General features: G+C 58.9%; 216 protein-coding genes (2 of these 216 running past the window's edge). 142 read left to right on the forward strand and 74 right to left on the reverse strand.

Annotated elements, in window-relative coordinates; genetic code table 11:
- The 5 genes from M2366_RS09890 to M2366_RS09910 all read left to right on the forward strand — a co-directional run.
- On the forward strand, nt 1–639 hold the 3' portion of the coding sequence (locus M2366_RS09890) for an SAM-dependent methyltransferase (RefSeq protein ID WP_259269602.1). 591 nt of this gene lie to the left of the window's left edge; 639 of the gene's 1230 nt are visible here — the last part of the coding sequence; its start codon lies beyond the left edge, outside the window; the stop codon is at nt 637–639.
- A gap of 517 nt (nt 640–1156) precedes the next feature.
- Nucleotides 1157–2608, forward strand: coding sequence for a chitinase (locus tag M2366_RS09895; protein ID WP_259269603.1), 1452 nt, complete (start codon nt 1157–1159; stop codon nt 2606–2608).
- A 169-nt stretch (nt 2609–2777) separates the two neighbouring features.
- Nucleotides 2778–3143, forward strand: a complete 366-nt coding sequence (locus M2366_RS09900; RefSeq protein WP_224430475.1) for a VOC family protein — start codon at nt 2778–2780, stop codon at nt 3141–3143.
- Nucleotides 3144–3356: 213 nt separating this feature from the next.
- Entirely contained in the window at nt 3357–3755 is a 399-nt protein-coding gene (locus M2366_RS09905) for a GFA family protein (protein ID WP_259236098.1), read from the forward strand.
- Nucleotides 3756–3807: 52 nt separating this feature from the next.
- On the forward strand, nt 3808–4017 hold the full coding sequence (locus tag M2366_RS09910; protein ID WP_310508868.1) for a DUF4287 domain-containing protein: 210 nt from the start codon (nt 3808–3810) through the stop codon (nt 4015–4017).
- Between the two features lie 237 nt (nt 4018–4254).
- On the opposite strand, the gene smrB is transcribed toward M2366_RS09910, so the two are convergent.
- Nucleotides 4255–4779, reverse strand: a complete 525-nt coding sequence (gene smrB / locus M2366_RS09915; RefSeq protein ID WP_259269605.1) for an endonuclease SmrB — start codon at nt 4777–4779, stop codon at nt 4255–4257.
- Between the two features lie 66 nt (nt 4780–4845).
- Here smrB and prmB point away from each other — a divergent pair, with 66 nt between their 5' ends.
- The 3 genes from prmB to M2366_RS09930 all read left to right on the forward strand — a co-directional run bounded on the left by prmB (nt 4846) and on the right by M2366_RS09930 (nt 8639).
- Nucleotides 4846–5781, forward strand: a complete 936-nt coding sequence (prmB, locus tag M2366_RS09920; RefSeq protein WP_042043271.1) for a 50S ribosomal protein L3 N(5)-glutamine methyltransferase — start codon at nt 4846–4848, stop codon at nt 5779–5781.
- A gap of 9 nt (nt 5782–5790) precedes the next feature.
- Nucleotides 5791–6879, forward strand: coding sequence for a chorismate synthase (aroC, locus tag M2366_RS09925; protein ID WP_042043237.1), 1089 nt, complete (start codon nt 5791–5793; stop codon nt 6877–6879).
- A gap of 371 nt (nt 6880–7250) precedes the next feature.
- Nucleotides 7251–8639 (forward strand): DEAD/DEAH box helicase, encoded by a 1389-nt coding sequence (locus M2366_RS09930; RefSeq protein WP_042043238.1) that lies wholly within the window; start codon nt 7251–7253, stop codon nt 8637–8639.
- A 96-nt stretch (nt 8640–8735) separates the two neighbouring features.
- On the opposite strand, the gene M2366_RS09935 is transcribed toward M2366_RS09930, so the two are convergent.
- The 4 genes from M2366_RS09935 to cra all read right to left on the reverse strand — a co-directional run bounded on the left by M2366_RS09935 (nt 8736) and on the right by cra (nt 12660).
- Nucleotides 8736–9425 (reverse strand): RES family NAD+ phosphorylase, encoded by a 690-nt coding sequence (locus M2366_RS09935; protein ID WP_259269740.1) that lies wholly within the window; start codon nt 9423–9425, stop codon nt 8736–8738.
- A complete protein-coding gene (locus M2366_RS09940; RefSeq protein ID WP_259236102.1) occupies nt 9422–9826 on the reverse strand; it encodes an MbcA/ParS/Xre antitoxin family protein in 405 nt (134 codons plus the stop codon). Before M2366_RS09940 ends, M2366_RS09935 begins: the two co-directional genes overlap by 4 nt.
- A gap of 243 nt (nt 9827–10069) precedes the next feature.
- Complete coding sequence (locus M2366_RS09945) at nt 10070–11263, reverse strand: aromatic amino acid transport family protein (protein WP_259269606.1); 1194 nt, start codon at nt 11261–11263, stop codon at nt 10070–10072.
- 413 nt (nt 11264–11676) lie between these two features.
- On the reverse strand, nt 11677–12660 hold the full coding sequence (gene cra, locus M2366_RS09950; protein ID WP_042043275.1) for a catabolite repressor/activator: 984 nt from the start codon (nt 12658–12660) through the stop codon (nt 11677–11679).
- Nucleotides 12661–12993: 333 nt separating this feature from the next.
- Here cra and fruB point away from each other — a divergent pair, with 333 nt between their 5' ends.
- The 3 genes from fruB to fruA are packed head-to-tail and all read left to right on the forward strand — an operon-like array spanning nt 12994 to nt 16831.
- On the forward strand, nt 12994–14094 hold the full coding sequence (fruB, locus tag M2366_RS09955; RefSeq protein ID WP_259269607.1) for a fused PTS fructose transporter subunit IIA/HPr protein: 1101 nt from the start codon (nt 12994–12996) through the stop codon (nt 14092–14094).
- The gene (gene pfkB / locus M2366_RS09960; protein WP_259269608.1) at nt 14094–15101 is read left to right on the forward strand and encodes a 1-phosphofructokinase; all 1008 of its coding nucleotides are present in this window, start codon (nt 14094–14096) and stop codon (nt 15099–15101) included. Before fruB ends, pfkB begins: the two co-directional genes overlap by 1 nt.
- Nucleotides 15098–16831, forward strand: a complete 1734-nt coding sequence (gene fruA, locus M2366_RS09965; protein ID WP_259269609.1) for a PTS fructose transporter subunit IIBC — start codon at nt 15098–15100, stop codon at nt 16829–16831. The genes pfkB and fruA overlap by 4 nt, the downstream gene beginning before the upstream one ends.
- A gap of 133 nt (nt 16832–16964) precedes the next feature.
- Here the strand turns inward: fruA and M2366_RS09970 are convergent, their stop codons facing one another.
- The gene (locus M2366_RS09970; protein ID WP_042043252.1) at nt 16965–17210 is read right to left on the reverse strand and encodes a DUF1289 domain-containing protein; all 246 of its coding nucleotides are present in this window, start codon (nt 17208–17210) and stop codon (nt 16965–16967) included.
- A gap of 448 nt (nt 17211–17658) precedes the next feature.
- Here M2366_RS09970 and mltA point away from each other — a divergent pair, with 448 nt between their 5' ends.
- Nucleotides 17659–18810, forward strand: coding sequence for a murein transglycosylase A (gene mltA / locus M2366_RS09975; protein WP_259269610.1), 1152 nt, complete (start codon nt 17659–17661; stop codon nt 18808–18810).
- 147 nt (nt 18811–18957) lie between these two features.
- Nucleotides 18958–19725 carry a hypothetical protein gene (locus M2366_RS09980; RefSeq protein WP_259269611.1) on the forward strand — a complete coding sequence of 256 codons (768 nt, stop codon included), beginning with the start codon at nt 18958–18960 and terminating at the stop codon, nt 19723–19725.
- Nucleotides 19726–19805: 80 nt separating this feature from the next.
- Here the strand turns inward: M2366_RS09980 and M2366_RS09985 are convergent, their stop codons facing one another.
- The 3 genes from M2366_RS09985 to M2366_RS09995 all read right to left on the reverse strand — a co-directional run bounded on the left by M2366_RS09985 (nt 19806) and on the right by M2366_RS09995 (nt 23242).
- Nucleotides 19806–20279: a DUF2919 domain-containing protein gene (locus M2366_RS09985; RefSeq protein WP_042043278.1), complete on the reverse strand. Its 474-nt coding sequence runs from the start codon at nt 20277–20279 to the stop codon at nt 19806–19808.
- Between the two features lie 168 nt (nt 20280–20447).
- A complete protein-coding gene (corA, locus tag M2366_RS09990; RefSeq protein ID WP_042043254.1) occupies nt 20448–21395 on the reverse strand; it encodes a magnesium/cobalt transporter CorA in 948 nt (315 codons plus the stop codon).
- A gap of 200 nt (nt 21396–21595) precedes the next feature.
- Entirely contained in the window at nt 21596–23242 is a 1647-nt protein-coding gene (locus tag M2366_RS09995; protein WP_224430465.1) for an electron transfer flavoprotein-ubiquinone oxidoreductase, read from the reverse strand.
- Between the two features lie 137 nt (nt 23243–23379).
- Here M2366_RS09995 and M2366_RS10000 point away from each other — a divergent pair, with 137 nt between their 5' ends.
- The 5 genes from M2366_RS10000 to aroG all read left to right on the forward strand — a co-directional run bounded on the left by M2366_RS10000 (nt 23380) and on the right by aroG (nt 29203).
- Nucleotides 23380–24144 (forward strand): electron transfer flavoprotein subunit beta/FixA family protein, encoded by a 765-nt coding sequence (locus tag M2366_RS10000; RefSeq protein ID WP_259269612.1) that lies wholly within the window; start codon nt 23380–23382, stop codon nt 24142–24144.
- A complete protein-coding gene (locus M2366_RS10005) occupies nt 24141–25061 on the forward strand; it encodes an electron transfer flavoprotein subunit alpha/FixB family protein (protein WP_259269613.1) in 921 nt (306 codons plus the stop codon). Before M2366_RS10000 ends, M2366_RS10005 begins: the two co-directional genes overlap by 4 nt.
- Before the next feature lie 274 nt (nt 25062–25335).
- A complete protein-coding gene (gene serC / locus M2366_RS10010) occupies nt 25336–26424 on the forward strand; it encodes a 3-phosphoserine/phosphohydroxythreonine transaminase (RefSeq protein WP_042040118.1) in 1089 nt (362 codons plus the stop codon).
- A gap of 216 nt (nt 26425–26640) precedes the next feature.
- Nucleotides 26641–27924 (forward strand): 3-phosphoshikimate 1-carboxyvinyltransferase, encoded by a 1284-nt coding sequence (aroA, locus tag M2366_RS10015; protein WP_042040116.1) that lies wholly within the window; start codon nt 26641–26643, stop codon nt 27922–27924.
- Between the two features lie 223 nt (nt 27925–28147).
- Nucleotides 28148–29203: a 3-deoxy-7-phosphoheptulonate synthase AroG gene (gene aroG / locus M2366_RS10020; RefSeq protein WP_224430462.1), complete on the forward strand. Its 1056-nt coding sequence runs from the start codon at nt 28148–28150 to the stop codon at nt 29201–29203.
- 96 nt (nt 29204–29299) lie between these two features.
- Here the strand turns inward: aroG and M2366_RS10025 are convergent, their stop codons facing one another.
- Nucleotides 29300–30895, reverse strand: coding sequence for a methyl-accepting chemotaxis protein (locus M2366_RS10025; RefSeq protein WP_259269614.1), 1596 nt, complete (start codon nt 30893–30895; stop codon nt 29300–29302).
- 268 nt (nt 30896–31163) lie between these two features.
- Between M2366_RS10025 and hutW the strand changes: the two genes are divergently transcribed.
- Nucleotides 31164–32543 (forward strand): heme anaerobic degradation radical SAM methyltransferase ChuW/HutW, encoded by a 1380-nt coding sequence (gene hutW, locus M2366_RS10030; protein ID WP_259269615.1) that lies wholly within the window; start codon nt 31164–31166, stop codon nt 32541–32543.
- A 47-nt stretch (nt 32544–32590) separates the two neighbouring features.
- Here the strand turns inward: hutW and xseA are convergent, their stop codons facing one another.
- Both xseA and M2366_RS10040 read right to left on the reverse strand, forming a co-directional pair.
- On the reverse strand, nt 32591–33937 hold the full coding sequence (xseA, locus tag M2366_RS10035) for an exodeoxyribonuclease VII large subunit (protein ID WP_259269616.1): 1347 nt from the start codon (nt 33935–33937) through the stop codon (nt 32591–32593).
- 117 nt (nt 33938–34054) lie between these two features.
- Entirely contained in the window at nt 34055–34963 is a 909-nt protein-coding gene (locus tag M2366_RS10040; protein WP_259269617.1) for a DMT family transporter, read from the reverse strand.
- A 615-nt stretch (nt 34964–35578) separates the two neighbouring features.
- Here M2366_RS10040 and M2366_RS10045 point away from each other — a divergent pair.
- The 8 genes from M2366_RS10045 (at nt 35579) to M2366_RS10080 (ending at nt 44312) form a co-directional block, all read left to right on the forward strand.
- Nucleotides 35579–36223, forward strand: coding sequence for a YitT family protein (locus M2366_RS10045; protein WP_259269618.1), 645 nt, complete (start codon nt 35579–35581; stop codon nt 36221–36223).
- Between the two features lie 327 nt (nt 36224–36550).
- Nucleotides 36551–38014: an IMP dehydrogenase gene (gene guaB, locus M2366_RS10050; RefSeq protein ID WP_042039799.1), complete on the forward strand. Its 1464-nt coding sequence runs from the start codon at nt 36551–36553 to the stop codon at nt 38012–38014.
- An 83-nt stretch (nt 38015–38097) separates the two neighbouring features.
- A complete protein-coding gene (gene guaA / locus M2366_RS10055) occupies nt 38098–39687 on the forward strand; it encodes a glutamine-hydrolyzing GMP synthase (protein WP_259269619.1) in 1590 nt (529 codons plus the stop codon).
- 749 nt (nt 39688–40436) lie between these two features.
- Nucleotides 40437–40850, forward strand: coding sequence for a DUF2513 domain-containing protein (locus tag M2366_RS10060; RefSeq protein WP_259269620.1), 414 nt, complete (start codon nt 40437–40439; stop codon nt 40848–40850).
- A gap of 101 nt (nt 40851–40951) precedes the next feature.
- Nucleotides 40952–41164 (forward strand): DUF6434 domain-containing protein, encoded by a 213-nt coding sequence (locus M2366_RS10065; RefSeq protein WP_259269621.1) that lies wholly within the window; start codon nt 40952–40954, stop codon nt 41162–41164.
- 199 nt (nt 41165–41363) lie between these two features.
- Nucleotides 41364–41819 carry an ASCH domain-containing protein gene (locus M2366_RS10070; RefSeq protein ID WP_259269622.1) on the forward strand — a complete coding sequence of 152 codons (456 nt, stop codon included), beginning with the start codon at nt 41364–41366 and terminating at the stop codon, nt 41817–41819.
- A 293-nt stretch (nt 41820–42112) separates the two neighbouring features.
- Complete coding sequence (locus M2366_RS10075) at nt 42113–43459, forward strand: leucine-rich repeat-containing protein kinase family protein (RefSeq protein ID WP_259269623.1); 1347 nt, start codon at nt 42113–42115, stop codon at nt 43457–43459.
- A 205-nt stretch (nt 43460–43664) separates the two neighbouring features.
- The gene (locus M2366_RS10080; RefSeq protein ID WP_259269624.1) at nt 43665–44312 is read left to right on the forward strand and encodes a thiopurine S-methyltransferase; all 648 of its coding nucleotides are present in this window, start codon (nt 43665–43667) and stop codon (nt 44310–44312) included.
- A gap of 310 nt (nt 44313–44622) precedes the next feature.
- Here the strand turns inward: M2366_RS10080 and M2366_RS10085 are convergent, their stop codons facing one another.
- On the reverse strand, nt 44623–47397 hold the full coding sequence (locus tag M2366_RS10085; RefSeq protein WP_259269625.1) for an insulinase family protein: 2775 nt from the start codon (nt 47395–47397) through the stop codon (nt 44623–44625).
- Between the two features lie 162 nt (nt 47398–47559).
- Between M2366_RS10085 and sixA the strand changes: the two genes are divergently transcribed.
- The 3 genes from sixA to M2366_RS10100 all read left to right on the forward strand — a co-directional run bounded on the left by sixA (nt 47560) and on the right by M2366_RS10100 (nt 49481).
- A complete protein-coding gene (gene sixA, locus M2366_RS10090) occupies nt 47560–48039 on the forward strand; it encodes a phosphohistidine phosphatase SixA (protein ID WP_224430445.1) in 480 nt (159 codons plus the stop codon).
- A 117-nt stretch (nt 48040–48156) separates the two neighbouring features.
- Entirely contained in the window at nt 48157–48363 is a 207-nt protein-coding gene (locus M2366_RS10095) for a DUF1107 domain-containing protein (protein ID WP_042039812.1), read from the forward strand.
- Nucleotides 48364–48578: 215 nt separating this feature from the next.
- Nucleotides 48579–49481 (forward strand): DMT family transporter, encoded by a 903-nt coding sequence (locus M2366_RS10100; protein ID WP_042039813.1) that lies wholly within the window; start codon nt 48579–48581, stop codon nt 49479–49481.
- A gap of 71 nt (nt 49482–49552) precedes the next feature.
- On the opposite strand, the gene M2366_RS10105 is transcribed toward M2366_RS10100, so the two are convergent.
- Nucleotides 49553–51169: a peptide ABC transporter substrate-binding protein gene (locus M2366_RS10105; RefSeq protein ID WP_259269626.1), complete on the reverse strand. Its 1617-nt coding sequence runs from the start codon at nt 51167–51169 to the stop codon at nt 49553–49555.
- A gap of 428 nt (nt 51170–51597) precedes the next feature.
- On the opposite strand from M2366_RS10105, the gene fbp reads away from it, so the two are divergent.
- Nucleotides 51598–52626: a class 1 fructose-bisphosphatase gene (gene fbp, locus M2366_RS10110; RefSeq protein WP_042039815.1), complete on the forward strand. Its 1029-nt coding sequence runs from the start codon at nt 51598–51600 to the stop codon at nt 52624–52626.
- Between the two features lie 68 nt (nt 52627–52694).
- Here the strand turns inward: fbp and M2366_RS10115 are convergent, their stop codons facing one another.
- Together M2366_RS10115 and M2366_RS10120 are read right to left on the reverse strand one after the other, a co-directional pair.
- Nucleotides 52695–53012, reverse strand: coding sequence for a DUF4377 domain-containing protein (locus M2366_RS10115; protein ID WP_042039816.1), 318 nt, complete (start codon nt 53010–53012; stop codon nt 52695–52697).
- A 100-nt stretch (nt 53013–53112) separates the two neighbouring features.
- Nucleotides 53113–54399: a citrate synthase gene (locus tag M2366_RS10120; protein ID WP_224430441.1), complete on the reverse strand. Its 1287-nt coding sequence runs from the start codon at nt 54397–54399 to the stop codon at nt 53113–53115.
- Between the two features lie 434 nt (nt 54400–54833).
- Between M2366_RS10120 and sdhC the strand changes: the two genes are divergently transcribed.
- From sdhC to M2366_RS10165, 9 genes are all read left to right on the forward strand, one after another.
- Nucleotides 54834–55223, forward strand: a complete 390-nt coding sequence (sdhC, locus tag M2366_RS10125) for a succinate dehydrogenase cytochrome b556 subunit (protein ID WP_042039818.1) — start codon at nt 54834–54836, stop codon at nt 55221–55223.
- Complete coding sequence (gene sdhD, locus M2366_RS10130; protein WP_005896890.1) at nt 55217–55561, forward strand: succinate dehydrogenase, hydrophobic membrane anchor protein; 345 nt, start codon at nt 55217–55219, stop codon at nt 55559–55561. Before sdhC ends, sdhD begins: the two co-directional genes overlap by 7 nt.
- A 1-nt stretch (nt 55562) precedes the next feature.
- Entirely contained in the window at nt 55563–57329 is a 1767-nt protein-coding gene (gene sdhA, locus M2366_RS10135) for a succinate dehydrogenase flavoprotein subunit (protein WP_042039819.1), read from the forward strand.
- A gap of 248 nt (nt 57330–57577) precedes the next feature.
- Nucleotides 57578–58294, forward strand: a complete 717-nt coding sequence (locus tag M2366_RS10140) for a succinate dehydrogenase iron-sulfur subunit (RefSeq protein WP_005896885.1) — start codon at nt 57578–57580, stop codon at nt 58292–58294.
- A gap of 127 nt (nt 58295–58421) precedes the next feature.
- Nucleotides 58422–61232, forward strand: a complete 2811-nt coding sequence (gene sucA, locus M2366_RS10145) for a 2-oxoglutarate dehydrogenase E1 component (RefSeq protein WP_259236131.1) — start codon at nt 58422–58424, stop codon at nt 61230–61232.
- A 33-nt stretch (nt 61233–61265) separates the two neighbouring features.
- Nucleotides 61266–62450, forward strand: a complete 1185-nt coding sequence (gene odhB / locus M2366_RS10150) for a 2-oxoglutarate dehydrogenase complex dihydrolipoyllysine-residue succinyltransferase (protein ID WP_224430440.1) — start codon at nt 61266–61268, stop codon at nt 62448–62450.
- A 92-nt stretch (nt 62451–62542) separates the two neighbouring features.
- Nucleotides 62543–63709, forward strand: a complete 1167-nt coding sequence (sucC, locus tag M2366_RS10155) for an ADP-forming succinate--CoA ligase subunit beta (protein ID WP_042039825.1) — start codon at nt 62543–62545, stop codon at nt 63707–63709.
- Complete coding sequence (gene sucD, locus M2366_RS10160) at nt 63709–64581, forward strand: succinate--CoA ligase subunit alpha (protein ID WP_042039826.1); 873 nt, start codon at nt 63709–63711, stop codon at nt 64579–64581. Before sucC ends, sucD begins: the two co-directional genes overlap by 1 nt.
- A gap of 266 nt (nt 64582–64847) precedes the next feature.
- Nucleotides 64848–65285, forward strand: coding sequence for a YcgN family cysteine cluster protein (locus M2366_RS10165; protein WP_259236221.1), 438 nt, complete (start codon nt 64848–64850; stop codon nt 65283–65285).
- Nucleotides 65286–65746: 461 nt separating this feature from the next.
- Here the strand turns inward: M2366_RS10165 and rne are convergent, their stop codons facing one another.
- Nucleotides 65747–69016 (reverse strand): ribonuclease E, encoded by a 3270-nt coding sequence (rne, locus tag M2366_RS10170; protein WP_259269627.1) that lies wholly within the window; start codon nt 69014–69016, stop codon nt 65747–65749.
- Nucleotides 69017–69429: 413 nt separating this feature from the next.
- On the opposite strand from rne, the gene rluC reads away from it, so the two are divergent.
- Entirely contained in the window at nt 69430–70374 is a 945-nt protein-coding gene (gene rluC, locus M2366_RS10175) for a 23S rRNA pseudouridine(955/2504/2580) synthase RluC (protein ID WP_232301982.1), read from the forward strand.
- Complete coding sequence (locus tag M2366_RS10180) at nt 70371–71018, forward strand: HAD family hydrolase (RefSeq protein ID WP_259269741.1); 648 nt, start codon at nt 70371–70373, stop codon at nt 71016–71018. Before rluC ends, M2366_RS10180 begins: the two co-directional genes overlap by 4 nt.
- 185 nt (nt 71019–71203) lie before the next feature.
- On the opposite strand, the gene M2366_RS10185 is transcribed toward M2366_RS10180, so the two are convergent.
- A complete protein-coding gene (locus tag M2366_RS10185; protein WP_259269628.1) occupies nt 71204–71785 on the reverse strand; it encodes a nucleoside triphosphate pyrophosphatase in 582 nt (193 codons plus the stop codon).
- Between the two features lie 118 nt (nt 71786–71903).
- Between M2366_RS10185 and yceD the strand changes: the two genes are divergently transcribed.
- From yceD to M2366_RS10260, 15 genes are all read left to right on the forward strand, one after another.
- On the forward strand, nt 71904–72425 hold the full coding sequence (gene yceD / locus M2366_RS10190; protein ID WP_084218212.1) for a 23S rRNA accumulation protein YceD: 522 nt from the start codon (nt 71904–71906) through the stop codon (nt 72423–72425).
- A gap of 19 nt (nt 72426–72444) precedes the next feature.
- Nucleotides 72445–72612: a 50S ribosomal protein L32 gene (rpmF, locus tag M2366_RS10195; RefSeq protein WP_005908717.1), complete on the forward strand. Its 168-nt coding sequence runs from the start codon at nt 72445–72447 to the stop codon at nt 72610–72612.
- A 9-nt stretch (nt 72613–72621) separates the two neighbouring features.
- Nucleotides 72622–73641 (forward strand): phosphate acyltransferase PlsX, encoded by a 1020-nt coding sequence (plsX, locus tag M2366_RS10200; protein WP_042042497.1) that lies wholly within the window; start codon nt 72622–72624, stop codon nt 73639–73641.
- 7 nt (nt 73642–73648) lie between these two features.
- Entirely contained in the window at nt 73649–74608 is a 960-nt protein-coding gene (locus M2366_RS10205; protein ID WP_042042496.1) for a beta-ketoacyl-ACP synthase III, read from the forward strand.
- Between the two features lie 80 nt (nt 74609–74688).
- Nucleotides 74689–75624 (forward strand): ACP S-malonyltransferase, encoded by a 936-nt coding sequence (gene fabD / locus M2366_RS10210; RefSeq protein ID WP_042042494.1) that lies wholly within the window; start codon nt 74689–74691, stop codon nt 75622–75624.
- 13 nt (nt 75625–75637) lie between these two features.
- A complete protein-coding gene (fabG, locus tag M2366_RS10215) occupies nt 75638–76372 on the forward strand; it encodes a 3-oxoacyl-ACP reductase FabG (protein WP_042042493.1) in 735 nt (244 codons plus the stop codon).
- Between the two features lie 157 nt (nt 76373–76529).
- Nucleotides 76530–76766: an acyl carrier protein gene (gene acpP / locus M2366_RS10220; protein WP_042042492.1), complete on the forward strand. Its 237-nt coding sequence runs from the start codon at nt 76530–76532 to the stop codon at nt 76764–76766.
- A 79-nt stretch (nt 76767–76845) separates the two neighbouring features.
- Complete coding sequence (gene fabF / locus M2366_RS10225) at nt 76846–78087, forward strand: beta-ketoacyl-ACP synthase II (RefSeq protein WP_224430433.1); 1242 nt, start codon at nt 76846–76848, stop codon at nt 78085–78087.
- 72 nt (nt 78088–78159) lie between these two features.
- Nucleotides 78160–78966 (forward strand): aminodeoxychorismate lyase, encoded by an 807-nt coding sequence (pabC, locus tag M2366_RS10230; RefSeq protein WP_259269629.1) that lies wholly within the window; start codon nt 78160–78162, stop codon nt 78964–78966.
- Nucleotides 78956–79957, forward strand: coding sequence for an endolytic transglycosylase MltG (mltG, locus tag M2366_RS10235; RefSeq protein ID WP_259269630.1), 1002 nt, complete (start codon nt 78956–78958; stop codon nt 79955–79957). The genes pabC and mltG overlap by 11 nt, the downstream gene beginning before the upstream one ends.
- Nucleotides 79957–80583, forward strand: coding sequence for a dTMP kinase (gene tmk / locus M2366_RS10240; protein WP_042042485.1), 627 nt, complete (start codon nt 79957–79959; stop codon nt 80581–80583). Before mltG ends, tmk begins: the two co-directional genes overlap by 1 nt.
- Nucleotides 80568–81515, forward strand: a complete 948-nt coding sequence (holB, locus tag M2366_RS10245; protein ID WP_259269631.1) for a DNA polymerase III subunit delta' — start codon at nt 80568–80570, stop codon at nt 81513–81515. Before tmk ends, holB begins: the two co-directional genes overlap by 16 nt.
- A 16-nt stretch (nt 81516–81531) precedes the next feature.
- Complete coding sequence (locus tag M2366_RS10250; RefSeq protein ID WP_224432909.1) at nt 81532–82311, forward strand: TatD family hydrolase; 780 nt, start codon at nt 81532–81534, stop codon at nt 82309–82311.
- A 425-nt stretch (nt 82312–82736) separates the two neighbouring features.
- Nucleotides 82737–83678 (forward strand): site-specific integrase, encoded by a 942-nt coding sequence (locus tag M2366_RS10255; RefSeq protein WP_224432991.1) that lies wholly within the window; start codon nt 82737–82739, stop codon nt 83676–83678.
- Nucleotides 83679–83969: 291 nt separating this feature from the next.
- On the forward strand, nt 83970–84254 hold the full coding sequence (locus M2366_RS10260; protein ID WP_259269632.1) for a RepB family protein: 285 nt from the start codon (nt 83970–83972) through the stop codon (nt 84252–84254).
- A 204-nt stretch (nt 84255–84458) separates the two neighbouring features.
- On the opposite strand, the gene rsmF is transcribed toward M2366_RS10260, so the two are convergent.
- The 4 genes from rsmF to M2366_RS10280 all read right to left on the reverse strand — a co-directional run bounded on the left by rsmF (nt 84459) and on the right by M2366_RS10280 (nt 89954).
- The gene (rsmF, locus tag M2366_RS10265; protein WP_259269633.1) at nt 84459–85895 is read right to left on the reverse strand and encodes a 16S rRNA (cytosine(1407)-C(5))-methyltransferase RsmF; all 1437 of its coding nucleotides are present in this window, start codon (nt 85893–85895) and stop codon (nt 84459–84461) included.
- 168 nt (nt 85896–86063) lie between these two features.
- Entirely contained in the window at nt 86064–88616 is a 2553-nt protein-coding gene (locus M2366_RS10270) for an MlaD family protein (protein ID WP_259269634.1), read from the reverse strand.
- 51 nt (nt 88617–88667) lie between these two features.
- Nucleotides 88668–89270: a paraquat-inducible protein A gene (locus tag M2366_RS10275; protein WP_259269635.1), complete on the reverse strand. Its 603-nt coding sequence runs from the start codon at nt 89268–89270 to the stop codon at nt 88668–88670.
- 45 nt (nt 89271–89315) lie between these two features.
- A complete protein-coding gene (locus M2366_RS10280) occupies nt 89316–89954 on the reverse strand; it encodes a paraquat-inducible protein A (RefSeq protein ID WP_042042476.1) in 639 nt (212 codons plus the stop codon).
- 419 nt (nt 89955–90373) lie between these two features.
- On the opposite strand from M2366_RS10280, the gene M2366_RS10285 reads away from it, so the two are divergent.
- The 4 genes from M2366_RS10285 (at nt 90374) to M2366_RS10300 (ending at nt 93568) form a co-directional block, all read left to right on the forward strand.
- Nucleotides 90374–90664 carry a YebG family protein gene (locus M2366_RS10285; RefSeq protein WP_259269636.1) on the forward strand — a complete coding sequence of 97 codons (291 nt, stop codon included), beginning with the start codon at nt 90374–90376 and terminating at the stop codon, nt 90662–90664.
- Between the two features lie 496 nt (nt 90665–91160).
- Nucleotides 91161–92417 (forward strand): site-specific integrase, encoded by a 1257-nt coding sequence (locus tag M2366_RS10290; protein WP_259269742.1) that lies wholly within the window; start codon nt 91161–91163, stop codon nt 92415–92417.
- 749 nt (nt 92418–93166) lie between these two features.
- Nucleotides 93167–93358, forward strand: coding sequence for a hypothetical protein (locus M2366_RS10295; RefSeq protein ID WP_259269637.1), 192 nt, complete (start codon nt 93167–93169; stop codon nt 93356–93358).
- A 15-nt stretch (nt 93359–93373) separates the two neighbouring features.
- Complete coding sequence (locus M2366_RS10300; protein WP_241344492.1) at nt 93374–93568, forward strand: hypothetical protein; 195 nt, start codon at nt 93374–93376, stop codon at nt 93566–93568.
- Between the two features lie 244 nt (nt 93569–93812).
- On the opposite strand, the gene M2366_RS10305 is transcribed toward M2366_RS10300, so the two are convergent.
- Both M2366_RS10305 and M2366_RS10310 read right to left on the reverse strand, forming a co-directional pair.
- Nucleotides 93813–94211 carry a hypothetical protein gene (locus M2366_RS10305; RefSeq protein WP_259269638.1) on the reverse strand — a complete coding sequence of 133 codons (399 nt, stop codon included), beginning with the start codon at nt 94209–94211 and terminating at the stop codon, nt 93813–93815.
- A gap of 114 nt (nt 94212–94325) precedes the next feature.
- Nucleotides 94326–94793 carry a helix-turn-helix transcriptional regulator gene (locus tag M2366_RS10310; protein WP_071287626.1) on the reverse strand — a complete coding sequence of 156 codons (468 nt, stop codon included), beginning with the start codon at nt 94791–94793 and terminating at the stop codon, nt 94326–94328.
- A 141-nt stretch (nt 94794–94934) separates the two neighbouring features.
- Here M2366_RS10310 and M2366_RS10315 point away from each other — a divergent pair, with 141 nt between their 5' ends.
- The 11 genes from M2366_RS10315 (at nt 94935) to fabA (ending at nt 105065) form a co-directional block, all read left to right on the forward strand.
- Nucleotides 94935–96347 carry a phage/plasmid replication protein, II/X family gene (locus M2366_RS10315; RefSeq protein WP_259269639.1) on the forward strand — a complete coding sequence of 471 codons (1413 nt, stop codon included), beginning with the start codon at nt 94935–94937 and terminating at the stop codon, nt 96345–96347.
- Nucleotides 96348–96359: 12 nt separating this feature from the next.
- Nucleotides 96360–96719, forward strand: a complete 360-nt coding sequence (locus tag M2366_RS10320; protein WP_259269640.1) for a DNA-binding protein — start codon at nt 96360–96362, stop codon at nt 96717–96719.
- A gap of 314 nt (nt 96720–97033) precedes the next feature.
- Nucleotides 97034–97195, forward strand: a complete 162-nt coding sequence (locus tag M2366_RS10325; RefSeq protein ID WP_259269641.1) for a hypothetical protein — start codon at nt 97034–97036, stop codon at nt 97193–97195.
- 7 nt (nt 97196–97202) lie between these two features.
- On the forward strand, nt 97203–97415 hold the full coding sequence (locus M2366_RS10330; protein ID WP_259269642.1) for a hypothetical protein: 213 nt from the start codon (nt 97203–97205) through the stop codon (nt 97413–97415).
- 164 nt (nt 97416–97579) lie between these two features.
- The gene (locus M2366_RS10335; RefSeq protein WP_259269643.1) at nt 97580–99406 is read left to right on the forward strand and encodes a hypothetical protein; all 1827 of its coding nucleotides are present in this window, start codon (nt 97580–97582) and stop codon (nt 99404–99406) included.
- Nucleotides 99407–99450: 44 nt separating this feature from the next.
- The gene (locus M2366_RS10340) at nt 99451–99768 is read left to right on the forward strand and encodes a DUF2523 family protein (RefSeq protein WP_047440322.1); all 318 of its coding nucleotides are present in this window, start codon (nt 99451–99453) and stop codon (nt 99766–99768) included.
- 9 nt (nt 99769–99777) lie between these two features.
- Nucleotides 99778–100950: a zonular occludens toxin domain-containing protein gene (locus M2366_RS10345; RefSeq protein ID WP_259269644.1), complete on the forward strand. Its 1173-nt coding sequence runs from the start codon at nt 99778–99780 to the stop codon at nt 100948–100950.
- Between the two features lie 431 nt (nt 100951–101381).
- Entirely contained in the window at nt 101382–101648 is a 267-nt protein-coding gene (locus M2366_RS10350) for a hypothetical protein (protein ID WP_224432885.1), read from the forward strand.
- A 280-nt stretch (nt 101649–101928) separates the two neighbouring features.
- Nucleotides 101929–102285 (forward strand): hypothetical protein, encoded by a 357-nt coding sequence (locus M2366_RS10355; RefSeq protein WP_259269645.1) that lies wholly within the window; start codon nt 101929–101931, stop codon nt 102283–102285.
- A gap of 166 nt (nt 102286–102451) precedes the next feature.
- Nucleotides 102452–104428, forward strand: a complete 1977-nt coding sequence (locus tag M2366_RS10360) for a Lon protease family protein (RefSeq protein ID WP_259269646.1) — start codon at nt 102452–102454, stop codon at nt 104426–104428.
- 115 nt (nt 104429–104543) lie between these two features.
- Nucleotides 104544–105065, forward strand: a complete 522-nt coding sequence (fabA, locus tag M2366_RS10365; RefSeq protein ID WP_198135282.1) for a 3-hydroxyacyl-[acyl-carrier-protein] dehydratase FabA — start codon at nt 104544–104546, stop codon at nt 105063–105065.
- Between the two features lie 81 nt (nt 105066–105146).
- On the opposite strand, the gene rmf is transcribed toward fabA, so the two are convergent.
- The 14 genes from rmf to M2366_RS10435 form a co-directional block, all read right to left on the reverse strand.
- Nucleotides 105147–105323, reverse strand: a complete 177-nt coding sequence (rmf, locus tag M2366_RS10370; protein ID WP_005905568.1) for a ribosome modulation factor — start codon at nt 105321–105323, stop codon at nt 105147–105149.
- Nucleotides 105324–105485: 162 nt separating this feature from the next.
- Nucleotides 105486–107135: a DUF3466 family protein gene (locus M2366_RS10375; RefSeq protein WP_259269647.1), complete on the reverse strand. Its 1650-nt coding sequence runs from the start codon at nt 107133–107135 to the stop codon at nt 105486–105488.
- A gap of 8 nt (nt 107136–107143) precedes the next feature.
- Nucleotides 107144–109054 carry an ABC transporter ATP-binding protein gene (locus M2366_RS10380; RefSeq protein WP_259269648.1) on the reverse strand — a complete coding sequence of 637 codons (1911 nt, stop codon included), beginning with the start codon at nt 109052–109054 and terminating at the stop codon, nt 107144–107146.
- Nucleotides 109055–109139: 85 nt separating this feature from the next.
- Entirely contained in the window at nt 109140–109364 is a 225-nt protein-coding gene (locus M2366_RS10385; protein ID WP_259269649.1) for a glutaredoxin family protein, read from the reverse strand.
- Nucleotides 109364–111508, reverse strand: coding sequence for a bifunctional 23S rRNA (guanine(2069)-N(7))-methyltransferase RlmK/23S rRNA (guanine(2445)-N(2))-methyltransferase RlmL (rlmKL, locus tag M2366_RS10390; RefSeq protein ID WP_042042458.1), 2145 nt, complete (start codon nt 111506–111508; stop codon nt 109364–109366). The genes M2366_RS10385 and rlmKL overlap by 1 nt, the downstream gene beginning before the upstream one ends.
- A 269-nt stretch (nt 111509–111777) precedes the next feature.
- Nucleotides 111778–112314: a cell division protein ZapC gene (locus M2366_RS10395; RefSeq protein ID WP_224432879.1), complete on the reverse strand. Its 537-nt coding sequence runs from the start codon at nt 112312–112314 to the stop codon at nt 111778–111780.
- Nucleotides 112315–112413: 99 nt separating this feature from the next.
- Nucleotides 112414–113424 (reverse strand): quinone-dependent dihydroorotate dehydrogenase, encoded by a 1011-nt coding sequence (gene pyrD / locus M2366_RS10400; protein ID WP_042042455.1) that lies wholly within the window; start codon nt 113422–113424, stop codon nt 112414–112416.
- A gap of 47 nt (nt 113425–113471) precedes the next feature.
- Nucleotides 113472–118313: an NAD-glutamate dehydrogenase gene (locus tag M2366_RS10405; RefSeq protein ID WP_259269650.1), complete on the reverse strand. Its 4842-nt coding sequence runs from the start codon at nt 118311–118313 to the stop codon at nt 113472–113474.
- A gap of 272 nt (nt 118314–118585) precedes the next feature.
- Nucleotides 118586–118807: a DUF2835 domain-containing protein gene (locus M2366_RS10410; protein ID WP_259269651.1), complete on the reverse strand. Its 222-nt coding sequence runs from the start codon at nt 118805–118807 to the stop codon at nt 118586–118588.
- 106 nt (nt 118808–118913) lie between these two features.
- Nucleotides 118914–121538 (reverse strand): aminopeptidase N, encoded by a 2625-nt coding sequence (gene pepN / locus M2366_RS10415; RefSeq protein WP_259269652.1) that lies wholly within the window; start codon nt 121536–121538, stop codon nt 118914–118916.
- A gap of 131 nt (nt 121539–121669) precedes the next feature.
- Nucleotides 121670–123688, reverse strand: coding sequence for a carboxy terminal-processing peptidase (gene prc, locus M2366_RS10420; RefSeq protein ID WP_042042451.1), 2019 nt, complete (start codon nt 123686–123688; stop codon nt 121670–121672).
- An 8-nt stretch (nt 123689–123696) separates the two neighbouring features.
- Nucleotides 123697–124338, reverse strand: coding sequence for an RNA chaperone ProQ (gene proQ, locus M2366_RS10425; protein ID WP_042042450.1), 642 nt, complete (start codon nt 124336–124338; stop codon nt 123697–123699).
- A gap of 102 nt (nt 124339–124440) precedes the next feature.
- Complete coding sequence (locus M2366_RS10430; RefSeq protein WP_042042449.1) at nt 124441–124899, reverse strand: GAF domain-containing protein; 459 nt, start codon at nt 124897–124899, stop codon at nt 124441–124443.
- A gap of 85 nt (nt 124900–124984) precedes the next feature.
- The gene (locus M2366_RS10435) at nt 124985–125446 is read right to left on the reverse strand and encodes a hypothetical protein (RefSeq protein ID WP_259269653.1); all 462 of its coding nucleotides are present in this window, start codon (nt 125444–125446) and stop codon (nt 124985–124987) included.
- Nucleotides 125447–125735: 289 nt separating this feature from the next.
- On the opposite strand from M2366_RS10435, the gene ccoN reads away from it, so the two are divergent.
- The 11 genes from ccoN to ttcA all read left to right on the forward strand — a co-directional run bounded on the left by ccoN (nt 125736) and on the right by ttcA (nt 135798).
- Entirely contained in the window at nt 125736–127160 is a 1425-nt protein-coding gene (ccoN, locus tag M2366_RS10440; RefSeq protein ID WP_042042447.1) for a cytochrome-c oxidase, cbb3-type subunit I, read from the forward strand.
- 17 nt (nt 127161–127177) lie between these two features.
- The gene (gene ccoO / locus M2366_RS10445) at nt 127178–127792 is read left to right on the forward strand and encodes a cytochrome-c oxidase, cbb3-type subunit II (protein WP_042042446.1); all 615 of its coding nucleotides are present in this window, start codon (nt 127178–127180) and stop codon (nt 127790–127792) included.
- Between the two features lie 11 nt (nt 127793–127803).
- Entirely contained in the window at nt 127804–127983 is a 180-nt protein-coding gene (locus tag M2366_RS10450) for a CcoQ/FixQ family Cbb3-type cytochrome c oxidase assembly chaperone (protein WP_042042444.1), read from the forward strand.
- Complete coding sequence (ccoP, locus tag M2366_RS10455; RefSeq protein ID WP_259269654.1) at nt 127983–128969, forward strand: cytochrome-c oxidase, cbb3-type subunit III; 987 nt, start codon at nt 127983–127985, stop codon at nt 128967–128969. Before M2366_RS10450 ends, ccoP begins: the two co-directional genes overlap by 1 nt.
- 122 nt (nt 128970–129091) lie before the next feature.
- A complete protein-coding gene (locus M2366_RS10460; RefSeq protein WP_042042441.1) occupies nt 129092–129580 on the forward strand; it encodes a FixH family protein in 489 nt (162 codons plus the stop codon).
- 2 nt (nt 129581–129582) lie between these two features.
- Nucleotides 129583–131955: a heavy metal translocating P-type ATPase gene (locus M2366_RS10465; protein ID WP_259269655.1), complete on the forward strand. Its 2373-nt coding sequence runs from the start codon at nt 129583–129585 to the stop codon at nt 131953–131955.
- A gap of 97 nt (nt 131956–132052) precedes the next feature.
- On the forward strand, nt 132053–132244 hold the full coding sequence (gene ccoS / locus M2366_RS10470; protein ID WP_224432869.1) for a cbb3-type cytochrome oxidase assembly protein CcoS: 192 nt from the start codon (nt 132053–132055) through the stop codon (nt 132242–132244).
- Nucleotides 132228–132914 (forward strand): sulfite exporter TauE/SafE family protein, encoded by a 687-nt coding sequence (locus tag M2366_RS10475; RefSeq protein ID WP_259269656.1) that lies wholly within the window; start codon nt 132228–132230, stop codon nt 132912–132914. The genes ccoS and M2366_RS10475 overlap by 17 nt, the downstream gene beginning before the upstream one ends.
- A gap of 68 nt (nt 132915–132982) precedes the next feature.
- Nucleotides 132983–133738: an FNR family transcription factor gene (locus tag M2366_RS10480; protein WP_042042437.1), complete on the forward strand. Its 756-nt coding sequence runs from the start codon at nt 132983–132985 to the stop codon at nt 133736–133738.
- A 136-nt stretch (nt 133739–133874) separates the two neighbouring features.
- Nucleotides 133875–134822 (forward strand): universal stress protein UspE, encoded by a 948-nt coding sequence (uspE, locus tag M2366_RS10485; RefSeq protein WP_042042436.1) that lies wholly within the window; start codon nt 133875–133877, stop codon nt 134820–134822.
- 67 nt (nt 134823–134889) lie between these two features.
- Nucleotides 134890–135798 (forward strand): tRNA 2-thiocytidine(32) synthetase TtcA, encoded by a 909-nt coding sequence (gene ttcA / locus M2366_RS10490; RefSeq protein ID WP_042042435.1) that lies wholly within the window; start codon nt 134890–134892, stop codon nt 135796–135798.
- A 102-nt stretch (nt 135799–135900) separates the two neighbouring features.
- Here ttcA and M2366_RS10495 read toward each other — a convergent pair whose 3' ends face one another.
- Both M2366_RS10495 and M2366_RS10500 read right to left on the reverse strand, forming a co-directional pair.
- On the reverse strand, nt 135901–136572 hold the full coding sequence (locus M2366_RS10495; RefSeq protein ID WP_259269657.1) for a DUF2987 domain-containing protein: 672 nt from the start codon (nt 136570–136572) through the stop codon (nt 135901–135903).
- Between the two features lie 9 nt (nt 136573–136581).
- A complete protein-coding gene (locus M2366_RS10500) occupies nt 136582–137322 on the reverse strand; it encodes a hypothetical protein (RefSeq protein ID WP_259269743.1) in 741 nt (246 codons plus the stop codon).
- Between the two features lie 302 nt (nt 137323–137624).
- Between M2366_RS10500 and M2366_RS10505 the strand changes: the two genes are divergently transcribed.
- The 7 genes from M2366_RS10505 to M2366_RS10535 all read left to right on the forward strand — a co-directional run bounded on the left by M2366_RS10505 (nt 137625) and on the right by M2366_RS10535 (nt 144316).
- Nucleotides 137625–138242 (forward strand): glutathione S-transferase family protein, encoded by a 618-nt coding sequence (locus M2366_RS10505; RefSeq protein WP_259269658.1) that lies wholly within the window; start codon nt 137625–137627, stop codon nt 138240–138242.
- A 201-nt stretch (nt 138243–138443) separates the two neighbouring features.
- Nucleotides 138444–138863 (forward strand): D-ribose pyranase, encoded by a 420-nt coding sequence (rbsD, locus tag M2366_RS10510; RefSeq protein WP_259269659.1) that lies wholly within the window; start codon nt 138444–138446, stop codon nt 138861–138863.
- 17 nt (nt 138864–138880) lie between these two features.
- Nucleotides 138881–140404, forward strand: coding sequence for a ribose ABC transporter ATP-binding protein RbsA (rbsA, locus tag M2366_RS10515; protein ID WP_259269660.1), 1524 nt, complete (start codon nt 138881–138883; stop codon nt 140402–140404).
- On the forward strand, nt 140401–141366 hold the full coding sequence (gene rbsC, locus M2366_RS10520; protein WP_259269661.1) for a ribose ABC transporter permease: 966 nt from the start codon (nt 140401–140403) through the stop codon (nt 141364–141366). The genes rbsA and rbsC overlap by 4 nt, the downstream gene beginning before the upstream one ends.
- A gap of 45 nt (nt 141367–141411) precedes the next feature.
- Entirely contained in the window at nt 141412–142287 is an 876-nt protein-coding gene (rbsB, locus tag M2366_RS10525) for a ribose ABC transporter substrate-binding protein RbsB (protein WP_259269662.1), read from the forward strand.
- 104 nt (nt 142288–142391) lie between these two features.
- Nucleotides 142392–143315 (forward strand): ribokinase, encoded by a 924-nt coding sequence (rbsK, locus tag M2366_RS10530; RefSeq protein WP_259269663.1) that lies wholly within the window; start codon nt 142392–142394, stop codon nt 143313–143315.
- Nucleotides 143315–144316, forward strand: coding sequence for a substrate-binding domain-containing protein (locus M2366_RS10535; protein WP_042042424.1), 1002 nt, complete (start codon nt 143315–143317; stop codon nt 144314–144316). The genes rbsK and M2366_RS10535 overlap by 1 nt, the downstream gene beginning before the upstream one ends.
- Nucleotides 144317–144431: 115 nt before the next feature.
- Here M2366_RS10535 and M2366_RS10540 read toward each other — a convergent pair whose 3' ends face one another.
- The 14 genes from M2366_RS10540 to M2366_RS10605 all read right to left on the reverse strand — a co-directional run bounded on the left by M2366_RS10540 (nt 144432) and on the right by M2366_RS10605 (nt 162428).
- Nucleotides 144432–146078, reverse strand: coding sequence for a GGDEF domain-containing protein (locus M2366_RS10540; protein WP_259269664.1), 1647 nt, complete (start codon nt 146076–146078; stop codon nt 144432–144434).
- Nucleotides 146075–146566, reverse strand: a complete 492-nt coding sequence (locus tag M2366_RS10545; RefSeq protein WP_259269665.1) for a molybdopterin-dependent oxidoreductase — start codon at nt 146564–146566, stop codon at nt 146075–146077. The genes M2366_RS10540 and M2366_RS10545 overlap by 4 nt, the downstream gene beginning before the upstream one ends.
- A 132-nt stretch (nt 146567–146698) precedes the next feature.
- Nucleotides 146699–147472, reverse strand: coding sequence for a Sir2 family NAD+-dependent deacetylase (gene cobB, locus M2366_RS10550; RefSeq protein ID WP_259269666.1), 774 nt, complete (start codon nt 147470–147472; stop codon nt 146699–146701).
- A 73-nt stretch (nt 147473–147545) separates the two neighbouring features.
- Nucleotides 147546–148193 carry a GNAT family N-acetyltransferase gene (locus M2366_RS10555; protein ID WP_042042421.1) on the reverse strand — a complete coding sequence of 216 codons (648 nt, stop codon included), beginning with the start codon at nt 148191–148193 and terminating at the stop codon, nt 147546–147548.
- Entirely contained in the window at nt 148194–149435 is a 1242-nt protein-coding gene (locus tag M2366_RS10560; RefSeq protein WP_259269667.1) for a response regulator, read from the reverse strand.
- Nucleotides 149419–153444 carry an ATP-binding protein gene (locus M2366_RS10565; protein WP_259269668.1) on the reverse strand — a complete coding sequence of 1342 codons (4026 nt, stop codon included), beginning with the start codon at nt 153442–153444 and terminating at the stop codon, nt 149419–149421. The genes M2366_RS10560 and M2366_RS10565 overlap by 17 nt, the downstream gene beginning before the upstream one ends.
- Nucleotides 153445–153489: 45 nt before the next feature.
- Nucleotides 153490–153789 (reverse strand): integration host factor subunit alpha, encoded by a 300-nt coding sequence (gene ihfA / locus M2366_RS10570; protein ID WP_005908994.1) that lies wholly within the window; start codon nt 153787–153789, stop codon nt 153490–153492.
- A 3-nt stretch (nt 153790–153792) separates the two neighbouring features.
- Nucleotides 153793–156192, reverse strand: a complete 2400-nt coding sequence (gene pheT, locus M2366_RS10575) for a phenylalanine--tRNA ligase subunit beta (RefSeq protein WP_259269669.1) — start codon at nt 156190–156192, stop codon at nt 153793–153795.
- A gap of 12 nt (nt 156193–156204) precedes the next feature.
- Complete coding sequence (pheS, locus tag M2366_RS10580) at nt 156205–157188, reverse strand: phenylalanine--tRNA ligase subunit alpha (RefSeq protein ID WP_259269670.1); 984 nt, start codon at nt 157186–157188, stop codon at nt 156205–156207.
- A gap of 410 nt (nt 157189–157598) precedes the next feature.
- Nucleotides 157599–158585 (reverse strand): tyrosine-type recombinase/integrase, encoded by a 987-nt coding sequence (locus tag M2366_RS10585; protein ID WP_259269671.1) that lies wholly within the window; start codon nt 158583–158585, stop codon nt 157599–157601.
- Nucleotides 158586–159025: 440 nt separating this feature from the next.
- Entirely contained in the window at nt 159026–160318 is a 1293-nt protein-coding gene (locus tag M2366_RS10590) for a DUF6575 domain-containing protein (RefSeq protein WP_259269672.1), read from the reverse strand.
- Nucleotide 160319: 1 nt separating this feature from the next.
- Nucleotides 160320–160691, reverse strand: coding sequence for a hypothetical protein (locus M2366_RS10595; protein WP_259269673.1), 372 nt, complete (start codon nt 160689–160691; stop codon nt 160320–160322).
- Nucleotides 160669–161385, reverse strand: coding sequence for a site-specific DNA-methyltransferase (locus M2366_RS10600; protein WP_259269674.1), 717 nt, complete (start codon nt 161383–161385; stop codon nt 160669–160671). Before M2366_RS10600 ends, M2366_RS10595 begins: the two co-directional genes overlap by 23 nt.
- 347 nt (nt 161386–161732) lie before the next feature.
- Entirely contained in the window at nt 161733–162428 is a 696-nt protein-coding gene (locus M2366_RS10605) for a LexA family transcriptional regulator (protein WP_259269675.1), read from the reverse strand.
- A 103-nt stretch (nt 162429–162531) separates the two neighbouring features.
- Here M2366_RS10605 and M2366_RS10610 point away from each other — a divergent pair, with 103 nt between their 5' ends.
- The 13 genes from M2366_RS10610 (at nt 162532) to M2366_RS10670 (ending at nt 169657) form a co-directional block, all read left to right on the forward strand.
- Nucleotides 162532–162729, forward strand: coding sequence for a Cro/CI family transcriptional regulator (locus M2366_RS10610; protein WP_259269676.1), 198 nt, complete (start codon nt 162532–162534; stop codon nt 162727–162729).
- Between the two features lie 20 nt (nt 162730–162749).
- Nucleotides 162750–163019 (forward strand): DNA-binding protein, encoded by a 270-nt coding sequence (locus M2366_RS10615; protein WP_259269677.1) that lies wholly within the window; start codon nt 162750–162752, stop codon nt 163017–163019.
- Nucleotides 163020–163056: 37 nt separating this feature from the next.
- Nucleotides 163057–163566: a phage regulatory CII family protein gene (locus tag M2366_RS10620; RefSeq protein ID WP_259269678.1), complete on the forward strand. Its 510-nt coding sequence runs from the start codon at nt 163057–163059 to the stop codon at nt 163564–163566.
- 10 nt (nt 163567–163576) lie between these two features.
- Complete coding sequence (locus M2366_RS10625) at nt 163577–164005, forward strand: hypothetical protein (protein ID WP_259269679.1); 429 nt, start codon at nt 163577–163579, stop codon at nt 164003–164005.
- Between the two features lie 65 nt (nt 164006–164070).
- Complete coding sequence (locus M2366_RS10630) at nt 164071–164259, forward strand: hypothetical protein (protein ID WP_259269680.1); 189 nt, start codon at nt 164071–164073, stop codon at nt 164257–164259.
- Between the two features lie 2 nt (nt 164260–164261).
- Entirely contained in the window at nt 164262–164531 is a 270-nt protein-coding gene (locus M2366_RS10635) for a DNA-binding transcriptional regulator (protein WP_259269681.1), read from the forward strand.
- A 2-nt stretch (nt 164532–164533) separates the two neighbouring features.
- The gene (locus tag M2366_RS10640; RefSeq protein WP_259269682.1) at nt 164534–164707 is read left to right on the forward strand and encodes a hypothetical protein; all 174 of its coding nucleotides are present in this window, start codon (nt 164534–164536) and stop codon (nt 164705–164707) included.
- Nucleotides 164704–164901 carry a hypothetical protein gene (locus M2366_RS10645; RefSeq protein ID WP_259269683.1) on the forward strand — a complete coding sequence of 66 codons (198 nt, stop codon included), beginning with the start codon at nt 164704–164706 and terminating at the stop codon, nt 164899–164901. Before M2366_RS10640 ends, M2366_RS10645 begins: the two co-directional genes overlap by 4 nt.
- A complete protein-coding gene (locus M2366_RS10650) occupies nt 164898–165353 on the forward strand; it encodes a hypothetical protein (protein WP_259269684.1) in 456 nt (151 codons plus the stop codon). The genes M2366_RS10645 and M2366_RS10650 overlap by 4 nt, the downstream gene beginning before the upstream one ends.
- Nucleotides 165350–165607: a hypothetical protein gene (locus tag M2366_RS10655; protein WP_259269685.1), complete on the forward strand. Its 258-nt coding sequence runs from the start codon at nt 165350–165352 to the stop codon at nt 165605–165607. Before M2366_RS10650 ends, M2366_RS10655 begins: the two co-directional genes overlap by 4 nt.
- Complete coding sequence (locus tag M2366_RS10660) at nt 165604–167916, forward strand: replication endonuclease (RefSeq protein WP_259269686.1); 2313 nt, start codon at nt 165604–165606, stop codon at nt 167914–167916. The genes M2366_RS10655 and M2366_RS10660 overlap by 4 nt, the downstream gene beginning before the upstream one ends.
- Nucleotides 167913–168401 carry a hypothetical protein gene (locus M2366_RS10665; RefSeq protein ID WP_259269687.1) on the forward strand — a complete coding sequence of 163 codons (489 nt, stop codon included), beginning with the start codon at nt 167913–167915 and terminating at the stop codon, nt 168399–168401. The genes M2366_RS10660 and M2366_RS10665 overlap by 4 nt, the downstream gene beginning before the upstream one ends.
- Before the next feature lie 470 nt (nt 168402–168871).
- Nucleotides 168872–169657 carry a hypothetical protein gene (locus M2366_RS10670; RefSeq protein ID WP_259269688.1) on the forward strand — a complete coding sequence of 262 codons (786 nt, stop codon included), beginning with the start codon at nt 168872–168874 and terminating at the stop codon, nt 169655–169657.
- A 156-nt stretch (nt 169658–169813) separates the two neighbouring features.
- Here M2366_RS10670 and M2366_RS10675 read toward each other — a convergent pair whose 3' ends face one another.
- Genes M2366_RS10675 through M2366_RS10685 form a run of 3 tightly spaced genes read right to left on the reverse strand, consistent with a single transcriptional unit; the run spans nt 169814 to nt 172958 of the window.
- A complete protein-coding gene (locus tag M2366_RS10675) occupies nt 169814–170065 on the reverse strand; it encodes an ogr/Delta-like zinc finger family protein (RefSeq protein WP_259269689.1) in 252 nt (83 codons plus the stop codon).
- Between the two features lie 59 nt (nt 170066–170124).
- Nucleotides 170125–171141 (reverse strand): phage portal protein, encoded by a 1017-nt coding sequence (locus M2366_RS10680; protein ID WP_259269690.1) that lies wholly within the window; start codon nt 171139–171141, stop codon nt 170125–170127.
- Complete coding sequence (locus M2366_RS10685) at nt 171138–172958, reverse strand: terminase large subunit domain-containing protein (RefSeq protein WP_259269691.1); 1821 nt, start codon at nt 172956–172958, stop codon at nt 171138–171140. The genes M2366_RS10680 and M2366_RS10685 overlap by 4 nt, the downstream gene beginning before the upstream one ends.
- 175 nt (nt 172959–173133) lie before the next feature.
- On the opposite strand from M2366_RS10685, the gene M2366_RS10690 reads away from it, so the two are divergent.
- The 25 genes from M2366_RS10690 to M2366_RS10810 all read left to right on the forward strand — a co-directional run bounded on the left by M2366_RS10690 (nt 173134) and on the right by M2366_RS10810 (nt 191405).
- Nucleotides 173134–174006, forward strand: coding sequence for a GPO family capsid scaffolding protein (locus tag M2366_RS10690; protein WP_259269692.1), 873 nt, complete (start codon nt 173134–173136; stop codon nt 174004–174006).
- Between the two features lie 9 nt (nt 174007–174015).
- Nucleotides 174016–175074, forward strand: a complete 1059-nt coding sequence (locus M2366_RS10695; RefSeq protein WP_259269693.1) for a phage major capsid protein, P2 family — start codon at nt 174016–174018, stop codon at nt 175072–175074.
- Between the two features lie 3 nt (nt 175075–175077).
- Nucleotides 175078–175806 carry a terminase endonuclease subunit gene (locus M2366_RS10700; RefSeq protein ID WP_259269694.1) on the forward strand — a complete coding sequence of 243 codons (729 nt, stop codon included), beginning with the start codon at nt 175078–175080 and terminating at the stop codon, nt 175804–175806.
- 123 nt (nt 175807–175929) lie between these two features.
- The gene (locus tag M2366_RS10705; RefSeq protein ID WP_259269695.1) at nt 175930–176403 is read left to right on the forward strand and encodes a head completion/stabilization protein; all 474 of its coding nucleotides are present in this window, start codon (nt 175930–175932) and stop codon (nt 176401–176403) included.
- 20 nt (nt 176404–176423) lie between these two features.
- Nucleotides 176424–176936, forward strand: a complete 513-nt coding sequence (locus tag M2366_RS10710) for a phage tail protein (RefSeq protein ID WP_259269744.1) — start codon at nt 176424–176426, stop codon at nt 176934–176936.
- On the forward strand, nt 176933–177619 hold the full coding sequence (locus M2366_RS10715) for a phage virion morphogenesis protein (protein ID WP_259269696.1): 687 nt from the start codon (nt 176933–176935) through the stop codon (nt 177617–177619). Before M2366_RS10710 ends, M2366_RS10715 begins: the two co-directional genes overlap by 4 nt.
- A gap of 4 nt (nt 177620–177623) precedes the next feature.
- The gene (locus M2366_RS10720) at nt 177624–178748 is read left to right on the forward strand and encodes a DUF2586 domain-containing protein (RefSeq protein ID WP_259269697.1); all 1125 of its coding nucleotides are present in this window, start codon (nt 177624–177626) and stop codon (nt 178746–178748) included.
- 3 nt (nt 178749–178751) lie between these two features.
- Nucleotides 178752–179207 carry a DUF2597 family protein gene (locus tag M2366_RS10725; protein ID WP_259236933.1) on the forward strand — a complete coding sequence of 152 codons (456 nt, stop codon included), beginning with the start codon at nt 178752–178754 and terminating at the stop codon, nt 179205–179207.
- 5 nt (nt 179208–179212) lie between these two features.
- Nucleotides 179213–179422 carry a TraR/DksA family transcriptional regulator gene (locus M2366_RS10730; RefSeq protein WP_042042808.1) on the forward strand — a complete coding sequence of 70 codons (210 nt, stop codon included), beginning with the start codon at nt 179213–179215 and terminating at the stop codon, nt 179420–179422.
- Nucleotides 179423–179436: 14 nt separating this feature from the next.
- A complete protein-coding gene (locus tag M2366_RS10735; RefSeq protein WP_259269698.1) occupies nt 179437–179754 on the forward strand; it encodes a phage holin, lambda family in 318 nt (105 codons plus the stop codon).
- Nucleotides 179755–179763: 9 nt separating this feature from the next.
- Nucleotides 179764–180849 carry a site-specific DNA-methyltransferase gene (locus M2366_RS10740; RefSeq protein ID WP_259269699.1) on the forward strand — a complete coding sequence of 362 codons (1086 nt, stop codon included), beginning with the start codon at nt 179764–179766 and terminating at the stop codon, nt 180847–180849.
- Nucleotides 180837–181298 carry a glycoside hydrolase family 104 protein gene (locus tag M2366_RS10745; protein WP_259269700.1) on the forward strand — a complete coding sequence of 154 codons (462 nt, stop codon included), beginning with the start codon at nt 180837–180839 and terminating at the stop codon, nt 181296–181298. Before M2366_RS10740 ends, M2366_RS10745 begins: the two co-directional genes overlap by 13 nt.
- Complete coding sequence (locus M2366_RS10750; RefSeq protein WP_259269701.1) at nt 181295–181726, forward strand: hypothetical protein; 432 nt, start codon at nt 181295–181297, stop codon at nt 181724–181726. The genes M2366_RS10745 and M2366_RS10750 overlap by 4 nt, the downstream gene beginning before the upstream one ends.
- Nucleotides 181662–181853, forward strand: a complete 192-nt coding sequence (locus M2366_RS10755) for a hypothetical protein (RefSeq protein ID WP_259269702.1) — start codon at nt 181662–181664, stop codon at nt 181851–181853. Before M2366_RS10750 ends, M2366_RS10755 begins: the two co-directional genes overlap by 65 nt.
- Entirely contained in the window at nt 181850–182110 is a 261-nt protein-coding gene (locus M2366_RS10760; RefSeq protein ID WP_259269703.1) for a putative phage tail assembly chaperone, read from the forward strand. The genes M2366_RS10755 and M2366_RS10760 overlap by 4 nt, the downstream gene beginning before the upstream one ends.
- A 41-nt stretch (nt 182111–182151) precedes the next feature.
- Complete coding sequence (locus M2366_RS10765; protein ID WP_259236241.1) at nt 182152–182295, forward strand: DUF6890 family protein; 144 nt, start codon at nt 182152–182154, stop codon at nt 182293–182295.
- A gap of 8 nt (nt 182296–182303) precedes the next feature.
- Nucleotides 182304–184121, forward strand: a complete 1818-nt coding sequence (locus tag M2366_RS10770; RefSeq protein ID WP_259269704.1) for a phage tail tape measure protein — start codon at nt 182304–182306, stop codon at nt 184119–184121.
- On the forward strand, nt 184118–184441 hold the full coding sequence (locus tag M2366_RS10775) for a DUF2590 family protein (protein WP_259269705.1): 324 nt from the start codon (nt 184118–184120) through the stop codon (nt 184439–184441). The genes M2366_RS10770 and M2366_RS10775 overlap by 4 nt, the downstream gene beginning before the upstream one ends.
- Entirely contained in the window at nt 184438–185625 is a 1188-nt protein-coding gene (locus M2366_RS10780) for a baseplate J/gp47 family protein (protein WP_259269706.1), read from the forward strand. The genes M2366_RS10775 and M2366_RS10780 overlap by 4 nt, the downstream gene beginning before the upstream one ends.
- A complete protein-coding gene (locus M2366_RS10785; protein ID WP_259269707.1) occupies nt 185618–186220 on the forward strand; it encodes a phage tail protein in 603 nt (200 codons plus the stop codon). Before M2366_RS10780 ends, M2366_RS10785 begins: the two co-directional genes overlap by 8 nt.
- Nucleotides 186217–187938, forward strand: a complete 1722-nt coding sequence (locus M2366_RS10790) for a phage tail protein (RefSeq protein WP_259269708.1) — start codon at nt 186217–186219, stop codon at nt 187936–187938. Before M2366_RS10785 ends, M2366_RS10790 begins: the two co-directional genes overlap by 4 nt.
- Nucleotides 187935–188366: a tail fiber assembly protein gene (locus M2366_RS10795; protein ID WP_259269709.1), complete on the forward strand. Its 432-nt coding sequence runs from the start codon at nt 187935–187937 to the stop codon at nt 188364–188366. Before M2366_RS10790 ends, M2366_RS10795 begins: the two co-directional genes overlap by 4 nt.
- Entirely contained in the window at nt 188363–189244 is an 882-nt protein-coding gene (locus M2366_RS10800; RefSeq protein ID WP_259269710.1) for a hypothetical protein, read from the forward strand. The genes M2366_RS10795 and M2366_RS10800 overlap by 4 nt, the downstream gene beginning before the upstream one ends.
- Complete coding sequence (locus M2366_RS10805; protein ID WP_259269711.1) at nt 189241–189795, forward strand: hypothetical protein; 555 nt, start codon at nt 189241–189243, stop codon at nt 189793–189795. The genes M2366_RS10800 and M2366_RS10805 overlap by 4 nt, the downstream gene beginning before the upstream one ends.
- On the forward strand, nt 189792–191405 hold the full coding sequence (locus M2366_RS10810) for a hypothetical protein (protein WP_259269712.1): 1614 nt from the start codon (nt 189792–189794) through the stop codon (nt 191403–191405). The genes M2366_RS10805 and M2366_RS10810 overlap by 4 nt, the downstream gene beginning before the upstream one ends.
- 552 nt (nt 191406–191957) lie before the next feature.
- Here the strand turns inward: M2366_RS10810 and M2366_RS10815 are convergent.
- From M2366_RS10815 to M2366_RS10850, 8 genes are all read right to left on the reverse strand, one after another.
- Complete coding sequence (locus tag M2366_RS10815) at nt 191958–192320, reverse strand: hypothetical protein (protein WP_259269713.1); 363 nt, start codon at nt 192318–192320, stop codon at nt 191958–191960.
- Nucleotides 192305–193084 carry a hypothetical protein gene (locus M2366_RS10820; protein WP_259269714.1) on the reverse strand — a complete coding sequence of 260 codons (780 nt, stop codon included), beginning with the start codon at nt 193082–193084 and terminating at the stop codon, nt 192305–192307. The genes M2366_RS10815 and M2366_RS10820 overlap by 16 nt, the downstream gene beginning before the upstream one ends.
- Before the next feature lie 6 nt (nt 193085–193090).
- Complete coding sequence (locus M2366_RS10825; RefSeq protein ID WP_259269715.1) at nt 193091–193732, reverse strand: type VI secretion system PAAR protein; 642 nt, start codon at nt 193730–193732, stop codon at nt 193091–193093.
- 281 nt (nt 193733–194013) lie between these two features.
- Nucleotides 194014–194370 (reverse strand): 50S ribosomal protein L20, encoded by a 357-nt coding sequence (gene rplT, locus M2366_RS10830; protein WP_005300683.1) that lies wholly within the window; start codon nt 194368–194370, stop codon nt 194014–194016.
- A gap of 14 nt (nt 194371–194384) precedes the next feature.
- The gene (rpmI, locus tag M2366_RS10835; protein ID WP_005315535.1) at nt 194385–194582 is read right to left on the reverse strand and encodes a 50S ribosomal protein L35; all 198 of its coding nucleotides are present in this window, start codon (nt 194580–194582) and stop codon (nt 194385–194387) included.
- Between the two features lie 85 nt (nt 194583–194667).
- Entirely contained in the window at nt 194668–195198 is a 531-nt protein-coding gene (gene infC, locus M2366_RS10840; RefSeq protein ID WP_259236227.1) for a translation initiation factor IF-3, read from the reverse strand.
- A 21-nt stretch (nt 195199–195219) separates the two neighbouring features.
- The gene (gene thrS / locus M2366_RS10845) at nt 195220–197148 is read right to left on the reverse strand and encodes a threonine--tRNA ligase (protein ID WP_224432854.1); all 1929 of its coding nucleotides are present in this window, start codon (nt 197146–197148) and stop codon (nt 195220–195222) included.
- 398 nt (nt 197149–197546) lie between these two features.
- The gene (locus M2366_RS10850) at nt 197547–198425 is read right to left on the reverse strand and encodes a LysR substrate-binding domain-containing protein (RefSeq protein WP_259269716.1); all 879 of its coding nucleotides are present in this window, start codon (nt 198423–198425) and stop codon (nt 197547–197549) included.
- A 170-nt stretch (nt 198426–198595) separates the two neighbouring features.
- On the opposite strand from M2366_RS10850, the gene M2366_RS10855 reads away from it, so the two are divergent.
- Entirely contained in the window at nt 198596–200143 is a 1548-nt protein-coding gene (locus M2366_RS10855) for an MFS transporter (protein WP_259269717.1), read from the forward strand.
- A gap of 168 nt (nt 200144–200311) precedes the next feature.
- On the opposite strand, the gene M2366_RS10860 is transcribed toward M2366_RS10855, so the two are convergent.
- Complete coding sequence (locus tag M2366_RS10860; protein WP_042042414.1) at nt 200312–200902, reverse strand: tetratricopeptide repeat protein; 591 nt, start codon at nt 200900–200902, stop codon at nt 200312–200314.
- A 216-nt stretch (nt 200903–201118) separates the two neighbouring features.
- Between M2366_RS10860 and M2366_RS10865 the strand changes: the two genes are divergently transcribed.
- Entirely contained in the window at nt 201119–202177 is a 1059-nt protein-coding gene (locus tag M2366_RS10865) for a PA0069 family radical SAM protein (protein WP_259269718.1), read from the forward strand.
- Between the two features lie 321 nt (nt 202178–202498).
- Here the strand turns inward: M2366_RS10865 and M2366_RS10870 are convergent, their stop codons facing one another.
- Both M2366_RS10870 and gyrA read right to left on the reverse strand, forming a co-directional pair.
- Nucleotides 202499–202624, reverse strand: coding sequence for a hypothetical protein (locus tag M2366_RS10870; protein WP_259269719.1), 126 nt, complete (start codon nt 202622–202624; stop codon nt 202499–202501).
- Between the two features lie 225 nt (nt 202625–202849).
- Nucleotides 202850–205627: a DNA topoisomerase (ATP-hydrolyzing) subunit A gene (gyrA, locus tag M2366_RS10875; protein ID WP_042042411.1), complete on the reverse strand. Its 2778-nt coding sequence runs from the start codon at nt 205625–205627 to the stop codon at nt 202850–202852.
- Nucleotides 205628–205811: 184 nt separating this feature from the next.
- Here gyrA and ubiG point away from each other — a divergent pair, with 184 nt between their 5' ends.
- The 5 genes from ubiG to yfaE all read left to right on the forward strand — a co-directional run bounded on the left by ubiG (nt 205812) and on the right by yfaE (nt 211599).
- The gene (ubiG, locus tag M2366_RS10880) at nt 205812–206528 is read left to right on the forward strand and encodes a bifunctional 2-polyprenyl-6-hydroxyphenol methylase/3-demethylubiquinol 3-O-methyltransferase UbiG (RefSeq protein ID WP_259269720.1); all 717 of its coding nucleotides are present in this window, start codon (nt 205812–205814) and stop codon (nt 206526–206528) included.
- Complete coding sequence (locus M2366_RS10885; RefSeq protein ID WP_224432851.1) at nt 206528–207211, forward strand: HAD family hydrolase; 684 nt, start codon at nt 206528–206530, stop codon at nt 207209–207211. The genes ubiG and M2366_RS10885 overlap by 1 nt, the downstream gene beginning before the upstream one ends.
- A 601-nt stretch (nt 207212–207812) precedes the next feature.
- On the forward strand, nt 207813–210080 hold the full coding sequence (gene nrdA, locus M2366_RS10890) for a class 1a ribonucleoside-diphosphate reductase subunit alpha (protein WP_259269721.1): 2268 nt from the start codon (nt 207813–207815) through the stop codon (nt 210078–210080).
- 65 nt (nt 210081–210145) lie between these two features.
- Entirely contained in the window at nt 210146–211279 is a 1134-nt protein-coding gene (gene nrdB / locus M2366_RS10895) for a class Ia ribonucleoside-diphosphate reductase subunit beta (RefSeq protein ID WP_042042407.1), read from the forward strand.
- Between the two features lie 62 nt (nt 211280–211341).
- Nucleotides 211342–211599 carry a class I ribonucleotide reductase maintenance protein YfaE gene (yfaE, locus tag M2366_RS10900; protein WP_310508869.1) on the forward strand — a complete coding sequence of 86 codons (258 nt, stop codon included), beginning with the start codon at nt 211342–211344 and terminating at the stop codon, nt 211597–211599.
- A 316-nt stretch (nt 211600–211915) separates the two neighbouring features.
- Here yfaE and sstT read toward each other — a convergent pair whose 3' ends face one another.
- On the reverse strand, nt 211916–213163 hold the full coding sequence (gene sstT / locus M2366_RS10905) for a serine/threonine transporter SstT (RefSeq protein WP_042042406.1): 1248 nt from the start codon (nt 213161–213163) through the stop codon (nt 211916–211918).
- 344 nt (nt 213164–213507) lie between these two features.
- Here sstT and M2366_RS10910 point away from each other — a divergent pair, with 344 nt between their 5' ends.
- The 4 genes from M2366_RS10910 (at nt 213508) to M2366_RS10925 (ending at nt 220829) form a co-directional block, all read left to right on the forward strand.
- Nucleotides 213508–215436: an ATP-dependent DNA helicase RecQ gene (locus M2366_RS10910; protein WP_259269722.1), complete on the forward strand. Its 1929-nt coding sequence runs from the start codon at nt 213508–213510 to the stop codon at nt 215434–215436.
- A gap of 642 nt (nt 215437–216078) precedes the next feature.
- Nucleotides 216079–218001 (forward strand): PrkA family serine protein kinase, encoded by a 1923-nt coding sequence (locus M2366_RS10915; protein ID WP_042042404.1) that lies wholly within the window; start codon nt 216079–216081, stop codon nt 217999–218001.
- A 27-nt stretch (nt 218002–218028) separates the two neighbouring features.
- On the forward strand, nt 218029–219300 hold the full coding sequence (locus tag M2366_RS10920) for a YeaH/YhbH family protein (protein WP_042042402.1): 1272 nt from the start codon (nt 218029–218031) through the stop codon (nt 219298–219300).
- An 8-nt stretch (nt 219301–219308) separates the two neighbouring features.
- Nucleotides 219309–220829: a SpoVR family protein gene (locus M2366_RS10925; protein WP_259269723.1), complete on the forward strand. Its 1521-nt coding sequence runs from the start codon at nt 219309–219311 to the stop codon at nt 220827–220829.
- Nucleotides 220830–220922: 93 nt separating this feature from the next.
- On the opposite strand, the gene fadR is transcribed toward M2366_RS10925, so the two are convergent.
- Nucleotides 220923–221636 carry a fatty acid metabolism transcriptional regulator FadR gene (gene fadR, locus M2366_RS10930; RefSeq protein WP_042042400.1) on the reverse strand — a complete coding sequence of 238 codons (714 nt, stop codon included), beginning with the start codon at nt 221634–221636 and terminating at the stop codon, nt 220923–220925.
- A gap of 332 nt (nt 221637–221968) precedes the next feature.
- Here fadR and nhaB point away from each other — a divergent pair, with 332 nt between their 5' ends.
- A complete protein-coding gene (nhaB, locus tag M2366_RS10935) occupies nt 221969–223552 on the forward strand; it encodes a Na(+)/H(+) antiporter NhaB (RefSeq protein ID WP_259236190.1) in 1584 nt (527 codons plus the stop codon).
- Between the two features lie 82 nt (nt 223553–223634).
- Complete coding sequence (dsbB, locus tag M2366_RS10940) at nt 223635–224156, forward strand: disulfide bond formation protein DsbB (RefSeq protein WP_224432844.1); 522 nt, start codon at nt 223635–223637, stop codon at nt 224154–224156.
- Nucleotides 224157–224364: 208 nt separating this feature from the next.
- Here dsbB and M2366_RS10945 read toward each other — a convergent pair whose 3' ends face one another.
- From M2366_RS10945 to apbC, 4 genes are all read right to left on the reverse strand, one after another.
- A complete protein-coding gene (locus tag M2366_RS10945) occupies nt 224365–225834 on the reverse strand; it encodes an inorganic phosphate transporter (protein ID WP_259236191.1) in 1470 nt (489 codons plus the stop codon).
- Between the two features lie 611 nt (nt 225835–226445).
- Entirely contained in the window at nt 226446–227027 is a 582-nt protein-coding gene (gene dcd, locus M2366_RS10950) for a dCTP deaminase (protein WP_005902592.1), read from the reverse strand.
- A 66-nt stretch (nt 227028–227093) separates the two neighbouring features.
- Nucleotides 227094–227738 (reverse strand): uridine kinase, encoded by a 645-nt coding sequence (gene udk / locus M2366_RS10955; protein WP_005902590.1) that lies wholly within the window; start codon nt 227736–227738, stop codon nt 227094–227096.
- A 109-nt stretch (nt 227739–227847) separates the two neighbouring features.
- The gene (apbC, locus tag M2366_RS10960) at nt 227848–228930 is read right to left on the reverse strand and encodes an iron-sulfur cluster carrier protein ApbC (protein WP_259269724.1); all 1083 of its coding nucleotides are present in this window, start codon (nt 228928–228930) and stop codon (nt 227848–227850) included.
- 163 nt (nt 228931–229093) lie between these two features.
- Here apbC and metG point away from each other — a divergent pair, with 163 nt between their 5' ends.
- Nucleotides 229094–229840: the beginning of a methionine--tRNA ligase gene (metG, locus tag M2366_RS10965; RefSeq protein ID WP_259269725.1), read on the forward strand. It continues 1287 nt past the right edge of the window; only the first 747 of its 2034 coding nucleotides appear in the window; it begins with the start codon at nt 229094–229096; its stop codon lies beyond the right edge, outside the window.

The following is a 229840-nucleotide window of genomic DNA, read 5'->3' on the forward strand; positions in this document are numbered from 1 at the left end:
CCCGAACACCATGCCATGGCGCTGCACGCCTGTGGCGAGCTGCACACTCATCTGCTCGAAGGGGTGGTTGAGCGCGGTGCCAGCGGCGTCTCCCTCTCCCCTTGCTGTTATCACCTGATCCGGGGCAACGATTATCGTCCCCTCTCCCGGGCCGCCAAACAGAGTGCCCTCCAACTGACCAAGGCCGACCTGCGCCTGCCCCTGCAAGAGACGGTCACCAGTGGCGCCCGCATCGCCCGACTGCGCGAGCTGGAAGTGGTGTGGCGGCTGGGTTTTGACTGCCTGCAACGCCAGGTGCGGGGGGTGGATGAGTATCTGCCGGTGCCCAATATCCAAAAGAGCCTGCTGAGCGACAGCTTCGAGGCCTTCTGCCGCTGGGCCGCCGAGCGCAAGGGCATAGTGCTGCCCGAGGCCATCCATTACGATGATCTCCTCGGTCAGGGGGAGGCACGCTATGGGGATGTTGCCCGCATGGAGCTGGTTCGCCACCTGTTCCGCCGCCCGCTCGAGATCTGGCTTGCCCTGGATCGCGCCCTCTTCCTGCAAGAGCAGGGCTACAGGGTGGAAGTGGGGGAGTTCTGCGCCAAACCCATGACGCCGCGCAACATCTTGATCCGCGCGGTACGTGCTTGCTCGTAGCGGGTGGTTTCTGAGCTGACTGCCACCCCTAACCTCTTGATCTGCGCGGTAGGTGCTTGTTCGTAGTGGGTGGTGCCTGAGCTGACTGCCACCCCCAACATCCTGATCCGCGCGGTAGGTGCTTGATCGTAGAGGGCGGTGCCTGAGCAGACTGCCACCCCCAACGTCCTGATCCGCGCGGTAGGTGCTTGCTCGTAGCGGGCGGTGCCTGAGCTGACTGCCAACCCCCAACTCTCCTGGTATTTCATCCTGAAACAGGGGCAATTTTTTGATCGCCCCCATCACAGTGATCCGCAGCTGCAACGCTCTGGTGATCAAAACAATGGTCTGCTGTCAGAAGGGATGAGGGAGGGGACACAAGGGCGCTCGCACGGTGGGAGTGGCCGATCCCATGGGGCATAGCACAGAGTGAAATGGCTCACATATTGGTAACATTTCTTAATTTTCTCTGTAAATTTAGTTATCAGGCAGCCTATGCTCGGGATGAAATTTCACCCAGAGACAAGGATTGTTGCCCATGTTGAAGCTCACATATTGCGCGGGGCTCGTCGCCGCGGCCTGTGCCTTGCCAGGCCATGCCGCCATGAATATCCAGCCGGATCCTGACAACGCGGGGGGTTATGTGATCGCTGCCGCCGACGTGGCGGCGGTGGCGCAGGCCAAGACGGCCAATCCCATGTATGCGCTCTGGTCCAAGGCGTTGGCCACCCGCTCCAACACTGTGGTGGATGCGATCTTCCCACGAGATGCGAGCAACCCCGATAACGTCAAACGGGTTGAACGTGTCTTCCCCGAGTCCGAATGGGACTTTCTGACCCAGATGGCGGCACCGGAATATACCTATCTGCGCTTCCTGCGGGCGGTTGGCAAGTTCCCGGCTTTTTGCGGTGAATACACGGATGGTCGCAACGCTGATGCCATCTGCAAGAAATCCATCGTCACCGCCTTCGCCCACTTCTCCCAGGAGACGGGGGGCCATATCGCCAAGGAGAACATCTCCGACAACCCGCAGGCGCTGGAGGAGTGGCAACAGGCCCTGGTCCATGTCCGTGAAATGGGTTGGTCCGAGGGACAACTCGGCTACACCACGGGTTGTGGCCAGAATGACTGGCAGAACAAGAAGTGGCCCTGCGCCACCGGCCAGGGCTATTTCGGCCGCGGCGCAAAACAACTCTCCTATCACTTCAACTACGGCGCCTTCTCCGAGGTGATGTTTGATGGCGATGCCTCGGTGTTGCTCAACAACCCCGGCCTGGTGGCCGACTCCTGGTTGAACCTGGCGTCCGCCATCTGGTTCTTCCTGACTCCGCAAGCCCCCAAACCGGCCATGCTGCACGTGATCGACAGAACCTGGGTACCCTCCCAGCGCGAGGTTGCCGCCGGCATCGGCTATGGCTTTGGCACCACCATCAACGTCATCAATGGCGGTATAGAGTGCGGCGAGCAGAACAAGACGAAAGGTCAGCCAGTCAACCGCATCCGTTACTGGGAAGGGCTGGCGGCCCATTACCAGATCCCGGTCGCGAGCGATGAGAAGAATACCTGCTGGCAGCAGACCCCCTACGGCAGCCTGAACCTCAATGGCGCCACCGATGTGCTCTATACCAACTGGGACGGCAACTGGAAATATTACGCCGACCGACCCGGTGGTTATTCCTTCGAGTGCGAGCTGGTCGGTTTCCAGACCGCTTATTCGGCACTGGTGCCGGGGGATTACCAAAAATGCGTGACCAACTTCTATGGATCCCATGCCGGTTGGCCCAAGGTGCGCATCGTGAGTGAGCTGGCCCCCGCGCCGACAGACCCCAGCACGCCACCGGTTGGCGGTGTGCCCGTCTGGGGGGCAAGCAAGGTCTATGTTGCCGGAGACAAGGTGAGCTATCAGGGCGCCACCTATCAGGCGAAGTGGTGGACCCAGGGTGATGAGCCAAACAAAGGCGGGCCCTGGGCGCTGCTTCCCACCAGTTAAGGGCAGCGTTAGCTTCACAGACTGAGTCCTAAGAGGGAGGCATTAGCCTCCCTCGATTGATTGTTGGCGAGGTTGTCGCAAGGGTACTGACTCTGGTGCAGAGGCGTTATGTTGATAAATAAGACAAATAGTGATGACGGCGCGGGATATATCAAGGAGGGAGCCAAACATGAATATCGCCATGCATTTTGAAATACCGGTGACGGATATGGCACGAGCCATCGGCTTCTACTCCCGGGTATTTGGCATCGCATTCGAGCGAGCAGATATAGATGGCAACGAGATGGCGCTATTTCCGCTGTGTGAGGGCATGGCGGGTTGCTCCGGCGCCCTGGCCAAGGGGGAGAGCTATGTGCCCAGTCTCGACGGCACCCGCATTTATCTGAGCGTGGCTGATATCGAACAGACCATGACCAGGGTGCTGCAGTGCGAGGGGAAGATACTCTATCCCATCACCCAGGTGAGTGATGGCATCAGGGTGGCCGAATGCCAGGATTGCGAAGGAAATCGCATCGCCTTGCAACAGTCGCGATAACCTTTATTCACCGGGTGCATGTATGGATGGAATTCATTCACCGTGTTTATAGTCACCGGGGTGGGTGGGCTCTTTGCCGGAAAAGAGTGGCGTGCCGAGGATGGCGATGCGCAACATGGTCAGTTGCCGAGTTCGGGATTTGCATGATACTCATCTGACCGTAAATGGCGGCGGCACCCTGTCGGCGCCCACGCTGAATATGAGGAGGATGATATGCAAGGCAGCTGTCTGTGTGGCGGGATCGTCGTGTCAAGCGAGCAGCATAAAGAGGTCAGCCTGTGCCACTGCGCCATGTGTCGGCGCTGGTCAGGGGGGCCCATGTTCGCGGTACATGGCGGCACTGGCGTCATATTCAAGGGGTTGACTCCCGTCGCTTACCGCTCCTCCGAGTGGGCGGAGCGCGGCTTCTGCCCGACCTGTGGCACCCATCTTTTCTATCACCTGTTGCCAACGGATGAGTACATTCTCCCCGCTGGCCTGTTCCAGGAGGAAAGGTTCGAGCTTGCCAGCCAGATCTTCATCGACGAGAAGCCGGACTTCTACACACTGAAGAACGAGACGCCAACCCTGACCGGGCAAGAGGTGTTCGAGCAGTTTGCCCCGAAACCCTGAGTCCACCATCGGCCGTGCCTGCCCGGACTGGCAGGCCATCAAGGAGCATGACATGGATGAACAGCAGAAGGTAAAGGGGCCTGCCTCCTATTTCCCGGCCATCGAGCAGAAATATGGCCAACCGGTCGCGCACTGGTTGGCCCTGTTGGCAGGTCAGGAGCACAAGAAACACATGGCGCTGGTGACCTGGCTCAAGACAGAGCACGGCATGGGCCATGGCCATGCCAACGCCCTGGTGGCCCACTATCTGGCACAGGGGTAGAGCGCCCCTGTCTCTGTTAGGGGCCGTCACTCAGGGTTGGGCGGGGGTCCCCGTCTCATCACTCTCCTGCGCCCCCCGACGTCATCAGGCATCGGGGGCGTTTTTTATCCAAAGCCGCAGGTCGCAGCTGGACGTCTGTTGTTCAACGAGGGCAGAGCAGGGGAAACAGGCCGGGTTTGGGATGGGGCAAGCGCCCCGAGCCGTCGAGTGGCTTGCAAAGGACGGCGGGCTTTTGGGTTACTCTTCGATGTCCAGCAGCACCAGGATGGCGCTGTCGCCGCCCCATTCGCGGGGAGCCTGATGGAAGGCCTGCACATGGGGATGCTGGGCCAGCCAGTTCGGGATCCGCTGTTTGAGAATGTGTTTGCCGATGCCGTGCATGACGGAGGCGACATGAATATTCTCTTTTTGGCAGAGGCTGAGCAGGGCGGCGAGCTCCTGCTTGGCCTGATTCTGATTCATGCCATGCAGATCCAGGTAGATCTCCGGCGGATAGAGGCCGCGCTTGAGCTTTTTCAGCTCAAATTTTGACACATCTTCACGCACATATCGGGTCGGCCCCTCTTCGTCCAGATGGGGCTGATATTCATCGCTGAAAAAGTGGCCAACCCCAAGCATTTCGCGGCTCTCACGCATTTCGCGTTTCTGCTTGACCGGGCGCAACTCGGCCCTTAAGGTATCTTGCTTGATTTTCCGGGTACCTTTTATCGCATCGCGGAACAGCTGGCTTTCATCGCTTGTCAGTGAAGGCGTTTTTTTCATCAGGTACTCGTCTTGCTCGCTATATAAGAATGCTCGGGCCGGATATTACTCGACTTGGAGGTGGATTTGGACAAGATATTTATCGACGAGGTGGTTGCCGAAATGCACACCATCCAGGACATGTTGCGCTGGGCCATGAGTCGTTTCAACGACGCCGGTATCTTTTACGGCCACGGCACGGACAACGCCTGGGATGAGGCCGTGCAGCTGGTACTGCCTGCGTTGCATCTGCCGCCGGATGTGGACTCGGGCATGCGCCACTCCCGTCTGACCCCGACCGAGCGCCATCGTATTGCCGAGCTCATCATCCGCCGGGTGCAGGAGCGGGTCCCTGCGGCCTACCTGACCAACAAGGCCTGGTATGCGGGTTGGGAGTTCTACGTGGACGAGCGGGTGCTGATCCCGCGCTCCCCCATCTCCGAGCTGGTGGCCAATCGCTTCGAGCCCTTCTTGAAAGAAGAGCCGACCCGGATCATGGACTTGTGCACCGGCTCGGGTTGCATCGCCATCATCATGGCCCACGAGTTCCCCCATGCGGAAGTGGACGCCATCGACATCAGCGTCGACGCCCTCAACGTGGCCGAGCGCAATATCGCCGATCATGGCCTCGAGCAGCAGGTCATCCCGATCCGCTCCGACCTGTTCCGGGACTTGCCGGCCGGTGACAAGTACGATCTCATCGTCTCCAACCCGCCTTATGTGGACTCCGAAGACATGTCGGACTTGCCTGACGAGTTCCGTCATGAGCCCGAGTTGGCGCTGGCCTCCGGCTCCGATGGCCTCAAGCTGACCAAGCGTCTGCTGGCCCATGCCGCCGATTTCCTCAAAGACAATGGCGTGCTGGTGGTCGAGGTGGGCAACAGCATGATCCACCTGGAGACCCAGTTCCCCGAGGTGCCCTTTACCTGGGTCGAGTTCGAGAATGGCGGCCATGGCGTCTTCGTGATGACCAAGGCTGAACTTGAGCAATATCAGCCTCATTTCGCGATTTACAAGAACTAAGGAGCACAGATGGCAGGGAACAGTTTTGGCCAACTCTTTCGGGTCTCCACCTTCGGTGAGAGCCATGGCCCGGCGCTGGGCGCCGTGGTTGATGGCTGTCCGCCCGGGCTTGAGATAAGCGAAGCGGATCTGCAAGTCGATCTGGACAGGCGCAAGCCTGGCACCTCCCGCTACACCACTCAGCGCCGCGAAGCGGACGAGGTGAAGATCCTCGCCGGGGTGTTCGAGGGCAAGACCACGGGGACCTCCATTGGACTGCTGATCGAGAACACCGATCAGCGCTCCAAGGATTACTCGGATATCCAGGACCTGTTCCGCCCGGGTCATGCCGATTACACCTATCACCAGAAGTTCGGCCAGCGCGACTATCGTGGCGGCGGCCGCTCCTCGGCCCGGGAGACCGCGATGCGGGTCGCGGCGGGGGCCATTGCCAAGAAGTACCTCAAGCAGATCCATGGTATCGAGATCGTCGGCTTTCTCTCCCAGCTTGGCCCCATCAAGGCCGAGGCCTTCGATCGGGAACAGATAGAGCAGAACCCCTTCTTCTTCCCCGATGCGGGCAAGCTTGAGGCCCTCGATGAGTACATGCGAGCCCTGAAAAAAGAGGGCAACAGCATAGGCGCCAAGGTACAGGTGATGGCGATCAATGTGCCGGTGGGCCTCGGCGAGCCGGTGTTCGACCGGCTCGACGCCGACATCGCCCATGCCATGATGGGCATCAATGCGGTGAAAGGTGTGGAGATCGGTGACGGTTTCGCGGTGGTGGAGCAAAAAGGCTCCGAGCATCGTGACGAGATGACCCCGGCCGGCTTTGCCAGCAACCATGCCGGTGGCATCCTCGGCGGTATCTCGTCCGGTCAGGATATTGTGGTGAGCATGGCGCTCAAACCCACCTCCAGCATCACTGTGCCGGGCAAGACCATCAATACCCGGGGTGAAGCGACCGAGATGATCACCAAGGGTCGCCACGATCCCTGTGTCGGCATCCGCGCCGTGCCCATCGCTGAGGCCATGCTGGCCCTGGTGTTGATGGATCACCTGCTGCGCCACCGTGCCCAGAATGCCGGTGTCCATACCGCGACCCCGCAACTGCGCTGACGGTGGTTGCCCCATGATCTGAAACAGGCAGCCTTGGCTGCCTGTTTTGTTGGGGGTTGACTCAGGTTGGCCGGGATGCCGCTGATGTGCATCCCCCAGGCGCGTGCCACGGGCTGCTGGGCAGAGATCAGAAGGGCAGGGCAGTCGATTCTATTTGCCTCGTTTTTTAATCATGTTGCGATAGTTGTCACATTTCTCTCGTCTCGGGACGCCAACTCCGCTAGACTGCGGCCTCTATTCTTTCCCCTTTGCTCTGCTCCCCGGGGAAAATCGTTGTTTTCTCAATAGGCCCAGTTCTTGTGAGATGGCATCGGCTCGGCAGAGGAGCCCCACCACAAATCCCCGGCGCCCCAAATCCCTAGCAGGTAACTATGAGTTTTACTTCCCTCGGTCTGGCCGAGCCTTTGCTCCGTGCCGTCGCCGAACAAGGCTACGACACTCCGTCCCCCATTCAGCTGCAAGCGATCCCGGCCGTACTGGCTGGCCGTGACCTGATGGCGGCGGCCCAAACCGGGACCGGCAAGACCGCAGGCTTTACCCTGCCGATGCTGCAACGTCTGACCGAGAGCAAGCGCAAAGTGTCGCCGAACCGGATCCGCGCCCTGGTGCTGACCCCGACTCGCGAGCTGGCCGCCCAGGTGGGCGAGAGCGTGCGCAACTACGGCAAACACCTGCCGATCCGCAGTCACGTGGTATTCGGTGGCGTCAGCATCAACCCGCAGATGATGGCGACTCGCCGTGGTCTGGACGTGCTGGTGGCCTGCCCGGGTCGCCTGATGGATCTCTACAACCAGGGCGCCGTGAAGTTCGACGAAGTCGAGATCCTGGTGCTGGACGAAGCGGATCGCATGCTCGACATGGGCTTCATCCGCGACATCCGCAAGATCCTGGCCCTGATGCCCAAGCAGCGTCAGAACCTGCTGTTCTCCGCGACCTTCGCCGAAGAGATCCGCGAGCTGGCCACCGGCCTGCTCAACAACCCGGCCGTGATCGAAGTGGCCCCGCGCAACAGCACCGCCGAGCGCATCGAGCAGCTGGTTCACCCCTGCGACAAGGCCAACAAGATTGGTCTGCTGAGCCACCTGGTGACCAGCAACGATTGGCAGCAGGTACTGGTGTTCACCCGTACCAAGCACATGGCCAACCGTGTCGCCGAGACCCTGGACAAGAACGGCGTCAGCGCCGCCGCCATCCACGGTAACAAGAGCCAGGGCGCCCGTACCCGTGCCCTGGCCGGTTTCAAGGATGGCAACGTCAAGGTGCTGGTCGCCACCGACATCGCCGCCCGTGGTCTGGACATCGACAAGTTGCCGCAAGTGGTCAACTTCGAGCTGCCCAACGTTGCGGAAGACTATGTGCACCGTATCGGCCGTACTGGCCGTGCCGGCGCCACCGGTCATGCCATCTCCCTGGTTGCCGCCGATGAAGGCAAGCTGATCAAGGCCATCGAGCGCCTGACCAAGCAGAACATTCCCTGCGAGCAGGTTGCCGGTTTCGAAGCGTCCCGCGAGACCCTCGACAACATCGCCCGTGGTATCGGTGCGCCCCTGCGCAAAGAGCCGCGGGATCCGAGCGAAGAGCGCCGTGCGCCGCGCCCGCAGCAGCGCCAAGGCGCTGGCCGTTCCGGCAATGGCGGTGGTCGCTCCGGCGGTGCCAGCAATGGTGGTCAGCGTTCCGGTAACGGTCCTCGCCCCGAAGGCGCGGGTGCTGGCAAGCCAGCCCAGGCTCGTCGCCCCCGTCGCTCCAGCCACAACCAGTAAGCAGGCGAGGGGACTCCCTCACCGCTCACTGCGCTGTCGCGTGATATAAAAAAGCCCCGCCAATCTGGCGGGGCTTTTTGCATTGGGCAGGGTTACTCACTCCCCATAGAGCTTGATCTCCAGCACGTTGGCGATGGCGTTGCCGTTCCAGTGGTACTCCAGATGCTGGGCCTGGTGGATCCTGGTGACCAGGCAGGGGCGATAGAGCACATGGCAGTGGTGGCCGCTGTGACGCACCGAGCGATAGTGAATGCCGTCCATGGCCTTGCCCTTTTGCATCTTGGCAAAGGCCTGGGAGTGGCTGTAGTCGGTGGCGTGATAGAGGGGGGTGGAGAGAAAATCCTCCCCGCTGATGTCGGCAAGATTGGCGCAAAATTCGGTATGGAGCACCCGCATCTGCACCTTCTGGGCGGGCTCCTTGGTGTAACCGAAGATCCGCTCCTGGTGATAGACGGTCTCCTTGACGGCGGTGTCGAGCAGGGGGGCGCAGTAATAGCCCCCGAAATCACCGGTGGTGAAGCGGGCCCCTTCCGGATTGAGATGGGTAAAGGCGGCCATCACATAGCTGCCCCCATGCAGGCCGACCAGCCAATCCTCCTTCGCAACCCGAGCCAGGTCGCCCGCCTCTTCCCGCAGGCGATCGTTGGTGAGCGCCTCAATGGCCCAGACGGCCTCTAGCTCGTCGGCGTTGGCCACATCTTCATAGATGCAGATGGTGGGATAGCGACTCGGAATGATCCGGTATGCCTGCTGCCCCTTGAACGCAATCAATGGCGCTTCCATCAGGCCATGCCCCCACGCCAGGCGTGCAAGCGGGTGGCGACTTCATACAAGTCTGCCACGCGACCCCCTTTCATGATGTCCATGGCGCTGCGCCCGGCAAAGAAGGGGTGGCTGCTGGGCTTGCGCACCCAGCCGTAAATACTGTCATCGACGCTGAACAGCACCCGCAGGCTCTTGTGGATGTTGAGGATGTAGCTCATCCGCTCCTGCATATCCACACTCAGGCGGATACCGCCGCTCGACTCTTTGTATTTGTTCAATGTTGAACGGGATGAGATGCCCAGCAGTTTCAGCTGCTCATCGGTCGTGCACTGCCATTTATCCAGGATGCGAAAGACCACGGGCAGCGCCTTGCTAGGGTCAATGGCACTATCGTTCAGGGTTTGTTGGGCGGCTTGGGTCATATCTCCTCCTTGCTGCACCCCCTTTCAAAGGGTCTGGTGCGCACTGTTCTCAGTGTAGGAGGGTTGTGCGGTAATGTACACATATGTACATATATACCAGATTAAAACACTTATGTTGTCAGCGTGGTTGGATGGCAGACCCGTCGCGGGGCGAGCAGGGGTTGTCTGTCGGCTATCTCCGTTGATGAAAAAGCCCCGCCAACGGGGTTGGCGGGGCTTTCGGCAGTTCATCACGGAGAGGGCTTAGAGGGCGGGTAACAGTCCCAAACTGACGCTCAACTGCACCCCGACGATCAATACCCCCATGGCACCGGCAACACCGAGGGCCAGCACGCCGCCCGGCGCGCGGTAGTGGTGCGGCTCAGCTTGCTTGCGGCTCTGCCACACCAGGGCTACCGGCAGCAGTACCGCCAGTATGGCCAGGGCGATGGCGGCGTAACCCAGGGCCATGATGAAGCCTTGCGGGAAGTAGAGGGCAAACAACAGGGGCGGCACGAAGGTGATGAGCCCGGTCTGCAGACGGCCGCTGGCGTTGTCGTCGCGTTTGCTCACCTTGGCCATGAAGTCAAACAGCCCCAGGGTCACCCCGAGGAAAGAGGTGGCCAGGGCCAGGTCCGCAAACAGGTGCATGGCCTGGTTGAACAGGGGCCAGTTGACCAGCTTGCCGACGCTGGCCAGCAGGCTGTCCAGGGCGCCGCCACTGTCGAGCAGGCTCTGTTGGCCGAGCAGCCCCAGGATGGCAACTTGCCACAAGACATAGAGGATCAGCGGCAAGGCAGAGCCCCACACGAACACCCGGCGCAGCCGCTTGGGGCAATCCCCCAGGTAGAGCATGACGCTCGGGATGGAGCCGTGGAAGCCAAATGAGGTGAAGATGACCGGCAAGCCCGCCAGCAGCAGCCCCTGACCCAGCGGCATGGAGAGCAGGTGTTGCCCTTCGGCGCGGGGCAGCAGCAGGGCCAGCACGGCCACCATGATCACCAGTTTCACGGTGAACATCAGTCGATTGAGGTAATCCACCTGCTTGGTGCCGACGCAGACCATGCCGCCAAACAGCAGGGTGAAGGCCCAGGCGGCCTGACCCTGACTGAGGGAGAGTCCGGCATCGGCCAGTGCCTGCACCAGCAGGCTGCTGCCACCGCTGATATAGGCGGAGGCCAGGGAGTAGAACAGCATCAGGATGCAGAAGGAGGCGATGCGCTTGCCCCAGGGGCCGAGCAGCTGATCCGCCAGCTGATGAAGGTACCACTTGCCGGTGCTGAGGCTGGCTTCGACTTGCAGCATGGCGGTGAAGGCCATCAGCGCCCAGAGCCCCAGCATCAGTGCCAGGGTGGCGGGGCCGCCCAGGGAAGAAGAGGCCAGGGGCAGCGCCAGCATGCCGGCGCCTATGGTGGTACCGGCGATGAGCAGGGTACATCCGAGAGTCTTGGTATTCATGAGTCCAATCCGATATTGAGGATAACAAGGCCGCGCGGGCGGCTAGGGCATAACGGGGCAGTGCGCCTTCGGGTCCGATCCGAAGGCTAGCAATATCGCAGCAGACGCATCTGTACTCAAAACCTGTCGTTTGTAAAAAGAGATTGCCAAGCTAACGGATCAAAATGGGGGAAACAAGCCCGCCATAGCTGGATAAGTGATTTTCTTGCGCTGGATCTGGCAATAAATGCTGACAGTGATGAGTAGGGTGGTGAATTAGTCGGCGGCAATGGGGCCGTTGTCAGCACGGGGAGGGTATGAGCTGCACTGATCAGTTGGCACCGCCATGGGGCCCTGCTGCCCGGGACAGAGCGTGGTCCTGATCACCAGAGAGCAAACCCGGCTGGCGCTGGGGTTTGCTCAAGAGGGAGGGATCAGCGCCGCCGTTTCAGGCTGCGGGCGATATGGTGCAGGCCGCAGCGGTACTCCCCTGTGATGGCCTGGAAGGCGAGATCCAGGGCCAGGCCCGCCAGCTCGTCATGGCGCTGGGGCAGGGAGTTGATGCCGAAGGGGAGAAAATCGAGCAGGCGATCATCGCCGAAAGTGGCCATGGCCAGTTGGCTCATGTCCGCCTCTTGCTCTATCAGGTAATCGAGCACCCCTTCCATCAGGATGTAGGAGGTGGTCACCAGGGCCGGGGGCAGGGCGCCCAGCTTATGATGCAGGGCGCTGATCAGCCGATAGCCTTCGGCGCGGGAGAAATGCTGCCCCTCGCACAGATGACGCTCGGCGTTGCACCCCTCCAGGGCTTGCAAGAAGCCGAGCCGCCGCTCCTGGCTGATCGTCAACCCTGGCAGTGCAGTGATCAAGGCGATATGGGCGAGCCCCGGGTGCAGCAGGGAGGCGGTCAGCTCCTCGCATGCCTTGCGGTTCTCGCTGGCGACGCTGATGAAGCGCCCCGGCGCCATGGTCCGGTCGATGGCGATGATCTGGGTGCCGCTCGCCTGCTTGGTCTGATACCAGGGATCGTCCGGTGACAGGCAGCTCGCCACCAGCAAGGCATCCACATGACGGCTGATCAGCATGTCGCACAACGCCTTTTCGGTGTCGGGCTCATCTTCCGAACAGACGATAAGCAATTGGTAACCCCGGGCGCGGGCGCCCTGCTCGAGCCGCTTGGCCAGCTTGGCATAACTGGCGTTCTCCAGATCCGGCAGGATGAAACCCAGGGTGCGGGTCTGGCCGCCGCGCAAGGAGGCGGCGCGGCTGTCGGGTCGATAGTTATGGGCCTCGACCACGGCCATCACCTTGTCACGGGTCGCCTGACTGATACGGTGTTGATCGGCCTTGCCGTTGATCACATAGCTGGCCGTGGTGCGCGAGACACCGGCGAGGGCGGCCACTTCATCCAGTTTCATCTTGTTGGCCCTGTCTTGTTTGGCTCTCTCTGGCAACAATATCCCGCCCTCCTTACCCTGTTCCGACCCGAAAAGTGTGCGCCGGATCATATCATTGAACAAGGTGAAGTGCGGGGACTTGATCAAATAGCTGAAACGATTCAGTCTGAGTGTAAGTGAAACGATTCAGCTTGTCAGTAAGCAAAGGCAAACAGAGGACAAATCCACCAGTGGGATGCGATCCGGTCTATTGTGAGCAGGGCAAGCAGGGTCAACCGACCCTTATCACAGAGCCTTATCATTGAGCGCAATCCAGGTGGCCGCCTCGGCCGCCTCAGCGGATGGAGAGAGAGTATGTTGAAGTTGGCGCAAGAGCAGATCCTGTTGAACCAGACCGCCGCTAGCAAGGAGGAGGCCATCGCGCTGCTGGCCGAGCGACTGACCCAGGCCGGTCTGGTCGAGGCGGGCTACGTGGCCGGCATGCTGGCCCGTGAAGCCCAGCACGCCACCTACCTTGGCAGCGGCATCGCCATTCCCCACGGCACCACAGAGACGCGACATTTGGTGAAGCAGACCGGGGTCATGGTGGCCCAGTTCCCGGCAGGCATTGAATGGGATCAGGGCCAGGTCGCCTATGTGGCCATTGGCATCGCCGCCAAGTCCGATGAGCACCTCGGCATCTTGCGCCAGCTTACCCATGTACTGGGGGACGAGCAGGCCGCCCTGGCCCTCAAAGATGCCAAGGATGCCGCCACCATCATCGACATACTGACGGGGGCGAGCGCAGCGGCCGAGGTGCAATTCCTGACCCTCGCCGATTTCCCTGCCGATGATGCCGACCAGCTGCTGCTGGGCGCCGCCGCCCGCGCCAAGTCCGCCGGTTGGGGTGGCGCCGAGATGGTGACGGCTCTGATGGCGAGCCAGCCAAGGGCCCTGGGGCAAGGGATCTGGCTGGCGAGTGCCAGGGCGCAGCTGTCTGGCTGGGTGCTGGCCACGCCGAGTCATGCTATCAGCCATCAGGATGCACAAGTGAAAGCCCTGCTGCTGCTGTGCGGCAAGGATGAGTCTCACCTGACCCAGCTCGACAACCTGGCGGCCCTGGCCGCGGCCGGTCAACTCGATGCCCTGGCGGGAAGCGAAGGGCTGGCGCTGCTGCAAAACGGGCCAGCCAAGGGATTGGCAGACACCTTCACCATCATCAACCCCCATGGCCTCCATGCTCGTCCCGGCGCCATGCTGGTCAAGGTCGCCAAGGAGTATGGTGCCGATATCCGGGTCGCCAACCTGGATGGCAGCGGTGAGGCCGTGTCCGCCAAGAGCCTGATGAAAGTGATCGGTCTGGGGGTGAAGTGCGGCCACCGACTCGAGTTTCGCGCCGAAGGGGCTGACGCCGAAGCGGCCCTGCGTGGCATCGGCGAGGCGATCAAGGCAGGGCTGGGGGAGGGGGCGCACTGATGAACATCGTCACCATCACCCTCAATCCGGCGCTGGATCTCACCGCCTCCCTCGACCAGCTGCAGGCCGGCGAAGTGAATCTGGTGCGTGACGCCTCCCTGCGTGCGGCAGGCAAGGGCATCAACGTCGCCATGGTGCTCAAGGATCTGGGCCGCGAGGTGGCCCTCACCGGCTGGCTCGGCGCCGATAATCAGCAAGCCTTCGTCGACCTGTTTGCCCAGAAGGGGCTGGAGGATCATTTCGTGCGGGTCCCGGGCAGCACCCGCATCAACGTCAAGGTCTCCGAGCGATCGGGTCGGGTCACGGATCTCAACTTGCCGGGGCTCGATATCGCCCCCGAGGCCATCGCGACCCTCGATCTCCTGCTGGATGAGCTGGCCGAAAAGGCTGACTGGTTTGTGCTGGCGGGCAGTTTGCCCAAGGGCGTCGAGACAGCGCACGTCGCCCACCTCATCACCGCCCTCAAGCTGCGTGGCAAGCGGGTCATCTTTGACTGCAGCGGCGCGGCCCTGAGCGCCGGGATCAGCGCAGGCCCCACCCTGATCAAACCCAATCTGGAAGAGCTCAGTCAGTGGGCGGGCCGGCCCATCCGCACCCTCACTGAGCAGGCCGAGTGCGCCCGCGCCTTGCAGGCGCAAGGGGTGAGCCAGGTGGTGATCTCCAATGGCGCCGAAGGGGTGATCTGGTTTGGCGAAGCTGAAACCTGGCAGGCCAAGCCGCCACGGATGCCGGTGGTCAGCACAGTCGGTGCCGGAGACTCCCTCGTAGCTGGCCTTGCCCATGGTCTGAGCCTGGGCTGGCCCATGGCGCAGACCCTGGGTCTGGCCACCGCCGTCTCGGCCCTGGCGGTGAGCCAGGTTGCGGTCGGTTTTGCGGATCAACAGCAACTGACCCCTCTTCTTGAACAAATAACCATCACGCGACTGGATGACGACACCGCCATGGATAATCGGCAGGCAGCTTCCCAGGACGCGACACACCACACACCCACAGGAGATGCCCAATGAAAGCTATCTTGGTAACGGCCTGCCCGGCGGGCATCGCCACCAGCTTCCTCGTCGCCAAACGACTCACCCAACAAGCAGAACAGGCCGGTTGGACGCTGGTCGGTGACATCCACTCCACCATAGCGGCGCACAGCGCGCCGACGGCGGCCCAGATTGCCGAGGCCGATCTGGTCATCGTCGCGGCCAGCGCACCGGTGGACTTGTCCGCCTATGAGGGCAAGCGACTCTATCGGGCCGAGATGGATGCCGCATTGCAAGATCCCGCCGCCGTGCTGGAGGCTGCCCGCGAGCGTGCCGAGCCCTATCACCATGTGGCGAGTGCAGTGGCTGCGGTTGCGCCTGCGTCAGCCAGCGCGGGCAAACGCATCGTTGCCGTCACCGCCTGCCCGACCGGGGTGGCCCATACCTTTATGTCCGCCGAGGCCCTGGAGAATACCGCCAAACAACTCGGTTATGAGATCCGGGTCGAGACCCAAGGCTCGGTCGGTGCGCAAAATGCCCTGACTGCCGATGAGATAGCCGCCGCCGATCTGGTGTTCCTCGCCACCGACATCGAGGTGGACATGGCCCGCTTCGATGGCAAGCCGCTCTACCACACCAGCACAGGGGCTGCCCTCAAGAAGACCAAAGCTGAGCTGGACAAGGCGTGGACGCAGGCCAAGCCGTATCGCCACAGCGGCGGTGCAGTGGTCAAGAAAGAGGATAAGGCCGGTCCCTACAAGCATCTGCTGACCGGGGTCTCCTTCATGTTGCCCATGGTGGTGGCAGGGGGGCTTATTATCGCCATCTCCTTCATCTTCGGGATTGAAGCGTTCAAGGAGGAGGGCACCCTGGCGGCGGCGCTGATGAAGATAGGCGGCGCCTCGGCCTTTGCCCTGATGATCCCGGTGCTGGCGGGCTATATCGCTTACTCCATCGCCGATCGCCCCGGTCTGGCACCTGGCATGATAGGCGGTATGCTGGCCAGCTCCCTGGGCGCCGGCTTCCTCGGCGGTATCGTCGCCGGTTTCCTGGCCGGTTACTGCGCCAAGTTCCTGAGTGACAAGGTGCGTCTGCCCGTGACTCTGGAGGCGCTCAAACCCATCCTCATCATTCCCCTGGTGGCGAGCCTGTTTACCGGTCTGGTGATGATCTATGTGGTTGGCGGCCCGGTGGCCGACATCATGAATGCCATGACCACCTTCCTCAATAACATGGGCTCGGCCAATGCCGTGCTGCTGGGGGTCATCATAGGTGCCATGATGTGCTTCGACATGGGCGGCCCGGTCAACAAGGCGGCCTACGCCTTCGGGGTCGGCCTGCTGGCCTCCAAGACCTATGCTCCCATGGCGGCGGTGATGGCTGCGGGCATGGTGCCTGCGCTGGGGATGGGGATTGCCACCTTCCTGGCCAGCAAGAAGTTCATCAAGACCGAACAGGAAGCGGGCAAGGCCTCCTTCGTATTGGGGCTGTGCTTCATCTCCGAGGGGGCCATCCCCTTTGCGGCCAAGGATCCGATGCGGGTCATCCCGGCCTGCATGGTGGGCGGTGCCCTGACCGGTGCCCTCTCCATGCTGTTTGCCTGTGAGCTGGTGGCGCCCCACGGTGGCCTGTTCGTGCTCTTCATCCCCAATGCCATCAGCCATGTGTGGCTCTACATTGTGGCCATCACCGCAGGTTCCCTGCTGACCGGGGTGAGTTACGCCATGCTCAAGCGTACCGAGGCACCGGCCAGCTTGGCCACGGCATGATCCCCAGAGCTCGGCCGCACCCGCGGTAACGATGCGTGATAAACAAGGCGGCCCTGGGGCCGCCTTGTTTATTTGAGGGGAGAGAAGCCCTCATGGAGAGCGACGGATGTCGCCACTGCGCAGCAGCCTCGGGTCAGAAGTCCCAGCCTTGTTGCTGCGGCGCTTGCTCTGGCTCCTGGGCTTTGCGCAGGGCGGCCAGGACCCGGGCCTTGCGTGCCCGGCACAGCCGCATCACATCCTGCTGCTGATCCGGACTCATGGTCAGCCAGTTGAAACGCTCTTCCCTGCTGCGAAAGCATCCCTTGCAATAGCCCTTGTTGTTTGCCTGACAGACCCCGATACAGGGGCTCTGCAGGGGGAAGATCTCGAGCTGTTCCATCCATGACCTCGCACACCTTGTCCCTCTGTTATAACCCAAATGATGGGCCTTTGGAAAAATCCCTGTGCGCCGGCAGAGGCGGTGTTTGCTCATTTGGTGAGGGCCAATCGAGGGGGAGATCAAGGAGGCGGCTGTCGTCACCGCCATATGGCCAGGCACTTGCGTACACCCGATCACGCCATCTTGCTGTCACCAGATCATCAGGTCATCCGATTGCCGGGCGCCCTCATTGCACCCAGGCCGTTGGATCAATCGGCGGTATTGTTTAATTTAAGGGGCCAACAGGGCCTTTGTTTTTGTATGATAGCGCCGCCTGCTGATGCGCTGCGGACATGGCAGCGCGGCGGCTGTGGGCGAGAGGTGGAGCCAAGCTGGTATCCGTCGCGGCCTTTGATTGCATTCATCACCATTTTCATGGTGTTAGCGTTTTTCGGTTAGATGAGGATATATGAAAAAACACGCGTACTGGCTGACTGCCGCTGTGGTCGGGTTGGCCGGTTGTGCGGGCAACCCTGAACCTGCCAAGGTGCCCCAGAAGAAGTCCGAAGCCAGATGCTTTCTGAACTGCGAGGTGCCAGAAAATCTGGGCAAGCAGTATCTGGATGGTACCCTGCCAGATGATCTGGTGCGGGTGGATCGCGTCAACAGCCAGCAGGGGTCGGATTTCAGCAAGTTCGGCCCCCAGAGCCGGTTGGTGCTGGAGCGCTCCGGCAAGATGACCCGCCGTTACGGCGAGCTCTATCGCCAGCTCTCCCGCTGGGTCGCGCAGGGTGGCAACCCGGCCCTGATCACCCAGTACGGCATCAGCCTGGCCCAGCTCGGCGGCGCCGATCGACAGGGGAATGTGCTGTTCACCGGCTACTATTCGCCGGTACTGGAAGTGCGCCACCGCCCGGACAGTGAGTTCAAATACCCCATCTACGCCATGCCCAACTGCGCCGGACGCTGCCCGAGCCGGGCCCAGATCCATCAGGGGGCGTTGGCCAACCGTGGGCTGGAGCTGGGCTACAGCAAATCCCTCATCGACAACTTCCTGATGGATGTGCAGGGATCTGGCTTCGTGCACTACGGGGACGATGATCGCCTGCAATATCTGGGCTACAGCGGCAAGAATGGTCACGGCTACGTCAGCATCGGTCGGGTGTTGATCGATCGGGGCGAAGTGCCCAAGGCGCAGATGTCCCTCAAGGCCATCAAAGATTGGGCCAATGCCCAGCCGGAGGCCGGGGTCATGGAGCTGGTGGAGCAGAACCCCTCCTATGTCTTCTTCGAACGGCGCCCCACCAATGATGTGGTCGGGGCGGCAGGCATTCCGCTGTTGCCCATGGCGGCGGTGGCGGCCGACAAGACCCTGCTGCCGATGGGCACGCCCATACTGGCGGAAGTGCCGCTGCTGGATCTTGAGGGCAACTGGACCGGCAAGCATCAGCTGCGCCTGCTGATTGCGCTGGACGTGGGGGGGGCGGTCAAGAAGGGGCACCTGGATCTCTACCATGGCATGGGGGAGAAGGCCGGGGTGGCCGCCGGTCACTACAAACATTTTGGCCGGGTCTGGAAGCTGGGCCTCAGACAGGGGCCCACTGCCGCTCCCTGGCTCTGATCGCGCGGGCATCCTGGCTTGTCGCCAGATGCTGAGTTGAGTCATGCTGAAACCGCCGCATCTCGGCGGTTTTTTTCATCCCATCATTGGCAACAGCGCCCCTCAGGGGTGAGCCTATGATCAAGCCCATCACGGCAGGAGAGCCCTATGCAGAGACGTTGCCACGTGCGAGTGAGCCTCTGGTTGACCATGTCACTGGCGGTGCTGGTAGTCGCCCCGGTACGGGGGGAGGTGAAGGTGATCACCGTCTTTGAACCGGAGGGGTTGATACACACCTTGCGTGAACTCAATCCGAGTCTCGGGGTGAGTGCCATGGGTAACCAGCTGGTGCTCAGCGGCACCCCAGAGCAGCTCGCGGAGGCGGAGCAGCTGGTGGCGCGCCTCAACCAGCCACCGCAGATGCTGCTCATCGAGTGGCGGGTCTCCCAGCAGCGCGATAGTCAGGGGGCGGCCCTGGGGGCCAGACAGGGTCGCAGTGGTGATTGGCAGGGGGGAGGCGCCTTGGAGCAAGGCAGTGAACAGGGCCAGCAAGCCTGGCAGGTTCGCGGCCTGTCGGGGCGACCCGTGCTGTTGCAGATGGGCAGTTATCAGCCGGTCAGCCTCTATCGCTGGCGCGGGGGCAAGGTCACGGTGCTGCTGCCCATCGTCAATGGCCTCTATGCCAGCGCGACCCTGGTCGGTGACAACGTGCTGATCCGGCTCTCCAGCGAGCAGACCAGTTTGCGCCAGGGATTACCGGAGCGGGGACAGAGCGATACGGAGCTGAATGTCGCCCCTGGGCAGTGGGTGGAGGTGGGAGGGTTGGCCAACAGCCAGCAGCGTCAGGGGACGGAGATAGGGACGACCTCGGGGGCCGGGATCCGCCAGGAGCACCAGCAGCAGACCCTCGCCATCCGGGTGACGCCGGTCAACTAGTCTCACCCGCCCGGGCAACCCTATGCTGATCTGTCCTGTCGGGGCTGATCAGGGCGCTGTCCTGACTCGATGGCGCGCTCTCAGTCATTGGCTATATGGGGCTTGTCCGCCGCGTACTCGCGCAGTTGACGACTCTTGAGCAGATACCAGAGGCACCAGAGGCTGGCGATCAGCACCAGGGCGTTGGCCCAGCTAAATTGCCAACCCAGGCTCACCAGGGCATGACATTGGATGATGAGCCCGGTCAGGGCCGAACTGAGCAGCAGGCTGGGACTCAAGCGCCGCAGGCGAGCGCGCCACCCCTGGGGGTTGGCAAAGGTGCCACCACAGGCCAGCAGGGCCAGCAGCGCGGGCAGGTCGGTGAGCAGGCTCACATAGAGACTCCAGCGCTCCGGGTAGAGCAGGGCCAGGATGTCGCTTCCCCCCTGACGGCTGGCGCCGGCCATCACGAACAACCAGACGGAGCGGGTCAGCAGCAGGCTGATGGGCCAGAACCAGAGCGGCGGGCGCAACTGACCGTGATCATCGTAACGGTGTTCGGGATAGAGAGTCATGGAGGAGGAGAAGGCCGCAATGGATAAATGATGCAACAGATATGGGGGCTGAGACCCGCCTTGCAAGAGGAGAAAGTGAAAAAGCCCGGGGGATAGCGGCCAGGGGCGTCCATCAACACCAAGGGGGCCCTGGGCCCCCTCGTACCATAGCGCCCTGTTCGGCGCGCGCTACAGCCAGCCTTTGCGTTTGAAGAAGAGCCCGGTGCCGAGGGACGACATCACCATCAGCACCAGGGACATCTGATAGCCATATTCCCACTGCAGTTCCGGCATGCGGCCGAAGTTCATGCCGTAAATACTGGCGATCAGGGTCGGCGGCAGGAAGATGACCGCGGCAACCGAGAAGATCTTGATCACCTTGTTCTGCTCCAGATTGGTCACCCCCATGGCGGCCTCGAGCTGGAAGTTGATCTTGTCGAACAGGAACTGGGTGTGGGGCAGCAGAGACTCTACGTCGTGCAACATCTCGTCGATCCACTTGTTCTGCTCATTGGTCATCTTCTGGCGCAGACTGCGCTTCAAGAAGCGCAGGGCACGCCGGGTATCGTGCAGGGAGAGGCGGATCTGGCCGTTGGCCTCTTCCTGGGCCATCAGCTCCTTGAGCATGGCGTTGATCTGATCGGGCTCGAAGATCTGATCGGCGGTATTTTCCAGGGTCTTGTAGCCATCTTCGATGAGATCGGAGAGGTATTCGACCTTGAGGTTTTGCACCTCAAGCAGGACATCCAGGGCATCTTCCACCTCCAGTCTGTCCTGGCGCATATAGTGGCGCATCAGCCGTACCAAGCCGATATCGTCCTCGCGGATGCTGATCAGCAGGTTGTTGCGCAGGGTAAAGGAGACATGGACACCCTTGGTGTCACGGCCGATCCGCTGGGGAAACAGGGAGTGGATATGCAAACCATCCGTATCCCAGTAGAAACGAGCAGAAGCCTCGATGTCATCGAGCTCCTCTTTGTCGGGGACCTCTTCCAGAAAGAGTCCCGTCAACCATTCTCGCTCCGCCGCGTCAGGCTTGTAGGCATCGAGCCAGACGGTGTTGTCGGGCAGGATATCGTCAGGGCCGAGCGTGACGATGTCGAGCACCTTGTTATTGAGGATGTAGGCGGTGATCATCTGTCCCCCTTAAAGTCTTGGGTTATCAGGGATGGTTGAACAGGTTCATGCGGCTTCGATCCCAAGAAGGGGATCGTATGAAGCATAGCGGGGCCGATGGGCAACCTGACTGCGGCGAACTATACAGGCGCTCGCCGCCATTGTCAGGGCTTATTCAGCTGATATTCATCCCGTTTGTCCAGAAAACGCCCCTGGTCGGATCACATATTGGGGTAGTTGGGGCCAGAGCCCCCCTGGGGGGGAGTCCAGATGATGTTTTGGCTAGGATCCTTGATATCACAGGTCTTGCAGTGGATGCAGTTGGCGCTGTTTATCTGCAGATGGGGTTGTTCATCCACCGTCACCAGCTCGAACACTCCGGCCGGGCAGTATCGCAGCGCGGGCTCGGCCCAGGTGGGCAGATTGACCTCGACCGGGATGCGCGCATCCTGCAATCGCAGGTGACAAGGCTGATCTTCATCGTGGCTGGTGTTGGCCAGATAGACGGATGAGAGCTTGTCAAAGCTCAGCACCCCGTCCGGTTTTGGGTATGAGATGGGTTGGCAGCGATTGGCCGCCTTGAGGGCGCGGTAATCGTCACCCTTGTCCAGCCATTGCAACGGGGATTGCCCCTTGAATAACCGCTGCTCCAGCCAATTGAAGGCGCCACCTAGCCAGGGACCCGCGCCGTGCAAGGCGGCGCCGAAGTTGCGGGCCCCCTTCAGATCCGCGCCAAGCCAGCTGGCCGCCAGGGCCGCGCCATAGTTGGCGATATCCCGCCCCCCTTGCTCTCCTTGACCCAGATGGGGCAGCAGGGCGTCGGCGGCCAGCAGACCACTCTTCATGGCGGTGTGAATCCCCTTGATGCGGGAAAAATCCAGGGTGCCGGCGTCGCAGCCGAGCAGCAGACCACCGGGAAAGTGCATGCGCGGCAGGGAGTGCCAGCCACCCTTGGTGATGGCGCGGGCACCATAGCTGATGCGCTCTCCTCCCTGGAGGGTCTGTTTGAGCAGAGGGTGATGTTTCAGACGCTGAAACTCGTCGAAGGGACTGAGCCAGGGATTCTGGTAGTTGAGATCGACAATCAGCCCGACCGAGACCTGATTGTCCGCCAGATGATAGAGGTAGAAGCCGCCATGGCTGCGGCTCTCGCTCCCTTGACCACCGAGTGGCCAGCCGCTGCCATGCAGCACCTGTCCGGGCCGGGATTGAGCCGGGGGCACCTGCCACAGCTCCTTGAAGCCGATGGCATAGTGTTGCGGCTGGGTATGATTTTCCAGCCCGAATGCGTTGATCAGCTGCTTGCCAAGGTGGCCACGGGCCCCCTCGGCAAACAGGGTATAGCGCCCCAGCAGTGCCATGCCCGGCACATGATCCCCCTTGGGCCGACCTGCCTTGTCCAGACCCAGATCGCCGGTCAGCACCCCCTTGACCACCCCCTCTTCGATGATGAGCTCGCTGGCGGCAAACCCCGGATAGATCTCGACCCCAAGAGACTCGGCCTCCCTGGCGAGCCAACGGCAGAGAGTACCCAGACTGATGATGTGACAACCCTGATTACTCATGCTGGGGGGGAGGGCCCAATGGGGCAAGCGACTGGCACGGCTGTCACTTTGCAGCAGCCAGAGCTGATCGTCGCTGACCTGGGTGCCGAGCGGTGCCTCCTGCCAGCGCGCTGGCAGCAGCTCTTGCAGGGCGCGGGGATCGAGCAGGGCGCCAGAGAGCAGATGAGCCCCAATCTCGGCCCCTTTCTCCAGCAGACAGACGCTGCAATCGGGCGCCCGCTGCTTGAGGGCGATGGCGGCACTGAGCCCCGCAGGACCGCCCCCAACGATGACCACATCGTATTCCATTGCTTCTCGTTCCATCTTGCCTCCGTGCTCGACTTGGCCTAGGGTGGTGTTAGTTTACGTAAACGTAAACCTAGCTGTAAACTCTCGTTATGGAATTATTCATGGATGGTAGCGGCGCGAGCCTACCGAGCAACAGGATGAGGAGTGGCCGAATGAAGCTGCTGGTCGCAGTCAAACGGGTCGTTGACTACAACGTCAAGATCCGGGTCAAGGGTGATGGCTCCGACGTGGAGCTGGCCAACGTCAAGATGGGCATCAACCCGTTTTGCGAGATAGCGGTCGAGCAGGGGGTCAGGTTGCGCGAAGCGGGCCTTGCCAGCGAATTGGTGGTGGTGACCCTGGGACCTGCTGCGGCAAGTGAACAGTTGCGCCATGCCCTGGCACTGGGGGCGGATCGCGCCCTGCATTTCGTCACCCCCGATGGTGGCGATGAACGGCTGGATCCCCTGACCGTGGCCCGGGCCCTGCAAGTCATCTGCGAGCGTGAGCAGCCGGATCTGGTGCTGCTCGGCAAGCAGTCCATCGACTCTGACAACAACCAGGTCGGCCAGATGCTGGCGGCGCTGTGCGACTGGCCCCTGGCCACGTTTGCTTCGGCCATCGAATGCAAGGGAGACGAGATCTGGGTGACCCGGGAGGTGGATGGCGGCTTGGAGACATGGGGGATGGCGCTGCCGGCGGTGGTGACCGTGGACTTGCGCCTCAACGAACCGCGCTTTGCCTCCTTGCCCAACATCATGAAGGCGAAACGCAAGCCCCTTGAGACGGAACCCTTTGCCACCCTGGGCATCCATCCGCTCGGTCATAACCGGCAGTTGGGGGTCATGGCGCCCCCGGTGCGCAGCGGCGGGGTACGGGTTGGCTCTGTGGATGAGCTTATCGACAAACTCAAACATGAGGCGAAGGTACTGCCATGAACATATTGATCATTGCGCAGCAAGCAGAGGGCCCCCTGGCTGCCAGCACGATCCAGCTGGTGGGGGGCGCGCAGGCCCTGCCGGGCGACATCCATCTGTTGCTGCTTGGGGATAAACTCACCCAGGCGGCCACGGAGGCTGCCCGCCTGCAAGGGGTGACCCGGGTATTGCTGGCCGAGCTTGGCTGTGACTGGTGCGATGGCCTGGACAGCCCTCTCGCGACCCTGGCCCGGGATTACCACCATGTGTTGATGGCATCGGGCACGGCGGCCAAGGATCTGTTGCCCCGCATGGCGGCGCGGCTCGGTGTCGAGATGCTCTCCGAAGTCATCGCCATCGAGGGAGATGACAGCTTCTTGCGGCCCATCTATGCGGGCAACGCCATCGCCAGGGTGCAGAGCCATGCACCCATCAAGCTGATGACCCTGCGCGCCAGCAGTTTCCCCATGGCGGTGCCGGGAGAGGCGAGCGCGCCGGTTGAGGCCCTGCCGCCCCTTGCCATCGCCACGCGCACCCGCTTGATCTCCCGCCAGGCCGTGGTGTCTGGCCGTCCCGAACTCGGCAGCGCCCGGGTGGTGGTCTCCGGGGGCAGGGCACTCGGCTCGAAAGAGCAGTTTGCCCTGATAGAGGCCCTGGCGGACAAGCTGGGCGGGGCGGTGGGGGCCTCGCGCGCCGCCGTGGATGCGGGTTTTGTCGGCAATGATCTGCAGGTGGGCCAGACCGGCAAGGTGGTGGCCCCCGAGCTCTACATCGCCGTCGGCATCTCGGGCGCCATCCAGCATCTGGCGGGCATGAAGGAGTCAAAGGTGATTGTGGCCATCAACAAGGATGGCGAGGCGCCCATCTTCCAGGTCGCCGACTACGGCCTGGTGGGGGACTTGTTCACCCTGTTGCCCGAACTGACCGCCAAGCTGTGAGCCTGGGGTGACGCGCCGGCTTCATCCCTTGAACCGCGCGTGCTCCCAACCACAGACCCCGCCTCGGCGGGGTCTGTGTCATGGCCCCTTAAGGCTGGCTGCTCGCTCTGTGCCCCGACCCTGAGGCGGCAGCCGCTTGATATCTGGTGTTGAGATCGGCAAGGGCAGGGGGGCAAAACCTTGAGCCAGCTCCCAAAAATCCTTTGCCGAAGGGGCGCGGTTTCGTGTAAAAACGGGGAAGTCCTTCACTCTTTACCACCTCACGGAAAGTGTCATGAGCAAACAGGTTTACAACTTCTGCGCCGGCCCCGCCATGTTGCCGGTCGAAGTCATGGAACGCGCCCAGCGCGAATTTTGTAATTTCCAGGGATTGGGTGCCTCTGTCATGGAGCTCTCCCATCGTGGCAAGCCCTTCATGGCGGTTGCCGAGAAGGCCGAGGCCGACTTGCGCGAACTGCTCGCCATCCCGGCCAACTACAAGGTGCTGTTCATGCATGGCGGCGGTCGCGGTCAGTTCTCTGCGGTGCCCATGAACCTGCTCGGCGGTGCCAACAAGAAGGCCGACTATCTGCTGACCGGTGTCTGGGCCCAGAGTGCCGTGGACGAGGCGCACAAGTATGGCGACATCCTCACCCACGCCGGTGTGACCAAGACGGCGCAAGGCGTCAGCCAGCTGCTGCCGACCCCGGCGTTTCGCAGCGATGCCGCCTATGTCCATTACTGCCCGAACGAAACCATTGATGGCATAGAGATGTTTGACATCCCGGCCACAGGTTCGGTGCCGCTGGTGGCGGATCTCTCCTCCACCATACTGTCTCGCTCCCTCGATATCAGCCGCTTCGGGGTCATCTATGCCGGTGCCCAGAAGAACATCGGCCCCTCCGGTCTGGCCATCGCCATCGTCCGTGACGATCTGCTGACCCAGGCCCGGGCGGACGTACCCGCGGTGTTTGACTATGCCCTGACCGCCAAGCATGACTCCATGTTCAACACCCCGCCCACCTACGCCTGGTATCTGGCCGCCCTGGTGTTCGAGTGGCTCAAAGATCAGGGTGGCCTAGGCGAAATAGAGGCGCGCAACCGTGCCAAGGCCGAGCTGCTCTATGGCTATATCGATGACTCCAGCTTCTACGCCAACCAGGTGGATGTTGCCTGCCGTTCGCGCATGAACGTGCCCTTCCAGCTCAAGGATGACGCCCTGGACAAGCTGTTCCTTGCCGAATCCGAAGCCGCGGGCCTGCTGGCGCTCAAGGGACATCGCATCGTCGGCGGCATGCGGGCCAGCCTCTATAACGCCATGCCGCTGGCCGGGGTCGAGGCGCTGGTCAGCTTCATGGAGCGCTTCGCCAAGCAGCACGGTTGAGCCGCAGGGGCCGCAGCTTGCCCCTGCGGCCCCACCGCGCACTCGGTTGTTACCGCCAGTTTCATGCAACGGCGCTCCTCGGGGCGCCGTCTCGTTTCACTTTGACACCCACCCTGCACGCCAGGGGATGGCAGGGCGCAAGCAAGAGCCTTGCCCTCCTTCCCCTTGGCTGATAACGTCCGGGCAGGTGTTTTTTGATATCAGTACAGGAAGGCTATGAATTCGTTGCGTTTGGAACCTATCGCCCGTGTCGAAGGGGTCGTGAACTTACCCGGCTCCAAGAGCGTCTCTAATCGAGCCCTGCTGCTGGCAGCCCTGGCACGGGGCACCACCCGTCTCACCAACCTGCTCGACAGCGATGACATTCGCCACATGCTGGCGGCCCTCGGCCAGCTCGGCGTCAAATACAAGCTATCCGCCGACAAGACGCAGTGCGAAGTGCAAGGTTTGGGCCGCAGCTTCGCGGTGAGCGACCCTGTCACGCTCTTTCTCGGCAACGCCGGTACCGCCATGCGACCGTTGTGCGCGGCGCTGTGCCTGGGATCAGGCGAATACATGCTGACCGGCGAGCCGCGCATGGAAGAGCGCCCCATAGGCCATCTGGTTGACGCCCTGCGCGAGGCCGGTGCCCATGTGCAATACCTCAAGCGCGATGGTTTCCCGCCGCTTGCCATCGATGCCAAGGGCCTGTGGGGCGGGGATGTTCACATCGATGGCTCCGTCTCCAGCCAGTTCCTGACCGCCTTCCTGATGGCGGCGCCCATGGCCGCCGGTGATACCCGCATTCACATCAAGGGCGAGCTGGTCTCCAAACCCTACATCGACATCACCCTGCACATCATGAAGCAGTTCGGTGTGGTGATTGAGCACGACAACTATCAGACCTTCTACATCAAGGGCAACCAGAGCTATGTCAGCCCGGGTGACTTCCTGGTGGAAGGGGATGCCTCCAGCGCCTCCTACTTCCTGGCCGCGGGCGCCATCAAGGGCAAGGTGCGCGTCACCGGTATCGGCAAGCACAGCATTCAGGGTGATATCCACTTTGCCGACGTGCTGGAGAAGATGGGCGCGCGCATCACCTGGGGCGACGATTTCATCGAAGCCGAGCAGGCGCCGCTGCATGGCATCGACATGGACATGAACCAGATCCCGGATGCGGCCATGACCATCGCCACCACGGCACTGTTTGCGAAGGGGCCTACCTCCATCCGCAACATCTACAACTGGCGGGTGAAGGAGACGGATCGTCTGTTTGCCATGGCGACCGAGCTGCGCAAGCTGGGCGTAGAGGTGGAGGAGGGTCACGACTTCATCACAGTGACCCCAGCTGCCCAGTTGCAGCATGCGGCCATCGATACCTACAACGATCATCGCATCGCCATGTGCTTCTCCCTGGTGGCGCTGTCAGATACGGCGGTGACCATCAATGATCCGGGTTGCACCTCCAAGACCTTCCCCGATTACTTCGAGAAGCTCGCCAGCATCAGCCAGGTGGTTTGACGGGCGGCCTGTCGCCCCTGGCACCTTGAGCAAAGGCCCGCATCTTGCGGGCCTTTTTCATGGGCTGGGCATACCGAACACGATTGGCTAGCATCATTTCAGTAACATGCAATGGTATGCTTGAAGATATTTTATTGTGCGATGTAATTTTCTATTTACACCCTAGCCCCGCTCGGGCTAGATTGGTGCAAGCAATGTGTCTAGCCAAGCAGGAAGCCGAAGTATGCAGCATCAAACCGACGACGTTCGTATCAGTGAAATCAAAGAGTTATTGCCCCCGGTTGCGGTGCTTGAGAAGTTTCCGGCGACCGAGGCGGCCGTCTCCACCGTATTTGAGTCCCGCCAGGGGATCCACAACATCCTGACCGGCGACGATCAGCGCCTGCTGGTGGTGATTGGTCCTTGCTCCATCCATGATCCGGTCGCCGCCATCGAATACGGCAAGCGCCTCAAGACCCTGCGTGACAAGTACCAGGATCAGCTGGAAATCGTGATGCGGGTCTACTTCGAGAAGCCGCGCACCACAGTGGGCTGGAAGGGACTGATCAACGATCCTCACCTGGACAACAGTTTCAAGATCAACGACGGCCTGCGCATCGGTCGCAAGCTGCTGCTCGAGCTCAACGATCTGGGCATGCCGACCGCCTCCGAGTTCCTCGACATGATCACCCCGCAATACGTGGCGGATCTGATGAGCTGGGGCGCCATCGGGGCGCGCACCACCGAATCCCAGGTGCACCGTGAGCTGGCCTCAGGTCTCTCCTGCCCGGTGGGCTTCAAGAACGGCACCGACGGCACCATCAAGGTCGCCATCGACGCCATCGGCGCCGCCAGTGCGCCACACCACTTCCTGTCGGTGACCAAATATGGCCACTCCGCCATCGTCTCCACCGCCGGCAACCCGGATTGTCACATCATCTTGCGCGGTGGCCGCGAACCGAACTACAGCGCCGCCCATGTGGATGAGGTCGTGAAGGGATTGGACAAGGCGGGTCTGCCCCAGAAGGTGATGATCGACTTCAGCCATGCCAACAGCAGCAAGCAGTACAAGAATCAGATGCTGGTGGCCGAAGATGTGGCGGGCCAGATCCGTGCCGGCAGCAAGGCCGTATTCGGGGTCATGGTCGAGAGCCATCTGGTGGAGGGTCGCCAGGATCTGGTGGATGGCTGCCAGCTCACCTTCGGTCAGAGCATCACCGATGCCTGCATCGGTTGGGACGATACCGAAAGCCTGCTGCGCACCCTGGCAGAGGCAGTGGCGACGCGCAACGCGCGCTGATCCCCCTCTTGATGGCTTGCAACGAAACAGCGCGACCTCGGTCGCGCTTTTTTTGTGTCCCTCGCCCGTGGCGCAAACCACAGGCACGTTAATCCATCACCAGCGGTAGGTGTTGAGCAGGGCTTCGAGCTTCTGGCACTGGGCGACCAGCTGCTCGCTGGCGAGATTGGCGCTGTGGGCCTGGCTCAGGGTATCGTTCGATGTGCTGCGGATCTCGTGCACGGCGCCATCGACCTCCTGACAGACTCTGTCCTGCTCCTGGGCTGACTGTGCCATTTGGGCATTGAGATCATTGATATTGGCGATGCGATCTATGATGGTCTGCATTGCCGCCAGAGTGGCTTCCGTCTTCTGAATGCTGTCATTCGCCTTGAGCCTGGCATCGCCAATGACCTGTACGGCACTCTGGGCTTCCTGTTGCAGGGCGGCAATCATCCCGGCTATCTCCAGGCTGGCGGTGCGGCTGCGGCTGGAGAGCGCCCTGACTTCGTCAGCCACCACGGCGAAGCCGCGTCCCTGTTCACCGGCCCGGGCGGCCTCAATGGCCGCATTGAGGGCCAGCAAGTTGGTCTGATCGGCAATCCCCCTGATCACCTCCAATACCCCATCCACGGCGAGGCAGCGGCTATCGAGTTGCTGGATCACCGTGTCGACCCGGGCAATGTCGGCGGACATCTCTCCCATGTCGGTGATGGAGTGGCGGGCGAGGCGGCTGGTGTTGGCGGCATCGTCGTTGGTGAGGGTCGAGAGCTCGGCGCTGTGGCGAGCATGTTCGCGGACCTCATAGGAGCTGGCGGCCAGCTCGCTCACCGCGGTGGCGACCTGGGTGGTCATCTGCTCCTGCACCCGGGCCGACCCCTCCGTCTGGGTCGCCACCTGGCGGATCTGGTTCGACTCTCGATACAGCTCGGCAGTGGCTCCCTCGACCTCGGCCAGGCTGTGGCGAAAGCCCTGCACCATGTCGTTGACCGCACGGGTCATCTGGCCCAGCTCATCCTGACTGTGATTGATCAGGGGCAGGGAGAGATCCCGCTCCTTGGCCATCTGCATCATGGTGCGCTGCAGCCGATAGACGGGGCGTTTGACGTAACGCTGCAATACCCACCACAGCAGCCCAAACCCCAGGCTGAACACGGCCCCCAGGCAGCCGCTCAGCAGCCAGTTGTTGTGGCGGATCTCGGCAAAGATATGGCTCAGGTCATAGCTGATGCGCACGGCCCCCATGACGGTCCCCTCGGCGACCTGATGGCAGGTGAGGCACTGGGTGCCGCGGTACTCCTGGTAAGCCTTGAAGGGTTTTATCAGGGTGAGCTGGCTGCCTTTTTGCTCGAGCAGCGTCTCCCCCTGCTCGATGGCCCGCTTGTCCCACTCGTCGACTATCTGCTGATCCGGATGGCCCGCGCCAAACAGCGAGCTGACGGCAGGGGCGCGGATCAGGCGGGCCTCGGTGATGCCGGCCTCGCTCATGATCTTGCTCTGCACGATGGCGCGGTTGGCGATGACCCCGGTCATCATCATGACGTTGAGCTGATCCATGTAGCTGTTGGCGGTACTCTCCACCTTCTCGCCCGCCAGGCGCAGGGCCAGATCGCGCTGCAACCAGGCGGAGAGCTCGAAGCTGAGGGCGAAGCTGGCACCGATGACCAGGGCGAGGGGGAGAAAGATTTTCCAGTTGAGCGAGAGGTTTTGCATGGGTAACCGAATCCAGATACGGGGAAGGGGTCTGCCACTTGGCGCGCATGACCAGTCGCCAAGCTTGGTACTCTATCGGCACACATTACCCTGACTTTAGTAAGGATTCTGTTAACTGGATCCATGAATGGCGTTAACCCCGGGTAGCCAAGTATTGTTATTGGTCGGGGAGTTGATCTGGCGCAAGCTATCATATTGTTGATAGTAGTTATCATTTGCATCCAATCCTTTCTAGCCGATCCTACCGCCGATGATACTGACGCCCACCATGACCGGACTGCCCAGCCCGGACCCCCTTAAATTTGCGTTCACTGCCAAAACATCTGCGCATGCTAGCCGGGGCGGCGCCAGGCCCTTGGCCTTGGATGACAAGGATTGGCAGGCCTGGTGGCAAACCGCGACGGAAGCCGAGGAGCGCGCCCTCTATATCCATGTCCCCTTTTGCAAGAAGCGCTGCAGCTTCTGCAATTTCTTCGAAAATGGCACCAATCCGGCGCGGATGAGCCGTTATATGGCGGCCCTTTGTGACAATCTCCAGCAGGCGGCCAAGACTCCGTTCGCCCTGAGTGCACCCTTCTCGGCCGTCTACGTGGGAGGCGGAACACCGACCGACATGGCGGTCGATGATCTGGCCCGATTGGCCGAGACCATACAGGGGTTTCCCCTGACGCAGGATGCAGAACTGACCCTGGAAGGGCGGCTGAACGGATTCGATGAGCCTAAGTGGCACACGGCGCTGGCGGGCGGGTTCAACCGCTTCTCGTTTGGGGTACAGAGTTTCGACACCCAGGTGCGCCAACAGGCGGCCCGCATCGATGACAGAGCGCGGCTGCTTGAGCGACTTGCCGAACTGACCCGGTACGATGAGGCCGTGATCGTGGCGGATCTCATCTTCGGTCTGCCCGATCAGGATGATGCCATCTGGCGTCAGGATATCGCGGATGTGATGGCGAGCGGGGTGCATGGGGTGGATCTCTACCAGCTTATTGCCATGGCGGGCACCCATCTGGATCGGGCTGAGGCCAAGGGCAAACCGGGCTGGGCGGCCGACAGTCAGCAGCGGGCCAGCATGTATGCCTATGGCGCCCACACCCTGGAGCAGGGCGGCTGGCAGCGGCTCTCTTGCAGCCATTGGCGACGCAGCGAGACCGAGCAGAGCCGCTATAACCAGATGGCCAAGAGGGGGGCCGAGATCTTGCCGTTTGGTGCCGGGGCGGGAGGCAATGTCCACGGACATGGCCTGATGTATGGGCGGGATCTGGCGCCCTGGCATCAGGCGCTGGCCGATGGGCGTCGGGCTCCCGGCATGGTCATGGGGCGCAATCCCAATGCCGCCATGGATGCGCTGCTGCGCGGCGCCCTCGACACTGGCCGGTTGGCCCTGGCCCTCTTGCCCGATCCCTTGCGAGGGCAGCTGTTGCCGCTTTTTCAGGTCTGGCAGCAACATGGCTTGGCCGGGCTGACCGAGGAGCGGCTTGAGCTGACCCTGGCGGGGCGTTTTTGGAGCGTCAATCTGCAGGCCGGCTTGTTCGAGTACTTGCAGCTCAATCCCCTCGCGGGAGCGGGGGAGAAGGGCCCCCACGCCAACGCTGCGGCCGTTCGCCCGGTCGAGATCGTGGGGCACTCGGTGACAGGTTTGCGTCGATGAAAGAGGAGGGGATAAATAGGGGGCACTGAGAAGCGCCCCCGTTTTAGCTATCGGTTGTGTACCTCTTCTACCCGCACCAGCAAGTGGCCCTCTGCCAGGGTAGTGACCAGCGACTGCCCGGCGCTGACCTGGCTGGCCTGGCTTATCACCTCACCCCGTTGGCTGCGAGTGATGGAGTAGCCGCGCCCCAGGGTGGCGAGGGGGCTGACCCCATCGAGGCGGGCACTGAGCATGGCCAGTTTATGCTCCGCTTGCTCATGGCGTTTACTCATCAGGCTATGCAAGCGCGCCTCTGCCAGTTGATGGCGCCGCCGCCCCTGTGCCAGACGTCGCTCTGGGCTCTGGGCTTGGAGCCGTTGCGCGAGCTGATTGAGCCGTCGCTCCCCCTGATGCAGGCGCTGACGCAGCAATTGCTGCAAGCGGTTACCCAGTTCATCGAGGCGCTGGGACTGTTGCTCGAGGCGGCGTTTGGGGTCTTGATGTTCGAGCCGCTTGGTGAGCAGGGTGAAGTGGTGGACATGCTGGGTCTGCTGACGCGCCATGGCTTGACTCAGGCGCTGGGTGAGGCGATTGAGCTGATTGATGCGCTCGCTCTGATCCGGCGCCACCAATTCGGCGGCGGCGGAGGGGGTGGGGGCACGCAAGTCCGCCACCAGATCGCTGATGGTGATATCGACCTCGTGACCCACGGCGCTCACCACCGGGATGGCTGAGCCATGAATGGCCCGGGCGACCCGCTCCTCGTTGAAACACCAGAGATCTTCCAGGGCGCCGCCACCACGGCCGACGATCAGCACGTCCACCTCGGCGCGACGATTGGCCAATTCGATGGCGGCTACTATTTGGCCACTGGCCAGGTTGCCCTGTACCTGAGTCGGATAGATGAAGATGGGCAGTGAGGGGGCGCGGCGTCCCAGCACGGTGAGGATATCGTGCAAGGCCGCCCCGGTGGCCGAGGTGACGATGCCCACCGCCTTGGGGTTAGTGGGGAGCGGACGTTTGAGGGCTGCATCAAAGAGACCCTCTGCGGCGAGGCGGCGTTTGAGCTCCTCGAAGCGCAGGGCCAGAGCGCCATCCCCGGCCGGTTGCATGGATTCGATGATCAGCTGATATTCGCCACGGGGCTCATAGAGGGAGACCCGGGCCTGTACCAGCACCTGCATGCCATCTTGTGGGCGGAAGGGCACCCGGCGGTTGTTGCCCTTGAACATGGCACAGCGCACCTGGGCCGAGATGTCCTTCAAGGAGAAGTACCAGTGCCCCGAACTTGGCATCGCCAGGTTGGAGAGTTCGCCGGTCAGCCACACCAGCCCCAGATCCTGCTCCAGTATCATGCGTACTGCGCTATTGAGGCGGGTGACGGTAAACACTTGTTGTTGATTGGACTGGCTCACGCTGGGCCCTTCTGCTGTCCCATTGTCCATGGTGGACGCGGGAGGGAGACGATGGCGCCATCTTAGCGCAGTTCAGGGTCAGAGCCGAGCACCTCTGGGGCTCTGACTGCCTGATGATTACTTGTCCAGTACCTGGCGCGGGACTGCTCTGGCCGGGCTGACCACCAGCCAGACCGAGAGGCAGACGATGGTACCGCCAACCACGAAGCCCTCGGTGAGGGTCTCGCCCAGTATCAGATAACCCCACAATATGCCGAAGGGCGGGATGAGGAAGGTCACCGTCAGGGAGCGCAGTGGTCCAATGTCGGCGATCAGCCTGAAATAGATGAGGTAGGCGAGTGCGGTACAGATAAAGCCGACGGCCAACAGGCTGGCCCACACCTCGGGCATGGCCCAGTCGGCCACGGGGCTGGCTGTCACCGAATAGCCAAAGAAGGGGAGCAGGAACAAGCAGGCGCCCAGCTGGCTGCCAAAGGCCACCAACCTGGCATCCAGGCCACCCCGCTCGGTGATCCAGCGCCGGGTCAGGAAGCCCGCACAGCCGTAGCAGGCGGTGGCGATCAGGCAAGCTATCACACCGATGATCATGGTCTCGCTCACCGCGACGTCCCCCGTGGTGGTGATCAGGGTGATACCGAGGAATCCCAGCATGACCCCCAGCCACTTGCGGCCGCTTAACTGCTCGTTGAAGCAGGAGAAACCGATCAGGGCGCCCATCAAGGGGGTGGTCGCGTTCAGGATGGCCGAGTAGCCAGCGGGCAGCCAGAGCGCGGCGATGGCGTACATCAGAAAGGGGATGCCGGAGTTGATGATGCCAAGCACCATGGCGGATTTGAGCTTGCCTTGAAAGATCAGCGGGGCGCGCATCAACAACAAGATGATGGCCAACCCTGTCAGGCCGAACAGGACCCGTAAAAAGGCGGTGTTGATTGAGCCAAAGGCGGGGGCGGCGATACGCATAAACAAGAAGCTGGCTCCCCAGATAGCGGCCAGGAACAACAGTCTTGCATAATCCGATGCTCTCATCTTACTTCCTTGAAATGATTGAAATCACAACTATCCAGGCGAGAGCCTGGGGCTGCCATCATGGGGGGCTGGCTTGCCGATGGCAACTGCCCAAAGGGCGCCTAAGCTATCCAACTGCCCTGACTCTGGCTCCGTGTTGGGGGGGGGCGCACCGTTGTGGTGCTATTGCGCACCAAAAATGTGCAACCAGTTGGGTGGTCACTGTGTTACCAGCTCCTGATCGGGGGACCTGCAAGGCATCTGCGCCGGGAAATGCACGTCCTGGCCCCCTGTTGCCCCCCAACGCGGGCCTCCCAGGCTCACCGACAACCCGTATCGGGCAAGGGCTGTGACTGATAACGGGCTTCACGGCGCGGCCATGAACTGACCGCTTGTCATCAGAGAAATCCTGTTCATGTTGCCTGGCTCAAGGTGGGGATCCATAAACTAGATTTAAATTCCAATTAATATGTTTTTAGTAGTTCTATGAGCTGAATTTAATTTAAATCACAGCGTCTTGTCATGGTTGGCGCTCTTTTTGCTGCGTGATAGCAATCCAAGCACAGTATCAGCGCCAGCCTGACACCCATGATTTATCTGGCGACTGATGCTTATCCGTTCATGACAAGGAGTCCTATGGGAAACGGCATGGCAAACGACGTGGCATTACCGCAAGCAGCCACCCGCAACGGGCTTGTCCATAACTTCAAAGATGATGTGTATGGTCTGACACTGGGGGTGATGTTCATCGCTATCGGGCTGTACATGCTCAAGCTGGCAGGCATGATCACCGGCGGCGTGGCGGGCATGGCACTGCTGCTCTCCTATCAGGTGGAGTTGCCCATAGGGGTGTTGTTCATCTTGACCAATCTCCCCTTCATGCTGTTTTGCTATGTCCGTATGGGGCTCCCCTTCACCCTGAAGACGCTGATCGTCAATATTGCCCTCGCTGCCGCCAGCCAGATAGTGCCCCATTTGCAGACGGTGACCTATATACATCCGCTGTTTGCCGCCCTGGTCGGTGGCACCTTCATCGGCATGGGGGTCCTGTCACTCGCCCGTCACAATGCCTCGGTCGGTGGCACTGGCGTGGTGACCCTCTGGCTGCAGGCCAGGTTTGCCATCAATGCAGGCAAGACCCAGATGTTGCTGGATCTGCTGCTGTTTGCCCTCTCCTTGAGTCTGCTACCTGCCCCCTTGCTGTTCTGGTCGGCCCTGAGCGCCCTGGCCATGAATGCCATGCTGATGAACTGGCACAAACCTGGTCGTTACCAGGGGTGATTGGGTTGCCGTCTCACGCGTGACTGGGCACCCGAGGTAGCGCTCCATTCGACCCCTTGTGGCCAAAAGTGTCGGGGGAGGGTACTGAGTGTGTCCTATGCCAGCCTTGAAAAAGTCAGGCCATGCCGATGGATGGCGCCGTTACATTATTTCGAGGTAAAAAGGGCCATTTTATGACTGAATTTGTGAGAGTTTTGCCTGTTTGGCGCGCTAAAAGCGGGCTGTGCCACAAAAAATTAAAAAATACTTCTTTACCAACCGGTAAACCATGAGTAAAATTTGTCGGCAATATTTTCCACCCCCACTCCTCAACGGTGAGATATTGCCATGCTCAGGATTGCCAAAGAAGCGCTGACCTTCGACGATGTATTGTTGGTTCCAGCACACTCCACTGTTCTTCCTAATACAGCCGATTTGCGTACCAAGCTAACGTCTGCTATCTCCCTGAATATTCCGATGATTTCCGCTGCCATGGACACAGTGACCGAAGCCCGTCTGGCTATCGCACTGGCCCAGGAAGGCGGTATCGGCTTCATTCACAAGAACATGTCCATCGAGCAGCAGGCTGCCGAAGTGCGCAAGGTCAAGAAGTACGAGAGTGGTGTCGTCTCCGACCCCGTGACCGTGCGTCCCGACATGACCATTGCCCAGATCAAAGAGCTGAGCCACAAGAACGGTTTCGCCGGTTACCCCGTGGTGACTGACGGCAACCAGCTGGTCGGCATCATCACCGGCCGTGATGTGCGCTTCGTGATCGATCTCTCCCAGACCGTTGAACAGGTCATGACCCAAAAAGATCGTCTGGTGACGGTGCGTGAAGGGGCCCCTCGTGAAGAGGTGGTTGCCCTGATGCAAAAACACCGCATCGAGAAGGTGCTGGTGGTCAATGCCGACTTCAAACTCATGGGCATGATCACCGTCAAGGACTTCCAGAAAGCCGAACGCAAACCCAACGCCTGTAAAGACGAGAAGGGCCGCCTGCGGGTTGGCGCTGCCGTCGGTGCCGGTGCAGGTAACGAAGAGCGCGTCGCCGCCCTGGTCGAGGCCGGTGTGGACGTGCTGCTGATTGACTCCTCCCACGGTCACTCCCAGGGCGTGCTGGATCGCATCAAGGCGACCCGCGATGCCTATCCCGAGCTGCAGATCATCGGTGGCAACGTGGCCACCGCCGCTGGCGCCCTGGCGCTGGTCGCCGCCGGCGTCAATGCCGTCAAGGTCGGTATCGGTCCTGGCTCCATCTGTACTACTCGCATCGTGACCGGTGTCGGCGTGCCCCAGATCACCGCCATCTCCGATGCCGTTGAAGCGCTGGAAGGCACCGGTGTCCCCGTGATTGCCGATGGCGGCATCCGCTTCTCCGGTGACGTGGCCAAGGCCATCGCCGCGGGCGCCAGCTGTGTCATGGTGGGTTCCATGTTCGCCGGTACCGAAGAGGCGCCCGGTGACATCGAGCTCTACCAGGGCCGCTCTTTCAAGTCCTACCGTGGCATGGGCTCTCTGGGCGCCATGTCCAAGGGCTCAAGCGATCGCTACTTCCAGACCGACAATGCCGCCGACAAGCTGGTGCCGGAAGGGATCGAAGGGCGAGTGCCGTACAAGGGTCGCCTCAAGGAGATCATCCATCAGCAGATGGGTGGCCTGCGCTCTTCCATGGGCTTGACTGGTTGCGCCACCATCGACGAGATGCGCACCAAGGCCGAGTTCGTGCGCATCTCCGGCGCCGGGATGAAAGAGTCCCACGTCCATGACGTGACCATCACCAAAGAAGCCCCCAACTACCGGATGGGCTGATAAAACGGGGCCTCGGCCCCGTTTCGCTACCATTTTTTATCCCCATGCTTTTTGTTACAACATCAGCCTGATGCAGGAATAAAATGACTAACAATATTCACGCCCACCGTATTCTGATCCTGGATTTCGGTTCTCAGTACACCCAGCTTATCGCCCGCCGTGTCCGTGAGATCGGTGTCTACTGCGAGCTGTGGGCCTGGGATGTCACCGAAGCGCAGATCCGCGAATTCAATCCCAACGGCATCATCCTCTCCGGCGGCCCCGAGTCCGTGACCGAGGCGGGCAGCCCCCGTGCCCCTGACTATGTCTTCAACGCCGGCGTGCCGGTGTTTGGTGTCTGCTACGGCATGCAGACCATGGCCGAACAGCTCGGTGGCAAGGTGCAATCCTCCACCGAACGCGAATTTGGCTATGCCCAGGTCGAAGTGCTGGGTCAGTCCGGTCAGAGCAGCGCCTTGCTGCGCAACATCGAAGATGCCATCGCCCCCAACGGCCATGCCCTGCTGGACGTCTGGATGAGCCACGGCGACAAAGTCACCGAGATCCCGGCCGGTTTCACCACCATTGCCCAGACGGCGACCTGCCCCCATGCTGCCATGGCCGATGAGGCCAAGCGCTTCTATGGCGTCCAGTTCCACCCGGAAGTGACCCACACCCGTCAGGGTGCCCGTCTGCTCGAGCATTTCGTCAAAGACATCTGCGGTTGCCAATGCCTGTGGACCCCGGCCACCATCATCGATGACGCCGTGACCCGCATCCGCGAGCAGGTGGGTGAGGATGAAGTGATCCTGGGCCTGTCCGGCGGCGTCGACTCCTCCGTGGTCGCCATGCTGGTACACCGCGCCATCGGCGATCGCCTCACCTGTGTGTTCGTTGACAACGGCCTGCTGCGTTTGAACGAAGGCACCCAGGTGATGGAGATGTTCGGCGATCATTTTGGTCTCAAGATCATCAAGGTCGATGCCGAAGAGCGCTTCCTCGGGGCCCTCAAGGGCATTGACGAGCCGGAAGCCAAGCGCAAGGCCATCGGCCGCGTCTTCGTGGAAGTGTTCGACGACGAAGCCAAGAAGCTGAAAAACGCCAAATGGCTGGCCCAGGGCACCATCTATCCGGATGTGATCGAATCCGCCGCCAGCGCCACCGGCAAGGCCCACGTCATCAAGTCTCACCACAACGTCGGCGGCCTGCCGGCCGAGATGAAGATGGGTCTGGTCGAGCCGCTGCGCGAGCTGTTCAAGGACGAGGTACGCCGGGTCGGTCTGGAGCTGGGGCTGCCCTATGACATGCTCTACCGTCATCCGTTCCCGGGCCCGGGTCTGGGCGTGCGCGTGCTTGGCGAAGTGAAGAAAGAGTACTGCGAACTGCTGCGCAAAGCCGACGCCATCTTCATCGAAGAGCTGCGCAAGGCCGACCTCTACAACCAGGTCAGCCAGGCGTTTGCGGTGTTCCTGCCGGTGCGCTCCGTCGGCGTCATGGGCGATGGTCGCAAGTATGACTGGGTCATTGCCCTGCGTGCCGTCGAGACCATCGACTTCATGACCGCTCACTGGGCTCATCTGCCCTATGACTTCCTCGGCCTGGTGTCGAACCGCATCATCAACGAGATCAACGGCATCTCCCGCGTGGTGTACGACGTCTCCGGCAAACCGCCTGCCACTATTGAGTGGGAATAAAAGGAGCGGGAATAAGCGGCTAGCGCCTCTCCCTGCCGATAACGCAAAATTGTCAAAAAGGCGCCCTTGAGGCGTCTTTTCTTTTTTCAATCGTTTGCGAGAAAATTTTGCCTCGGGCACAGGGGTTGAGGACTGTGCTACCTAGGTTGTCGCGGTGAGTTCCCGAGTCGATCGGCAGAGCCTCATCTATCGCATCCGCATATGGCGGCAGACTGTTATTTTCCGGACAGGGGAGGGTAGCAAGCCCTGTCCGTCAGGAGCGATACAGGCAATGGATCCGGATACCCGCGGCTTGGATGCTCCATATTGATGCAAGAGGGTGATGCGAGCTGCTGATGTGCCCCCCAAGATGGGGTAATTTCTTGATCTGGCTTGGGAAACGCACACCTTCCGCTTTTTCTTGTCTCTCTCACTCGCTAGGATATCCGTCTGGATATGGCCTCTTTGGAGTCGCCTATGAATCAGGTCAGAGAGATCGCGTGGCTCACAAGCCACAAACGGGAGGCTGCCCTGCGGATTCGGGAATGGCGCGAGCATACAAAGCGCCTGTGGGGGCCGCTGTGGATAGAGGCGAATGCGGTCAGATACCCGTATCTATTTTATAAGATTATGATTTAAAAATGGTTTTTGTGGCGATAATGAAGGTGGGGCGGAGTTATGCGGAAGGTTCTGCTATCGGATTCATACCGCCTTCCATCTCATCACTGTTGGGCATCAACAGAACATCGCACTGGTAGGAAATGCATACAATGAAGAGAGACTGGGACCTAATCCGCAAGCAACTTACCGATGTTGAAGAGGAAAACGATTTATTCGCTGATATTCCACCGGAACCCGCGTGGAAAGATCAGGAATTTCCCGTGTACGAAAAGCAGTTGAATGAGTATCGGGCCATCGAAGGGCGGATATTTGGGCACTTGGAACTGCTAGTTAATTCTGGGTACATCGATGGCCTGCAACTAATCCGATCTGCAGACGGATTATTCAGCTACGGCCTTCACAGCCCCAGGCTTACTATGGCCGGACATGACCTCCTTGACACGATGAGATCGGCCACCATCTGGGAGAATATCAAGGCAACAGCGAAAACAAAGGGGATTGAATTAACCTTTGATGCAATCAAGGCATTAGGAACGCTTGCACTAAAGAGTGCCTTCGAGTGATCACAATGATGCCCACCCCTACAATCCACCGGACTTGCGCTAAAAAACGCGCAGTCCGGTAATTTTGAACGTTATGCGGCATGGAGAGTCAGGAGCTAGGAATGAACAATTTCGACTGGCATCGTGATCAAATCACAATTAAAACTCCGGTGACCAATACCTACCGGAACACACAGAACGTACGCCGATTTTTAATAGATTCATGCGGTCCCGGTTTTAAATTTGACCGTGAATTTATGGCTTGGATAAAGAATGGAAAGCCCAAGACAATGGGCGAGGTCGCGGCAGAGTGGCTACGCCGAAAGCAAAAGTAGCGAAAACGTCTGGTTGAGGTTCTCCGTAGTGGGCCAATGTGCCGCATAACCAGTCGTTTAACTGGACAGTTTGCAATGGAGCATTGCTTCGCAATTTTACGCCCACTGCAAACCGCTCCGCCGGCAGGCTGGCTCCGCTCTGCCGGTTCACTTGACGTTAGGCAGGTAAGACACTCTTATGCATCCATCAATAAAGCTCATGTGGGACGATTACCTTGCTCGCCAGCCCGCGCCTTCACGATCCTCCACCGATGCACCCGCAGCTTGGCATTTCTGCGACAACGAGCCGGACGCCAATGAATGTGCTCAGCTAGTCTTGACCGGTAAAAAACGCGCAACATCACCATCATTGTGGTCATTTGAAAGCAGCGATGAGGCGTTGCCCCAGATTGGCGATCTGAATATCGTGACGGACTGGAACGGTAAGGCCGTATGCATTATTCGCACAATCAAAGTGCATATCTTGCCGCTCAATGAGATCACTGAGACTCATGCAAGCGTTGAAGGTGAGGGGGATGGCTCCCTCGACTGGTGGTACAAGGCTCACTGGGACTATTACCATCATGAACTCCAAGGAACTGGCTATGCGCCTCAGCCTGACATGCCTGTCGTCTTTCAAGAGTTTGAGTGCATATTCCCGGCAAGCACAGCCTAACAATTCAAGTGAACAACGTGAATCGCACCGCTAATTTGGCTTCTTATACCTTGCCCAAAAGCCGCTTTGAAAACGGCGCAATGGACTGCGTTTATTGCAGCCTAGGTGTTTCGTCAATCCGATGGGGGTGGTGTTACTGATCGCCATGCCCCGTTACCAAAGGAACAAAAGGGACGATCTGCGCCCCGAATTCTCTATAATGCCCCCCTTTAAAACCGCTGGACGCAGGTTCGGCGCGCTCTGATGGCAACGTTGCGCCATCAGGCTGGGTCACCAATATTTGAGAAACGGCTATGCATACCCTGGAACAGTTGCGCGCGGGTGAGCTTGGCGGCGCCCGCCACCTCAAGCTTTGTGAAAACCTCGCGGTTTTCCCCCCCGAGATCCTCAGCCTCAAAGAGACCCTGGAGGTGCTGGATCTGACCGGCAACCAGCTGAGCGAACTGCCCGATGAGTTGGCCGAGTGCAAACGGCTTCGTATCCTCTTCTGCTCCGAGAACCGCTTTACCGAGTTGCCCGAGGTGTTGGGACGCTGCCCGTCGCTCACTATGGTGGGTTTCAAGGCCAACCGGATCGAAGTGGTATCCCCGAAATCACTGCCCACCACACTGCGCTGGCTTATTCTGACCGACAACGCCATTGAACGGCTTCCCGACACATTGGGTCAATGCGCCGCCCTGCAAAAGCTGATGCTGGCGGGCAACCGGCTGCAAGAGCTGCCAGCGAGCCTTGGCAACTGCCGCCGTTTGGAACTGCTGCGCATCGCCGCCAACCGGCTGGAGGCGTTTCCCGAGTGGTTGCTCGATTTGCCGCGCCTCGCCTGGCTGGCCTATGCAGGCAATCCCTTTGCCGATGAATGGGAGTACCAGCTTGGCAACAGGGCAACCGCCGCCGAGATCCCCTGGCAGGCGTTGACGCTGGGGGAGCAACTGGGGCAGGGGGCATCTGGCGTTATCCACCGCGCAGAGCTTGATACGGATGAAGGAACGAAGGCAGTGGCGGTCAAGCTGTTCAAGGGGGCCGTGACCAGCGATGGCCTGCCTCGCTGCGAGATGGCGGTCTCCCTGGCCGCAGGCAGGCATCCCCATCTCATCGGGGTAACGGGCCGAGTCGGCAGTCACCCCTCCGGCATACCGGCGTTGGTGATGACACTGATAGACCCCGATTTTGTCAATCTGGCGGGGCCGCCTAGCCTGGACTCCTGCACCCGCGACGTCTACCCCGCAGGGTTGTCGCTCACCCCGGCCGCCCTGATCGCCATGGCGCAGGGCGTGGCTTCTGCCGCGCAGCACCTCCATGAAAGAGGGATCCTGCACGGGGATCTTTATGGTCACAACCTGTTGCATGGTCAGCAGGGGCGGGTGCTGCTCGGGGATTTTGGCGCCGCCTCTTGTTACGACAGAGAAAGCGGCGTGCTGGCTGCCCGGCTGGAGCGGATAGAGATCAGGGCCTTTGGTTGCCTGCTCGAGGAGCTGGTTGCCCGCAGCAACGTCGAGGCCGCCGTGCTGTTGCCACTTCAGCAATTGGTGCAAGCCTGCTTGGTTGATGAACTGGCGTTACGGCCCTCCTTTGCGCACGTCAGGGCGCAGATAGAGGCCGCTAGCCAGGCCGCAATGTTGAGTGCCCAGACGTATGCCTGATATCCATTGTGGCGGGCGCCATGGAAGCTTATGGGTGGATTGCCCAACCCCTTCAGGGCGCGTCACTCACTGTCAAAACGACGCCGGCGGCGTTTTTATTTCGCCATCGTTTGACTTGTAAAAAGGGGATCTGCGGGGCCATGGCGCTTGCACCCGTTGCCCTAAGTGGTGATAGTAAAACGCTATCGAGAGAAGGAGAGAAGTGATGGAAGCCGCATTCTGGCACAAGCGTTGGGAAGAGAACCGGATCGGATTTCATCAGGCAGATGTGAATCCCTTCCTGCAAGATTGTTGGCAGGGCAGCCCCGAGCAGGGACCTGTGTTGGTGCCGCTCTGTGGCAAGTCTGCCGACATGGTCTGGCTTAGCCGTCAGGGCCATGCCGTGCATGGCTTCGAGTTATCGCAGCTTGCCGTCAGCCAGTTCTTTGAGGAGCAGGGGCTTGGCGTCCAGCAAGATGTGCTGGGTCCTTACCGGCGCCATCTGAGTGGCGAGATAGCCCTTCATCAGGGTGACTTCTTCGCCGCGGCATCCTTGGATCACCGCTATCGGCTCGCCTATGACAGGGCAGCGCTCATCGCCTTGCCCACTGCCATGCGCCAGGATTACGCCGACTTGATGGCGCGCCTGATGGTGGCGGGGGGGGAGGTGCTGCTCATCACCCTGGAGTATCAGCCCGAACAGCAGGAGCAACCTCCTTTCTCGGTGGGGGAGTTGGCGGTGCGCGCCCTGTTTGAAAGAACGTTCAGGGTCGAGGTGCTGGGCAGACGCAGCGAACAGGATCACCCCAGGGTCATGGCAGGTCAGCTCTCCTATTTTGATGAAGTGGCTTATCGACTGACCCGTCGTGGTTGAGTCATCTCTGCGAACAGATGGCCGCTTTGTGATCTGGCAGGCAGATTGACGAGAAGAGGGGGCAAGGTCCTGGACCATGCCCCCTCTTTTTTAGCTCTTTTGATGTAGATCAACGGGGCAGTACAGGTTGTGAGTAAGATGATCCTGTTTCTCAATCACTGCTGGCAATGGCCCAGGCCGACTCGCCCCAGTGCCTGATTTTCACGCTCATGTTCACGTTTGGCGACCCAGGTCGTCTTTATGGTGGTATTTCCAGCCGACCCTCTTGGGTCGGCTTTTTCTTGGTCGGGCGTCCAGCGGCTCAGCGGGATCAGGCCTCGAAGGTCAGGGCATTGAGGCGAAAGGCGCTGGTATCGTCGATGAACTGGCCGGTGATGCGCTCGTCGTGCTCATGGCCCAGGCCATAGCTGCAGAGGATCAACCTGTCCGAGGTACGTGAGCGCAACTGGGTGATAAAGCGCACCAGATCGGCGCGGCTGAGGTTGCCCACCTCCTCGCAGACCTGTTCGCGCTGATCGAAGCCGAGATCCTTGTTGCCTATGCTGACCCAGAGGCGCTGGCCACGGCTGCGCAGGTTGGCATCGCGTTCGGACAGCTGGGCCTGCAGGCCGCGCTTGCTCTCTTGCCACTGCTGCTCGCTAAATTCGAGCATGGCCAGCGGGAAGAGATCGATGAACTCCTCCACCGCATCGAGCAGCACCTGGGGCCCGGCCACCGGCGACTGTATATAAAAGATGAGGCCGGGATGGCGATTGAGGGGCAGATTACCGGCCCCCACCACATAACCGAGTTGTTGGCGGGTGCGCAGCTCGTGGAAGAAGGTGGAGGACATGATGTGGTTGGCCAGGGTAAAACAGGCCAGATCCCGGGCGCGGGTAGTGCGGGACTGGTAGTAGACCAGCAGCGCCGAGTCTTCGTGTTCGCAACCATGCTCGCGAATGAGGGTGCCCCTGTCCTGAATGGAGATCAGGGGACGGCGGGTCTCCGCGCTCGGCTGGCTATAAGGGGCGAGGTGGCGCTCGAGCAGAGCGGCCAGGGCCAGGGCTTCGCTCTCCTGCCAGTCGCCGTGTACCAGGGTCTCGACATGGACCTGGCTGAACAGCTGTTGCACGAAGGCTGGCATCTCATCAATCTCGACCTCGCGCAGGTGACGCAATAACTGCTCGAAGGGGGGATTGTTGGGTTGCAGCAAACTGGTGAGCTGGTTGAACAGCTGATTGATGGGCCTGGTCTTGGCCTGATTCTCCCAGTTGCGGATGAGCTGCTGCTTGATGGCGGCAAAGCGCGCCGGATCCGGATAGCCCAGGGTGCGATTGGCGAGGATCATGTCGAGCAACAGCGCCTGCTTGTCGGAGAAACCACTCAGGGTGATGGTGAAGCCCCCTTGATGGGCATACATCTGGTAACCCAGCCCCGCCAGCTCGGCCGGGTAGGTGAGGGCGTTGAGGTGATCGCACAATAGCTCGACGGCGAGCCGCGCCATGGCAATGTGGCGCGGGCTCTTGACCGCATGCTCACTGTCGATGGCGATGTAGAGGTTGCCCTTGGGCACGCTGAACTGGTGCTCATGGAGGTGCCAGAGTCGAAAACCTGGCCTGTCGATGAGGCAGGTGGGCAAGTCGGTGGCCAGCGCTGGCACCCTGGCTTCCAGCCGAGTGGCGATGAAGGGATTGGGCTCGGGCAGGCGCAGGGCGGCATCGGGTTCGCTCTGCTGCCAGCGGATCTTGTCCGCCTCCGGTATCAGGCTCACCTTGTAGGGGGTCTGATACCAGCGGGCGAGGCGGTCCGTGGCAAGCTCGGGGGCAATGAGGGTCATCCTCAGGTTATGCGGGGTCAGCTTGGCGAGCAGGCGGGCGATCAGCGCCTCGTCATACTCGCGCATCATGTAGTCGCCATGGAGCAAGTCTTGTGGCTGGTAGATGAAGAGATTGAGCACCAGCCCCGAGACGGTATCTTGCGCCTTGCCGCGCTCCTGGAAGCGGAATGCCGATTCGAGCACCCGCTGCTTCTCCTCGTATCGCCATGGGGCCAACCCCTCTTGCTTGACGAGCTTGAGGTAGCCAAACAGCAGCGTGATGATGTCGTCCACATGCTCAACCCCCATGGGGGTCAGGCCGAAGTTGATGCCAAAGTCCTTGAAGTTGCTGCCGCTCACCCCGCCACCGGCGGCCAGCTGATTGACCCAGCCTTTTTCTTTGAGCAGGGAGAGCAGACTGCCATCCCCCTCGTAGCCGATGAGGTGACTCAGGAAGGTAAGCGGCTTCTTGTCGTAATAGGCATCGACAGGTGGCAGGGGAAACGTGAGGCTCAGGCGGCGGCTCTCCTTGACCGGGGTCTGTTCGATGCACAGTCCCAGATCCTCGAGTCGATAGAGGGGCACATCCACGGTCGGGATCCCCAGATTGCGATCCAGGATGGGGCCGAAGAAGTGTTCACACCAAGTTAATTGGTCAGGAATAGACTCGGGAGAGAGCATCACCAAAGCCATGCGATCCGCACTGTAGTGCTGTTCGTAGAACCCTATGAGGTCACTGTGCAAACTGCGCCCAGGCAGATCCGCCAGGGTGTCGAGATTGCCGACCGAGAACTTGGAGAAGGGGTGAGCCGGGTTGACCGTCTCCTTGTGCACCTGATAGCTGCGACGCACATCATCCATCAGCTTGAGCCGATATTCGGAGTCGACGGCGTTGCGCTCCTTATCGACCCATTCGGGTGCGAAGGTGGGGCAGATGAAAAACTGGGAAAAGCGCGCCAACCCTTGTTCGAAATAGTCATTGTCGATGTCGAAGAAGAAGTTGGTGAACTCGGTGCCGGTCCAGGCGTTGTTGCTGCCGCCGTGGCGACTCATGAACTGCTGGTATTCGCCCGGTTTGGGATAAGTACGAGTACCAAGAAACAGCATATGCTCGAGGAAATGGGCCATGCCCTGACGATCACTCGGATCGTCGAAATGGCCGGTATTGACCGCCAGCGAGGCCGCCGATTTATCGGTCTCAGGGTCGCAAATGAGGAGTACCTTGAGCCGGTTGGCCAGCTCCAGATAGTGATATTGCCTGTGGTCATTCGGGCTGGCGTAGGGGCTCATCGGCGCTGACTCATGTTGGATTTATTTGAATTTAAAGATGATTATCGACCTCGGATAGAGGATGGGCAAACCCTTTTCTGAGAGGTAGCGCAATTGTTTCCCCATGCAGAGCGGGGTAAGATCCCCCCGCCGTTAAAACAGGCCCGACAGGGTGAGGTTGTAATGAAGATTTATATCATGCGTCATGGCCAGGCTGGCATGAATGCGAAAACCGATGAACAGCGTCCCCTGACTGAACAAGGGATTGCCGAGTCACTGCACATGGCACGCTGGCTGGCTCCTCAATTGGACGCGGGCCTTGGGTTGGTCATTCACAGCAACTACCTGCGGGCGCGTCAGACCTGGCAGACAATCAGCCAGGTGCTGCCAACCCCGAGCAAGGTTGAGGAGAGTGGCGACATCACTCCTTACGGTGATCCTACCCTGGTGGCCAGCTATCTCACCGCCCTGGCCGAGCAGCATGACAGCATCCTCATGGTGAGCCATCTGCCTCTGGTGGGTTATCTGGTACAGATGCTGAGTCCGGCAGCAGGGGCGCCCATGTTTGCGACCTCGGGGCTGGCTTGTATCGAATGGAAAGAGGACAAAGGCAACTTGCTCTGGTTGTCAGGACCTCATACAATACCGCTCGAAACAATCTGATAACATTTGGTTTTTTCAGTGTTTGAGCTTGTTGTTCATGGATGAATATTCATTTTTCAGGGAACCGTTTCGCAGAAACTGCTGTCATACGGGTACAACTGCATAGAGGTTGCAACGATGAGAGTATTTAAAAAATACCTGCCGCTGATGGTGGCAAAGCACGTCAAGACTTTCTTCAAGGGGCGCATTTATATCCATGGCCGTGGCCGCTTCGACTTCCAGTCCGGGCTGTTAATGATGCCAAATCAAGCAGACTTGCCTCATCGTCAGACGGTGATCGAGGTCAATGCCATGATAGGTCGTCTGCACATGGACGCGGCTTGATAGTGTTGTCAGTCCGTTTTTGCGATGCGCAGCCCAGACCCTCCCCGGAGGGTCTGATTGTTTCCGCCTTGGCTCGCCAGGTTTGTCTGGACCGCACGGTCGCCATGATGGCCCGGTTGTATGAGTCCGGATCCCACCACACCGGATGAAATAGCGCTTGCACCATGGGCAGGGCTTCCTAAAATGAGCGCCTGTTTAACTGGGTGTCACACATCATGCCTCCATTGGCGGTTCTCTTTCCCTTCTCCTGCATGGCCATCTGGGCCGGTAACGGTATCGTCAGCAAGCTGTCGGTAGGGTTGTTGTCGCCGGCGGCCATGGCCTGGTCCCGCTGGTTGGTGGCCGCCTTGATCCTGACCCCTTTTCTCGCTCGTTCCGCCTGGCGGCAACGAGCCCGGATCAAGGCCGGTTTTGGCAAGCTGGCCATGCTGGCGCTGCTTGGCATGGTGCTCAACCAGACCTTTGGCTACTACGCGGCCCAGACCCTGGGGGCGACCGAGATTGGCCTGATGATGGGGTTGACGCCGCTGCTGACGGTCTTGCTCAGCGCCTGGGTGTTGCATGAACGACCCAGCTGGGGCGCCCTGCTCGGTGGTCTCATCTCCCTGCTCGGTCTGTTGGTGCTGCTGGGGCAGGGCAATCCCGCCCAACTGCTTCATCAGGGTGTTCAGGCCGGTTCCCTCTACATGTTGATGTCGGCGCTCACCTATGCCCTCTACAGTGTGTTGCTCAAGCGCTGGCAGCTTGGACTGGATAGCTGGACCATGCTCTATGGCCAGGTGCTGTGCAGCTTGCTGTTTCTCACCCCCTTCTTCCTGTTAAGCGACGGCACCCTGCCCGATAGCCGTGCGCTCTGGCTCATCCTCTACGCAGGCATCCCCACCTCGGCCCTCTCCCCCTGGCTCTGGATGCAGGGCATCTCGCGCCTTGGTGCCAACCGCACGGCTATCTTCATGAACCTGTTACCCATCATGACGGCGCTATTGGCGGTCAGTCTGCTGGGGGAGACGCTCACCCCCTATCATCTGGTCGGCGGCAGCCTCACCCTGTTCGGGGTGCTGGTTGCCCAGCTGATGGTCAAACCCATCGTCAGTCGCAAGGCCGCGCCCTTGCTCTAGTCTGGCCCGCTAAAACAACAGCCCCGCAATGCGGGGCTGTGTCGTATCAGGGTCAACCCGGGGTTGAGCCGTTACTGGGCTACCAGGTACATGTCCTTCGAATAGACCAAGTCCTGCGGATTGTGATAGGGGTAGCCCTTCACAAAGGACTTGAGCAGACGGGACTTCACATAGAAGTAGACGGGGGCGATGGGAGCCTCCTGGTCGAGGATCACTTCGGCCTGCTGGTAGAGCTGGTTACGCTCGGCCGGATCTTGTGAATTATGGGCCTGGGCGAGCAGGGCATCATATTGTTTGTTGACCCATTTGCCGCTGTTGGCCGAACTGCTGGAGGTCATGATGTCGAGGAAGGTGGAGGCATCGTTGTAGTCGCCATTCCAGGAGTAGCGGCTCACGGTGAAGTCCCCCTCGTTGAGGGTCGACACCATGGTCTTCCACTCCATGTTGTTGAGCTCGGACTTGACGCCCAGGTTGTGCTTCCACATGGAGGAGATGGCCAGGGCTATCTTCTTGTGACCCTCGTTGGTGTTGTAGAGGATATCCACATTCAGGGGCTTGTCCGGGCCATAACCAGCCTCGGCCAGCAGCGCCTTGGCCTCCTTGATCCGCTCCTCCTTGCTCATCAGCTCGCTGGTCGATTTCTTGAGTTCGAAGCCGTCAACGATGGGCGGGGTGAAGCTGTAAGCGGAGATCTGCCCCTGGCCCAGGATCTTGCCGGTGATGGTGTCACGGTCGATGGCCAGAGAGAGCGCCTTGCGCACCCGGGGATCGTCAAAAGGTTTGCGCTGGGTGTTGAACACATAGTAATAGCTGGCCAGGATAGGCACGTTGAGCAGCTCATCCGGGGTCGACTTCTTCAAAATGGGATACTGCTCAAGGGGATAGCTGGTGTAGTGCAGGCTGCCAGCCCGATAGCGGTTATAGGCGGCGGTATCGGCCACTATCTCCAGATAGAGTACCTTGTTGAGCACCGTATTGGCGTTGTCCCAGTAGTTGGGATTGCGCTCGGCAACCAGCCGCTCGTTGGGTGTCCACTCCTTGAGCATGAAAGCGCCGTTGGAGACGATATTGCCCGGTTTGACCCACTCCTGGCCGTATTTGGCGATGGTCGCCTTGGGGGCCGGGAAGGTGGTGTAGTGGGAGAGGGTCTTGAGGAAGAAGGGCACCGGGGCCTTGAGGGTGATCTGCAGAGTATGCTCGTCGATGGCCTTGATCCCCAGGGTATCCGGACGCTGCTTGCCTGCCAGCACCTCGCTCGCGCCTGTCACCCCGGTCAGCTCGATGAACCAGGCGTAGTTGGAGGCCGTCTTGGGATCTGCCGCCCGCTGCCAGCCATAGACATAGTCTGCCGCCGTCACGGGTTCACCGTTGGACCACTTGGCATCGGGTCTGAGTTTGAAGGTATAGACGGTGCCGCTGGCATCCATGTCGTAACCCAGGGCGCCAGCGGGTTTGAGCTTGCCATCCGCATCCACGGTATAGAGGCCTTCAAACAGGTCGTTGACGATTTCGCTACCGGAACTCTCCTCCACCAGTTGAGGGTCGATGGAGGCGGGTTCGGCGCCGATGTTGCGGACAAAGGTCTGCTGGTCAGGGGGGAGCAACTTGGTTCCATAGGGAACCTGAGCCGCCAGGGCCGGCAGTGAGAACAGGGCGAGCACAGCCCCTGCAATGAGGGTCTTCTTCATTGAATATCCTTATGTTTTTTATGCTTCCAAAGCGACCCCAGTGTGCGATATCCATGGGGAAAGCTCAAGGGGGGAGCCGATGCCGATGGCCTTCACATCCGGCGGACGGCGGCAAGTCGCCAGCCAGCCGGGCAGGGGAAGGCGCAGAGGCGGCCTGGGTGACGAAGAAGCGTCGTCATCAAGGGCTCGAGATGTATCACAGCGAATTAACTAGGGAATGCTGCCCTGAAATTAGTGATTTAAACGGGATTTAGCGCCATGTGATTGGCAGTTTTGAACATAATTTCAACGAGTTAATTCGCTGCAAAAACAAATTTTCAACGTTACATTGGGTTACATAACAACGATGCCGGGCTCGGCACTTTTTTTGTGCGGCCCTGCAAACGTTTTCAACGCCAACGCCAACGGAAACGCTCAAAGGAAACATAATGAAGAACATGATCACCCTGGGTGAGTACATCGTCAAAAAACAGGCGGACTATCCGACCGCGACCGGCGAACTCAGCTCCTTGCTCAGCTCCATTCGCCTCGCAGCCAAGGTGGTCAACCGGGAGATCAACAAGGCGGGCCTGGCCGACATCATGGGGTCGGTCGGCGCCGAAAATGTGCAGGGTGAAGAGCAGCAGAAGCTGGATGTCTACGCCAACGAGCGCTTCAAGGCGGCCTTGGAAGCGAGGGGAGAGGTGTGTGGCATGGCGTCCGAGGAGGAGGAGGACTTCGTCGCCTTCGATTCGGCCCTCTCGGCGCACTCCAAATATGTGGTGCTGATCGACCCCCTGGATGGCTCCTCCAACATAGACGTCAATGTCTCGGTCGGCACCATCTTCTCCATCTACCGCCGGGTCAGCGAACCAGGCACGCCAGTGCATCTGAATGACTTCCTGCAACCGGGCCATCAACAGGTTGCAGCTGGCTATGTGGTCTATGGCTCCTCCACCATGTTGGTCTATACCACTGGGTTCGGGGTCAACGGCTTTACCTATGATCCCTCCATCGGCTGCTTCTGCCTCTCCCACGAGAACATGCGCGTCCCTCAAGAGGGCAAGATCTACTCCATCAACGAGGGTAACTACATCAAGTTCCCGGACGGCGTGAAGAAGTACCTCAAGTATTGTCAGGAGCTGGACGAGGCAACCCACAGACCCTATACCGCCCGCTATATCGGATCCTTGGTATCGGACTTTCACCGCAACCTGCTCAAGGGTGGCATTTACATCTATCCGTCCGGCACCAACTCACCCAACGGCAAACTGCGTCTGCTCTATGAGTGCAACCCGCTCGCCTTCCTGGTGGAGCAGGCCGGCGGCAAGGCCTCTGACGGTTTCCGTCGCATCATGGACATACAACCGACCGCCCTGCATCAGCGTACCCCTTACTTCGTGGGCTCGACCCGCATGGTCGAGCGGGCCGAAGCCTTCATGGCTGAGTTCTCCGCCCACGAAGAGAACAAGAGCTGAGTCAGATAGCCTGGATGTCAGCATGAAAAAAGGCCGCGAAAGCGGCCTTTTTCTATGCACGATGGGGCTCAATCAGCCGCTTGCTTGCTCACCATCTGCAACAGCTCGTAGCGGATGTTGGGGGCATCGGCGGGGGGATTATCGACCTTGAACTTGGCAATCTTCAGCTCGTACAGATAGCCGGGCTCGAAGGTAAAGCCTTGAATATGGCTGTAAAACAGCGTCCAGTCCTGATCCTTGCTCTCTTTGACCTGCATGCACTGCATGGGGGCGACTCCGGTGCAGGGCACCAGGGCGGCATTGACGAAGAGGGTCTCACCCTGAGGGGCAGGGGCCTGTTGGCAACCGGTCAGGATCAGGGCGGCGGCGAGAACGGGGAATTTCATGGGATAGGGCCTCGTTGACAAATTCAAGCGAGGATTAAAACGCGAAAAAAAAAGGCGGTCAATGACCGCCTTGTTGATCACCCGATGTGGATTGCGCTGATCAGCGCTGCTCCAGAGGAGTGAATTCGCGCTCGGACGCGCCGACATAGAGCTGACGCGGGCGGCCAATCTTCTGATCCGGATCAGACAGCATCTCGTTCCAGTGGGCAATCCAGCCGATGGTACGGGACATGGCGAAGATCACGGTGAACATGGTGATCGGGATGCCGATGGCCTTCATGATGATACCGGAGTAGAAGTCCACGTTCGGGTAGAGCTTCTTCTCGATGAAGTAGGGGTCGGACAGCGCAATGCGTTCCAGCTCCATGGCCACGGCCAGCAGCGGATCCTTGATCTGCAGCTCTTCGAGTACCTCGTGGCAGGTCTGACGCATGACCTGGGCACGGGGATCGTGGTTCTTGTAGACCCGATGACCAAAGCCCATGAGGCGGAAAGGATCGTTCTTGTCCTTGGCCTTCTCGATGAACTCGGGGATGCGATCCACGGAGCCAATCTCTTCGAGCATCTTGAGACAGGCTTCGTTGGCACCACCGTGGGCCGGACCCCACAGGGAGGCGATCCCGGCGGAGATACAGGCGAAGGGGTTGGCGCCAGAGGAGCCCGCCAGTCGCACGGTAGAGGTGGAGGCGTTCTGCTCGTGATCCGCATGCAGGGTAAAGATGCGATCCATGGCGCGCTCGACGATGGGGTTGACCTTGTACTCTTCGGTCGGCACCCCAAACATCATATGCAGGAAGTTGCCCGCATAGGAGAGGCCGTTGCGCGGATGCATGAAGGGCTGGCCGACCGAGTATTTGTAACTCATGGCAGCCAGGGTCGGCATCTTGGAGAGCAGGCGGAAGGCGCAGATCTCGCGGTGCTGTTCGTTGTTGATGTCCAGGGCGTCATGATAGAAGGCGGACAGGGCACCGACCACACCACACATGATGGCCATGGGGTGGGCATCACGGCGGAAACCGCGGAAGAAGTAAACGATCTGTTCATGGACCATGGTATGGCGCATGACCATGCGTTCGAACTCGGCATACTGGGCCTTGGTCGGCGCTTCGCCGTAGAGCAATATGTAGCAGACTTCCAGATAGCTAGCTTGGGTGGCCAACTGGGCAATGGGGTAACCACGGTGCAGCAAGACACCCTGATCGCCATCGATGTAAGTAATGGAGGATTTACAAGAACCTGTGGCCATAAAGCCGGGGTCGAAGGTGAAATAGCCCTGAGCGCCCAATTTTCTGACGTCAATCACATCGGGTCCCAGGGTTCCGGACAGGATCGGCAGTTCGACCGGCTCTTTTCCGGGTAAGTGTAGGGTGGCTATTTTATCAGCCATAGCACGTCTCCTTTGCTCTTTTATAATTAGTTCCAGTCGTACTCTATTACGAGATTGATGACTCAGGCAAAAGGGTTTCTCACCCTTTTCTTCCCCGGGGGGCGGCTGGAGCGCCTTATTTGAACCAGAGATCCCCCTCCTTGTCAATTTTGCTGAATGATCATTAATGCCTTGTTAAACAGGATGTGAGATCTGGTTTACGGTTTTGGGTTTTCTTTGTAGCTATTTGATTGTCATTGGTTAAGCCCGCCGATATACTGCGCCTCGTGGGTGATGGCTGTCGGTGTTTGAAACGCTTTCGCAAAGCCAGATGTGATAATGAAAATGTTATTTTTGGCTTTTCCGAGTTGTTTTGGTAACAAAAACCTAACAAATGCCACTCCGTGCCCTCAATAGTTTGTGAAAACAATAACTAACGTGCTCAATGGAGCTGAGTGGGCAAAGCCGTGAAAAATAAACAGAGACCTGTAAACCTCGACCTACAGACTATCAGCTTTCCTGTCACCGCCATCGCTTCCATCTTGCATCGTGTCTCAGGGGTGATCACCTTTGTGGCGCTTTCCATCTTGCTGTGGATGCTTGGTACTTCCCTTTCCTCTCCCGAGGGTTTTGACACAGTGATGTCCATCCTGGACAACATCCTGGTCAAACTCGTGTTCTGGGGGATCCTGACGGCGCTCGCCTACCACATCGTGCTTGGTATACGTCACCTGATCATGGATATGGGCTATTGGGAAGAGTTGGAATCCGGCTCACAGAGCGCCCGTGTGGCCTTCGTGATCACCGGCGTTTTGGCGGTATTGGCGGGAGTACTGGTATGGTAACCAATTCTGCAACCTTCGGGCGCAGCGGCGTTCACGATTACATCCTGATCCGCGCCACCGCTCTCATCATGACGTTTTACACCCTCTATCTGGTGGGATTCGTCGCCTTCAACGACATCACCTATGACGTTTGGGTCGGCTTCTTCGCCAGTACCTTCACCAAGGTGTTCACCCTGTTGGCCCTGTTCTCTGTGCTGATCCATGCCTGGATCGGTCTGTGGCAGGTGCTGACCGACTATATCAAGCCGGTAGGTCTGCGGGGCGCGCTGCAATTTGCCCTGGTAGTGGTCTTGTTTGTCTATCTGATGACGGCGTTCGTCGTGCTGTGGGGTGTATAAGGTGACTATTCCAACTCGTGAATTTGATGCCGTGGTGATTGGCGCCGGTGGCGCTGGCATGCGCGCCGCGCTGCAAATCGCCCAATCTGGCAAGAGCTGTGCCTTGCTGTCCAAGGTGTTCCCGACTCGCTCTCATACCGTATCCGCCCAGGGCGGTATCACGGTTGCGCTGGGCAACGCCCATGACGACAACTGGCAGTGGCACATGTATGACACGGTCAAAGGTTCCGATTACATCGGTGATCAGGAAGCCATCGAATACATGTGCAAGACGGGCCCGGAAGCTGTCTACGAGCTGGAGAACATGGGCTTGCCCTTCTCCCGCTTCGATAACGGCCGTGTCTATCAACGCCCCTTCGGCGGCCAGTCCAAGAATTTCGGTGGTGAGCAGGCCGCCCGTACTGCTGCTGCGGCAGACCGTACCGGTCACGCCCTGCTGCACACCCTCTATCAACAGAACGTGAAGAGCAAGACCACCGTCTTCTCCGAGTGGTATGCCCTGGACTTGGTCAAGAACCAGGACGGCCACATCGTTGGCTGCACCGCCATCGACATGGAGAGCGGCGAAGTCGTCTACTTCAAGGCCAAGGCCACCGTGCTCGCCACTGGCGGTGCCGGTCGCATCTACCAGTCCACCACCAATGCCCACATCAACACCGGTGACGGTGTCGGCATGGCGCTGCGCGCCGGGGTCGGTGTGCAGGACATGGAGTTCTGGCAGTTCCACCCCACCGGTATCGCCGGAGCAGGGGTGCTGGTCACCGAAGGGTGCCGTGGTGAAGGCGGTTACCTGCTCAACAAAGACGGTGAGCGCTTCATGGAGCGTTATGCCCCCAACGCCAAAGACCTGGCCGGTCGTGACGTGGTGGCCCGTTCCATCATGATCGAGATCCGTGAAGGCCGTGGCTGCGATGGCCCCTGGGGTCCGCACGTCAAGCTCAAGCTGGATCATCTGGGCAAAGAGGTGCTCGAATCTCGTCTGCCAGGTATCTGCGAGCTGTCGCGTACCTTCGCCCACGTGGATCCGGTCGTCGAGCCTGTCCCTGTCATCCCGACCTGCCACTACATGATGGGCGGCGTGCCGACCAGCGTGAATGGTCAGTGTCTGAGTCAGGACAAGGACGGCAATGACGTGCCCGTGGTCGGTCTGTTCGCCGTGGGTGAAATCGCTTGCGTCTCCGTACACGGTGCCAACCGTCTGGGCGGCAACTCCCTGCTGGATCTCATCGTGTTCGGCCGCGCAGCCGGTATTCACCTGGTCAATACCCTGGGCGACATGGAGCATGGCCGCGAGGCGTCAGAAGCCGATCTAGAGGCTGCCTTGACCCGCTTCAATCGTTGGGAAGCCAACCGTGATGGCGAAGATCCCGCCCAGATCCGCAAGGACCTGCAGGACTGCATGCAGCGCAACTTCTCGGTGTTCCGCGAAGGGGATGCCATGGCAGAAGGGCTGGCCGAGCTGAAGCGCATCCGCGAGCGTCTCAAAAATGCCCGTCTGGATGACACCTCCAAGGAGTTCAACACCCAGCGCATCGAATGTCTGGAGCTGGACAACCTGATGGAGACGGCGTTTGCCACTGCGGTTGCGGCTAACTTCCGTACCGAGAGCCGGGGCGCCCACAGCCGCTTCGACTTCCCGGAGCGTGACGATGAGGGTTGGCTGTGCCACAGCCTCTACCATCCGGACACTGAGTCCATGACCCGTCGCGCGGTCAATATGTCTCCGAAAACTCGCGAGGCATTCCCACCCAAGGTGCGGACTTACTGATTGCGGAGCCAGGCCTGGCCGGTCTGTGAAGAGATGGGAGGCATTCCTATCTCTCATCGAAGCCGTTGGCCTGCTGATTGCGGAGCCATGCCTGGCCGGACTGTGAAGAGGTGGGAGGCATTCCCAGCCCTCATCGGAGCCGTGGACCTGCTGATTGCGGAGCCACGCCTGGCCGGTCTGTGAAGGGGTGGGAGGCATTCCCATCTCTCATCGAAGGCGTGGACATATTGATTGCGGAGCAAAGCACAATGAACGTCACATTCTCGGTATATCGCTATAACCCGGACGTTGATAACGCCCCCCATATGAAGGATTATCGTCTTGATATTCCTGAAGGTTCCGACATGATGGTGCTCGATGCACTGATCCAGTTGAAAGAGCTGGATCCCACCTTGTCCTTCCGCCGCTCTTGCCGCGAAGGGGTCTGTGGATCGGACGGCATCAACATGAATGGCAAGAACGGTCTTGCCTGTATCACCCCGCTGTCGGATCTGCTGAAGAAGGGTAGCAAGGTGGTGATCCGCCCCTTGCCAGGCCTGCCGGTGATCCGGGATCTGGTGATAGACATGACCCAGTTCTACACCCAGTGGGAGAAGGTGAAACCCTTCCTCATCAATGAAGATAAATTGCCGCCCGTGCGTGAGCACCTGCAATCCCCTGAAGAGCGTGCCAAGCTCGACGGCCTGTACGAATGCATCCTCTGTGCCTGCTGCTCGACCTCTTGCCCCTCCTTCTGGTGGAACCCGGATAAGTTCATCGGCCCCGCTGGCCTGCTCGCCGCCTACCGCTGGTTGGCCGACAGCCGCGACAGTGCAGCGACCGAGCGTCTGGGCAATCTGGATGATGCCTTCAGCGTCTTCCGTTGCCACGGCATCATGAACTGCGTGAGCGTTTGTCCCAAGGGCTTGAACCCGACCAAGGCCATCGGTCACATCAAGTCGATGTTGCTTAATCGGGCTGTGTAATAAGCCAGGGCCCCGCCGCAAGGGCAGGGGCCCGACCTCTGGATGGCCACTCAACCCCTGGAAGGGTGGCTGTTTGACCCCTACAAAAACTGCCAAGCGGCAGTGACAAGAAGTACAAGGGATAGACATGCATAACGGCGTGATGAAGGCCTGGTTGGAGTCATCTCACCTGGCTGGTGCGAATGCAAGCTATATAGAGGATTTGTACGAATCCTTCCTGGACGATCCCGAATCCGTCGCCGACGAGTGGCGCAGCATTTTTGCTTCGCTGCCCCAAGTCAATGGTCACGCGGTCGAACAACCCCACTCTCAGGTCCGCGATTATTTCCGTCGTCTGGCCAAGGACCCCTCCCGTTTCAGTGCCGCCGTGTCCGATCCGCAAGTGGATGCCAAACAGGTGCGGGTACTGCAACTGATCAATGCCTTCCGTTTCCGTGGTCACCAGAACGCCAAGCTGGATCCCCTCGGTCTCTGGGCCCGGGAAACCGTTGCCGAACTCGATCCGGCTTTCCATAACCTGCAGGGCGCAGACATGGGGGCCACCTTCAATGTGGGTTCCTACGCCATCGGTCGCGAGACCATGGTGCTCTCCGATCTCGTCGCCTCGCTCAAGAAGACCTATTGCGGCTCCATCGGCGCCGACTATATGCACCTCACCTCCACCGAAGAGAAGCGTTGGCTACAAGACCGCCTCGAATCCATCGAAGGGAAGGGCAGCTATAGCCTGGAAGAGAAGACCCGCATCCTCGAGAACTTGACCGCCGCCGAAGGGCTGGAAAAATACCTGGGTGCCAAGTTCCCCGGCGCCAAGCGTTTCTCCCTGGAAGGGGGCGATGCCATGGTGCCCATGCTGAAAGAGCTGATCCGTCGCGCCGGTGAGCAGGGTTGCAAGGAAGCCGTCATCGGCATGGCCCACCGTGGCCGCCTCAACGTGCTGATCAACGTGCTCGGCAAGCGTGCTCAGGAGCTGTTTGACGAGTTCGCCGGCAAGCATGGCGAGTCCTGGGGCACCGGGGATGTGAAGTACCACATGGGCTTCTCCTCCGATTTCGCCACCCCGGGTGGCAACGTCCACCTGGCGCTGGCCTTCAACCCTTCTCACCTCGAAATCGTCAACCCTGTGGTCATCGGCTCCGTCCGTGCCCGCATGGACAGACGGGGTGACAAGGATGGCGCAAGCGTCTTGCCCATCACCATCCACGGTGACTCGGCCATCGCCGGGCAAGGGGTAGTGGCGGAAACCTTCAACATGTCCCAGACCCGTGCCTATGGCGTCGGCGGGACAGTGCGCATCGTCATCAACAACCAGGTGGGTTTCACCACCTCCAACATGCGTGACGTGCGCTCCACCGAATATTGCACCGACATCGCCAAGGCCGTTCAGGCCCCGGTGCTGCACGTCAATGGTGACGATCCGGAAGCCGTGGTGCTGGTCACCCAGATTGCCCTGGATTACCGCAACACCTTCAAGCGTGACGTGGTGATCGAGCTGGTCTGCTACCGTCGTCACGGTCACAACGAGGCCGACGAGCCGAGTGCGACTCAGCCCTTGATGTACCAGAAGATCAAGCAGCATCCGACCCCGCGCAAGATCTACGCCGATCAGCTGGTTGCCGAAGGCATCGTCAGTCAGGAACTGGCGACGGCTCAGGTCAACGAGTACCGCGATGCCCTGGACAAGGGGGAGCGGGTGGTCAAAGAGTGGCGCCCTATGGAGCTGCACTCCGTCGACTGGTCCCCGTATCTGGGTCACGACTGGGCCATGCCCTATGACGCCGGTCTGCCCCTCGACGAACTCAAATCCTTGGGTGAACGGGTCAGCCAGTATCCGGTGGCGCATCAGTTGCAGCGTCAGGTCGAGAAGATTTATGAAGACAGGCGCACCATGGCCGCCGGCGACAAGCTGCTGGATTGGGGTTTCGCCGAGACCCTGGCCTACGCCAGCCTGGTCGACAAGGGTTCTCGCATCCGCATCACTGGGCAGGATTCCGGCCGTGGCACCTTCTTCCACCGTCATGCGGTACTGCACAACCAGAAAGATGCCAGCACCTATACCCCGCTGTGCAACATCAGTGACGAACAAGGTCCGTTCGAGGTGTACGACTCTGTGCTCTCCGAAGAGGCTGTGCTGGCGTTCGAGTACGGCTACGCCACCACTGAGCCGACCGGTCTGACCATCTGGGAAGCGCAGTTTGGCGACTTTGCCAACGGTGCCCAGGTGGTGATCGATCAGTTCCTCTCCTCCGGTGAGCAGAAGTGGGGCCGGATGTGTGGCCTGACCATGCTGCTGCCTCACGGCTACGAGGGCCAGGGCCCGGAGCACTCCTCCGCCCGTCTGGAGCGCTACTTGCAGATGTGTGCCGAGCACAACATGCAGGTCTGTGTGCCCTCCAACCCGGCCCAGGTCTACCACATGCTGCGTCGCCAGGTGATCCGTCCCATGCGTCGTCCGCTGATCGTGATGTCGCCCAAGTCCCTGCTGCGCCACCCGCTGGCGGTCAGCAAGCTCGAAGAGCTGGCAGAGGGGACCTTCCAGAATGCCATCGGCGAGATCGATGCCCTGGATCCGAAAGGGGTCAAACGGGTGGTGTTCTGCTCCGGCAAGGTCTACTACGACCTGCTCGATGCCCGTCGCAAGGCCGAGCAGCAAGACGTGGCCCTGGTGCGCATCGAACAGCTCTATCCCTTCCCGGAAGCGGAAGTGCGCGCCATCCTCGCCGATTACGCCCACGTCACCGATTTTGTCTGGTGCCAGGAAGAGCCGCAGAACCAGGGAGCCTGGTACAGCACCCGTCATCACTACGATGGCGTGCTGCAAGCCGGTGCTACCCTGCGTTACGCTGGTCGTCCGGCCTCCGCCTCACCCGCGGTCGGTTACATGTCTGTCCACGCCAAGCAGCAGAAAGCCTTGGTGGAAGATGCCCTTACTCTGGCCTAAGCCCTGAACAAGAAGTAACAAGGAACTGATTACATGACTATCGAGATCAAGGTACCGGACCTGCCGGAATCAGTGGCCGACGCCACCATCGCCACCTGGCACAAGCGCCCAGGGGATCTGGTTGCCCGTGATGAAGTACTGGTCGACATCGAGACCGACAAGGTTGTCCTGGAAGTCCCGGCGCCAGAAGCCGGTATTCTCGGTGACATCCTGCAGGCCGAAGGGGCGACCGTGCTCTCCCGCCAGCTGATCGCCATGCTCAAGGCTGCCCCCGTGGCGGGCGAAGAGACCAAAGAGAAGCCGGTCGAGGCCTCGGCCGATGCCGCGGTTGACGATCTGAGCCCCTCGGTGCGCCGTCTGGTGGCCGAACATGCCATCGACGTCGCCAAACTCAGCGGCACCGGCAAGGGTGGTCGCATCACCAAGGAAGACGTGGAAGCCTTTATCAAGGGCGGTAACAAGCCTGCCGCCGCGCCGGTGGCCGCTGCCCCGGTCGCCGCGGTGGCACCGCTGGCGGCGCGCACCGAGAAGCGCGTGCCCATGACCCGCCTGCGCAAGCGCATCGCCGAGCGTCTGCTGGAGGCCAAGAACACCACCGCCATGCTGACTACCTTCAACGAGATCAACATGGCGCCGATCATGAAGCTGCGTAAGCAGTACGGCGAGATCTTCGAGAAGAAACACGGCATCAAGCTGGGCTTCATGTCCTTCTACGTCAAGGCCGTGGTCGAATCCCTCAAGCGCTACCCGGAAGTGAATGCGGCGCTCGACGGTGATGACGTCGTCTATCACAACTACTTCGATGTCAGCATCGCCGTCTCCACCCCCCGTGGCCTGGTGACGCCGGTACTGCGCGATTGCGACAGCATGAGCCTGGCCGACATCGAAAAAGCCATCAAGGAGCTGGCCGGCAAGGGCCGCGACGGCAAACTGACCGTCGATGAGCTGACCGGTGGCAACTTCACCATCACCAACGGTGGTGTGTTCGGTTCCCTGATGTCCACGCCGATCATCAACCCGCCGCAAAGCGCCATCCTGGGGATGCACAAGATCCAGGACCGCCCGATGGCGGTAAACGGCCAGGTGGAAATCCTGCCGATGATGTACCTGGCCCTCTCCTACGATCACCGTATCGTCGACGGTCGTGAGTCGGTGGGCTTCCTGGTCTCCATCAAGGAGTTGCTGGAAGATCCGACCCGTCTGCTGCTGGACGTCTGATCACACAAGAATATAGGGGCCTGTCCGGGCCCCTATCGCAGGGGCATTGAGAAACACCCCAACGGATATAACGACAACACGGATAGAACATCATGAATTTGCATGAATATCAGGCAAAACAGCTGTTTGCCAAATATGGCCTGCCGGTCTCCGAAGGTTATGCTTGCGCTACCCCGCAAGAAGCGGCGGAAGCTGCCGACAAGATTGGCGGCAACATGTGGGTCGTCAAGTGCCAGGTGCACGCCGGTGGCCGCGGTAAAGCGGGCGGCGTCAAACTGGCCAAGAGCAAGGATGAGATCCGTGCCTTTGCCCAACACTGGCTCGGCAAGAATCTGGTCACTTACCAGACTGATGCCAATGGTCAGCCGGTCACCAAGATCCTGGTGGAATCCTGCACCGACATCGCCAAGGAGCTCTACCTGGGCGCCGTGGTCGATCGCAGCAGCCGCCGCGTGGTGTTCATGGCCTCTACCGAAGGTGGCGTGGACATCGAGAAGATTGCCCACGAGACCCCTGAGCTCATTCACAAGGCGGCCATCGATCCCCTGGTAGGCCCGCAGGCTTATCAGGCCCGCGAACTGGCCTTCAAACTGGGCCTCAACGGCGAGCAGATCAAACAGTTCACCAAGATCTTCATGGGTCTGGGCAAGATGTTCCAGGATTGCGACTTCGCGCTGCTGGAGATCAACCCGCTGGTGATCACCGACAAGGGCAACCTCCATTGCCTGGACGGCAAGATCAACATCGACGCCAACGCCATGTACCGTCAGCCCAAGCTGCGCGAGATGCACGATCCCTCCCAGGATGACCCCCGCGAGGCGCACGCCGCCCAGTGGGAGCTGAACTATGTGGCGCTGGATGGCAACATCGGCTGCATGGTCAACGGCGCGGGTCTGGCCATGGGTACCATGGACATCGTCAACCTGCACGGCGGCTCACCGGCCAACTTCCTGGATGTCGGCGGTGGCGCCACCAAGGAGCGCGTGACCGAGGCCTTCAAGATCATTTTGTCTGACAGCAAGGTGCAAGCCGTACTGGTCAATATCTTCGGCGGCATAGTGCGCTGCGACATGATTGCCGAAGGCATCATAGGCGCGGTCAAGGAAGTGGGCGTCAAGGTGCCCGTCGTGGTGCGTCTGGAAGGCAACAATGCCGAACTGGGTGCCCAGAAACTGGCCGAAAGCGGCCTCAACATCATCGCCGCCAAGAGTCTGACTGACGCAGCGCAGCAAGTGGTTAAAGCAGCGGAGGCCAAATAATGAGCGTTCTGATCAACAAAGATACCAAGGTCATCTGCCAGGGCTTCACCGGCGGCCAGGGTACTTTCCACTCCGAACAGGCGATTGCCTACGGCACCCAGATGGTCGGCGGCGTGTCGCCAGGCAAGGGTGGCACCATTCACCTGGGCCTGCCGGTATTCAACACTGTGCGTGATGCCGTGGAAGCCACTGGCGCCACTGCCTCCGTCATCTATGTCCCGGCTCCGTTCTGCAAAGACGCCATCCTGGAAGCGATCGATGCCGGCATCAAGCTCATCGTCACCATCACCGAAGGCATCCCGACCCTGGACATGCTGGACGTCAAGGTGAAGCTGCAGGAAACCGGCGTGCGCATGATAGGTCCGAACTGCCCGGGGGTGATCACCCCGGGTGAGTGCAAGATCGGCATCATGCCGGGTCACATCCACAAGCCGGGCAAAGTCGGTATCGTGTCGCGCTCCGGCACCCTGACCTATGAAGCGGTCAAGCAGACCACGGACGAAGGCTTCGGCCAGTCCACCTGCGTCGGTATCGGTGGCGACCCTATCCCGGGCTCCAACTTCATCGACATCCTGGAGATGTTCCAGAACGATCCGCAGACCGAAGCCATCGTGATGATCGGCGAGATCGGCGGCAGTGCCGAAGAAGAGGCCGCTGCCTACATCAAGGCCAATGTCACCAAGCCGGTCGTCTCCTACATCGCAGGCGTCACCGCGCCTCCTGGCAAGCGTATGGGCCATGCTGGCGCCATCATCGCCGGCGGTAAAGGCACGGCAGCAGAGAAATTTGCCGCCCTGGAAGATGCCGGTGTCAAAACCGTGCGCTCCCTGGCCGACATCGGCAAGGCCCTGCGCGAAGTAACCGGCTGGTAATTCCTGTCAGCCCGTTATCTCTGATAAAAATGCCGACCCTAGGGTCGGCATTTTTTATGGCGCTTAATAGGTATGGTGATGGTATTCACCTGACAGTTGCCCTCAAAGGGGAGTGGTCATACGGCTTCAAACCGGATGACAAAATAATGTCCGTGATAATTCGACCACTACAACCCTTCACCTTGAATAATCGGGCCAAAAGGGGTATAACCACGCGCTTTCCTGGTCTATTTAGCGAGCCCCCTTCCATGCAGCAAGTCGATAATATGCAGCCAACGCCTTTTTGGCAGGAAAAGACCCTGCAGCAGATGACCAATGCCGAGTGGGAGTCCCTGTGCGATGGCTGCGGCAAGTGCTGCCTCAACAAGCTGATCGATGCCGACACCGACGAACTGGTGTTCACCAACGTGGCCTGCAACCTGCTCAACACCAAGAGCTGCCAGTGCTCCGACTATCACAATCGCTTCAAGAAGGAGCCGGACTGCCTGCAGATCACGGTGGACAAGATTGACGAGTACCAGTGGTTGCCGTCGAGCTGTGCCTATCGCCTGCTGGCCGAGGGGCAGAGCCTGCCGGCGTGGCACCCGCTCATCACCGGCAGCCGCAGCGCCATGCACCAGGCGGGGCAGTCGGTGCGCGGCAAGGTCATCCATGAGCGTGACGCCGGTGAATGGGAAGATCACATCATCACCTGGGCCAGCTGAGCCAGCCGCTTTCTGCTATTGGCAAGAGCCACCCAGGTGGCTCTTGCCGTTTCTGGCGTCCGGGTTTGCTCGAATGCCACGAGGGTGACTCTGGGCTCTTAGCTAAGGATCTAGGTCTGAGGCTCTGCTGGCGTGGGGTTATCAAGACAGGCCGCGAGCTGGCAATGGGTGGGCAGTCGCGAGTCCGGCAGAGTGGCACGGGGAGGGTGGTAATGCAGTCAGATCAGGGAAGAGACGGTTGCGCCTGTGAGGGGCTTGGCGGCGTTGCATGTCCCTGAGGCGGGCTGATGGGGAGCGTCGCGCTCCTTCTCTGCTGCTGCCGCATGCAGCGACATCCTTCATAGCAGAGATCCGCTGGCGGTGATGACGGCGCTGAAATAGCGCAGAACGCTTAGTGTGGCGATAGTTGGGACATAAAAAAAGAGCCGCATCTGCGGCTCTTTTTCATGGCTAGCTAACCCTTATGGGCGGCCAGCCGGGCTATGGGCCTTGTTGACCGCAGCCGTGCTACCCGCGTGACGACCCGAGCTGTTCACATCGGTGCGCACCAAGGGAGCGCTGTCGACGTGCTCGGCAACCGGCAGGGCAGGCACCTCGGCCGGGGTGGCCATGGGGGCAGATGCCTTGCGAGCCTGGGCCAGCAGACCACCGGCGGAGCGTACCGCCGGTTTGGCAGCAGGCTTGGCTTGAGCCACAGGGGCGGCAGGGGCAACCACAGGGGCTTGCTCTGCGACCACAGCCACGACAGCAGGGGCCTCGACCTCGACAGGGGTAACCACTGGCGCGGCTTCCACCTGAGCTTCCACCTTGGTTTCCACCTGAGCGGCGACAGCGTCGGCGGTCACTTCAGCCTGAACGGTCTCAACCATAGCCGGGGCTGCTGGCTGAACGATCACCTCATGCACCTCGGCAGGGGCCTCGGTCACAACCGGAGCCTCAACCAAAGCCTCAGTGACGACAGGGGCGGCGGTTTCAGCCACCTCGACCGGCGCTGGCTCTGCCATCACCACGGGGGTGGCCTCGACCATCTCGACCGGGGCAGCCTCAACGACGGCAACTGGCGCTGCCTGCTCGACCACCGGGGCGGCCGGCTCGTTGATCACCGCCTTGCTGGTATCAACGAAAGGCACTTCCGGCAGGTGGTGATCGTTGTCGATCACGGTGTGCTCGACCAGTGCGGCAGAGGCCTGAGTCGCGGCGGCAACGGCATCATGGCTCAGGGGAGCAAGCTGGGTCAGAGGCTCATTGCTCTCGACCTGGGGCTGTTCCTCTTCGCGCTGGCTGCGGGCATCTTCGTTGATGCGCTTGCGACGCTGGCCTTCGCTGCGTGAGCCACGGGGGTTGCGACGGGAGCGGCGCTGGCCGTCCTGCTCATCACCCTGCTCGGCGGGGGCTGCATCTACCGATTCAACCGGCAGATCGCTCTGAGGTGCATCGACACGGATCTGCTTGCGCATCTGGCGACGCTCGCGACGCTCGGCAACAATCAGCTCCTTCTCCTGGTGGATCTCTTGCGGAGTCTCAACCGGGGTCTGCAGCGGTTCGGTGGCGTTGATGGCCTGAACCTCCAGCTCGGCGCGGGGTTCGCGGGGCTGGCGAGGTTCACGCTCACCACGAGGCTCACGGGGCTGACGTGGTTCACGGGGCTGGCGAGGTTCACGTTCGACACGGGCTTCGCGATCCTGACGTGGTTCACGCTCGGCACGGGGTTCACGGGGCTGGCGAGGCTCACGTTCCTGACGCGGTTCGCGCTCGGTACGTGGTTCACGTTCGACACGGGGTTCACGCTCAGTGCGAGCTTGATCCTGACGCGGCTCACGCTCTTTGCGCGGACGACGGGCACGATTGTCACCCTGCTCGCCACTCTTGGCGTCACGGCGCTGCTCATTGTTGTCGTTGCGATTGCGGTTGCCCTGGCCTTGGCGGGGGCGGCGCTCGTCACGCTGATGACGATGAGGCTCTTCCTTGCGCGCGTCGGTCTGCGCCGGTGCCGCAGGTTTGGCGTCGGTGGCAGCCGGGCTGCTGGCGAAGATGCCGGCAATGGCCTTGAACAGTTTGCTGACCAGACCCGCTTCTGCCACGGCAGGGGCGGCAACAGGTGCAGCAGCCTGAGGGACAACGGCTGCAGGGGCTGGCTGGGCTGGCTGGATGAAGCCTTGCAGCAGCGGCTGTTCCCGCTCAACCACATTGATCTGCTTGGGTTGATAGACAGGCTTGGCCACTTCGGTTTTCAGCTCATAGCTCACGGCTTCGGCGATCTCATTCTTGCGAATGCGGGTCACTTCGTAGTGAGGGGTTTCCAGATGCTGATTGGGGATGATGTAGAGGCGAACCTCGTTACGCTGCTCGAGGCTGGCGATGGAGCTGCGCTTCTCGTTGAGCAGATAAGCGGCAACATCCACCGGCACCTGGGCATGAACCTGTTCGGTATTGTCCTTGAGCGCCTCTTCTTCGATAAGACGCAGGATAGAGAGGGCCAGTGATTCGTTGTCACGGATCACACCCTGACCCTGGCAACGGGGGCAGATATGGCTGCTGGACTCGTTGAGGGAGGGGCGCAGACGCTGGCGGGACATCTCCAGCAGACCGAAGCGGGAGATGCGGCCCAGCTGGATGCGGGCGCGGTCCTGGTGTACGGCTTCACGCAGACGGTTTTCCACTTCGCGCTGATGGCGAACCGGGGTCATGTCGATGAAGTCGATGACAATCAGGCCACCCAAGTCACGCAGGCGCAGCTGGCGAGCAATCTCGTCGGCCGCTTCCAGGTTGGTTTGCAGCGCCGTCTCTTCGATATCGCCGCCCTTGGTTGCCCGGGAGGAGTTGATATCGATGGAGGTCAGCGCCTCGGTCGGATCGATGACGATGCTGCCGCCGGAAGGCAGACGCACTTCACGCTGGAAGGCAGACTCAATCTGGCTCTCAATCTGGAAGTGGTTGAACAGCGCCACGTCACCTTGATACAGCTTCACCCGATTGAGGAAATCGGGACGAACCAGTTCGATGTGTGCCTTGGCACGCTCGAAGATGACGGGGTTGTCGATCAGGATCTCGCCGACATCGCGACGCAGATAGTCACGAATGGCACGCACGATCACGTTGCTTTCCTGATGGATAAGCACGGGGGCGTTACGTTGCAAGGAAGCCTTGTGAATGGAGTCCCAATGGTTGAGCAGGACGTTCAGATCCCAGGAGAGTTCCTCAGGGGATTTACCCACACCGGCGGTACGCACGATCAGGCCCATGCCTTCCGGCACGGTCAGACCCGACAAAGCCTCTTTCAGCTCGGTACGCTCATCACCCTCGATACGGCGGGAGATGCCACCGGCGCGGGGGTTGTTCGGCATCAGCACCAGGTAGCTGCCGGCCAGACTGATAAAGGTAGTGAGGGCCGCACCCTTGGTGCCACGCTCTTCTTTATCGATCTGGACGATCACTTCCTGGCCTTCGCGGACCACTTCTTTGATGTTGGGACGACCCTGATAGGAGTAACCGGAGGGGAAATAATTGCGGGCGATCTCCTTTAACGGCAGGAAACCGTGGCGCTCGGCGCCGTAGTCGACAAAAGCAGCTTCGAGACTGGGTTCTACGCGGGTGATTCGGCCCTTGTAGATGTTCGCTTTCTTCTGCTCGTGTCCCGGACTTTCAATATCCAAATCATAGAGCTGTTGTCCGTCAACCAGCGCTACGCGCAACTCCTCTTCCTGAGTCGCGTTGATTAGCATTCTTTTCATTGAGTTCTCATTATTTTGTCATTTTGATTTCCTCCACAGGATCCCGCCGGCGCCGGCCTCGGGTCTTCAGCATACTTGGGCAACCTCCCGGTTGGGGTATGCATGAGGCGCAAACTAAGGGCGCTCTGGTTCAGCCTTCTCGAGAAGGGATGAATAAGGGATGCCGGTGTGGAGACAAATAGCCGATTTTGTTTGCGTTCTCCATGCGCTGTACCTCGCCCCCGGGAACCGTCATGTTCTTGTAGATACGGCGTTTTGGGATTGGGTGGCATAATTCTTGGCCACTTAGTACAAGGCTTGAACACAATGACAAAACCTTGTTTATTATCCCATTTAAACGGCTTTTATAGCAAGGTGCCATTTTTCAACAAAGCATGGAGCCAAGGGGCCCGTGGGGTGTTAAAATCCGCGCCATGACACAGATACAACAACAAGTGCAGCTGCTCACCATCGAAGCTGAGCATGAAGGGCAGCGCATCGACAATTTTCTCAAGACTCAGTTAAAGGGCGTCCCCAAGAGCCTGATCTATCGCATCCTTCGCAAAGGGGAGGTGCGCGTCAACAAGAAGCGCATCAAACCTGAATACAAACTCATCTGCGGTGACGAGGTGCGGGTGCCCCCCGTGCGCGTTGCCGAGAAAAACGAACTGCCTTCGGCCAATCTTGGCAGCATCCAGCGCCTGGAGAGTCAGATCCTGTTCGAAGACGACGCCATGATAGTGCTCAACAAACCGTCCGGCATGGCGGTGCACGGCGGCAGTGGCTTGAGCTTTGGCGTCATCGAGGGGCTGCGGGCCCTGCGCCCGGAAGCCCGCTTCCTGGAGCTGGTGCATCGCCTCGATCGCGATACCTCCGGTGTGTTGCTGGTTGCCAAGAAACGCAGCGCCCTGCGCAGTCTGCATGAACAACTGCGCGTCAAAACCATGCGCAAGCAGTATCTGGCGCTGGTGCGTGGCCAATGGCAGCCTCACGTCAAGGTGGTCAATGCGCCGCTGCGCAAAAACGATCTGCAATCCGGCGAGCGGGTGGTGCGGGTCACGGCAGATGGCAAGCCCTCCGAGACACGCTTTAGGATCGCGCGGCAGTTTGCCGAGGCCACCCTGGTGGAATGCAGCCCCATCACCGGTCGTACCCACCAGATCCGGGTGCATACCCAGCATGCGGGTCACCCCATCGCGTGCGATGATAAATATGGTGAAGCGGCCTTTGACGAGAAAATGCGCAGCCAAGGGCTAAAACGCCTGTTCTTGCATGCCTGGAAGCTCACTTTCACCCATCCGGTCGATGGTCGTGAGGTATTGATCGAGGCGCCGCTGGCACCTGAGCTCGACAGCTTCCTCAATAAATTGGCTCGCTGATGGCTATCCGGCTCGCCATTTTTGACTGGGATGGCACCCTGATGGACTCCATCGGGCGAATTGTCGCTTGTGTCGAGCTGGCTGCCAGCGACTGCGGCTTGCCCTTGCCAACGCAACAGCAGATCCAGCAGATCATTGGTTTGAGTCTGGGTGTGGGGCTGGCAGGGCTGTTTGGGCTGGAGGAGGGGAGTGAGCCCTGTGATCGGTTGATTGACCGTTATCGCTATCATTACCTCCATGATGATACCCCCAGCCCCTTGTTTGCTGGCGCCACCGAGTTGCTCCATGACTGGCACGGGCGCGGCATCTTGCTGGCGGTCGCCACCGGCAAGTCACGACGAGGGCTGGACAGAGTCCTGGACGAGACAGGGTTAAGACCCTTGTTTGCTGCCAGTCGGGGCGCCGATGAGGCAAACTCCAAACCCGATCCTCTGATGTTGAGTCAGATCTTGGCCGAATTGGGCGTCGCGGTAGACGAGGCGGTGATGATAGGGGATTCCATTCACGATCTCGGCATGGCCAAGGCGCTTGGCATGGCGAGTATCGGTGTGATCTGGGGTGTCCATGACAAGGCGCGTCTGGCCGAGTTTGAGCCTCTCCTGATGGCCGACACCATGGCGCAGTTGCGTGCAGCCCTCGATTAGGCTCACTTGGTAACGGATTGAGCTACAACATGACCTATGACAAGAGAGCGCTTCGGCGCTCTCTTGTCATTCAGGTCGTCTCGAATCTCTTCTTCTTCATACAGCAGGACCCATGTCAACCGACATGATCAAGGCTGCTACACCATCAATGATCAAAATGCGGTGATGGCATGAGTGACTATGGGTCAGGGGAGCGAGAGGCCATGGCAGGCCAGCAGTTCAACCAGACCGATCAGCGGCAGGCCGATCAGCGTATTGGGATCGCGGCCTTCCAGCCCCTGAAACAGCACTATGCCCAACCCCTCACACTTGAAGCTACCGGCGCAATCCAGTGGCTGCTCGGCCTCGACATAACGACGGATTGCCGCCTCATCGAGGGAGCGGAAATGCACGGTGAAGGGTTCGACCAGGCTGTGACACTGGCCCGTGGCCGCATCGATCACCGCCAGGCCCGTATAGAAGGTGACACTTCGGCCCTGGGCCGCCAGCAGCTGCGCCACGGCGCACTCGACAGTGCCGGGTTTACCGAGGATCTTATCCTGGCAGACACATACCTGATCCGACCCGATGATCAGACCCTGATCATGCAGATTGGCGACGGCCTGTGCCTTGGCGATGGCCAGTCGCAGTACCAGTTGCCGGGCTGATTCTCCGGGCTGGGGAGTCTCATCGACCGCGGGGGCCTGGCAGTCGAAAGGGAGGCCTAGCTTGGCGAGCAGAGCCTGCCGATAGCGAGAAGTAGAGGCGAGTATCAGCTTTTGTGTCATAATCCGCAGCCGGTGGGGATGAGTTCTGCCATGTTAAGGACTTTTGTCGTTAAAATCATCGGTGGTAAGGACTTTTTCCTTTGACTATCCCTTGTTGGACCTATAATATTCGCGCCCTATGCAAAAGGTGAAGTTGCCCGTTAAGGTTGATCCAGTCCGTAATGCCTTGAAGCTACTCGACTATGTCGGAATAGTGGAAAAGTCGCAGATGCCCAGATTGGAAGCATCAACCGCAGGCTTGCGAAGTGATGTGGATGTAACACTGCACTTTGGCAAAGATGTCCAGAAGTTGACCGTTATGGAAGGCACTGCCCATGCCGAGGTTGACCTGGTTTGCCAGCGTTGTGGAGATACATTTCAACACCTTTGTGAAGCTGAATTTATCTACACTCCGCTGTTTGAGAAAACAAACGAGGAAGAACTGCCGGAAGCTTATGAGCCCATTGAGTTGGACGAAAACGGCGAGATAGATCTTCATAAAATCCTGGAGGATGAACTTATCCTCTCGTTGCCTCAGGTCGCCATGCATCCGATGGATGCTTGTCCCAGAGGAAACATGGAGATGACATGGGGTGATATCGAACCTGCTGATGAGCGGCCAAATCCCTTTGCAGTTCTTGAAGAGCTTAAACGTAAGTGAATCTAGGAGTTAGCCTACCATGGCCGTACAACAGAACCGTAAAACCCGTTCCCGTCGTGGCATGCGTCGTTCCCACGATGCATTGACCAGCGCAGCACTGACTGTTGATCAGACCAGTGGTGAAATTCATCGTCGTCACCACGTGACTGCCGATGGTTTCTACCGCGGTAAAAAGGTAATCGCTTAAGGATTGCCTTTGTCTACGCTCAACGTCGCGCTAGACATAATGGGGGGAGATTTTGGCCCCTCTGAAACAGTGCCTGCCGCCGTGCAGGCACTGTCTCTTCTGCCCCAGCTCAATCTGATCCTGGTCGGCAATCAGACCAGCGTCACTCCGCTTCTGCGCCAACATGGCCTGCTCAATCATCCCCGCGTTCGTTTCGTGCATGCCTCCCAAGTTGTTGGGATGGGCGATAAACCGATCGTGGCGTTGCGTACCCTCAAAGATTCGTCCATGCGGGTCGTGCTGGATCTGGTCAAGAGTGGCGCGGCCGACGCCTGCGTCAGTGCCGGCAATACCGGTGCCCTGATGGCCATGGCCAAGTGTGTGCTCAAATCCCTGCCCGGGGTGGACAGACCGGCGCTGATCAAGGCGTTGCCAACCGTGGCTGGCAAGCGCACCGTCATGCTGGATCTGGGCGCCAATGTGAGCTGCGATGCCGATACCCTGCTGCAGTTTGCGGTCATGGGGTCCGTCGTGGCCGAACGGGTGGAGGGTATCGCGACGCCCCGTGTCGCGCTGCTCAACGTGGGGGAGGAGGAGATCAAAGGCAACGATTTGGTCCGTCATAGCGCCGAGCTGCTGCGTCAGTGCCCGGCCATCAACTTTACCGGCTTTATCGAGGGCGATTGCCTGTTCACCGGCCAGGCGGACGTCATCGTCTGCGATGGTTTCGTGGGCAATGTGGCGCTCAAGACGGCGGAGGGGGTGGTCCGTATGATGGGGCAACTGGCCGGCTATCCACGTAAAAAGCGCACTTTTCTTGGCTTGATCGCTGGCTTTATGCTCAAACGGCGTTTTTCTTACCTGAACCCCGACCAGTATAACGGCGCAAGTCTGTTAGGATTGCGCGGCATTGTGGTAAAAAGTCATGGGCGGGCCGAACGTCGCGCCCTCTGTACTGCGATCCTGCTGGCCGCACAAGAGGCCAAGCATCAACTTCCATTGCAAATAGCAGATCGCCTTGAATCTGTCTTTTCCGACAGGGATCTATAAGAACTCTATGCATAGCAAAATTCTGGGTACTGGCAGCTATCTGCCGAGTTCAGTGCGTACCAACGCCGATCTTGAGCAGATGGTTGAGACCAGTGATGAGTGGATCGTGGCACGCACCGGCATCCATGAGCGTCGTATCGCGGGTGAAGGCGAGACTGTCGCGACCCTCTCACATCAAGCCGCTCTGCGCGCGCTGGAAGCCGCAGGCATCCAGGCCGCGGATCTGGACATGATAGTGCTGGCCACCACCAGTGCCGAAAATGCCTTCCCGGCCGCCGCCTGCGAGCTGCAAAATCTGTTGGACGTACCGGGGATCCCGGCGTTTGACATTGCCGCCGCCTGCGCAGGCTTCACCTATGCCCTCGCGGTGGCCGATCAGTTCATCAAGTCAGGGGCGGCGCGCCATGTGCTGGTCGTTGGCGCCGATGTGCTGTCGCGCATGTGCGATCCGCAAGATCGCGGCACCATCATCCTCTTCGGGGATGGGGCTGGGGCCGTGGTGGTCGGGGCCAGCGAGTCGCCTGGCATTCTCTCCACCCATCTTCATGCCGATGGCCGTTACGGCGATCTGCTCAAGCTGCCGCAACCGCGCCGTGGCCTGACGGGCGCAGAGCTCGAAGCCTACATGTATATGAAGGGCAACGACGTGTTCAAGGTCGCGGTGACGCGCCTGAGCGAGATAGTGACCGAGACCCTGGCGGCCAACGACATTGAGCCCAGCAAGCTGGACTGGCTGGTGCCTCATCAAGCCAACTTCCGTATCATCAGCGCCACCGCCAAGAAGCTTGGCATGGGGCTGGACAAAGTCATACTGACCCTGGACCGACACGGCAACACCTCGGCCGCCTCCGTGCCTATCGCCTTCGATGAAGGGGTGAGAGATGGCCGCATTCAACGCGGTCAGCTGGTGTTGCTCGAAGCCTTCGGTGGCGGTTTTGCCTGGGGCTCGGCGCTGATCCGTTTCTAATTTTCTTGCAAGAGCAGGGTGCGACACCGGTTGATAAACCGCTCGCGCCCGATTGATGTTTTCGCGTAAAGGAATTCATGATGACCCAATTTGCCATCGCTTTCCCGGGACAAGGCTCCCAGGCTGTCGGCATGCTGGCCGAGCTGGCCGAGCAACATGCCATCATCAAAGAGACCTTCGCCGAGGCGAGTCAGGTACTCGGTTATGACTTGCTCGAACTGGTCCTGCAGGGACCGGTCGAAGAGCTGGGCAAAACCTGGAAGACACAGCCAGCCCTGTTGAGCGCCTCAGTCGCACTGTGGCGTCTGTGGCAGCAACAGGGTGGGGCAGTCCCCTCCGTCATGGCCGGTCACAGCCTGGGGGAGTATTCCGCCCTGGTGTGCAGCGGCGCCCTGGGCTTCACCGATGCGGTCAAGCTGGTTGAACTGCGCGGCCTGGCCATGCAGGAAGCCGTGCCGGAAGGGACGGGCGCCATGGCGGCCATCATCGGTCTGGATAACGAGGCCATTGCCGCCAACTGCGAACTGGCCGCTCAGGGTCAGGTGGTGTCGCCGGTCAACTTCAACTCCCCGGGCCAGGTCGTGATCGCCGGCCACAAAGAGGCGGTTGAACGGGCCAATATTCTGATGAAAGAGTCCGGCGCCAAGCGAGCACTGCCGCTGCCCGTCTCTGTGCCTTCACACTGCGCCTTGATGAAACCGGCTGCCGAAAAGCTGGCCGCGGCGCTAGATGGGATCGAGATCAAGGTTCCAAGTATCGCCGTCATTAATAATGTCGACGTTACCTGTGAACAGGATCCGGCTGCCATCAAGCAGGCGCTGGTGCGTCAGCTGTTCAGCCCGGTGCGTTGGAGCGAGACGGTCGAGCGGATGGCCAATGATGGTGTCACCCTCGAGATCGAAATGGGTCCGGGCAAAGTACTGACCGGCCTCGCAAAACGTATCGACAAGCGCGTAGAAGGCATTCATGCCAATGATGCTGCCTCATTCGAGCAGGCGCTGGCCCAGTCCAAGTAAACAGGAGTAGAGCATGAGTTTTACCGATAAGGTTGTGTTGGTGACAGGTGCCAGTCGTGGCATTGGTCGCGCAATTGCCGAGACCTTCGTGGCCCGTGGCGCGAAAGTGGTAGGGACCGCGACCAGCGAGCGCGGCGCCGAGGCCATCAGTGCTTACCTGGGTGAGCATGGCTGCGGTCTGGCGCTGGATGTAACCAGCCCCGAATCCATCGAGGCCGTCTTTGCCGCCATCAAGGCGCGCTTTGGCGACATCGATATCCTGATCAACAACGCCGGTATCACCCGTGATAACCTGTTGATGCGAATGAAGGATGATGAGTGGAGCGAGATCATCGACACCAACCTCACCTCCCTCTATCGTCTGAGCAAGCCGGTGCTGCGTGCCATGATGAAAAAGCGTTATGGTCGTATCATCAGCATTGGTTCAGTCGTGGGCACCATGGGTAATGCAGGTCAGGTCAACTATGCCGCCGCCAAGGCGGGCCTGGTTGGTTTTACCAAGGCCCTTGCCCGTGAAGTGGGCTCCCGTGGTATCACGGTGAATGCCGTGGCGCCCGGTTTTATCGAGACCGATATGACCCGTGCCCTCAATGAGGAACAGCGTGCCGGTATCATGAGCCAGGTGCCTGCCGCCCGTTTGGGCGATCCGAAAGAAATTGCCGCCGCTGTGGTATTCTTGGCATCTGATGACGCCGCTTATATCACTGGCGAAACCCTGCATGTTAATGGCGGGATGTACATGGTGTAATCAATTTGTCGTCAGTTCTGCTCAAATTTGCGATAATACGCCGAAGTTTGGCACTTTTCGTGGTTTGACCAGCAGCAAGCTACTTGCAAACTAACGTCAATTGCATAAACTACCCCAACCAGACGCAATAGCGTATTTTTAAAGGAAAATTCAGGTCATGAGCAACATCGAAGAACGCGTAAAGAAAATCATCATCGAACAACTGGGTGTTAAAGAAGACGACGTCAAGAACGCTGCCTCCTTCGTCGACGACCTGGGCGCTGACTCTTTGGATACCGTTGAACTGGTAATGGCGCTGGAAGAAGAATTCGATACCGAAATCCCGGATGAAGAAGCCGAGAAGATCACCACTGTTCAAGCGGCTATCGATTACATCACCGCTAATCAGGAATAAGTTCCTGAACTAAAAGAAGCGGCCCAAGGGCCGCTTCTTTTATATCTACCCTCCTAAAAACACCTCGGAGACTACCTCAGTGTCAAAACGCAGAGTCGTGGTGACCGGCTTGGGGATGCTTTCCCCGGTGGGTAACACCGCCGAATCCAGCTGGCAAGCCCTGCTTCAAGGGCAAAGTGGCATCAGCCTCATCGATCACTTCGATGCTACCGATTACGCCACCCGTTTCGCAGGCCTCATCAAAGAGTTCGATCCGGAACAGTACGGTATCAACCGTAAAGAAGCGCGCAAGATGGACCTCTTCATCCAGTACGGTGTCGCAGCCGGCATGCAGGCGCTGGACGATGCGGGGCTCGAGGTCAATGAGCAGAATGCCGAACGCATTGGCGTGGCCATCGGCTCTGGCATCGGTGGCCTGGGTCTTATCGAACAGAACCACAACAGCCTGATCGCTGGCGGCCCACGCAAGCTGAGCCCCTTCTTCGTGCCGTCCACCATCATCAATATGGTGTCCGGTCATCTCTCCATCATGCGCGGATTGCGTGGCCCCAATATTGCCATCACCACCGCCTGCACCACGGGCACCCATGCCATCGGTTTTGGTGGCCGCATGATTGCTTATGGCGATGCGGATGTCATGGTCGTGGGCGGTACCGAGAAAGCCTCTACCCCGATGGGGATGGGTGGCTTTGCGGCGGCCAAGGCGCTCTCCAATCGCAATGACGAACCTCAGAAGGCGAGCCGCCCTTGGGACAAGGACCGCGATGGTTTCGTGCTGGGTGATGGCGCTGGAGTACTGGTGCTGGAAGAGTACGAACATGCCAAGGCCCGTGGCGCCAAGATTTATGCCGAGCTGGTTGGTTTTGGCATGAGTGGTGACGCCTACCACATGACGGCTCCTCCTGCCGATGGCAACGGTGGCGCTCGCGCCATGACCAATGCCATCAAGGATGCCGGCATAGCCCCAGAGGCTATTGGTTATATCAATGCCCACGGCACTTCGACTCCCTTGGGGGATGTGGCCGAGCTGCGCGGCATGAAGCAGGTCTTTGGTGAACACGCCAAGCAGCTGATGATCAGCTCCACCAAGTCGATGACGGGTCATCTGCTGGGTGCGGCGGGCGCCATCGAAGCCATCATTACCGTGCTGGCGCTGCGCGATCAGGTTGCGCCGCCCACCATCAATCTGGATAACCCGGATGATGAGTGCGATCTGGATCTGGTGCCCCATGTGGCCAAGGCGGGGAACTTCGAGTACGCCTTGTCCAATTCCTTTGGATTTGGCGGCACTAATGGCTCCCTGATCTTCAAACGCGTATAATTCGCGCCAGGGCAATATTCAATAGGCCCGATACGATTTCGTATCGGGCCTTTTTTATCGGAGGGATCCCGCTTGCTCATCAATGGTGTGTCCGACACGTTAATATCGGCCCGGGATCGGGGTCTGGCCTATGGGGATGGTCACTTTACGACTCTGCTGATCCGGGAGGGCAGGGCGTTGGCCTGGCCCGAGCACCTGGCCCGGTTGCAGCAAGGTTGTGAACGGCTCGCCATCACAGCTCCTGATTGGCACCAGCTTGCGGCAGAACTCGACACCCTGATCGCCGATCAAGCCCTTGGGGTCGCCAAGATAGTGTTGACCCGAGGCATAGGAGGGCGAGGTTACGATGGCGCCGATTGCCATCAGACCACCCGCATCCTCTCGCTGTCCCCCTATCCTGACCACTATGCAGGCTGGCAACAGCAAGGGATCGCCATCGGCGTCTGCCAGCAGCGGATCGGCGACAGCCCGATGTTGGCGGGGCTCAAGACCCTCAACCGTCTGGAACAAGTGTTGCTCAAGAGCGAACTTGCCAAGCAAGGCGCGGTCGAAGGAATAGTATTGAATTGCCGGGGATTTCTGGTTGAGGGTGTCAGTGCCAATCTGTTCTGGCGCCGTGGCATGACGGTGTTCACACCGGATCTCAGTCATGGAGGGGTCGATGGCATCATGCGTCGCCTGGTGATGGCGGCCCTGCGCAAGATGGGCGTGGAACTGCGCATTGTCGAAGCACCGCTGGAATCCCTCTGGCAGGCTGAAGAGGTCTGGCTGACCAACACCCTGATGGGGGTGGTCCCCATTACCCGAATTGAACATAAAGAGTACAGCGCACCGCTGTTAGTGCGCCGTTTACAGGAGCGTTTGCTAATTGAAGTTTAAGCGGCTTTACACCCTGATCGCAGGAGCAGCCTTGACCGCCGCATGTGCTGGCGGTTACGTCTATTACAAATGGCAGCAGGTGGAGACCCTGACCAACAAGGGGCCAACCAGGCTGTATACCGTCGAGAAAGGTTCCCATGCTGCCGGTCTCATCACCGAACTGGCCGAGGGAGAGGTTACTCCCTGGGCACTGCGGCTCTGGCTGCGTGGTCACCCTGAACTGGTGGCCATCAAGTCCGGTACCTACGAGATTAAAGAAGGGGAGTCCCTCAAGGAGACCCTCTCCCTGTTCGCCTCCGGTAAAGAATTTCACCTGAGCCTTACCTTCGTCGAAGGCTCCCGCTTCGAGGATTGGCAGAAGCAACTCGCCAGCGCCCCCTATCTGGAGCGAGTCACTCTGGAGCAGAATGAGACCGAGCTGGCCCATGAGCTCGGCATCGACAATGGCAAACTGGAGGGGTGGTTCCTGCCGGAAACCTATGCCTATACGGTGCATGCCAGCGATCTCTCCGTGCTGCGCCGCGCGCACCAGGACATGGAGGCAGTCTTGCAAAATGCCTGGGAGAAACGCCAGCCCAATCTGCCGTACAAGACCCCTTACGAGGCCTTGATCATGGCGTCGATCATCGAAAAAGAGACCGGGGTGCCGGAAGAGCGGGCGGAGATAGCGGGCGTCTTCGTCAACCGGCTGCGTCTTGGCATGAAGTTGCAGACCGATCCGACCGTGATCTACGGGGTCAAGGATCGCTATGACGGCAACATTCGCCGCAGCGATCTCACCGATGTGAATCCTTATAACACCTATGTGATCGATGGCCTGCCACCAACCCCCATTGCCATGCCGGGCAAGGCCTCCATCGAGGCGGCCCTCAATCCCAAGGCGAGCGACTATCTCTATTTCGTCGCCAAGGGGGGCGGCGCCCATTACTTCTCCAAGAGCCTCGAAGAGCATAATCAAGCGGTTCGCCAATACATTTTGAAGAAATCCTGATGTCCAAATTTATCGTGATCGAAGGTCTGGAAGGGGCGGGCAAGAGCTCCGCCGTCCGCTATGTGACCGACTACCTCAAGCGCCACGGAGCAGGGCAGATCGAATCTACCCGTGAGCCTGGCGGTACGCCGCTGGCCGAACGGATGCGGGCCATTGTCAAAGAGATCCATGACGAGCGCTTGACCATCGAAGCCGAGTTGCTGCTGATGTATGCCTCCCGTGTGCAACTGGTCGAGACGCGCATCAAGCCGGCCCTGGCCGATGGCATCTGGGTGGTGGGAGACAGGCACGATCTCTCCTCCCAGGCTTACCAGGGCGGGGGCCGCGGCATCGCGGCAAGCCTCATCAAGGCCATCAAGCAGGCGGTTCTCGGCGACTTCAAGCCGGACCTGACCCTCTACCTCGACATAGATCCGGCTCTGGGTCTGCAGCGAGCCCGCCATCGCGGCGAACTGGACCGCATCGAACTGGAGCAGATCGGTTTCTTCGAGCGCACCCGGGCTCGCTATCTGGAACTGGCCGCCGAGGATCCCAGCATCTTGGTGATCGATGCCAGCCAGACCCCGGACAAGGTAAAAGCCTCTATCGAGGCGGCCCTGGATGCCCGTCTATGTATCCCTGGCTGATCCCCCATTGGCGGGCGCTGAGCCAGAGCGCCGAGGCAGGCCGGTTGGGTCATGCCTGGTTGCTGCAAGGGGATGCCGGGCTTGGCAAGGAGCAGCTGGCGGATCGGCTGGCCCGCTTGCATCTGTGTCATCAACCCCAAGGGGGCGAACCCTGCGATCATTGTCACTCCTGCCAACTGATCGACAAGGGTAATCACCCGGATCTGGGGGCCCTGCCGAGCGAGAGCAAGACCATTGGGGTGGATGCGGTTCGGGAGTTGAGTGCCAGGTTGCAGCGCTCCGCACAATTGGGTCATGGCAAGGTGGTGATCATTCCAGACGCCGAGCGGATGACGGAGGCGGCAGCGAATGCCTTGCTCAAAACCCTGGAAGAACCCGCCGGCGACAGCTTGCTGCTGTTGATTGCCTCGCAAATATCCCGCCTGCTGCCGACCATTCGCAGCCGTTGCCACAAGCATGTCTGCCACATCCCCCCGGAAGCCGACACCCTCAACTGGCTGGCCGAGCAAGGTCATCAAGGGACCCTGGCCCAGGTGCGGATCTGCCAGGGTGCCCCGCTGCGAGTACTCCATTACCTGGAGCAGGATCAGGACAAGGCGCGCCAGGAGTTGCTCGGCGGCTTCGTGCAGCTCGTACAGGAGCCGACCAGAATAAGCGGGCTATGCAGCCAGTTGGGCCAAGATACCCAGGTCAGGTTGCACTGGTTACAGCTGCTGCTGTGTGATGCGCTCAAGACCCAGGGGGGCTGTGGCCATCAGCAGCTGGCGATGCCGGATCTGGCCACCTTCAGTCACGAGCTTGCCGAGCGCCACTCCAGCGAACAGTTGCTCGATGCCGAGCAGCGACTGGTCGAACTCAAAGCGGCCTGTCAACCGGGGCAGTTATCCAACCCGACCATACATTTGATGAACTGGCTCAGCCATTGGCTGTGAACAGAGGAAAGTATTGATGTTACTCGTAGATTCCCATTGCCACCTGGACAGGTTGAGCTATGGCAGCAAGCAGACTGACTTGGCCGATGTGTTGGCCAAGGCAGCGGCCCGCCAAGTTGGGTACTTTCTGTGTGTCAGCGTGACCCAGCAGCAATTTCCCGGCATGTTGGCAGCTATTGCACCCTATCCACAGGTATTTGCCTCTTGTGGCGTGCACCCTCTCAATCAGGATCCCGGCGTCGACGGGCCCTTGCTGCTAGAGCAGGCCAGGGATCCCCGGGTGGTTGCTATCGGCGAGACGGGGCTCGATTACTTCTACAGCCCTGAGAACAAAGAGGTGCAGCAAGCCTCTTTTCGGGAGCACATTCGCGTCGCGCGCGCCCTCAATAAACCGCTGATCATCCATACCCGTGATGCCCAGGATGATACGTTGCGCATCATGCGCGAAGAGGGGGCTGACTTGGTGGGCGGCGTACTGCATTGCTTCACCGAGTCCCTTGAAATGGCCGAGGCCGCCATGGCCATGGGGTTTTATATTTCCATCTCGGGGATAGTGACCTTCAAGAGTGCGGCGGCTTTGCAAGAGGTGGTCAAGGCACTGCCGCTTGAGCGGTTATTGGTCGAGACGGATTCGCCCTATCTGGCGCCAGTGCCGCACAGGGGGAGGGAGAATGAACCTGCCTTCGTGGTCGAGGTGGCTCAGTTTATTGCCGATCTGCGCCAGATCCCCCTGTTGGAACTGGCCCAGGTGACCAGTCGTAACTTCTTCGCGCTTTTCTCCCTGGCAAAAGCCTGACCAGCAGGCCCCAACTATCGGGGCCTGTTTCTTCAAATACCCGCTACATTGTCACAGATTGAAGAGATAATAGCGGGTCGTTATCTCTCACTTGTTGTTGAACTATCCCGCAATCCAATGTCAATAGGTGCCACCGCCCTGACCATCAGGGGGAAACGGGCATATACCAAAGGCCACTTCCTGGTCGCATCAATAATGAAATGGGGCTGATTTATGCCACGGAGTTGCCCTCATTAATCATTTCCTATGAGTATCGATAATATTCATTATCGATACTTGATGATGTGGGAAGATCCTGTAAGATCCCTGAAACTTCACATGAAATCATATGGTTATCAGTGACCTCTTCTCTTTTGCCAACGGCCGCTCCCCAGGGATTACAATCCGTCTTCGATACTCGGCTCAACAGTCGGGCACGCCGCTTCCTGCGCAGCGCCAAGGCCGAAACCACCCTCAACGCCTATCAGGCAGACACCCGCATCTTCGTGTACTGGTGCAAGTTGCAGGGGTTGGATCCCCTGGCCACGACGCATCTGGACATCATGAACTTCCTGGCGGATCAGGCTGATGGCGTATTGGCGCACTGGGTCTGGCTCGACAAGGAGCGGGGAAGGGGAGAACTGCGTAATGGTGAACCGAGAAAACCCGCGACCCTGGTTCGACGGCTGGCCGGTATTCGGTATGCTTTTCGTCAGAAGGGGATAGAGCCCATGCCGACCGAACACAGCGAAATCAAGGAGATGATGCGCGGCATAGTACGGCTTGGGGATACTCGAAAACGCAAAACCGGGGCCTTGACCCTGCAACCATTGGCACAAGTGCTGGACGCCATCGACACCGACACCCTGGCCGGTTTGCGGGATCACACCCTGCTGCTGCTGATGTTCAGCGGGGCATTGCGCCGTTCGGAAGCGGCCAGGGTAGCGGTTGACGATCTCGATTTCGTTGGTCAGGGGGTGAGGCTGCGGCTCAAACCCAGCAAACATCAGTTGCACGAGACCGAGATAGCCTTGATCCCGGGTCAGCAATATTGCCCCGTCAGGGCTTTGCGCCACTGGCTGGTGATGAGTGGTATCCAGCAGGGAGCACTGTTTCGGCGCATGACTCGCTGGGGACAGCTCATGCAGGAACCACTGGGTCCGCAAGGCATCAATCTGATGATCAAGCGGCGTACCGGCATGGCCATCGATGATCTCTATGTCAGTGGCCACAGCCTGAGGCGGGGTTTTATCACCTCTGCCGTGACCGCGGGCAAACCCATGAACAAGATCATTGAGGTCACCAGGCACAAGGACATGCGCACCCTGCAGGAGTACTTCGACGATGCCAACAAGTTCTCTGATCATGCCCTGCAAGGGTTGCTCTGAATCTTTACATGGTCACTTCGTGACGCCATTTGTTATGTTAAATAACCAGTGATAGTGAGATTGTTGTAACGGCATCTGGCAGGGGAGTCCATGGGGCAACCCACATTTTCCATCGGCACTTTTTTCTGATCCCCATAGCCCTTACTATCTGAGACCCAGGCAAAGAGATTGCAGCTCCCGGATTGAGGTCCAGCCACGCCTCTCCATGCATTGGCACGATCACCGGAGCGCATGAAAGCAGTAGCCGGAAGTGAGAGATAACATTTACGTTTTTGGAGTTTAAACCTATCCATGACCACACCAGTGAATCACCAGGATAAGCAGGCTGAGCCCCTGGATAATGCCCAGCGTCAGCGTCAACATGTGAAGCGAAAGCAGGAGACCCATAGCCGCCTGCAATGCTGGATCAGTCAACGCCATGCGGAGAGGCTGGCCGAACTCGGTGCGCGCCTCGAAGACAATCAAGCCTCACTGATAGAGCAGGCGATCGATCTGCTCTATCAACATGAGTCAGCCCCCGTGTCGGCCGAGATGCCCCATGCCGAGCTGGCCGAGTGTGAACCCGAGTCGGCTTGAAGGGACGATAAAAATAAGCATCGGGGTGATTGGCAGATCTCAAAGGGCAGAATAAAAAGAGCCAGGTACGAATTCCATGTACCTGGCATAGGGGAATTGGCTCTTTGCAGAGCCGTGCGCTAACTGGTCGCAGATAAAATAAAGCGTAGCCAAGGCAGATGGCTTTGCAAGATCTGGAAAAACTTTCAACCAGTGTGTAGGTTTTTAAGACTCAAACAGGTTTGCGTCACGCACCAGGTCTCGGGGCAGGGCATTCTTGATGCGGCTGCCAACCCACTTGCCCAGTCCCAGGGCATAACCCTGATACCTCAGGATCACTTCACCCTGGCCGCTCTCGCCATCCGGATGCAGATCCCGGCCCATCATGAACTCCCGCGCCTGTTCGCTGTCGAGCTCGACCCACCCCTTGCTGGCCAGATGTCCCTGGGCCAGGGCCCATTCATGAGTCAGTCGATATCCCTTCTTATGGGTCTGCGCCAACTTGAGGCCGATGCGATCCAGCCTGATCTTGTTCATCAGCCGGGGAGCGAAGGGCAGGGGGAACAGCCATATTTCGTCATCGCGCACGAACAGGCTCCCCTGTGGGATCAGGCCATAATCGCGGTCCAGTTCGGCGATCAAGGTCGCGGCATCCCGGCTGTCCATGGGCGTGAACGGGAAATTGCCCAGACGGCCCGGCTTGAACATGGGGTTGGCGACCGAGTGATGCTTGCGCAATCTGGCAACGAAAAATCCTTCACTATCATATATTTGTGGCCAGACATGCAGGTACCCCTCGGCGGTGGTGGCCTGCTCTGCGCCGGGGAAAAGATCCGCCAGCGATTCAACGCTCAGGGCATCCCCGAAGCGCTCGCCCATGAAACGGCAGATATCCTGATTCTCTTCATGGCTGAGGGTACAGGTGGAGTAGACAATGACGCCCCCTGGTTTCAAGGCATGGAAGGCACTCTCGAGCAGGGTTCGTTGCACCTCGGCAATGTCGTTGATGCTGGCCAGACTCCAATTGCGAAACGCCTGATCGTCCTTGCGCACCGTGCCTTCCCCCGAACAGGGGGCATCGAGCAAGATGGCGTCGAAGGTCTCCGGCAACCATTGACCGAATACCTTGGCATCGAAGTGGCTGAGCCCGATGTTGCTCACCCCGCAGCGCTGAACATTGGCGGCCAGCACCTTGACCCGGCTGCTGGAAAACTCATTGGCCACCAACATGCCCCGGTTCTCCATCAGCGCCGATATCTGGGTACTCTTGGAGCCGGGGGCCGCCGCCGCGTCGAGCAGCAACTCCGCCTCCTTCACACCGGCCGCCGCAAAGAGTGCCGTTACCGGCAACATGGAGCTCGCCTCCTGGATATAGAAGAGTCCGAGCAAGTGTTCGGCCGTGTTACCCAGGGGTACCGTGTCTTCATCGGGGCGGGTCAGCCAGAAGCCTGTCTCGCACCAGGGGACGGGATCGAGCAACCAGCCACGGCCCTGCATGCGGATCATGAAGGCATCTACCGTGATCTTGAGGGTATTGACCCGGATACTGCGGCGCAGTGGCCGGCGGCAGCTCGCCACGAACTCATCCATGGAGAGATGTTCGGGCATGATGGCGGCAATGTGAGTCAAAAACGCGTCAGGAAGTAGGGTATTGTCGTGCACTTGGCATCTCGCTGGCCCAAAAACAGGGGCGACATCATAGCACAAGTCGTGGCTGCAACCGAACGGCAGCGCCATGACGGCGATGCCATCGCCTCGGCGATCAGGGCTACCCGCAGACCGCCAATAAAAAGCCCGGCACTGGGGCCGGGCTTGGATCCTGATCGCCGATCAGGGCAGGAGGCGGGGGCTCCAGCCTAGCCACTCTTCATCGGCCTTTTCATAGAGAGGGAAGCTCTGGCCGCTGCGCACGCGAGCCCCCACGTTCTTCTCGGGGGTCGTGAAGGCAATGCCGCCCGCCACCAGACTCTGCAGGGTCTCCACCTGGATGGATCCACCGGTCAGCCCTATGTCGGCCTTGACCCCGGACACATTCCAGAAACGGCTGTTTTCCCGCACCAAATAGGCGTATTCCGGCTCGACCTGCACCTTGACCCTGACCTCGCTGCCATCGGGGGCGAGTGCCACCTGGCTCACGCTGCCGACCACCATCTTGCGAAACAGCAGCGGGCTGCCAACCGCCAAGCCATTGAGGGCCGGGCTCTTGAGGGTCAACATCAGGCCGGATTGCAGGGACTCATTCAGGGGGAAGCTCTGCTTGTTTGCTCCCTGGCCCGGCGCCGCCTCGATAAAGGATCCCTTCACCAGGGTATCGAGATTGGCCACGCCACCAAAGCCCAACTTAGCCTGCACCAGGGTAAAGCTGGCGCCAGATTGCAGGAAGCGGTCGGCATACTGTGCCTCGAGCTGAGCCTGGAAAATGACCTTGCCCAGGGCCGGATCCAATTTGACCGAGGCAATTTTGCCGATGTTGACCCCGCGATAGCGAATGGCGGAGCCAGCCCCGAGCCCGGGATTGCGATCGGCTATCAGGGCGAGAGGGCGCACCAGGGCCTGAGCCTGTTCCCTGTCTTCAAACAGCTGGCCATTGCCACGGGTTGCGGGAGAATTCGCAAACTCTATGCCGCCACGCAGCAGGGTGGCCAAATTGCCCGCCTTGATCCGCACGCCATCCAGGCCGATATGGGTGTCGATGGCCGCTTTTTTCCAGAACTGGGTCTGGTTGCCGATGAGGGGGGCATAGATGGCGTCTATCTCAAGGCCAATGCGCACCTCGCCCTCACGGACCTTGAGCTGACTCACCTTGCCCGCCTGCAACCCCAGATAAAGCACAGGGGTGCCGAGGGAGATGCCATCGGCCTGGCTGGCCGTCAACCACCAGGTCTTGGCCTTGGCCTTGGGTGAACCGAGCAGAGCCAGTTGCTCATCCGGATAGAGCAGATCAATGCGCGGTCCCTGACTCGCCTGTACCAGCTTGATACCGCCGGCGAGCCAGCTGGCAGCCGGGCTGGTCTCCACCTTGATGCCACTGAGATCGGCCTGGATCTGCAAGGGCGCGGCCCGGTAGAAACGGGCACGATTGAGCAGCCCCTTGTATGGCTCCTCTATGGTCAGTTTGACTTGGGCATTGCCGCTGGCATCCAGGGTGAGGGTGCGAATGTTGCCCACCGTCAACCCCTTGTACCAGACGGGTGCCCCTTCGCTCAGACCGGACAAGTCGTCGGTTTTGAGGGTCAGCGCCTGGCCACTGGGCGCCTTCTCGGCGCTCAATAGCAAGGTCCTGGCCCTGGGACCTGCCACATAATCGAGGCGGATGGCCGGGCCCGCCAGCAGGCGGTCACCATGTTCAAGCCCTGCCAGTGACAGATTGACGCTCTCCCACACCAGTCGGCTGGACTGAGTGATGCGAAACGCCTGCTCCGGGCTTATCAGGGCGCTGACCTCCCGACCATGATCGGTCAGACGAATGGGATCGACTCGGCCAATCTCTATTCCCTCATAGAGGATGGGCATCCCCTCTTTGACCGGCAGATCGCCCACCGACAAGGTGATGCGCTCGCCCCGGGCCGCCTCGGCCAGCCCTTTGTAGAGGCTGAAGGTCTGACCGCGCTCTGCCTGGGGGGAGTCCGAGGGGGAGTCGAAGGCAATGCCGCCACTCAGGATGGAGGAGAGGCTGCCCGCCTCGACACTGACCCCGGCCAGGCTGAAGTTGCCCTTGATGCCACTGATGTTCCAGAAACGGGTATCGGCCTTGATCAGGTGCTCGAAGCGCGGCTCGATGACCACATCCAGCACCACCTGCTTGTCTCCCTCATCGAGGCGGGTATTGATGACGCTGCCCACTTCCAGACCGCGGAAATAGAGCTTGGCCCCAATGCCGACTGAACCGAGAGAATCGGCACTCAGGTGCAGGGTGCGTCCCTGAGCCTGATAGCCCGGGGGAGGGCCATCGAGGGCATCGAACTCGTCATCGGGAGGATTGCTCTCCTTGCCCGGCATGACATTGATGTAATTGCCCGATACCAGGGTATCGAGTCCCGAGATCTCGGTCAGTGACGCCTTGGGGCTTACCAGCCAGAAGCCGGTACCTTTGCGCATCAGCTCCCGTGCCCGGCTGTCGATTTTGGCAAGCACCGTTATCTTGCGGCCATCTTCGGCCAGGGCCAGCTCCTGCACGACGCCAATGGCGACCCCTTGATAACGCAGTTGGGTTTTGCCCGGCAAGATACCGTTGCCCTGCTCAAAGTTGACACGGATGAGCTGACCACTGCTCTGATATTGCTGATAGAGAAATCCCCCCGCCAGCAAGAGCGCGATGAAGGGCAGCAACCAGACCGGTGATAACCAGCGATGTTTCTTGATGACGGGTTCAGCCCCGACCATACCGACTCCTTATGGGCCGCAATGACGACCATCCAACGAAAAACTGACCCATCAACGCGCCGCCTTGTCCCACAGCAGCCGGGTATCCAGCATGCGGGCCGACAACATGGTGAGCAAGACAACACAGGCAAAGGCGGTGGCCCCCGGGCCTGCCCGCACATTGAGCAGCACGCCGCGATCGACCAGGGCAACCATGAGCGAGATGACAAACAAGTCCAACATGGACCAGCGGCCAATGAAATCGATGATGCGATACATCACCAATTGACGACGACGGCGCACCGGCTTCTTGCGCTGCAACTGCCAGCAGATCCAGCCCAGCCCCAGGATCTTCATGATGGGCACGACGATGCTGGCGGTGAGCACTATGGTGGCGATGCCGGACATCTTACTGCGATAGAGGGCCATGATACCGCTGAAAATGGTGTCCGATTGCAATAACCCCTTATTGTAGAAGTGGGTAATGGGCAGGAGGTTGGCCGGCAACAGCATAAAGGTCGCCAGGGCCAGCAATCCCCATGACCAGAGCAGGGAGTATGGGGTGCGCACATGCAGGGCACTGTGGCAACGGGGGCAGAGATGACCCGCCTCGAAGCGCACCAGCAATCCGCAGTGGTGACAGCGGCACATGCCGAGTTCACGGGCGCTGGTCATCGCGCCCCCTCGGCACAAACCTGCCTGGCAGGCATGCCCACGGATTCAAGGTTCCCCATCATGCTTGACCTCAGTGCGGGGCTTATCGAGCTCGACTTTTTCCCAGTAAGGGGCGGGGTTGAACAGGATCAGCAGCGTCATGTTGAGCAACATCAGGATAAACAGGCTGAGCAGGCCACCGCCCAGGCGCACATCCGCGATGTCGATCAGCTTGAACAGCGCCACCAACAGGCTGACCAGATAGACCTCCAGCATGGCCCAGTGACGAAACACCGCCACCGCTTTGAGGGTCGGGGAAATGGTGCCAAGCCGTGTGGCCAGCCCGGAGGCGAGGGCAAAGATGCCGACCAGCAGCCCGGTCGGCGCCAGCACAGCGCACCAGAACACCAGGGATGCGACCAGATACTCATTGGCCTGCCAGAGCATATGAATGCCCCGCAGCAGGGTCGCCTGGGAGTTTTCGCCAGCGAGTCGCAAATAGAGCAGGGGTTCGAAAAATGCCGAGGGCAGCAGCAGCAGCCCTGTGATACTAAGCGCCATCAACTGGGAGGGACGAAACGCATAGCGACCATACAGATGCTGATGGCAACGGGGGCAATGGGCGTGACGGCGCAGCGGCAATAACTTACGTTCGATCAGCAAGTCACAGGCCGGACAGACGATCAGGTTATTGGGATCCGACATACGTTTTAACCTGTTGAAGGAGTTGGTGAAATTTACCCTAAAACCGGGTTGCTGTCTTGCCTGTCACATCAGTGCCACGAAAGTACCATCAAGGTCAGCCCACAGGGCTCCGCAGATAATCGAAGCCAACACAGGAAAGGAGCCATGATAGCCAGCCCATCCCTTCGGCCGAGAGCTTCTTGCCAGCCCCAATAATGTTGAGCTGTCGCCCATGGCCAACCCCACGACGCTGCGGTTCACCTCTCCTTGCTGGTGGACAGATCCCGTTGACGCTTTACGTCGGCTGAACCGGTGCAGGAGAGGGGCTTTTGAATCCAGGCTTTCCCCCCATTGACTCAATGAAGGCGCTTTTGGAAAGTCATGTTGCACCACTGTATATTCATACATATACTTTCCCTACCATCGATGAGGAGAAAACCATGGCCGTTGAGATCAAATACGTTGTTACACGTGGGGGAGTAGAGAAGATGACCTTTGCCAGCAAGAAGGAGGCCGATGCCTATGACAAGCTGCTCGATACCGCAGACGAGCTGATGTCACTGCTGGGGGACGCACCGATTGCACTCGATGCCGCCCAGCAGGAGAGCCTGGCTTTCTACCTGGCCGAACAGCGGGACCTGCTGCAGAACATATTGCGCGGCGGCAAGGCCCAGCCAGTCGTGGCGAAAGAGGAGAAGAGCAAAGAGAAGCCGCTCAAGAGCGTCGCCTGACAGGATGGGGGGAGGGGGATGCTCATCTTGTCCCCCGCTACCCGCTCGATAAGCGGCCCGCTTCCTCTCTCTTTTGCTTAACGCCTCTGCCGCTTAACGACTCACTCATTTGACACGCTGCCATGTCACACCCAGTAGCCAACCGGCGGGAGAGTCACCGGTGGCGAGCAGTAAACACTGAGCCACCCTTCGGCCAGGACGGGAGCGCACTCCCTCATGCCGCCGAACCAGGCCGCTCACCCATGACGATCAGCACGCGGCCGTCCTGTGGCAGCCAGTCCGCCCATTCGCAACCGTGAATATGCACGCCATTGCATTTATCATCATTTTTAAAGCTATTTACCCCGAGAATTTTCTAACCAAAGCGCATTTATAATCACCTAATTGCATATCAGTGGCACTCTGTTTCGCAGAAGCGGCTGTTCAGCGAGGATTGGTTGTATTTCCGCTTCATTCAGGCAAAGACATGCAGATACCGATCCCACTCCCGCCCGCCATGCCCCTGTTCGACGGGCTCGCCTATCTGGAGGCGGGTAATGCCCAGGTAAATCTCCACCTGGCTCAGCTCAGTCTCAATCAGGTGCCAGATGCGGGCCTCGTCTACGAGCTTGCCGTCGACTGGCTGCTCGAACAGCGCCACAGCGAAAACAACTACAAGACCTATCGCAGCGAGCTCACCACCTTCCTGCACTGGTGCTTCAGCGAGCTTGCCGTCAGTCCGAAGGATCTGACCCGCCGCATCATGATGCGCTATCTCGACTACTGTCAGGCGCCGCCCCAAGCCCTGATCGCCTATCGTAATGTGGCGCAGTTTGTCAGCGACAAGGAGTGGGGGGAGCGGTTGCCCAATCCTCAATGGCGTCCCTTTCTCGGTAAACGTGAACTGGGCCGCGAGTTGCCTTACCGCCTGAGCGAGCAGGCCATGAAGACCAAGCTCGCCATCCTGTCGGCCTACTTCCAGTTCCTCATCCAGGAGGAGTACATGGAGAGAAATCCGGCCCTGCTGCTGCAGCGGGTCAAGCGTCCCACATCCTGCGATGCTGGCGAGCAGGCTCAGGCATTCAGCGAGCTGCAATGGTCCTATGTGATGCAGGCCGTCGATAAATTGGCCCAAGAGCAGCCCGATCAACACGAGCGGACCCGCTTTCTGATCTGCCTGATGTATGCCTGCTATCTGCGTATTTCTGAAGTCGCGGCCCGGCCCGGCTTCACCCCGGTCATGAGCCAGTTTCGACGGGATGCCAAGACGGGGGTCTGGGGTTACTTTATTCCCCGCAGCAAAGGTGGAAAACGGCGCACCGTGGCCGTCTCCCAGGCACTGCTTGAGGCTCTGACTCGCTATCGGCGCTTCCTGGGCCTGAGCCCTCTGCCCACTCCCGACGAGCAGACGCCGCTCTTTGTGCGCCACAAGGCCGCCGCCCATGGCCGCGAGCAGGGCGAGCTCAATGCCAACCTCGGCATTCGTCAGCTGCGCGATCTGGTCGATGCACTCATAGGCGCGGCGGCCGACTTGGCCGAAAATGATGGGTTTGCCCAAGATAGCGCCGAAATGCGCGTACTGACCGCGCACTCCATTCGCCATACCGGCATCACCCATGACATCAATCTCAATGGGCGGCCTCTCTCCCATGTGCAAGCCGACGCGGGCCACGACAGCATAGATACCACCTCCAAATATTTGCATACCGCCAACAGCGAGCGCCATGAGAGCGCGGTGAGCAAGCAGCTCGACCGCCTGCAAGGCGATAAGTAGGGATGCACACAGTCGTGAGAGATAACCATTTCAAGCAATGGATACTGCAGGGCAATGAGGAAGCCCGTGAGTGCAGATGATGAGATGGGGTAGGGCGAACAGAGATGTCCGGCTGAGCGGTATCCGCTTTAGACGAGCCGTGGCAGGGAAGAGTAGCCACCTCCATCCTTTGCCCTGAAAAATAGGCTCAAGGGTTTCGATGACTGGGGAAGGGGAACGCCACAGCACCTCACAGGGTTTCCGCCAGCCCCCGGGTCGTAATACGGGGGTATTCAATCCTCACATGTTCAACTCAGCCACGGGGCAGGGGTGTTATCTCTTACAAGTTAGGTTTTTTCTCATTAATGGCTTGGTTTGCAAGCAACAGCCCCAATATCCGTATGGAGCATGTTGCTCATATCTAAGGAGAGGGCAATGCCTCATTTATCGGTCGGCGATAAAGTAAAATATCAAGATATTCATATGATTGTGCATTTCATTTCCCACGATGCAGAGCAAATAACATGCATTTATAGGACTTCGGATTTCCGTGTTCATTCGATCGTGTTGAATGCTCGTTTGCTGGAAAAGCGTTAAAAATGGACCATTTTGATGCCGATAAATCCAGTTATCGGCGTTACCAACGCAGCAAAGGGGCTTAGCCCTTCATTTCTATAGAATAGGTGATTCTAATGACTCTTTCGGCTAACGCAGAACGGCTATTAAACTCTTGGCTTTCAGGTGCTTGGCACTCTTCGCACGATCTGGATATGAATCGTTTCTACAAGTTTGTTGGGCAATATGCAGCAGATCATGGTCATGTGTTAGATGAATCCGCGCTTTTGCAAAAAATCATTGGCATTCTTGGCATTTCAGACCACCCAGATCTGATTGAGATTGCCCGCGAGCGCATTTCGTTGATGTACAACATTCTCGATTTCCTGAAGGCTACAGGCCGATAACTACAAGGCATTTGAATGAGTGATACAGCAGAGAAAATCCTGAACCTTGATGCAAGGCAGAAGGAACTTGAAACAGAACTTGAAGCTATGCGGTTAGCTGGCAAATCACCTCAAGAGCTGGCAGTGAAAACCAGAGAGTATCTGGATGCGTACCATGCTTCGAATAATGAGGCGCTTCCGCACGTTCGGCCTTATTCCGACGATAAATAGTAACCAAGGGGCCTCCGGCCCCTTACTCATGCCCCCAAGCCTGACTGCGCATAATGTGGCCGCGGTATTATGTTGAGGGTTTTCCCCCTGCGATAATCCCGAAGGGGCAGGGGGACGCGACTAGGCAGGGACGTGGGACAGCTTGCTGGCATCGTCCCAACGCCGGAGCGCCCGTAACATAATCCGCATTTATGCGCAGTGACAAAGCGCCATATAACAAAAAGGGCCGCTATGGGCCCTCTGTTTAGTAGTAGCGATCCCTTCTCCACCACTTAAATCCGAATCCTGCTGCTGCGATGGATATGCTCATAAGCCACTGCCAAGATGACTTGCCATACCATGCAGGCTCGATAAAGAGCGGTTCACCATAACGACCACCGGCCCAGTGATTGAGAATTGGAGATAGCACCAATATCATGCCACCCAGCAACAGGGGCCATGTATCGCTAAATTTCCCCAAGATGTCTTCTTTTTGCAGGAAAACAGTAACCCCGAAAAGAACTACCCATATCAGCATGCCTGGTACAGTATCTATCGCCACTTTCCAAGGCACGCCGAATACCGACACGATCCCCCAAGTAAACAAGGCCAGTATCCCGCCACTGATTACTAGTACATCTGAACCATCATTGTTACGACTCATCAAATCCCCCCTATTGAGTACCGGAACGGCTAATACTGTACAGATACACAGGATTCCCGCAAGTCCCAATATACACAATAAAGAAGGGGGCTATGAGGCCCCCAGAGGTGATGACTACTCGTCGCCTTCGCTATCTTTGAGGTCTCTGAGCTTCTCTAAATCTTTAAGGAAAAACCGCTCACTCACTCTCATCGCCTGGAGACCAGCAATCAGTTTCGCAATGACGATTATCTCATCATCCTTCAGCGTTCTGATGTTGTAGAGGCTGAACATGGCCGCTTCTGCAACCTTGTTTCTCCGGCCATCGAACATGAGCTTCCCTTTTTTCACCATGTCCTTGTCTTCGCCAAACATGAGATAGACGGGTGACTCTTGGGTTGCTTCCGCGATCTTCTCCAACTCACTCGCGTAAACGTCCCTTTTGCCAGATGCGATACGTTTGAGTGTCGTTATGTTGACCCCAGTCATCTCCTCAATGCGTTCATATGTAGAGTGGGTTGTTATGGCCGTTTTGATGCGCTCAGCCCTTTGTAGGTCGGTCATAGTCTCTTCATCATGTTGCTGGGTGGGTACACCAGTCATTCTACCCTCCTGTTTTTTCCATTCTCGCCAAAGGATCTTATTTGACACTATCTAGTGTCATTTGCCTTGATTCTAGCACAGGCTCTCACGTAACATATGTGACACCCTTTAGTGTCTATATTGGTATTGCCAAGGTTTCTCGTGATAGACCTCCTCAAGCTCGATTTACCCTTCAAAAGCGAATGGCAGTTGGTATCTCCAACGGCCGATCATCGCTCGGGGGTCTATATCGATCTGGAACAGGTCGCAAAGCAGGGGAGGTTAAAGCTCTCCGCAATGGCTGTTGAGTATGAGATTGATGGGGATTTGACCGTTTCTGGCCTGTCCCATCCCTTCGAGTCACTGCCAAGCCACTTCGGTAGCCTTGCAATGAAGATCCATCAAGGGGGCAGCAACCGCCTGCCAGGGGTTGAACTCAAAGCCTCTCCGGCAAAACTGCTTCAAGGTCACAACGTGTTCGGCCCAACGAGTATCGAGCTTTGCTCGACCGAACTGCTGGCAACACTGGCATGCGCCTGCCCTGAACTGTTTGAAATGCTGGACATCCCAAACACCACCCTTGAATGGATCGACGTAACGTTCTCCGCCCGGGTCAATACCGAAGAGCAGGGGAAACAGGTCATTTCTGCACTCAAGAACATCCGTTCCGGACAGACCAAGCAGAGCAGGATGAACCGGGATCATGAAACTACTGCCGAGTGGAACACCGGCAGCCGCCATCGTTCCTTGAAAGCCTATTTGAAGGGCCCTGAGTTCCAGCGGCAGCTGGCCGAGTACACAAAGAGCCTTCAAAAACAGCCGAAAAATGAGTCACTCCGCCGCTGTGTTGAGGTCATGAAGAACCCAGCATTGCAGCTCTATGCGAGCCTTTGCGTTCGCTTTGAAGCCCGATTGAAACAACGGGCACTGACCAAACATGGCGTCCCGTTCAAATTGTTTGACGCCATCCAGTACCAAAAAGACTACGAGCAAGACGGCCGATGTTTGATTGCCGATCTATGGAAAGCCGCATTTAAAGAACTATTTAATGCCCTGGGGGAACAGCCCATGAAGGTCTACACCGATGACGAGATCCGCAACGCGCTCTACACCAGTTACCAGCGCATCACCCCGAAGGGAAACACCAGCTATGCCAAGGCCCAAAGGGTGCATGGCTTTTATCGCCGGCTGCTCAACGAAGGCTATGAGACCGTCTATCGCAGCATGAGCCGGGAGACCTTCCGCCGTCATCTCACCGACTTGATGGCCGTGGGCCTGACCAAGGCACAGTTGCAAAATCTCTCTGGCGAAGCCTCCAACGTGGTACCGCTAATCCAGGTAATCAATATCGATTTTGGCCGGCAGCACCCCGACTGGTATGTCGAGCCCATCAGCACCTTGGATCGTATGGCAACAGCGGCCCAGCCGACCGAGGTGGTCACCATCGAGCGCGACGAACTCGGCGGACCCAAGGTCACTCGAACCTTCATCGACCCAATACCCCCAGTACCAGGGGCCATACCGCCCCGATCATATCCCTCATCACCTGGGCATCGGCTCAGGGCTGTCAGTTAAGGAGTGTCATTCGTGATTGATTTGCTTACCGCTCAAGGCGTTATTGTCCGTGGCCGCATGCTCGGTTCCCGTCAGCAGCAAACCCAGGGGAAAAATGGCCCTGTCACTCGCCACGAAATAGGGATAGCCATCAGCCGATCTAATGGCTTCGGCGGCTTCCAGGAAGAGCAAATTGTGATCCGGGTTCCCAACGCCCTTGCCCAATCAGGCATCCCGCTGCAAGCCAACAGCATGACTGACAAACTTGTCGAGATCCCTGTTTGGCTTGAAGCATGGTCTGGTCAGCGTGGTGCCAACGTGACCTACCACATGAGCAATGATGCGGCTCTTCGCGAAGTCACCTCGTTTTCGCATGAGAAAAACAAGGTGTGATCGATGGCTCTCAAGTTTCTTAAAAAGAATGTTAATTGGGAGGAGGGGACAACTCCCGTTCTACAGGCTCATTCAAGTGATGGGCGGCATTATCTGACCAGCTCCATACCAGGGATCATATTTCACTACGTTGATAGTGACTTGGTATATGTCGGCAATACAGTTATTAACACTGAACAAGAATTGAAACAGGTAATGAAGACTCTTTATCGCTCGTGGGAATAACACCATAGGCAAAAATGGCTTATTGCATCGCAGTTAATGAACAGGGGTTTCTGTATCAAACAGACACCCCTGTAAAAGAATGTTCCTCTATGATAATCCAAACCGTAGAGGAATATAAACAATCCACCGTTGATATAGCACCATCAGACATCGCCATTATGTTTTCATGGGCGTTCGGTGCTGTTGTCATTATCGGGTGGTTTCCTGGCTTCGCTATTGGTGTGGCTAAAAAAGTAATCAATATTATGTGAGGTATTAGTGTCTCTGTTCAAAAAAATAATCCCCGCTATTATCGCTGTCGCTTCCACTCCCGTTTTTGCTGAGGGAGAGTCTGCTCTGGATCAAATGTTTGCTGCTGTTAACTTCAGCAGCGTTGTTACTTTTGTTGCTAGCGCGGGGGTTACTATTGTCGGTATCGCCTTGGCAGTTAAAGGTATCTCCTTGGCCAAGCGCTTGGTCAGCAAAGCCTAATGACCGCTTCCTTTGCCTATATCGTCTTCATGTCGTCAATTATTACGATAGGGGGACTATCAGGAATGGCGTTCGTTATGGGGATGAAGGGGGCATAAGCCCCCTTTTCTAACTGAACGTTTCGCATGCGAAAAATTTAGCCGCTAAATTTCTTGGAGCACCATATGTGGCGCAGACTCCTTGTTTACTCATTGTGTTTTCTCACCGCCTGGCTACCTGTCAACCAAGCGCGCGCGTTCTTACCAGCATTTGCCCCCGTGGTGATGGCTATGGCCGAACAGGCCGCAATCTGGACGGGCAGAACCCTAGCTACTCGTCTGGCCGTCCAGTACGCCGCGGGCGCTGCTGCTGTTACTGCTGTTGCAATATCAACTCCGCCGTTGCTTAAGAACTTCGCAAAGGAGGATTTGAAGATCGACCCCTACGGTATGCTTTCTTTCCAGCTCAAGCGTTACGGGATAACTCTCAATGGTGATAGCCTTGATAACGTCAAACGTTGTGACTTTTCTTCTTCAGGATTTCTTGATTGTGATCTTATGAAGGAGTTCAGTTACTCCCCCTACGCCGATTCAACCCCAGTTTCTAGCTGTATTCCTCCAGACAGATTTACAGGCCTTCCTGACCCTTCCAGAAATAAAAGTGATGACTCCTATTACAAGCAAGGTGACAAAGCCTTAGATATGGCCACCTGTGTTTCTTATATCACTGAGGAAGCCAACAGCGTCCTTTCAATCCGAACATCACAGTATTTGGATACCAACCCGACATGTAAGTTCTACCGTGAGGATGTGACCCCGCCAAACAATACTATTGTTCGATTTTTTAACCGCTGTGAGGCCAACCCCTTATCTAAGGTTTTCTTTGGTGTTTCAAGTACGAACTACCGCTATGCCTATGATGTTGACATTGTCGTTAATGAATACAGAAATGACACAATGGTTAAATCATCCGTTGTAACTTCTGCCGTTTCATATGATTACCAAACTGCTTTGCTTAAAGTTGAGTCAACTAATAAAGAAGAGGTTTTGGAAGAGTCGGTAGCGAGTGTTCTCGATGGTGTCAGCGTTGATGGTACTATCCCTGATCACTATTTGCAGGACATGAAAAATCCAGGCGCCCGCCTTCCCAAGCCTCACCTGGTAGATAACTCGGTTGTTATTCCGGTTAAGCCTGATAACCGCCCAGACTTCGACATTATTGGGACACCTCCCGTTGTATTACCATCGGGTAAGCCACTACCTCCCGTCACTGACCCAATATATGGTGATGCCATTAATTCCGTTATCACCGGCAAACCGACTACAGACCCAGATGCAGGCGCAATTGCAGGCGGCGTAATTCGCCCTGTTATCACCGGCCCTCAACCAACCGTTCCAAGTGAAGGTAGCAATACTGGATCAGGCTCTGGGACGGGTACAGGGTCGGGAGCTGGTTCTGGGACTGGCTCGGGAACCGGTACGGGTTCCGGCACTGGCACTGGCACTGGCACTGGCACTGGCACTGGCACTGGCAGCATACCCAGCTCTGTTACCGTCTCCAACCTTGGCGGCCTGGAATCTCGTCTCGACCGCACCAATCAGCTATTGGCTACGACCAACGCCGTTGACCTTCATGGCGTAGAAACACGCATTGATGAAACTAACCGGCTGCTTTCCGACACCTTCACAACCAGCGTCCCCGCACAAACTCTGCCCGATACCGCGCAGGGAACCTCTTGGTGGAAGTCTCGTTATCCCGCAGGGATGGCAGGTGTATGGAGCGGATTCACGCAAGAGCTGCAACATACCGCGCTTTTTGACTGGCTTAATGGCTTCCGCCTACAGCTGTCAGGGGGAGGGGAATACCCTACCTGGACAATCTGTTTTGACATGGGATTCGCTGACTTCGGCTGCCATCAACTGACCGTGCCGCCGAATGTCTGGATAGCCATTCGTGCTTTCGTCATCTTCTGCGCCGGCTTGCTGGCCAGGCGTTTAGTGTTCGGCGGCTAAGTCCGCGCTGCTTGATTTTCTCATGCGAAAAATGAGGTGCTCTCATGCTTGATTGGTTTGCTCACCGCTGGAATGACTTCCTGAACCTGCTCTATTCACTGCTGCTCTCGCTCTTTGACATGCTCAAGGATTTGGCCTGCTTCCTCTTTGAAGCGATCTTATCGATTGTTCACCTGGCTATCTCCGGCCTTGGCTCCATGCTCGGGGCCATGAACATTATTCAATACTTCTCCATGCTCCCCGCTGATGTGCAAAACATCATGGCCATCGCGGGGGTGAATGATGCCTCAGCCATCATTGTGACGGCGATTGGCGTTCGCCTGATCCTCCAGTTGATCCCCTTCACCAGACTCGGTTCATAAGGAGGCGACATGGCGCTAAACATCATTGTTGGCCGTCCCGGCTCGGGCAAATCGTATGAAGCTGTCGCATTTCACGTGATCCCAGCCATCAAGGAAGGGCGTCGGGTGGTCACCAACCTGCCGTTGATGATGGATCATCTGATCGCCGTGTTTGGCGAAGAGGTGAGGGATCTCGTTGAGGTTCGTCAGGATGGCTTTAGTCGGGAACACGGCACCATCAAGGCCTTCTCTGATCCCGAGCACTTCACCCAGGAGGAGTGGCGCAACGAGCAGGGGCAAGGCCCGCTGTTTGTCATTGATGAATGTCATTTCCAATACCCCCGAGCAGGGCGTAACAAGAAGGCGAGCGATGACCTTATCAACTGCCTGGAATATTTCTCCATGCACCGTCATTACGGCCACGACATCCTGTTCATGACCCAATCCCTGGGGAAGGTGCACAAGGATCTGCGTGACATGATCGAGATCCAGTTCTTGGTCAGCAAACACGCCGCTGCGGGCTCTGATAAAACCTACACCCGCAAAGTGCTCGATGGCGCAGGGGCTCGCGCAACCTGCCTCTCTGAATCTGTTCGCCGGTACGACAAGACGTTCTTCCCGTTCTACAAGTCCCATACCCAAACAGAAGGCAGTGTTCAGGAAGCCAAAGCCTCCGACATTGTGCCGCTGTGGAAAAGGTGGTGGTTGTGGCTGGCGGTGATCCTCATCTTCATCGGTGTCCCGATGAGCGTAAAATCCCTGTTCAATATGCTGGGCAGTGATGACCCAGCGCCGGTATCTGTACCGGTAGAGCAGGCTACAGCCCCCTCAGCGGCGTCTGGCACCGAAGCGAAGGCCGTGGCACCAATCATGCCGACCAGCTCCGCTAAAAGCGTGCAGGAAGCCCCATTCTCCAAGTTTGAGATCACCATCACCGGCTGGGCGGATACATCCTACAAGGACAACACCGGTAAGTTTCATACCCAGTTTGAGTACTACCTGGAGGCCAAGGGCAGCAACGCCTATTCCTTCTCAATGAAACTGAGCGACTTAATGATGGCCGGCTATCAGGTCTATTCCCTTGGGCCTTGTCTGCTGCGCTTGGTATATGATGAACGGGAGCATTTTCTGTACTGTCAGGGCAATAAGCCCCAGCAAGAAAACTCGGCAACGATGGCACTCGCTGCGCTTCCCCTGAACTAGCGCCACCACGTATTCCAGGAACAACCTTGAGAAGGGGCCCCCGCTTGCGGGGTAGTGTCTCAAGGTTGGTCATGGGCACCGCGTTTCGCATGAGAAACTTTTGCGCATGCGCAATTTCTCGTTGGCCCCATCCATTCGCTGCCAGGCTCTCATTTTCGGCTAGGGGGGGGTGATTATGCGTAGGTCATCCCTCTAGGTGTTCATCGGCGATGCGGCTCGGCTGAGCAACTTGTTGCTCTGATGAGACGTATCCAGCAAGCGCAGCACGCTGCTTTTGTGAACAAAATCGGCTCTTGCGCGCGCTAGATGCCCTGCGCTGACCCTGGGGGGAGGGGGCATCCGTGGCCCCAGAGTCCACTGTCTTTAATAGTGGACTCTTGTCTCAAAATGGGACATTTGTGGTTTCAGAATATCGACTAAGGGGAGGGGGTATGTCTGATCATTGGGATGACTACTTTAACCAGGAAAAGGCACCGCCTGACTTTCTGGTTGAGCGAGAAGATGTTGTGGGCGAGGGGACTTTGGCGGATCAGTTGGCCAACTTGGCCGACCTCTACATTGCCAAACAGCAGGGGAACCGGATGGCCGGTCTTGCTGACTTGGGTGAGGATCTTCTTAAGCTGGCCGAGACTGGCATTCGTGACGGTTCATCGTCATGCGCTGGATTGGTAAAGGAATTGTGCCGCAGAACCGACTGAACACCGCCTTGTTATCTCTCACGTGATGCCGATAACGCTATTTATCGGCATCAATGCTCAAGGGCATACATGGCCCTTTATTAGAGCGCTATGTAATGAGCAGAAGAATACATCACACTCACTGCTCTTATCTTCCAGTGTGGCAGACATGTCTAGGCTACACGACCTTTTAGTGTCGGATGTAATAGAGCAGAGAAGCACACCACACTCCGTGTCTGATCTCTCTTCTTGTTTCGCAAACCTCTGCCCACCAATCACGCTATAACCCAAGGATAATGCCATGATCAATACCTACAACAGCCAAGCTCGTGACACGTTGGATGTTCCTTCGTTTGACTGCACCGGATGGAGCTTCAGCGTTACTCCTAAGTGTCTTTCATTTGGCCGATTCACCTTGCTCATCATTGCTCATCCCGAGTGTCAAAATGCTCTAGTTGAGTTTTTCGAGGCTCAACAGAAGAAATCAGCAAAGGACCGGTGCTATGTAACAGCAACTACTGATGATAAAGGATCAAGCATCCAGCTTACTGTTACTGAGGAAGGCATGCAGATTTGTTCTGATGATCGAAAGTTCGAGCTCATAGCTACGATGAAAGATCGTAAATACAGCTCAGCTATTCAATCCAAACAACTTTGAACAAACATCTAGTCAACCACGGGGCCTCCGGCCCCTTTGTTCTATCAACACTCGTCATTGCGCATAATGTATATTATGTTAAATCACATATTCCATTTCCTGTTACGTATATCTGAACTGTGTATAATGGCAACAATTGCTTCCTCTCTCCGACCGGATGTCTTAAGTGGCTGAATTAAAATCAGAACAACTGAAACCCGCTTTTGCGATTGACCGTTTTGTTCCCTTGAGCGAACTTGAACCCATTCCCTTCGCCGCCTTGCAACCCAGAGCCATCTCCGCCATCAAACGCCTGGCCAGTTTCGATGGCGATTGCCCGGTGATGCTGATCAACGGCTTCCCCGGCGCAGATTACGAGCAAGTGTGCCGCATCCTGATTGCCGATACCCATGGCAAGGATGGCGATCTGTTTGACCTCTGCTACACCGAGAATCTCAACAACCCGTACAAGCCTATCTGGCTGCGCCTACAACCTGGCTCCGGGGTCGAGTTTTGCCAAATGGTTGGCGAACTGCTCAAGTTGATGGGCCATCATCTGGATGCCGAGCGCCTCGTCACTCGCATCATGCGCAAGCAGAAAAATGACCCCAAGATAGCCGATTTTCTCTCGGACTTGGCGGCGCATGTCGCCCTCGGCCTCGAATTTCAGCACCCTGTACTCATCAACCTGCTTATCCATCACGACGAGCAGCAAGCCCCCGTGGTCTATGGCCGCGATCTCAACTGGGACACGCTGTTTGGCTCCATCAACTATCAGACTGAGCAAGGCTCCGTCTATGCCAACCAGCACCTGCTGGAGCCGGGGCTGATGCGTGAAGCCAATGGTGGCTATCTCATCTTGCAACTCGATGAGCTGCTCGATCAGCCTCATCTCTGGTTCAAGCTCAAGAATGCCATCTTCAAGGGCGAGCTGGACTGGAATGCCTATCAGGAAGGCAAGACGCTGACGCCTTTCTTTACCCCTGAGGCCACCCCCATTCGGCTCAAGCTGATCCTGGTGGGCGACAGGCTCGAAGTGGCCGAGTTCCAGATGCTGGACAGAGACATGTCCGAGCGGATCTTCCTGCGGGCAGACTTGGTTTCCGAGGTCGAAATCGACGATGAACTGCCCGACTTTCTCGGCTATCTGGCCTGGATCCGGCAACGCTGGTCGCTGCTCGACTTTACCCCGGCAGCCCAGGCCGCACTCTGTCGCCATGCCAGCCGACTCTGCGACCATCAGGAGTGGCTCTCTCTCTCCGAGGTACAGCTCACGGCCCTGATGCGTCTGGCCGACAGCCTGGCCCGGGAGTTCGAGGCCCAGATCATCGACCATGACCATATTGTGCACGCCCTGGCCGAGCAGGATTATCGCCTCAACTATCTGGTCGAACAGTCCGATCAGGGCGTCATCGATGGCCAGATCCTGTTGCAGACCGAGGGGGAAGAGATTGGCCAGATCAATGGCCTCTCCGTCATTCAGGTTGCCGGCCACCCCTATGATTTTGGCGAACCGGTGCGCCTCACCGCCACCGTTCACCTGGGGGATGGCGATGTGGCGGATATCGAACGCAAGGCGGAGCTGGCTGGCCATATCCACGCCAAGGCGATGATGATCATTCACGGCTACCTCTCCAACAAGTTTGGTGCCGAGAACCCCTCCCCGCTGTCAGCCAATCTGGTGTTCGAGCAGTCTTATCATGAGATTGACGGCGACAGCGCCTCTCTGACCGGGCTCTGTGCCCTGCTCTCCGCCCTCGCCCGTCAACCCATCTATCAGCACTTCGCCGTCACCGGCGCCGTCGATCAGTTTGGTAATGTGCAGGCGGTCGGTGGAGTCAACGAGAAGATTGAAGGCTTCTTCCGGGTATGCCAGATCCACGGTCTCAATGGTAAACAGGGGATCTTGCTGCCAGGCACCAATGCTCAGCAGCTCAACCTCTCCGATGAGGTGATCGCCGCCGTCGAGCAGGGCCTGTTCCATATCCACCCGGTGGATCATGTGGAAGAAGCCATCGAGATGCTGACAGGCTGCGTGGCTGGCGAGCCGGACATGGCCGATACCCTGTTTGGCCGGATCCAGCAGCGGCTGGACGATCTTAACGGCACCTTGCCAAAAACAGGCATAATGCGCACCATACTGGGCCGTCTGTTTGGCCATTAACAAGTGATCGGAGTTGTTTAGCGCACAAGTGTACGCTAGATTGGCTCCGCTTTGACTCATATGAAGGATACACAGCGTGACCCAAGATAAAACCGCCTCCGCAGCTCCCCTCTCCCTGTGTGAACAAGGCAAGAGCTCGTTCTCTCGCGAAGAGCTGCTCGCTTGCAGCCGTGGCGAACTGTTCGGTGAAGGTAACAGCCAGTTGCCCGCCCCCAACATGTTGATGATGGATCGCATCGTCACTATCAACGACAACGGCGGCGAGCACGGCAAGGGTGAAATCGTGGCAGAGCTCGACATCACGCCAGACCTCTGGTTCTTCGATTGCCACTTCCCGGGTGATCCCGTCATGCCGGGCTGTCTGGGTCTGGATGCCATGTGGCAACTGGTTGGCTTCTTCCTTGGCTGGAAAGGTGGCCCCGGCAAAGGCCGCGCCCTGGGCGTGGGTGAAGTGAAATTTACTGGCCAGATCCTGCCGACCGCCAAGAAGGTCAGCTACAAGATCACCTTCAAGCGTGTCATCAACCGCAAGCTGGTAATGGGCATTGCCGATGGCGTGGTCGAGGTGGATGGTCGTCCCATCTACAGCGCCACCGATCTGAAAGTGGGTCTGTTCAAGGACACCACCAGCTTCTGATATCGCCGCCTTGCGCGCACGATACGCAATGCAAAGGGGCCTGTCGGGCCCCTTTCCTGTCTTTGAATGGTGATGAAGTCACTACTTCATGAAGAGTCCTGAACTCCGTCCTTCCATGGCATCACGCCACCCTCCCAGCCAATGGCCACGAGCGTCCAGACACTGATACGGACAAGATTCGCTATTTTTACCGACAACGCCTGCCTGATAACCGCGAGCGCGAGCTCTTTCCAGACGGTCCCGTTTTTGTCTCTTCATATTCTACAACCCTCTTCGTTGAACGAAAAAAGCGACCAATTTTTCATCGGTCGCTTTCATCATTAACGCAAGGATAAAGGCAGGTCAAACAAAAATTCCGATGCTAATCAGGCCATGTGACACAAGACACTGAACTGCATTAAATTTTTATGACTCACTTTTTTAGCCTCGACGACGCAGCCAGGCAAAGGGCAGACCCAACAGAGTCAACCAGAACAGGCTGCCACCACCACCGCCCTCGTCACCATCCTGACCAGTCTGGTTGACGACCGGAGGATTGGAGACAACGCGATTCGCCGGTACACCTTCGTAGTTGGTGCTATCCGGGCTCAGCTTGATGCTGACTACGCTCGCATTGATGCGGTTATTCAGATCGCTCTCATTGGCGTAACGGAAAGCCGTCGCCGCTATGGTGCCATCGGGGCTGATGCCACTGGCATAAGCGATATGGTAATAGACACCATTCTGGCTGCAGCTCTTGCTGCCGGCATCATTCAGACCACAGATGAGATCGTTCAGGTACCAGTTGTTGCCATTGGCGGCGCTCAGCAGGAAGGCCTCCTGCATGCGGTTGGTACCGCCAGTCACCGGCTGGGTCTGATGGCGAGAGTCACGCCAGCCAACCACCATGTTGTGATCGTTGATGGCGGCCGCTTCCGAGTTGGCACCGTTGATCGGCTTGTCCTTGAGGGGCACGCTGGCGTTGCTGCTCGGGCTGTTCAGGTTGAAGACAAACATCTCGGTCGGGCGGTTCTGGCCCTTGTTGGTGCCAAAGCGCTGGTTACCGATGACGTAGCCATTGGCGTTGACGCCGCTCGCCCAGCTGCCGCGCAGGCTGGCATCGCTGTCATCAGGTTTCCCCTCTGACAAGGGGATGGCGGTGGTGGCGCCAGTACTCTTGCTGGCCAGATCCAATGTCCAGTAAGTGGCCAGATCCAGGCTGTGCTCCGACACTTCCTCGTCGGTGGCAGAGTAGCCCACGGCAACCCAGCTGCCATCCTTGAGCTTGACGGCCTGAGCGGCAGAGGCGGTCTGCACCATGTTGCTGTCATTGTCGTAATAGCTGCCCGGCTGGAACAGGCTCACGGCACCATTGTCCACCAGCCAGAAGGCGGCCTGGGTGTCGGTACCGGGGCAATAACGGTAGTCACCGAAGTTGTCGTCATCACCGTTGAAGCAATCTTTGTATTCGTCGGTGTCGACCTTGCGGTTTTTGCCGGTGGCCGCAGTGCCGGTGATCAGATACTGGCTGCCACTGACCTGCGCCACACTGGTGGCACTGCTCAGCACGTTGGTGCTGTTGACCTTGTAGTTACCTTCCAGAGCCACCTGATTGCCGCTATCGATAACGGCAAAGGCGGTGCGGCTATTGGCCAAGTTGTTGACCGCATTCTTGCTCGCCTTGTAGCCGACGTAGGTGCCGCTCTCCGGGCCCATGGCCACGGCAAGGCCATCGGTCTCGCTGCCAGAAACCCCTATGCTGTCGCGCTGGGAGGTGGCATCGAGGAAATCACGGCGCCAATCAAAGCCAAAGTTCGCATTGTCTTCCCAGAAGGCGTCACAGACATCCCCAGAGAGGATGCAATCCTGCTCGAAGCGGAATCTGTCCACCAGGAAGTCGGAGAAGGGAGTGGTCGAGAAGAAATTTCCCGCATCATTCTTCGGCTTCACCGCCAGCACACTGTTGTCCGCGCTGATCCCGGTCGCATAGCCCTGCCCCACTTCCGTTATCTTGAAGAAGGGGTTCTGTGCCGCCTGCGCATTGAGGCTGGCGCCGACCAGTACGGCCAGTATGGATAATTGCTTTTTCATCTACGTCCTTAGTCCTGATGTTTCAACGCTTCCAACTCCTCCCAACGGGAGAAGGCCTGATCCAGTGCTGCTTCAGCAGCACTCAGGGCATTTAGCTTCTGCTGTGTCTGCTCGGCACTGAGCGAGAAGAAGCCGGGCTCATTGACTTCGCCCTGCAATGTATCAAGTTCGGCTTCAAGTTGCTCCAGTTTTGCTGGCAACTCATCAAGCTCCAACTGCACCTTGTAGGAGAGCTTGCGGGCCTTCTTGACGGGCTCGCTCGCCACTGCGACCGTCTCTGTCACCTGCGTTGCTTTAGCCGCCTTGACAGGCTGCGCCGCTTGCAGGGCACGGGTATCCATCATGTCGGCATAGCCGCCCACATAATCACTGATGCGGCCATCCCCTTCAAACAACCAGCAACCGGTGACCGTATTGTCGATGAAACGACGATCATGGCTTACCAGCAGCAGGGTGCCGGGATAGTCCGCCAGCAGCTCCTCCAGCAATTCCAGCGTTTCGACATCCAGATCGTTGGTTGGTTCATCCAAAATCAACAAGTTACTGGGCTTGAGGAACAGTTTGGCCAACAGTAGACGGTTTTTCTCACCCCCTGACAAGGCCTTGACCGGGGTACGGGCCCGCTTGGGCTCAAACAGGAAGTCCTGCAGGTAGCCAAGAATGTGGCGAGAGCGGCCACGCACCATCACTTCCTGCTTGCCCTCCCCCACGTTGTCCATCACCGTCTGCTCGGGATCGAGCTGATCGCGATACTGGTCAAAATAGGCCACTTCCAACTTGGTGCCGCCCTTGACCACGCCGCGGCTGGGCTCGAGTTGACCGAGCAGCAGCTTGATAAGGGTCGACTTGCCACAACCGTTGGGGCCCACCAGGGCAATCTTGTCGCCACGCAGCACTTGCAAGTCCAACCCCTGGAACAGGGTGCGATCGCCAAAGTCCAAGCCAAGCCCTTCGGTCTCGAATACCAGCTTGCCGGAGCGATTGACGTCGTCCATCTGCAGCTTGGCCTTGCCCTGCAGCTCGCGGCGCTGACTGCGCTCCATGCGCATGGCTTCGAGGGCGCGAACCCGGCCTTCGTTACGGGTACGACGGGCCTTGATGCCCTGGCGGACCCACACCTCTTCCTGGGCCAGCTTGCGATCGAACTCGGCGTTCTTCAGCTCCTCGACCCGCAGCCACTCCTCTTTCCCGAGCAGATACTGGTCGTAGTTGCCGGGCCAGGAGGTGATCTCGCCGCGATCGAGATCGATGATCCGGGTCGCCAGCTTGTGGATGAACTCCCGATCGTGAGAGATAAAGACGATGGCGCCACGGAAATCTTTCAGGAACTCTTCCAGCCAGTTGATGGCCTCGATGTCCAGGTGGTTGGTCGGCTCATCGAGCAGCAGCAGATCCGGATCGCAGGCCAGGGCGCGGGCCAGGGCCACTTTGCGCAGCCAGCCGCCAGAGAGGCTGTCCAGGGTCGCGTCGGGGTCGAGGTTGAGCAGGGTCAGCACCTGGCTGATGCGGGTCTCGAACTGCCAGCCATTCTGGTAATCGAGCTGCTCTTGCAACTCGCTCATGATGCGAATGTTGGCGTCGGAGGGATCGTGGGCCAACTCCATGGAGATATGGTGATACTGCTTGAGGATCTCGCCGACCCCGGCCAGCCCTTCGGCGGTGTAGTCAAACACCGTCAGATCACTGGAAGCGGGGGGATCCTGCTCGAGGCGGGTCACCTTCAACTCCTGCTGCTGCACCATGCGGCCGTCATCGAGGGGCAATTCACCGGCGATGACCTTCATCAGGGTGGACTTGCCCGCCCCGTTGCGGCCCACCAGACAGAGACGCTCACCGCGCTCTATGCTCAGTTCGGCATTGTCGAGCAGCGGGAAATCACTGAACGACAGACAAGCGCCGTGCAATGTTAATAAAGCCATGTCTTTTCCTTAATTCTTCATGAAAAAGCGGGACAGACCCGGTCTGCCCCACTCTCAATATCACAGGTACACAATAGTGATCCGTTTACGTCTTCACCCAGTCGTCAAGCTCGGTCAGGGTGAAGGGCCAGCCAAGCTCTCGGCCGGCCTCATCTCGCAGCACCGGGATGCGCACCCGGTAAGCGGCCAACCAGTCGGCATCCTCCATGATGTCGCACTGGCGGGTTTGCGCGGCCAATCCCGCCTCCTCCACCAGCTGCCAGGCCTGCTCGCACAGGTGACAGCCGTCGGTATGAAACAGGGTCAGCATCAGCCGGCATCTACCGGTGTGTCTGCGTGGGTGATCAACCAGCAGTTGTGGATGTGCACGTTGCGCTCGAAATCTTTTGGCCGGGTCTTGCTGGTGATGTTCTGCGCCTTGAGGCCCGCGGCTTCCAGACCGGCCAGATCCATCTTGAAGTGACGCTTGTTGTTGGAGAACACCAGGGTGCCGTCCGCCGCCAGCAGACGCTTGAGGTGTTGCAACAGCAGCAGGTGATCGCGCTGCACGTCGAAGCTCTCGTCCATCCGCTTGGAGTTGGAGAAGGTGGGCGGATCGATGAAGATAAGATCGTATTGTCCATCGGCCTCGGAGAGCCACTTCAGGCAGTCGGCCTGCACGAACTTGTGCTGACGACCGACCTGGGAGTTCAGACGCATGTTGTCCTGCGCCCAATCCAGATAGGTGTAAGACATGTCGACCGTGGTGGTCTCGCTAGCCCCCCCCAGCGCCGCGTGCACGGTGGCACTGCCGGTATAGGCGAACAGGTTCAGGAAGCGCTTGCCCTGGGCCATCTGGCCCAGCATGCGGCGGGTCTGACGGTGATCCAGGAACAGGCCGGTATCCAGGTAGTCATAGAGGTTGACCCAGAGGCGGGCACCGTACTCCTGCACTTCCATCCGGTGCTGCTCGGTAGAGAGCTTCTGATACTGCTGCTTGCCCTCCTGACGCTCGCGCACCTTGAGGATCACCTTCTCGCCGTCCATGCCGGTCACCTTGATGGCGGCCTGCACCATGTCGAGCAGACGCTGACGGGTCTTCTGGGCGGGGATGTCCTTGGGCGCGGCATACTCCTGCACCACCAGGTAATCCTGATAGCGGTCGATGGCGGCGTTGTATTCCGGCAAGTCCGCATCGTAGATGCGGTAGCAGTCGATGCCCTCTTTACTGGCCCACTTCTCCAGGGTCTTGAGATTCTTGCGCAGCCGGTTGGCGAAATCCTGGGCCACCTCTTTCTGGGAGGCCACGGAGTCCAGGGCAATCTGGTAGTTGCGCAGCTGACACTCCAGCGCACCGTTGAACAGGCGATACTGCTTGTCGGCCCGCAGGCGCAGACAGCTCAGCAGCTCCGGCGAGGCAGACAGAATGGAGACGCGCCAGCCCTGGAAGCTGCGACGCAGGGCATCGCCCAGGGCCTGGTGCACTTCGAGCAGGGCCGGGAATTCACCCAGACGCTCGCCATAGGGCGGGTTGGAGATGAGCATGCCCACCTGACGGGCCTCGCCTTCTACCGCTGGCATCGGCAGCGGGTTCTCCAACGCGGTCACGTCGGCCTGCTTGAAGGTGATGAAATGATCCACCCCGGCCGCCTTGGCGTTGTCGCGGGCCTTCATCAATACGCGAGGATCGGCGTCACAGCCAAACAACTTGACCTCGCAGCGCTGCATGCCGCGCTTGGCACGCACCTGGGCTTCCATCATCAGGCTCTGCCACAGCTCGGCATCGTGTTGCAGCCAGCGATCGAAACCAAACCGCTCGCGGCGCAGGGCCGGCGCCATGTCGGCGGCGACGAAGGCCGCTTCGATAAGCAGGGTGCCGGAGCCGCACATGGGGTCCATCATCGGCTCACCGGCCCAACCGCTGCGGGCTATCATGGCCATGGCCAGGTTCTCTTTGAGCGGCGCCTCGCCGGTGCCCTGGCGATAGAAACGCTGGTGCAGGGCCGGGCCCGACAAGTCCAGGGTGATATTGGCCTTGCCCTTGCCCAGGTGCGCCATGATGCGAATATCCGGCGACTTCTTGTCGATGTCCGGGCGCACATGGCCGCGCTTGGTGAAGCGATCGACGATGGCATCCTTGATCTTCAGCGCGCCATATTGGGTATTGCGGATGGCGGGGTTGGTACCGGTAAAGTCCACCGCTATGGTGGCGGTACCGGGGAAGTGCTCTTCCCAGGCAATGGTGTGGGCGCCCAGATAGAGATCCAGATCGTCATTCATCTGGAATTCGGAGAGCACCAGCACGATGCGGGAGGCAAAGCGGCTCCACAGGCAGGCCTTGTAGCCAATGACCAGTTCGCCTTTGAAATGGACGCCGGCCACGGTCTCACGGACCTGCTCTGCGCCCAGGGTGGTCAGCTCGTCGGCCAACAGGTTTTCCAGCCCCTTGGGGCAGGTTGCAAAGAATTCTTTCATCACGCTCACGGGGATGCCATAAAAAGTGCCGTATTATACCTCATTCACGGCCAGCTTGGCGCCCCGATCATCGCCCCCTCCCCCTCAATTCATCACCAATCGCCCAGAAGTGCAGCAACGGCGACCGTCACATGCTCCGAAGCATCATCCGGAGCGCTCACTCAAGGGGGGTGGAACCGTTCAGCGCGAGGGGGGATGGGGGCTATCGGGTGGCTGTTGCACCAAGAGAGCGAGTCATTGAGCAGGAAGCGGCAATGGGGGGATGTTAATCAACTGACCTGGCGCAGCGCCGGCGCGGCTTGATGGTAGTGACCGAAGCGATTGTTCATCACCTTGATCACCGCAAAGCGGGGCATCAGCTTGTTGCCGCTGAGCATCAGCTCCCCGGTGAGGTTGAGGCAGACACTGGCCTGCTCCCCTGCCTCGATCACCATGAAGGTGCCTTGACCATCCTGGGTATGCATGATGACCAGCTCCCCTTGTTGCGGCGCCATCAGTTGGCCCAGTTCAATAAAGAACCAGCTTTGGGGCATCAGGGGTTTATAGAAGCGGCGCACAGCGAGGGCATTTAATACCAGCTGTACCTGTTGAGGGATGCTCCAATTGAGATCGGCTGCATGGTCCATCAGCTGATAATAGAGGGACGCATCTTCGACACAAAAAGCTTGAGTAGCAAATGAGGCGGGCACCAACTGACGACCTTGATATTCTGTCGCGAATACCATGTCATCGCTCAGCTCCAACATCAGGCGGTCGGACTTCGCATCATAATGCCATTGCCATTGATCGTTTGGTTGGAGAAACATGAGGCGCCCTTCCTTGCTGCTGTAATTCGACTTTATTATATGTCGATAATTTCAGCAACGTTAATTCGGGGCGCCCTTATATTAAATTGACTAAATGCGTCAGATATTGGTCACGATCTCTTTGACCAAGGCCGGTCCTTTATAAATAAAGCCGCTATATATCTGAACCAGCGTAGCCCCCGCCTGCAGCTTCTCGCGGGCGGCCAGGGCACTGTCCACTCCCCCGACACCGATAATAGGCAAGGCACCTTTTAATTCCTGTGCCAATAGACGGATAACCTCGGTGCTCTTGTGCTGCAAGGGGCGACCACTCAATCCACCCATTTCACCAGCATGGGGCATGTCATAGATCATGTCACGGGCTAGCGTGGTATTAGTGGCGATGACCCCATCGATCCCATTTTTAATCAAGGATCCTGCAACTTGCTTAATTTCATCCAGACTAAGATCCGGTGCAATTTTGACCGCCACAGGAACATACTTCTTATATTGTGCCGCCAGGAGTTGCTGACGTTCCTTGAGGGCTGCCAGTAGATCATCCAGCGCCTCCCCATACTGCAACTGACGCAGGCCAGGTGTATTGGGGGATGAAATATTGACCGCAATATAACCGGCATGATCATAAACCTTGTCCATGCAGATCAGGTAATCATCCTTGCCATTCTCAATGGGCGTATCTTTATTCTTGCCGATATTAATACCGATCACCCCCTGGTATTTCGCGGCCTTGACCCGCTCGACCAGGTGATCAACCCCCAGGTTATTGAAGCCCATACGGTTGATGATCCCCTCTGCCGGTACCACCCGAAACAGCCTGGGCTTGTCATTGCCACTCTGGGGCTTGGGGGTCACAGTCCCCACCTCGATGAAGCCGAACCCCATGGCGCCAAAGGCATCTATGCACTCGCCATCTTTATCGAGCCCCGCGGCCAGGCCCACCGGGTTGGCAAAATTAAGCCCCATACAGGTGACGGGGCGCGTTGGCAGGGATTGACGGAAGAAGATATCGAGGGGCGTGCCATGAAGGCGGGAGAGCTGTTTGAGAGAGAGTTCGTGAGCCTTTTCCGGATCGAGCTTGAACAACAAATGCCTGGCGAGGGGGTAAAACATCTTTGCTCCTTAAAAAAAGCCCCGGCAACTGGCCGGGGCTTTCATGGTTATGCCGATGCTCGGCAATTCAACTGGAGCAGGTTCAACTCCCGCAAGGCCACCGAGAACTTGGCGAACTCGTGAGTACTGGTGGTCTTGAAGTCGGCCAACATATGGGTCCAACGGGACAAGAGTTGCTCATGCTCCGCAATCCAGTTGGCCAGTATGGTATCGCATTCTCCCTGATCTTTGCACCCTTCCAATACCACTGAGGTGAGACTGCGTTGCTGCCAGTCCAGATCCTCGCGGAAGGAGGCTCTGGCCATCGCCTGCCAGTGGTTGCCCACCGGCTGATGGTTGACCTGCTCCAGGAACCAGTGCAGGTCCAGCTTGGCACCGAGCCGATAGTACACATTGGCCACACGCAGTATGTCGCTGTGCTGATCCGCCGCAATCTGAGCCAGATCCAGCGAAGAGAAGAGGCTGCTCATGTGGGCGACCTGACGGGCGATATGTTCAGGCACCTGTTTGGCCACCAGGGTTTCGACGGCTTGGCGATGCTCGGCCACTTCGCTCTCCTCCATCACCTCGTAGAGGTGCTCGCCCAGGGTCTCGAAGGCGGGACGGAAGAAGGCGATGTTTTCGCTGATGCTCCAGCTGCGGTTGCGGGCACGCAGGAACCAGCGGGTGGCGCGGCGCACGATGCGGCGACTGGCAAACATCAACTCGAGCTGAGTCTCGGCACTCACCTGGTTATCCAGGGATTCGATGTCCCGCCACAGGGGGTCGAAACCGAACACTTCGCGGGCCATGGCGAAGCAGGCGGCCACTTCGGCCACCGAGGCGCCGGTCTCATCCTTCATCCGGGTCGCAAAGTTGAGCCCCATGTCGTTGACCAGCATGTTGGCCACGCGGGTGGCGATGATCTCGCCGCGCAGCGGATGCTGGGCCAGGGCCTCGCCGAAGCGCTGCTGCAACTGCTCGGGGAAGCTGGTGACCAGCATGCGAGCCAGGAAGGGCTCATCGGTGATCTCGGGGCAGTTGAGCTGCTCCTTGAGCACCATCTTGCCGTAAGCCACCAGCACCGCCAATTCGGGGCGGGTCAACCCCTGCCCTGCCGCCATGCGCTCGGACAACTCCTCATCCGATGGCAGGAACTCCAGCGCCCTGTCCAGCTTGCCTTCACGCTCCAGCCCCTGGATGAAACGCTGCTGCTCTTTGAGCTGATCCGCCGCGCGGTAACTGGTAACCGAGATGGACTGGGATTGACGATAGGCGTTGGTCAACACGATATCGGCCACCGCATCCGTCATCTCGTAGAGCATCTGGTTGCGCTGCTTGAGGGTCAGATCCCCTGCCGCCACCAGCTGGTTGAGCAGTATCTTGATGTTGACCTCGTTGTCGGAGCAATCCACCCCGCCCACGTTGTCGGTAAAATCGGTGTTGATGTGGCCGCCCTGACTGGCGTATTCGATACGACCCAGCTGCGTGAAGCCCAGGTTACCGCCCTCACCGACGATACGGGCACGCAGGTCGCGACCATTGACGCGCAGGGCATCGTTGCTGCGATCGCCCACCTCGCCATCGCTCTCTTTGTGGCTCTTGACGTAGGTGCCGATGCCGCCATTCCAGAGCAAGTCCACGTTCAGGCAGAGCAGTGCCTTGATCAGCTCGTTTGGCGCCATGCTGGCCTTGTCGGTGCCAAGCAGGGTCTGAATTTGCGGACTCAGCTTGATGGACTTGGCCGAGCGCAGGAAGATGCCGCCCCCTACGGAGATAAGCTCACGGTTGTAGTCATCCCAGCTCGAACCCGGCAGCTCGAACAGACGCTTGCGCTCGGCGAAGGTGCTGGCCGCATCCGGGGTCGGGTCGATGAAGATGTGCATGTGGTTGAAGGCGCCGACCAGCAAGGTGTGCTCGGAGAGCAGCATGCCGTTGCCAAACACGTCACCGGCCATGTCGCCTATGCCCACGCAGCTGAAGTCGGTGGTCTGGCAGTTGATCTCAAGCTCACGGAAGTGGCGCTTGACCGACTCCCAGGCGCCCCGCGCCGTGATGCCCATCTTCTTGTGGTCATAACCGACCGAACCGCCGGAGGCGAAGGCATCGCCGAGCCAGTGACCATATTCATGGCTGATCTCGTTGGCGATGTCGGAGAAGGTGGCGGTGCCCTTGTCGGCCGCGACCACCAGGTAGTAGTCATCCTCGTCGTGGCGTACCACCTGTTTGGGCGGGATCACCTCCCCCTGGAGGATGTTGTCGGTGACATCGAGCAGGCCGCGGATAAACAGGCGATAGCAGGCCTTGCCCTCCTCCTGAATGACGGCGCGGGCGGCGCCCACCGGCATCTGCTTGCAGTAGAAGCCGCCCTTGGCGCCGACTGGCACTATGACGGTGTTCTTCACCTGCTGCGCCTTGACCAGACCCAGCACTTCGGTGCGGAAATCTTCCTTGCGATCGGACCAGCGCAGCCCGCCCCGGGCCACCTTGCCCCAGCGCAGATGCACCCCTTCCACCCGCGGCGAGTAGACGAAGATCTCGAACTTGGGCAGAGGCTGTGGCATGTCGCTGATACCGGATGGCGCCAGCTTGAAGGAGATATAGGGCTTGATGTTGCCTTGCGCGTCCGGCTGATAATAGTTGGTGCGCAGGGTCGCCTCTATCATCTCCATGTAACGGCGGATGATGCGGTCATCGTCCAGGTTCGCCACCAGATCCAGCTTGGCCGTCAGGGTGTCGTGCAGCGTCTGCAGCGCCGCGCCATCCTGGTTCAGTGCCGGATCGAGGCGAGCCTCGAACAGAGAGAACAGCAGCTGGGCCAGCTCGGGATAACGGGTCAGGGTCTCTTCGATATAGGACTGGCTGAAGGAGACGCCGGTCTGGCGCATGTACTTGGCATAGGCGCGCAGCACCGAGACCTGACGACCGGTGAGGCTGGCGCCCAGCACCAGGCGGTTGAAACCATCATCTTCCAGGGCCTTGTTCCAGACGCTGGCGAAGGCCTGCTGGAAGCGCTGCTGGCTCTTGGCCAGGCTGAAGGGCTGATCGCCACGCAGCAGCATGGAGAAGTCGAGGATCCAGAACACTTCGCCATTGGGGGTCTTGACCTCATAGGGGGTTTCGCCAATGACCCTCAGCCCCATGTTTTCCAGCATGGGCAAGACATCGGACAAGTGGATCGGCTCGGTGCGGTGGAACAGCTTGAGGCGCACCCGGCGATCGTTCTCCTCTTCCTGAGCACGGTAGAACAGCATGCCAAGGGGCTCGGCTTCGCTCAGGTTCTCCAGGGCGATGATGTCGGCCACGGCGGAGCCCGGCAGCACATCTTCTTTGTAAGCACGGGGGAAGGCATCGTTGAAGCGGCGGCTCAGCTCATTGCCCTGGGCCTCGCCATAGTGGGCAAGCAGCACCGAATCCAGGCGATCGTCCCAGCTGCGGGCGGCTTCAATCAGGTTGTTCTGCACTTGGTTCACGTCCACATCCACGTTGTTATTGTTCACTCGAACTATGTAATGGGTCCGGGCCAGCACGCCTTCGGAGAAGTAGACATTGAACTCCACCTCTTCGTTGCTGCCGAAATGCTGTTGCAGGATCTGCTGGGTCTTGACGCGCAGCGCCGTGTTGTAGCGCTCCTTGGTGACATAGACCATGCAGGAGAAGAAGCGGCCATAGACGTCACGGCGCACGAACAGGCGCAGCATGTCGCGCTCCTGCATGGCCAACACCCCGAGACCGGTGGCGAGCAGCTCCTCTTCCCTGGCCTGGATCAGCTCATCACGGGGATAGGTTTCCAGCACATTGAGCAGTGCCTTGTAAGCGTGGGAACCCTTCTCATGGCCAGAGGCCACCATGATGCGCTCGAGGCGATGGCTGATAAGGGGGATCTGGGTGGCGCTGGTGTTGTAGATGGAAGAGGCGTAGAGACCGATGAAGCGATCTTCGCCTATCACCTTGCCATGTTCATCGAAGCGTTTGATACCGATGTAATCCACGTAGGCCGGGCGATGCACCCGGGATTTGCTGTTGGACTTGGTCAGGATCAGCAGATGATTGGAGAGGGCCGCATGACGGGCACTGGCGGGCATGGTGCCCAGACGCTGGCCCTCGTCCTTGATGGAGTTCTTCATCAGGCCAAGGCTCGAATCGGGCTGGGGCAGGATCTCGTGATCCCCCTCTATCGCCTTGACGTCATAACGGCGGTAACCCATCAGGGTGAAGTTGTGGGCAGCTACCCATTTGAGGAAGGAAACCGTGGACTCCACCTCTTCCTTGCTTACCGGACTGTTGCGTTTTGGCAGATCCTCGATGATCTCGTTGAGGCGCGCCAGCATGGGCTGCCAGTCACCTACCGCCAACGCCACCTCCCCCGCGACCGAATCGAGTTCGGCGGCCAGGGCGGCCATCTGTTCATCCGAGGTCAGGTGATCTATCTCGATGAGGAAGGCGGTCTCGGCCGATGTCTGCTGCGCCGTCTGATCCAGATCCAGAATGGCCTCTATCTTGCCATCCTTGCTGCGAATAAGGTGCAGAGGTTGATGCAGCATCATGTGCGCCGTGATGTTGAGACGCTTGAGGGTCATGCGGATGGAGTCCACCAGGAAGGGGGAGTCCTGCAAAATAACTTCGACTATGGTGTGCGGCGACTGCCAGCCATGACGGGTCAGCTCCGGGTTGTAGACCCGGATATAGGGCGCCGTGCTGTCCCGCTGGTTGAGGGCATTCCACAGGCTCAAGGCGGCGCCATACAGATCGCTGTCATTGCGATCATGCAGATCATCGCTCGCCATGTTGCCGTAGAACTTGGCAACGAAGCGCTCGACCAGGGGGGCACTCTTCTGAGGCAGTTTTTGATGGATCAGGTTGAGAACGTTTTCGAGCAGAACTGAGGTAGGGGCGTCTTTCAATGCCATTGCTATATTCCTTATCGGACCGACATCACCGACAGAGACATCCACCCTGGATGCCCACTGGTACAGAGTTGTGCGAAGTGTAATGGGTCGGATCCCGGAAGGCGAGCAAAGCTGATAATGGAATGTTAAAAACTAGCGGCAGATCACGGCTCAAGCTGTCATAAATTTTGCCATCTGCTTAAAAAACAGAAAATACCACTGATAAAATGCGTTTTAACCTGATAGTTAGTGACTTTAAGCAGATAATTACGCGGTTTACTGTTTGGTTTTTGTTAATTTATGCGTTCCAGGCCGATAAAGCGATGATCGTCCTGAGTCTTGAGCAAGAAACGACCATGAACCCCTTCCAGCCCGACGAAAGGGCGGATTTTATCCAGTCCCAGTTCCAGCGTCAGTCCCTGATCAGAGCGCACCACCAGACGCCGGGCATGGCCCTGATACATCAGCAGTATCTCGTCTCGCGACAGATGTAATCCGAAGGTGAATTGCTTCATACCCTTGCCCTCCTCTACCACAGTTCAGTTCGCCTCGTCTGGAGGCTGATTCACGACAAACAACAGGGCCGGACATGCGCCCGGCCCTGTTTTTCTTAGCAACGACTTACTGGGCCAGCGCCTTGGCCACCTTCTCGTAGAGATCCCGGGCCAAGTCGGGCAAGGCCTGCAACCGCAGCAGTTCGGTACGGATCAGGCGCTTGCGCTCCTCATCCAGTCGCTTGAACTGGATAAGCGGGGTGATGAGGCGCGAGGCCACCTGGGGATTGATGCTGTTGAGCTCAATCAAGATGTCGGTCAGGAAACGGTAACCCGCGCCATCTCTGGCATGGAACTGCACCTGGTTGCCCATGGCAAAACTGCCGATCAGCGCCCGCAGTCGATTGGGGTTGCGAATGCTGAACGTCGGGTGGGCCATGGCCTGCCTGATCTCGCCGAGTACATCGGCGGCGGGCTTGGCACCGACCAGACGCAACCAGTTGTCCAGCACCAGGCCATCTTTGGCCCACTTGCCTTCAAAATCGGCCAGCAGTGCGGCCCGGCATGGCAGCAGATGCTGGTTGGCAATCTGCAGGGCGGTCAGGGTGTCGGTCATGTTGTCCGCCCCCTGGTATTGCTGACGCACCAGCCGATCGGTCAACTCGTCATCCAGACGCGCCAGATAACCCAGCACTACCCCCTTGAGGGCCCGTTTGGCCATGTCATCGTGGACCACCCGATAGCCATCGAGCAGCAGGCTCTGATAGCTGGCGAGCAGGCGATCACCAAATGCCTGGGCCAGGGCTGTGCCTATGGCACCCCGCACGGCATGAATGGCGTCGATGTCGGCCACCTCGAACAGCTCGGCCAGAGTAGCCTCGCCCGGCAGGGCCAGGATCTCGGCCTTGAGGGCGGGATCCAGCCCGGCTTCGTCCAGGATGGCCACGAAGGCAGCAACCAGATCCGATGACAGCGTCACCTCTTTCCCCAGCTGATGCGCGGCCACATTGGCGATCACCGCCTTGTTGATCAGCATCTGGGCGGCATCCCAGCGGGCAAACTCGTTGCGGGCGTGGCGCATCAGGAAGGCAAGATCCCTGTCGCTGTAGTCATAGTGCAGCTTGACCGGCGCGGAGAAGTCCCGCAGCAGGGAGATCACGGGTTTGGCAGGCACCCGATCGAAGGCGAAGGTCTGCTCCGCTTCCAGCACGTCGAGCACGCTGCCGATGGCCTTGCCCCGGTTCTGCAGCGGGATCACCGCACCCTCGGCATCATACAACTCGATATCGAGGGGGATGTGCAGCGGCAGCTTCTGGGGTTGATCCTGAGTCGGCGGCGTGTGCTGGCTGACATGGAGGCGATAGACGCCGGTGGCGGCATCATAGTCGTCACGGACTGTCAGCTCAGGGGTGCCGGACTGACTGTACCAGCGGCGGAAACGGGTCAAATCGACCCCGGAGGCATCCTCCATCGCCTGCACGAAGTCGTCGCAGGTGGCGGCCGAGCCGTCGTGACGCTCGAAGTAGAGGCCCATGCCAGCCTGGAAGGCAGCTTCCCCCAACAAGACATGCAGCATGCGGATCACTTCCGAGCCCTTCTCGTAGACGGTCAGGGTGTAGAAGTTGTTCATCTCGATCACCACATCCGGGCGGATCGGGTGGGCCATGGGGCCGGCATCTTCGGCAAACTGGGGTCCACGTACGGTGCGCACGTTGTTGATGCGGTTGACACCGCGCGAGCCCAGATCCGAGGAGAACTCCTGATCCCGGAACACCGTCAGCCCCTCTTTGAGGCTGAGCTGGAACCAGTCGCGGCAGGTGACTCTGTTGCCCGTCCAGTTATGGAAGTATTCGTGCCCAATGACCCGCTCGATACCGTGATAGTCGCTGTCGGTCGCGGTCTGCGGATTGGCCAGCACGAACTTGGAGTTGAAAACGTTGAGTCCCTTGTTCTCCATGGCGCCCATGTTGAAGAAATCCACCGCGACGATCATATAGATGTCGAGGTCGTATTCGAGGCCGAAGCGCTGCTCGTCCCAGCGCATGGAGTTGATGAGGCTCTCCATGGCAAAACCGGCGCGGTCCAGGTTGCCCTTGTCGACGAAGATCTCGAGGGCCACCTCGCGCCCGCTCATGGTCACGAAGTGATCGCGCTGCACGTCGAAGTCACCGGCCACCAGGGCAAACAGGTAGCTGGGTTTGGGGAAGGGATCCTGCCACTGCACGAAGTGGCGGCCGCCATCCAGATTGCCGCTCGCCACCTTGTTGCCGTTGGAGAGCAGATAAGGGAATTTCGCCTTATCGGCGGTGATGCGGGTGCTGTAGCGGGCCAGGATGTCGGGCCTGTCCAGGTAATAGGTGATGCGACGGAAGCCCTCCGCCTCACACTGGGTGCAATAGGCATCACCAGACTTGTAGAGTCCCTCGAGGGCCGTGTTGGCGGCGGCATCCAGGTCGGTGACTATGGTCAACACGCACTCGGCGGGCAGGTTGCTGAGCCGCAGCTGGTTGTCGGTCAGCTCATACTGCTCACAGGTTACCCCGTCGATGCTGATGCTCACCAGATGCAGATTTTCGCCATCCAGGATCAGGGCTTCATTGTGCTCGCCGTTGCGGCGGACTCGGGAAATGGCGGTGACCCGGCACAGGGGTTCCTCGAGCTGAAAGTCGAGATCTATGCTGTCGATCCAATAGAGAGGGGCTTGATAATCCTGGCGATATTTGGCCGTCATGGCCTGATGGTGATCGGTCATTATTATGTGCTTCCACGCTTGTTATGGGCGTAACGAGGCTGTCACAAGCCCATCCTTGGGTCAAATGGTTTACATTCAGGCAAGAAAAAGGGCGACTGTGATGTCGCCCTTTTCGTTATAGCTATGGGTCACTAACCGCGTTTTGGCTCCATCTTGACCAGGTCTGCCGTGATATTGGCAGACTCAAGCAAGAACTCATCCGGCGCCTCAAAATCGGTGGGCAACTCGTCCAGGCTCTTGATGGCAGGCTTGCCCATCCGCGCCAGGCGCTCGTTGGCCCGCAACAAGGCCAGTGCATCTTGCTTGTCCTGCTCGGCGCGGCGATCCGCTTCGTTCAGGGAGAGGGATTTCTTGTCCTTCTCGGCGCGATACTCCTTGATGTCCTGCAACACGTAGGCGAACTCCGGATCTGTCTCGATCCGCGCCTGGTGTGCCGCCGCCAGCTTGGGCAACAAGCTGGTGAAGCTACCTATCTTCTGGTAGTCCGCCGAGGCTATCTTGTCCCAAGGCAGGGCGTGGAACTCACGGCTCTCCCCCGTCTCTTCCGGGGTGACCGGGGTCGGGAAGCTGATGTCCGGAGCCACCCCCTTGTTCTGGGTGCTGCCGCCATCGATACGGTAGAACTTGGCGATGGTGTACTGCACGTGACCCAGGGGATGATCGTAGAAGTCATACACCTTGGCCAGGCTGCGATGCTGCTGCACAGTGCCCTTGCCGAACGAGTTCTCCCCCAGGATCAGAGCACGGCCGTAATCTTGCATGGCAGCGGCAAAGATCTCGGAGGCCGAGGCACTGTACCTGTCGATCAGCACCGACATGGGGCCGCCGTAGTAGACTTGACCATCATCATCGCCATTGACCGAGATGCGACCCATGTGATCGCGGATCTGTACCACGGGACCGCTGGCGAAGAAGAGACCGCTCAGGGCAGAGGCTTCGGTGAGGGCACCGCCGCCGTTGCTGCGCAGATCCACCACCAGGCCGTCCACTTTCTGCTTGTTGAGGCTGGCCAGCTCCTTGATGACATCATCGTGCAGGTTGACATAGAAGCTCGGGATCTCGAGTACCCCTATCTTCTTGCCCTCGGCCTTGATCACCTTGGACTTGGCGGCCCTGTCTTCCAGACGCACCTTGTCCCGGGTCAGCTCGACCTGCTCTGTCTTGACGCTGGCACCCTTGCCACGCTGGATCTCGAGGCGCACCTTGCTCCCCTTGGGACCCTTGATGAGTTCGACCACGTCATCGAGACGCCAGCCAATCACATCGACCACCTTGCCATCTTCCTGACCCACACCGACGATTTTGTCATCGGGCTTGAGGTTGTTGGACTTGGCGGCCGGACCACCCGGGACCAGGGAACGGATCACCGTGAAGTCATCGTCCGCCTGTAACACGGCACCAATGCCTTCCAGCGAGAGGTTCATCTCGGTGTTGAAGCGATCGGCGTTGCGCGGGGAGAGATAACTGGTGTGAGGCTCGATGGCGCGGGAGAAGGAGTTCATGAACAGCTGGAACACGTCCTCGCTCTCGGTCTGGGACATCCGCTTGATGGCGTTGTTGTAACGCTTGCCAAGCAGCTCCTTGATCTCGGGCCACTCCTTGCCGCTGAGCTTGAGGCTCAGGGCATCGAACTTGACCCGCTGACGCCACAGCTCATTGAGCTCGGCTTCATCCTTGGGCCAGGGCGCCCCTTCCCGGTCAAAGATGTATTCATCTTTCTGGGTGAAATCGAAGGGGGTATCGAGCAGTTTGAGGGCGTATTCGAACCGCTCATAGCGCCGCTGCTGACCGAGATTGAACATGTCGTAGGCGGGCGCCAGACGACCACGCTCCAGATCGGTATCGAAGCCGTCGCGGTATTTGTCAAACCGGCGAATATCAGAAGCCAAGAACAGGTTGCGACTGAAATCCAGATTCTCCAGATATTTGTCAAAGACAACTTCCGAGAAGGCATCATCCAGCTTGAACTGCTTGTAGTGGGAGCGAGTAAACAGATTGGCAATTCGCTTGCTAGCCGTAGCATGTTGGCTCTCTTGAGCCAACACAGGCAAATCACTTTCCTTGAGCACCGGCTCGATGGCCTGTGCAAGCCCGGCAATAGCCAGGCTACAGGCGACGAGGGAGAAACGAATTACGCCATGCTTCAACATTTGTCTCCTTAGAGAACCAGATGCTCGAATTTGACGCGCAGCATCATGCCGGTCTGCAGCTGAACCTGCACATCATCCTTGGTAATTTCCTTGATGGTCGCCGGGACAGGAGACTTACCCAGTACCACATTGACGGTTTGCTCAACTTTCAGCTCACCCGCCTCGGCCTGACGATACTGCTTAGGAGCAGCGGCAGGTGCGGTCTCGGTCTTGCGCGGAGCAGGACGACGAGGCTTCTTGGGTTTATCTTCGCGCTTGGCATCGGCCTTGGCCTCGCCGGTTGGCTCTTTCTTGTCGTCTTTGGCACGACGGCTGGCGAAGACTTTGTCTTTGCTCTCTTTCAGCGCTTGCTTGGCGTGCTCGATATGCTCTTCGGTCAACAATTCGCCCGGGTTACCATCGAGGTCGACGCGAGCCTGGCCAGCTTTGAGGCCGTGCAGGTAACGCCAGCTGGAAGTGTATTGACGCAGAGCAGAGCGCAGCATGGTCTTGGAGACCCTCTCGTCGTCAGCAAGACGCGCTGCCAGATCCTGGAAGATGCCAATCTTGAGTGGCTTGGCCTCTCCTTCTGCGATGAAGCAGGCCGGGAATTTCTCGACCAGGTAGGCGACGATCTCTTTACTGTTCTTCAGCTTTTCAGTGTTTTCCATGTATAACCTTGGCTTTCATATAAACGCACGGGCAACCCCGGGCACAACAAAGGCCCCATTATAGAGAGCTTGGGACCTTTTGCGAACCATCTCGCACTTAACTTACAGCAGGCGTTCCAATATTTTGACCGTTTCTTCCAGTCCAAGCCGGTCAATTTGGTCAAAACGGTTGAAAACGGGACTGTCAATATCCAATACCCCGATGATGACACCCTCACGACGCAGCGGGATCACTATCTCCGAATTGCTGGCCCCATCGCAGGCAATGTGCCCTTCGAATTGATGAACATCATCGATGAGCTGTGTCTCGCCTGTTGCCACCGCAGTGCCACAGACCCCGCGGCCAACCGGGATCCGCACACAGGCGGGCTTGCCCTGAAAGGGCCCCAGTACCAGGGTCTCTCCCTGCAACAGGTAAAAACCGACCCAGTTGATCTCGGTCAGTTCCTGATTGAGCAGGGCGCTGAGGTTGGCGAGGGTGGCGACAAGATCCGGCTCCCCTTCCAGCAGTGCCTGGGCCTGCTGGTTGAGCAGTCGATAAAAGTTTTGTTTTTCAATCATGATGAAATGGTCTTGATTCCCTTAATAATCAGAGCAAGGTACCGCCCTGCCTGAAAAATTCAAATTAAATTTGCGACGGCTCCCCCTAACGGGTCACCGAGAGCGCCATCTGCTGGCGCTGGCCATTGCTCCATTCAATGGTAAGCAGCCACACCATGCGGTGGCTGGTGCAGGCCCCCACCTGCGTGTTGGCCTGCCACTGCCCCTCCCCTTGCTGGCTGAACAACACCGGGATGCGGCCCATGAACATCTCCTGCCCCTCCAGCCAGCTTTTGATGGGTGTCACCCCCGAAGCCACCCCACTGAGTTGCAACTGGAAGTCATGTTCGGGGCGAATGGGTTGATCCTCAAGTGACACTGTCAGCGACGAATCGGCGATGGTGGCGCGGCAGAGGCTGTGGGACAGATCACAGATCTGATCATTTTTCTGGCTGTCCGAGGCGGCTGGCGCCCCATCAAACCAGGTGCGATAGGCCATCAGCCCCAGCAAAATGGTCATCACTATGAGTAGATGAGCAAATTTGCGTGAAGTCAGTCTCTCTTTCATTAAAAAACAACCTTGTAAGCTAACTTTTAAATGCCATTTTCGTGATCTTACTCATGGTAAAAACGACACGATGCGACTCCGGGCGGAGCCAAATATATCACTGTTTATACTGTTATTTTACCTGCCGGTTCAGTATCATTCCCATCGAATTTTTCATTTAGCTACTTTTTGCTTTTCCTTTCGTTAACAGACATTAACAACCGGAAGGCAGTCGCTGATGAATTTAGTTGTCAGTCCTTGTCACAGGACAAAAATCAAACAACAGCAGCATCGGAAGCGGAATACAACGATGAGCCATACAACAAACCACCCTGAGTACAACTACAAGGTTGTCCGTCAGTTCACCGTCATGACTATTGTCTGGGGAATTGTCGGCATGTCGGTAGGGGTACTGATTGCAGCCCAACTTATCTGGCCTGCCCTCAACTTCGATACCCCCTGGCTGACCTACAGCCGCCTTCGCCCCCTGCACACCAACGCGGTCATCTTCGCCTTCGGTTGTAGCGCCCTGATGGCGACCTCCTTCTATGTGGCACAGCGCACCTGCCAGACCCGGCTATTTGGTGGCCCCTTGGTCGGCTTCGTGTTCTGGGGTTGGCAAGCCATCATCATCGCCGCTGCCATCTCCCTGCCCATGGGCTACACCAGCTCGAAAGAGTACGCCGAACTGGAGTGGCCCATCGACATCGCCATCGCCGTGGTCTGGGTCTCTTACGCCATCGTCTTCTTTGGCACCCTGATGAAGCGCACCACCTCCCACATCTATGTGGCGAATTGGTTCTTCGGCGCCTTCATCATCACGGTGGCCGTGCTGCACATCGTCAACAACCTGGAGATCCCGGTCAGCGGAATGAAGTCCTACTCCGTCTACTCGGGCGCCACCGATGCCATGGTGCAGTGGTGGTATGGCCATAACGCGGTCGGCTTCCTGCTCACCGCCGGATTCCTGGGGATGATGTACTACTTCGTGCCCAAGCAGGCCGGTCGTCCGGTCTACTCCTACCGCCTCTCCATCGTGCACTTCTGGGCGCTGATCTCCCTCTACATCTGGGCCGGTCCGCACCACCTGCACTACACGGCGCTGCCTGACTGGGCACAGTCATTGGGGATGGTAATGTCCCTCATCCTGTTCGTGCCCTCCTGGGGCGGCATGATCAACGGCATCATGACCCTGTCCGGCGCCTGGCATAAACTGCGTTACGATCCGGTGCTGCGTTTCCTGATCGTCTCGCTGTCGTTCTACGGCATGTCCACCTTCGAAGGCCCCATGATGGCCATCAAGACCGTCAATGCCCTCTCCCACTACACCGACTGGACCATAGGCCACGTCCACTCCGGCGCCCTGGGCTGGGTTGCCATGATCTCCATCGGTGCCGTCTACCACCTGATCCCGAACCTGTTCGACCAGGGGCGGATGTACAGCGTGCGCCTGATCAACATCCACTTCTGGCTGGCCACCGTCGGCACCGTGCTCTACATCGTCGCCATGTGGATTTCCGGCGTGATGCAGGGCCTGATGTGGCGTGCGGTCAACGATGACGGCACCTTGACCTACAGCTTCGTGGAGGCACTGCAGGCTTCCTATCCCTTCTACTTCGTGCGCTTCCTGGGTGGCTGTTTCTTCGTCACCGGTATGCTGCTGATGGCCTACAACGCCTATCGCACCATTACTGCGCCCAAGGGTTCCCTCGAACCCATCGCGCAGCCAGCCTGATCTGAAGGGGTTAAAGCATGAGCAATAATAATCGTCACGAAATCTTTGAGAAAAGCGTCCCCATGCTGGTGATAGGCATCATCTTTGCCATCAGCCTGGGAGGCCTGGTCGAGATCACGCCGCTGTTCTTCCAGAAGCAGACCAATGAGCCGGTGGAGGGCCTCAAGGCCTACACCGCCCTGCAGATGGAAGGTCGTGATATTTACATCCGCGAAGGCTGTACCGTCTGTCACAGCCAGATGATCCGCCCGTTCCGCGCCGAGACCGAGCGTTACGGTCACTACTCGGTCGCCGGAGAGAGCGTCTGGGAGCACCCCTTCCTGTGGGGCTCCAAGCGTACCGGCCCGGATCTGGCCCGGGTCGGCGGTCGTTACTCCGATGACTGGCACCGCGCTCACCTGATCAACCCGCGCGACGTGGTCCCCGAGTCCAACATGCCGAGTTTCCCCTGGCTTGAAACCAATGTCTTGAGCGGCGAACTGACCGGCAAGAAGCTGGCGCTGTTCCGGGATCACTTCGGTGTGCCCTATACGGATGCAGACATCGAGGGAGCCAAGGACGCGGTGAAAGGCAAGAGTGAGCTCGATGCCCTGATCGCCTATCTGCAATCACTGGGCCATGCCTTGAAATAAGGAGTATGGAAATGGATTACGGCACTTTTCGCGGACTCTACACCCTGCTGCTGATGCTGATGATGTTTGGCATCATCGGCTGGGCTTACAGCAAGCGCCGCAAAGCCTCCTTTGACGAGGCCGCCAACCTGGTTTTTGCCGACGACGAGCAACCCAGTGCTGATAACAAGAACGCAGGAGCGAAGCAATAATGAGCACTCTGTTAAGCATTTTTGTGACCTTGGTGTCACTGGGTACCATAGTGGGCTGCTTCTTGCTGCTCATGTGGTGTCGCAATGACAAGATGGGTGTCGAAGAGGGCCAGTCCATGGGCCACGCCTTCGACGGCATCGAAGAGCTGAACAACCCACTGCCCAAATGGTGGACCTACATGTTCCTCTTCATGATAGTGATTGGGCTGCTCTACCTGCTCGCCTTCCCGGGGCTGGGTAACTGGAAGGGGCTGCTGGGCTGGCAGAGCTCCCACCAGGACATACGCTCCCTGGCCGAGGGCAAGGCCGCCGCCGAGGCTGCCAAGAGCAATGGCAGTGCGGTCGAGTATGACCGTGAGCTGGCCAAGGCGGATGCCGTCTACGGCGCCAAGTTCAAGGAGTTGGCCTATCAGGCCGATGGCAAGACCTATAAAGCCATCGAGGAGATAGCCGCCGATCCTGAGGCTCGCAAGGTTGGTCAACGCCTCTTCTTGCAAAACTGCGCCCAGTGCCATGGCTCGGATGCCCGCGGCGGTCGCGGCTTCCCGAACCTGACCGATGCCGAATGGCAGTGGGGCGGCAAGCCGTCCGACATCAAGACCACCATCATGAATGGCCGTCAGGGCATCATGGCGGCCTGGGGAGATATCCTGGGCAAGGATGGCGTCAAAGAGGTGGCCTCCTATGTGCTGAACCTGTCCGGTCGCAAGGTCGACATGGTGGAAGCCAAGAAAGGGGAGACACGCTTCGCGGTGTGCGCCGCCTGCCACGGCCCGGATGCCAAGGGCGGCACCGCCTTTGGTGCCCCGGATCTCACCAATACCACCTGGCTCTATGGCGGTTCCCGTCAGGTCGTCGAGGAGACCATCACCCATGGTCGTCACGGCGTGATGCCAGCCTGGAAAGATATCCTGGGTGAAGACAAGGTGCAGCTGCTCGCCTCCTATGTGTACGGTTTGTCCCACACTGGCGAAAGCGCGCAATAACAGCAGTAACATGTGATAAACACGTGATTACTCAGCAAAAAGCCTCGACTCTTCGAGGCTTTTTGTTATCTTGTTTTGTCTAAAAATCCTCAGTTTCGTTAATCATAGGTTTCGGTAGCACTATGACTCAACCTTGGTATCGCCAATTCTGGCCCTGGTTCATCATCGCCCTTCCCGCCACTGTCGTCGTCGCCGGTATTGCCACCGCCATCATTGCCAGCAAGGATGGGGTCAATCTGGTGGCGGAGGACTATTACAAGCAAGGGAAAGAGATCAATCAGGATCTCAGCAAGTTTGACCGTGCCGAGGCGCTCAACGTCCACATCGCGTTGAACCTTCAGGAGAGCGAACTGACCCTCAAGCCGGTGAGCGGCGATCTGGTCCCCAATCAGGCCCTGCGCCTTTCTCTGTTCCACCCGACTCTGGCGGGGCGTGACAGCGACTATCTGCTCACCAGCGATGCCAGCGGCGTCTATCGCTTGCACCTCGACCAACCCCTCACCGGCAAGTGGCATATCCGGGTCGATGCCTTCGACCATGAGTGGCGCTTGCAAGAGACGGTACATTTCCCCCTGGCAGCGCCGGTCGAACTCGATCCCAAGGGACGCTAGTCATGACGGGCTGTTTCCACTGTGGCGAGCCGGTACCTGCCAACAGCCAGTATGCCTTCGAGATAAAAGGCATTCTCCGTCCCATGTGTTGCCCTGGCTGCCAGGCCGTGGCCCAGACCATCATGGAGTGCGGCCTCGCCAGTTATTACGAACACCGCACCGCCCCCGGCGCCAAGGGGGAGCTGATCCCCGCCGAACTGGCCGCCCTCAGCCACTATGACTTGGCCGAGGTGCAGCAGGAGTTTGTCACCGACTCCGGGACGCTGCGGGAGATCCAGCTCAGTGTCGAAGGGCTCAGCTGCGCCGCCTGTGCCTGGCTCATCGAACGCCATCTCAACACACTCAATGGCTTGAGCTACATCGTGGTCAACAGCACCACCCACAGGGCCCGCATCAAGTGGGATCCCTTGCAGCTCTCCCTGAGCGACATCCTCAAGGGGTTCGCCCGGATAGGCTATCGCGCCTACCCCTTCCAGACCCATCAACAAGAAGCCCTCTATGCCCGCGAGGTGAAGAGCTACCTCTATCGCATGGGATTGGCAGGTCTGGGATCCATGCAGGTGATGATGTGCGCCGTGGCCCTCTATATGGACCTCTTCATCAGTGTCGAAGAGGAGTTCATGATCTACTTCAAGTGGATAAGCCTGCTGCTCTCCACCCCTATCATGATCTATTCGGCCCAGCCATTTTACCTGGGCGCCTGGCGCAGCCTGCGCCAAGGACAGCTCTCCATGGATGTGTCGGTATCCCTGGCGCTGATCGGTGCCTTCGTCGCCTCCATCTGGGCCACCGTCTTCAACACCGGTGAGGTCTATTACGACTCCATCACCATGTTCGTCTTCTTCCTGCTGCTCGGCCGATTTCTCGAGTTGCGGGCCAGGCGCAAGGCCTCGGAGTCGAGCTCCAACCTGGCACGTTTGGTACCCATCATGGCAACCCTGGTCGATGAGCAGGGCGACCATGAGGTGGCCGCCAAGACCCTCAAGGTAGGGGACAGCGTGCGGGTGCTGGCCGGTGCCACCCTCCCCGGCGATGGCATCATCGTCGAGGGAGAGGCCAACGTGAACGAGGCCATGCTGACCGGAGAGCAGTTACCCCTGTGCAAGCGCCGTGGCGACACCGTCTATGCGGGCACCATCAATACCGACGCCCCGCTGCTGGTGCGGGTCAATCAGCCCATCGCCCAGTCTCGTATCGCCCAGATCATGCGCCTGCAGGATGAGGCACTCATCGACAAACCGGCCATCGCCGAGCTGGCCGATACCCTCTCCCGCCACTTCATCCTGGTGTTGCTGATCATTGCCGCGCTGGTCTGGACTTACTGGCACCTCCATCAACCGGATCAGGCCTTCTGGATAGCCCTGGCGGTCCTGGTCGCCACCTGCCCCTGCGCCTTGTCGCTGGCCACACCGACCGCGCTCACCTCGGCCACGGCCCACCTCACCCGCACCGGCATATTGCTGCGCCGCGGCCATGTGCTCGATATCCTGACCCGGGCCAACCGGGTGGTGATGGACAAGACAGGCACCCTCACCACCGGGGAAGTGCGCCTCGCCGCCATCCAGCTGCTTGGCAATCAGGATGAGGCTCACTGCCTGGCCATCGCCCGGGCGTTGGAGTCCCAATCCGAACACCCCATCGCCCGCGCCTTTCGCGCCCCGGGAGAGGTACTGCTCGCCACTCGCGACATCCAGCCGGTGATCGGCCACGGCGTCGCCGGTCTCATTGCCGGGCAACCCTATCGACTCGGCAGCGCCCGCTGGCTTGGTATTTCACCGGATGAAGAGGTGCCAGGCCTGAGCGTCTATCTTGCCGATGACAAGGGCCCCCTTGCCCGCTTCTTGTTGGAAGACAGCCTGCGCCCGGATGCCCTGGCCCTGATCCAGGCCTTCAAGGCCGCCGGGCTCAAGACCACCATACTCACCGGCGATGGTTCCGCTCAGGCCGACGAGGTGGCTCGTACCCTGGGGGTGGACGAGCTGGTGAAGGGCGTGACCCCGGATGGCAAGCTGGCTTATCTCAAGGCGTGCGAAGCGAGGGGTGACATCAGTATCATGGTGGGGGACGGCATCAACGACGCCCCCGTGCTGGCCGGGGCGCACGCCTCTTTTGCCATGGCGGGGGGCACGGATCTGGCGAAAAACAGTGCCGATGCCATCCTGTTGGCCGATGATCTCACCCGCCTGCTGGAGGCCCGCACCCTGGCGCTGCGAACCCGCAGGATCATCAAGGAGAACTTCGCCTGGTCCATCGGTTACAACCTGCTGGTATTGCCCCTGGCGGCCAGCGGCTGGCTGCCCCCCTATCTGGCGGCGGCGGGGATGTCACTCAGCTCCCTCATTGTGGTCACCAACTCCATGCGTCTGAACCGGTAAGAGATATGGTCCCATGCAGAAGCCGCGGATCAGGCAGGATCTTGGCTGACAACTCGTTTACCATGACCCCGGCCACTCCCATCGCAAGGCTTGCCCCATGAACATCATCTTCATTCTGATCCCCATCGCCATCCTGTTCGTGGTCATCGCCGTGTTCGTCTTCTTCTGGGCCATACGCTCGGAGCAGTTCGAGGATCTCGATCGCCAGGGCTCCAACATCCTGTTTGATGAAGATGACGCCACGTCAACCACAACCAACAAGCGCCCATCCGATGACAGCCAACCTTGATCTGCTGGGGGCTCTGCTGGTCGGGCTCGCGGGGGCAGGCCACTGCATCGGCATGTGCGGCGGTGTATCGGCTGCCCTCTCCATGGCCATTCCGCCAGCGCAGCAGCATTTCACAGGCCGGCTCAGCTATCTGCTCTATTACAATCTGGGTCGCATCCTCAGCTATGTGATGGCTGGCGCCCTGGTGGGCGGTCTGCTTGCCACCACGGGGGAGTTGGGGGCGGGCAAACAGGCTCTGCTCTATCTGCGCTTGTTCGCCGGGGGGCTCATGATAGCCCTGGGGCTTTATTTGGCTGGCTGGTGGCAGGGAATATTGCTGCTCGAGCGGCTCGGCGCCCGGCTCTGGCCCAGGCTCAGGCCACTGGCAGGCAAGTTCCTCCCCTTCCGCCATCCACACCAGGCGCTGCCTTTTGGCATGGTGTGGGGTTGGCTGCCCTGCGGCCTGGTCTATTCCATGCTGACCTGGAGTGCGGCGGCAGGCTCCGCCACCAAGGGCGCCCTCATCATGCTCTGTTTCGGCATAGGCACACTGCCCACCCTGTTTGCCCTGGGCGGTCTGGCGGACAGGTTGCGATATTGGCTCACCCTGCGCAGTCTGCGTCTCACCGGCGCTTTGCTGTTGATTGCCTATGGTCTGCACACCCTCTGGGTCGGCTTGGCATCCCTTTGAAACCCTATCCAAAATGGATGGGTTGGTGGTAGACTTGATTGATATAAATCAATTATTCAAATGAGCCTATGATCCCGGACAAGAAACCTGGCAGACGTATTCAGAGCGGTGGCTGTGCAATTCATTGCCAGGATTGCAGCATCAGCCAGCTCTGCATTCCCTTCAGCCTCAATGACAGCGAACTGGATCAGCTCGACAGCATCATTGAGCGCAAGAAGCCTATTCAGAAAGGTGAAGAGCTGTTCAAGGCTGGCGACGAGCTGAAATCCCTCTACGCCATCCGCTCCGGGACCATCAAGTCTTACACCATCACAGAGCAAGGGGACGAGCAGATCACCGCCTTCCACCTCGCGGGTGATCTGGTCGGGTTTGATGCCATCAACAAGCACATCCATCCCTCCTTCGCCCAGGCGCTGGAAACGGCCATGGTGTGCGAGATCCCCTTCGATGTCCTCGACGATCTTTCCGGCAAGATGCCCAAGCTGCGCCAGCAGATCATGCGGTTGATGAGCAACGAGATCATGGGGGATCAGGAGATGATACTGCTGCTCTCCAAGAAGAATGCCGAGGAGCGCCTCGCGGCCTTCCTGAGCAACCTCTCCCAGCGCTTCTCCGAGCGTGGTTTCTCCGCCAAGGAGTTTCGTCTCTCCATGACCCGGGGCGACATCGGCAATTATCTGGGGTTGACCGTCGAGACCATCAGCCGGCTGCTGGGTCGCTTCCAGAAGTCAGAGCTCATTGCGGTCAAAGGCAAATACATTACCGTGCTCAATCACAATGCCCTCGCCACCATGGCCGGCACCCCTCGCCAGCCCTGCGCCTGATCACAGACTCTTCTCTTGCGCCGGATCAAGTTGACCCCAATAATTTGATCCGGCCCACGTCATTACTGCTTCTCCTACGCTAAGCTATAAAAGCTAAAGGCCTGTCATCATTGGTCTTTTGTCCAAGGAGGAGCCCATGGTCAAGTACCGAAAAATCCTGGTAGTTATCAACCCGGAACAAGAGCGCCAAATTGCACTCGAGCGCGCAGTCAAAGTAGCCGAGCTGGAAACAGACGCACAGCTGACCCTGTTATTGACCATCTACGACTTCTCGTATGAGATGACCGCCATGCTCTCGAGCGAGGAGCGTGACGAGATGCGCGCCGGCGTCATCAGTCAACGTCAGGAGTGGCTGGACGAGATCCTCACCCCCTATCGTGCCAGGGGCATGCAGTGTGAGGTCAAGGTCATCTGGCACAGCCGTCCCTTCGAGTCCGTCATTCAGGAAGTGCTCAACGGCAAACATGATCTGGTGGTCAAGGCGACCCATCACCACAACTTCCTGCAGACCTTCATCTTCACCCCCACCGACTGGCATCTGCTGCGCAAGTGTCCCTGCCCGGTATTGTTGGTAAAAGAGGGTCATTGGCAGCGGGGCGGCAATATCATCGCCGCCATCAACTGTTCGAGTGATGACAAGGAGCAGCAGGATCTCAATGATCGCATCACGGAGGAGGGGATGGGGGTCGCCGACCTGCTCGGCGCCAGCCTCTATCTGGTCAATACCTTCCCTGGCACCCCTGTCAATGTCGCCATCGAGCTGCCCGAGTTCGATCCCCACGCCTACAACGAGGCGATCCGCCGGCATCATGAGTCCCTGCTGCTCGCCCATGCCGACAAATATCAGATAAACCACCTCTGGACCAAGGTCGCCGAAGGCTTGCCCGAAGAGGTGCTGCCGGATCTGGCCGAGGAGCTCAAAGCGAGTCTGATGATCATGGGCAGCGTTGGCCGTACCGGCCTCTCGGCCGCCTTGCTCGGCAACACGGCCGAGCAGGTGATAGATCGCTTGCCCTGCGACATCCTGATCCTCAAGCCGACCGACTACCAATGCCCGGTCGAGACGAAGTCGAGCCAACCGTAACGCATCCTTGCCCTCCCCCGGGACATGGCTATAATAAGCCGCTTATTTTTGTCCCGGGTTTGAGGTCATGGTGCAAGAGCTGAACACCAAAGATAAATACAGTTTCAACAAGCTGCAGAAGCGCCTCAGGCGCAACGTAGGTCAGGCCATCGCCGACTTCAACATGATTGAAGAGGGTGACAAGGTGATGGTCTGCCTCTCTGGCGGCAAGGACAGCTACGGTATGCTCGACATACTGCTGAGCCTGCAAGCCAGTGCCCCCATCCATTTCGACCTCATCGCCGTCAACCTGGATCAGAAGCAGCCAGGCTTCCCCGAGCACATACTGCCCGCCTATCTGGCTGAGCTGGGTGTTCCCTTCGAAGTGGTCGAGGAAGATACCTACGCCATCGTCAAAGAGAAGGTGCCCGAAGGCAAGACCACCTGCGCCCTCTGCTCACGACTGCGTCGCGGCATCCTCTATCGCCGCGCCCTGGAGCTGGGTTGCACCAAGATAGCCCTCGGCCATCACAGAGACGACATTCTCGAGACGCTGTTCCTCAACATGTTCTACGGTGGCAAGCTCAAGTCCATGCCGCCCAAGCTGGTGAGTGACGATGGCAAGAACGTGGTCATCCGCCCCCTCGCCTACTGCAAAGAGAAGGATCTGGCGCGCTACGCCGAGATCAAGGAGTTCCCCATCATTCCTTGCAACCTCTGTGGCTCCCAGGAGAACCTGCAGCGCAAGGCGATCAAGCAGATGATGCAGGATTGGGATCGCCGCTTCCCGGGCCGTATCGAAACCATGTTCACCGCCATTCAGGATGTGGTGCCGAGTCACCTGCTCGATCACAAGCTGTTCGATTTCAAGAGCATCAACCGCGACTCCGGCATCATAGATGGCGGCGACAAGGCATTCGATCCCCCCGAGCTGCCGACGGCTCCCCTGCTCAACATCGACGAGATGGACAGGCTGGATGTGATTGAAGTGCGCTAAGCGCGGCCCTTGGCACTGACGCTGTTTCAGAGCAGCATCAGCCTGTGAAAAAGGAGCGCCGAGGCGCTCCTTTTTTTACTCTCACAACTCACCGGGCCATGGTCAGCCCTTGTGCAACCAGGGGGTGAGCCGGATCAGTTCACCATTGGGTTGCAAGGTGCCCCCTTCGAACGCAGACAGCTGGGCATTGCCCAGCAACAGAGAGCCCTCTTTCCAGGGCAGAGCCAGCTGCTCACTCCCCTTGTCCAGATAGGCGGTGCCGCTCACAGGTGCAAGGGATACCCGCACGCCGACCACCTCGGGCAGAAAGTGTTTGCCGACCATGCCCGCCATCTTGTCGAGCAGGGCCTGCATATCCCGCTGGGCGGCCGCGATCTCGCTCAGGGCAACCCGCCCTTCACTGTCAGGCTTGAGACTGGCCATCACCTGTACCGACAGATCGCAGCGCTCATGGGGTGCGTCCATCTCGAGCAGCACCTTGCCCTTGTCGAGATAGACCTGCTCATCAAACGGCAGGGTCAGGCCACCGTCGGCTGCGACCTCCGCGGGCCTGTCCCTGTTGTCGCTGTGGATGCGTACCGACTGCGCCAGACAGGGTTGCCCCGTCTCCGAGTCCCGCAAATAGAAACCGAGTCTGGCCAGGCCGAAGTCAGCCTTGCGCTCCGTCTTCATATGGCCATAGAAGGTGCCGTAATCGAGCACCAGGGATTGCGCCAACAGCGGCGCTGGCAGCAAGGCTCCCCCCATCATCAGGCACGTTAAAAGCCGTTTCATGTCAAATCCTTATGCATTGAAATGATCCGCCGCCGTGGGCGTCTCGCTCACTTCCACCGCGACGCCGCACAGCTCCCGGTAGAGGATGCCTTTGCAGTTGAAATAGAGGGGGGCTACCCAGATAAGCCCCAATCCCATGGGGATCATGGCCAGCAGGCAGAGTCCCAGCATGATGCCGTGGAGCAATAACAGCGAGGGCCAACCGCGCGCAAACACCTTGAGCGACACCAGGATCGCCTGAGCCGGACTCAGACCCCGCTCCAGCACCAGCGGCACGGTAAACAGCAATCCCATGCCAACCAATGCGGAGGGGATAAGGGCCAGCATCATGGGCAGTCCCAACAGATCGAACAGGGGGCCAAACAGACTGGTCAACAGGCTGCCGAGCAGGCTGAGCAAGGCTAGACGCAGAAAATGACGGAAGAAATCGAACACCTGGCTGGCGCGGGCCCGCACCCCGATCGCCTGCTGCAGCCCCAGCATATCGAGGGCTGAGCTCATGGGTGCCATCACCACTGTGATCAGCAAGCTGATAAACATGGCGCTATCGAGGCCCTCCTTCTCACTCTCGAGCAAGGGGGCGAGCAGCACATTGCTGAGCAGGATCCAGATTGCCATGACGCCCATGATGGCCAGCAACATCCCCAATCCATTGCTGCGGGTCTGTTGCCAACTCTCTTGCAGTATTGCCCTTACATCGAGCCGATACCCTTTGCTCATGGACTCCTCGAGAGAGCCGCCGATCCGCATTCTATTACTCAATTGACTATCCAACATAGAAAACCACTGATCCAAGGTGGCACATTATAGCGATTTGACCGGGCATGCGTAGCCGTTTTTCCTGTTATCTGCCGTTCATAAAGCCATTGATTTCACAGGCCAACGGCCGAGCGGATCACCATTTTGACCGTTCGATGATCAGCCAGATCAATGGTGTTCGTCAGCGCCGACTTGGTCCCTGCCCGGCATGGGGGTAGCATGCCCAAGACCCATTTGATGGTCGGCGCCCCCCAGCCTTGTGCGCCCAGCCCCCTAACCCAAGGAGAACAGCAATGTCTGAACTGACTCTCTATCTCGCCCCCGGCACCTGTGCCATGGCGGTACGTATCGCCCTGGTGGAAGCCGGTGCCCCACACCAGATCAAGCTGCTTGATCTCGCTGCCGGTGAGCAGCGCAGCCCAGAGTATCTGGCCATCAACCCCAAGGGGCGGGTGCCGGCTCTGGTCACCGAGCATGGCGTCTTGACCGAAACCCCGGCCCTGCTGCTCTATGTGGCGCAGCGCTTCCCAACCGCGAAGCTGGCACCACTGGAGGACTTTTTCCTGCTGGCCAGGATGCAGGAGGTCAACCTCTTCCTCGCCGCCACCCTGCACATCTCCCATGCCCACGGGCGCCGTGGCAGCCGCTGGGCCGATGACGAGCATGCCATCGCCGCCATGAAGGCCAAGATGCCGCAAAACATGCGCGATGGTTTCGCCGAGATAGAAAACCACTATCTGGTCGGTCCCTGGGTGCTGGGGGAGCAATTCAGCCTGGCCGATATCTATCTGTTCGTGGTGGCCAGCTGGCTCAAGAGCGATGGCGTGGCCATCGATGAATATCCCAAGGTGGCGGCGCACAGTCGCCGGATGCTGGCCCGCTCTGCCGTGCAGCAGGCACTTGCCATCTGATCCCCAGCGCGGGAGCCTGCGTGCGGGCACCCGCTTTTTCACCTCTAATCCCCCACCATTGAGATCGTTTTCACACTTTCGTTACTGATCACTGGATCCAGCAACGATTAACGCCTACCTTCCACCCACCACGCAACCGGTTGCGTAACCGGTTGCCTACTTCAACACAGAGACGCAGGCTCTCGCCTGATGAGGTGCTGTATGAAACGAGGCAAGCTGCTCAATGCCCCCCTGAGCGCCCTGGTGGCCCGGATGGGGCATACCGACGAGATAGTGGTGTGCGACGCCGGACTCCCCATTCCCCCGGGCCCGGAACGTATCGACCTGGCGCTGATCCCCGGCACCCCGAGTCTGGAAACCGTGCTCGGCGCCCTGCTCACCGATCTGGTGGTGGAGCGAGTCCTGCTCGCCAGCGAACTCAAATTGGTCAGCCCCCTCGCCCATCAGGCGCTGCTCGATCAGCTGGAGGCCCATGCGCGGGATCAGGGCAAGCCCATCACCATCGACTACCTCTCTCACGAGGCGTTCAAAATCCGTAGCCAGGCCAGCAAGGCGATAGTGCGCACCGGCGAGGTCACTCCCTACGCCAACCTGATCCTCTGCGCCGGCGTCGCCTTTTGACTGCCCAAGGAGCCAAGATGAGCACAACCCCTATCCCCATCCTCGAGCTTGGCGGCATCGTCAAGACCTTCCCCGGAGTACGGGCCCTCGATGAGGCGGGGCTCAAGGTCTATCCCGGTGAGGTGATGGCCCTGCTCGGCGAGAATGGGGCGGGTAAATCCACCCTGATGAAGGTGCTGACCGGCATCTATCAGGCCGACAGCGGCACCCTCAGTTATCGCGGTCAGCCGGTACGTTTCAAGGGGCCCCGCGACTCCCAGGATCAGGGGATCAGCATCATCCATCAGGAGCTGAACCTGCTGCCGGAACTCTCCATCGCCGCCAACATCTTCCTCGGCCGCGAGCCCCGCACCCGCTTTGGCAATATCGACCATGGCCAGTTGCGTGCTCGCGCCGGCGCCCTGCTGCAGCGGCTCGGGGTCAAGCACAGGCCGGACACCCGGCTCGGCAACCTCTCCATCGGCGAGCAGCAGATGGTGGAGATAGCCAAGGCCCTGTCGTTCGATGCCAGCGTCATCATCATGGACGAGCCCACCGATGCCCTGACCGACACAGAGACGGCGCAGCTGTTCACCGTGATCCGCGAGCTGCGCGCCCAGGGCTGCGGCATCGTCTACATCTCCCATCGTCTCAAAGAAGTCTTCGAAATCTGTGACAGGGTCACGGTACTGCGCGATGGCAAGTGGATTGGCGAGCAGCCGGTGAGCGAACTCGACGAAGACAGGATCATCGAGATGATGGTCGGCCGTCGCCTGGAAGAGCAGTACCCGCGTCTTAGCCGCGATCTTGGCCCCGTCAGCCTGATGGTCGAGGGCGTGGCGGGCCCCGGGGTGCGCGAGGTGAGCTTTACCCTGCATCAGGGTGAGATCCTCGGCTTCAGCGGCCTCATGGGATCGGGGCGCACCGAGCTGATGAAGCTCATCTATGGCGCCAACCCTCTGAGCGCCGGCCAGGTCGAGGTCGACGGCCAGCCCCTCAGGCCCCGCAGCCCGGCCGATGGTCTGGCCGCTGGCATTGCCTATATCTCGGAGGATCGCAAGGGTGATGGCCTGGTGCTGGAGTTGTCGGTACGGGAGAACATGAGCCTGTGCGCCCTTGGGGAATTCAACAAGGGCGGCCGCATCGACGGCAAGGCCGAGCGTCAGGCGGTAGAGGACTATGTGCGTCTGTTCAACATCAAGACCCCGAGCACCGAACAGCTCATCAAGCTGCTCTCCGGTGGCAACCAGCAGAAGGTGGCCATCGCCAAGGGGCTGCTCACCCGTCCCAAGGTGCTGATCCTCGATGAGCCGACCCGCGGCGTCGACGTCGGTGCCAAGAAAGAGATCTACCAGCTCATCAACCGCTTCAAACAGGAGGGGATGAGCATCATCCTGGTCTCCTCCGAGATGCCGGAAGTGCTCGGCATGAGCGATCGCATCCTGGTGATGCACGAGGGGCGCATCAGCGCCGAATTTGATACCAAAGACGCCAATCAGGAGAAGCTGATGGCGGCGGCGGTCGGAAAACAGTGGCAAGTAGCACAAGAGGCGATTTCATGACAACCCAGACCCTGACCCGCACCGGCTTCCTGAGCAAGCAGTGGTGGATAGAGAACAAATCCCTGCTGGCACTGCTGGTGCTCATCGGCGTGGTCTCCTTCTTGAGCCCCAACTTCTTCACCGCCGACAACTTGCTCAACATACTGCGCCAGACCTCGGTCAACGCCATCATGGCGGTCGGCATGACGCTCGTTATATTGACTGCCGGCATCGATCTGTCGGTCGGCTCAGTCCTGGCTCTGTGCGGCGCCCTGGCCGCGACCATGGTCGCCATGGAGCTGCCCATCGCCCTGGTCATCCCCCTCACCCTGGGGGCCGGTGCCCTGCTCGGCGGCGTCAGCGGTCTCATCATCGCCAAGGGCAAGGTGCAAGCCTTCATCGCCACCCTGGTCACCATGACCGCCCTGCGTGGCGTGACCATGGTCTATACCGAGGGGCGGCCCATCTCCACCGGTTTTAGCGAAGGGTCCGATCACTTCGCCTGGCTCGGCACCGGCTATCTGCTCGGTCTGCCGGTGCCGATCTGGCTGATGGCCATCGTCTTCCTGCTCGCCTGGTACCTGCTCAACCACACCCGCCTGGGGCGCTACATCTATGCCCTGGGCGGCAACGAGTCGGCCACTCGCCTCTCCGGCATCAATGTGGACAGAGTCAAGCTGGCGGTCTATGCCATCTGCGGCGCCCTCTCCGCCCTGGCAGGCCTCATCGTCACCTCCCGCCTGTCGTCGGCACAACCCACCGCGGGCATGGGGTATGAACTCGACGCCATCGCCGCCGTGGTACTGGGGGGCACCAGCCTGATGGGGGGCAAGGGGCGCATCATGGGCACCCTGATAGGCGCGCTCATCATCGGTTTCCTCAACAACGCCCTCAACTTGCTCGACGTCTCCTCCTATTACCAGATGATCGCCAAGGCCAGCGTGATACTGCTCGCCGTGATGATCGACAACAAAAGCAAATAACGACAACCACACGCACCCATAACAAAAAGCACAAGGAATGAAACGATGAAAAAGCTCAATACCCTGCTCGCCGCCGCCATCATGTCCGTGCTGGGCACCGCCCAGGCAGCCGATCACTCGTTGGCCATGGTGGTCTCCACCCTCAACAACCCCTTCTTCGTCACCATGAAGGAAGGCGCCGAGGCCAAGGCCAAGGAGCTCGGTTATGAGCTGGTGGTGCTCGACTCCCAGAACGATCCGGCCAAGGAGCTCGCCAACGTGGAAGATCTGACGGTGCGCAAGGTGAGCGCCATTCTGATCAACCCCACAGATTCGGACGCGGTCGGCAACGCCATCCGCCTGGCCAACAAGGCCAATATCCCGGTGCTGACCCTGGACCGCGGCGCGGCCCAGGGTGAGGTCAAGGCCCACATCGCCTCCGACAACGTGGCCGGTGGCAAGCTGGCGGGCGACTTCATCGCCGAGCAGCTGGGCAAGGGTGCCAAGGTGATCCAGCTCGAAGGGATCGCCGGTACCTCGGCGGCCCGGGATCGCGGCGAGGGCTTCGCCCTGGCGGTGAAGGGTCATCAGCTGGATGTGCTGGCCTCCCAGCCTGCCGACTTTGACCGTACCAAGGGTCTGAACGTGATGGAGAACCTTCTGGCGGCTCACCCGACCGTCCAGGCCGTGTTCGCCCAGAACGACGAGATGGCGCTGGGTGCCATTCGCGCCGTACAGGCCGCCGGCAAGCAGGTGATGATCGTCGGTTTTGATGGCACCGATGATGGCAAGGCCGCGGTCGCCCGTGGCAAACTGGCCGCCACCATCGCCCAGCAGCCGGCGCTGATCGGTGCCATTGGCGTCGAGACCGCCGACAAGGTACTCAAGGGCCAACCGGTAGAAAAATCCATACCCGTTCCCCTGCAAGTGGTCAGCAAGTAACAGTGGCTGGGGGAGGCTAGCCTCCCCCTCTCAGTCGAACACAATCAGCGGTGTCTCTCGCCTTGGGCAGTCCCAAGTCAAGATGCATCAAGGGAAGCAACATTATGAATCGTCTCGTTGTTCTGGGCAGTGTCAATGCCGATCACGTGCTGCGGGTGCCGCACTTTCCCCGCCCGGGTGAGACCCTGGCCGGTCACAGTTACCGAGTGGTACCCGGCGGCAAGGGCGCCAACCAGGCGGTCGCCGCCGCCCGCCTCGGCGCCGAGGTCTCCTTCATCGCCCGCATAGGGGCAGACGCCATAGGCCGCGAGATGCGCGCAGGCTTTGCCGAGGATGGTATCGACGTCGGTGCGGTGGAAGAAGATGCCACCCTGCCCACCGGCATCGCCATCATCTATGTGAGTGATGAGGGGGAGAACAGCATAGGCCTCTCCGCCGAGGCCAATGGCGCCCTCTGCCCGGCCATGGTACAGCGCCATGGTCGCCTCATCGCCGAGGCGCACACCCTGCTGTTGCAGCTGGAGGTGCCGCTGGAGAGCGTCTTCGAGGCCGCCCGTCTGGCCCGCGCCGGTGGCACCCGGGTGGTGCTCAATCCGGCGCCTGCCCAGCCCTTGCCTGCCGAGCTGCTGGCGCTGGTGGATCTCATCACCCCCAACCAAACCGAGGCCGAGCTGCTGACCGGGGTGGCCGTTACCGATGAAGGGAGCGCCGCCAGGGCCGCCGGGCGCTTTCACGCCATGGGCATCAGCCGGGTGATGATCACCCTGGGGGCCCAGGGCGTCTATTGCAGCGATCCGGTTTTCAGCGGCTTGATCTCGGGCTTTCGGGTCGACGCCGTCGACACCACGGCGGCCGGGGATACCTTCAATGGCGCCCTGTTGGCCGCCGAACTGGCGGGGTTGGACTTTCCAGCGGCGGTTCGTTTCGCCCATGGCGCCGCGGCGCTGTCGGTGACCCGGCTCGGCGCCCAGAGCGCCATTCCCCACAAGGAGGAGGTGACCGCCTTCCTCGACGGGCAGCAAGGCTGATGGCCAACATCAAGCAAGTCGCGGCCCAGGCCGGGGTCTCCACCACCACGGTGTCCCACGTCATCAATGAGACTCGCGTCGTCGCCGATGCGACCCGCGAGCGGGTCTTCGCCGCCATGGAGAGCCTCAACTATGCCCCCAGCCTGGTGGCCCGCAGCCTCAAGGTGAAAGAGACCAACAGCATCGGCATGCTGGTCACTACCTCCAGCAACCCCTTCTTCGCGGAAGTGGTGCGCGGGGTGGAGCGCTACTGCTTCGAGCAGGGTTACAACCTGATGCTGGGCAACACCGAGGGCCAGACCGAGACCGCGCTCTCCTACCTCAAGATGATGCTGCGCAAACGGGTGGATGGGCTGCTGATCATGTGCAGCGAGGGGCAGCAGGAGGTGTTCAACCAGCTCGACTGGCTGGATAACCTGCCGGTGGTGGTCATGGACTGGGGGCTGGACAGCGACAGGGTCGATCTCATCGCCGACAACTCTCATCTGGGCGGCTACCTGGCAACCCGCCACTTGATAGGGCTGGGTCACAGGGACATTGGCTGCATCATGGGCCCGGCCGGACGCGCCCCTGCGACCCAGCGCCTGGCCGGTTTCGAGCAGGCGATGGAAGAGGCCCAGCTGGCCGTGCGCCCGGCGTGGCTGCAAGCCGGTGAGTTCGATTGTGCCAGCGGTTTCAATGCCATGCAGACCCTGCTGGCTCAACCTGAACGGCCGAGCGCTCTGTTTGTGTTCAACGACATGATGGCCATGGGGGCCATCAGCGCCATCCATCAGGCCGGGCTCAGGGTGCCGGAAGATATCTCCCTCATCGGCTATGACAATGTCGAGCTGGCCCAATACCTGTCACCGCCGCTCACCACCATCAATCAGCCCAAGGAGGCGCTGGGCCGTCTTGCCGTGACCCGGCTGTTGGCTCGCATCAATGGTCAGCAGATAGAGAATCGCTTGATCACCCTGGAGCCAAATCTGGTGATCCGTCAATCCTGCCGCCGCCTCTAAGGCCCATGCAGCCAAACAACAGAAAGGGAGCCCAGGGCTCCCTTTCTGTTGCTCCGTCATATCTGTATTCCCGACATAGCAAGCCGCTTGCTGCCCCGGCTGGGCGGGACAGCTCTCACCGCCGGGCAGACCTGAGGGTCTTGAGGCCAATGGCTTGCACCAAGGGCTGAAAGGCCGCAGCCTCCTCTTCGCCCTCACGGCACGGAGTCCAGTAGGCCAGCGGCCAGCCCCCTCTTGCCAGGGCCAGGGTGGCGCTGCCAATCTCCTCCAAAGCCAGCACCAGGCCTGCCTTGAGCACCTGCTGCTTGAGCTCGGCATCGTCTCTGGCCAGATAAGGCAAGCCTGCGATGAAGCAAGCCGGCGTCAAGGTCACCAGAGGGCTGCGCAGCAGTCGAAGGAGCTGCGTCTTGCTCAGCCCCAGCAGCAAGGGCTGCGACGTCATGGTATGCGCCTGGACCAGTACCCGGGAGAGCACCTCCTCGAGCAGGCCGGACTCCTCCAGCCAGTTGAGGCTGCATGCCTCTCCCTGACCCCAGTTGAGGCTGAGCCGCATCGCTACCGGTTGAGGATGATGGGCCTCCATCATGGGTTCCAACACCAGGGTCAACGGCATGCCCAGCCCCCGCTCCAGCCAGATCTGCAAACCTCTCACCCGGTTGTGGCGCAGTTGCAACTGGCCGAGCATGGCATGGCTGAATTGCACCAGATCCCCCTGCTGGCCCCCCTTGGCCTGATTGAGGGCCAGGATGCAGTGATCGATCAGCCTGTCTCTGTCTTCCCCCCGCTGTGCCAGCGCCAGGCCGAGGCGACAGGCGAGCTGGAAGCTGCTCTCCCTGGTGCGAAACTCGAACGCAAGCAAGGCGATCAGCTCCTCTGCCCGGGCGAGGCAACTCCCATCATCGGGACACTGGTCGAGCACACAGGCAAATTCGTCACCGCCGAGGCGAAAGGCATCACCATGGGGCCAGGCATCCAGCTTGTCGGCAACGACCTGCAACAGGCGATCACCGACCTGATAACCCAGCTGATCATTGACGAGTTTGAAGCGTTTGAGATCCAGAATGACCAGTGCCACCAACGGGGCACGGCTCAGGCTGACATCGAGCCGCTCGTGCATGGCAAGCCGATTGCCAAGCTGAGTGAGGGGATCGGTGCGAGCCTGACGACGATTGAGCACATTGGCCCGCACCAGCGCAGCCACCAGCAGCACACCGGCGACCAGCAAGGTGAGTTGCCAGACCTGCAGCAACAGCATATTGCGACGGATCTGGGTGATGGAGGCCTCCCTCGCCTCCCCGGTCAGCACCACCCGGCTGATCTGCTCGAGCCGTTTGGTGCAAGCGATCAGATGCTTTTGCATGTGATCGAGCTCGGGCCCCTCCACCAGCTTGCCTGCATCCATTTGTGACTCGATCAGCTTGAGATCAGCCAGCAGGTCATTGGCGATACCAGCCAGACCAAGCTGGCTACGCACGACCCGGGTCTCATCGCTCACCAGGAAGACATCGATCCGGTTCCAGAACAGATCGTACTCGAGGGAGAGGGTCGCCATGTCCCCCACCCCGGCGCGGTAGAGCTTCAACTCATAGAGGAAGCGCTGTGAATCGAGCAGCAGCTGATGAATGTTCCAGTGGGAGCCGCGATAGAAGTAGTCGACCAGCCGTTCATGCTTTTTCTGCAGCATCAGCCCCCAGATGGAGGAGCCGATAAACAGCAGACAGACCCCTATCAACAGCGGGTTTTGCAGCGAGCGCCGTGTCAATCCAATATCTCTAACCGGACAATCTGCCACACCATCGAGGCCTGCACATTGGGATCTTCACTCAATTTGGGGTGATCGGAGAAGGGTACCAGCAGCCAGAGCGGCCCTTTGTTGCGGCGGGTCAACATCTTGCCATTCTCGCTCATGGCCAGGATCAGCGGGTAGTCGGCATAGTCCGAGAGCCTGACCTCATGGCTGTAATTGTTCAGGGCCACCACATTGATCCGGTCGGCATTGGGGCTGATCTGCCTGATCAGGTCGCGCAGCAAGGGGCCGCGATAACTATGCTTGCCCTTGGTCCAGGGGGTTTCCGTTTCGAAGGCAACCTGAGGCAGGGATCCCAGTTCGTGGAGCCCATACTCTTTGCTGACACCACCAGGGGCGGTCAACGTCAGAATGGGGCTCTCCGCGGCCTGCGCCCATGGCGTCATCACACCGCTCAACAGTAAGGCGGCGACCAGCCACCTGGTGAATATGTGTCTTTGCATCCAGCATCCCTCTATTGTGACATCCATCAAGACTGTCTCATTCGAGTGTGCTGACATATCATCGGGAGTGCAACTTTATTGGCTTTGCTGAATGAAAATAGTGAGATAAATCAGTGGCAGACGACTCCCGCGTCAGAGGCGATCCCTCATCTCCATCCAATCATCCCCGGGGACGGGCTTGGGTTTGTGTACCCCACAACGTTGCAGCAGTTCATCGACATAGGCTGGTACCAAGAGGGAAGCGGGGCCATAGCGTTTCTCATCGAATTGGCTCTCCAATTCGCTCGGCTCCAGGTTGAGTTCTATGGTGTGGGCACCATTGAGGCCTGCCTCATGGACAAAACCCGCCGCCGGATAGACGGCCCCCGAGGTGCCGATGGAGATGAAGAGGTCGCATTGTGCCAGGGCGCCATAGATGCGATCCAGACCCAGAGGCATCTCGCCAAACCAGACCACATGGGGGCGCAGCGGCTGGGGAAACTGACAGCAGGAGCAGAGTTCCTCCTGATGCAAGTCACCACGCCACTCGATGACTTGTCCCGAGACGGGGCAACGCGCCCTGAGCAGCTCGCCATGCATATGGATAAGCCGCTGGCTACCCGCCCGCTCATGCAGATTGTCGATGTTCTGGGTGATCAGGGTGATCTGTTCGGGATAGAGACGCTCCAGCCGCGCCAGTGCGTAATGGGCCGGATTGGGATGGATCTGCTCTTGCTGCAACTGTTGGCGGCGGGCGTTGTAGAAGCCCTGCACCAGGACGGGATCCCGATGGTAGCCCTCAGGGGTGGCCACGTCTTCCACCTTGTGCTCCTCCCAGAGGCCATCACTGGCACGAAAGGTCTTGATACCCGACTCGGCCGAGATACCGGCCCCGGTCAGTATCACTATGTGTTTGGGCGCTTGCATGCACAACTCCTTGACGCAGCCGATGGAGAGACCTTAACACAGGCGTCCTGAGGGGGCCTATTCGCCCTTGGTCTTAGAACCGCGCGGTGGGGGCAGTCCATCGACCAGCACCCGGCAACCCCAGCCAGGGATCCAGCACACTGAGATCGAGCCGCACGAAGATGAGTTCACGCCCCGTCACCAAGGTGAGCGGCAGCCCCAGACTCTTGAGCAGCGCCAGCATGGGTCTGTTCTGGGCCAGCACCTCGGCGGTCCACTCGCGAATGCCCTCCCCCCGCGCCAATATGGCCAGGGCCAGCAACAGGCGACGACCCGCACCCTTGTGCTGAAAATGATCGGCGACGATACAGGCAAACTCGGCTCTGTCCGGATGCAGGCGACGACGGATTGACTGAGCCTGAGCCAGGGGGGCGCCCCGGCTGTCGCTGAGCAACAAGGAGATCTGTCTATCCCTCGGATACTGGAGGAAGAAGGCCACCTGCTCGGCGGTGGGATGCTGCTTGGCGCGCATGAAGCGCAGGTAGACGCTGTACTGACTCAGCTCCTCGAACGCTTGCACGATGCGTGTCTCATCGGCGGGCCCCAACTCAGTAAGGTGGCACACCGTTCCCCCTAGGGTCATTGCCAGCGGCAGATCGGCACGGGTCAGCGCCGGCTGCCAACCGGCGAGTCCGCGCGCAAGCCGGGCCTCGTCCTGGGGCCAGCAGAGATAACGGGTCACCTACCAGTATCCCGCCGCACCCCGGGTGCGCCAACTCTCCTCATCCAGCAACTTGACGCTGTCGTCCAGATAGATGTCGATGCCTATCTCACGAACCCGCGCCATGAAGCGGCCAAGCAGGGAGTCTGGCGCCGCCCGCTCCCACTCCTGCAAGAGAGGCTGGCCGAGCAGCAACTGCTGAAACGGCAAGCGCTCGAGCAGATCGAATGGCAAGTGCTCGCCATTATCGAGCAACAGTGCCAGCTTGACCCCCGCCAGACTGGCTTGCAGCACCAGGGCAAAGGCGGCCTGATCCCCGAGCAGGGCATCCCGGCGCTGGATCACCAGGGTGAGCGCCTGAGGCGTGCGATCCAGGCTGTCAAGCCAGGCTTTGAGTGCTTGCCAGTCAGTTGCGCAGCCGGTGAAAGGCAACCAGTGCGCTCCCTGCAGGGGGGGATTGGATTTGAGAGAGAGTGTGCCTATCCCTTGCCCCTGCCAGTTGCGCACCGTGCGGCGCAGCCCCTTGAGACGCCGCAGCCGCTGGTTGCCAAGATAGAGCCCCTTGAGCTGGCGCAGCAGCTCTTCGCCCTGGAGCGGCTTGGCGAGGGCGGCCAGCACATTGAAACCGGCGTCATGGAGCAGACGACGGCTGCCATCGATCAGGGTCTGCTCATGGGCGGAGAGCAAGATGATCGGCAAGCTCTGATATTGACGGTTGGCAAGCAACAGACTGATGGCATCCTGCTCCGCCAGACTCAAGTCACAGAGCAAGAGCCGGGTCTTGCCCTCGGCCAGGAGCGCCAGGCAGCTGGCGCCATCTTGCACCCAGCGGCACGGCAGACCCAGCTGCTGGATCTGTTGCTGCAACTGGGCACCTTGAAAAGGGTGGTCTTCGAGCAGCAGCAACTCGAAATCTGCCAGCCAGGCGAGCCACTGCTGCTGACGCAGCGCGAGGGCCGCCTGCCAATCCTGGCTGAGACGGCAAACCCCCTCGTGATCCTGCGTCATGGCGGCAAAGTACTCCGTGCCAGCATGCTCGCCTGGGTCATACAAGGCGATGGCACCGGTGGCAAACAACCCCGTCCATTGCCAGCTGGCATCGGGTCGGGCACGCCACAGGGAGACATAGTCGGGTAACCCCGCAGCCTTGGCCGCCTCATAAGCGTTATTATCCAGGGCATACAGGGTCAGGGTATGAAAACCGGACTCCTGTTCTGTCGGGGATTCCAACAGAGCCATCAGCTCTTCATCTGTGATGATCATCAGTTTGTCTCTCGGTCAGCTGGTGCGCCGTCTCATCCAGGGCCTGGCGCAGCAACAGGATCAGGGGTAGCTCGGGCTCCCTGTGCCAGCGAGCCATCGCCTGCAGCAGAGGCTGGGCCGCGACCATTTTCGCAGCCCCCCTGATCTTGTGTAAATACGCATCTCTCTCAGTGGCTTGTTGGCCGGCAAGGGCCTCGGCCAACTTGTCGATGTCTGCGGTGGTGGTGGTCAGGTAGAGAGCGATCAACTCATCGCTCAGGAGTGGCATGGCCAACCGACCCTCAGGGATAGGGCTCTGCCTGTCCGGCGCAGACCCGGTCCGGGATCCCGGCTCATCCCCAGGGGACGGCAATGCCCGCGGGATCCGGTGCAGCAGCGCGGCCAGGGTCTCCAGACGCAGGGGTTTTTCGAGGCGACCAGTGCAACCGCAAGCCGTCAGGCGCAGCACCGCCTGCTCACTCACATCGGCGGTGACGATATAGATGGGCAGTGCCTTGTGCTCGGCAGTAGCCCTGAGTTGCTGGCAGAGCTCGGCGCCATCCATCAACGGCATCTGCAGATCGGTCAACACCAGATCCACGGGGTGTTCCCGCAGCATGTCGAGGGCCTGCAGCCCATGGTTCGCACACCACACCTGGGCGCCGAGCTGACGGAGCTGCATGCTGATCAGCGCTCTGTTCATGTCGTGATCCTCGACCAGCAACACCCGCAGTCCCACCCCAGCCTGGGTCAGATTGACGCTCATGGCCTCGCTGACATCCTCTTGCAACAGGCTCACCAGGGTGCCGGGTATCCAACTCTTGCCCTGCCAGCGCCAGGTCAGCAAACCATGCTCATCGAGCTGCGTGCCAAGGCAGGGGATCCCCTCCTCCGGTGCGACCGGCGTCAACCCATAACGGGCCAACCAGGGATCCACCCCCTCGCGCTCACTATCCGGCAAACTGATGGCCAGCCGCGTGACGGTGCTCTCCCTGGCTGCCTCCGTATCCGATACGAGCAGAGGCACTTTGCCGGTAAAGCGGCTGCCGCCACCCAGACCCGGGGTCATGGCAATGGTGCCGCCCATCTGTTCGAGCAGTTGGCGACAAATGGCCAGGCCGAGTCCGGTACCCTGCGCCCTGAGTTGACCACTGACCTCCCCCTGCTCGAAGGGCTCGAACAGTCGCGCCAGCAACTCGGCCGCAATGCCGGGTCCCTGATCGTCAACCCCGAGCCTGAGCCAGGATTTGCCCCCATCGAGTTGCAGATCGGCCCACAGGCAGACAGTGCCCCGGGTGCTGAACTTGATGGCATTGGAGAGCAGGTTATGCAGCAGCTGCTGCACCCTGTGGGGATCAATCTCGACCCGGTTGGGCAAGTCAGCGCTCAATTTCAGCCTCAGCTGCAGGCCCTTGTTACGCGCCTTGGGCCAGTGCACCGCAATGACACGCTCGCACAACAGCGCCAGATCCGTCGGTTGTGGCGCCAGGCTCAACTTGCCGCTCTCATTGCGGCTGAAATCGAGTACATCATTGAGCAGGCCGAGCAGCTCATCACCGGCCTGGCGCACGCTGGTCACGGCCCCCTGCTGCTGATCGGACAGAGGGGTGGTCGCGAGCCACTCCAGCCAGCCGAGAATGGCATTCATGGGGGTGCGTATCTCATGGCTGATGGCCGCAAGGAAACGACCCTTGGCCTGCATCGCCTGCTCCGCCCTGGCATGGGATCGTTGCAGTGCCTGCTCCTGAGCCACCCGCATGGTCACATCCAGCACCACGCCGTAGACCCGCCAGCCATCCTCATCCAGGCGCCGCCCCCGGCCATGGAACTGCAACCAGCGCAGCCCTTCGGCGGGATGTTGATATCGCAGGACATAGGAGAAGGGCTGGCCCGCCTCCAGCATGGCGGGCATATCCACCTGCAGCTGATGCCTGTCTCTGCCGTTCAGGGCGGCCAGGGCATCAAGGGGCTCACGGCGCAGTCGATTGTTCGATACCCCGAGCAGCTCGAAGCTGCCACGACTGACAAATTCCAGCTCGCCGAGGAGACCGTCGCGCAGCAGGAACTGCACCACCATGCCGGGCACCGTATTGGTCAGCGCCCGCAAGCGCCGCTCCGCCTGGCGTGAGAATCGCTCCCGCTCGCGCAGTGAGCTGATATCGGAGAGCGCAATCAGCTCCCCGGCGGGCCCCTGGTGGCCGAGGCGCAGCGGTATCTGGGCGTAGGAGAAGACCCGCTCTCCCAGGGTCAACTCCCCCTCGGTGGCACCCTGCTCGGGGGCCGGCAGGGTCAGCGGGCCTGGATGACGGGCCTCCAGCCGTTTGCCACGTTTATTGCGCTTGATGATGTCGCCGTTGCCATCCCGCAGGAACACGGGGACCGGCAGGGCCTGGAACAGGGACTCACGAAACCGGCTCTCGACGGCCAGAGCCTGTTCCGCCGCCAGACGCTGGGCCACCTCCTTGGAGAGCTGCTGGCGAGAGCGCCAGATCAACATTATCACGGCGGCGCTGATCAACAGCGCCAGCAGCACCGAACCGAACAGCACCCAGTAGCTGACGCCACTCTGCTGGGTGAGGGTGAGCCTGTGCCAGCGCTGGGTCAGCTCCGCCATCTGCTCGCGGTTGAGGGTCATCAACCCCTGATCCAGCACGCTGGCCAGCAACAGATGCTGGCGGTTGACCGCAAAGCTCAGGGCAAAGCTGTCATCGAGTTCACGCACATTGAGTTCGGCCAACTGATTGCTGCGCAGGGGGTATTGCAGCTGGTAGAGCTCGCTCAGCAACCAGTCCGCATTGCCACTGCGCAGTTCGCTCAGGCCCTGATCCACATCATCGACCCGCACCCAGGCGGCATTGCCATAGCCGGAGAGCATGTCCGGATCATAGAGGCTGGTCGGCACCAGCACCCGCTCGCCGCTCAGCTTGCTCAGTCGCTTGATCTGCCTGGACTTGAGGGAAACCAGGGCGAAACGATTCTCGGCGATGGTGCGGGTAAACTCGAACTCCTGACCAAGACGAGGGGATTCGAGCAGGCCGGCCATCATGTCGGCCTCCCCACGCCTGAGTTTGTCCAGCGCCTCTTCCCGGCTGGCAGCGGGCACTGTCTCAAACCGCAAGCCGGTCTGCTGACCCACCCAGCGCAGCACATCGCCACTCCAGCCCCTGAGCTGGCCCTGATCATCGACGCCGCTATAGGGCATCAAGTCCGGGTTGATCACCAGCCGCACCCGGCTCCCCCGTCCTGCCAGCCAGGCCTGCTCCTCATCGGTAAAGTGCACCGGGTTGATGGTCTGCTTGCCATCGGCCAGATAGCGCTCCAGATCCTGATAGAGGGCGCCCGGGGTCAGATAGCGAATACCGGTGTCGACCAGGCGCTTCAGCTCGGGCTTATCCCCCATCTCCAGCCGGTAGCCAATGACCCAATCATCACTGCGCAGTCGCCTCAGCCGCAACCCTTCGGCCGGGTTTTGCCGCATCAGATGGCGCAGTTGCAGATAGTCGCCCAGATAGGCACTCCCCTCGCCGGCCTTGAGTGCCTCAAACCAGCGATCGGGATTGGCGAGGGTCAGCTGAGTGGCTCTGGGGTAGAGCCGGCTCAGACGTTTGCTCTGCTGCCAGACGGGGGATACCAGAAAGATGGCGTTATTGAGTTTGCCACGGTAGAGAATGGCGGACTCGGACTCGAGTATGGTGCGGCTATAGAGGTAACCCGCGCGGGGTGTCGGGGCAGGGCCTATGCTCGGCACCAGATCGCATCGCCCGGATCGCAACCCGTCCCGAACCGCTTCCCAGCTGTCGAGTCGTATTTTGATCAGGGGGATCGGCAGTGTGTTGGCCAGCCTGTCGAGTTGATCCATCAAAAAGCCACCCTTCTTCTCCAGATAGGGGGAACGCACCAGGCTGGGATAGCAGAAGGTGAGCTGGTCAATGGACGAGACATAGTGCTGGGTCGAGGGGGGCAACGGCAGCACCATGGCGTGAGCCGTGCCGGCCAGCAGGCTGGCCAACAGAAAAATCGCGCGGATCATGACATAGCAAAAGCCAGGCAGACGCCTGGCTTTTCGTTAGTTAACTCAAGACTCATTGGGTTCGACCGTCTCAACCCTGGCCTTGAGTTTCTGGCCGGGGCGGAAGGTCACCACCCGACGGGCGCTGATGGGAATATCCTCGCCCGTCTTGGGGTTACGTCCTGGACGCTGGTTCTTCTCACGAAGATCAAAATTACCGAAGCCCGAGATTTTGACTTGTTCGCCGCGTTCCAGCGCCTGTCGGATCTCCTCAAAGAAGGCTTCCACCATATCTTTGGCTTCACGCTTGCTCATCCCGAGCTGGGTGAACAGGTGCTCTGCAATGTCGGCTTTGGTAAGCGCCATAGATCAATCCCTCAAGGATGCATTCAACTCTTCACCGAGGGCCCGCACGACATTGTCTACGGTCTCGGCAATCTCTTTCTCCTCCAGGGTGCGCTGGGTGTCTTGCAATACAAGACTGATGGCCAGGCTCTTCTTGTCCTCTGCCATACCAGCACCCTGGTATACGTCAAACAAGTTTATTCCAACTAACTGATTTCCGCCAACTTTTTTAATTACTGCGAGCACATCACCGGCCAGAACCGCAGCGTCGACCACCACGGCGATGTCGCGACGGTTGGCCGGGAAGCGGGACACTTCGGCCGCAACCGGCACCTTGGCAGGGATCAACTTGTTCAACTCCAGCTCGAACATGATGGCACGGGTCTTGAGACCCAGCTTCTTCTCGAGGCTCGGGTGGATCACGCCGATGTGGCCGATCACCGCGCCGTTGCGCAGTATGGCCGCGCTCTGGCCCGGGTGCAGGGCACTGTGTTCGGTACGTGCGAAGCTGAAGCTGGCCCCTTCGGCGGTGAGATCCAGTACCGCTTCCAGATCCCCTTTCAAATCAAAGAAGTCGCTGCCGCGGCTCTTGATGTCCCAGTGCTCATCGCTCTGGTTGCCGGTGATGATGCCGGCCAGCATCGGCTCCTGACGGATGCCGTTTTCGGCACGCTCGTCCTTGATGAAGCGCAGACCCTGCTCGAACAGACGCACACGGCCCTGCTGGCGGTTCTGGTTGTAGACCACCGCCTGCACCAGACCCGGGAACAGAGAGACGCGCATGGCGGACATCTCGACCGAGATTGGATTGGGCAGCACCAGGGCATCGCTCTGGGGGAACAGAGCCTGCTGAGCCTTGGGATCCACGAAGCTGTAGGTGATTGCTTCCTGAAAACCGCGGTCGACCAGCAGGTCACGTACCCGCTTGAGGGTCACCTGGCCTTCGGCCTGCTCCACCATCGCCAGAGAGGCGGCGGGTTTGAGGTTCGGGATCTTGTTGTAGCCGTAGATGCGGGCCACTTCCTCGATGAGGTCTTCCTCGATGGCGATGTCGAAACGCCAGGAGGGGGCCAGCGCGGTCCAGCCGTCGGCGTCAACCGTCACCTGCATGCCGAGGCGGGTCAGGATCTCGAGCACCTGGGCGTCGGCCACGCTGATGCCGATCACCTTGTCGAGCTTGGCACGGCGCAGCTTGATGGGGGTAGCCTTGGGCAGATGGGCATCGGATTTGACCTCGATGACCGGACCGGCTTCGCCGCCGCACTCTCCGCCACAAATGTCCAGCAGCAGGCGGGTGGCTCTGTCCATCACCTTGGCTTGCAGCTCGGGATCGACCCCGCGCTCGAAGCGGTGGGAAGAGTCGGTGTGCAGACCGTAGGCACGGGCCCGGCCGGTGATGGAGAGCGGCGCGAAGAAGGCGCACTCCAGCAGGATGTCGGTGGTGGTCTCGGACACACCGGTGCGATCGCCGCCGAAGATACCGGCCATGCAGGCAGGGCCTTGTGTATCGGCAATCACCAGGGTGGTCTCTTTGAGCTTCACCTCGGTACCGTCCAGCAGGGTCATCGGCTCGTCAGCCTTGGCGCGGCGTACAACCAGTTCCCCTTCCAGCTTGGCCAAGTCGAAGGCATGCATCGGCTGACCATATTCCAGCAGCAGGAAGTTGGTGATGTCGACGATAGCGTCGATGGAGCGAATGCCGCCACGGCGCAGCTTCTCCTGCATCCAGAGCGGGCTCTGCGCTTGCAAGTTCAGCCCCTTGATGACGCGGCCCAGATAACGGGGGCAATCGGCGGTTGCTTCAACCCGGATCGGGAAGGTCGCGTCTATGGTAGCGGCAGCAGGGGTCCAGTTCGGCTCGACCACATCCACGCTGTTGAGCACGCCAATCTCGCGGGCCAGACCTGCAATGCCGAGGCAATCGGCCCGGTTCGGGGTCAAGTCCACGTCGATGGCGACGTCGTTCAGATTCAAGTAGTCGCGAATGTCGGTGCCGATGGGGGCATCACTCGGCAGCTCGATGATGCCGTCCGCTTCCACCTCGATACCCAGCTCGCTGAAGGAGCAGAGCATGCCGTGAGACGGCTGGCCACGCAGCTTGGCCTTCTTGATGGTGAAATCGCCCGGCAGGGTCGCCCCGACTTTGGCCACACACACTTTCAAGCCGGTGCGGCAGTTCGGCGCGCCGCAGACGATGTCCAGCAGCTCGGCTTCGCCCACGTTGATCTTGGTCACCCGCAGCTTGTCGGCATCCGGATGCTGGCCACACTCGACCACTTCACCCACGACCACGTTGTTGAACTGGCCAGCGACTGCCTCGATGGCGTCCACTTCCAGACCCGCCATGGTGATCTGCTCGGCCAGTGCGTTGTCACTCAACTCGGTGCGGACCCACTCCATCACCCAGGATTTACTGAATTTCATGTTCTCTCGCCCTTACTTGAACTGCTTGAGGAAGCGCAGATCGTTTTCGAAGAAGGCACGCAGGTCATTGACCCCGTAACGCAGCATGGTCAGACGCTCAACGCCCATGCCGAAGGCAAAGCCGGAGTATTTTTCCGGATCGATGCCGACCGAACGCAGCACGTTCGGGTGCACCATGCCGCAGCCCAGCACTTCCAGCCACTTGCCGTTCTTGCCCATCACGTCCACTTCGGCGCTCGGCTCGGTGAACGGGAAGTAGGAAGGACGGAAGCGAATGGTCAAGTCTTCCTCGAAGTAGTTGCGCAGGAAGTCGTGCAGTATCCCCTTCAGCTCGGTAAAGCTGGCATGCTCGTCCACCAGCAGACCTTCGACCTGATGGAACATCGGGGTGTGGGTCATGTCGTAGTCGTTACGATAGACGCGGCCCGGCGCAATAATGCGAATTGGCGGCTGTTGCTGCTGCATGGTGCGGATCTGCACACCGGAAGTGTGGGTACGCAGCATCAGATCGGGATTGAAGTAGAAGGTATCGTGATCGGTACGCGCCGGGTGATGAGCCGGAATGTTCAGCGCATCGAAGTTGTGGAAACCATCTTCAATCTCGGGACCGCGCTCGACCTTGAAACCCATCTCGCCAAACAGACGTTCGATGCGCTCAATGGTGCGGGTCACCGGGTGCAAACCACCGTTCTCGATGCGGCGGCCCGGCAGGCTGATGTCGATGGTCTCGGCGGCCAGCTTCTGGTTCAGCTCCTGGGCGGAGAGATCATCGCGGCGCGCATTCAGGGCATCTTGCACCTGCTGCTTGGCCTGGTTGATCACGGCGCCGGCTGCGGGACGCGCCTCGGCGGACAAGGCACCCAGGGTCTTCATCTGCTCGGTAAAAAAGCCTTTTTTACCCAGATATTTGACCCGGATCTCGTCGAGGGTCGCCACGTCATTGACGCCCTCAATTTCGGCCTTGGCCTGGCCGACTACTTCTTCAAGCTGTTGCATGTCTTCCTCGTCACCACTCCCGAAACAGGAGCCTGTAGGCTAAATAAGGTCAAGAGGGGGATAATACAAAAAAAGCCCCTTGGCTGACCATAGTTAAGGTAGCCTTTTCTCCCGAGAAATCATTTTGTTATCGGGTAAGAGGCTGACTTGATCCCCTCCCCCCGTTAAATATGGGGCGACAACACTAGTTTGTTGGCATATACGACATCATATTGCAGATATAGGGAGGTAACAGTCGGGTCTGGTAACAGAATTCGATGAATTGCAGACAACAAAAAAGGAGGCCTGGGCCGCCTTCACATACCCAACAAAAACAATAACTTAGATACATATCAATGAGTTGGGTACTACAGGGGGTGACGCTTGGTCACCCAAGATGACCCTGTTTGGGGCAATTTGTGGACATTTTGTCATGTGGTGGGCAGCGGATTTTCCAGCGGGTTGAAGCGCACAGCATCGCTCAGGTAGTCCGGTGCGAAGTGGGCATAGGTCATGGTCTGCTGAATGTTGTGATGGCCCAAAATTTTTTGCAGCGCGAGTATGTTTCCCCCCGACATCATGAAATGTGATGCAAAAGTGTGCCGGAAAACATGCACCGCCTGCCCTGCTGGCAGATCTGGCGCTACTGACTTGATCACCTCACGCACCAGCATATAGTCGAGGCCACGGAACAGCGAGCCCCGGTTCACCTCGTTTGTTATCTCTTTGCTCAGTTCAGCAGAGATCGGGACTGTGCGGTTCTTGCCATTCTTGGTGTTGATGTAGGTCACCCGACCGGCCAGCACATCCTCGCGGCGCAGATTGGCCGCTTCACTCCAACGCGCCCCCGTGGCCAGGCAGAGTTTGACCACCTTCAGGTTATCCCCCGATAGCTCGGCCAGCACGTCGCCGATCTCTTCCTGGGTAAGATACCCCATCGACCGCTCAACCAGCTTGACCTTCTTCATCTCTTTGAGCGGATGCTCATGGTGATAGTGGCCTAGGTCAATGAGTACCGAGAACACCCCGCCCAGCATCTCTTGCTCACGGTTGACCGTCTTGGGCTGACGGCCTGCGTGTAGTCGCTGTGCCCGATACTCGGAGAACAACGCCCGGGTTATCTGCCTTGCCAGCGGATGGCGCAAAGCAGCATCTATATTGTGAAGTTTCTTGCGTACCGCCTCCCCTGCTTTCAGGGTCTGGCCATGGTAGCGCCACCAGAGCTCGATGAGCTCAGTGAGTGGCCGGTTGTCTGCCGGGCGATCCACCCACTCTTTGTTATGTTCGGTGGCGATCACCCAACGCTCGAACTGCTGGGCTTCGGACTTGGTCTTGAAGCGCTTGCGGATCCGCTTGCCTTCCCTCCCCTGCGGACGGATATCGACCAGGTAACCCTCAGGCGTGGACTTGATGCTCATCGTCCCTCCTTATATAGGAAGGCGCTTACCCATCCCCTCGCCCAGCACATCAACATCAACATCAACATCATACCCAACCACTGCACTCTCACTGTCATCACCCTCCATCAAACACTGTGGTTTTATACAGCATTTGATAACTATTAGCAGTGTTTAACTGGGGTTATGTCATACATAGGGATTCAGTCAATCGTGGGGGTTACCGAGGAAGCGGCAATAGCAGACTGATAAAGCAGAAAATACAACCAATTGAAAACCACACACCCCTTTACAGGATTCAGCATAGAGCACTTAGACTTCAGGCCATTGGGAGAATTCGGCAAGCTACATACTCGTTCACTCTTATATAACAACTAGCTCAATATGCTAAAGGATAAAAACTAATCGAGTTTATTATGATTGAACTTTATTAATAAAAAACCGCCCCTGAGGGCGGTTTTTTATTGTTTCATTTGATTGAAACGAGTTAACCAATGCCTAAGAGTTTTAGCTCGCCTTTTAGCTGTATCAGGACTTAATCCAATTGCATACTGAAGTAGGAACTCTTCTGATGAATCTGGATTGACATCGTATATAGATTGTACTCCTGCATATTGCATCCAGGCCCAACCACATAGAGATGTTTCAAATCGCTCAACAATGATTTTGTATTGTTCAACTTCATTATCTCTACAAAGGGACAATTTCCAACCTGCTGGGGTGAGCATACCTACCTTATCGGTAAACCCAAGCATTCTCGCTGCAGATTCATAATACAAAATTTGTCGATCAGTAATGTTTTCAGTTTCACTATTATATGGTCTAAAGTCTGCTTTCGCATGTACATATTTTATAACTCGACTAATCTCATCTGCCTGCGGAATATTATGACTACCAACAGACTTTTGATTAAACTCTTTAAGATGCTGCGCGCTATCTTCTAATTCTTTATAGTTGAAATTAGCGATAGTCCAGCCGGAATTACTACGAACATCAAATTGAAGATCATGTTCGGCTAGTGAAACTATAAACTCTTCTATAAGTCGAGGGTCAACACCAAGAGCTTTCAAACCTTCAATGTAATTACCATTACCATCGTTAAGTATTATATTTGAGGACAAAACCTTTGAGATCAACTCTTTGTTATGAGACGCTTTGAACTGCATCTTGTACGAGCCAACTTCGGCATACGAGGGTGAGAATGTGGCATTAGTATCAACCTTATCCAAGATTGATTCACATATCCTTCCCCAAGCACTCAATATTTGTTGAGCGGCGCTCCAAGATATAGGCTTTATCCCTCTTGGTTTAAATAGGCGGACCTCATGAAATGCATCTCCAGTTTTGTATTCTTCAGCAGGTTTTTTTACCATACCAAAGACACCATCGATACATTCAACACCAAAACCAACAGGAGGTAACGACTCCTCGTCTACGTCTTGAGCATTTAACTCAATTAATGTTGCAGGCTTTGTCTGATCGAATGGTGTTTTAACGGAGTATACTGTTTTATAGTTATATAAATCCCGAAGCTGAACTTCTCCATTTTCAACTCTACGTTTTTCATCCTCATTCACATGAATGTAATACCATTCGTCATGGGTATCATACTCATCCGTCCAATATGAAAATATATAAACGTCTTTTGGAAGCACCTTTGACTTAGCAATAAATGCACGCGGAACATCGTAGCGCATATATTCACTAATAATCTTTAGCTTTCCGTATTTTTCTATATTCGGCAAGTAATACATGCTATATCACTTTGAATTTATTTTCGATGCCGGTTTTTGTTCTTAACCAAGCCTCAAAATGTGAATCAGTTCGTTCTTTTGAAACCTTACCAAAATCAGGTTGCAAAAAACCATGTGCTATTTTTTTCTTTCTGAGAGATTTAAACGCTTCTTTAGCCTGTTCAATACCTTCTTTACTTCTGAACATAGATGTTCCACAGTCAGAGCGGCCAGGTTTTGGATTTTGAGGGCGCTTATTTAAATGGTAAGCATAAAAATCACTCTCAGATGGTGGGTTATTTATTACTAATCGATATGCTTCCCCATGAGCATCTAATGCCTCCTCCGGAGGAACACCGTCAGGGAAAAATTCAGGATATGGATTCAACTCCATCTGGAAATCCTTTTTGTAACCGTTCAACAGATAATTTAAGTGCCTCAGAGCTTAAATCATTGCCGATGAACTTTCTGTTTAACATCTGGGCTGCAACACCAACTGCGCAAGCCCCCATAAATGGATCACAAACTAATTCATTTTCATTGGAGCTTTGAGATATCAAGATTTTCATTAACTCAACGGGTTTTTCTGTAGGATAACCCCGATGAATTCTTGGAACACTTAATATGTCAGGTATAGAGAGATTATTTAACTTACGTTTTCCTTTTTCGAAAAAAAGAATAAACTCATACTTAGCACGGTAATGATAACCCATGCCAATTCTCATCTTATCCCAAACAATGGGCTTCCAAAATTTGAAACCTGCCGCTTCTGCAATAGGTTTTACAATAAATGCAGTTTCTTGATCGCAAAATAAATAAAAATGGCTATTTTTACGAAGAACTCGATAGGCTTCATAAAAAAGAGATTCAAATCTAGAGTTTGGAAAAATCTCGAACCACATATTACTAGATGATTTACTCTGCTTGAGACGTGTTGTTGTCCCAACTTTACGATGCTTCTCTAATGACTCATAAGGGGGATCGGTAATTAGCAAATCAACTGATGAGTCATTTAATGACTTTAGCCAATCTATCGCATCACCTTGGTGAAGGTCATAAAATACATTATTTATTGCCCGATCAGACACTAGAGGCTCCAAGGTAAAGGTGTGAACTCGGCGCTGGTTTTCATATGAGGAGCCAAAGCCAAATTACAAATGAAAACAATGTGTTAACCTTACTCATGAAGCTATACTAACGTTGTTATGAGTAGATTAGACAAGATCAGGGCATAGCTACCGCACGATGTCACAGCCACCCTTCCACTACACTAACCAATTCTCTGTCTGCAACGTGAACCTAACAGATTCAAAAGTATCTTATTCTACGAGTAAGTTAAGAGCGACACTTTACCAAAAGATATGAGAGCAAGCTCTCATTATTCCAGCAAGATCGGCTGGCAACTGACCCAACCATTTGCTCGTCTCAATGCACTTTATCGCCCTGTTTGTCTTTTTCTATAAGATCTGTGCTCTACCATCACGCCGATGATCTGGATGTGCTGCCGGTCGGAGTGCATGGAGGGGTAGTCGTCATTGAGAGGGACGAGTTCAAATACTTCTTGTCCGTTCTCATCGATGCCGCGGGGCCGATACTTCTTGAAGGTAGCTTCTTCGCTGCCATTCTTGGCCACAACAAAATCCCCTGGGTGGGGTGGCTCGTCGGGGTCAACGATGATGAGGTCGCCCTCCTTGAAGAAAGGCTCCATTGAATTACCGCGCAACCAGAGGCCGAAACCACAAGGGCCGACATCGACCCCCGCCGTCACATACTCAACGTTGCCATCGAAGGCCGTGGCCTGTTCACACATCTCGTGCCAGTGACCTGCCTGGACATAGCTCAGCACCGGTACACGTGTTCCTTGCGGGATCACGGCCGGTTCGACGTTGTGATATCCGGGCATCGCTTCCGGTGCAAGCTGTCCCCTCGCCTCCCCGTCTCCAGTCAAAAGCCAGTCAACAGTGACCCCCAGCGCTGCCGCTAAATCATTGAGATAGCGCCCTTTAGGCTGGTTCAGTCCGGACTCCCACTTACCAACAGCCACGCCAGTGACGCCAATCTTCTTGGCTAAGGCTACCTGTGACAAAGACAGGGCTCTTCGACGGGCCGAAATTCGATCGTTTATTTGCATGAAACCTAAGTTACACACAAAGAAACAAACTTTCGTTTGATCATCAATGAAACCTTGGTTATATTCAGCCTCGAAACACAAACTAATGTTTTACGGTGAGAGCATGAACAAGAAAATTGTGATTGAACATTTCGGCAGCATCACTGCTACGGCAAAGGCACTGGGTATTTCTCATGTTGCTGTCAGCAAGTGGGACGAAACCATCCCCCAAGGCCGTGCCTACCAGATCGAGGTGCTGACCGGCGGCAAATTGAAGGCCGGGGCTCGCAGCACCCTGCAACAACCAACCCCTTGTGTTTGAACCCCTGAGAAGGATTCACCATGACTATTCGAATCAAACCCATCCGAATTCCCAGCGACGTGAGCCAGTTGCCGCTTGATTACCCCTTTGGCAATCGCGTCAGCGAAAGCCTGGAGGAGTACGCCAAACGCCAGAGTATGAGCCTGGGGGCTATCAAAAAACGCGCCGACCGTGGCCAATTGCCCATCTTGCAAGACGGTCCGGGCGCACCTCGCGAGGTCAACCTTTACGCCCTGTTCCTGCAGGCCCGTTATCAAGCCGAGCGCTACGTCACCATGACGCTCGCATGAACCTGCAGACACCATAACGGGTCAAGGAGAACCTCGCATGTTTACCGAATACACCAGCAAACATCCGCATTGGATCAGCGCCTGCCAACGCTTTGCGGCCAGTCACAACATGGCCGAGATCGCCCAGCGGGTCGGCATGAACCCGCAGCTCCTGCGCAACAAGTTAAACCCCGATCAGCCCCACGAACTGACGGTGGCCGAGCTGATTACCATCACCCAGGCGAGTGACGGCGATGAAACCCTGTTTGATGGCGCCCTGTTTGGTTGTGGCTTAACGGCCGTCGCCATCCCCCAGGCAGACCGGGCCCCTTCCCTGCCCCATCAGGCAATAGACCTGAACGCCAAGGTAGCCAGTATTGGCCAGCGGGCGCTGGAGCTGACCGAGCGTGGTCGCATCACCCGCTCTGAACGCAACACCCTGGTGAGCGTGGCCACCTCTGCCATGGGTTCGCTGGCCATCCTGATCCATGACGTCGAAGCCCGTTTCCAGGCAGTGCCTGCTCTGGCCTGCGCGTCTGACATCCTGTTGCAAACCATGAGTATGTGAGGAGAGCGAAATGCCATTAACCCCGCAAGAAGAGCAGATCATCCGCAACACCGCTTGGCTGGACCATCTGCATGAACAGTTCGAGATCAGTAAGAAGAGTGTTGGCCGTGAGTGGTCGGCAGTGTCAGTGCGCCAGCGCCGCGCCATCTGTTTCGATGCTCAGCTGCGCCCCTCTACCTATGCCGAAATGACCCTAGAGGAGATGCAGCCAGCCGAACGAGAACATATCCGCCAGAGCGTGATTGCGCTTGGGATGCAGAGCCTCTTCTCAGGTGGGTGTGATGCCATCAGCTGGCAAGCCGCCTTTCGCTGTGCAGCTGCTCAGGCCACACCGGAGAAGAACAAACGTGAACTGCTCTCTGCAGCGCGTCTGCGGCAGCAAGCCCGCACCATGCAACACATCAGCCATGCCCAGGGCCCACGGCCAATCGGGCAATAAAAAAGCCCGCATTAGGAGCGGTAACTCCAAGCGGGCCGGTATCAACAACTCTCAAGGAAGTCGACATGACAACTTTAGCTATCCCCTGCGCCTTGCGCAACCTTCGCATCCAACAACGCAAGCTGGCGGGCCGGTATGGCGCCCGCCTTACCCGAAACCCTGACTGGATTGCAGCCGCCGAGCGCCCCACAGCGCTGGCTTGGGTCTCTCTGTTCAGCCACATCAACCCCTTTATCGATCAGCAAGGAGCCTGACCATGAATGCACAACCTACCCAGATCAACCTGCTCAACCACCATGCAGCCAAGCGTCTGCGCCAATTGCGGGAACGGCTGGCCCTGAGTCGCCCCAAGTTTGCCGATCAGTTGGGGATCCCGCCCACCACGCTCAAGAACTACGAGCTGGGATACCGCGAGATTGGCGGTGGCCTGTTCTTGCTGATGGCTCAGCACCCCGAGTTGAAACAGCACACCGACTGGCTGCTGACCGGGCAAGCCCCGGCGACCGCCGTCCAAGAGGAGGCGTGACCATGGCCGCCATTTTGACTCGTCATACCGTGCCCAGCATCGCCGAGGCAAGCGCTTACCTGGTCAGCCGCGGATACAGCAACTGCGGCACCACCTGGCTGCGTGGCCTACGCCACTATGCCCGCCTGGAAAACCTCAGCTCCGGCAGGGTGCTGATCGTCGAGGGGGTGGCATGAGCAAGATCTTTCATCCCATCAGCCAGCAGGCCGCGACGGCTGAAATCGTCGAATTGCCCAAACGATTGGCCATCCGGGCAAGCCATAAGCATGCCTATCGCAACAGCTGCGCCCCCGGTTTGCGGGCTCAGGGCCTGCTCAACCAACGCTGGCACCTGCTGTTTGTTCATCTGAATCGGAGGGTCTGCCCATGAGCGACGCCATCACCATTGCCCGCCAAGCTCCCAAGCTGGTCGAAGGGCTGCTGGCCGACATGTTCGCAGCCAATGCAGAGGATAACCGCATCAGTCTGGGCGGCGTCTATTCCGGTCAGCAATACATCCAGATCCAGCTGGTTGCTACCAGTAACCCGGCGGCACTGCTGGATGATGACGGTAACGAGGATGAAGAAGACGTGGGGTCAGCAATGACCCCCGCTCACAACCCACTGACCACCCACTGGCTGGCTGCCCGGGGCGAGTTCATCACCGCCGGTGGTGAGGCCAGAGGAGATCGGGATATTTCTCGGGAGCTGCTGGCACTCGGCGCCGTGCGATCTGTCTACTGGCTGGCACTGGGCCAGGGAGAAACTGCGCTGGCCCGGGAGATTGGGCAGTGGTGGCAAGAGTGCGCCCCACTGCATGGCCAGGGGGATCACATACGATGAACCATCGCCTGCAACAAGAGATGTCTCACCGGCTTCATCGCTGGCAAGACACCCTACGTGAAGACGCAGCCCGGCTGCGCCTCTATCAGCGGGAGCTGGCCAACACGCGCCAACTGCCTGCCCGCCCCCGTGCCAGCATCAAGCTGCTGCTGCGCCAGTGCGCGGCGGCCCGCAAGATGAAATGTCATGCCGCCAGCACGGTGCTTAGCTGCACACGCAACATCAGAGATTTGTCCGGAACGTTCCCCCAATGACCCGCACCATAGCAAAGCTGCCGCTGTCCAAACGGACACTGCGGCAACGTATCGACACCCTCTCCAACTCCCTGCCCGGCGTCAATCTTGACGCCGCATTCATTGGCGCCCCCGGTCAATATGACCTGGTGTGGGCGGTGCAGCTGCTCGATGGTTTGTCACCTTTACTCACCCAATCGCTGTTCAAGTCATATGTGCGTCGCCGCAAGGATGGCTCGGCCAGCAACTGCCGCAGTGCCAACATCTGGCTGCGTGAACGAATCAAGTGGGTGCGCCGCTTGATCATGGTGATCCCGGTCGATACCCATCACCTACGTGATGAGGATGGCCGCAAGCGGGTGGCGCATCAGTTTGCCAACCAGACAGCTGCTATCTGGAGCCACATCGAGCGGCGCATCAAGGATGGGGAAGAACCCGATCTGGTGCAGACCTGGGAGGCGATTCGCCAGCCTGCCGATCAGTGGGGGTTTGTCGGTGTCATGCCCAAGTTCAAGACCGACGAGGTACGTGATAACTGGATCTTGAGCGTGATGGTTCGCCTGCTCTCAGCCAAGTGGTGGGAAAAGCGCATCAACCGCACCTGGGATCGCCTGCAGGAACACATCAACATCCTGCTCGGTAAGGTGCGCAAGGGGGTCTCTGCCTACATCTCGAACGCCACCATGAAAGTAGTACGTGAGCGCAAGCGGGCCATGATGCGCTGGCTGGCCGAATCGGAAGTGATGAACGAGCAGCACGACCTGGTGGTCTCGATGAAGGATTGCTGGGAAGCCAGCACCTCCAACCCGGTCAATCGTCGCAATGAGATGATGACCCGGATGCGTGGCTTTGAGGATTACGCCGAAGAGCAGGGTCATGTGGGGGTGTTCTTCACCTGGACAGCCCCAAGCCGCTATCACGCCTGGAAGACTGGCCCCAATGGCAAGACCCTCGAAAACGAAAAGTACGATGGGGCAACCCCGCGCCAGACCTGCACCTATCTGGCCCAACTATGGAGCCGTGCCCGCGCCTCGCTTAAGCGTTGGGGATTGCCAGTCTATGGCTTTCGGGTATGTGAACCACACCACGACGGCACCCCGCACTGGCACCTGCTGCTCTTTATGCGTCCTGCCGACAAATGGCGGGTGGTGAGCACTCTCCAACACTATGCCTTGACCGATGACCACAAAGAGTTGGTACGCGAACCCCGGGGCCGCCCTCCCTTCACCGACATAACCCCCCGCTTTGACTGGAAGGAGATCGATCCGACCAAAGGGGATGCCACCGGCTACATCGCGGCTTACATCGCCAAGAACATCGATGGTGAACATGTTGATGGAGATGAAGAGGCTGGCACCAAAGCCGACCAAGGTGCGCAACATGCCTGCGCCTGGGCCAGTTGGTGGGGCATTCGCACCTTCCAGCAGATCGGCGGCGCCCCGGTCGGCGTCTGGCGTGAGCTACGCCGCATCAGTAACGCCAAGAAAAATGGCGATCTGGTAGGGCCGCCCAAACCCGTGCTGCAAGACCCTATCTTTGAGGCCGCCCGCTTTGCTGCGGATAACGGCATCTTTCGCTGCTACCTCCACGCCATGGGGGGAGCCATGGCCACCCGCACAGAACATCCCATCAAACTGGCCCACCTCATCGAGGAGCAGGCCAACGCTTACGGCGAAGACATCAAACGCCTGATGGGCCTCCACTCGGCTCGCCTTGGTGTGCGTACTCGCCTCACCGGTTGGGAAGTGGTGCCAGCGGGCACCTATGAGGCCACCAAGGCCGCCGGGGGGTCGTCTTGGGGGGTAGGTGTTCAGTCGGGCGACAGCCCGGCTCCTTGGAGCTCTGACAATAACTGTACGCAGCCAGACCCTGCGGCGTTCGCGGATCAGTTGATGGCAGAGCAATGGGGGTTATCGCCCTTCTCCATCGACCGTTTGCGGGCTGGCGCCAGCGTCACGGCTGATGGCTTCACCCTTTGGCTTGAGAACGGCCAGCTGCAGGCGAGCAGAGAGGGTAGACCCAGCGATGCGAGTGCCAGACAAGAGCAGGAGTGGCAACGGGAAGAGGCCACCAAGCAGCAAGAGCGACAAACTCACTGGAAAACCAGCATCAAGGCGGGGCTACTCTGCGGAAAAGTCGGCATCGATGAGTGGTTCGACAGCATAGCGGAGGCGGATCTTCCGCTGGCCACGCAGACATTGGAAAAAATACTCACGGCTGAGGCCAGGGGAGCACCTGATACCTACGCCAACGATCCACTGCTGCGCAGCCTGGACCAGCTGATCGCCGAGTTGCGCGCTGACGAACTGACGAGGGAGGAATACTTTTGAACCACCGACAAGCCTCTGTCAGCAAGGCGGAATACCGAACCCTGGACAATCGCGTCACCTGCCTGCTGGCATGGCCACCCCATGAAATCAGCACCTGGGTGCAGATGCTACAGGGCCATCAGCAACAGATTGCCTGCTCCATCTTGCGCCGCCGCCATCCACGACCCACACAGCTGAACCTGCCGACAGTCGGTGTAGAGGTTCCGGATCCGTTTCAGGCCAACCGACCCACGGTGCCGGTCACCTCCGCCGATGGCCGCCTCTTGACCAAAGTCCACGCTGTACCAGGTCTAACCCCCGTCGTGATCGATGTCAGCGGCACCATCCGCTGTGTCAGCACAGGCCGCACTCTCTGGATAGCACCAGGTAGCCTCATTGACCAAGCCAACCCTGGCGCCGCCGACCAGCGCAATCCACAGTACAAGCCATCGCTGCTCCAGATAGTGGCTGACCATCGTCAAGTCGATAGAGAAAAATGCTTATGAGCATGAGATACCATCGCAGCATCATCTACCAGGCTACGAGATCTCCCAATACAGTTCTAAGGGAGGTGCACAGCCTTAATTGCTGAAGAACCCTCACCTATTTGGTCTATGGATCCCTGTCACCAGCATAAAAGAGGCTGCCCTATCTAGCTGACAGACCGAAGTAAAGACGGATACCTATGTGATTCGACCACTACAAACTCTCTCTATAGATAAACATTGTCCACTCACATATCCGCATAAAATAGCTTCAATCAAAACCCAAACCATTGTAAATTTGTTAGCAGCTTTCAAGGGGTAACGCGACACAATCAATTACCTTAAAAGTTTAGTGGATGTATCAGGTGATTTTTAATCAATAACGATAATTAACCCCAAATAGCCCATATCACTTTTAATCGCCACTTGCAACCTTTCATCTGGCGGTTAACTAGGTATAATGCTGGGCCTAAGTGGCAAGGTCGAGTCGAATGACTACAACTGTTTGTGATTTAGTTAACAAAATAATAACCGCAGATACTCGCTGGTCTTGTGGCTCTCAAGGCGAGTTGGTTCTATCAGATGGCAATCCGTACTTGGTCTATTGCGATGATACGGGTTTTGACAAGATAACCGTGGTAGGTAAAACCGCACTGGTCACTGCTGGACACGGCGGTTTGATAGCTGCTTGGAAGCAATGGTGGGCAGGGGATGCAGACCCCAAAAGTAGGCCTGCAACACACATAGACGGAGAAAACGCTGTAAATGTTGCCATCATAGACCTTGAAAACAATAAAGTTATTTTTGATGCAGGACAAAAACTAGTTCTCTTCTGCACTAATACAAATCGCATAAAGGCGTTTACTGCTGGTAGCGGTGCTTCACATGCTGCAAGTGATCTATTGATCAACGGATGTGCTAAACAAGCGATTGGATACGCATCTAGGCATGACTATTGCACAGGTGAGATAGTCAGTTTTGCATGTTACAGAACTGTACAAGACAACCTAAACTCGTCAATCAACGATTATGATGTGATTGTAGAGGGTATAACCACAAAGGGGTATGTTATGGCGTTAAGCATTGACAAACCGAGTGACACTGGATGCGAAATCTCTTTGCACCCTCTGTCTGCTGAGATAAAAACTCTCTTCTCAACTGGTAAAGCGGTTGCATCGGCCCCAGTTCCTGGTGTAGGTAGCTTCCAGTGGACTGAAGAAACGGATGCGAAATTCGAAGCTGCGATGCAACAAGTCCATCATCTGAGACAAGCTTAATTAATCACTGAGTGGCATCTAAGAAAGCCCCCTAGTAAATGGGGGTTTTCTACTTTTAATTTTAGACATATTTGTACTACAGAGTCCTCGACTGTTTTTCACTACTTTCAAGCCACCAGGTTTACCAAATCTCTATTGATAGCTATGGAGTAGGCGCTATTGCGCCCCTAGTCCTTTCAGTACCAACTGCCGCCCCTCTGGCGTCAGCGATCCCATCAGGCTCAACACCAGCTGGTTCGTGGTCTTGGCCGAGGGGCTTAAGGTATGGGCGAACGACAAGGTAGCCACCCAGCTGTGACCACACTCGGCATCGGTGCACTGGCAATAGAGATCGGAGACATCATCGCTCAGTTTGTTGGTCTTGGTAATGCGGCCCCGCTGGCCACACATTTTGCAATAAACCCGCATCACGTCCCCCTTACCCATAAAAATCAACGTACTATTTTGCCATATCAAACACTGTTTGTTTATACAGTTACGCCCATTGATTCCCGAAAATCGACCCAGAGGGAGCGAGGGAGTCCCGCACTGTTGATGGCATCCTGGATAAGCTCACACAGCGGCAGCACCTCGTTTCGGGCATAGGTGGCGTCGTACTTCTCGGGATCTCCTAACCCGCCCCCGCCATTGGTCGGGATGATGCCGGCCAGCGCCGCCGGAAACCGGTGGGAGGTCAATACGTCCTGGGCGGTGATCCCCTTGATGGCCGCAAACTCATCCTTGGTCGCGATGTCCCCCACCGGGATCAGCTTGATGCCGTCTGACTTGCCGTCAGGAATGTTCACAAACATGGAGCGGAAGTTCCCCACCCCCTTGCTGCTGGCGATCATCTCCTTCATCTCGGCTTCGGTGTCATCGTCCATGTTCGGGTCGGTGGCGTAGAAGATGAAACCCATGTGGGCGCCGTTGAGGAAGTATTTGCGCCGAAACAGGGTGGCATCCTGGTTGAGCAGGGCCGACTGCAGGCCGCCCAGGTAATCGGGCATGCCGTAGATCTGCTGCTCGGGGTCGTACTGGGCCAGCCAGATGACATCCTCCGGCCGATAGGTGAGGTTCGGCTTGCCCTGCTGCAGGTAGACAAAGCAGTCATCCTCCCGGCGGCGCAGATAGACGCTGGAGAGCGGGTGCAGCCCCACCACTTGACCAAAGCCATTGCGCAGCTTGAGCAAGGCTGCATCGCCAAACTGCAGGTAGTTATGCACGAACGCCGTGATGGTGGCGCGCTGGTTGGTGAAGCGCCCGGCCACCATGTTGCGGCGCGCCATCAGGATGGCCCCGTGGTGGGCGTTAGCCCGCGCGACCTTGGCCAGCCCCTTTCTATCGATAGGTGGCTGGTAATACTCGCCGTAGGGGTTGTAGAACACCCCGGTGTAATCGGTCATCCAGGCCGTGGGGTCGATGGCCTCTGGCATGCTGAATGCCACGGCGCCGCGGCTGGATGAGGTGGCCACCTGGGCCGATGGTTGTTTGCGTCGTTTGGTCATGCGGCTTTCTTCTCTTGACTGGTTGCCCAGGTGGATTTGCGTCTGCGGTGGGTATCGAGCGGCTCGTTGGCCACGGCATGGGCGATGGCAAAGAACACGTCGGCGTGGCCGGTCACGTTGTCGCGGGCGGCCCGAAACGTCATCTGCCCACCGCCGGTGGTACTGCGTTTGATGGCCAGAAACGCCAGCGGAATATCCCTGTCAGAACTGTCCCACTCGATGCGGTTCGCCTCCACCACGTCGATCATCTTGAGTACCAGCCGCGACTTGCTCTCGATGCTGTAGTTGATGGGGTGGCACACCCCTTTGAAGACGGGCTTCAAGAGGTCATAGACCCCGGCGCCGATGCCGGACACATCGACCCCCAGGTACGTGACCCGAAACTTCTTGGCGATGCGCTCTATCTCCTGGGCCTGAAACTGGAAGTTGAGCCCGCGCCAGTAGTGCTTTTCCAGCACCCGGAACCGCTCACCAGCCACCGTGGGCGGAGCGACCACCACCAGGGTGGCGTTGTCGCGGGTGCGGCTCGGGTCGTAGCCCATCCACACCTCGCGCCGCCCGAACGGGTCGGGCCGCCCGGGCTTGTAATCCTCCCACCGGGATGGCTCCACCCCTGCCCGCTCCATATCCTGGAACTTGAACACCGACAGGGCATCGTCGATAAAGCGGCACAGATAGAGGCGCTCGAACACCTCCTCCGGGTATTCGTCTTTGAGCTCCTCGATGTCGATGAGGTTACAACCCAGACGAATGGCATCCTCAATGGTGATGACGTAGCGCCACTGCCGATCAGGGCAAACCCGTCCGCCATCGCGCATCTCTTCTTCCCCTGGAAAATCGATGGCCACCCGGCTCGGGCGCTGTCCCTTCCAGCGATCCCCAGTCCAGAAGCGATAGGCTTCATGCACCTTGCTCGATGGGGTCGAGAAGTAGGTCTTGCGCCAATGACTCTGGGTCGCCATGGCGCTGGACACGTCGGAGAGCTTCTCGAAGTTGGGGATCCAGAAATACTCATCGATGTAGACGTTGCCGGAGCGGGACTGGGCGCTGTTGGAGTTGGTGGAACAAAAGTGCAGCTCGGCCCCGTTCGACAAGACGATGGGGTTGCCGGTCAGGGTGAGCCCGAGGAAGGTCTGGGCAATCTTGCAGATGTAGGAGCGAAACACCTCCGCCTGGGCGCGGGTGGCGGACAGGAAGATCTGATTGCCACCGGTCAGAATGGCGTCTTCCAACGCCTCACCGGCGAAGTAGTAGGTCATGCCTATCTGGCGGCTTTTCAGGATATTGCGGGTACGCGGCAGCGCCGGGTCATTCTTAGCCTCCCGCACCCGCAGCTGATAGCCAAACAGGGTGCCCAGCCACTCGCTGAAATCGGCCTCGCTCAGGTGGCTGACCTCGTTCTTGCCCTTCTTGCCGCCCTTGCCCTTGCGGTTGTTGCCATCCTGGCCGCCACGACCACGTTGCCCACGCTCAGGCGCAGGCTCCTCTCCAGCCTCGCGCCGGGTCTTCAGCGCCTGCTCGCGCTCGACCCACTTGAGGGCCTTCTCTTTGAGGCTGACATGGTGGCCAATCAGCCGGTCCAGTTCCTCCTGCTCACCTGGGCTTTTCTTCTCACGATGCAGTAGCACCTGCACCCGGCGGGCAATCGCATCCTCGACCGCTTCGTCGGTCAGCAAGTCCCGCCAGCCGAGCTTCTCGGCCCAGTAGTAGATGATGCGACACGAATTTAGCCCCAGTTCGTCCTTGATCTCCTGGGGTGTCCATCGTTTAAGGTAGAGTCCCTTTGCTGCCTTGCGGATCTCTTCGGGATACGCCACGGCGCCTCCATCAGTTGAATGATGGCGCCATCATAGCCAGCCCCCTCCCCTCGCTTATCCCACTGATGTTCCAAGCAATTCGGATATTCCGCCGGATCCGAATCGCCTTGAACACAACCGGATGATTCCCCCTTGCCGACCCGATAGCCTGAGCCCGCATCAACTGGGAGCAGGCATGAACGAATCAACCTTGAGAACTGGCTTTGTCTGTATCGCCACCGAAGGCAAAGCGGTGGACGGACGGAATATTACCCGCGACTGGCTGGTCGACATGGCCGAGACCTACGACCCGAGCTATTACACCGCCGTCATCTGGCCAGAACATGATCGCTGGTCCAGCTATGGCACCGTGCAGGCCCTCAAGACCGAAGAGGTAGACGGCAAACTCAAGCTGTTCGCCGTCCTCTGCCCCAACCGGGATCTCGTCTACTGGAACCAAAGCGGCCAGTACCAGTTCTGCTCCATCGAGCCGTTCGAGCAATTCGCCGATCTGGGCCGCACCTACCTGATTGGCCTGGGGGTCACCGACCAGCCCGCCAGCACCGGCACCACCCACCTCAAGTTCAGCAAGAGCAACAAGGGCCAGGTCATCGGCAGCAGCGAACCGCTGGATCTCTCCATGTTCACGCTGCCCAAGCACGAGAAGCCCGACAGCCTGCTCTCCAAGCTGTTCAACCTGCTGTCGAGCCACGGCGAGCAAGCACCCCAACCCACTCCCAGCCAATCCGAGGATGAGGAAATGAAACCAGAACAGTTCGACCAGATGCTGGGGGCCCTGACCGGCCTTGGCACCAAAATCGATGCCTTCAGCGCCAAGCTGGAAACCAAACCGGCTCCCGAGCAACCCACCGCCCCGGCCACCGAACCCACGACCGTTGACGACCAGCCAGGTATCACCGCCGAGCAGTTCAACAAGCTGGAGCAGACCCTGACCGGCCTCACCGACAAGTTTGGCGAGCTGCAAGGCCAGATCGAAAAGTTCTCCGTTGAAGTGCCGGGCCAGCGCCCGGGTGCGCTCGGCGGTGACGATACTCCCTCCGTATTTTAAGGACGCACCATGAGTCAGACCCTCACCGTCCAGGCCATGCAGCGCCTGGATAAATACAGCAATGCCCTGGCCAAGTCCTATGGCATCCCTGTCAATGCGCTGGCCAAGCAGTTCAGCGTCACCGGTCCAGTGGAAACCGGCCTGCGCGCCGCCCTGCTCGCCTCGGTCGAGTTCCTTGGCCTCATCACCTGCATGGATGTGGATCAGATCAAGGGCCTGGTGGTGCAAGTCGGTATCGGCAAGCTGTTCACCGGCCGTAAAAAGGGCGGTCGCTTCAACGGCAAGATTGGCGTAGACGGCAACACCTACGAACTCACCGAGACCGATTCCTGCGCGTCGCTCGACTGGGCGACCCTGTGCGTCTGGGCCAACGCGGGCAATGAGGGCGAGTTCATCAAGCTGGTTGGCGACTTCATCAATCAGGCCTTCGCCCTGGACATGCTGCGGGTCGGCTGGAACGGCGTGGAAGCCGCCGACAATACCGATCCCGCCGAGCACCCGCTGGGGGAAGACGTCAACAAGGGCTGGCACCAGATCGCCCGCGAGTGGAACGACGGCAGCCAAATCATCAAGGCCGAAGCGGGCAAGAAAATCCACTTCGACCCGGACGGCCAGGGCGATTACAAAACCCTGGACGAGATGGCCTCCGACCTTATCAACACCACCATCGACCCGCTGTTCCGCCAAGACCCGCGTCTGGTGGTGCTGGTCGGCACCGACTTGATTGCCGCCGCCCAGGCCAAGCTCTACAGCGAAGCCACCAAGCCGAGCGAGCAGATCGCCGCCCAGAAGCTGGCCGAGTCCATCGCCGGGCGCCGCGCCTACATTCCGCCCTTCTTCCCGGGCAAGCGGATGGTGGTCACCACCCTGGATAACCTGCACATCTACACCCAGCGCGCCACCCGCAAGCGCAAGGCCGACGATAACCAGGATCGCAAGTGCTTCGATAACCAGTACTGGCGCATGGAGGGCTATGCCCTGGGCGAACACCTGGCCTATGGCGGCTTTGAAGAGGCTGACATCGAAGTCGGTGCCAAGCCTGCAGCCCCCTCTGAGCCGGAAGCCTAAGCCATGGGCTCACCCGGTCAACGTCACAAGCAGCGCCAGCTGGCCATGCAGGGAGTGGTGCAAGCCGCCCGCTCCGGCATCGCCACCGGCGCGGTGGCGGACAGCCTGCACCTGCAGCTGATTGCGCTGGAGCAAGATATCGGTCGCCTGCGCAAGCTGGCCCGCATCGGTGATCGGGTGAACATGAAGCGCGATGAGCTGATGCCCAAATACCGTCCCTATGTGGTGCGCTACCTGGCCGCAGTCAGCGAGTCTGGCCAGCCCTATCAGAACGAGCTGTTCCAGCGCCTCATCATCTGGGCCTTTGACGTGGGCGATTTCGATTCAGGCATTGCCTGGGCGGAGCTCGCCATCGCCCAGGGACAGCGTACCCCGAGCAACATCAAGCGCGACTGGGCCCACTTTGTGGCCGACACCGTGCTGGAGTGGGCCGAGAAACAAGCCGCCGAAGGCCATGCCGTCGAGCCCTGGTTCTCCCGGGTATTCGACAAGGTGCGCAATGAGTGGCGCCTCAACGAACAACTCACCGCCAAGTGGTTCAAGGCCGCCGGTTGCCTGCTGCTGCGTGACCACGACGGCCAGCCCCGCCCCAGTGCCGTGGGCGACAGCGCCACCCTGGAGCAGGCCGATCACTGGCTGGCCCAGGCCGATGCACTGCACCGCAAGGTGGGTGTGGGCACCTTGCGCCAAAAGATTGCCATGCGCCTGCGGGCGCTGGATCCGGATCACTAACACCGGAACAAACCGACTCTCCGCGCCACCGCACCCCGGCGCGAATGCCATGAGCAGCCTTTGGCTAACCCATCGGCAATTGCGTGGCTTCAGGGGTGCCCCATTCAACCAGCGAGGCAAGCCATGTTTGCAGGCAAGAACGTCGACTACAGCGCCGCCACCATCCGCAACGATGGCTTCTGGCCAGATGTGGCCGTGGCTGATTTTGAGCGCCGCCGTGCCCTGCCTGCCGACTTGGACATGCAGACCACCGGCGCCGCCTTGCTGGCCGCCGTGACTGAAATCAACCTGCAGCTTGCCAGCCATCAGGCCGCGCTGCAGGGCAAGGGCTACAGCAACGCCGCAGACGTCCCCGGGCCCAGCCTGGAAGGCGGCGCCCACACCGGCCGCAATGCCCTGGCCGAGCAGTACCTGGCCGCCGTGTTTGCCCGCGCCAAGGCCGCCCTGTTGCCCGAGTTCGCCAGTGTCACCGAGCGGGCCAGTGCCAACAACCTGGTGGAACGATCCCCAGACCCGCGCGCCCAGCTACTGGCCGAAAGCCAGCAGTTGGTGCGCAGTATCAAGGGCAAGCACCGGGCGGGAGTCTCGCTGATATGAGCCCAGAGCAACAGGCAGGCATGAACGAGCAACAGGCCCAGGGCTACTTCCTGCAGGCGCTCCACGCCGAGCTGCTGCGGGTGCTGCCGCCTAAGTGCCACAAGCGCCTCGATAGCTGGATGGAGAACGGCACCATCAAGCTCGAACCCAAGAACATGGGGCCCACCGGCAGCAACGTCGGCTGGCTGACCTACCAGGCGGTGTTCACCGTCGAGCAGCTGCCCTTTCGGGATCTCGACCCGGCCATCTTGTTGGCCGTAGTGGCCGCCTGGGTGCAAGAGCATGACGACTACCGAGAGGATTTTGAGCTGCCCGACCCTGAATACGCGGTCACCCCGAACGACGAGCAGACCGCAGATCTCGAGATCCAGCTCGCCTTCGCCGAACCGCTGCGCCTGATTGAGCAGATAAATGGCCCCATCCACTGGCTCGGCAAATGCTGGCAAGTGGCGCCCTATGCCATCTGGGTGGCCGAGCAGATTGATCTGCAGGTAGGCAATGCGGGCCATCACCTGGTGGGGGGCCCGGCATGATCACCATCACCCTGGACGCCCATCGCAGCAACGCGCAGCTCAACCTGCTGGCCCTGCCGCCCAAGAAACGGCAGCGCCTGGTATGGCGAGCGGCCAACGAGATGAAGAAGCTGGCCGCCCGTAACGTGCGCAGCCAGCAAGACCCCAACGGCAATCCGTGGGCACCACGCAAGCGGGGCAAACGCAAGATGCTGCGCGGCTTGCCCAAGTTGCTGCAGATCCGCGCCCCTCGCCAGGATGTGGCCGAGCTGGGATTCAAGAAAGGCAGCATGAGCGTCCATGCCGGGGTGATAGCCGGTACCCACCAGAAGGGACACACCTACCGGGTCAACGCCGTCAGTCGCCAGCGTATCGCCCCCAGTCGCGGCCTTGCGGGCAAGCACGCCAGCAAGGCTCAGGCCCGCAAGCTGCGAGAGCTGGGCTTCAAGCGCCCGGGCAAACGCAAGCGCACATACCGCTCGGCATCGCTGGGCTGGATAACCAGCAATCTCAACTTTGCCCAGGCGGGATTGCTCATCAAGAAGCTCAAGGACGCACCGGTGAAAACCAGCTGGGAGATCCAGCTCCCCGCCAGGCCATTTCTGGGCGCCAATGCCCAGCAACGACAGCAAGCCTTTGCCCGCGCCCTGCAGAGCATCGACTACGGCTGGGACGTCAACAAACACGATATGAAGGGGAAATAGCGCCATGTGGCCTTATGTGCAGATCAACAACTTGAACCAACGGCAGGGGTCGGTCACCGCCGTCGAGCGTCACCTGCTGTTTATCGGCAGTGCGCCGAGCAACACCGGCAAGCTGCTCTCGGTCAACACCCAGAGCGATTTCGATGCCCTGCTTGGCCAGGCCGACAGCGCGCTGAAAACCAACCTGCTGGCCGCCCGGGACAACGCCGGTCAGAACTGGACTGCCGCCGCCTTTGTCTTGCCGACCGACATGGACTGGATAGAGGCCGCCCGCGCTGCCCAACAGACCCAATCCTTCGAGGGGATGGTGGTGCTGGGCCAAAACGTGGATGGCGACCTCATCACCGTCGCCCAGGCGCTCAACCAAGAGCTGATCGCCAAGTGGGGGCGCTGGCAGTTCATCCTGCTCGGGGTGCCTGGCATCAACCCGGATCCCGACAGTGGCGACACCTGGAGCGATTACGAAACCAAGCTGGCAGCCCTGCAAGATGGCATCGCCGCCGACGGGGTCGCGCTGGTGCCCATGCTGTGGCCGAACCTGTTGGGGGTCTATGCCGGTCGCCTGTGCAACCGGGCGGTGAGCATCGCCGACTCCCCTTGCCGGGTCAAAACCGGTGCCTTGGTGGGTGTGGGCAGCAAGCCGCTGGACAAGGACGGGATCCCGCTGCCGCTGGCCACCCTGCAGACCCTGGAAGCGAACCGCTACTCGGTGCCGATGTGGTACCCGGATTACGACGGTTGCTATTGGGCTGACGGGCGCCAGCTCGACACCGAGGGTGGCGACTACCAGGTGATCGAAAACCTGCGAGTGGCCTACAAGGTGGCGCGCCGGATGCGCATTCGCGCCATTGCCCGCATCGGGGATCGCGCCTTCAACTCCACCCCGGGCAGCACCGCCGCCGCCATCACCTACTTTGGCAAAGATCTGCGCGAGATGGCCCGCGCCACCACCATCAACGGTCAGCCGTTCCCGGGCGACATCGCCTCACCCCAGGATGGCGACATCCGCATTCAGTGGATATCCAAGAACCTGGTCTCGGTCTATGTGGTGGTGCGCACCCTGGACTGTCCCAAGGGGATCATCGTCAACATCATGCTCGATTTGAGCCTCAACAACGAGGAGGGCTAACCCATGAGCCGCCGCATTTCCGGTATCAACTTCGACACCACCCTGATGGGGGCCATGGTTCACATCGACAAGGCCAGCCTGACCATCACCGACAACAGCGCCGTGGCCCAGACCCGGGGCGTGCCCGATGGCTACCTGGACGGCGACGTCTCCGCCGAGCTGGAGTTCGAACTCGATACCAAGAACTTCTCCCAGCTCAGTGACGCCGCCAAACGCGCCGGTAGCTGGCGCGGCCTGGAGCCGGACGATGTGCTGTTCTACGCCGACACCGGCGGTGAGCAACTCAAAGTCGAAGCCTTCGCCGTCAAGCTGGTCATCTCCGACCTGCTCGACATCGACCCCAAGGGCGGCAGCAAGGGGGTGCACAAGGTCAAAGGCTTTGTCACTTCCCCCGACTTTGTCCACATCAATGGCGTGCCGTACCTCTCCAAGGACGACACCCGCCACCTGCTGGGATAACCGCCATGGATGATATCGACCGCGCCACCCGCCACGCCGCGCGCATGCTGGCCATTCAGCTGGCCAACCAGGTGGGCAAGAGCCGCGCCCTGGGCCCAAGCCTGTTTGAGTGCGAGGAGTGCGACGACCCGATCCCCGCCGCGCGCCGCCAAACCGTACCGGGGGTCCGCCTGTGCGTCCCCTGCAAAACCCGGCTCGAACGCTTGAGCCGCTAACGGACATGAACGCCATGCCTCATAAAGACCCCATCATCGGTGCCCTGCTGCTGGCCTGGCTGATGGACAACCTCCCCACCGTCTATGGCACCGCCTTGGCCGTGTTAACTGCCTGGCTGCGCATCACTTATGGCGGTGGCAGTGGTCGCCGCAGGTTACTGGAGTCCGTCCTGTGTGGCGCGATCACCTTGGCATTCATCAGTGCCTTTGGCTGGTTCGGGATCCCGGGAGAAGCGGCCGGATTTGTCGGCGGCATGGTGGGCCTTATCGGTGTTGAGACCATTCGTGGCATGGCCGAACGTTGGCTCAACACAAAATTACCAAAGGAGTGAACAGACGTGATGACTGATCAAATACATATCCACAAAATCAATGAGCGGCTCAAGCTGGTCAACGCAGACTCGCTGGCATACCTCAAAACACTGCCGTCCCATAGCCTGGATCTGGTGGCCGTCGATCCCCCTTATTACCGGGTTAAAGATCTGGACTGGGATAATCAATGGCCCAACGTGTCTGCCTACCTGGACTGGCTAGAAGCGTGCGTGATTGAGTTTGCCCGCATCCTTAAACCGAGCGGGTCGCTCTACCTGTTTTGCAGTCCCAGCCTCAATGCCGACATCGAGCTGCTAGTGCGCAAGCACTTCAAGGTGCTGAGCCACATCGTCTGGGCCAAACCCTCCGGCGTGTGGAACCGGGCTGACAAATCGGCTTTGCGCAACTTCTGGCCCGCGAGTGAACGCATCATCTTTGCCGAGCAGTTAGATGCTCATGGGACAGCGCAAGCCAGTGGTTATCGTCAAGCCTGTCAGGCCCTGCGCGGGCAGGTGATGCAGCCGTTGACTGACTACTTCCTGCAGGCAAAAACCGCCTGTGGCATCACCAACAAAGAGATTGACCAGGCTCTGGGCTGCCAGATGGCGGGCCACTGGTTTGGCCGAAGCCAGTGGAGCCTGCCAAGCGAAGCACAATATGCACGCCTGCAGGCCTTGTTCGCAGACAAAGCCCGTACCCTCTGCCTGCCCCACGACGAGCTCAAAGAGACCTACCAGGGGCTGCATCGCAGCTATCAAACCCTGGTCGCCAGTTATGACCAACTCAAGGCAGAGCATGAGCAACTGCGCCGCCCGTTCAGCGTCACCAAAGAGGTGCCGTTTACCGACGTCTGGACTTACCCCTCGGTGCAGGCCTATCCGGGGAAACATCCTTGCGAAAAACCCGCCGCCATGATGGAGCACATCGTGCGTACCAGCAGCCGACCAGGTGATGTGGTGGGTGACTTCTTCATGGGATCTGGCGCCACGGGGAAAGCGGCCTGGCGACTGGGCCGCCGCTTCATCGGCGTGGAGCTTGAGGGCCCCCGCTTTGCGCAAACCTGCCGGGAATTTCAGACCCTTATCCACCAGGAGGCACCGTCATGCCACGACTAAACACCAGCGCCAACTTGGCGGCCTTCCTCGACATGCTGGCCTTCTCCGAGGGCACCAAGGGGCTGGGCGACGATGGTTATAACAAGCTGGTCAATCCCGCGGGGCTGTTCAGTGACTACCGCGAGCACCCTGACGTGCTGGTGCAGGTCAATCCGAGCCTCAGAAGTACCGCCGCCGGGCGCTATCAGTTCCTGTCCCGTCACTGGCGCCACTACCAGGCGGCGCTTGGTCTGCCGGACTTTGGCCCCCTCTCCCAGGACAAGTGGGCCATCCAGCTTATTCGCGAGCGCCGGGCCTTGGCCGACATCGAGGCGGGCCGCATCGGTGAGGCCATTGGTAAGTGCAACAACATCTGGGCCAGCCTGCCCGGGGCTGGTTACCAGCAACCGGAGCACAACGAAGCCAGCTTGCTGGCCAAGTTCACCGAGTTTGGCGGGGTACTGGCATGAGCACCTTCTTCCGGCTGCTGCCAACCCTCCTCGGCTTAATGATTGGCGCCACCCTGTTTGTCCAGGGCCAGCGACTCAGCGTTCGCACTCAAGAGCTGGCCACCGCCAACCACACCATCAACGCCCTGCAAACCATCAGCGAGCAGCAAGCCAAGGCGCTGGCGGCTATCCCGCTGCGCGAAAAGGGGCTGCGCCAACTACTCGACCAGCAAAGCGACGCGCTGGCCAAGCTCGACCAGCAACGAAGGAGCATTGCCGATGAACTGCAACACGCCCTGGCCACGCCGCCAGCAGGTCGTCCGGACTGCAACCGTGAGCCTCTGCCTGTTGGCGCTCTGCGCCTGCTCAAGCCAGCCGCCCCTGGTGAAAACCGAGCTGGTCAGGCTACTGCCACCACCGGGGCTGGTGCCCCGCTGCCCGGAGCCTGAATTTAATGGCACGACTTGGGGCGAGGCCGTGGCCTTTATCCCCACGTTGCAGGGCGCACTGCGCCGCTGCCAACAACAGATAACCACCCTGAACAACTGGATTACACAAGAGGAAAACCAACCATGAGCAAGACCATCACCCTGACCGTTGCCGGTATCGACATCAGCTTTGAACCCACCATGGTGGCCTACAACAGCTACATCAACGACCTGATGCCGGGCGACAAGGTGGCCCCCTCCCACAACTACCTGCGCAAGATTGCCTGTGGTGAGAGCAAAGCCGCCCTTGATGAGCTGCTGGCCCGTCCCGGCGCGGCCCTGCAACTGGCTGGCGCCGTCAATGAGCAGTTCGCGCCAACCCTGGACATCACCATAAAAAACTGACCGGGCGCGCCGAGGCCATCGAGCGCAATCAACTGGAGCAGGTGCTGGCACTGCGGCGCCACTACCTGCCCCATGAAGAGGACGACCTCGATAGCCTGGCCCGCGCCATCTGGTTTGATAAACACCACCGCAAGACCCTTGCCCTCGCCGTTGCCGAGGGAATAGCTCACGCATTTAATGGATAAGAGACCCTATGGCCTGGATGGAAAAGTTGATGATGCAGGTGGCCTTGGTGGATCAGGTCACCAAGCCACTGGCGGGCATCAATGCCCAGATTGACCAGGTCAGCAAGGCCGGGCGTCGGGGCTGGGGCAATATGGCCATGGGCGCCACCACGGTGGCCGCCGGTGGCATGGCTATCCAGGCAGCCCTGGGCCCCGCTATCGAGATGGACCGGGCGCTCGGGGAAGTGGCGTCGCTTGGGGTGCAAAAAGAGGGATTGGGGGCGCTGGGGCGCGAGGCGCTCAAGTTCTCGGTGGATTACGGGAAATCGGCCACCGAGTTTGTCCAGGCCTCTTACGATATCCAGTCCGCCATCGCCGGGCTCACCGGCAACGAGCTGCCCGCCTTTGCCCGGGCGTCCGGGGTGCTGGCCGCCGCCACCAAGGCCGATACTGGCACCATCACCAACTACATGGGCACCATGTACGGCATCTTTGAGCAGCAAGCCAACGCCATGGGCAAGGCTAACTGGGTCGAGGATGTGGCAGGCAAGACCGCGCTCGCGGTGCAGATGTTCAAGACCACCGGTCAGGGCATGAGCGATGCCTTCAAGGGCATCGGGGCCAATGCCACCTCGGCAGGGGTGTCCATAGATGAGCAGTTCGCGGTGCTTGGCCAACTGCAGGCCACCATGAGCGGCAGCGAAGCGGGCACCAAGTTCAAGTCGTTTCTGGCCGGGGTGGGCAATGCCCAGAAGGCGCTTGGCCTGCAGTTCACCGACTCGGCGGGCAACATGCTGCCGGTGCTCAACATCCTCGACAAACTCAAGGTGCGCTATGGCGAGACCCTGAGTGTGGCCGAGGGGGACGAGCTCAAGAAGGCGTTCGGCTCCGATGAGGCGGTGGCCATGGTGAAACTCCTGATGAGCAACACCAAGGGACTCGCCACCAACATCAACGCCTTGGCCAATACCCATGGCATGGGCAAGGCCGAGCAGATGGCGGCCTCGATGACCGACCAATGGCAGCGGGTCGAGTCCGCCTGGTTCGCCATTCGGGCCGCCGCCTTCGGTGTCGTGCTGCCAGCCATCAATGCGGTGGTCGCGGTCTTTGCCGATGGCGCCGCCGTGGTGCTGCGCTGGACTCACCTTTTTCCCAACCTGACCAAGGTGGTGAGCTATGCCCTGCTCGCCATCGTGGGGCTCGGCATGGTGACCGGTGCCTGGATGCTGGTTGCCGGGCTGGCCAGCCTCGCCACCACCGGGCTTGGCATTGCCTGGACGCTGGTCATGACCCCCCTCAACCTGCTCAAGGCCGGATTGGTGAGCTTTAGGGCCATCCTGCTCGCGGTCAACATTATGATGGCCGCCAACCCAGCGGTACTTCTCGCCTACCTCATTGGCACCCTGCTCGTTGGTGCCATTGGCCTGGTCATCTACTACTGGGACGACTTGAAGAAGACCCTGGGCGATTGGGGGGTATTCAAGTGGCTGGGTCAGTCCATCGACTGGCTGGTCGACAAACTCAACATGATCCCGGGCATCGACATCGAGATGGGCAACATGCCCGAGCTGGCCCTGCCCTCCCCGAGTCAGTTGCAGATCCCCCTGCAGGGAGTGACCCAGGCGCAGCAGCGCATCAACGGGCCGCTGGCCAACTATCGACAGGGCCCCGAGAGCCCCATCCCCCAAGGGGGCCTTGGCCAACAGTTGATCCAGGCCAACGCGGCGGCGACCACCGCCAACCAGAAACCCGCCAAGGCGCTGCATATCGGCGAGGTGCATATGCACAACCAAAACCCCATGACCCCGGAAATGATGGCTGAGAACGCCTGGCTGGAGACCAAATGAGCGAACCCAAATACATCGACATCCTGGTCAACGATGGCGCCTGGCTGCTCGATGCCGGTGGCCAGCCCCGTTACACCCAGGACAGGCACAGCATCGGCCAGGACATCAAGCACCGCATCATGGAGTCCGGTCTGGCCCGCAAGCTCATCGGCGAGCGCAGCCCGACCCTGCGCGCCGATGTGCTGACCGAGATTGAGCTGCTGGTTGAACGTGACGAGCGGCTGGTGCCGGGCACCATCTTCATCAATGAGGAGGCTGCCGACCGGGTGCTGGTCACCGCCACCACTTACGAATTTGGCCCCCTGGAGGTAACCCTGTGAACCTGCGCCCGACCGTGGATTTTATGGCCCTGCTGAGCGAAACCGGTGTGCCGACCACCGCCGAGGCGATGGAGGCTGAACTCAAAAAGGAGGTGGAAGCCGCCGGTTCCCTCATCACCAACGACTCGGACGTCAGCCCCTTCTGGCGCTTGGTGCGCGGTGTGGTCATTACCCCGGCGCTGTGGCTTATCCGCGAGCTGCTGGCCGGGCATGTGCTGCCCAATACCTTCGCGGCTACTGCCACCGATACCTATCTCGACCTCAAGGCCTGGGATGTGGACTTGACCCGCAAGGCCGCCCAGAAGACCCGGGGCCTGGTCAACTTCGTCAAGGCCAACCCCCAGGATGCCGTCACCATCCCGGCCGATATCTGGATAAGCACCGAGCGCATCAACGGCACCATATACCGCCTAAAGCCCCTGCAAACCGTGGTCAGCCCCGCCGGTGAAGCGGTGGCCAAAGTGGTGTGTGAAGCCGAACAGGCAGGGGCGGCCTGGAATCTGGCCCCCGGCTATTACAACCTGCTGAGCGAAGCGGTGACCGGCATTTTGTCGGCGCGCAACGACGACAAGGAGTGGATCACCACCCAAGGCAGCGACGCCGAGAGCAATGATGCCCTGGGGCTGCGCATCCAGAACCAGTTCTCGGCAGTGGGCCGCTATCACATCGATGCGATATACCGCTCGATGCTGGCCAGCGTGGCGGGCATTCGCGCCGATCACATCTTCTTCGAGCACGACGCCCCCCGGGGCCCGGGCACCGCCAACGCCTATATCCTGCTGGAAGTGGGGCCGACCCCGGCCAGCCTCACCGCCCAGCTCAACGATTACGTGGGCCGCCAGGGCAACCATGGCCATGGGGATGACCTGTTCGTGATGAGCATCCCCGAGACCCAGCACAGCCTCACCCTGGCATTGTGGCCACAGGCCAACCTCAGCGAGGCGCAGCGCACTGCGCTCAAGGCGGGCGCCGAGAACCTGGTGAAGGCGGCCTTTCGTCAGTCCGCGGATTTTCCCAGCGTCACCCGCACCTGGCCCCAGTCGCGCTTCTCCCTCTCCCAGTTGGGCCGGGAGTTACACAGCCAGTTTCCGCAGCTCAAGAGCCTGCGCTTTGCCGAGCAAGACATCGTGTCCGCCCTGGCAATCCCGCGCCTGAATCAGCTTGAGGTGACCCTGCATGACTAAGCCGAGCCCGCTGGCCCATGACCTGCAAGCCCCCGTGCTACCCGATGCCAGCGCCCCCTGGTGGGAAGATGGCGTCACCATCAGTGTCGCTCACGCCGAGCCGGGTTTTCTGGCCAAGGGCATCAACGCCTTCTGGCAGCGACTCAAGGGGTGGCTCTTGCTGCCACTGGCCCAGCAAGACCCGCTGACCTGCTCGGAGTCCCTGCTGGCCCTGCTCGCCTGGGAGCGGGACATCGGCCGCTTTGATGGCGAGCCGCTGGCGCTGTTTCGCAAGCGCGTCCAGTTCGCTTTTGTGAACGCCAGGGATGCGGGCGAAGTGGCGGGCTTCAAGCGGATTTTCGAGCGGCTTGGCATCGGCTGGTGCGACATCCACGAGCGCCAGGCAGGCCAGCCCTGGGACGTCATCACCATCGAGGTGACTGACAGCGCAATGGCCAGCAATCAGGCGCTGATGAGCACCCTCATTCAACACTATGGCCGCACCTGCCGCCGCTACCGCTTCCAGGTGGTCTATCCGGTCAGCGCAACTATTCACCATGGCCGTATCGACATGAGCCAGCAGGTGTTCGGCGCATCACTCAAGAGGAACCCATGAGCCAGATCATTACCAACGCTTTTGCCAGCTACTGGCAAACCTGCCTCGCCACCCAAGCCCCGGTGGTGCTCGATGAGTTCGTGCTGGCCAACATCCCAGGGCTAGACCCCGATGCACCCATCAACCCCGATGGCGTCCTGCCACCGGCAGGGCAAATCGTGCACCGCCACCAGGTGGATCAGCGCGGGCGCATCAACAACGACGCGGTGGCGTACACCATCGTGATGGACACCACCCTGGGCGATTTCGAGTTCAATGCCATGTATCTCATCAACAAGGCGACCGGCATGGTGGCCATGATTGTGCACAAGGGCAGCGAGACCAAACTCAAGACCGATCCCTTGAGCGGTCAGGTGGGCAACAGCCTGGTCAAATCCATGCTGATGGAGTACGACCGGGCCAGTGACGCCACGGTCACGAATGTGGATGCCAGCACCTGGCAGATTGACTATGCCGCCCGCCTGCGTGGCATGGATGACGACCTGCGCCTGCAGGCGCTGCAGTTCTTCGGCCCGGCCACCTTCTATGGGGACGGCTTCCAGCTGGTGAACGAGGCGGGTGTCTACAAAGTGCAGCCCGGGGTGGCCTATGTCGGCGGCCTGCGCGCCCAACTCGATGAGGTACAGAAGATAAGCCCGGGCGCCAAGCCGGTGGGGCTCTGGCTCGACATTTACCGGGCGGGCTCCCTACTCGATGCCTGGGTGAACCACTTCACGCTGACCTTGAGCGTGGCCGACAAGGCCGATTACACCGACGGCAACGGCTATCGTCACCACCTGGCCAAGGTGGCCATCATCAACAGCGACGGCAGCGTGACCGACCTGCGCCGCAAACGCACCATCGAGCTGTCCGGGGATGTGAGCGGCAAAGGCATCCTGGAAGACGCCCAGAGCGTCAATATCGCCGTTGAAATCAAGGCGGGCAGTCATCGCCACCCCTGGAGCGAACTGGATAACGTGCCAGAGGCAGCCAACCGCTGGCCGAACTGGGGGGAAGTGACCGACAAGCCCGCCCTGGCCAGCGAGGGGCACACTCACCCTGGCACCATGTTAAATCCGCTCAACCTGACAACCGAAGACCTGGACTCCCTTAAATCTCCCAAAGTGTTTGCCCAGCACGCCAATGCCAATGCCTCCGCCGCTCGCCATTATCCCGAGAACAGTGCTGGCGGACTCATCGTGACCAGTGGGGCAGGCCCCCAGCAGGCGTATCACGTTTACAACTCCAGCAGAGTCTGGCGCCGGGCCCAATACAGTACCGGCGCCTGGACACCTTGGACCCGGGATTACAACACAGGTAACAAACCCACCCTGGCCGAACTGGGCGCGGCGGCGGCATCCCACTCTCACCCCTGGGGACAGATCAGCGGTATCCCCGCATACGCCACCCGCTGGCCAAGCTGGGGGGAAGTATCCGGCAAACCCGGCACCATGCCCCCCTCTGGTCACACCCACCCGGCGGCCCAGGGCAATGCCGACATAGTGGCGAGCGGCTGGGGACAAGTGGGGACGTATTGCTTCGCCACCTGCATCGTGTCAACCGGGGGTAACAAGGGCCCAGGCTACGCCATTGCGGGCAGCTCCTTGCGCGCAGCCAACTCAGAAGATGGCGGCCCGGGCATCGGCGCCGCCCTGCCGGGTACCTGGAAGCTGGTTGGCGCCATCAAGGGCGGCGGCAATAACGACCAAAACACCTCACTGTGGATCCGTACAAAATGACAGACAACATTCTTCACGTTACCGCCCCCGAGTGGGCCGACCCGGAACACACCGCCATCAATCTGACTGTCCAGTTTGCCAATCAGGCCGAGCCGGTGCCCTTCGCCGCCACCCAAAGCGACCCGGAGCCCTATGGCGTCGAGCTGTTTGTGCGGGCGCGCTTTGGCGAATATGGCGAGGTGGCTCCCTACCAGGCGCCGCCCACGCCCATCCCGACCGAAGAGGAGCAGCAGCGCGAACTGGCGCGCCGCCTGCAGCTGGCTGGCGACGCCATCGCCCCCCTGGGGGATGCCGAGCTGCTGGGCATACTGACCCCGGCGGAAACCTCGCGGCTCGCCGCCTTGCGACTGTACCGGGTGACCCTTTCGCGCCTGCCTGACACACCTGGCTGGCCCACGACGGTGGATTGGCCGGAGCTGCCGATATGAGTTGGCAACAGAGCGACCTGCACTGGCCCCCCAGCGGGGCCAGTGTGCACCATCAGGCCCGCGCCGTGCTGGCCCAAGTACCCGCCTTGGCGGATGCGGCCATGGGGCGCCTGCAGGCCATCGCCAGCCGTGCCCAGTATCGCCCCCACCCGCTCAGTGGTGAGGCCGCAGCCCTTTCAGGACTTCGCGCCCAGCTCGACCATCTGCTGGTCACCGGTCGCGCCCTGGCGGTGACCCCCTTTTTGCACGGCGTCGGCCAGGTGCAGGGGCAGCAGGCCAGCCTGGCCGCCCCCAATGCGGTCAAGGCGTTGGCTGACAAGCTGCAAGATGGTGCCGACCCCTTGCTGCCAACGGGTCAGCTCCATGCCCTCGCCTGGCTGGTGACCGGTAACAGCGCCGCCGACCTTGCGGCCAAATTGGCCCCTTTGTGCGCCTTGCTGCCATTGCCAGAGTGGTGCGCGGCCCTACGCCGCCTGGAAGCCAACAACGACATCATGGCCAAACCCACGGCGGCCAAGGTGCCGCGCTGGCGCGCCGATGAGCCGCTGGTCTGGGCGCCGCTGCGCCCCGCTCATCTCGCCCTGGGCAGTGAGCTTGCCCAGCTTGAGAGTCTGGCCCGGGATAGCCAGAGCCCCATCGCCAAGCTGCAGAGGCTGGCAAGTCGCCGTGCCGCTCACCTGAACGAACTGGCCAGCGCGCTGGACACCCTGGCCACGCTCTCGGGGCAGATCTACCGCTGGCAAGGCCAAGGGGATGTCGCCAGCCTGGCCGCGCAACTTGGCCAGAGCTCGCCACCGGATCACAGCATGAGCATGAGCGTCGCCGCCCTGCTGATCTCCCCTTCCCCACTGACTTTTTGGCAGGAGTTGACCCCATGACCATCAGCGCCATGCTGACCCTGGACGGCGAGCCCATCGCAATGTCATCGATGCGGATCTCCCTCTCCATGCAGTTCCAGGACAAAGACCAATCGGGCCAAACCAGTTCGACCAGCAAGGCCGAGCAGGGCACCAAGGCCAAGGAGCTGGATGTCTCCGGCCTCATCCCCTACAAAGACGGGGACAAGCTGGCGCGCCTGTTCGAGCTGGCCGACATGAAAGACGATGGCGGCAAACGCCACATCTTTCGGGTGGGCTCGTTACTCGCCAAGTCGGTCAAGATACGCCAGGCCAAGTTCACCGGGCGCATCACCGCCAGCGAGCAAGAGGGCCTGCTGGCCTGGCAGGTGAGTTTCACCTTGAGCGACCACAACTCGGTACCGGAGAAGCGTGAACAACGTCTGCCCAAGGCAGTGGCCCAGGTGAGCCAGACCACCGAACAAACCACCCAAGCCAAGGCCCCGTCGCCCACCAAGGGTGACAAAGCCGATGAATACGAACTAACCCCCTTCGAGCAGTACCTCAAAAAAGCGGATGACGCACTGGCATGAAACTCAACACCCAACTGACCCTGGCCGGGCAGCCCATGCACCTGGTCGAACATGACATCGTGCTGGATCTCAGCGCGGGCGGGCGCGCCGCCCTAACCATTGAGGGGACGGCCAGCAAGGGACAGACCCTGACCCTGGATACCGGCTACAACAACGAGCTGCGCCGCTGGTTCACCGGTTATGTCTACGACGTGCAACCCGCCACCAATGGCAGCAGCAAGTTGCTATGCCGGGAGCTGGCTGGGATTTTGGGCAGCCGCTTTCCGGTGAGTCAGCAGCATGCCACCTTGCGCGGCTTGCTCGCCTGGCTGACAGACCAGTGCGGCCTCGCCTTCTTGTTGCCCGACGGCGCCGACTACACCGACCGACCCATTGCCAACTTCACCAGCGCCGGCACCGGCTATCAGCTGCTCGATAATGCGGGGCGCGCCTTCGCCATTGCCGACTTTTGCTGGTATCAACAACCCGATGGCGCCGTGTTCGTCGGCAGCCATGGCCACAGCCGCTGGCCCGGGCGCGAGGTGATACTAGACCCTGCCCTCTCAGCCAAGCAGGCGGGCAACATCCTGACCCTGGCCCCCATCCCCGCCGTGCGCCCCGGCGCCATCATCAATGGCCAGCGCGTCACCCGGGTGCGCCTCAAGGGCGATGAGATGAGCCTGACCACGGCCAGCCCGGGCAAGGTCATCAAGTCACCAGAGCGCCGCAAGATTGAGGGGGAGTTTCCGGAACTGGCCGACCAGATGCACCTGCCCAAGTTCGGGCGGGTTGAGGCCATCAGCGACCAGGCCACTGCGGGCCAGCTCAATGACCCATTCCGACCGCGCTTTGCTGTGGACGTCCAACTGCTTGGGGAGGATGGCCAACCGGATGAAGCCACCCCACTCTATCGCGCCGTGCCGCTGCCGGTGATGTTCGGCGGGCCTGAGCAGGGCCTGCTGCAGTTCCCCATCGAGGGGAGTTTGGTCGAGCTGGGCTTTGCCTTTGGTCGCGCCGACCGCCCCTTTATCCGCACCGTGCTTGGCAGCGGCTGGCCATTGCCAGACATTGCCCCGGGCGAGCAACTGCAGCAGCAGCGGGCCGAGGTGTTCAGCTGCACCGATACCGTAGGCAACCTGAGCCGCCACACCGACCGGCGCCTGTATGACCATGCCATGGAGATGCACCACCAAAGTGATGACTACCTGGGGGAACATGGCCAGCATCAGCTGCAGGTGGCGCAACACAGCATCGAGGAGGTGGGCGGGTTCAAGCTCATCGAGGCGCTGGGGGCCATCGAGCTGCTGGCCGGTGATGACCTGACACTGGGAAGCCTGGGCAACATGAGCCAGACCACTGCCGGGGATCTGGTTGAGGTGGTGGGACAACTGCGCCGGGCCGTCGCCGGTGAGCTGCAACACCTGGAAGCGCCGCGTTCCTGGATGGGGACAGAGGGCATCAACATCTTCCGGCTACTGCTGCAGCTGATGAACGTGGTGGAGCAGCTGGCCGCCACCACGGCCAGCCACACCCACGGCAGCGGGCCCAGCCCCAACCAGGGCAACGCCCTCAGCAACCAGAGCCAACAAGCGGGCAACCTGGCCAGTCAGCTCTCCCCCATCATCGAGTAACCCATCAACGCAAGAAGGCCCCACAATGTGGGGCCTTCTTTTGGCTGCCTGACATCACCTGCCCATGACCAGGGAATGCCGCATGGAAGGATTGCATCAGGCAGCGCAGCATCATACCCAACGCGGCCCCATTGGCGCCACCTCGCTCGACGGAAAGCCCACGGGCGCGCTTGCGCCACGGAATCCGCGCTCATCCGCTCCCGCCTGCGCGGTGCATCGATAAAATTTTTTGCAAAAGTGGATTGCCGCAAAATACTATCCCCAGACCGCACCACATCAAGGATCCGTAGGGCGTTGAGGATCTGCAAAGAAGGATCTTTTTTGAAGGGTTTTACAGTTTTGAAGGGCCCTGGAGATAAGAGGAGAAAACGTAACTCATTGAATATATATGGGATAACGTACTTTTCGTGGGAGTTTTGACGATCGGACAGGATCTGCGCGATTGCTTTGGATTAGCCGGAAAGCTATTTGTTTCAGCAAGTTAGGTATAGTTAATGCTGATTTGATAACTGAAATATTACAGGTTCACACAACAACACCTCTGTCGCAACTCTATCTCTTTTGAGCCAGCAGAGCAGATAGCTTGCGCCATTCATCGCCATACTCTCTTCTAAGATATCGTTGTCTGATATTGATAATCCCCTTCCTGACCAAACCTGCACTTTTCTCTTTGGCTATGAGATCTTGGATATCACTCCACAGCGCTTCGCTCTCAAAACCAGACCAGATAGGAGGGACCGGAGAGAGGGCATTGCTGTAGCAAACTGGTGCAACCCACTCGAACAGTGCGGACTCAACATGATCCAATGGAAAGTTCCTAGCAACTGAAGCGATATAGTCATAGTCAACTTCGTTATCAACGAAGATGTCGGATAAAGCTTCGCACAAGTCCTTATCTGTTAGTTGATCTGCCAACGGGTAAATTCCTCTATTTCTTCATCAAGGCTATCGGCGACTACAGAGCCCGCAACACCACCGGCAATACTCCCTAATAGAACCAAGGCGATTGCACAAAAAGGAGCACCAGGACCGCACACAGAAGATACAGCCAAACCGGCCAACCATCCTCCTGCAACACCACCACCTATCTGCATCCCCTGCTTCACAGCTTCTTTAGGCTTGTTATCTGCATTGAGCACTGCATGAGTTGCCAAAGCTGCAGTGACAATAACTCCTACCTTACCAAGAACTTTAAGGCGGCGATTTGCGGTGGTGAACTTGGGGTTATCGCGGGCAGATGACTCAATGATTTCGTAATGAATCGCCCCTTTCTGCTGGGCAGACAAGCTTTTGAAATCCTTCCCAAACTTCTTCTTGGCGTACTTATCAAACAACTGATCCAAAGACGGTGGTGCTTTTTTATGACGCTCAGCCAAAGCTAACCCTTGAGCAGAGGTATATTTTCTATGTTCAGCCATGATCTGATTACGCATCTCATAGCAAAACTCCGCAGCCTCTTTTACCGATATTTTCTTCGCCACAGCCAACTGCTTGACCTCTGTAACAACCCTCTTGATGTTCGAGGTATAGCTGCTTCTTACATTCGCATCACTGATTGCATCAGTAGAGAACTTGATTGCAGCTCCTTCAAAAGCGGCCAATGCTTTGCTTAAAACGGGGTCTTCAACTGGATGTTGCTGCTTTGCCGAAAAACTACCATCTACTTGTGCGTATGCCATACACCATTACCCGATGATTTTCCCAAGTAATACTTCCGCTAAACTTTGGCCAATTTGTTCATGCTCAAAGCTCTCAACTTCTAGCTTCACGCACGTAGCTCCCGAGATAGACGAAAAAATCACCTGATTCTGTTGATTGAATTGACCCTGAACCACAGAACCATCGTCCAGGGTAGCTATACACTTGACGCCATCGTAATCAAGCGTTGTTGGCATGGTGAAGCCAATCCATTTTGCACTTGAGAGAAGGGAGGAAATTGATGAACTGCCTCCTGGTCCAGAGTCGCCAACAGTGACTGTGCCACCACCAATAATGACCCCTCCGCAAGAAATCCCTTTGCCAGTAAAGGCCAGTGGTTTCCCATTTACAAAAACGCTGCTTGAGCCTGCAGCAATTTCTCTAGGATGAGGCGGGTGATTTGGCTTGTCGTGAGGCTCAAGGGGATCACCGACTCTTGCAGCAGGCAAACCATCAATAAAAACATCTGGAGAACCTGCGGTCACTTTTGTAGGTCGAAAACCATCGTGGTCTGTACCTATGTCGCCGACCTTTGCTGCATTGCCCATCAAAAAACCCAAGTGAATCCATTTAAGAGCCACATTATGAATAATAATGTCACACGTCAATATCTTGATATTGAAATCCAACAGACGTCACAGACTCAAACAAGCTCCGTCAATAACTGACGAGTCAAGGCAGATACCACCAACAGTGTTGGCCTGAGAGCATTATCCAGGTAAACGGAGGAGAGACTCGCCGATGAGCACAGTGCCCGAGGTGAAACTGGCAGAACTGCAGGAGTGACCACATAAATGAAAAGCGTGGACATAATGTGGACGCTGAAAATAGAAAACCGCTATAAAACAGCAAGTTATAGATACAAAAAAGGAGGCCTGGGCCTCCTTTTATCTTTCATAACAGAACCGGATTAAACCAGCGCTGCTTTAGCCTTTTCAACCAGGGCGGTGAAAGCCAGCTTGTCGTGAACAGCGATATCGGACAGGATCTTGCGATCGATTTCGATAGACGCTTTCTTCAGACCGTTGATCAGACGGCTGTAGGACAGACCATTCTGACGGGCTGCAGCGTTGATACGTGCAATCCACAGCTGACGGAACTGACGCTTTTTCTGGCGACGGTCACGATAGGCATACTGACCAGCTTTGGTTACCGCTTGTACCGCTACGCGGTAGACACGGGAACGGGCGCCGTAGTAACCCTTGGCGGCTTTCATTACTTTCTTGTGACGAGCGCGAGCAGTCACACCACGTTTAACTCTTGGCATTTTTCACATCCCCCTTATGCGTACGGCAGACAAGCGACAACACGTTTGTGGTCGGCAGCAGAAACCATGAACTTCGGCCCCAGCTTACGCTTACGCTTACTGCTCTTCTTGGTCAGGATGTGACGCAGGTGGTTATGCTTGCACTTGAAGCGACCTGAGCCAGTCTTCTTGAAGCGCTTTGCAGCACCCCGGTTGGTTTTCATCTTCGGCATTTTATACTCCGCATTGTGAGTGACAACAAAATCGCAAGGCGAACCGACTCATGGGGCGAACCCATGAGTCAATTTCTTGTGGGCCTTAAGATTTCTTCTTAGGTGCGAGAACCATCACAGCTTGACGGCCTTCGACTTTCGGGAACGACTCGACTACGGCCAGCTCTTCCAGATCGTTCTTGACGCGCTCCAGTACCTTGATACCAAGATCCTGGTGAGCCATTTCACGACCGCGGAAGCGCAGGGTGACCTTCGCCTTGTCCCCGTCTTCTAAAAAGCGAACCAGGTTGCGTAGTTTTACCTGATAGTCGCCTTCGTCTGTACCAGGGCGGAATTTGATTTCCTTGACCTGGACAACTTTCTGCTTTTTCTTCTGTTCTTTGGTGGTCTTGCTCTTCTCGTAGAGGAATTTGCCGTAATCCATGATTCGGCAAACGGGCGGTTCAGCGTTAGGGCTGATCTCGACCAGATCTACTCCAGCCTCAAGGGCCAAGTTCAGTGCATCATGGATTTCGACGACGCCCAAAGGCTCACCATCAAGTCCAGTCAAACGAACTTCTTTCAGACGAATCTCGGTATTGATCCGGTGAGCGCGGGCTTGCGGTTGCTTGCCCAGTTTTTTTCCGCCTTTTATAGCTTATTCCTCCACTTTCTTTTGTCCGCGGGTCTGAACTTCCTGGGACAGTAGAGCGATTAGCTCTTCAACAGGATAAGTGCCCAGGTCAGCCCCTTTACGAGTCCGTACTGCAATCTGACCGGCTTCAACTTCTTTATCGCCACAGACCAGCATGAAAGGTACTCGTTTCAAAGTATGCTCGCGGATTTTAAAGCCAATCTTCTCATTTCTCAAGTCCGCTTTTGCACGAAGGCCCGCATCATTCAATGCTTTGGCCACTTTTACGGCATAATCGGCCTGATTATCCGTGATATTCATCACCACGGCCTGAGTCGGTGCCAACCAGGTAGGGAACAGTCCTGCGTACTCTTCGGTCAATATACCGATGAAGCGCTCGATGGACCCCAAGATGGCGCGATGTATCATCACGGGGACGTGACGCTCGTTGTCCTCGCCCACATAAGTGGCGCCCAGCCGACCTGGCAGGGCGAAATCGAGCTGCACTGTACCACACTGCCACGCACGATCCAGGCAATCGTGCAGGGTGAATTCAATTTTAGGGCCGTAGAATGCCCCTTCACCCGGCTGCAGATCGTACTTCAGGCCGTTCAGCACCAGGGCTTCGGCCAGGGCCGCTTCGGCGCGATCCCAGGCTTCATCTGAACCGATGCGCTGTTCCGGACGAGTCGAAAGCTTGACCACGATGTTTTCGAAGCCAAAGGTGCCGTAGACGTCATAGACCATACGGATACAGGCCGAAACCTCTTCCATGATCTGCTCTTCGGTACAGAAGATGTGAGCGTCATCCTGGGTAAAACCACGGACTCGCATCAGACCATGCAGGGAACCGGACGGCTCATTGCGGTGGCAGGAGCCGAACTCGGCCATGCGCAATGGCAGGTCGCGATAGGACTTGAGGCCCTGGTTGAAGATCTGCACGTGACCCGGGCAGTTCATCGGCTTGATGGCGTACTCACGGTTCTCGGACTGGGTGGTGAACATGCCTTGGGCATATTTATCCCAGTGACCGGAGCGCTCCCACAGCACGCGATCCATCATGGAGGGGCCTTTCACCTCCTGATAGTCATACTCACGCAGCTTGGTGCGCATGAAGGTTTCCAGCTCACGGAAGATGGTCCAGCCATCGTTGTGCCAGAACACCATGCCGGGAGCCTCTTCCTGCATGTGATACAGGTCGAGCTGCTTGCCTATCTTGCGGTGGTCACGCTTGGCGGCCTCTTCGAGGCGTTGCAGGTAGGCTTTGAGCTGCTTCTTGTCGGCCCAGGCGGTACCGTAGATACGCTGCAGCATCTTGTTGTTGGAGTCGCCACGCCAGTAAGCGCCGGACATCTTCTGCAACTTGAAATGGTGGCAATGACGCATGTTGGGCACGTGAGGGCCACGGCACATGTCGACATACTCTTCGTGATGATAGAGACCGGGCTTATCATCACGGGCGATATTCTGATCCAGGATCTCGACTTTATAGCTCTCGCCACGGGCCGCGAACACATCGCGCGCCTCCTGCCAGGAAACCCGCTTCTTGACGACGTCATAATCCTTGTCTGCCAGCTCGAGCATACGGGCTTCCAGTGCAGCCATGTCCTCTTCGGTCAGGGTGTGATCGAGATCGACGTCATAGTAGAAGCCGTTGTCGATGACAGGACCTATGGCCATCTTGGTCTGCGGCCAGAGTTGCTTGATGGCATGACCGAGCAAGTGCGCGCAGGAGTGACGCAGGATCTCGAGACCCTCTTCGTCTTTGGCGGTGATGATGGAGAGCTGGGCGTCGGCTTCGATCAGCTCGCAGGCATCCACCAGTTCACCGTTCACCCGACCGGCAATGCACGCCTTGGCGAGACCGGGACCTATGTCCGCGGCGACGTCCATGACGGAAACGGCCTGGGCAAATTGACGTTGACTGCCGTCAGGCAGAGTAATGATTGGCATGATTGCTTCCTTGACAGTGGTGACCCCTACCAAAGGCCACGTGTGAATTGAAAATATCCTTTAATATCAAGCTATTCACTTTGATGTTTCACCGTTCACAATACGGTTGCTACACGCGGTGATACGCACCTTACTCCGTGCGAGGCTATCCATTAACGGGGGACAGTCGAGGATTGTATCAGACGTGACAACCCAGACAAGTTTGAATGGTCGCTATCTGGGGTCGAGAGGAATCCATTGCTCAGCGGCCACCATGTGGCTCATCGCGCCCGACATGGACAATCAACTCAGCCTTATCACGCTGGCACAGCGCGAAAAGTAAAGCATATGACACCATCAGGCAGAAGATGCTGGCACGCCAATGAGCGCAATGGGAGCCCCCCGACAGAGGGCTATTTTCAGAATGCCACACTGGCATGCGCTGGCACGCGGTGCTCCCGATACACAGCAACCAGTGTCCGCAGGGCATCGCGCGAGCGGTGATCCGTCAGGGTCGAATGGAGCATGATCCTCGACGAGGGCAACGCGGGCAGACCCAGACACTGCCCTACTTCCACCGCATCGGGTGGCGCCAGACGGCAAGATAACGCAGCGACAGCCAGCCCGGCCGACACCGCGGCCATGACGGCCGAATGACCTCCGCCAACAAAGACTTCACTCCACTCAATGTCGGCACCACTCAGTGCTCGAATGGCGATGTCGCGCACACCACAACAAGGTGCGAGGGCGGCCAGCCGTACCGGTTTCCCTGGCTGATGATAGAAGCCGGGGGCGGCAAACCAGCCAAAGTGCTCCGGCCCCAAATCTTCACCACTGCGGCGATCATCTTCCTGGCGGACAATCACAGCGTCGAGCGCCCCTTCGTCAAAGGCGTTGAGCAAGCTGCGGGAATTCTCCAGCCGCACTTCGATAGTCAGGGCGGGATCGCGCTCGCTTAACCGTGCCAACAACAACGGGATCTCGGGCCCCGCCACATGCTCGGCAATGCCCAACCGAAAGCGTCGGCTTTCACAAACCAGCGCGGCCATGGCGCGGTCATGGGCGACAACGAACTCACGGGCCGGATTGAGAAAGACACTGCCCTGCGCCGACAGCCGCACCAGCCTGGGGGTACGTTCGAGCAGTTTGTAGCCGAGTCGATCCTCCAGGCGCTTCAATTTCACGCTGATGGCGCCCTGGGTCGTCCCCAGGGCCTCGGCGGCTCTGGTGAAACTCTGAAAATCAGCGATGGTGACGAATGCCAGCACCGACTCCACATCAAGCACCTGTCGAGTCATGAACCATCCAAATTTGTTGTCTCTGATATACCCAACCATACCATTGAGCAATAGTTCTGTATTCCCTAACATCCTTCACCGAGGTGTCGTACGTGTCTTTCTGCGTGCGATCCGGTCTTGAGGTGGCGCCTAACAGGCCCCCCCATGTTCCCATCATTTGAAGGTACCCCATGACACTGTCACCAAGACGCCAAGGCTCCTTTGCCCTGGCTGCCGTCTGTTTGTCCGCGTTGATGCTGGGACTGGAGATTTCCAGCGTCCCGCCCATTCTATCCACCATAGAGCAGGTCATGGGAGCCAGTTTCCGGCAGCTCCAATGGATCATGGCCGCCTATACCATTGCGATGACAACCATCCTGATGGGCGTTGGTACCCTGGCCGACCGTTACGGTCGTAAACGCATCTTCACCATCGGCATTCTTGCCTTCGGCGTCACGTCGCTCATCTGTGGACTGGCCGACAGCGCCGCCGTGTTGATCGTGGCACGCTTTCTCCAGGGCTTGAGTGCTGCGATGATGCTGATCTGCCAGATTGCCATCTTGTCCAATCAGTTTCGGGATGGCCGTGAACGCGGCGCCGCCTTTGCCTGGTGGGGGATGGTGTTCGGCGCAGGTCTCGGCTTTGGCCCGATAGTGGGTGGCGCCATCCTGGCGCTGGCGAGCTGGCAATGGGTATTTCTGATCCACGCGGTCCTGGCTGTCATGACCTTGCTGCTCAGCCAGATAGGGGTGCAGGAGTCCCGCGATCCTCATGCGACCCACCTCGATATCAAAGGGATCGCCACCTTGTCGGTTGCCGTGTTCTGCCTGGTCCTGTTCGTCACTCAAGGTCCGGTGCTTGGATTTGGCAGTGCCGCCGCCATGAGCATCATAGGAATGTTCATGCTGAGCTTCGCCAGTTTCGTGGTCGCCGAGCGAACCAGCCGTAGGCCCATGCTGGAGTTCTCAATGTTTCGGGTGCGCAACTTTTCCGGTGCCTTGCTCGGATCCATGGGGCAAAACTTCAGCTTCTGGCCATTCATCATCTATCTGCCGATCTATTTCCATGTGGCTTTGGGGTATGACAACGTGCAGACCGGCCTCGCCCTGCTGGCCTACACCTTGCCCACCCTGTTCATCCCGCCACTGGCTGAACGCTTGGCGATGCGCTATCAAGCCGGCATCGTGATCCCTGTGGGGCTATCGATCATCGGCATGGGCTTCGTGCTGATGAGAGCTGGCAGCCAGTCTGCCCAACCGGGCTGGCTGCTCTTGCCGGGGGCCGTCTTGGCAGGAGTTGGGCTGGGTTTAACCAACACCACAACCACCAACACTATTACCGCCGCAGTATCAGCCGAACGGGTAGGCATGGCGTCGGGGGCAGATACCAGCGCCAGGATGATCTCGCTGGCATTCAACATCGCCGTGATGGGGTTCATTCTGGTTGAAGGCATCATGGCCTATCTGCGCAACAAGCTGGGTATTGTCGAGGGGGCGAGCCTGCGGCTTTTCGCGGAAAAAATAGCCGCCGGGGATATCACTGTGCTGGAGCAACATAGCGCCTTGCTGCCGCACATCGCCATCCCCGCCGAAGCGGTCAATGAGGCTCTGGTCGCCGGATTTGGCTGGGTCATGGTTTATGGGGCTGCCAGCGCCTTCCTGCTGGCAGCGATCAGTTTCTTCATCTTTTCACCCGGGAGATCCGTGCAGCGCAATCCCGAGATGCCGCAGAACACCTAGCAAAGGCCGCAAAGGGCGGGAAACTGCACCACCCTGTGGGCTAACTCACGCCAGGAGACGAGTCACGGCCCCTGAGACTCATCATGCGCCCCAAACAATAAGGAGGTCTGGTAGTTGATGGCAGACCTCCTTCTTTCGCAGCTCAAGCCAACCCTGTCATTGGCCGGATCAGCTTGCCCCAACCAGCAGCGGCTGCCAGTTGAAATCGAACTGGCTCTTGCCCTCCTCCGCCAGTGTCAGCTCCTCCAACACCCGCAGCGCCATCTTGTTGCCCCCCTGGGCGGCCTGAAACAGCCACTGCCTGGCCTGAACCAGGTCCACCCGGCCATTGACCCCCATCAGATGCAAAATGCCAAGCTTGAGCATGGCAGGCACATCACCGTTGCGGGCCGCCAGATCCATCCAGTGAAACGCCAGCGCCAGATCCTGCGTCACCCCATGACCGCGCAGATAAACCTCCCCCAAGCGATATTGACCAAAGGCATCACCCCCCTCGGCAGCCAGGCGATAGAGGCGAATCGCCTCAGCCACATCCGCGGTACTGCCCTGCCCCAGCTCGTGGCTCCACCCCATCAAGGCCTGCGCTCTGGGTTCTCCCGCCTCGGCTTTCAACTGCCAGATCCCGACAGCTTGACTGAAGCGCCCCTGCTGCCAGGCGCGCTGGGCACTGTGCATCTCGTCTGCACCATCCGGCAGCAGACGCCAGATCAGCACACCGGTCAGGCCAATGAACAACCAGCGGTAGCGTGACTTTGTCATGAGGAGTTCCGTGATCCAGTTCGCATTTGGTTTATGTAAACGAAATGTAATCTGGAACGCAAGTCTGAGCAGCACCGACGGTTTGCGTCAGCCCCTGGCCCCTCCCCATCCTCATTGGATGAAGGGCCCATCCCACTCTCGTCTGGCGACTTGTCTTTGTCGGTCTCATCGCTCACAATGACTGTATATAAACACAGTTATTATGAGCAGTGAGAGATGGCTGGACGCGGTACCCTTCACAACCTGGATCATCGTTTCAGTGGCCTCCGCATCGAGGCCGTCGACGATGGCTGGCAACAAGGCATCGACTGGGCGCCCGAGTTTATGAATAGCGCCCCTCAAACCCAGGTGCACGGGATCCAAGCCAGGAGCATCATCAGCCATAACCAGTCGCCGGATGTACCCTTTAGTCGCTCCATCAACCCCTATCAGGGTTGTGAACATGGCTGTATTTATTGCTATGCCAGGCCCAGCCATGCCTACCTGGAGCTCTCCCCAGGGCTCGATTTTGAAACAAAACTGTTTGCCAAGCTCAACGCCGCCCACCTATTGCGTCAGGCATTTTCCAAACCCGGATATCAACCACAGACCATCGTCATTGGCGCCAATACCGATCCCTATCAGCCCATTGAGCAGCAATACCGCCTCACCCGCGCCTTGCTCGAAGTGATGCTGGCTCACAAGCATCCGGTAGGCATCATTACCAAGAGCGCCATGGTGCTCAGAGACCTCGAGTTGCTACAGGCTCTCGCCAGCGAAGACTTGTGCCACGTCATGGTCTCGGTCACCACACTGGATGAGGATCTCAGGCGAAAACTGGAACCCAGAGCCAGTACGGGGCAGGGGCGGCTGGCGGTGATCGGCAAGCTGGCACGGGCCGGGATCCCGGTGGGAGTGCTGGCAGCCCCCATGATCCCCAGGCTCAACGGATCTGAACTCGAGCAGATCATCAGCGCGGCCGCCGCGCAGGGGGCTAACCAGGCTGGCTACATCTTGCTGCGCCTGCCCCATGAGCTGACGCAGCTCTTTGATGACTGGCTGACGTTGCACTATCCCGACAAGCGGCAGGCTGTCCTGAATCAACTGAAAGCCAGCCGGGAAGGCCGGCTCAATAGCCCGGCCTTCGGGGATCGCATGCGTGGCAGCGGCCAGTTTGCCGAGCTGCTTGCCCAGCGCTTTCGGCTGATCTGCAAACGCTCGGGGCTCAACTCGGCTCATACGCCCCTTAATCAACGCGCTTTTATCCGCCCCCATCAACAGTTCGAACTGTTCTAGCGTCACCCGCCCCGCCAACCCATCGAGATGAAAAGATGACAGCGTGGCAGCAGACGGTGAGCCGGGCATCCAGGCAACGGGAGCAGACACAGGATGGAGAGGTTCAAGAGGGAACCGCGAACCCGAGTGACAGCATGGGATCACGGATAATGGAGTATCAAGAGTGGGAGCGTAGAGCGGAGCAAGGACTCTGCTGCGGGTAGTTACCACCAGGTCCTGGCTGGCACTGCCATCCCCAGGATGGCCCTGTGGCATCTAGCGGGAGACATATCCCCTCTCCCGCTTTACCACTGCCCCTGCAGCGCAGAGAGCGGCTGAGGTTCAGGACGATTGGCTGCCTTTTAGCAATTCAACCGGGATCCTGGATGGCTCAAAGGCCACCAACTCCTCTTCCCGCTCAGCACCAGACTCATCCCCGAACCATTTCGACCACCAGAGTTGTAACATCGCAGACTCCTCGACATGACACGACACCGGCTGATGTCGAGTGCAGCTTATCCTTGTGCCATGACAACCAGATGACATTCACTCCTGCCGGCCAAGGAGCTCATGCTGAGCGAAACAACGCCAGCCAGCGTCAAGGTTGCCGCCAGCCAACTGCAGACCATAAAAAAGAGCGCCCTAAGGCGCTCTTTTTGCAGCAACTAGCCAACTCGGCCAGACGATGGAGTATTACTCCTCATCGGCCTGTTCGGCTTGATCACTCTGCTGAGCCTCGCCCGACTCGGGGACGATGTCACCTGCGGCGGCGGTACCGGCTTCAGCCGACTCACCATCCATCAGGACCTCTTCCTCGTCGCTTTCGGCGATACGCTGCAGACCGACCACTGTCTCATCTTCACCGGTACGGATCAGACGAACACCACCGGTGTTACGGCCTATGATGCTCACCTCGGCAACGCGAGTACGCACCAGGGTGCCGCCATTGGTGATCAGCATGATCTGGTCGGTATCTTCAACCTGGATCGCATCGATCACCTTGCCGTTACGCTCGTCCACCTTGATGGAGCGAACGCCCTGGGTACCACGGCTCTTGGTCGGGTACTCGGTCAGCGCGGTACGCTTGCCGTAACCGTTCTCGGTAGCGGTCAGGATGGCACCCTCGCCACGGGGGACGATCAGGGAAACCACCTTGTCGCCATTGAGCAGGCGGATACCACGAACCCCGCCGGCGGTACGGCCCATGGGACGAACCCCCTTGAAGGTGCCCTTGGTTTCGCTGCCTTCGGCGGCGTCACTGCTGTCGTCATCACTGACGGCGTCGGCTTCCACATCCTCATCGGCGTCGCTATCGTTCTCGACATCCGCATCGGCGCGGCCGCTGCCTTCATTGAAGCGAACCACCTTGCCCGCATCGGAGAACAACATGATCTCGTTGCTGCCATCGGTGATGTCCACGCCAATCAGCTCATCGCCCTCTTTGAGGTTGATGGCACGAATGCCGGAGGAGAGCGGACGGCTGAACGCTGACAGGCTGGTCTTCTTCACGGTACCGTCGGCGGTGGCGAAGAACACATACTTGTCGTCGCTATACTCTTTGACCGGCAGGATGGCGGTGATACGTTCACCCTCTTCCAGCGGCAGCAAGTTGATGATCGGGCGACCACGGGCGCTACGGGACGCCTCAGGCAGCTGATACACCTTGAGCCAGTAGACCTTGCCACGGGTGGAGAAGCACAAAATGGTGTCGTGGGTGTTGGCCACCAACAGACGCTCCACAAAGTCCTCTTCCTTGATCCGGGTGGCCGACTTGCCACGACCACCGCGGCGCTGGGCCTCGTAGTCGGTCAGCGGCTGATACTTCACATAACCCTGGTGAGAGAGGGTCACCACCACGTCTTCCGGGGTGATCAGGTCTTCGATGTTGATCTCGGCGCTGGAGGCGCTGATCTCGGTGCGACGCTCGTCGCCATACTGCTCGCGCACGGCCAGCAGTTCATCGCGGATCACTTCCATCAGGCGTTCCGGGCTGGCCAGAATGAACAGCAGCTCGGCGATCAGATCCAGCAGAGATTGGTACTCTTCCAGGATCTTCTCGTGCTCCAGACCGGTCAGCTTGTGCAGACGCAGGTCAAGGATGGCCTGGGCCTGCTGTTCGGTCAGGAAGTACTGGCCTTCACGGATACCGAACTCCGGCTCCAGCCACTCTGGGCGTGCTGCATCGTCACCGGCTTTTTCCAGCATGCCGGCCACGTTGCCGAGCTCCCAGCCACGCGCGACCAGCTTGGCTTTCGCGTCTGCCGGGGTGTCGGAGTGACGGATCAGCTCGATGATGGGGTCAATGTTGGCCAGAGCAACAGCCAAACCTTCCAGGATGTGCGCCCGATCCCGCGCCTTGCGCAGTTCGAACACGGTCCGGCGGGTCACTACCTCACGGCGGTGCAGCAGGAAGGCATCCAGGATCTCTTTAAGGTTCATCACCTTGGGCTGGTTGTTATCGAGCGCCACCATGTTGATGCCGAACGTGGTCTGCATCTGGGTGTGCTTGTAGAGATTGTTCAGCACAATCTCGCCAGACTCGCCGCGCTTGATCTCGATAACGATGCGCATGCCGTCTTTATCAGACTCATCGCGCAGGGCACTGATGCCCTCGAGTTTCTTCTCTTTGACCAGCTCGGCAATCTTCTCGATCAACCGCGCCTTGTTCACCTGATAAGGCAGCTCGTGAACGATGATGGTCTCGCGACTCGTCTTCTCGTCCACTTCCACTTCGGCCTTGGCACGCACATAGACGGAGCCGCGACCGGTGCGGTAGGCCTGCACGATGCCGGAACGACCGTTGATGATGGCGCCGGTGGGGAAGTCTGGGCCGCTGATGTAGGTCATCAGCTCATCGATGGTGAGGGAGCCATTTTCGATCAGCGCCAGACAGCCGTTCACTATCTCGGTGAGGTTATGAGGCGGAATGTTGGTCGCCATGCCCACCGCGATACCGGAGGAGCCGTTGACCAGCAGGTTGGGCACCTTGGTGGGCATGACAGCCGGGATCAGCTCGGTGCCGTCATAGTTGGGCACCCAGTCCACGGTCTCTTTGTCCAGATCGGCCAGCAGCTCATGGGAGATGCGCGCCATCCGGACTTCGGTATAACGCATGGCGGCGGCGCTGTCGCCGTCGACCGAACCGAAGTTACCCTGACCGTCGACCATCATGTAACGCATGGAAAAATCCTGCGCCATGCGGACAATGGTGTCATACACGGCACTGTCGCCGTGGGGGTGGTATTTACCGATTACGTCACCGACCACACGGGCCGATTTTTTATAGGGCTTGTTCCAGTCGTTCCCCAACTCGTTCATAGCAAACAGAACGCGGCGGTGAACCGGTTTCAAGCCATCACGCACATCCGGCAGAGCTCGTCCTACGATCACGCTCATGGCGTAATCCAGATAGGAACTCTTGAGCTCTTCTTCGATGTTGATCGGCGTGATCTCTCTGGCCAGATCGCTCATAGAAAGCCTTAATCCCTAATTAGTTGTTCTTTGGCATAAACAGCGCGACATAGTAACACAACAAGGGCCATTGCTTAAGTCGGAAATCGGGCTGGTTTGCATAAGTTGGTTCGTTATAATGCCCGCCAGGACAATAGATTGCGCTCCCGACGGGTCGAGCGCCCTGCCACAGGATTTTGCCAAGATGAACACTGACGCCAATGTCGATCTGACAGAAATTGCCAAATTCGAAGCCATCGCCTCCCGCTGGTGGGATTTGGAGGGTGAGTTCAAGCCGCTGCATCAGATAAACCCGGTGCGCCTTGACTGGATCACCGACAAGAGTGGCGGCCTGTTTGGCAAGCCGGTGCTCGACATCGGCTGCGGCGGCGGCATTCTCTCCGAGAGCATGGCCCGCCGTGGCGCCAAGGTGACCGGCATCGACATGGGCAAGGAGCCCCTCGGGGTCGCCCGCCTCCACGCCCTGGAACAGGGGGTCGAACTTCACTACCAGCAGATGACCGCCGAGCAGCACGCCGATGAGGCGCCCGGTCAGTACGATGTGGTGACCTGCATGGAGATGCTCGAGCACGTGCCGGATCCCGCCTCGGTGCTGCGTGCCATCACCACCCTGGTGCGCCCGGGTGGCCGGGTGTTCGTCTCGACCATCAACCGCAACCCCAAGTCGTTCCTGATGATGATTGTCGGCGCCGAATACCTGATGAAAATGGTGCCCAAGGGGACCCATGACCACAAGAAATTCATCACCCCCGCCGAACTGTGTCGCATGGGTGAGGCCGCGGGCCTGCTGGTACGGGACATGAGCGGGGTGCACTACTCGCCGCTCACCGGCCACTTCAAGCTGGGCGCCAACGTCGATGTCAACTACATGGTGGAGTTTGTCCGCCCGGAGCTGGGTTGATGAGTACCCGCCAGACAAGCGTGCGCTGCGTGCTGTTCGACCTGGACGGCACCCTGCTCGACACCGCCCCGGACTTGGGCGCCGCGGTCAACCATGTGCTGATAAGCGAAGGCTTTGCCCCGCTCTCGGATGAGATCATTCGCCAGACCACCTCCCACGGGGCGCTCGGCCTGCTCAAGGCGGGCCTGGGGGACGAACTACTGGAAGAGCTGGGGGCGACGCGCCTGCGCACCGCCCTGCTCGATTACTACGCCAGCCATCTGTGCGTCGGCACCCGCCCCTACGAGGGCATGATCGATCTCATCGAATGGCTGGACGAGCGGTCCCTGCCCTGGGGCATCGTCACCAACAAGCCGGGCTTTTTGACCGAGCCGCTGCTGGCGGCCCTGCCGGCACTGGCCAGCTGTGGCGTGACGGTCAGCGCCGATACCCTGCCGGTGCGCAAGCCCGACCCCGCCCCCATGTATTTCGCCTGTGAGCAGTTAGGGGTCGAGGCCGCGCACTGCCTCTATGTCGGCGACCATGTGCGCGACATCGAGGCGGGCCGCAACGCCGGCATGTTGACCGCCATCGCCGGCTGGGGCTACCTGCATGGGGAGGATGACCCGGCAGCCTGGGGGGCGGATCTGCACTTTGATACGGTGCAGGCGTTGCATCACTGGTTGCGCTACGAACTCGGGTGACGCACAGCCAGACTCGCTGGATCCCGCCGGGATCAAAGATGGCCCATCCCAGTGCGTGCTCATGCCGCAGATGCGCCGCCGAGGGACGCTTGTCGTCATTAACATGAAACAGACAGGGCCCGACGGGCCCTGTCTGTTTTTGCACGCGACACAGGCTCGATGACTCACTTTTTCACCGTTCTGCGCGGGGAGAGCTGCCGCATAATGGCGACCATTTTTGGCGCGGATCGCACAGGGATTGTGCAAGGATCCAGAGGGGGGCGATTGCTAGTAAAACGGGGCTAGTTTCGCAAGAAAAAAAAGTTATTTTAATTTTATATCTTGGATAGGCAGGCTTGCTTTTCAGGGAGCGGACGAAGGAAAACCCGTTCACTGTGAGCAGTCACTAACTATCATGAGACACCCACAATTTATCCACAGCTATACCCCCATCCATACGTTGCAAAGCTGTGATGACCTCACTATCTTGTAGCTCGAACTCAAAATAACACTACATCTTGTGCCTCACCGCATATCGCCCCACTAGAAACGAGGGGCGAACTGGCTTGTTTGTCAAGCCTTGCAGTGAGTTTTTCGGGAATCAACTAAAGGTCATCAGCCAATGAACTTGTTTGTGACGAAGCGTAACGGCCACAAAGAACCCATCGATCTGGATAAAATTCACCGTGTGCTCGACTGGGCCGCAGAGGGACTCGACCACGTCTCAGTCTCCCAGGTAGAACTCAAGTCCCACATCCAGTTCTATGACGGTATCCGTACCGCCGACATCCACGAAACCGTCATCAAGGCTACCGCTGATCTGATCTCCGAACAGAGCCCGGATTACCAGTACATGGCAGCCCGTCTGGCCATCTTCCACCTGCGCAAGAAAGCCTACGGCCAGTTCGAACCGCCCCACCTCTACCAGCATGTCGCTCGTCTGGTAGACATGGGCAAATACGACAAGCACCTGCTGACCGACTACACCCAGGCCGAATTCGAGGAGCTCAACGAGCACCTGGATCACTGGCGTGACATGGACTTCTCCTACGCCGCCGTCAAACAGCTCGAAGGCAAATACCTGGTCCAGAACCGCGTCACCGGCGAGATCTACGAGAGCCCGCAGTTCCTCTATATCCTGGTAGCGGCCTGCCTCTTCTCCAAGTACCCGAAAGAGACGCGCCTGAGCTATATCAAGCGCTTCTATGATGCGGTCTCGACCTTCAAGATCTCCCTGCCGACCCCCATCATGAGCGGCGTGCGCACCCCGACCCGTCAGTTCAGCTCCTGCGTGCTGATCGAGTGCGATGACAGCCTGGACTCCATCAATGCCACCGCCAGCGCCATCGTCCGTTATGTCTCCCAGCGCGCCGGCATCGGTATCAACGCCGGCCGCATTCGTGGTCTGGGCAGCCCCATTCGTGGCGGCGAAGCCTTCCACACCGGCTGCATCCCCTTCTACAAGTACTTCCAGACTGCGGTCAAATGCTGCTCCCAGGGCGGCGTGCGCGGCGGTGCCGCCACCCTGTTCTACCCCCTGTGGCACACCGAGGTGGAGAGCCTGCTGGTGCTGAAGAACAACCGCGGCGTGGAAGAGAACCGGGTCCGTCACATGGACTACGGGGTGCAGATCAACAAGCTGATGTACCAGCGCCTCATCAAGGGCGGTGACATCTCCTTGTTCTCCCCCTCCGATGCCCCCGGCCTGTACGACGCCTTCTTCGCGGATCAGGACAAGTTCGAGCAGCTCTACGTCAAGTACGAGCAGGACCCAGCCATTCGCAAGAAGACCATCAAGGCGGTGGATCTGTTCTCTCTGATGATGCAGGAGCGCGCCGGTACCGGTCGTATCTACATCCAGAACGTGGATCACTGCAACACCCACAGCCCGTTCGATCCGAGCGTGGCGCCGGTACGCCAGTCCAACCTCTGCCTGGAAATTGCGCTGCCGACCAAGCCGCTCAATAACGTGGATGACGACAGTGGCGAGATTGCCCTGTGCACCCTGTCGGCCTTCAACCTCGGCGCCATCGAGAAGCTCGAAGATCTCGAAGAGATGGCCGATCTGGCCGTGCGCGCCCTGGATGCCCTGCTCGACTATCAGGACTACCCGCTCAAGGCCGCCCAGAAAGGCAGCATGAACCGCCGTACCCTGGGGATAGGCGTCATCAACTACGCCTACTACCTGGCCAAGAACGGCGCCCGTTACTCCGACGGTTCTGGTCTGGCGCTCACCCACCGCACCTTCGAGGCGATCCAGTTCTATCTGCTCAAAGCCTCGGTACAGCTGGCCCGTGAATTCGGTCCCTGCCCGGCCTTCAACGAGACCACTTACGCCCAGGGCATACTGCCCATCGATACCTATAAAAAGGATCTGGACGTGTTGTGCCAGGAGCCGCTGCACCTGGACTGGGAGACCTTGCGCGAAGAGATCAAGACCGTGGGTTTGCGCAACTCCACCCTGACCGCCCTGATGCCAAGCGAAACCTCCAGCCAGATCTCCAACGCCACCAACGGCATCGAGCCGCCGCGCGGCCTGGTGTCGGTCAAGGCCTCCAAGGATGGCATCCTCAAGCAGGTAGTGCCCGAGTACGAGCGCCTCAAGGATCAATACGAGCTGCTCTGGAAGCAACCGAGCGTCGATGGTTACCTGCAGCTGGTCGGCATTATGCAGAAGTTTGTGGATCAGGCGATCTCTGCCAACACCAACTATGATCCGGCCCGTTTCGAAGGCAACAAGGTACCGATGAAGCAGCTGCTCAAGGATCTGCTGACCGCCTACAAATACGGCCTCAAGACCCTCTATTATCACAACACCCGTGACGGTGCTGACGACACCCAGGCCGACATGCAAGATGACGGCTGTGCCGGCGGCGCCTGCAAGATCTGATAAACACCGAGCGGGAGCCTTCACTCCCGCTCTCCTGTTTCCCAATTCAAGACATTCAAATCACCATGGCTTATTCAACGTTTTGCCAGACCCAGAATGACCAGCTCAAGGAACCCATGTTCTTTGGCCAGCCGGTCAACGTGGCCCGTTATGATCAACAAAAATATGATGTATTCGAGCGGCTGATCGAGAAGCAGCTCTCCTTCTTCTGGCGCCCGGAAGAGGTGGACGTCTCGCGGGATCGCATCGACTACCATGCCCTGCCCCCCCACGAGCAGCACATCTTCATCTCCAACTTGAAGTATCAGACCCTGCTGGACTCCATTCAGGGCCGCAGCCCGAACGTGGCGCTGCTGCCGCTGGTCTCCATCCCGGAGCTGGAGACCTGGATTGAGACCTGGGCCTTCTCCGAGACCATCCACTCGCGCTCCTACACCCATATCATCCGCAACATCGTCAACAGCCCCTCCCAGGTGTTTGACGACATTGTGACCAACGAGCAGATCCTCAAGCGCGCCGGCTCCATCAGTTGCTACTATGACGACCTCATCGAGGCGACCGCGCTCTATAACCTGCACGGCGCCGGTACCCATATGGTCAACGGCGCTGAGCGCACCATCGACCTCCACGAGCTCAAGAAGAAGCTCTATCTGTGTCTGATGAGCGTCAACGCCCTGGAGGCGATCCGCTTCTACGTCAGCTTTGCCTGCTCCTTTGCCTTCGCCGAGCGCGAACTGATGGAAGGCAACGCCAAGATCATCAAGATGATCGCCCGTGATGAAGCCCTGCACCTGACTGGCACCCAGCACATGCTGAACCTGATGCGCAGCGGCCAGGACGATCCCGAGATGGCCATCGTGGCTCAGGAGTGTGAACAGGCCTGCTTCGACATCTTCAAGGAAGCGGCCGAGCAGGAGAAGGAGTGGGCCGAGTACCTGTTCCAGGACGGCTCCATGATTGGCCTGAACAAGGACATCCTCTGCCAGTACGTGGAGTACATCACCAACCTGCGCATGGCCGCCGTCGGACTGCCGTCCGCCTTTAGCGGCGCCAAGCAAAACCCTATTCCCTGGATCAACACCTGGCTCTCCTCTGACAACGTCCAGGTCGCCCCCCAGGAAGTGGAAGTGAGCTCCTATCTGGTCGGTCAGATAGACAGCGAAGTGAGCCACGAAGATCTCGGTGACTTCGAGCTGTGAGTGAGGCCCTGCTGGCGCCGGAGCTGGCCGCCCAGACCCCAGGGGTTGAACGCGAGCCGGCGCTGGCCATCATAGAGAGCCAGCACGGCCCCATGCAGGTTCGCCCTGGCGAGGCGCTGCTTGACACCCTGGAGCGCCACGGCCACCAGTTGGAGTATCAGTGTCGCAGCGGCTATTGCGGCGCCTGCCGCACCCCCCTGCTGGCAGGCAAGGTGCACTACCCTGAGCCTCCCCTTGCCTTCGTCGAGGCGGGGCAGTGTCTGCCCTGCTGCTGTCGCCCGGTGGGCGACATCACCCTCGATCTCAGTCGCCACGACTAGCGCCTCACCACCAGATCCCCAGAGCCCTCCATCGAGGGCTCTCTGTTATCCGCCAGCGGCTGGCCGCCAAACCACATCGATGCTCTCAGCCCCACTCCCAGCCCGTGCACGCTGCTCGCCCCGCCCCTCCAGACAATCCTCAGGCCTGTGTCTTTACATCTGCCTGCCCATCTGGCAGCTGCGCTGGCCCGCCACACCGCTTGCGAGGAAGGGAGAGAAGCCGACCCCTGCACCAGCCACTATCTGCACGCAAAAAAATGCCCTCCGAAGAGGGCATGTTCATGTCTGACACGCAGCCAGGCTGCTGACCGTCGATTTAGACGTTACGGCTGACCACAGGGTGATCCAGCAGGGCCTCGTCTTCGGCCATGCAGGCTGCTGCGGTGAACAAGACGTCGGTGGAGCTGTTAAGGGCTGTCTCCGCGGAATCTTGCAGCACACCGATGATGAAGCCGACCGCGACCACCTGCATGGCAACATCATTGCTGATGCCAAACAGGCTGCAAGCCAGGGGGATCAACAGCAGGGAGCCGCCGGCCACCCCGGAAGCACCACAGGCGCTGATGGTTGCGACCACGCTGAGCAGCACTGCCGTGGCCAAATCCACCTGCAGACCCAGGGTGTGGGCCGCCGCCAGACTCAGTACCGTGATGGTGATGGCGGCGCCAGCCATGTTGATGGTGGCTCCCAGAGGAATGGAGACCGCATAGGTGTCCTTGGGCAGTTTGAGCTTCTCGCACAGGGCCATGTTCACCGGGATGTTGGCGGCGGAGCTACGGGTGAAGAAGGCGGTCACACCGCTCTCTTTCAGGCAGGTCAGCACCAGCGGATAGGGGTTGCGCTTTATCTTCCAGAAGACGATGAGCGGGTTGACCACAAAGGCGATGAACAACATGCTGCCGATCAACACCATCAGCAGATGGGCGTAACCAAGCAGCGCCTCGAAGCCGGTCTCGGCCAGGGTGGACGCGACCAGACCCAGGATGCCGAGCGGGGCGCAGCGGATCACCGCCTTGACGATGATAGAGACCCCATCGGACAAGTCGGAAACCAGCACCTTGGTGCTCTCACTGGCGTGACGCAGCACGATGCCAAGGGCGATGGCCCAGGCCAGGATGCCGATGTAGTTGGCTTCCATCAGGGCCTTGACCGGGTTGCTCACTACGTTGAACAGCAGGGTCTGCAACACCTCGATGATGCCCCCAGGCGGGGTGACATCGGCGGTATTGGCCACCAGATGCAGGCTGGAGGGGAACATGAAGCTGGCCAGCACGGCCACCAGCGCGGCGGCGAAGGTACCGAAGAGGTAAAGACCGAGCAGCGGGCGGATATTGGTCTTCTGACCCTGCTTGTGACCCGTGATGGAGGCGGTCACCAGCACGAAGACCAGTATGGGGGCCACGGCTTTGAGGGCACCGACAAACAGGTTGCCGAGCAGACCTGCCGATTTGGCCCACTCAGGAGCGAGCAAGGCCAGCACTATGCCAACGATCAAACCGATCAGGATCTGGCTGACCAGACTGGTGCGATTGATCAGACGAAGGAGGGGGTGTTGTTGTGTCATCTATGTAGTCCCTGTGCACACATGGTGCTTGAATCATGAAGTCCTGCGGCGAACCTATTTCATTCGGAACCAACCGAACGAACCCGCCAGCTGCGGGAAGACCTTCTCGAGTGGGGTCTCTGTTCCAGGCGGGGGTCGCACCCATGGAATATCCCACCTGCAACATCTTTTTTCCACACATACACCACGAAAATCCCATTTCACATCACAAAAAAACCACAACAATGAGATAACACCATATCAACAACCGCCAGAACGCAGCCAAATGCCACTCTCTTGGCGTCCCTGGCCGATCCTGGCCGGGTCCAGGTGGTATCATGGGATTTTCCTCAGGATGTCGCCCTATGATCGCCTCTTTGCTTCAACAACACTTCGGTTTCACCCAGCTCAGACCCGGGCAACAGGCAGTCATGGAGCAGATATTGGCAGGACGCAGCGCCGCGGCCATCTTCCCGACTGGCTCCGGCAAGTCGCTCTGCTATCAACTGCCCGCCCTGGCCCTGCCCCACCTGACCCTGGTCATCTCCCCGCTCATCGCGCTGATGCAGGATCAGCTCGCCTTCTTGCAGCGCAAAGGGATAGCCGCAGCCACTCTGGATTCGAGCCTGACCCCGGAGCAGAGCCGTGACGTGATGCGGCAGATAGAGGCTGGCGAGCTCAAGATCCTGATGATCTCGGTCGAGCGACTCAAAAACGAGCGCTTTCGCCGCTTCATCGCCGGGGTGCCCCTCTCGTTGATGGTGGTGGACGAAGCGCACTGCATCTCGGAGTGGGGCCACAACTTTCGCCCCGATTACCTCAAGCTGCCCGAGCACAGGCGCGCCCTCAATATCCCCCAGGTACTGCTGCTGACCGCCACTGCCACGCGGGCCGTGATGCAGGACATGCAACGCAAGTTCGACATCGACGGTCAGGGGCTGGTGGTGACCGGTTTCTACCGCCCCAATCTGGACTTGAACGTGGTCCCCCTTGAGCCCAATTTGCGTGACCGCTGGCTGGAGCAGGAGATAGGGCGATCACCCGCCGCCCCCACCATCGTCTATGTCACCCTGCAACACACCGCCGAGGCGTGTGCCGCCAATCTGGCCCGGGCAGGATTGCGCGCCCGAGCCTATCATGCCGGGCTGGGCGCAGATCTTCGCCGGGAGATACAGCAGGCCTTCATGGCGGGCCAGCTCGACTGCATTGTCGCCACCATCGCCTTTGGCATGGGGATAGACAAGGCCGATATTCGCCGGGTCATCCACTACGACTTGCCCAAGTCCATCGAGAACTACAGCCAGGAGATAGGCCGTGCCGGGCGCGATGGTCAGCTCTCCCATTGCACTGTGCTGGCCAACCGGGCTCAGCTGCCGGTACTGGAGAACTTCGTCTATGGGGATACCCCGGACCGCGCCGCCATCCGTCACCTGCTGGCCCAACTGCCCCCTGCGGGCGAGTCCTGGGAGTTCGTGCTGCTGCGTCTGTCCAACGAGACCAATATTCGCCAGCTTCCCCTCAAGACACTCCTGGTCTATCTGGAGCTGGCCGGCGTGCTGAGCCCGGCTTATAGCTACTTTGCCGACTATCGCTTCAAGTTCATCGCAGACAAAACCGCCATCCTGGCGCGTTTTGGCGAGGGCCGTCGCCACTTTCTCGAGGCCCTGTTCGCCTCTGCCCCTCAGGCTCGCAGCTGGTGCACCATGGACTTTGAGGCCCTCTGGCAGGGGTATCAGGGGGAACGCTCCCGCGCCGTGGCCGCCCTCGACTATCTGCAGCAACAGGGGCTCATCGAACTGGAGAGCAAGCAGATGACCGAGGTTTATCAGGTGCAGAATGCACCGAGCAGCCTCGATCTCCTCGCCGATGAACTTCATGCTCTGTTCGAGCAAAAGGAGCAGAGCGAACTGGCCAGGTTACAGGGCCTGCTCGCTTTCTTCACTTCATCCAGCTGCCTGAGCCACTCCCTGGCCCACCATTTTGCCGATGAGCAAGCGCCAGCCTTATGCGGTCACTGCTCGGTCTGTCGCGGCCAGGTGGCTGAGCTGCCTGTTCACCTCGCCCCACAACTGCCCAATGAAGCCGGGATCCGCGCCTGGTGCGATCCGCTGGCGAGCCAGCTACCCCAACCAGCGCCCAGGGTGCTGGCGCGCTTCCTGTGCGGCATCAGCACGCCACTCACCACCCGCCTCAAAGCGGGCAAGCTGGCTGGCTTCGGGAGGCTAAGCGAGGTGCCTTTTGCCCAGGTGATGGCACTGGTGATCCAGGCCTATGGTGTGCAAAGCTCCAAATAGACTCATTTGTTCCGTCTTGGGGATTCCGGCCAAAGATGCCGGTTAGCGTGCTGAAGAGATAAAGGAGGATAGCAGGAGGGGTCTGCGCCGAAAAAATAAGACCCTCGCAGATGCGAGGGTCAAGCCAACGGAAACGTGCTTAAACAGAGCTTTGTTTTCGGACACTGAGACGCCTTCTTGCTAAAGCAGCGCAGCACCGAACACAGGGCCAATCTAGAGCAGCCGGAATGTAGCGTCAATGTAAAAATTAGACTCAAAACTCTAAGTTGATATCATTACGTTAACGTTTACGTAAAGCACATTCCACTGCGGTATTCCTCAGGGCACGGCTGGCCTGCCCTGGGGCGATAGCGATCCTCTCCCTCATCCCATTCGTACTTTTTGATTGCAGAATGATGAAACATTTATTTTTTATCTCTTTGACATTTACCTAGCTATCGTGGCAGAAATAATTTAACAGTCAGTAACATACAGCATCTGCTGACTGCCTCCCGCCCAAAGGGCCAGGGAAGCGAGCCAACCGATTTAATCCCGTTAACGGTGATGGATTACTGGGGGCTGTTGACTAGGCTTAAGAGGAAAGTACAACAAGGGTAAGAAACCGGTCATTTTAGGGTAAGCGACTATAACGAGGGCTAAGTTATGGGCATCTTCGAGCATTACCAACAGCGTTATGAGCAAGCCAGGGAAGAGGAGTACAGCATTCAGGAGTTCCTGGACATGTGCAAACAGGATAAATCCTGCTACGCCTCCGCCGCCGAACGTCTACTGGTCGCCATCGGCGATCCCGAGATGGTTGATACCGCCACCAATCCACGACTCAGTCGCCTCTTCTCAAATCGAGTCGTTGCGCGCTATCCGGCATTCAAAGATTTCTATGGCATGGAAGAGGCCATCGAACAGATCGTCTCCTACCTCAAACACTCGGCCCAGGGGCTGGAGGAGAAGAAACAGATCCTCTATCTGCTGGGTCCGGTTGGCGGCGGTAAATCCTCCCTGGCCGAGAAGCTCAAATCCCTGATGCAGAAGGTGCCCATTTACCGGATCAAAGGCTCCCCGGTCAACGATCACCCCTTCTGCCTGTTTGACATGGAGGAGGACGGTGAGCTGCTGGAGAAAGAGTACGGCATACCCCGCCGTTACCTGCGTCCCATCATGTCCCCCTGGGCGGCAAAGCGTCTCACCGAATACGGTGGTGACATCAGCAAGTTCAAGGTAGAGAAGATCAACCCCTCCATCCTGCACCAGATCGCCATCGCCAAGACGGAGCCCGGTGATGAGAACAATCAGGACATCTCTTCCCTGGTCGGCAAGGTCGATATCCGCATGCTGGAACACTTTGCCCAGGATGACGCCGATGCCTACTCCTACTCCGGAGCCCTGTGCAAGGCCAACCAGGGCATGATGGAGTTCGTCGAGATGTTCAAGGCCCCCATCAAGGTGCTGCACCCGCTGCTGACCGCGACGCAAGAGGGCAACTACAACGGCACCGAAGGGCTCTCTGCCCTCCCCTTTGACGGCATACTGCTGGCTCACTCCAACGAATCCGAATGGCAGCATTTCAAGAACAACCGCAACAACGAAGCCTTCCTCGACCGCGTCTATATCGTCAAGGTGCCCTACTGCCTGCGCGTCTCGGAAGAGGTGAAAATCTACGAGAAGCTGCTCACCAACAGCGAACTGACCGAGGCCAAGTGCGCCCCGGGGACCCTGGAGCTCCTCGGCCAGTTTACCGTCTTGTCACGACTCAAGGAGCCGGAGAACTCCAGCCTCTACTCCAAGATGCGGGTCTATGATGGCGAGAGTCTCAAAGACACGGATCCCAAAGCAAAAAGCTATCAGGAGTACCGGGATTATGCCGGGGTCGATGAGGGGATGAATGGCCTGTCGACCCGCTTCGCATTCAAGATATTATCGCGGGTGTTCAACTTCGATCATGCCGAGGTCGCGGCCAACCCGGTGCATCTCTTCTATGTGCTGGAGCAACAGATAGAGCGGGAACAGTTCCCGCAAGAGATCCACGATCGCTACCTGGAGTTCATCAAGGGCTACCTCACCCCGCGTTACGTGGAGTTCATCGGCAAGGAGATCCAGACCGCTTATCTCGAGTCCTACTCCGAATACGGCCAGAACATCTTCGATCGCTACGTCACTTATGCGGATTTCTGGATCCAGGATCAGGAGTATCGGGATCCGGAGACGGGCCAGCTGTTTGACCGCGCCTCCCTCAACAGCGAGCTGGAGAAGATAGAAAAACCGGCAGGCATCAGCAACCCGAAAGATTTTCGCAACGAAATCGTCAACTTCGTGCTGCGGGCCCGGGCCAACAACGCCGGTCGCAATCCGAACTGGACCAGCTACGAGAAGCTGCGCACAGTCATCGAGAAGAAGATGTTCTCCAATACCGAGGAGCTGCTGCCGGTTATCTCCTTCAACAGCAAGACCTCGGCGGAAGAGCAGAAGAAACACGATAACTTTGTCGAGCGGATGATGGAGAAGGGCTACACCCGTAAACAGGTGCGGCTGCTCTCCGAATGGTATCTCAGGGTACGCAAGTCATCCTGAGCCTGACGGCTTTGCCAAGGGGGAGTTATGGCGCACTTTATCGACCGCAGGCTCAACGGCAAGAACAAAAGCGCTGTCAATCGGCAGCGCTTCATCCGCCGCTACAAGAAGCAGATCAAACAAGCGGTCTCGGATGCCGTCTCCAAGCGCAGCATCCAGGACGTAGACAAAGGCGAGAGCATCAGCATCCCGACGCGGGACATTGGCGAGCCCCATTTTCACCAGGGTCAGGGGGGAAAACGGGAGATGGTGCACCCGGGTAACGATCAATTCGTCTCCGGGGACAAGATAGACAGACCCAAGGGCGGTGGTGCAGGTCAGGGCGCGGGTGAAGGTCAGGCCTCCAATCAGGGGGAAGGAAGCGATGACTTCGTGTTCCAGATCTCCAAGGAGGAGTATCTGGATCTCTTGTTCGAAGATTTGGAACTGCCCCACCTGCAAAAGACGCAGCTCAACCAGCTGATGGAGATGAAGACCTACCGGGCTGGCTACACCTCAAACGGCGTGCCGGCCAATATCAACGTAGTGCGTTCCCTGCGCAACTCACTGGCGCGACGCATGGCACTGCAAGCGGGCAAGAAACGCACTCTGCGTGAACTTGAAGCGCGCATGCTGTTACTTCAGCAAGATCCGAGCGAACACTTTGCTGAGATCACACTGCTTGAGAAGGAGATCCGCGACCTGAAAAAACGGATCGATGCCGTGCCTTTTATCGATACCTTCGATCTCAAGTTCAATAACTTCGTCAAACGGCCGGTTCCCTCCAGTCAGGCGGTGATGTTCTGCCTGATGGATGTCTCCGGCTCCATGGATCAGGCCACCAAGGAGATGGCCAAACGCTTCTACATCCTGCTCTACCTCTTCCTGAGCCGTACTTACAAGAATGTGGAGGTGGTCTATATCCGCCACCACACCCAGGCCAAGGAGGTGGACGAGCATGAGTTCTTCTACTCCCAGGAGACGGGGGGCACCATCGTCTCCAGCGCGCTCAAGATGATGAGCGACATCATGGATGAGCGCTACCCCACCAATCAGTGGAACATCTACGCCGCCCAAGCCTCCGATGGCGACAACTGGGCAGACGATTCGCCCCAGTGTAAAGAGATCCTGCTGCGCGACATCATGCCGCGGGTTCGCTACTACTCCTATATCGAGATCACCACCCGGGCCCACCAGACTCTGTGGCACGAATACGAGTCGGTGGCGAGCCACTACTCCTACTTTGCCATGGAACATATCCGCAAGGTGGAGGACATCTATCCGGTATTCCGGGAACTGTTCAAGAAGCAAGCGGCCTAGGGGGGCATATGACAGAAACAGCCAGAACCTTTGCGCCCTTCGATGATGGGCCAGACTGGAACTTCGATCTGCTGGAGATCTACCACAAGGAGATAGCGCGCGTCGCCAAGCACTATCGCCTGGATACCTACCCCAACCAGATAGAGGTGATCACCGCCGAACAGATGATGGATGCCTACTCCAGCGTCGGCATGCCCATTGGCTACCAGCATTGGTCATTCGGCAAACGTTTCATCCACACCGAGCGCAACTACAAGCGAGGTCAGATGGGGCTCGCGTATGAAATAGTGATCAACTCGGATCCCTGCATCGCCTATCTGATGGAGGAGAACACCATGCCGATGCAGGCCCTGGTGATGGCTCACGCCTGCTATGGCCACAACTCGTTTTTCAAGAACAACTATCTGTTCAAGACTTGGACGGATGCCTCATCCATCATCGATTACCTGTTATTTGCCAAAAACTACATCACCGAGTGCGAAGAAAAGCACGGTATAGACGCGGTAGAGCGGCTGATTGATGCCTGCCATGCTCTGATGAACTTCGGGGTGGATCGCTATAAACGGCCCCAGAAGATCTCGTTGGCCGAGGAGAAACGACGCCAGAAGGCCCGTGAAGATTATTTGCAGACCCAGGTCAATGAGCTGTGGCGCACCCTGCCCAAGCAGCACAAGTCCTCCAATGTGGCTGACAGACACTACCCCTCGGAACCTCAGGAAAATCTGCTCTATTTCATCGAGAAGAATGCCCCCCTGCTCGAACCTTGGCAGCGGGAAATCGTGCGCATAGTGCGCAAGATAAGCCAGTACTTCTATCCCCAGAAACAGACCCAGGTCATGAACGAAGGCTGGGCCACCTTCTGGCACTACACCATACTCAACCACCTTTATGATGAGGGGAAATTGAGTGATCGCTTCATGATGGAGGTGCTGCACAGCCACACCAATGTGGTCTACCAGCCCCCCTATAACAGTCGCTACTACTCGGGGATCAATCCCTATGCCCTGGGATTTGCCATGTTCATCGATCTGCGGCGCATTTGTGAGCACCCGACCGAAGAGGACAGGCGCTGGTTCCCCGACTATGCCGGCACCAACTGGGTGGATACCCTCCACTTTGCCATGCAGAACTTCAAGGATGAGAGCTTCATCAGCCAGTTTCTCAGCCCGAAAGTGATGCGCGATCTGAAACTGTTCGCCATCGATGATGACGATCTGAAGAACTACCTCAAGATTGCGGCCATCCATAACGAAGAGGGTTATCACCTGGTCCGCAACGCCCTCTCGGCCCAGTACAATCTCAGCAATCTGGAGCCCAACATCCAAGTCTATGATGTGGCCGTGAAGGGGGATCGCGCTCTGACCTTGCGTTATATTCCTCACAACCGCATCCCACTCGGCGACTCCCATCATGAAGTGCTCAAGCATGTGCATCTGCTATGGGGGTTTGATGTCGTGCTGGAGCAAGACAATGGCGATCTGCCAAGTGATATCATCGGTCGTTGTCCAGAGCGACGCCCCTCCCCTTGACCCTGCCCCATGACAGATAATGCAAAGAGCGCGCCCTGGGGCGCGCTCTTTTTCTACCATCACTCGGCGAGATCCCAGAGGGGCTCAACGTCATCAGTTATCGCACAGGTTGCTCGGCATATCTGTGCGCAGGCGAGTCCATAACTTACCGGACTCAATGCCGTATTGGCGTACCGTCTTGTAGACATCTTCGTGATTCTTGGTCTCTGCCAGCGTGCGCAACACCTTGTAATAGGCATCAGCGGAGGCGCGAGCCTGAGTATCGGAGAAGTAGTAACGACCAACCCGGCTATAAAGCCCCTTGAAACCGTTCAGGATCAGGGCATAGATGGGGTTGCCCGAGGCAAACGCAAGTTGATGATGCAGACGATAGTCAAACTCGGCATAGGCATCGGCACTGTTATCGACACTGTCCGCAGCCCGCAAGATTTCGGCAGCTTGTTCCGGATTGTTGCGGATCGCGCCCCGGATGAAGATGGTGCAGATGTTGGTGCGCGCAGACAGCAACTGCGCCACCAGCTCAGGCACCTTGTCCTGATCCAGGCGGGCCAGGGTCTCGAGGATATTAAGACCCGATGTTTCCCAGAAGTTATTGACCTTGGTCGGCTTGCCATGCTGAATGGTCAGCCAGCCATCACGGGCCAAGCGTTGCAGCACTTCACGCAGCGTAGTGCGGGTAACACCGATTAATTCGGACAGCTCGCGTTCTGCCGGCAGTATAGAGCCTGGCGGAAAGCGATTGTTCCAGATGGACTCGATGATATATTCCTCGGCAAACCCGGCAGGGCTCTGCGCTTTTATAACCATGAAGTGACTCGATTCTCGTGCGTAAAAAGGCTCCCGAATAATAGCAAAGCAGGGGGTCGTGGCAAGCAGAAGGTCAGTCCTCTGCTCACATAAACGCACTGTTTTGTTATCAAAACGTATATAAATTCATCGCCCGCCGAGTTCGAGACTCATGCATGCCCCGAAATTGCGAGCAAGTCATGGGCAAGCTTCATTATGTAATTTATAGTTAGCCCCATTTTTGATTAAAATCATGGGGAATCAATCAAATAAGCGACAGCATCTTGGTGTGTGCCCGCCAGCGTCCTGGGTATCAACACAGCGTCCAACAATAATCACTGAGACTCACTATTATGCCGATTAGCCTAGGGCAAGCCTTTGCGAAGAACTTTTTAGGGCATGCCCCAAACTGGTACAAGAGCGCCATCATCGCCTTCTTGATCATTAACCCCATCGCCTTCCACCTGGATCCCTTCTTCGCTGGCTGGTTGTTGGTGGTGGAGTTCATCTTCACCCTGGCCATGGCCCTCAAATGCTACCCGTTGCAACCCGGCGGTCTGCTCGCCATCGAGGCCGTGCTGATCGGCATGACCTCGGCCGAGCAGGTCAAGCATGAGCTGGTCGCCAATATAGAAGTGCTCTTGCTATTGGTGTTCATGGTGGCCGGCATCTACTTCATGAAGCAGCTGCTGCTCTATGTGTTTACCAAGATGCTGATCCGCATACGCTCCAAGACCCTGCTTTCCCTGGCCTTCTGCCTGGTGTCTGCCTTCCTCTCGGCCTTCCTGGATGCCCTGACGGTCATCGCCGTGGTGATAAGCGTCGCCACCGGTTTCTACGCTATCTATCACAAGGTCTCCTCCGGCAAGGAGTTTGGTCATGATCACGACCACACGGATGATGTCACCGTCGCCGAGCTCAACCGTCAGCATCTGGACGATTTTCGCGCCTTCCTGCGCAGCCTGATGATGCATGCCGCCATAGGTACCGCCCTCGGTGGCGTCTGTACGCTGGTCGGTGAGCCCCAGAACCTCATCATCGGCGAGCAGGCGGGTTGGCACTTCGGCGAGTTCGCCATGCGCATGTCACCGGTCACCATCCCCGTGTTCTTCTGTGGCCTGCTCACCTGCATACTGGTCGAGAAGTGCCGCTGGTTTGGTTATGGCGCCAAGTTGCCCAATGCGGTTCGCCGTATCATGGAAGACTACAACCGCTATGAAGACGAGCGCCGAACTCCTCAGGACAAGGCCAAGTTGATTGTTCAGGCCCTGATTGCCGTCTGGCTGATCGTGGGGCTTGCCATGCATCTGGCCGCCGTCGGTCTCATCGGTTTGACCGTCATTGTGCTGGCAACCTCCTTGACTGGCATCACCGAAGAGCATGCCCTTGGCAAAGCCTTCGAGGAGGCCTTGCCCTTCACCGCCCTGCTTGCCGTCTTCTTCAGCGTGGTGGCCGTCATCATCGATCAGCAGCTGTTCAGACCGGTGATCCAGATGGTGCTCTCCGCCGATCCGGACGATCAGCTAGCCCTCTTCTATCTGGCCAATGGTCTGCTCTCCATGGTGAGTGACAACGTCTTCGTCGGCACCGTCTACATCAATGAGGTGAAGACCGCCCTGTTAAACGGCGCCATCAGCCGGGATCAGTTCGACATGCTGGCGGTTGCCATCAATACGGGGACCAATTTGCCATCGGTGGCGACCCCCAACGGCCAAGCCGCCTTCCTATTCATGCTCACATCGGCACTGGCCCCTCTACTACGCCTCTCCTACGGGCGCATGGTGTGGATGGCGCTGCCCTACACCCTGGTGCTGGGTGGCATTGGCTTCATCTCAGTGGAGTTTTTACTCGGCCCCATTACCAGCTGGTACTACGAGGCGGGTTGGTTGTTGCACCACAGCAGTGCCGCCAGCAGTGCATTGCCACTGGCACACTGAGAAAAGGGCCCAGGAAGGGCCCTTTTCTTTTGCGCCTTGCTCTGCTCTAATCCGTCTCATCTTCCCCTTCAGGATCAATCAGATGATTGCATTTCTCCGCCATATTGCCTGTCAGCGCTGGGCCTGGGGCCTGCTCGCGGCCTCCGCCCTCGCCTTCGAATTGTGCGCGCTCTTCTTCCAGCACATCCTCGGGCTGCATCCCTGTGTCATGTGCATCTATGAACGCATCGCCATCCTTGGTGTGCTCACCGCCGGCCTGATTGGCATGGTCAACCCGCAGCAATGGTATCTGCGCTGGGGGGCCTTGCTGCTCTGGGTCTTCAGTGCCTTCCGTGGTTTGCAACTGGCGCTGCAGCACGTTGATTATCAAATCAATCCCTCCCCCTTCAATGTCTGCAGCCCCTATGCCGACTTCCCCAGTTGGCTTCCCCTGGACACCTGGGTTCCCTGGCTCTTCTTCCCCGATGGAGATTGCAGCGAGATCAGTTGGCAGTTCCTCAGTTTTTCCATGCCCCAGTGGCTGATCGTCATCTTCGCCGCCTATCTGCTGGTGGCCGCCGTGGTGATGATTGGCAATCTGGTCAAGGGACGCTGCTGCAACTGATCAACCACCTTGTCATGAGAAGAGGCGCCCGAGGGCGCCTCTTTTTATCCACGCCCAGCTAGATGGGAATGATGGGGAGGGCTGGGCATGTGACAGCGAGCGCACACGGCCAGCAGGTCCAGAGCAGGATCCCGTCGCTGGGCGGATATTCAGAGCCAAAAAAAGCCGCCCCGAGGGCGGCTTGCGTTTGTGTGCTACTCAGCGTGACTTAGCCCAGCAGGGCATTGCTCAGGATGAAGAGTCCCCCCGAAAGCACCATGGTCAGCGGCAGCGTCAGCGCCCAGGCGATCAAGATGGTCTTGACGGTCTGGCTCTGCAGGCCAGAGCCGTTGGCCACCATGGTACCCGCCACCGCCGAGGAGAGGATATGGGTGGTGGATACCGGCATGCCGGTCAGACTGGCGATCCCTATCGAGGTGGCGGCCGTGATCTGGGCGGCAATGCCCTGGCTATAAGTCATGCCGCTCGAGCCTATCTTCTCGCCGACGGTGTGAACGATACGGCGCCAGCCCACCATGGTGCCACAGCCCAGGGCCAGGGCGATGGAGACGATGACCCAGGTCGGGGCATATTCGGCAGTCGCAGTCAGATCCTTGCGCCACTTGGCGAGATCGGTCAGCTCCTTGCCAGGTAGCGGCAGCTTGGCGACTTTGCGGGCCGTATCATCGACACACAGCAGCAGGCGGCGTACTTCACGGCGCTCTTCCAGGCTCAGACCATCGTAGCTACGCACCTTGCCAAGCCTGTCATCCAGGGTCGCCATGGCCGACAAGGTATTCCCTGCCTCGCAATGGGTCACCGGATGATGGTTGACCTTGGCAGGACGCTGAAAGTCAATCAGACCCACCAGTTGATCCTGATTGCGCTGATAGATCTCGGTAATGCGACGGTTGGCATCCTGAGTTCTGTCGATGTCATAAGGGCGGCTGCCCATGTCGAGGGCGAAATAAGCGGGTGCCATACAGATGAGCACCAACATCACCAGGCCGATCCCCTTCTGACCATCATTGGAGCCATGCACGAAGCTCACTCCCATGGCCGATGCGACCAGGGTCAGTCGTGCCCAGAAGGGAGGGTGCTTCTTGCCATCGACCAGCAACCGCTCTTCCGGGGTCTTGTGGATCTTGCTGCCCTGCCAGACGCGTTTAAGAGCAAACAGCAGCCCGGCCGCGATGATAAAGCCCAGTGTGGGCGAGACGATGAGCGACAGCATGATATCGATGGCCTTGCCAACGTTGATCCCCTGCGCCAGGGGCTGATCGTTGATCCAGGCATAAGCGCCACCCACCCCCAGAATGGAGCCTATCAGGGTGTGAGAGCTGGACGCCGGAATACCGAAGTACCAGGTACCCAGATTCCAGACGATGGCGGAGAAGAGCAGGGAGAAGACCATGACGAGCCCCTGGCTCGAATCCATCCCGAGCAGCAGATCGATAGGCAACAGATGGACGATGGCATAAGCCACCCCCAGGCCACCGAGCATGACACCGGCAAAATTGAAGATTCCGGAGGCCACCACCGCCATGTTTGCAGGCATCGCCTTGGTGTAAATCACCGTCGCTACCGCATTGGCCGTGTCATGAAACCCGTTGATAAATTCATACGTCAGTACAAAGAGCACGGCCAGCGCCAAGCCAATGAACCACCACAAACCCAAACCGTTAATCATTTCCAACATAAAAACGAACCTGTTTATGAGTTGCGGCGGATTATGCCCAGATGGCTCGGGAGGCAATAGCCACCCCTGAAATATTTCAGTCATAAAAATAAAGCGCATTTTAAAAAACCGAGGCTGGCCCCTTGCCCCACGGGACTATCAACAACTCATTAACACAAGAAGCACATTCAACATTCGGGCAAAAAAACGCGAACGGAGGGTAAAACAAGCTCAACATTTGCGATATCGTGGCCAACAATACGGATCACGCCAAGTTTTATGACCAGGAAATGGCACACGATAGCCACATGTTGACGACACATAGCTCATCAGTCGGGGCCAGTGTCCCGGTCAGGATGAGTCGATTGGACACCGCGAGCGGGACAATCTCATCGGCTCAGCCAGCACAGTCATGACAAAGAGTGCAATGCGACTCAGCGCAGCTAACTGCCATCACGCACAGACATCATGGATCCCTCTGCCAATGCCAGCGCCGTTCCACCTGATCAGGCTCACGACGCCACGCTGCACCGGAATGATCAGACCGCTACAGGAGCACAGAACGCTGTCTGGGGAAACAGGCAGTAAAAAGGCGCCACAACAGAGGCGCCTTTGCAGGGAAAATTGTCGACTCAGTCTTCACTCATACGGCTGGCGACCGCACCTTGCTGACTCTTGTACTTGGCATTTTCACGCTTGTTGTAGGGGCGGGCCGCGGCGCCGGAGAGCATCTCGAAGTTGAGCGCCCCTATCTTCATCTTGGGACGCAGCGCCAGCGGCAGTTTGCCGCCGTTGTAGAACTCGAGCACGATGCGGCCGGACCAACCCGGATCGATGCGGTGTGCGGTCACGTGCACCATCAACCCGAGACGGGCCAACGAGGAGCGGCCATCGAGCCAGCCAACGATATCGGCAGGCAGGGTCACTGACTCATAGGTCACCGCCAGGGCAAGCTGACCTGGGTGCAGATAGAAGGCATCCCCATCCGCAATGTGGATCTCCTCGCTCATCACCCGATCGATGGCACTGGCCATCTCGCTGCTCGGGCCGCTGAGATCGATGAAGGGGGCTGTGTGGTCGCGAAACACCCGGAACTCGTTGCCAAGCAGCACATCGACGCTGACGCCGCTGATCCGCTCTACTCCGGGCCTGGGTTCGATGACTATCTTGCCTTCGTCCAGATGACGTTCGATATCGGTATCACAAAGACGCATTCTGCGACTCTCCTGACAAAAATGGCATTTAAAAAAGCCGGGCAGTGACCCGGCTTCCTCATGTTGTTAACCCACCAGCATGTGGCGAATACGCGCCTTGAGCATGTCGATGGCGATGCGGTTCTTGCCGCCTCTGGGCACTATCACGTCCGCATACTGCTTGGAGGGATCGATGAACTGCAGGAACATGGGGCGCACGGTTTTCTGGTACTGCTTGAGCACCGAGTCCATGGTACGGCCACGCTCTTGCACATCGCGCACCAGGCGGCGCACCAGACAGATGTCCAGCGGGGTATCCATGAAGATGGAGGCATCCATCAGCTCGCGCAGCCGGCTGTCAGTCAGCAACAATATCCCTTCGAGGATGATGACCTTGCGCGGTGCAAAGTAGCTGGTCTCGCTGATGCGGGTATGTTCCGTGTAGGAGTACTGGGGGATCTCGACCCCTGCCCCCTTGATAAGCTGCACCAGATGCTCGACCAGCAGGCTGTGATCCATGGCGCTGGGGTGGTCGTAGTTGGTCTTGACCCGCTCTTCCATGGTCAGATGGGTCTGATCTTTGTAGTAACAATCTTCGGAGATCACCCCGATCTCACCCGCCCCCAGTTCGGCCACCAGCTCTTCGTAGATGGTCTGGGCGATGAGGCTCTTGCCGGACGCTGACGCCCCTGCAATGGCGATGATCACACACGAATGTTGAGTATCAGACATGACAAATACCTAAAAAAGAAGCGCTGCGGGAAAGGTTTAAACCGATCCATTATATGGAAAAGGGTGGGACCTGCCCACCCTAAATACCCACTGAACCGCCAACCGACGATTATTCGTCCACCGCCAGGGTAAACAGGGGGGTCGCAATCGGTTTACCGCTGAAATAGAGCGCAGCAGCGACCCGACGAGCCAGCTTCAAATAGCTCTGAGCCAGCTCACCTTCCGGGGCAAAGAACACCGTCGGACGGCCATCATCCATGTGCTGACGAATATCGATGTGCAGCGGCAATTGACCAAGCAAGTCCACATGATACTGCTCAGCCATCTTCTGGCCACCGCCGGTACCAAACAGGGCTTCGTGGTGGCCGCAGGCGCTGCACAGGTGATAGCTCATGTTCTCTATGATGCCGAGCACCGGCACATTCACCTTGTTGAACATGGCAATGCCTTTGCGTGCATCCGCCAGTGCCACATCCTGGGGGGTAGTGACGATGACGGCCCCCGAGGTCGGTACCTGCTGGGCCAGGGTGAGCTGGATGTCGCCGGTGCCCGGCGGCATGTCGACCACCAGATAATCCAGCTCGCCCCAGCGGGTTTCGTGCAGTATCTGCGCCAGTGCCTTGCTGGCCATGGGACCACGCCAGATGGTGGCGTCCTGCTCGGCCACCAGATAACCGATGCTGTTGCTCTTGAGGCCACACGCCTCCACCGGCAGCATGGTCTTGCCATCCTGGCTGCTGGGGCGTTCTTGCTGGGAGCCCAGCATGATGGGGACCGAGGGACCATAGATGTCCGCATCCAGAATGGCGACCCGCGCCCCCTCTTTTTGCAGCGCCAGCGCCAGATTGACCGCCGTGGTGGATTTACCCACCCCCCCCTTGCCCGAGGCAACCACCAATATGTTGCGGATCCCCTGCACCGCATTGAGATGCTGGGCCCGGGGCATGCTGGCCACATCGATGTCGCATTGCCACTCGATCTGGCTCGCCCCGGTCAAGGTGCGCAACCTGTCATCAAACTCAGCCTTGATCTGTTCAAACCAGGAAGCGCCGGCAAAGGGCAGCACCAGTCTGATCTGCAGGGTTTGCTCCTGCTCGTTGATGGCACGGACAAAACCGGCGTCAACCAGGCTCTTGCCCCAACCGATTGGCTTAAATTCGGCAAGTACCTGTTTAACTGAATCAATCACCATGAAATCCTCATTATGTCGTCATTATGCTGAGGGTGAGTGGAAAACCTACCTCATAAGGGCCAAGCCCGCGCCCATGAAGGGCCGCAGACCTAGGCAGGCCGCCCCCAATTCGGGTAACATGCTCGGCACTGTATCATCCCAACAGGCACATAAAGAACGTATTATGGCAACTGATCCTCGTACAATGCTGGTAACCTGCGCCCTCCCCTATGCCAATGGCTCCATCCATCTTGGCCACATGCTGGAACACATCCAGGCCGATATCTGGGTTCGTTATCAGCGAATGCGTGGCCATCAGGTGCATTTCGTCTGTGCCGACGATGCCCACGGCACCCCCATCATGCTCAAGGCGCAGCAGCTCGGGATCACCCCGGAAGCGATGATCGCGGCCGTGTCCGAGGAGCATCAGGGGGATTTTGCCGGCTTCAACATCAGCTTTGACAACTATCACTCCACCCACAGCGACGAGAACCGCGCGCTGGCGGAGCAGATCTACGGGCGGCTGAAGGATGGCGACTTCATCAAGGGCCGCACCATCACTCAGCTGTTTGATCCGGAAAAGTCCATGTTCCTGCCGGATCGCTTCGTCAAGGGCACCTGCCCCAAGTGCAAGTCCCCCGAGCAATACGGTGACAACTGCGATGCTTGCGGTGCCACTTACAGCCCGACCGAGCTCATCGATCCGAAATCCGCCGTCTCCGGTGCCACCCCGGTGATGAAGGACTCAGAGCACTTCTTCTTCGACCTGCCCCAGTTCGAAACCTGGCTCGCCGGCTGGGTGCGCGGCTCAGGCGCCATCCAGGAAGAGATGGCCAACAAGATGCAGGAGTGGTTCGAGAGCGGCCTGCAGCAGTGGGATATCACCCGTGACGCCCCCTACTTCGGCTTCGAGATCCCGGGGGCGCCGGGC

This window comes from Aeromonas sp. BIGb0405 (assembly GCF_024807335.1).
Taxonomy (GTDB): domain Bacteria; phylum Pseudomonadota; class Gammaproteobacteria; order Enterobacterales; family Aeromonadaceae; genus Aeromonas; species Aeromonas rivuli.

Excerpts from the sequence above, each read along its gene's own strand:
- M2366_RS10270 (WP_259269634.1), bottom strand. The coding sequence starts at position 88,616 with ATGGTCGGGGCTGAACCCGTCATCAAGAAACATCGCTGGTTATCACCG.
- M2366_RS09905 (WP_259236098.1), top strand. The coding sequence starts at position 3,357 with ATGCAAGGCAGCTGTCTGTGTGGCGGGATCGTCGTGTCAAGCGAGCAG.
- M2366_RS10865 (WP_259269718.1), top strand. The coding sequence starts at position 201,119 with ATGGCTGGACGCGGTACCCTTCACAACCTGGATCATCGTTTCAGTGGC.
- ihfA (WP_005908994.1), bottom strand. The coding sequence starts at position 153,789 with ATGGCGCTTACCAAAGCCGACATTGCAGAGCACCTGTTCACCCAGCTC.
- fbp (WP_042039815.1), top strand. The coding sequence starts at position 51,598 with ATGAAGAACATGATCACCCTGGGTGAGTACATCGTCAAAAAACAGGCG.
- M2366_RS10300 (WP_241344492.1), top strand. The coding sequence starts at position 93,374 with ATGAGTGATACAGCAGAGAAAATCCTGAACCTTGATGCAAGGCAGAAG.
- sdhD (WP_005896890.1), top strand. The coding sequence starts at position 55,217 with ATGGTAACCAATTCTGCAACCTTCGGGCGCAGCGGCGTTCACGATTAC.
- M2366_RS10435 (WP_259269653.1), bottom strand. The coding sequence starts at position 125,446 with ATGAAAGAGAGACTGACTTCACGCAAATTTGCTCATCTACTCATAGTG.
- serC (WP_042040118.1), top strand. The coding sequence starts at position 25,336 with ATGAGCAAACAGGTTTACAACTTCTGCGCCGGCCCCGCCATGTTGCCG.
- M2366_RS10355 (WP_259269645.1), top strand. The coding sequence starts at position 101,929 with ATGATCAATACCTACAACAGCCAAGCTCGTGACACGTTGGATGTTCCT.
- sixA (WP_224430445.1), top strand. The coding sequence starts at position 47,560 with ATGAAGATTTATATCATGCGTCATGGCCAGGCTGGCATGAATGCGAAA.
- M2366_RS10700 (WP_259269694.1), top strand. The coding sequence starts at position 175,078 with ATGGGCTCACCCGGTCAACGTCACAAGCAGCGCCAGCTGGCCATGCAG.
- M2366_RS10770 (WP_259269704.1), top strand. The coding sequence starts at position 182,304 with ATGGCCTGGATGGAAAAGTTGATGATGCAGGTGGCCTTGGTGGATCAG.
- M2366_RS10565 (WP_259269668.1), bottom strand. The coding sequence starts at position 153,444 with ATGATCCGCGCGATTTTTCTGTTGGCCAGCCTGCTGGCCGGCACGGCT.
- M2366_RS10165 (WP_259236221.1), top strand. The coding sequence starts at position 64,848 with ATGCAGCCAACGCCTTTTTGGCAGGAAAAGACCCTGCAGCAGATGACC.
- M2366_RS10735 (WP_259269698.1), top strand. The coding sequence starts at position 179,437 with ATGCCTCATAAAGACCCCATCATCGGTGCCCTGCTGCTGGCCTGGCTG.
- M2366_RS10655 (WP_259269685.1), top strand. The coding sequence starts at position 165,350 with ATGAACCATCGCCTGCAACAAGAGATGTCTCACCGGCTTCATCGCTGG.
- M2366_RS10910 (WP_259269722.1), top strand. The coding sequence starts at position 213,508 with ATGATCGCCTCTTTGCTTCAACAACACTTCGGTTTCACCCAGCTCAGA.
- M2366_RS10480 (WP_042042437.1), top strand. The coding sequence starts at position 132,983 with ATGATCCCGGACAAGAAACCTGGCAGACGTATTCAGAGCGGTGGCTGT.
- M2366_RS10635 (WP_259269681.1), top strand. The coding sequence starts at position 164,262 with ATGAATGCACAACCTACCCAGATCAACCTGCTCAACCACCATGCAGCC.
- M2366_RS10275 (WP_259269635.1), bottom strand. The coding sequence starts at position 89,270 with ATGACCAGCGCCCGTGAACTCGGCATGTGCCGCTGTCACCACTGCGGA.
- ccoP (WP_259269654.1), top strand. The coding sequence starts at position 127,983 with ATGAGCACTCTGTTAAGCATTTTTGTGACCTTGGTGTCACTGGGTACC.
- sucD (WP_042039826.1), top strand. The coding sequence starts at position 63,709 with ATGAGCGTTCTGATCAACAAAGATACCAAGGTCATCTGCCAGGGCTTC.
- M2366_RS10690 (WP_259269692.1), top strand. The coding sequence starts at position 173,134 with ATGAACGAATCAACCTTGAGAACTGGCTTTGTCTGTATCGCCACCGAA.
- M2366_RS10805 (WP_259269711.1), top strand. The coding sequence starts at position 189,241 with ATGACCATCAGCGCCATGCTGACCCTGGACGGCGAGCCCATCGCAATG.
- acpP (WP_042042492.1), top strand. The coding sequence starts at position 76,530 with ATGAGCAACATCGAAGAACGCGTAAAGAAAATCATCATCGAACAACTG.
- M2366_RS10590 (WP_259269672.1), bottom strand. The coding sequence starts at position 160,318 with ATGTATTACTTGCCGAATATAGAAAAATACGGAAAGCTAAAGATTATT.
- M2366_RS10535 (WP_042042424.1), top strand. The coding sequence starts at position 143,315 with ATGGCCAACATCAAGCAAGTCGCGGCCCAGGCCGGGGTCTCCACCACC.
- M2366_RS10295 (WP_259269637.1), top strand. The coding sequence starts at position 93,167 with ATGAATCGTTTCTACAAGTTTGTTGGGCAATATGCAGCAGATCATGGT.
- M2366_RS10720 (WP_259269697.1), top strand. The coding sequence starts at position 177,624 with ATGTGGCCTTATGTGCAGATCAACAACTTGAACCAACGGCAGGGGTCG.
- M2366_RS10820 (WP_259269714.1), bottom strand. The coding sequence starts at position 193,084 with ATGGCATACGCACAAGTAGATGGTAGTTTTTCGGCAAAGCAGCAACAT.
- M2366_RS10120 (WP_224430441.1), bottom strand. The coding sequence starts at position 54,399 with ATGGCTGATAAAATAGCCACCCTACACTTACCCGGAAAAGAGCCGGTC.
- M2366_RS10040 (WP_259269617.1), bottom strand. The coding sequence starts at position 34,963 with ATGAGAGCATCGGATTATGCAAGACTGTTGTTCCTGGCCGCTATCTGG.
- M2366_RS09945 (WP_259269606.1), bottom strand. The coding sequence starts at position 11,263 with ATGAATACCAAGACTCTCGGATGTACCCTGCTCATCGCCGGTACCACC.
- M2366_RS10750 (WP_259269701.1), top strand. The coding sequence starts at position 181,295 with ATGAGCACCTTCTTCCGGCTGCTGCCAACCCTCCTCGGCTTAATGATT.
- M2366_RS10465 (WP_259269655.1), top strand. The coding sequence starts at position 129,583 with ATGACGGGCTGTTTCCACTGTGGCGAGCCGGTACCTGCCAACAGCCAG.
- M2366_RS10610 (WP_259269676.1), top strand. The coding sequence starts at position 162,532 with ATGAACAAGAAAATTGTGATTGAACATTTCGGCAGCATCACTGCTACG.
- M2366_RS10725 (WP_259236933.1), top strand. The coding sequence starts at position 178,752 with ATGAGCCGCCGCATTTCCGGTATCAACTTCGACACCACCCTGATGGGG.
- rbsK (WP_259269663.1), top strand. The coding sequence starts at position 142,392 with ATGAATCGTCTCGTTGTTCTGGGCAGTGTCAATGCCGATCACGTGCTG.
- fruB (WP_259269607.1), top strand. The coding sequence starts at position 12,994 with ATGTTGAAGTTGGCGCAAGAGCAGATCCTGTTGAACCAGACCGCCGCT.
- nrdB (WP_042042407.1), top strand. The coding sequence starts at position 210,146 with ATGGCTTATTCAACGTTTTGCCAGACCCAGAATGACCAGCTCAAGGAA.
- odhB (WP_224430440.1), top strand. The coding sequence starts at position 61,266 with ATGACTATCGAGATCAAGGTACCGGACCTGCCGGAATCAGTGGCCGAC.
- M2366_RS10860 (WP_042042414.1), bottom strand. The coding sequence starts at position 200,902 with ATGACAAAGTCACGCTACCGCTGGTTGTTCATTGGCCTGACCGGTGTG.
- uspE (WP_042042436.1), top strand. The coding sequence starts at position 133,875 with ATGGTCAAGTACCGAAAAATCCTGGTAGTTATCAACCCGGAACAAGAG.
- M2366_RS10325 (WP_259269641.1), top strand. The coding sequence starts at position 97,034 with ATGATAATCCAAACCGTAGAGGAATATAAACAATCCACCGTTGATATA.
- mltA (WP_259269610.1), top strand. The coding sequence starts at position 17,659 with ATGAAAAAACACGCGTACTGGCTGACTGCCGCTGTGGTCGGGTTGGCC.
- M2366_RS10430 (WP_042042449.1), bottom strand. The coding sequence starts at position 124,899 with ATGATTGAAAAACAAAACTTTTATCGACTGCTCAACCAGCAGGCCCAG.
- M2366_RS10605 (WP_259269675.1), bottom strand. The coding sequence starts at position 162,428 with ATGCAAATAAACGATCGAATTTCGGCCCGTCGAAGAGCCCTGTCTTTG.
- M2366_RS10085 (WP_259269625.1), bottom strand. The coding sequence starts at position 47,397 with ATGAGCCCCTACGCCAGCCCGAATGACCACAGGCAATATCACTATCTG.
- ccoO (WP_042042446.1), top strand. The coding sequence starts at position 127,178 with ATGAGCAATAATAATCGTCACGAAATCTTTGAGAAAAGCGTCCCCATG.
- proQ (WP_042042450.1), bottom strand. The coding sequence starts at position 124,338 with ATGGAAAACACTGAAAAGCTGAAGAACAGTAAAGAGATCGTCGCCTAC.
- sucC (WP_042039825.1), top strand. The coding sequence starts at position 62,543 with ATGAATTTGCATGAATATCAGGCAAAACAGCTGTTTGCCAAATATGGC.
- fruA (WP_259269609.1), top strand. The coding sequence starts at position 15,098 with ATGAAAGCTATCTTGGTAACGGCCTGCCCGGCGGGCATCGCCACCAGC.
- apbC (WP_259269724.1), bottom strand. The coding sequence starts at position 228,930 with ATGGTGATTGATTCAGTTAAACAGGTACTTGCCGAATTTAAGCCAATC.
- M2366_RS10680 (WP_259269690.1), bottom strand. The coding sequence starts at position 171,141 with ATGACCAAACGACGCAAACAACCATCGGCCCAGGTGGCCACCTCATCC.
- dcd (WP_005902592.1), bottom strand. The coding sequence starts at position 227,027 with ATGCGTCTTTGTGATACCGATATCGAACGTCATCTGGACGAAGGCAAG.
- fabD (WP_042042494.1), top strand. The coding sequence starts at position 74,689 with ATGACCCAATTTGCCATCGCTTTCCCGGGACAAGGCTCCCAGGCTGTC.
- yceD (WP_084218212.1), top strand. The coding sequence starts at position 71,904 with ATGCAAAAGGTGAAGTTGCCCGTTAAGGTTGATCCAGTCCGTAATGCC.
- rbsB (WP_259269662.1), top strand. The coding sequence starts at position 141,412 with ATGAAAAAGCTCAATACCCTGCTCGCCGCCGCCATCATGTCCGTGCTG.
- aroC (WP_042043237.1), top strand. The coding sequence starts at position 5,791 with ATGGCAGGGAACAGTTTTGGCCAACTCTTTCGGGTCTCCACCTTCGGT.
- M2366_RS10345 (WP_259269644.1), top strand. The coding sequence starts at position 99,778 with ATGGCGCTAAACATCATTGTTGGCCGTCCCGGCTCGGGCAAATCGTAT.
- udk (WP_005902590.1), bottom strand. The coding sequence starts at position 227,738 with ATGTCTGATACTCAACATTCGTGTGTGATCATCGCCATTGCAGGGGCG.
- rpmI (WP_005315535.1), bottom strand. The coding sequence starts at position 194,582 with ATGCCGAAGATGAAAACCAACCGGGGTGCTGCAAAGCGCTTCAAGAAG.
- sstT (WP_042042406.1), bottom strand. The coding sequence starts at position 213,163 with ATGACACAACAACACCCCCTCCTTCGTCTGATCAATCGCACCAGTCTG.
- M2366_RS10205 (WP_042042496.1), top strand. The coding sequence starts at position 73,649 with ATGCATAGCAAAATTCTGGGTACTGGCAGCTATCTGCCGAGTTCAGTG.
- M2366_RS10630 (WP_259269680.1), top strand. The coding sequence starts at position 164,071 with ATGACAACTTTAGCTATCCCCTGCGCCTTGCGCAACCTTCGCATCCAA.
- M2366_RS10285 (WP_259269636.1), top strand. The coding sequence starts at position 90,374 with ATGGCCGTTGAGATCAAATACGTTGTTACACGTGGGGGAGTAGAGAAG.
- M2366_RS10505 (WP_259269658.1), top strand. The coding sequence starts at position 137,625 with ATGTCTGAACTGACTCTCTATCTCGCCCCCGGCACCTGTGCCATGGCG.
- pheT (WP_259269669.1), bottom strand. The coding sequence starts at position 156,192 with ATGAAATTCAGTAAATCCTGGGTGATGGAGTGGGTCCGCACCGAGTTG.
- rne (WP_259269627.1), bottom strand. The coding sequence starts at position 69,016 with ATGAAAAGAATGCTAATCAACGCGACTCAGGAAGAGGAGTTGCGCGTA.
- M2366_RS09940 (WP_259236102.1), bottom strand. The coding sequence starts at position 9,826 with ATGACCCAAGCCGCCCAACAAACCCTGAACGATAGTGCCATTGACCCT.
- tmk (WP_042042485.1), top strand. The coding sequence starts at position 79,957 with ATGTCCAAATTTATCGTGATCGAAGGTCTGGAAGGGGCGGGCAAGAGC.
- M2366_RS10740 (WP_259269699.1), top strand. The coding sequence starts at position 179,764 with ATGACTGATCAAATACATATCCACAAAATCAATGAGCGGCTCAAGCTG.
- ccoS (WP_224432869.1), top strand. The coding sequence starts at position 132,053 with ATGAACATCATCTTCATTCTGATCCCCATCGCCATCCTGTTCGTGGTC.
- pheS (WP_259269670.1), bottom strand. The coding sequence starts at position 157,188 with ATGCAACAGCTTGAAGAAGTAGTCGGCCAGGCCAAGGCCGAAATTGAG.
- guaB (WP_042039799.1), top strand. The coding sequence starts at position 36,551 with ATGCTCAGGATTGCCAAAGAAGCGCTGACCTTCGACGATGTATTGTTG.
- M2366_RS10395 (WP_224432879.1), bottom strand. The coding sequence starts at position 112,314 with ATGTTTCTCCAACCAAACGATCAATGGCAATGGCATTATGATGCGAAG.
- nrdA (WP_259269721.1), top strand. The coding sequence starts at position 207,813 with ATGAACTTGTTTGTGACGAAGCGTAACGGCCACAAAGAACCCATCGAT.
- M2366_RS10095 (WP_042039812.1), top strand. The coding sequence starts at position 48,157 with ATGAGAGTATTTAAAAAATACCTGCCGCTGATGGTGGCAAAGCACGTC.
- M2366_RS10810 (WP_259269712.1), top strand. The coding sequence starts at position 189,792 with ATGAAACTCAACACCCAACTGACCCTGGCCGGGCAGCCCATGCACCTG.
- M2366_RS10920 (WP_042042402.1), top strand. The coding sequence starts at position 218,029 with ATGGCGCACTTTATCGACCGCAGGCTCAACGGCAAGAACAAAAGCGCT.
- M2366_RS10670 (WP_259269688.1), top strand. The coding sequence starts at position 168,872 with ATGACTACAACTGTTTGTGATTTAGTTAACAAAATAATAACCGCAGAT.
- M2366_RS10460 (WP_042042441.1), top strand. The coding sequence starts at position 129,092 with ATGACTCAACCTTGGTATCGCCAATTCTGGCCCTGGTTCATCATCGCC.
- M2366_RS10695 (WP_259269693.1), top strand. The coding sequence starts at position 174,016 with ATGAGTCAGACCCTCACCGTCCAGGCCATGCAGCGCCTGGATAAATAC.
- fabG (WP_042042493.1), top strand. The coding sequence starts at position 75,638 with ATGAGTTTTACCGATAAGGTTGTGTTGGTGACAGGTGCCAGTCGTGGC.
- rbsD (WP_259269659.1), top strand. The coding sequence starts at position 138,444 with ATGAAACGAGGCAAGCTGCTCAATGCCCCCCTGAGCGCCCTGGTGGCC.
- dsbB (WP_224432844.1), top strand. The coding sequence starts at position 223,635 with ATGATTGCATTTCTCCGCCATATTGCCTGTCAGCGCTGGGCCTGGGGC.
- M2366_RS10855 (WP_259269717.1), top strand. The coding sequence starts at position 198,596 with ATGACACTGTCACCAAGACGCCAAGGCTCCTTTGCCCTGGCTGCCGTC.
- rmf (WP_005905568.1), bottom strand. The coding sequence starts at position 105,323 with ATGAAGAGACAAAAACGGGACCGTCTGGAAAGAGCTCGCGCTCGCGGT.
- rbsA (WP_259269660.1), top strand. The coding sequence starts at position 138,881 with ATGAGCACAACCCCTATCCCCATCCTCGAGCTTGGCGGCATCGTCAAG.
- M2366_RS10410 (WP_259269651.1), bottom strand. The coding sequence starts at position 118,807 with ATGAAGCAATTCACCTTCGGATTACATCTGTCGCGAGACGAGATACTG.
- M2366_RS09930 (WP_042043238.1), top strand. The coding sequence starts at position 7,251 with ATGAGTTTTACTTCCCTCGGTCTGGCCGAGCCTTTGCTCCGTGCCGTC.
- M2366_RS10065 (WP_259269621.1), top strand. The coding sequence starts at position 40,952 with ATGAACAATTTCGACTGGCATCGTGATCAAATCACAATTAAAACTCCG.
- M2366_RS10260 (WP_259269632.1), top strand. The coding sequence starts at position 83,970 with ATGACCACACCAGTGAATCACCAGGATAAGCAGGCTGAGCCCCTGGAT.
- M2366_RS10745 (WP_259269700.1), top strand. The coding sequence starts at position 180,837 with ATGCCACGACTAAACACCAGCGCCAACTTGGCGGCCTTCCTCGACATG.
- M2366_RS10005 (WP_259269613.1), top strand. The coding sequence starts at position 24,141 with ATGAACATATTGATCATTGCGCAGCAAGCAGAGGGCCCCCTGGCTGCC.
- M2366_RS10305 (WP_259269638.1), bottom strand. The coding sequence starts at position 94,211 with ATGAGTCGTAACAATGATGGTTCAGATGTACTAGTAATCAGTGGCGGG.
- smrB (WP_259269605.1), bottom strand. The coding sequence starts at position 4,779 with ATGAAAAAAACGCCTTCACTGACAAGCGATGAAAGCCAGCTGTTCCGC.
- M2366_RS10045 (WP_259269618.1), top strand. The coding sequence starts at position 35,579 with ATGGGAAACGGCATGGCAAACGACGTGGCATTACCGCAAGCAGCCACC.
- fadR (WP_042042400.1), bottom strand. The coding sequence starts at position 221,636 with ATGGTTATAAAAGCGCAGAGCCCTGCCGGGTTTGCCGAGGAATATATC.
- ubiG (WP_259269720.1), top strand. The coding sequence starts at position 205,812 with ATGAACACTGACGCCAATGTCGATCTGACAGAAATTGCCAAATTCGAA.
- M2366_RS10870 (WP_259269719.1), bottom strand. The coding sequence starts at position 202,624 with ATGTTACAACTCTGGTGGTCGAAATGGTTCGGGGATGAGTCTGGTGCT.
- M2366_RS10385 (WP_259269649.1), bottom strand. The coding sequence starts at position 109,364 with ATGCTGACCCTGTTTCATACCGACGGCTGTCACCTGTGCGAGCAGGCC.
- M2366_RS10115 (WP_042039816.1), bottom strand. The coding sequence starts at position 53,012 with ATGAAATTCCCCGTTCTCGCCGCCGCCCTGATCCTGACCGGTTGCCAA.
- M2366_RS10280 (WP_042042476.1), bottom strand. The coding sequence starts at position 89,954 with ATGTCGGATCCCAATAACCTGATCGTCTGTCCGGCCTGTGACTTGCTG.
- cra (WP_042043275.1), bottom strand. The coding sequence starts at position 12,660 with ATGAAACTGGATGAAGTGGCCGCCCTCGCCGGTGTCTCGCGCACCACG.
- M2366_RS09970 (WP_042043252.1), bottom strand. The coding sequence starts at position 17,210 with ATGGAACAGCTCGAGATCTTCCCCCTGCAGAGCCCCTGTATCGGGGTC.
- M2366_RS10640 (WP_259269682.1), top strand. The coding sequence starts at position 164,534 with ATGGCCGCCATTTTGACTCGTCATACCGTGCCCAGCATCGCCGAGGCA.
- M2366_RS10705 (WP_259269695.1), top strand. The coding sequence starts at position 175,930 with ATGTTTGCAGGCAAGAACGTCGACTACAGCGCCGCCACCATCCGCAAC.
- M2366_RS10185 (WP_259269628.1), bottom strand. The coding sequence starts at position 71,785 with ATGACACAAAAGCTGATACTCGCCTCTACTTCTCGCTATCGGCAGGCT.
- M2366_RS10290 (WP_259269742.1), top strand. The coding sequence starts at position 91,161 with ATGCCCCTGTTCGACGGGCTCGCCTATCTGGAGGCGGGTAATGCCCAG.
- rbsC (WP_259269661.1), top strand. The coding sequence starts at position 140,401 with ATGACAACCCAGACCCTGACCCGCACCGGCTTCCTGAGCAAGCAGTGG.
- guaA (WP_259269619.1), top strand. The coding sequence starts at position 38,098 with ATGACTAACAATATTCACGCCCACCGTATTCTGATCCTGGATTTCGGT.
- rpmF (WP_005908717.1), top strand. The coding sequence starts at position 72,445 with ATGGCCGTACAACAGAACCGTAAAACCCGTTCCCGTCGTGGCATGCGT.
- prc (WP_042042451.1), bottom strand. The coding sequence starts at position 123,688 with ATGTTGAAGCATGGCGTAATTCGTTTCTCCCTCGTCGCCTGTAGCCTG.
- M2366_RS10650 (WP_259269684.1), top strand. The coding sequence starts at position 164,898 with ATGAGCGACGCCATCACCATTGCCCGCCAAGCTCCCAAGCTGGTCGAA.
- M2366_RS10850 (WP_259269716.1), bottom strand. The coding sequence starts at position 198,425 with ATGACTCGACAGGTGCTTGATGTGGAGTCGGTGCTGGCATTCGTCACC.
- M2366_RS10060 (WP_259269620.1), top strand. The coding sequence starts at position 40,437 with ATGAAGAGAGACTGGGACCTAATCCGCAAGCAACTTACCGATGTTGAA.
- M2366_RS10620 (WP_259269678.1), top strand. The coding sequence starts at position 163,057 with ATGTTTACCGAATACACCAGCAAACATCCGCATTGGATCAGCGCCTGC.
- M2366_RS09900 (WP_224430475.1), top strand. The coding sequence starts at position 2,778 with ATGAATATCGCCATGCATTTTGAAATACCGGTGACGGATATGGCACGA.
- M2366_RS10405 (WP_259269650.1), bottom strand. The coding sequence starts at position 118,313 with ATGGCATTGAAAGACGCCCCTACCTCAGTTCTGCTCGAAAACGTTCTC.
- M2366_RS09910 (WP_310508868.1), top strand. The coding sequence starts at position 3,808 with ATGGATGAACAGCAGAAGGTAAAGGGGCCTGCCTCCTATTTCCCGGCC.
- M2366_RS10000 (WP_259269612.1), top strand. The coding sequence starts at position 23,380 with ATGAAGCTGCTGGTCGCAGTCAAACGGGTCGTTGACTACAACGTCAAG.
- M2366_RS10645 (WP_259269683.1), top strand. The coding sequence starts at position 164,704 with ATGAGCAAGATCTTTCATCCCATCAGCCAGCAGGCCGCGACGGCTGAA.
- nhaB (WP_259236190.1), top strand. The coding sequence starts at position 221,969 with ATGCCGATTAGCCTAGGGCAAGCCTTTGCGAAGAACTTTTTAGGGCAT.
- M2366_RS10350 (WP_224432885.1), top strand. The coding sequence starts at position 101,382 with ATGTCTGATCATTGGGATGACTACTTTAACCAGGAAAAGGCACCGCCT.
- M2366_RS10710 (WP_259269744.1), top strand. The coding sequence starts at position 176,424 with ATGAACGAGCAACAGGCCCAGGGCTACTTCCTGCAGGCGCTCCACGCC.
- pfkB (WP_259269608.1), top strand. The coding sequence starts at position 14,094 with ATGAACATCGTCACCATCACCCTCAATCCGGCGCTGGATCTCACCGCC.
- M2366_RS09995 (WP_224430465.1), bottom strand. The coding sequence starts at position 23,242 with ATGGAACGAGAAGCAATGGAATACGATGTGGTCATCGTTGGGGGCGGT.
- pyrD (WP_042042455.1), bottom strand. The coding sequence starts at position 113,424 with ATGTTTTACCCCCTCGCCAGGCATTTGTTGTTCAAGCTCGATCCGGAA.
- M2366_RS10100 (WP_042039813.1), top strand. The coding sequence starts at position 48,579 with ATGCCTCCATTGGCGGTTCTCTTTCCCTTCTCCTGCATGGCCATCTGG.
- M2366_RS10625 (WP_259269679.1), top strand. The coding sequence starts at position 163,577 with ATGCCATTAACCCCGCAAGAAGAGCAGATCATCCGCAACACCGCTTGG.
- M2366_RS10450 (WP_042042444.1), top strand. The coding sequence starts at position 127,804 with ATGGATTACGGCACTTTTCGCGGACTCTACACCCTGCTGCTGATGCTG.
- rlmKL (WP_042042458.1), bottom strand. The coding sequence starts at position 111,508 with ATGAAAGAATTCTTTGCAACCTGCCCCAAGGGGCTGGAAAACCTGTTG.
- rluC (WP_232301982.1), top strand. The coding sequence starts at position 69,430 with ATGACACAGATACAACAACAAGTGCAGCTGCTCACCATCGAAGCTGAG.
- M2366_RS10795 (WP_259269709.1), top strand. The coding sequence starts at position 187,935 with ATGACAGACAACATTCTTCACGTTACCGCCCCCGAGTGGGCCGACCCG.
- M2366_RS10025 (WP_259269614.1), bottom strand. The coding sequence starts at position 30,895 with ATGCAAAACCTCTCGCTCAACTGGAAAATCTTTCTCCCCCTCGCCCTG.
- M2366_RS09980 (WP_259269611.1), top strand. The coding sequence starts at position 18,958 with ATGCAGAGACGTTGCCACGTGCGAGTGAGCCTCTGGTTGACCATGTCA.
- M2366_RS10730 (WP_042042808.1), top strand. The coding sequence starts at position 179,213 with ATGGATGATATCGACCGCGCCACCCGCCACGCCGCGCGCATGCTGGCC.
- pepN (WP_259269652.1), bottom strand. The coding sequence starts at position 121,538 with ATGACCGATCACCATCAGGCCATGACGGCCAAATATCGCCAGGATTAT.
- holB (WP_259269631.1), top strand. The coding sequence starts at position 80,568 with ATGTATCCCTGGCTGATCCCCCATTGGCGGGCGCTGAGCCAGAGCGCC.
- corA (WP_042043254.1), bottom strand. The coding sequence starts at position 21,395 with ATGATCACCGCCTACATCCTCAATAACAAGGTGCTCGACATCGTCACG.
- M2366_RS10775 (WP_259269705.1), top strand. The coding sequence starts at position 184,118 with ATGAGCGAACCCAAATACATCGACATCCTGGTCAACGATGGCGCCTGG.
- M2366_RS10790 (WP_259269708.1), top strand. The coding sequence starts at position 186,217 with ATGAGCCAGATCATTACCAACGCTTTTGCCAGCTACTGGCAAACCTGC.
- M2366_RS10105 (WP_259269626.1), bottom strand. The coding sequence starts at position 51,169 with ATGAAGAAGACCCTCATTGCAGGGGCTGTGCTCGCCCTGTTCTCACTG.
- M2366_RS10140 (WP_005896885.1), top strand. The coding sequence starts at position 57,578 with ATGAACGTCACATTCTCGGTATATCGCTATAACCCGGACGTTGATAAC.
- sucA (WP_259236131.1), top strand. The coding sequence starts at position 58,422 with ATGCATAACGGCGTGATGAAGGCCTGGTTGGAGTCATCTCACCTGGCT.
- cobB (WP_259269666.1), bottom strand. The coding sequence starts at position 147,472 with ATGCAAGCGCCCAAACACATAGTGATACTGACCGGGGCCGGTATCTCG.
- M2366_RS10075 (WP_259269623.1), top strand. The coding sequence starts at position 42,113 with ATGCATACCCTGGAACAGTTGCGCGCGGGTGAGCTTGGCGGCGCCCGC.
- M2366_RS10070 (WP_259269622.1), top strand. The coding sequence starts at position 41,364 with ATGTGGGACGATTACCTTGCTCGCCAGCCCGCGCCTTCACGATCCTCC.
- M2366_RS09895 (WP_259269603.1), top strand. The coding sequence starts at position 1,157 with ATGTTGAAGCTCACATATTGCGCGGGGCTCGTCGCCGCGGCCTGTGCC.
- M2366_RS10080 (WP_259269624.1), top strand. The coding sequence starts at position 43,665 with ATGGAAGCCGCATTCTGGCACAAGCGTTGGGAAGAGAACCGGATCGGA.
- M2366_RS10615 (WP_259269677.1), top strand. The coding sequence starts at position 162,750 with ATGACTATTCGAATCAAACCCATCCGAATTCCCAGCGACGTGAGCCAG.
- M2366_RS10475 (WP_259269656.1), top strand. The coding sequence starts at position 132,228 with ATGACAGCCAACCTTGATCTGCTGGGGGCTCTGCTGGTCGGGCTCGCG.
- M2366_RS10675 (WP_259269689.1), bottom strand. The coding sequence starts at position 170,065 with ATGCGGGTTTATTGCAAAATGTGTGGCCAGCGGGGCCGCATTACCAAG.
- thrS (WP_224432854.1), bottom strand. The coding sequence starts at position 197,148 with ATGCCAATCATTACTCTGCCTGACGGCAGTCAACGTCAATTTGCCCAG.
- M2366_RS10375 (WP_259269647.1), bottom strand. The coding sequence starts at position 107,135 with ATGAAAAAGCAATTATCCATACTGGCCGTACTGGTCGGCGCCAGCCTC.
- M2366_RS10660 (WP_259269686.1), top strand. The coding sequence starts at position 165,604 with ATGACCCGCACCATAGCAAAGCTGCCGCTGTCCAAACGGACACTGCGG.
- hutW (WP_259269615.1), top strand. The coding sequence starts at position 31,164 with ATGACCGGACTGCCCAGCCCGGACCCCCTTAAATTTGCGTTCACTGCC.
- M2366_RS10760 (WP_259269703.1), top strand. The coding sequence starts at position 181,850 with ATGAGCAAGACCATCACCCTGACCGTTGCCGGTATCGACATCAGCTTT.
- M2366_RS10785 (WP_259269707.1), top strand. The coding sequence starts at position 185,618 with ATGACTAAGCCGAGCCCGCTGGCCCATGACCTGCAAGCCCCCGTGCTA.
- aroA (WP_042040116.1), top strand. The coding sequence starts at position 26,641 with ATGAATTCGTTGCGTTTGGAACCTATCGCCCGTGTCGAAGGGGTCGTG.
- M2366_RS10380 (WP_259269648.1), bottom strand. The coding sequence starts at position 109,054 with ATGGCTTTATTAACATTGCACGGCGCTTGTCTGTCGTTCAGTGATTTC.
- M2366_RS10885 (WP_224432851.1), top strand. The coding sequence starts at position 206,528 with ATGAGTACCCGCCAGACAAGCGTGCGCTGCGTGCTGTTCGACCTGGAC.
- M2366_RS10335 (WP_259269643.1), top strand. The coding sequence starts at position 97,580 with ATGTGGCGCAGACTCCTTGTTTACTCATTGTGTTTTCTCACCGCCTGG.
- ccoN (WP_042042447.1), top strand. The coding sequence starts at position 125,736 with ATGAGCCATACAACAAACCACCCTGAGTACAACTACAAGGTTGTCCGT.
- aroG (WP_224430462.1), top strand. The coding sequence starts at position 28,148 with ATGCAGCATCAAACCGACGACGTTCGTATCAGTGAAATCAAAGAGTTA.
- M2366_RS10495 (WP_259269657.1), bottom strand. The coding sequence starts at position 136,572 with ATGAAACGGCTTTTAACGTGCCTGATGATGGGGGGAGCCTTGCTGCCA.
- M2366_RS10800 (WP_259269710.1), top strand. The coding sequence starts at position 188,363 with ATGAGTTGGCAACAGAGCGACCTGCACTGGCCCCCCAGCGGGGCCAGT.
- M2366_RS10945 (WP_259236191.1), bottom strand. The coding sequence starts at position 225,834 with ATGTTGGAAATGATTAACGGTTTGGGTTTGTGGTGGTTCATTGGCTTG.
- M2366_RS10560 (WP_259269667.1), bottom strand. The coding sequence starts at position 149,435 with ATGATCATCACAGATGAAGAGCTGATGGCTCTGTTGGAATCCCCGACA.
- gyrA (WP_042042411.1), bottom strand. The coding sequence starts at position 205,627 with ATGAGCGATCTGGCCAGAGAGATCACGCCGATCAACATCGAAGAAGAG.
- M2366_RS09985 (WP_042043278.1), bottom strand. The coding sequence starts at position 20,279 with ATGACTCTCTATCCCGAACACCGTTACGATGATCACGGTCAGTTGCGC.
- M2366_RS10545 (WP_259269665.1), bottom strand. The coding sequence starts at position 146,566 with ATGCAAAGACACATATTCACCAGGTGGCTGGTCGCCGCCTTACTGTTG.
- M2366_RS10925 (WP_259269723.1), top strand. The coding sequence starts at position 219,309 with ATGACAGAAACAGCCAGAACCTTTGCGCCCTTCGATGATGGGCCAGAC.
- rplT (WP_005300683.1), bottom strand. The coding sequence starts at position 194,370 with ATGCCAAGAGTTAAACGTGGTGTGACTGCTCGCGCTCGTCACAAGAAA.
- M2366_RS10340 (WP_047440322.1), top strand. The coding sequence starts at position 99,451 with ATGCTTGATTGGTTTGCTCACCGCTGGAATGACTTCCTGAACCTGCTC.
- M2366_RS10310 (WP_071287626.1), bottom strand. The coding sequence starts at position 94,793 with ATGACTGGTGTACCCACCCAGCAACATGATGAAGAGACTATGACCGAC.
- M2366_RS10715 (WP_259269696.1), top strand. The coding sequence starts at position 176,933 with ATGATCACCATCACCCTGGACGCCCATCGCAGCAACGCGCAGCTCAAC.
- M2366_RS10595 (WP_259269673.1), bottom strand. The coding sequence starts at position 160,691 with ATGGAGTTGAATCCATATCCTGAATTTTTCCCTGACGGTGTTCCTCCG.
- M2366_RS10915 (WP_042042404.1), top strand. The coding sequence starts at position 216,079 with ATGGGCATCTTCGAGCATTACCAACAGCGTTATGAGCAAGCCAGGGAA.
- ttcA (WP_042042435.1), top strand. The coding sequence starts at position 134,890 with ATGGTGCAAGAGCTGAACACCAAAGATAAATACAGTTTCAACAAGCTG.
- M2366_RS10585 (WP_259269671.1), bottom strand. The coding sequence starts at position 158,585 with ATGAGCATCAAGTCCACGCCTGAGGGTTACCTGGTCGATATCCGTCCG.
- M2366_RS10500 (WP_259269743.1), bottom strand. The coding sequence starts at position 137,322 with ATGCGGATCGGCGGCTCTCTCGAGGAGTCCATGAGCAAAGGGTATCGG.
- M2366_RS10250 (WP_224432909.1), top strand. The coding sequence starts at position 81,532 with ATGTTACTCGTAGATTCCCATTGCCACCTGGACAGGTTGAGCTATGGC.